The organism is Streptomyces sp. NBC_00683 (genome assembly GCF_036226745.1).
GTDB lineage: Bacteria > Actinomycetota > Actinomycetes > Streptomycetales > Streptomycetaceae > Streptomyces.
The window spans coordinates 3615086-3838112 of sequence record NZ_CP109013.1 but is presented as its reverse complement, the minus strand read 5'-3'; the positions used below and the strand labels follow the sequence as shown (position 1 = coordinate 3838112).

Sequence of the window (223027 nt, the reverse complement as noted above, 5' to 3'; positions counted from 1 at the left end):
GCGGCCCGCTTGATCGCGGCGTCCCGTCCCCGTACGTACCAGATGCCGATGAGTCCGAGACCGGCCCCGGCGAGGCAGGTCCACACCCACCAGGTGCTGCCGTGGTCGTCGAACCACCCGTAGAAGGGGAGCTGCACGAGGAAGAGGACGAACCAGAGGATCGTGCCCCCGGTGACGGTGGCGACGACGGGCCCCTCAAGGGGTTCGGGTGCCTCGTGCTTCGGTGTCCACTTCGCCATGGCCACAGTCTAGGGCCCTTCCGTTCGCACCCGGTCGGAGCGGTCGGTCGTGCAGTCGGCCCAAGGGTCTACGCGCGGAGATAGCGATATTCCGTTTATGTATTCATACTGAATCTGCTTACGGGTGTCTCGAATTATTCGTGTGAACATCCAAGACTGACTGGTTTCACCACCCCCTGGTTCCACCCCCTGGTTCTCATCCCCCGATGCACGACTGAAGGTCATACATGTCCCCCTCGGCCACCGCTCAGGTCGACCCCGAGCAGCCTCCGGCTCCGCAGCAGCCGCACGGCGGCCTGGACCGCTATTTCAAGATCTCCGAGCGGGGGTCGTCGGTCGCGCGCGAGATCCGTGGCGGATTCGCCACGTTCTTCGCGATGGCGTACATCATCGTGCTCAACCCGATCATCCTCGGCAGCGCGAAGGACATGTACGGGCACCAGCTCGACGGTGGCCAGCTCGTCACCGCCACCGTGCTCACCGCCGCGTTCTCCACGCTCCTGATGGGCGTCATCGGCAATGTGCCGATCGCGCTCGCGGCCGGCCTCGGTGTCAACACCGTCGTCGCCCTCCAGCTCGCCCCCCGGATGAGCTGGGCCGACGCGATGGGCATGGTCGTCCTCGCGGGCATCGTCGTGATGCTGCTCGTCGCGACCGGTCTGCGCGAACGCGTGATGAACGCCGTGCCGAAGTCGCTCCGCAAGGGCATCGCGATCGGCATCGGCCTGTTCATCCTGCTGATCGGCCTGGTCGACTCGGGCTTCGTCTCCCGCATCCCGGACGCCGCGCACACCACCGTGCCGCTCCAGCTCGGCAACGACGGCCACCTCAACGGCTGGCCGGTCCTGGTCTTCATCCTCGGCACGCTGCTGACCCTCGCGCTGATCGTCCGCAAGGTGCCGGGCGCGATCCTGATCTCCATCGTCGCCATGACCCTCGTCGCGCTGTTCATCGACGCCGTGGCCGGTCTGCCGGCCGGCGCCTGGGGGCTGACCGTCCCGGAGTGGCCGGGCAATCCCGTGGCCTCCCCGGACTTCGGGCTGATCGGCCAGGTCAGCCTGTTCGGCGGCTTCGAGAAGGTCGGCTACCTGACCGGCATCCTCTTCGTCTTCACCGTGCTGCTCTCCTGCTTCTTCGACGCGATGGGCACCATCCTCGGCGTCGGCGACGAGGCGAAGCTGATGGACAAGGACGGCCACTTCCCGGGCATCAACAAGGTGCTGTTCATCGACGGCGTCGCCGTCGCCGCGGGCGGCGTGAGCTCCTCCTCCGCATCGACCTGCTTCGTGGAGTCCACGGCGGGCGTCGGTGAAGGAGCCCGCACCGGACTCGCGAGCGTGGTGAGCGGGCTGCTCTTCACGGTGGCGCTGTTCCTCACACCCCTGGCGACGATGGTTCCCTCGCAGGCCGCCACCCCGGCACTGGTCGCGGTCGGGTTCCTGATCCTCGCGGGCTCGGTCCGGGACATCGACTGGAACGACTACACGCTCGCGATCCCGGCCTTCCTCGCGATGCTGATGATGCCGCTCACCTACTCGATCACCAACGGCATCGGCATCGGCTTCATCACGTTCTGCGTGCTGCGCCTGGTGGCCGGCCGCGGCCGTGAGGTCCCGGTGGCCATGTACGTGGTGTCGGCGGTCTTCGTCTTCTACTACGCGATGCCGGCCCTCGGCCTCACGTAGCCCCCGGCGGGAGCGACCACCCCTACGGGGCGGATCTCCGTCATGTGACCCGGTCGGCCGGGTCCGCGTGACGGGGGTCCGCCCCGTAGAACTTTTGCGTCTCGTCGACGGCCGCGTTGAAGCGCTCGTCGAAATCGTTGCGGATGAGCGTCTGGACCACGTAGTCCTGGACGCTCATTCCGCGTCTGGCGGCGTGCTGGCGGAGCCGGTCGAGCAGCTCACCGTCTATGCGCAGGCTGAGCACTGTCGATCCCATGCCAAGCAGGGTCGCGGCACGTGTGGCCTTTTCGAGGTGCTTTCCGCCCCATACTCACTCGTTTGGGTGATCAATTCCTCGCGCGCGTACCACCGAGTGGTCTTTAGTGTAGCTAATGAGTTAGGCTAATAAACATGCCTGACCTGATCCACGACGGCGACAGTGCCGCCGCCGTGAGCTCCATTCGCTCCGCCGTGATGCTGCTGGGCCGGCGCCTCAAGCACCAGCGTGTCGACGAGTCGCTGAGCCCCACCGAGATGTCGGTGCTCGGCACTCTTGCCCGTTGCGGTTCGGCCACCCCCGGTGAGCTGGCCCGCAAGGAGCACGTGCAGCCGCCGTCGATGACCCGCATCGTCGCCCTGCTGGAAGCGAAGGGACTGGTCAGACTGGAACCGCACCCCGATGACCGTCGGCAGAAGATGGTCAGCCGGACCGAGCAGGCGGAAGCCATGCTCGCGGAGAGCCGCTCCAAGCGGAACGCCTGGCTGGCCGACCTCGCCGAGGGCCTGGACGAGGACGAGTGGGAGAAGCTGCGGGCCGCCGCGCCCGTGCTGGAGAAGCTCGCCCACCTCTGACCCCGATCGGGCGCGCAGGCCGGCAGTCCCGCGTGCCCGCTGTCACGTCCCCGTCAGTCCGTACGTCGTATATGCCCGAGGAGGCGAACCCTTTTGAGTACGGGATCCGGAGCAGACTCCGCCCCCGCACCGACTTCCACCCACGAGAGCAAGACCGGCGGGACCTTCTCGTCGCTGAAGATCCGTAACTACCGCCTGTTCGCCACGGGCGCCGTGATCTCCAACACCGGTACCTGGATGTCCCGCATCACGCAGGACTGGCTCGTCCTGAGCCTCACCGGGTCCGCCGCCGCCGTCGGTATCACCACGGCCCTCCAGTTCCTCCCGATGCTGCTCTTCGGCCTGTACGGCGGCGTCATCGCCGACCGGCTCCCGAAGCGGCGTCTGCTGCTCATCAGCCAGGCCGCGCTCGGGCTGTGCGGTATCGCACTCGCCGTGCTGACCCTCTCCGGCGTCGTCCAGGTCTGGCACGTCTACCTGATCGCGTTCCTGCTCGGCATGGTGACCGTCGTCGACAACCCGGCGCGCCAGTCGTTCGTCTCCGAGATGGTCGGCCCCGCGCAGCTGCGCAACGCGGTCAGCCTGAACTCGGCGAACTTCCAGTCCGCCCGGCTGATCGGCCCCGCAGTCGCCGGTGTCCTGATCACCACGGTCGGCAGCGGTTGGGCCTTCATGTTCAACGGGCTGTCGTTCCTCGCCCCGCTCATCGGCCTGCTGATGATGCGGACGAGCGAGATGCACGCGTCGGTGACCGTGAAGCGTGCCAAGGGCCAGCTGCGCGAAGGCCTGCGCTATGTCTCGGGCCGCCCCGACCTGATCTGGCCCATCGTCCTGGTCGGCTTCGTCGGCACGTTCGGTTTCAACTTCCCGATCTTCCTGACCGCCTTCGCGGACGAGATCTTCCACGGCGGTGCCGGGATGTACTCGTTCTTCAACATCCTGATGGCGGCCGGCTCCCTGGCCGGGGCGCTGCTCGCCGCCCGCCGCCGCTCCTCGCGGCTGCGGATGCTGGTCGCCGCGGGCACCGCGTTCGGCCTTCTGGAGATCGCTGCGGCGCTCTCGCCGTCCGTCTGGCTGTTCGCCCTGCTGCTGGTCCCGATCGGCATGATCGGTCTGACGACCAACATCATCGCCAACACCAGCGTCCAGATGGCTGCCGACCCGGAGATGCGGGGCCGGGTGATGAGCCTCTACATGATGGTCTTCGCCGGTGGTACGCCGGTGGGCGCCCCGATCGTCGGCTGGATCAGCGACGTCCACGGCGTCAGGACCGGTATGGCGGTCGGCGGGGCACTCTCGATGACGGCCGCGATCGGCGTCGGCATCATGCTGGCCCGCGTCGGCGGCCTGCGCCTGAAGGTCGACCTGCGACCGGGACACCCGCATGTGCGGTTCGTCCCCCGCGAGCAGTTGGCCACGGCGGCCTGATCCGCCCCGAAAACGCCGCCCTCCCCCCACCGGGGAGGGCGGCGTTTTCCGTCGGGCCCGGTCCCGGGACACGCCGGGACGCTGGGACACTCACCGCATGAGCAGCCAGAGACTCTTCGCCGCCGTCCTGCCGCCCGCCCCCGCCGTGCGGGAACTGGCCACCGCGGTCGCCTCGCTGCACGCCCTGCCCGGCGCCGTGAATCTGCGCTGGACGGCTGTGGAGGGCTGGCACTACACCCTGGCCTTCCTCGGCAACGTGGACGAGGAGCTGCTGCCGGAGCTGTACACCCGGCTGGAGCGTGCCGCGCACCGGACCGAGCCCTTCCCACTGCGGATCCACGGCGGCGGCAGGTTCGACGGGCGGGCCCTGTGGGCCGGGGCCGCGGGCGGGCTCGACACGCTGCGGCTGCTGGCCGAGCGGGCCGACGCCGCCGCCCGCCGGGCCGGGGTGCCGATGGAGGAGCACCGCCGCTACACGCCGCACCTCACCCTCGCCCGCAGCCGCGTCCAGACCGATCTGACCCCGTTCACCGCGGCGCTCGACGGCTTCGAGGGCGTCCACTGGGAGGCCGGTGAGCTCAGCCTCGTACGCAGCAATCTGCCTGTGGACGGGGTGGTGGGGGAGCAGCCCAGGTACGAGGTGGTGCAGGCCTGGCCGCTGGGGAGGTGAGCGGGCCGGTTACGCTCTTCGGGTGGACCCGAAGACCAGAAACCGCATCATGGCAGCCGTGCTCGTACTGATGTTCATCGTTGTCGCGGCGGCGGCCGCCCTCGGGGGCTGAGCCCGGCGAGGACGGCCGTACAGGAGCGGCGCCGCGCCCCCTCGGTCCGTGGACGCACCTGTGTCAGCCCCTGCGCACTCCTTCCGCGAGCTCGCCGGCCAGCGACCGTACGGCGGCCAGGCCGGCCGGCAGATCCGGCGCGTCGAGCAGCAGCTTCACGAACGCCGAGCCGACGATCACACCGTCCGCGAAGCCCGCGACCTCCTTGGCCTGGACGGCGTCGGAGACGCCGAGACCGACGCAGACCGGCAGCTCGGTGGTGGCCCGGGTGCGGCGCACCAGCTCCTTGGCCTGCGCGCCCACGGACGCGCGGGTGCCCGTGACGCCCATCAGCGAGGCGGCGTACACGAAGCCGGAACCGGCTTCGGTGATGGTCGCCAGGCGTTCGTCCTTGCTGCTGGGAGCCACGACGAAGACGGTCGCGAGACCGTGCTTCTGCGCACACTCACGCCACAGTGCGGACTCCTGGACCGGCAGGTCGGGCAGGATGCAGCCCGCCCCGCCGGCCTCGGCCAGCTCCGCCGTGAAGCGCTCGACGCCGTACCGGTCGATCGGGTTCCAGTACGTCATGACGAGCACCGGGGCCCCCGTCGCCGCGTGCGCCTCGCGGACCGTACGCATCACGTCGGCGATCTTCACCCCACCCCGCAGCGCGATGTCGTCGGCGGTCTGGATGACCGGGCCGTCGAGCACCGGGTCGCTGTGCGGCAGGCCGACCTCGACCACGTCCGCGCCGCCCGCGATGACCGCCTTGACCGCCTCGATACCGCCGTCGACGGTCGGGAACCCCGCCGGGAGGTAGGCGATGAGGGCTGCCCGGTCCTCGGACCTCGCCTTGGCGAGCGTGTCGCTCAGCAGCTGGATGCGTCCCCTGGTGGCGGTGGCCGTGCTCACTTGTTCTCCCCCTCGGAGTCGTACAGGCCGAAGTAGCGGGCGGCGGTGTCCATGTCCTTGTCGCCGCGGCCGGACAGGTTGACCACGATCAGGCCGTCCTTGCCCAGTTCCCTGCCCAGGTCGAGGGCGCCGGCCAGGGCGTGCGCGGACTCGATCGCCGGGATGATGCCCTCGGTGCGCGACAGCAGGAGCAGGGCCTGCATGGCCTGGTCGTCGGTGATCGCCCGGTACTCGCCGCGCCCGGTGTCCTTGAGGTACGAGTGCTCGGGGCCGATGCCCGGGTAGTCGAGGCCCGCCGAGATGGAGTAGGGCTCGGTGATCTGGCCCTCCTCGTCCTGGAGGACGTAACTGCGCGAGCCGTGCAGGATTCCGGGCTCGCCCGCGGACAGGGTGGCCGCGTGCTCGCCGGTCTCGATGCCGTGCCCGGCCGGCTCGCAGCCGACCAGACGGACGCCCGCGTCCGGGATGAAGGCGTGGAAGAGGCCGATGGCGTTGGACCCGCCGCCCACGCAGGCCACAGCCGCGTCGGGCAGCCGTCCCGCGTGCTGCAGGATCTGACGGCGCGCCTCGACCCCGATGACCCGGTGGAAGTCGCGGACCATGGCGGGGAAGGGGTGCGGGCCGGCGACCGTGCCGAAGAGGTAGTGCGTACGGTCGACGTTGGCGACCCAGTCGCGGAACGCCTCGTTGATGGCGTCCTTCAGCGTCCGGCTGCCCGACTTCACGGCGATGACCTCGGCGCCGAGCATCCGCATCCGGGCCACGTTGAGCGCTTGGCGCTGCGTGTCGATCTCGCCCATGTAGATGGTGCATTCGAGGCCGAAGAGGGCACACGCGGTGGCGGTCGCGACACCGTGCTGGCCGGCGCCGGTCTCCGCGATCACCCGGGTCTTGCCCATGCGCTTGGTGAGCAGCGCCTGGCCCAGCACATTGTTGATCTTGTGTGAGCCGGTGTGGTTGAGGTCTTCCCGCTTGAGGAAGATCCGTGCCCCGCCCGCGTGTTCGGCGAAGCGCGACACCTCGGTGAGCGGATTCGGCCGGCCCGTGTAGTTGACCAACAGGTCGTTCAGCTCGTCGGCGAACGCCGGGTCCGACCTGGCCTTGTCGTACTCGACGGCGACCTCGTCGACCGCGGCGACGAGCGCCTCGGGGATGAACTTGCCGCCGTACGCGCCGAAGTAGCCCTCGTCGCTGGGGACATGCCCCTTCGGGGCGGGAATGAACGAGGTGGCCGGCGCACCGGTCGTGGTCGTCATGACCTCTCCTGAGTGGTTCCGTGGGCGTGCGAGTTCTTCAGTTCCGCCACCGCCGCCGCCGGGTCGGCCGACCGCATCAGGGTCTCTCCCACCAGCACCGCGTCCGCCCCGTCGGCGCGCAGCCGCCGGGCGTCCGCCGGGCTCCGTACGCCGCTCTCCGCGACGAGCACCCGGTCCGCGGGCACCTGCGCCCGGAGCCGGCCGGTGAGGCCCAGGTCGATCCGGAAGTCCCGCAGATCGCGGTGGTTGACCCCGATGTTGAGGGCGCCCAGCGCGAGCGCGGTGCGCGCCTCCGCCTCGCTGTGCACCTCCACCAGGATGTGCAGGCCCTGGCCCTGGGCGTACGTGTACAGCTCGGCCAGCCGCTGCTCGCTGAGGGCGGCGACCACGAGCAGGACGGCGTCCGCCCCGTACGCGCGGGCCTCGGCGATCTGGTACTCGTCGACGATGAAGTCCTTGCGCATGACGGGGAGGTCCACGGCCTCCCGTACGGTCGCGAGGTCCTCGGGGCGGCCGCCGAAGCCCTCGGTGTGCGCGAGGACGGACAGCGCGCAGGCGCCGCCGGCCTCGTAGCGCCGGGCCAGTTCGGCGGGCCGGTAGTCGTCGGTGAGCGGGCCCTTCAGCGGGCTGCGGGGCTTGAGCTCGGCGATGACGCCGAGCCCGGGTGCCCGCAGGGCCGCCCCGAAGTCCCGTACGACGGGGGCGGTCCTGGCCCTGTTCTCCACCTCGGCCAGGGGGAACTCGGCTCGGCGGGACGCCGTCTGACGGTGCGCGGCCTCGATCAGCTCCCCGAGCAGGCCGGGCATGACGGTTCGGCTGGTCAACGTGGTGCTCCTTGTTCGCGTCGCGGTGTCATGCGGCGGCCCGGGCGACCGGCCGGGCGCCCGCCGCCACCCAGTTGTCCAGGACGGCGGCCGCGCGGCCGCTGTCGATGGCCTCGGCGGCCCGGGCGATGCCCGCCGACCAGTCCTCGCACCGGCCTGCCGCGCGCAGGGCGGCGGCCGTGTTGAGCAGGACGATGTCCCGGCGCGGGCCGGGTTCGCCCGCCAGGATCCGGCGGACGGTCTCCGCGTTGGCAGCGGCGTCGCCACCCCGCAGGTCCGCCAGGGTGGCGGGGGCGAGGCCCAGGTCGGCGGGGTCGAGCCGGTAGGAGGTGGTGGTGCCGGCGGTCAGTTCCACCACGCGCGACGGCGAGCAGGTGCTCAGCTCGTCCAGGCCGTCGTCGGCGCAGAACACCAGGGCGCGCTCGGTGCCGAGCCGGTGCAGGACCTCGGCCATCACTTCGAGCAGGGCCGGGTCGGAGACCCCGAGGGTCTGGTAGCGGGCGCCGGCCGGGTTGCAGAGCGGTCCGAGGACGTTGAAGACGGTCCGTACGCCCAGTTCCCGGCGGGGTCCGGCCGCGTACCTGAAGGCGGGCTGGAAGACCGGCGCGAACAGGAAGGTGATGCCGACCTCCTCCAGACAGGCCGCGGCCTGTTCCGGACCCAGGTCGATGCGTACGCCCAGTGCTTCGAGGACGTCGGCGCTGCCGCAGGCGGAGGAGGCACTGCGGTTGCCGTGCTTCGCGACGGGGACCCCGCAGGCGGCGGCGACGACGGCCGCGGTCGTCGAGATGTTGAAGGTGTCGTGACCGTCGCCGCCGGTGCCGCAGGTGTCCAGGACCCGGCCGTCGCCGGTCAGCCGGGCGCCGAAGGCGCGGGCCGTGGCGACCAGTCCGACGATCTCCTCGATGTCGGCACGCCGGGCGGACAGCGCCATGGCGAAGCCGGCTATCTGGCCGGGAGTCGCTTCTCCGCCGAGTACGGCGGCCATGGCCCGTCCGGCCTGTTCACGGGTCAGCCGGCCGCCCTCGGCCAGCGTGCGCAGAGCGGTTTTCACCGGACCCCCTCAAGTGGGTGTGAGTGGAAGTGTTCGACGGACTCGACGAAGTTGACGACGATGCGCATGCCCTGCTCGGTGAGGACGGACTCGGGGTGGAACTGCACCCCGTACGTGGGGTGGGTGCGATGGCGCAGACCCATGACCGTGCCGTCCTGGGCCCAGGCGTTGGCGAGGAGCTCGTCGGGCATGGTCACGAGGTCGACGGCGAGCGAGTGGTAGCGGGTCGCGGTGAACGGGTCGGGCAGGCCGGCGAGGACGCCGGTGCCGTCGTGCCGTACCTGTTCCGTCTTGCCGTGCACCGGGCCCACCCGGACCACCTCGGCGCCGAACGCCTCCGCCATGGACTGGTGGCCGAGGCAGACGCCGAGGAGGGGGAGCCGGCCGCTGAGGTCGCGGACGGCGGCGAGACTGATGCCGGCCTGGCCGGGGGTGCCGGGGCCGGGTGAGATCAGGACGGCGTCGTGGGCGGCGAGTTGCCCGGTGGTGACGCTGTCGTTGCGGTGGACGACGGGTTCGGCCCCGGCCTGTGCGAGGTACTGGACGAGGTTGTAGGTGAAGGAGTCGTAGTTGTCGACGACGGCGACGCGGACCGGCGCACGGTTGTGTCGGCTCATGTCGACGCCTCCGCCCGTTCCACGGCGGCGAACAGGGCCTGCGCCTTGTTGAGGGTCTCGCGGTACTCGGCGGCCGGGTCGGAATCGGCGACCACCCCGGCACCGGCCTGGACCCAGGCCTTCCCGTCGGCGATGACCAGGGTGCGCAGGGCGATCGCCGTGTCCAGGCTGCCGCCGGTGCCGATGAAGCCGAGGGCACCGCCGTACACGCCGCGCCGCTCTTCCTCCAGCTCGGCGATGATCTCCATGGCCCGGATCTTGGGGGCGCCGGAGACGGTGCCCGCCGGGAAGGTGGAGCGCAGCGCGTCCAACGGGGTGCGGCCGTCGGCGAGGTCTCCGCTGACGGTCGAGGACAGGTGCATGACGTGCGAGTAGCGCTCGACCTCCATCAGCCGGTCCACCCGCACGGTGCCGGGCGCGGCGACCCGGCCGATGTCGTTGCGGCCGAGGTCCACGAGCATGACGTGCTCGGCGCGTTCCTTCTCGTCGGCGAGGAGTTCGGCTTCGAGTGCGGCGTCGGTCGCGGCGTCGGTGCCGCGCCAGCGGGTGCCGGCGAGCGGGCGGGTCTGCGCCCGGCCGTCCTCGACCTTCACCAGCAGTTCCGGCGAGGCGCCGATGACGTGCCTGCCGCCGCCGAGGGCGAGGTGGAACATGTACGGCGACGGGTTGACGGCGCGCAGGTGGCGGTAGACGTCGAGGGGTTCGGCGGCGAGCGGCTTGCTGAACCGCTGGGAGAGCACGACCTGGAAGATGTCGCCGGCCCGTATGTACTCGCGGGCGGTGTCGACCATGCCGAGGAAGCGCTCCTCGCTGGTGTGCGCGTGCCAGGCGGAGCGGTCCTGCTGTTCGGCGGTACGGGCCGGTGCGAGCGGCCGCGTTCCGGCGCTGCCCGGACCGTGGTGGCGGTGCGGCTGGTCGCCGAACAGGTGGTCGCGGGTGGCGGTGAGCCGGCCGACGGCGTCCTCGTACGTCTCGGCGGCGGTGTCGTGGAGCGTGGTGATCAGCAGCCGGCGGGTGGCGTGGTCGAACACGACCAGGTCGTCGGCCTGCAGGAACACCGATTCGGGCATGCCGGGACCGGGTCCGGGGGCTGTGGGGAGGCTCTCGAAGTGGCGGGCGCTCTCGTAGCCGAGATAGCCGACTGCGCCGCCGTGGAAGGGCGGCAGCCCGGGGACGCGCGCGACGTCACGGTCGGCCAGCGGCCGCAGTGCGACGAGCGGGTCGCCGTCGCCGAGCGGGACGGGACGGGTGCGGTGCGCGATGTACGAGTAGCGGCCGACCGCGATGCTGTTGTCGGTTCCGATGACGCTCTCCAGCAGCAGACCGGGCTCCTCCAGACCGGGGCCGCACAGCCGGGCGAACGCGGTGACCGGGGAGAGGGTGTCGGCGAGCAGCTCGATGTAGAGCGGAACGTAGGCGTGCGCGGCGGCCAGGACACGTGCCGCGTCAGGGCCGGGGACGACGCCCGCGACGACAGGGGCGGAGACGGCGACGGGAGCGGTCATGCGTCGGCCTCCGTCTCCCGGAGTGGGTCCGTCGTACGGTCCACGACGGCTTCGGCCCGGTCCAGGGCCTGCCCGCAGGCGCCCTCGTCCGGTCCCACGGCGACCAGCGCGGCCAGCCGCGGGATCGCCTGACGGGGCGGCAGCAGCAGCCGGTCGCCGGGCTCGGCGAGGACGGCGGTGTGCGCGATGCCGGGTACGGCCGCGGCCGCGGTGAGGTCGAGCGCGCGGGCGTGGCCGTCGGTGCCGGAGTAGACGAACCGGATCTCGGCGGTGAGATCGCGGGTCGGGGTGAGGTCGGGAAGGCGGCCGAAGGCCAGTTCGGCGGCTGCCCTCACCAGGTCGATGCCGGTGGCGAAGGCGCTGATGAAGGGAATCAGGTCGCCGCCGAGGCGGGCATTGAGCTCGATGAGGCGCGGGCCGCGCGAGGTGAGGCGGACCTCGGCGTGGGTCACGCCCGTGGTGACGCCGAGTACCCGGTGGGCGCCGGTGACCAGTGCGCGCACCTCGTCAGTCCACGGTTCGTCGTACGAGGCGGCGACGAGGTGGCCGACCTCCTCGAAGTACGGCGTGAATCCGAGCCGCTTGCGGGCGATGTGGACGATGTGGACGGCACCGTCGTGGACGGCGCTGTCGATGCTGATCTCGGGGCCGTCGAGGAACTCCTCGACGAGGATGCCGTGGCCGGTGGGGAGCGTGGCGAAGGCGGCTCCGTCGGCGAGCGCGAAGGCCTCCCGCACCTGACTCTCGTCGTCGGCGCGGGTCACACCGATGCTGCCGGCCAGGGCGCGGGGCTTGAGGACGACGGGGTAGCCGAACTCGTCGGCTGCGGCGACGGCTTGGTCCGCGTCGGTCACGAGCCGGTGGCGGACGGCGCCGAGGCCGGCATCGGACATCAGCGAGCGGGTGGCGTACTTGTCACGGCAGTGGCGGGCGGCCTCGGCCGACAGCTGCGGCAGTCCGAGCTTGGCCGCGGCCTCGGCGGTGGCCTCGACCGCTGTCTCGTCCCAGGTCAGGACGGCGACGGAGGGGTTGCCGGGGCCGGCGAGGGAGAGGACGGCGTCGGCGATCGCGAGCGGATCGGACAGGTCGGCGACGATGTACGAATCCAGGTACTCACGCTGCCAGGTCGGCTCGGCGGACAGCACCGCGGAGAGGGTGTAGCGCGCCTGCAGGGACTGGAAGGAGTACTCGCGGTACGGGCGGCCGCCGCTGCCGACGACGACCAGGCGCTCGGCGGGGACAGGCGCGGACTGCGGGGACGGTGCGGTCATGGCTGCTTCCTCTCAGACCTGCGCGGGGGCGGCGTCGGTGTCGGCGAGCAGCTTGGCCACCTCGTCGAGTACGCCGCCCAGTTCGACGGCGAGGCCCTCCGGGGCACGGAACCCGTCGGGACCGGTCAGCTCCGCGATGCCGGGGACGGAGATGCTGCGCTCGGCGGCGCGGAAGCCGATGCGGGTGAGGATCGGGCGGATCGCCTCGACGGCGGGTACGCCGCCCGAGGGGCCGGCCGTGTAGCTGAGGAGGGCGACCGGCTTGTCCTGCCACTCCTGGTAGAGGAAGTCGATGGCGTTCTTCAGCGGCGCGGTGAAAGTGCCGTTGTACATCGGCATCACGAAGACGTAGGCGTCGCCGCGGGAGACCGTGGCGCTCCAGTCCTTGGTGTGCTGGTGGACGTACGCGGCCTCGGAGGGGTGCTCGGGCTCGTCGAAGAAGGGCAGGCCGATCTCGGCGAGGTCGACGGTCTCGATGTCGAAGCTGCCGTGCCGACGGGCTTCCTCGGCGGCCCAGGCGGCGACGGCGGGGCCGACGCGGCCGGGGCGGGTGCTGGCGACGATGAACTGCAGGCGGGGCATGGCGTGTTCTCCCTTGTGGACGGTCCGGTGTCACCGCGGATCGTCCGGAGGGGCGCAGGCCTCCTGAACTGCTAGTAGGTAAGCAGCAGGCCGAGCGGTGCGCAACCGTGCCAACCCCCGCCCCTGCCGTTTCGTCCGGGTCCGGCCCATTATGGCCTCCGGGAACCCCCTGGCGTATTCACGACAGCCGTAAACGCGCAGCCCGGCCGACGGCGCCGGCGGCCGACGGCGGTGCCACAGTGAAATCACGTCACCGCGGATCGATTCCACCGCCTGAAACCCGCAGCTTCCCGATCGTGCGAGCTCTGCCGAACACACGAGTTCCCCGACCGCTTTCGATTCTTCGATCCTCCACCTTCCTCAAGTTCCCTGAATTTCCCCGGCTTTTCGGCGCCGCCGTGATCCGGCACGCCCCGATCCGGAAGAAAAGGAGACCGCCCATGGAGAATTCAGCCACCGTCCGCTACCTCACGGAATCAGCGAATCCGGACAGCGGACTACGCACCCTGACCTCGCGGACCACCGTCCCGGCGGAGTACGGCAAGGCTTACGGGCACGTCCTGCTGCCCCGCCCGATCTTCGTCTCCGAGCGGGAGATCGGCGCCTTCGCCGACGACCTCGCGGCGGTCTTCCGGATCCTCGTCTCACTGCCGGGCCGCTGCTTCGACGGCGACCTGAACCGCTACGGCGCGGCCATCGGGCTGCCCGAGGAGCTCGTCGAGGTGATGAGCGAGGGCGCGACCGGCGACCCTCTGCTGTACGCCCGCGCCGACGCCTTCCACGACGGCACCGGCTTCCGGCTGCTGGAGCTCAACGTCGGCAGCGAACTCGGCGGCGTGGACAGCGCCCAGCTCAACCGGGCCTTCCTCGAAGTCCCCGCCTTCCGCGCCTTCGCCGAGGCCAACGACCTCGGCCACACCGACACCATGGACCACCTCGTGGCCGAGCTGCGTGCGGCGGCCGCCGGGGTCGAGGGCGCCGACCCGGTGAGCCCGGTGGTGGCCCTGATCGAGGGCCCGGACGCGCTCGGCGACCACAACAGCGTCTTCCTCTCCATACAGGAGGACATGAGCCGCCACGGCATCGAGCTGCTGCTCGGCGAGATCCAGGAGCTGACCGAGGAGACGGACGGCAAGCTCGCCCTGCACGGCCGCCCCGTCGATGTCGTCCTGCGCTACTTCGCCGCCGGCCAGATCGCCGGCCACCCGGTCGCCCGCGCCGCCCTGACGCGGCTCAACCAGGCCCACGCGGCAGGCCGCACCGCCCAGTTCACCCCGCTCGAAGGAGCCCTGTTCACCAGCAAGGCCGCGCTCGGCCTGCTGCACCTGCCGGCCGTCCGCGCCGCGCTGACCGACGCCGAGCGGGAGCTGGTCGACCGGGTGCTGCCGCGCACCTGGGTGCTCGGCACCGAAGGCTCCGACGACGCCCTCGCCCACGCCCGTGCGCACCGCGCCGCGCTCGTCCTCAAGCCGGGCATCGGGTACAGCGCCGACGGCGTGGTGATCGGCCGCGATGTCACCGACGCCCAGTGGGAGGAGGCCCTGGAGGCCACCGCCGTACGGGACTACGTCGCGCAGGAACTGGTCGTACCGGCCCTGGAAACGGTTGTCGATCCGGAGACCGGAAACACCGGGGAATGGGTCGCGAACTGGGGGATTTTCGTCACCCCCCAGGGATTCGGTGGCGCATTCTGCCGCGCCCTGCAACCGCGGGACGGTGCCGTGATCACGTACGCGAATCCCGGAACCCGCGGCACCTGTGTATTCACCTACCCGGAAGCCGAATTCGAGGAGTCCCGCATATGACCGACCGTCCGCACATTGTCGTGATCAACCGCTGGCGCGAGCGATACGCAGAATTCACCAGTTATATCGACCATGCCGAGAACCGGGTCAGTTATGTGACCACCGAGGTCGGCACCGGCTCCGTACCGGCCCAGGCCCACGAGGTCGTGCTGGTTCCCGCCACCGACGACCTGGAGCGGGTCCGTACCGAGGTCCGCGCGCTCGCCACCCGGCACGGCGCGCCCGCCGCGATCGTCGCCCTCAAGGAGGACGACCTGCTGGTCGGCGCCGCACTCCGCGAGGAGTGGGACGTCCCGGGCCCCCGCCAGCCGTCGCAGATCGTCTTCCGCGACAAGTACGTGATGTGCCGGGCCGTGGCGGACGCCGGCCTGGACGTACCGGACTTCGCCGCCGCCACCGACACCGCCGCGGTACTCGCCTTCGGCGCGGCAGCCGGCTGGCCGGTCATCGTCAAGCCGCGCACCGGCAGTTCGAGCGCCGGCGTGGTCCGGGTCGACGGCCCCGAGGACGTCACCGGCCTGGACCTGGACAGCGAACCGATGCTGGTGCAGGCCTTCGTGGAGGCTCCGATCTCCCATGTGGACGGCGTCTTCGACGGGCAGCGGCTGCTGGCCTGGCGGGCCTCCCGCTACCTCAACACCTGCCTGGGCTTCCGCGGCGGTACGTTCCTCGGCTCCGTCGAGATCGACGACCCCGAGGTCAACGCGGCCGTCGACCGCGCCGCCACCGCCTACCTCGGCGCGCTGTCCCCGGGCCGCGCCACCGTCTTCCACCTCGAACTGTTCCTCGACCGCGCCCCGGACGGGAGCACCGTCTGCCGCTTCCTGGAGTGCGGTGCCCGCGTCGGCGGCGCCGAGATCCCCTTCCTCTGGCGCGAGGTGCACGGCTACGACCTGATGCACGCCGCCTGGCAGCTGCAGCTGGACCGCCCGCTGCCGCCGGTGCCGCCCACCGCCGCAGCGCCGTACGCCGCCGACGAGGTGGCCGGCTGGATGCTCATGCCCGCACCGGCCGAACGGCCCTGCCGGATCACCGAGTCCACCTCCATGACCGGCCGCGCCGAAGGCCCTTACGCCGAGGTCGTCCTGCACCCGGGCGAGGTACTGCCCGACGCGGACGCCTACTACGAGCACGTCGGCGGCCGCTTCCGCTTCCGGGCCGCCGACGGCGCCGCCACCGAGGCGGCCATCACCGCCACCGCCACGGACTTCCGGGTGCGCGCCGAGCCGCTCGCCCTGTCCACCACGAACGCCTGACTGGAGCACCGTGTCCAAGGACTACTCGGTTCCCGTACTCGAAGGAGAAGGGGACAACGACTACACGCGCTACATGCGGACCGACACGCTGCTGTCGCTCCAGCGCCGCCCGGAGGACATGATCCACCGGGACGAGATGCTCTTCCAGGTCGTCCACCAGTCGACCGAGCTGTGGCTCAAGCTCGCCTGCTACGAGGTCGCGGAGGCGGGCCGGCAGATCGACGCGGGGCAGCCGGACACCGCGGCCAGGCTGCTCGCCCGCGCCTCTCTCGGCGTACGGATGACCGCCGACCAGCTGGAGATGATGCGGCACCTCGCCCCCTCGGACTTCCAGATCATCCGCACCGTCCTCGGGCACGGCTCGGGCTTCGAGTCCCCGGGCTGGAAAGAAGTCCGGATGGTCAGCCAGGACATCGACAAGTCCTTCCGCCGGCTGATCGAGGCGCGCGGCACCGACCTCGTGGAGGTCTACCGCAGCGGCCACGACACCGCCGACTACCGGCTGGCCGAGGCGATGATCGACTGGGACGAGCGGATCTCGCTGTGGCGCACCCAGCACTACAAGATGGTCACCCGGGTCATCGGCCACTCCGTGGTCGGCACCAAGGGCGCGCCGAGCGACTTCCTGGCCACGCTGATCAGCCACAAGTTCTTCCCGCAACTGTGGGAACTGCGGACCGAGTTGACCCTGTCCGGTCCCATGGGTGACGACGAACCGGCTCCCGAGTACGCCGCGGAGGCCGCGCCGCCCGTCTGCCCGATGACCGGAGGCGGCAGCGCGCCGCCCGCCGGGACGAGCACGGCATGAGCCGCGGCAGCGCGGCCACCGCGCCCGCCCAGACCACCGCGCCGGCTCCGGCCACCACGTCGGCTCCTGCCACCGCGCCCGCTCCGGCCACCCCCGACCGCCTCGTCGGGGACGTCACGGCCGCCGCATTCCGCCGCGGCTTCCCGATGCTGGAGCGGACGGTCCACCTGGCCAGCTGCAGTCTCGGTGCCCGGTCCGACGCGGTCGACGAGGCGCTGGAGCGGATGCAGGAGGCCATCACGGCCCACGGCGCACCCTGGGGCCGGTTCGAGCAGGAGATCGAGGAGGCCCGGCAGCGCTTCGCGGACCTGATCGGCGCCGGTCCGGACCAGATCGCGATCCTGCCCAACGCCTCCGTCGGCGCCTACCAGGTGGTCTCCACACTCTCGCTGGAGACCCGGGTCGACATCGTCACCACCGTCGAGGAGTTCCCGTCCGTCGCGCACGTCTGGCTCGCCCAGCGGCCGCGCGGCGCCCGGGTGATCTTCACGGGCGACCAGGCCACCGGCCGCATCCGGGCCTCCGACTACACGGCGGCCATGGGCGACAGCACCGCGCTGGTGTCGGTCCCGATGTCCACCTACCAGTTCGCCGAGCGGCCGCCGGTCTCGGAGATCGTCGAGGCCGGCCGGTCCGCCGGGGCGCTGACCTTCGTCGACGCCTACCAGGCCGTCGGCGTCATGTCCGTGGACGTCGCCGACATCGGCTGCGACTACCTCGTCGCGGGGACGATGAAGTACCTGGCCGGACTCCCCGGCCTGGCCTTCCTCTACGCCCGCGCCGGACTGACCAGCGATCAGGACCCGCAGCTCACAGGCTGGTTCGGGCGCGTGGAGCCGATGGCTTTCGACCCGCTGCGGCTGGACTTCCCGGCCATCGCCCGGCGCTTCGAGACCGGCACCCCGGCGGTGCCCGCCGTGTACGCCGCCAACGCGGCGCTCGGCCTGTTCCGGGGCGTCGACATGACCGACGTACGGCGCCACGTCGGTGCCCTGACCGACCGCACCGCGCGCACCCTCACCGCCCAGGGCGAACGGGTCCGCAAGGCCGAGAGGCCGGAACTGCAGGGCGCCCACCTCGGCCTGTACGACGCCGACCCGCGCGCCCTCGCCGGCTGGCTCGCGGGCCAGGGCATCGCCGTCAGCCCACGCGGGCCCGTCGTGCGCCTGTCCTTCCACTACTACAACTCCACGGACGACGTGGAGGCCCTCTGCCAGGCCATGCGCGAGTTCCGCGCACTGACCGGCCCCGCCCTCACCGTCCCACTCCCGAAAGTGAGACCCGCAGCGTGAAAGAGCTGACCGACTGGCTGACCGATCCCGTACCCAGCCGCTTCCCGTACCCCGCCGTGACCCACGAGTTCCACCGCGTCGGCAAGCACTTCGTCCCCGACGAGATCCTCAAGTCCCTGGCCCTGGCCAGGGAGCGGCTCGCCCCCGAGGCGCCGACGCCCGCCGACGCGGCGGACCGCCTGCTGCTCGACCGTTTCCTGGACACCGCGCTCGACAAGTGGGACGGCCGGTACGACTACCCCTCGTACACCTCCCTCAGCGTGCTCGGCCTGCCGACCGCCGACGACGGGCCGGCAGCCGCCGAGGCCGCCCGGGTCACCCGGGACCGGCTGACCGTCCAGCTCCTGGCCGACCTCCTGCGGTTCGAACTGGCCGCCGCCGAGGGACGCACCGAGTGGCTCCCGGAGATGCGGCCCGACGCCCGGATGGTGGAGAAGCGCTGCCGGCTCGCCGTCCGGGTGGCCAAGCCCGCGCTCGCCAGGCTCGGGTACGGCGAGCGGCTCACCGCCGCCGAACCGGTTCAGCAGGCCGCCCAGCTGTGGGAGCTGGCCGACGCAGAGCTGCTGGACCCGCGCGAGCGCCAGGTGCTGAAGCTCAGCATGCTGCCGGTCTACATATCGCACGACGAGCACATGTTCATCCGCGTGCTGCAGACCTTCGAGACCACCTTCGCGCTGCTGGCCCTGAGCATCCGTACGGCCATCGGCGACCTGGACGACGCCCGGACAGGGGACGCCACCGGGCACCTCGCGGTCGCCGAGACCGTTCTCGCCGAGTCGGCACCGCTGTTCTCGCTGCTGGCCACCATGCAGGTCGAATCCTTCCGCGTCTTCCGGGACTTCACCGACGGCGCGAGCGCCATCCAGTCCCGCAACTACAAGCTGGTCGAGTCCCTGTGCCGGGTGCCCGACAAGGACCGGCTCGACTCGCCCGCCTACCGCTCCACCCCCGAGGTGCACGAGCGGGTCCTGGCCGGCCAGCCCACCCTCGACGAGGCCTGCGGCGCCGCCCTCGCCGACCCCCGCTTCAGCGCCGCCGACCGCGAGCGGCTGACCGCCTCGATGCTCGGCTTCGCCGGCTCGCTGCGCCGCTGGCGCCAGACGCACTACCGGATCGCCGTCCGGATGCTCGGCACCCGCTCCGGCACCGGCGCGACCGAAGGCACCCCGTACCTCAGCTCGGTACGGAAGATCCCGGTCTTCCGCAGCGTCACCGAGGCCCCTGACACGGACACAGGAGCCCGTACCGAAGCCCTCACCGGCACCGCACCCCGCACAGAGAGCGAAGAGACAGCATGAGCAGCGACCTGATCCCCGTAGGCATCGTCGGTGCCGGTCCCGTCGGCATGACCCTGGCGGCCCGCCTCGCCTCCTTCGGCATCCCGAGCGTCCTCTTCGAGCGCGACCCCGAGCTGCGCAGACAGGGCTCCAAGGCGTGCCTCATCCAGGGCGACGTGCTGGAGACCCTCGACAAGTTCGGCTGCGCCGAGACCATCGGCGCCGAGGGCGTCACCTGGACCACGGCCCGCACCTATGTGCGCGGCAAGGAGATCCGCGCGGCCGAGTACACCCGCCGGATCGGCTACGGCCCGTTCGTGAACATATCCCAGTACCGGATCGAGCAGCTTCTGCTGGAGAAGGTCGAGGCCGACCCGCTCTGCGAGGTCCGCTGGGCCCACGAGATCACCGGGGTCGAGCAGGACGGCGACACCGTCACCGTCTCCGCCGACACACCGGACGGCCCGCGCGACTACCGCTGCCAGTACATGATCGCCTGCGACGGTGTCCGCAGCCCCGTGCGCACGTTCACCGGCGTCGAGTGGACCGGCTACAGCCACCGGGACCGCTTCCTGATCACCGACCTGAAGGTGAAGCTGCCGCTCGCCAAGGAGCGCCACTTCCACTACGACCCGCCCTTCAACCCGGGTCGCCAGCTGGTCATGCACCCGCAGCCCAACGACATCTGGCGCATCGACTGGCAGCTCGCCCCCGAGACCGACATCGAGGCCGAGCGCGCGGACGGCCGCTTCGACCGGCGGGTGCGCGCCGTCATCGGCGACGTCGACTACGAGATCGACTGGCTGTCCACCTACCGCTTCCACCAGCGCGTGGTCGAGAAGTTCCGCATCGGCCGGATCTTCTTCGCCGGCGACTCCGCCCACTCCCTGCCGCCGTACGGCTCCCGCGGCATGAACAGCGGTATCCAGGACGCCGACAACCTCGCCTGGAAGCTGGCCCTGGTCATGCAGGGCAAGGCCGGGGACTCCCTCCTCGACACCTACCACGACGAGCGCTACGCGGCCGCCAAGGAGAACCTCGCCGTCACCGAGGCAACCATCAAGTTCATGGTGCCGCCCAACCTGGTGCGCCGTCTCGCGCGCAAGGTACTGCTCACCCTCTCCCAGCCGTTCCAGGGAGCCCGCGACAAGGTCAACAGCGGCAGGATGGCCGAACCGCACACGTACGTCGACTCGCCCGTGATCCAGTCCGCCGAACTGCACCCGCTGCTGGGCGCCTTCGCCCCCGACGCGCGGATCACCGCCCCCGGCGCCGCCCGCATCCGCCAGCTGTACGGAACCGGGTTCACCGTCCTCCACTTCGCCCAGGACCGGGCCGCCGCCCGCGCCTTCGCCGAGCGGGCGCTCGCCGACACCCGCGGCCTCGACACCGACCTGGTCGTCGTCCTGCGCGAGGGCGAACTCGCCGTCCCGACCGCCGGACCCGCCGACGACATGCCCGACGGCGTCACCGTGCTCCGCGACCGCGACAGCGTGCTGCGCGAGGCGTACCGGGCCCCCGAGGGCACCTGCCTGATCGTCCGGCCGGACGGACACATCGGCGCCGTGGCCGACACCGCCAGGCCCGAGCTCTTCGCCGCCACACTCGCCCGCTGCGCCGAGGCCACCACGCCCGCCCGCGAGCCCGCCCGCGAGCGCGTCGCAGCCGCTGCCTGACCCCTCTCCCCTTCCCGTATCCCGCATCAGGAGTACGAAGTGACCACACCCCAACTTCCCACTCACGCCTGGCTCAACGGCACCATCGTCGACTGGGACCAGTGCACCGTCCACGCCCGGTCCCAGGGCGCGTTCTGGGGCGCCAACGTCTTCGAGGGGCTGCGCGCCTACCGCCGCCCCGGCCGGAGCGGTCTCGCGGTCTTCCGCATCGACGAGCACCTGGCCCGGCTGCGCCGTTCGATGAAGAGCCTGCGGATGGAGATCCCTTACACCGACGACGAGCTCAAGGCCGGTGTACTCGACGTCCTCAAGGCCAACGCGTTCGAGGAGGACGTACACATCTGCGTCGTCGCGTACTTCAACATGGGCCCGAACGCGGACCCGCTCAGCCACACCGACGACGCCGGCGTCCACATCACCTCCACCCGCGCCCCGCGCGGCCGGGGCTTCGAGGGCGGTCTGGCCGCCACCGTCTCCTCCTGGCGCCGCATCAGCGACGACTCCATGCCGCCGCGCATCAAGGCGGGCGCCAACTACCACAACAGCCGTCTCGCCCACCACGAGGCCATCCGCAACGGCTACGACACCACGCTCCTGCTCAACCAGCGCGGCAGCGTCTCCGAGGCCCCGGGCTCCTGCGTGGCGATGCTGCACGAGGGCAAGCTCATCACCCCGCCCGGCACCAGCGGCGTCCTCGAAGGCATCACCGTCGCCACCGTCGGCGAGCTCGCCCGGAAGGAACTCGGCATCCCCATGGAGCGCCGTGAGATCGACCGCACCGAGCTCTACACCGCCGACGAGATCTTCGTCGCCGGCACCCTCGCCGAGGTCGCCCCCGTCACCAGCCTCGACCGCATACCGGTCGGCGACGGAGCCCCGGGCGTGATGGTCCGCAAGCTCCAGGACCTCTACGACTCGGTGGTCCGGGGCGAGCACCCCGACTACCGGCACTGGTCCACCATCGTCCAGACCACCGGGGAGAAGTGACATGACCTCCGCCGTGGACACCCAGCCCTCCAGCCCGACCGCCCCCCTGCTGGCCGGCCTGCTCGACGGCTCCGTGGAAGTCGTCGACCTCACGTCGCCGCTCAACGAGGAGACCCCGCTGATCCAGCTCCCACCGGAGCGAGGCCAGCCATGGGCCTTCGAACGGGAGGTGATCAGCCATTACGACGAGGCCGGACCCACCGTCTACTGGAACAACATCCGCCTCTCCGAGCACACCGGCACCCACTTCGACGCCCCCATCCACTGGGTCACCGGCAAGGACCTCGACGACGTCTCCCAGGTACCGCCGCAGCGCCTGGTCGCCCCCGCGTGCGTACTGGACTTCTCCGCCGAGGCCACCGCCGATCCCGACTTCCTGCTCCAGCGCCACCACGTCGAGGCATGGCAGGAGGAGCACGGCCCCCTCATCGCGGGCGGCTGGCTGCTCTACCGCACCGGCTGGGAGTCCCGACAGGGCTCCCAGGACGACTTCCTCAACGGCCGGCACACACCCGGCATCTCCACCGAGTGCGCCCGATGGCTGGCCGAGGAGACCGGGATCATCGGCGTCGGCGTGGAGACCGTCGGCACCGACGCAGGCCAGGCCGGCGAGTTCGGGGACCAGCCCTACCCCTGCCACTGGTACTTCCACGGCGCGGACAAGTACGGCATCACCCAGCTGCGCAACCTGCACCGGCTCCCTCCCCGGGGTGCCGTGCTGATCACCGCGCCGCTGCCCATCGTCGGCGGTTCCGGCAGTCCGGCCCGGGTGCTCGCCCTCGTGACCCGCTGATCCCGCTGATCCCAAGGAAGGTTCGTACACCCATGCTCCGGACGCCCGACGGTCTGGCCGCGCTACGCCGCAGGTCGGTCAACCGCATCCTGGTCCTGCACGGCCTGTCGTCGTTCTGCTACGGCATGGTCTTCCCGTTCATCGGCATCCATCTGGCGGCCCAGCCCGACATCGGCACCGCCGGGGTCGCCGTCTACTACGGCGTCTCCGGCCTCGCCAACCTGGCCGTCTCGCTGCTGCTCGCCTCGGCGGCGGTCCGCTTCCCCCGGCACGCCCTCGGCATCACCGGGCTGCTGCTCTGGCTCAGCTGCTTCCTGCTCCTGACCCAGGGCCACAACCTCGTCACCGCCGGGGCCGCGGCGGTCCTGGGAGGCGCCGGCCAGGGCTGCTTCATGGCCGCGATCATCCCGATCGTCAACTCCCTGGTTCCGCCCCAGGAGCGCCGGCAGGTCTTCGCCCGCCGCTACCAGATCCTCAACGCCACCCTCGCGGCCGGCTCGCTGCTGGCCGGCCTCGTCCTCACCGTCTTCTCCCGCGACGCGATCACCTGGCTGCTCATCGCGAACGCGCTCGGGTACCTTCCGGTGGCCCTCGCGCTCGGTCTGGCCCGCAAGGTCCCCGAGATCGCGGAGCCGACGGAGACCGCCGGGACCAGTGAGACCACCGAGGCGAGTGAGACCGCTGAGACCGCCGACGCGGAGCCGGCCGGGAAGTCCACCGGCGCCGCCGCCCACGCCCTGGGCACCGGCATGCTCATCAAGGCCGCCCTCGGCGCCGCACTCTTCCAGTTCGGCGCCTACCTGATCGGCTACAGCCAGTTCGAGGCCACCGCCCCGCTGGTGGCCGACCACCTCATGGACACGGGCATCGGCTGGATCTCCGTGATGCTCACCCTCAACGTCGTGGTCATCGTGTCCCTCCAGCGGCCGATCACCAAGCTGCTGGAGAAGCGCCCCGAGGAACACGGTCTGCGCATCGCGGTCGCCCTGTGGGCCGCCGGCCTCCTGGTCGCCGGTTTCACGGCCTTCGGCCCGGGCCCCGTGAGGCTCACCGGACTGCTGGCGTACGCCGTCCTCTTCGCCCTCGGCGAGTGCGCGTACTCCTGCTCCTTCCATCCCTGGCTGATCTCCAAGGTCCCCGACCGCGAGCTCACCCGCGCCAGCGCCCTGTGCAACTCGATGATGGGCGTCGGCATGTTCTTCGGCCCCTCGATCGGCGTCGCGCTGATCTCCCTGGACCACGCGGCCTGGGTCTGGCTGCCGCTCGCCGCGCTCTGCGGTCTCGTCGCCCTCACCACCTTGCGCCGCAGGACCCGCACCACCACCTCCGCCCCCACGGATCCGGATCTCGTACCCGCCGGCTGACCGGCACCGGCCTCACCGCGAAGACCACGGACCGCAGGACAACGAACCGCAGCACAACGGACCGCAGGACAACGAACCGCAGGACAACGAACCGGAAATGGAGCGCCCAATGTCCGACGACGTCGCCACCCTCGATCAGCAGATCATCCAACTCGTCGGCCGCCGCGCGGCGGCAGCCCGCAAGCAGACCCACGCCCGCGTGAGCTCCGGCAGCTCCCGGACCTCGCTCGCCGAGGAGAACGCGGCCATCGACCGCTACAGCGAGGAACTCGGCAGGCCCGGGGTCAATCTGGCCCTTCTGGTGCTCGGCCTCTCCGACCGGATGCCGGCCCGGTGATCCCCGTCGACGCCGCCGCCCCCGCGCGGGGCCTGCGCTGCTTCGTGTACGCCCGCGGCCCCGGCCCGGACGGGCGGCGGCCCTGGCTCCTGGGCGTCCTGCCCGGCGGCGGCCTCGAACTGCCCAGCGAGGACTGGCCCGGGAGCGCCGACCCGGCCGACGCGGCGCTGGAGGCCGTCGCCCGGCTCACCGGCCGGGCCGCTCGCCTGGTCGCCCCGCCGGTGCCGCCGCTGGGGCAGGCCGGAGTGAGTGAGCCGATGTTTCCACCGCCGTGGTGGATCCGGGCGCCGCACAGCGGCCCCTACGAGACCGAGTACGAGTACGTGATGACGCTGCCCGGCGCCCCGCCGGCCGGCCTGGCCTGGGTGGAACTGGCCGACGCCCAGGCCCGGGCACACGCCGAGGACGACGAGAACCTGCATCTCGCGACTGCGCTCGGCACTGTCCTGGAGTCGCTGCTCGAGGAGACGATCACCCCGAGCGTGGTCCGGGCGATGACCGTCGGATACAGCCGCCGGGGCGTCGGCCGGCCCAGGAGCAGGGCCGCCGCGCCGTGGTGAGCCGCCCGCCGTGCCCGCACCGGGCTACGCGGGCGGAGCACCGCCCTTGTCCAGACCGATCAGATAGCCGGTCTGGAAACGGCTCTTCGCGTCGAGGGAGCGCATGATCTCGGCGACGTGGCGTTGCACGGTCCGCACCGACATGCCCAGCCTGCGCGAGATGACCTTGTCGTCCAGCCCCTCGGTCAGCAGCCGGACGATCGACTGGCGCAGATCCTCGGAGACCTGTTTGGCCCACTCGCGGTCGAAGCCCACCGGGAAGGGTTCGGCTGCCCGCCAGGCGGTCTCGAAGGAGGACACCATGAACGCCACGAGGTTGGGCTCGTACACCACGAGAGCGTGGGCCGAGTCGCCCTGCACGCTGACCACGGCCGCTTTGCGGTCGTAGATCAGCATCCGGTCGGGGCCGTCCGCCAGGGTCCGCACCTCGGCCCCGCGCTCCATCATCCACTCGGCGAACTCCACCGTGTGCTGGCTGTAGCGGGCCGGGTGCTGGTAGATCGAGCGGCTGCTGACTCCGCGTTCCAGCAGCCGCCCCATGCTGCCCCGCGCTTTGAGCAGCGCCTCGGGGTCCCGGGCGCCCCCCGGCTGCACATGGAGCGCCTCGGTCCGGCAGCTGTCCGTCAGCTGGTCGATCAGCCGCCGTACGTCGGCGATGTCGGTCAGCAGCTCCACTTCCTTGGCCTGCTGGCGCTGCTGGCCGTTCTGGTAGCAGGGGCCCAGCGCGGCGAGGGCCGTCCGTATCCGCTCGACGCTTTCCGACTGCTGCCGTATCTGATGCTCCATCGGCCACAGCAGCTGGCCGGCCGCGAACTGCGGTGAGACCACGGTGAGCCGGTCCGGGCAGTCGGCGTCCCGCCGCAGCAGCCGCAGGGCCTCCAGCCGCCGCACGGCCGTGACCAGCTCCTTCTCGTCCAGGCCGAGCGCGCACTGGGCTTCGGACGGGGTGAACGAGGCAACCCCGGTTGCGTACTCATAGAGCCTCAGGCCGTCGGGAGTCAGCTCCGCATCCGGGGCCCCCTCCTCGAAGTGCTGCATTGCCGTCCACCCTTCGTGTTTGCGACAGGCGTGAATAACCCGGGTCAGATGCCCTGCCGCGCTGCTCTCAATCGCGGGAAGCTGAAGTCGTCGAAGGCAGCCGGAACTCGGCCAAACCTGACACAGCCGCTCGACCGCACGACGACGCACAGCGACGCCCCGTCCGGCCCTTCTTCAGGACTCTCACCAAAGGACACTCCACATGCAGTCGTTCTCTGCTCGCATCGCCCTGATCGCCTCCGGCTTCGCCGCGACCCTGGCGCTCATTATCGGTCAGTCCGTCATGGAGTCCACCCCTGTCCGGTCTGTTGCCGACAACGGCTGGTCCAAGCCCGTCCCGGTGGTTCTGCAGGACGACAACGGCTGGTCGGCGCCCGCCCCGGCGGTCATGCAGGACGACAACGGCTGGTCGGCCCCCGCCCCGGCCGTCACGCAGGACGACAACGGCTGGTCCTAGAAGCGTCATTGCGAATGATCGACAGCGGTCACGAGCGATCGGAGATCGTGTGTGACCGGCAGGCCCGTCCCCACCGGACGGGCCGTGCCCATTGGGACGGCGGTGTACGGCGGTACTTGCCTGGAGTGGGCTCGAAGCAGTTGGCTTGTGACCCATGAAGTACACGCAGCTCGGACGCACCGGACTCAAAGTCAGCCGACTCGTCCTCGGCACGATGAACTTCGGTCCGCAGACCGACGAACCGACCAGCCACGGCATCCTGGACGCCGCCCTCGACGCAGGTCTGAACTTCGTGGACACCGCCAATGTCTACGGGTGGGGTGAGAACAAGGGCCGTACCGAGGAGATCGTCGGCACCTGGTTCGCGGAGGGTGGCGGACGTCGCGACAAGACGGTCCTCGCCACCAAGGTGTACGGGAACATGGCCGGTGACGGAGCCACCGTATGGCCCAACCACGACCGGCTCAGCGCGGTGAACATCCGCCGGGCCGTGGACGCTTCCCTCAAGCGCCTGCAGACCGACTACATCGACATCTACCAGTTCCACCACATCGACAGGCACACGCCGTTCGAGGAGATCTGGCAGGCGATCGACGTCCTGGTCCAGCAGGGCAAGATCCTCTACGCGGCCTCCTCCAACTTCCCCGGCTACAAGATCGCCCAGGCCAACGAGCTGGCGAAGGCGCACGGCCGTGTCGGCCTCGTCAGCGAGCAGTGCCTGTACAACCTGGCCGAGCGCCGCGCGGAGATGGAGGTCATCCCTGCCGCGCAGGAGTACGGCCTCGGCGTCATCCCGTGGTCGCCGCTGCACGGCGGCCTGCTCGGCGGTGTGCTCAAGAAGGAGGCCGAGGGCAAGCGCCGCAAGGACGGCCGCTCGGCGAGCGCGCTGGAGCGCACGGAGGTCCGTGAGCAGGTCAAGGCGTACGAGGACCTGCTGGACAAGCACGGTCTTGAGCCCGGCGAGGTCGCCCTCGCATGGCTGCTGACCCGGCCCGGAGTGACCGGCCCGATCGTCGGCCCGCGCACCCAGGAACAGCTGGACTCGGCGCTGCGCGCCCTCGAACTGGAGCTGAGCGAGGAGATCCTCGCCTCTCTGGACGAGATCTTCCCGGGTCCCGGCCCGTCCCCGGAGGCCTTCGCCTGGTGATCGACCGGTCCTGGGCGCCGAGGCCGCCGCCCGCTCCGGCGGGCGGCGGCCTTCGTGCGCCTGCGCCGTGCTCGGCTCACCCCCGCAGCGCGAACCTGTCCAGCGCCGCCAGCACCGCGCGGCTGGTCGCCGGGCCGCCCAGGTGGCCCGCCGCGTCGATGACCGTCAGCTCGGCGTCCGGCCACGCCTTGGCCAGCTCCCACGCCGTGGTCAGCGGTCCGCCCAGGTCGAAGCGGCCGTGCACCAGGACCCCGGGGATACCGGCGAGGCGGCCCGCGTCGCGGATCAGCCGGCCCTCCTCCAGCCACGCCGCGTGGGCGAAGTAGTGCGAACAGATCCGGACGAAGGCCTCCCGGGCTCGGTCCGGCCGGCCGCTGTACGGGGCCGGTCCGGTGTACGCCTCCATGGACAGCACCGCGTCCTCCCAGGCACACCAGTCGGCCGTCGCCCCGGCCCGTACGTCCGGGTCGGGGCTCTCCATCCGGCGGGCGTACGCGGCGACGAGGCCGTCCGGCCCCTCCGCCTCCGGGACACCGGCCCGGAACAGGTCCCAGGCCTCGGGGAAGATCTGCCCCGCGCCCCGGTACAGCCAGTCGATCTCGCTGCGCCGGGTCGTCGTCACCGCGGCGATCACGATCTCCGAGACGTGCTCCGGGTACTGCTCCGCGTACGCCAGGATCAGCGTGGAGCCCCAGGAGCCCCCGTACAGCAGCCACTTCTCGATGCCGAGCCGGGTGCGCAGCAGCTCCATGTCGGCGATCAGGTGGGGTGTCGTGTTGTGCCGCATGTCGGCGGCCGGGTCGCTCGCGTGCGGGGTGGAGCGGCCGCAGTTGCGCTGGTCGAACAGGACGACCCGGTACAGGTCCGGGTCGAAGTACTGCCGGGCCCAGGTGCCGCACCCCGAGCCCGGACCGCCGTGGACGACGAGGGCCGGTTTGCCGGCCGGGTTGCCGCAGACCTCCCAGTACACGAGGTTGCCGTCGCCGACGTCGAGCATGCCCCGGTCGTACGGCTCGGTCGGCGGGTACTTCTCGTCCGGCGCGCGGTCCACAGCGGGTCCCCTCGGCTCGACGGCGTCGTGCGAAGGGGACAGCGTAGTCAGCCCGTTCGCGGCACCAGGACGAGCCGCCCCCGTACGCCGCCCTCCGCGAGACGGCGGTACGCGTCGGTCGCCTCCTCCAGGGGGTAGGTGCGCGCCACCCGCGGTGTCAGGACGCCCGCGTCGACCAGCTTCACCAGCTCGGCGAGCCGGTTGCCGTCGGCGGCCACCTCCACGACCTGGACCCGGATGCCCCGCACGCCCGGAGGGCCCGCCTGCGGGATGACGCCCACGTAGTCCCCGTCGTCGCGGACGTACGCCAGCGCGTCGGCGCCCAGCACGGCCGCGTCCAGTACCGCGTCGAACGGGCCCGCCGCCGCGCCGCGTTCCACGAACCGGTCCGCGCCGAGGGACCGTACGAGCTCCTCGTCGGCGGCTCCGGCCATCCCGGCGACCGTGATCCCGGCCCGGTGGGCCAGCTGCACCGCGTATCCGCCGACCGCACCCGCCGCGCCCGTGACCAGCAGCGTGGACCCGGGAGCCAGGTCCAGCAGGTCCAGTGCCTGCGCGGCGGTCAGGGTGTTCAGCGGCACGGTCGCCGCGTGGGCCGCGTCCACCGAGGCCGGGGCGGGCGCGACCGCGGTGCTGTCCACCACCACGTACTCGGCCTGGGCCTTGGCCGGCGCCGGTCCGTACGCCAGCGCCACCACCTCGGCCCCGGCGGCGAACGGCGCCCCCGCGCCCACCGCGTCCACGGTCCCCGCCACGTCCCATCCGAGCCCCAGCGGCCCGTCCTTCGGCAGCGGGACGAGGAAGCCCCCGCCGTACGCCGCGTCCACCGGGTTGAGGGCTGCCGCGGCCACCTTGATCCGCACCTGGCCGGGACCCGGCTCGGGCAGCGAGGCCTCCACGACCTCCACGGCCTCGGGCCCGCCGAACCTCTTGACCACCACTGCACGCATGTCTGTCTCCCTGATTCCCCGGGCGCGGGGGCCCGTGAACGGTGCGGGTTTCTCCCGCCCCACAAACCTAGGAAGAGTTACTCTCTTTCGGTAAGTACGTACTTCGAGGTGCGTAGGCCACCCACAGGTAGGACCGGAGGCAGCAGGCTCATGGCGACACGCACCGCGGCCCAGCGCCGCGAGGAAGCCCGATCCGCGTACGACGCCTTCCTCAGGGAATGCCCGACCAACCAGCTGCTCGGCCGCCTGAGCGACAAGTGGGTCAGCCTCATCGTCAGCGCCCTGCGCGAAGGTCCGATGCGCTACAGCGACCTCGGCCGCAGGATCGCCGGGGTGAGCCAGAAGATGCTCACCCAGTCGTTGCGCTCGCTGGAGCGGGACGGCCTCGTCACGCGCACCGTCACGCCGACCGTGCCCGTCCGCGTCGACTACGAACTGACGGAGCTCGGGCACAGCCTGAGCGGTCTGCTGGCCGCGGTGAAGACCTGGGCCGAGACCAACTTCGACCGGGTCCACGAGGCCCGGGAGCGGTACGACGAGGAGGCGGCGGCGTGAACGCCACTCCTCGGGTGCTTGCCGTACTGGACGAACTGCTCGCCTCCGCCGCCCCCGGCGGACGCGGCGCCCTGTGGCACCTCGCCGAGCAGGGGCGGGAGCTGGACGCCAACGTCGTGCGACTGCCGCCGCACGCCGGAGTGGGCGAGCACCAGGAGGACGTCCTGGACGTGCTGCTGGTGGTCCTCGCGGGCGGCGGGTTTCTGCGTACGGGCGGCGACACCCTGGACCTCGCCCCGACCACCGTCACCTGGCTTCCCCGCACCTCCCGCCGCGCCCTGGAGGCGGGGCCGGACGGGCTGACGTACCTGACGGTCCACCGCCGCCGTCCGGGGCTGGCGATCAAGCCGGCCGTCCCGGCCCCGGCGGCGGCGTACGAGGGCGGCGAGGCCCCGTGCATGCTGGACCTGGTCTGCCCGGAGTGCGGACGGCTCTCGGCGGACCGCAGCCCCAAGTTCTGCAGTGCCTGCGGGGAGCCGTACCCGGGGTAGCGTCGAGGTCGACCCGCGAGCCGCCAGTGGTTGATCTTGGTGCCGTTCTCGCAGGGGAGGCACGCCGCGTCAGTGGTCGGCCCCGTGCCCGTCGTGCGCAAAGGGACCGGGGCCTGTCCGGAGCAGCGTGCCGGTCCCGTGGGAGGTGGGCGCTGCTGCCCGGTCGGTGGGGAACCCGTCCGCGCCGTACAGGACGAGGGCCCAGGCCAGGCAGGCGAAGGCCGCCGAGTGCAACAGCGCGCGCACGATGTTCCAGGTGACCCAGGCCGCCTCGAACCGCTCGCGAACGGCGGCCAGGTTTCCGATGGAGCCCGGGTCGCCGGCCCGCTCCAACTGGTCGTTGAGCGGGACGTTGACCGCGACGGTCACCGCGAACGCGACCAGGTAGAGCACGAGCGCGGCGACGAGCCAGGGCAACGCCGGCCGCCCGTGACCGCGCCAGGCGAGGAACACCGCCAGGGCGATCAGCGGGATCGACCCCATGAACGGCAGCATGAACACAGGGTTGAGGATCGACTTGTTGATGCCTTGCATCGTCGCCACGAGCGTGTGGTCGGAGGTACTGCGCAGCCCCGGCATCACGGCGTAGGCGAAGGCTGCGAACAGCCCCGCCATCAGGCCGGAAGCGAGGACGGAAGCGAGCAGGGTCCCGGTCTGGAGAGTCTTCACGAGGTGGCCTCGGGGGTCCAGACGCCGGTGGTCGCGGCTTCGGCGGCATGGTCGGTGAAGTCGCGGGCCGGCCGGCCGAGAACCTGCCGGACGCCGTCACCGAGATACGCGTTACGGCCGTCGAGAACACTCGTGAACAGGTAGGTCAGCAGGCCGGTGACGTCGGCGGGGGCGCCGTGCGCGGCGAGCTCGGCGGCGTAGGCGTCCGCAGGGACCGTGGCGTAGCCGATCTTGCGGCCGGCCGCCGCTCCGATCGCGGCCGTGGCCTGCGCGAAGGTGAGCAGTCGGGGGCCGGTCAGGTCGTAGGTGCGGCCTGTGTGCCCGCCTTCGGCGAGGACGGTGGCGGCGACCTCGGCGATGTCGTCGGCATCGATGAACGGCTCTTCGACGTCCCCGACCGGCAGTGCGAGCTCCCCGTCGAGGATCGGACCGAGGAAGTCTCCCTCGCTGAAGTTCTGGGCGAAGAACGCGGCACGCAGGACCGTCCACTCCGCGCCCGAGGCCGCCAGCGCCTTCTCGCAGGCCTCGGCCTCCGGCTCGCCGCGCCCGGAGAGCAGCACCAGACGGCGTGCTCCGGTCCGTACCGCAAGTTCGGCGAAGGCGCCGATCGCCTCGGGGGCGCCGGGGACGGCGAGGTCAGGCTGGTAGGAGACGTAGACGGCGTCCACACCGGCAAGGGCGGGCTGCCATGTCGTGGAGTCGTTCCAGTCGAAGGGGATCCCGCCGGACCGTGAGCCGATCCGGACCACGTGGCCGCGACCGGTCAGCTCCCGTACGACACGGCGTCCGGTCTTACCGGTCCCGCCCAGGACCAGGGTGAGTGCGGGAGAAGTCATGGTGATCGCCTCGGCTTTCGTGGATGGCGCTTCGGTGACCGCGTTCCTGCGGTGTGCTCAAGCCTCGACCACCCGGGGGTCGCCATCAACTGCCATTCCTGCAAGGATCGTTGACCTGTGGGTTGACGATAGGGGGAGTCGTGGAGCGGCGTGAGATCGAGATCTTCCTTACGGTCGGCGAGGAGCTGCACTTCGGGCGCAGCGCCGAGCGACTGCACGTCTCGGTGGCCATGGTCAGCAAGACGGTCCAGAAGCTGGAACGGTCGGTCGGCGCGGCCCTCTTCGAGCGGACCAGCAGACGGGTGGCCTTCACCGCGACCGGGCGACGCCTCTTCGACGACCTGAAGCCCGCGTACCAAGAGGTCCTGGACGCCTTCGCGCGAGCGGTGGCCTCGGGCCGGGGTGTTGACGGCGTGCTGCGCGTCGGGTTCCTGGGGACGGCCACCGCACAGTTCGTGATGCGCGCGGCGGAGCTGCTGCGGACCCGGCATCCGGGATGCGAGATACGGCTGCACGAGAGCCGCTTCGCCGACGGGACGGCGCCACTGCACGACGATGTGATCGATGTCCTGCTCATCGACAATTTCGCGGTACCGGTATCGACGCTCGCACCCGGCCACAGCGCGGGCCCGATGCTGTTCCGGGAGGCGCCGATGCTCGCCGTCTCGGCTCGGCATCCGCTGGCGCGGCGGGACGCGGTGGAAATGACGGAGCTCGCCCGGTACGAGGTGCTGCGGCCGCGGGCACCCTCGGGACAGGCGGAGGGGACGTCCGCTCCCGGGCGGGCGGCCGGGAGGCCCGTCCCCGGGCAGGCGGCCCGATGGGCCGCTCCCGAGGGCGCGGAGCGGTTGTTCGCTCCGGGGCAGGCGGATTCCTCGTTCGCCCCCGGCAGAGCGCCGGAGGGCCGGGGCTCCGGGCGGAGCACGGAATTCGGCAGCATCCAGGAGATGTGGGCGCTGGTCGGCGGAGGCCACGGGGTCTTCCCCGTCCCGTCCCACGCGAGTGTGTACGACGCTCGCCCCGACGTCGCGTTCGTCCCGATCAAGGGCGCCCCGGCGTACGAATGGCGCCTGATCTGGCTCTCCGCAGCGGACAACAACCGCGTCCGGGCCTTTTCCGAAGCGGCCTGCGGCTACGTGGCGGCGCACCCCGATCCACTGACCGCGACCGCGTAGGCGGTTCGCTTGGACGTGACACCCGCGCTCACCGCGCGCCTGCTCCAGCAGCACGCCATTGGGCTGCTGGAGGCGATGGCCACCCGCGATACCGCGGTCCTGTGCGGCTCCCAGGCTCAGGCGATCGCGCCGGCCAGCTCGGTCGCGCCCGACTCCGTGCCGTCCGCGTACACGACGGTGAAGCGGTAGAAGAGCGTGGTCGCCTTCGGCTGGTCGGCGTCGTGCCACGACATGGGGTAGGAGATCTCGCCCGTGCCGAGCAGGTCGAACGTCCCTGTCGCCGGGTTCCAGCGGCGGACGTTGAACCCGGTGGCCTCGCTGCCGTTCTCGTTCGTGGTGTCTTCGAGGTACAGGTTGAAGTCTCTCGGCCCGTTGGGGTGGATCCAGGTGAAGGGCGAGCCGGTGGCGGGCGGGGCGGTCGGACGGAGGTCCAGCTCGGTGACGCCGGTGACGGTCGCGCCTGTGTCCGGGGTGAGCTGGTTGCCGTACTGGTCGACGCCGACGACGGCGTAGCGCACCTGCTCACCGTCGGCGGGTGTCACGTCGTGCCAGGTCGTCCCCGTGAGCCACGGGCGCTCGTTCGTACGGTCGCCCACCGGGGTCCAGTTCCACTGCCCGTCGGCGAACGCGCCGCGCAGCACCCGGTAGTGGTCGAGGGACGGGTCGCCGCTCGCCTTCCAGGAGACCGTGACGCCGTTCTCCTTCGGGACCGTGGTGACGCCCTCGATCGCCGCGGGCGAGGTCGTGTTGCCCGCGACGGTGACCGGGAGGTCGGCGGACGAATGGCCCGGGTTGCCCTCCCAGTCCTTGGCGACCACCCAGTAGTAGTAGGTGGTGCCGGGCTTCACGGTGTTGTCGACGAAGGTGGTGGTGCCCTTCAGCCCTTGGGCGACCTCCCACACCGTTATTCCGGAGGCGCGCGGCTTGAGCGCCCGGAAGACCGACCAGCCCGCGAAGTCGGAGCTGGTTCCCCCGGAGGCGTCCCAGGTGACGGTGACGCCGGTCTCGCCCTCCGTGACCCGGGTGCCGAGCGGGGTTTCGACCGGGCCGGTCAGGTCGTCGCTGTAGTACATGGCGGTGCCCGAGGCCGGGGACTCGTTGCCGTGCGTGTCGACGGCGGTGACGACGTAGTAGTAGACGTCACCGGTCTGCGGCAGCGGTCCGCTGTACCCGCCGCCCGTGGAGGCCAGCCGGTTGGCCGGGGTGAGGGCGACCGGTCGGGAGGTCGAGCGGTAGACCCGGTACTCGGCAAGGTCGGGCTCGGTGTTGCTGTCCCAGTAGAGGGTGATCTTGGTGGGGCTGCCCATGGCCCAGTTGTCCTCGACGCCCTTCGGGGCGGCGGGGGCGATGCGGTCGACGGTGGTGATGCCGAGGTCCGCGGTGCCCGAGGAGGTGTTGCCGGCCTTGTCGTAGGCGCGGACCTCGTAGTAGTAGACGTTGCCGTCCTTCGGGACGGTCGTGTCGGTCCACGAGGTGGCCGTCGTGGTCGCGAGGGGCTTCGTGGGGTAGACGGCACCCTTCAGCCGGCGGTACACGCGATACCCGGCGAAGTCCATCTCCTTGTTCGCTGCCCAGCTGACCTTCGTGGACGTGGTCGCCGTGCTGTAGGCGACGGTGGTCCCGGCGGGGACGAGCGGCTTGACCTTGTCGACGGTCGCCGTGGTGCGCGGCGTGTACGCGAACTTGACGTTCGCGGCACCGGTCCAGTTGACGAAGTCGACGCGGAGACTGTGCCTGCCCGAAGGGATGGTCAGGTTGACGGTCTTGGAGACGGTGGTGGCGACGTTCTTCCACACGTCGACCTTGCGGACGCCGTCGACGTAGACGCGGATGCCGTCGCGGGAGGACGCGGTGAAGGCGAAGGGCCCGCCGGAGCCGAAGTCGCGGGTCATGGACCAGCGGACGCCGAAGTTGTTGGCGGGCATGCCCTTGTAGCCGGGTGCGCCCGTGCCCCAGTTCTGGTCGATCACGGAATCGCAGTCCGTGCCCTTGGGGGTCCCGGTGAAGGTGGTGTTCGCGTAGAACGTCCGCGTGAAGACGGGCGATGCACAGGTCACGGCGGCGGACGCGGGGGTGGCCGCGGTGAGCAGGCTGCCCGCGGTGGCGAGTACGACGGCGCTCGCGGTGGCGACCGTCGTTCCTCTGGGTCGGTTCATGCGTTCCTTCGGTCTTGATCGTGCGGGGCAGCATGCGACTGCCTCGGAAGATCAAGACTCGTGAGGAACGCGCTTGGTTGTAGGCCGCAGGGAGAACCGGCGCAGGTATTGCCCGACCTCGCTGCCGACCTCCCTGCCGGGCCCCCTGAAGGCCCACCTCCACAGGGTGAGGCTTCGAGTACGCCGGGCTCGCATACTCGACGTCATGAACGGAAACGGGCAGCTTTCCGACTTCCTCCAGGCCCGCAGGGCCCAACTGCGCCCCGAGGACATCGGGCTGAAGACGTACGGAGAACGGCGCCGCGTCCCCGGGCTGCGCCGGGAGGAGCTCGCGATGCTCGCCGGCATCAGCGCCCCCTACTACTCCCGGCTCGAATCGGGGCAGTCCCGCAACGCCTCGCCGGAGATCCTCGACGCCATCGCCGCCGCGCTCCGGCTGGACGAGTCGGAGCGGGCACACCTGCACGCGCTGGCGCGCACACCGCGCCGCAGCCGGCCGGCCGCACAGCCCCGCGTCGAGCGCATGACAGCGGCCACGACGGCGATGCTGGAGGCGTTGGGCGACACGCCCGCCGTCGCCCTCGACCGCCGTGGCTCCGTCCTCGGGTGGAACCGGACGGGCCACGCACTGTTCTCCTGCCATCTGGACCCCGACAGCCCGGCCGATCCGGCACGGCGCCCGAACATGACGAAGTCGGTGTTCCTCGACGCGCACACCCGCGAGCTCTACGCGGACTGGCCGGCCAAGGCGAGAGCGGTGGTGGGCAGCCTGCGGATGACGGCGGGCCGGTACCCCGACGATCCGGGGCTCGCCTCGCTGATCGGTGAACTGACCATGCGCAGCACTGCCTTCGCCCGGCTGTGGGCCCGCCATCGCATCGTTCCCTGCGATGTGGCCGACTACGAGATGCGCCACCCGCTGGTCGGCACGCTGACGGTCAACCAGCAGACGCTGCAGAGCCCCGGAGGCGAGGGCCCGCGCATCGTCGTCGCCACGGCTCCGCCGGATTCCCCCGCGCGTACGGCCCTGGCGCTCCTGGCCAGGACCACGGCTCCGCCGGTCCCGGGGACGCCCGCCGCACGCGTGCCCACGAGTTCGCCCGGGGCGGCCGACGGCCGGTGACATGCCGCAGATGGCGCAATGGAACCCCTGGGACGCCGGGCTGGGTCACGCTGTGGTCGTTCGGCCGCTGTCACGTCGGGATCCCGCGGGTGTCCGGTGCGGCAGGTTTCGCCGGACCGCTGGTGCACAAGAGGCGAAGGGCGTCGTGAAGCACTCCGGGATCGACTACGAGGCGGTTTTCCAGGCCTTGCCGGCCGCGGCGGCCCTGCTCACCGCCGACCTGGTGTACGCCGACGTCAACGAGGCGTATCTGCGCGCGTCGGGGCGCACCCGTGGCCAGATCGTCGGCCGCTACATGTTCGATGTGTTCCCCGACAACCCCAACGATCCCGCCGCGACCGGCACGCACAACCTCCAGGCGTCGCTGCTGCGGGTGGTGGCCACCGGGGAGCGCGACGCCATGGCGCTGCAGCGCTACGACGTCGAGGACCCCGACCGGCCCGGCCGGTGGGAGGAGCGGTACTGGAGCCCGGTCAACGCCCCGGTCCTCGGCCCGGACGGGCGGGTGGCCCTGGTGCTGCACCGGGTGGAGGAGGTCACCGAACTGATCCGCGCCCGTGGCGGGCGGTTCGGCGGGGACCGGACCAGGGCGCTGGAGGCCGAGCTGTACACCCGCGCCCGGGAGCTCCAGGAGGTCAACGAGCGGCTGCGCCGGGCCCACGCCCGCGAACGCGAGGTCGCCCTGAGCCTGCAGTCCGCCATGCTCCCCGCGCCCGGACCGCTGGGCCGCCGCCGGGGCGCTGTGCGCTACCAGCCCGCGGTCGGGTCCCTGAACGTGTGCGGCGACTGGTACGACCTGGCCGAACTGCCCGGCGGCCGCTTCGCGGTCGCGGTGGGCGACGTCGTCGGCCACGGCCTGACCGCGGCCGGCGTCATGGGACAGCTCCGCAGTGCGCTCAGCGCGGCCGTACGTGTGGCCGACGGCCCCGCGGCCGCCCTCGACGCGCTCGGCCTGTACGCCCGCTCGGTGGAGGGTGCCGAGTCCACCACCGCTCTGCAGACGGTGATCGACTGCGAAAGCCGCACCGTCACCTACAGCAGCGCCGGTCACCCCCCGCCCGCCCTGCTGCACGCCGACGGAACCGTCGAGTTCCTCGACCGGGCCACCGACCCGCCGCTCGGCGCCCGCTTCGAGCACATTCCGAGAATCCAGGCCGAAGCGTCCTTCTCCGAGGGCGCCAGCCTCGTCCTCTACACCGACGGGCTCGTCGAACGCCGCCACGAGGACATCGACACGGGCCTCCACCGGCTCGCCGACTGCCTCAGCCGTCACCGCCGGGCCGATGCGGACACCCTCGCCGACACCCTGCTGGCAGAACTCATTCCCCCGGGCGGCAACACGGACGACACCGCCCTGGTCGTCGTCGGCCTGTGACCGTCAGCCGAGGCCACCGTTGCTCATCAGCAGCTGCCCGTTGACCCACTGTCCCTGCGGGGAGCACAGGAAGTCCACCAGGTGCGCGGTGTCCCGCGGGGTGCCGAGGCGGCCGAGCGGAGTGGCCCCGGCGAGCCCCTCCCGCGCCTCGGGGGACATCCAGCCGGTGTCCACAGGACCGGGGTTGATGACGTTGGCGGTCACGCCGAGGTGGGCGAGCTCGTGGGCGGCGGCCAGGGTGATGCGGTCCAGGGCGCCCTTGCTCGCCCCGTAGGGCAGGTTGCCGACTGTGTGGTCGCTGGTGAGGGCGACGATCCGGCCCGTGCCGGGAGTGGCGCGGAAGCGCAGCCCGTACTCGCGGATCAGCAGCCAGGTGGCGCGTGCGTTCACGGCGAAGTGCCGGTCGAAACTCTCGAGGGTGGTGTCGAGCAGCCCGGAGTCGACGGACTCGGCGTGGCACATCACGAGTGCGGTGACGGGGCCCAGCAGGCGTTCCGTCTCGTCGTAGACGCGTGAAGGGGCGTCCGGATCCATGAGGTCCGCCTCGATCGCCGCGGTGGCCGCCCCGTGCGCGGCGAGTTCCTCGGTGATCGCCTCGGTGGCTCCGCTCTCGGCGCCCCAGGCCATGCGCCGGTCGTACGGTGTCCAGTAGGTGCAGGCGATGTCCCAGCCCGATGCCGCCAGTTGCCGGGCGATGCCCGCGCCGATGCCGACGGTGCGGCCCACGCCGGTGATCAGCGCGAGGGGGCGGGCGACGGGCCGGGTCTCGTCATTGTTCGTCACAGGTCGGAATGATCAGGGCATCCCCGCGGTCCGCGCAACCACCTTATGAAATGGGCCCCTTCACCTGCTGCGTGACCCGGTCGGGGTCTCAGGCCAGGGAGAGGAACAGCTTCTCCAGGCGGGCGCGCATCCGCTCCTTGTCGGTGCCCGTCGGCCCGTCCTCGGCCAGGCACTGTTCGAGGCCCGTGGCGATGATCGCGAAGCCGGCCCGGTCCAGGGCGCGGGACGCGGCGGCGAGCTGGGTGATCACGTCCTCGCAGTCCCGGCCCTCCTCGATCATCCTGATGATCCCGGCGATCTGGCCCTGGGCCCGGCGCAGCCGGTTGAGGACCGACTTCAACTCGTCGCCCGCCATCTCGAGTTCCACGCTTCGTCCTCCATCAGTCGGCAGGCTTCTCCCACACGGAGACGTGCCGGCCGCTCTCACTCGTGAAGGGCTCCCGGGCCCAGCCCTCCCACCGCTCACGCAGGCGCAGTCCGGCGAGCTGCGCCATCAGGTCGAGCTCCGCGGGCCACACGTACCGGAACGGGATGTAACGGTACTCGCCTCGGCCGTCCTCGACGCGGACGTAGTTCGAGCTCACCGCCTGTGTGGCGATGTCGTAGGAGTCGAACGCCCACCGCGTCGGGCTCACATGGAACGGTACGACGCTCTGCCCGGCGGGCAGCTTCCTCAGCTCGGGCACCATGACCTCGATGACGAAGGTGCCCCCGGGCGCCAGGTGCGCGGCGACGTTGCGGAAGCAGTCCACCTGGGCCCGCTGTGTCGTCAGATTCATGATCGTGTTGAAGACCAGGTACGCGACGCGGAACGTCCCGTCCACCTTCGTCGTCGCGAAGTCGCCGATCGTCACACCGATGGATTCCGCGTCGCCGCCGGGCTTCTCCCGCATGCGCGCCACCATCGCCCGCGACATGTCGATCCCGTGGACCGGAACGCCGCGCTCCGACAACGGCAGGGCGATACGCCCCGTCCCGATGCCGAGTTCGAGCGCCCGCCCACCGCCCGCGAGCCCCGCCAGGAAGCCGGCGGCGGCGTTCACGGCTTCCGGCCGGAACATCTCGTCCTCCGGGTCGTCGTACGTGGCGGCGACCTGGTCGCCGAAGTAGCCGTCCTCGTCATCCATCGCGCGACCGTACTGCGGGGGCATCGCCCGCGCCTGCCATTTGTCTCGGGCCACCGAGTCCGAACGTACGATCAACAGCCCTCTCCTTAAGCTGATTTAGTCGGCAATTGCGCGGCGAACCGTCCGCTCGCCCGGTGGGGCGGGAAGAATGGCGCAGGCGCCACGGAGAGGTGAGGAAGCCCTCTCCCGCGCTCGCGACCCCGCTCAGCCGCCGCCGCGAAAGCCGGAGATGTGGCAGACGAAGGAGGACCCGTGATGAATGTTTCGGTGGATCAGCTGACCGGCACGGTCGACAGGGCACGTACCCGGGCCCGTGGGCAACTCCTCGACGCGGGGCGGGAGCTCTTCGGCGTCTACGGCTACGCGGAGACGTCGGAGCAGGCGCTGTGCGAGGTCGCGGGGGTGCCGGAGGAGGTGCTCTGGGAGGAGTACGGCTCCCGGGAGGGCGTGCTGATCGCCCTGCACAACGAGGTGACGACCAACGGGCTGCGGGCGGCGGAGAGTGCCCTGCTCTCGGAGGGCATGGACGACTGCCCGGTGGCACAGCGGTTCCGGATCCTCTTCGACGCGTACGTGACCGCGGTGACCCGGGACCTGCGTGAGGCGCGGGTGACGTTCGTCGAGGTGCTCGGGGTGAGCACGGCGGTGGACGAGCACTGCAAGCGGTGGAGGGACCTGTGGGCCGACTTCCTGACCGGCGAGGCCGAGCGGGCGGCGGTGCGCGGCGAGGCGGAGGAGCGGGACCACCGGGTGGTGGTGATGGTGATGGTCGGCACGGTCCACGAGCTGATGGCCCACCACAGCCGCCGCCCCCGCAGGGCCCGGCCGGAAGAGGTGTCGGCGGAACTGACGGAGCTGGGGCTGGCGATGCTGGGGATTCAGGGGGCGGGCGGGTAGGGCGGCCTGTTCAGAGGCCGCGGTAGACCTCGCGCCGATTGCCCACCGCCAGGACCCACAGAATCAGCTGGCCGTTCTCGACAGTGTAAACGGCGCGGTATTCGCCGATGCGCAGTCGCCACCGCCCTGGGTGACCTTGAAGGGCCTTGATGTCGAAGGCGCTGGTGTCTCCGGCGTCGAGGGCTTTCTGGAGGTCGCTGAGGCGCATGAGGATGCGCAGGGCGTCCTGGCGAGTGATCTTGAGTAGATCTCGCTGCGCGTGAGGTGTGAACCGCGTGAGGTACCCCATGGGTCAGGGTGCCGAGCGGATGAGAGCGGCCATCTCCTCCAAGGAGAGTGAGCCTTCCGTGCCCTCGGACTCGGCTTCGTCCGCGAGCCGGTTCAGCCATGCGTCCTCGAGCCGATCCGCGGCCTCGCGCAGGCGGCGGTATTCGTCGATGTCGACCAGTACCGCTTCGCTCTTTCCACGTCGCGTGATGATGGTCGGCGTGGCGTCGCGGCGAGCGCGGTCTATCACGTCCGCGAGGTGCCGACGGACTTCCGCCATGGACTCCGTAACCGGTTCACTCATGTATTCAAAGTAACAGATGTACATCTGGTCCACGAGTCTGGACCTTCCGCGCGGGGGCGGGTCAGAACCTGATGCGGGCGGCTACGGGCAGGTGGTCGCTCCCCGTCGCGGGCAGCGACCGGAGCTCGGTGACCTCGGCGGAACGGGTCAGGATCTGGTCGATCCGGGCCAGGGGCAGCTTCGCGGGCCAGCTGAACGCGAAGTCCGTGTCCGGCCGGTTCATCCGCGAGGTGACCGGCTCCAGGCCCCGGTCGTCCAGCGTGCTGTTGAGGTCTCCGAGGAGGATCACCCGGTCCAGCGGCTCGGCGGCGATGGCTTTGCCGAGGAGTACGGCGCTCTCGTTCCGCCACCCGGCGCTGAAGCCGCCGTTCAGGCCCAGCCGGACCGAGGGAAGGTGCGCGACGTACACGGCGGCCCTGCCCTGCGGGGTCGCGACGGTCGCCCGCAGCCCCCGGTCCCAGCCCTCGCCGACGGCCTTCGGCCTGATGTCCACCTGTCGTACGTCGGACAGGGGGTACTTCGACCAGAGCCCGACCGTTCCCCGGGTCGCGTGATGCGGATAGTCCGCCTCCAGGACCGCTCGGAAGGCCGGGAGTGCGGACGGCGTCAGCTCCTCCAGGGCGATGAGGTCCGGCCGGGCCCCGAGCAGCGCGCGTGCGGTGCCGGAAGGGTCCCGGTTCACGTCGCTGACGTTGTGCTGGAGCGCCGTGAGTTCGTCGTCCCCGGGGTCGTGACCGGAGAACAGCAGTCCGCCGAAGAGCACGCCCCACGCGACCGCCGGCAGCAGCAGTGCGGTCAGGGCGACGTAAGAACGACGCAGGAGGGCCAGGACGAGCAGGACGGGGACGGCCAGGCCCAGCCAGGGCAGGAACGTTTCGAGGAGGCTGCCCGCATGGCCGGGCAGCTCGGGGACGGCGGAGTGGAACGCCAGGAGAAGGGCGACCAGGACGGCGAGCGGCCCGAGGGCCCGCCCCCGCTTCCACCCCCATGGAGGCCTGCTGCTCTCCGGCTTCGTCATCGCCCCGCCCGGTTCCGTCGGCACCTCACGCCGTGGCCGGACGGCACGGCGTCGCACGATACGACGACGCCGTGATCACCGGTCCGGTTCCGGGCCTGCTCGACCGCACGTCCCCACGCAGCAGCGGACGAAGTCCCGGACGACGGGATCAGCGTCGTCGGGCGGGGCCCAGGCGACACCGACCTGGCTGGGGCTGACGCCGGTGACGGGGCGGTACGTGACCCCGGGGCGGGCGTAGAAGCGAGCGGCGGAGGCGGGGGCCAGGGCGATTCCGTAGCCGTTCGCGATGGCGCCGAGCCAGTCGTCGGGCTGCTCGGTGACGGCTCCGATGCGGACCGGGTGGCCGCGGCGTTCTTCGGTGGCCAGCCAGTAGTCCCGCCAGCGGCCCGGCCCGGGTGGCGCCGCGACGAACGGCTCGTCCCAGAGGTCGCGGAAGGCGATGCGCTCGCGGTCGGCGAGGGGATGGCCTGCGGGGAGGGCGACCCAGCGGGCTTCGGTGAACAGCACCTCGACGCGGAAGGACTCCTGGCCGGGGAAGGGCAGCCGCAACAGGGCGACGTCGACGTCCCGCTCGGTCAGACCGGCGCTCGGGTTCCCCCACGACGCCTGCCGCATGTCGGCCTTCCATCCCGGCCGGAGCCGGGAGAACGCGGCGATGATCCGCGGAGTGTCCTCGTTGGCCGCGCTGGCCAGGGTGCCGATACGCAGCACCCGGGCCGACCGGCCGGCTGTGGTCTTCGTGTCCCGGAACATCCGTTCCCAGTCGGCCAGCAGGGCGGGCACTCCGGCTGCCAGAGTCCGGCCCGCCTCCGTGAGCGCCATACCGGCGCGCGACCGCGTGAACAGCCGCACGCCGAGCAGGGTCTCCAACTGCTTGATCTGCTTGGTCAGCGCGGGTTGGGACACGAAGAGCCGTGCGGCTGCCCCGGTCACGCTGCCTTCCTCCGCCACGGCCACGAAGCAGCGGAGCAGGCGGGTGTCCACATCCATGCCGTCAGGTTATAGACACAGGTATTGGCGGAGCGGGAGAAGGCTGGGGAAGGCTGGACCGGCGGGCCGGACGAGAGCCGACGGCGGCTCGTGGACGTCATCCTGCAATCGGCCGAAGGGGAGCCCTGTGTTCATCGCCTATGTGATCGTTGTCGTCGTCACGATCGCGGCCAACGCCGGGGTCGCGGCCGTGGACGTGCTGCGGCCCGCCCTTCCCCTCGCCAACTCGGCGGAGGTCGGTGTGCCGCCGTCCTGGCTTCCGTGGCTGGCCGCGCTCAAGGCCGCCGGAGCGGCCGGTCTCCTGCTCGGGCTGCTGGGCGTCCCGTACCTGGGCACAGCAGCCGCGACAGGACTCGTCCTGTTCTTCGTCGGCGCTGTCGCGGTCCACATCCGCAGCCGTGTCTTCCACAACTTCGCGTTCCCGGCAGGCTACTTGGGGCTGGCCGTCGCATCCCTCGCCGCGTGCCTGCTCGTGGCGCCGTAGCAGGGACAGACCTTCGGCGATCCGTGCCGAACGCGGCTCAGGCCGAGGCCAGGGCTCCCGCGTACGGTCCGCCCACGCCCCAGGACTGGTGCATCGCGTCCGCGAAGGCTCCGGCCAGTCTGTGCTCGCCGGTGGGGCCGGGGTGGGTGCCGTCGTACGTGTCCGTGTGGATGTCGTAGCCCGCCGGGTGCGAGGCCAGCAGGATCGGGGACGACGGGTTGTCCAGGTCGGCGACGGCCTTGGCGAGGAGCAGGTTGAAGCGGTCGCACTCGGCGGCGAAGGGTGCGTCCGACTCCGCCCGTATGTTCGGTATCACGGGAAGCAGGACCATCCTGACGTTCGGGTTCGCCGTCCGGGCCGCGGCGATGAACTCCCTCGCGTTCAGGGCCGTCTGCTCGCTGTCCGTGTAGAAGCCGAGGTCTATCAGGCCCAGTGAGACGAGCAGGACGTCGGCGCGGGCCGCCGTGACCGTGTCCGCGATGACCGGGGCCATGTGGAGCCAGCCCTCGCCCCAGCCCGCCAGGTGCCGCCGGGCGTGGGCGGGGAAGGCCGGGTCGCCGTAGGCGCAGGAGTGCGGGGCGTTCGCCGCGATGTCGTACAGCTCGGTGCGCGGACCGGTGATCGCGTAGCCGCCGTCGCCGAGGGTCGCTTCGAGGTGCTGCCACATGCGGTAGCGCCAGGTGAAGTCGCCGGCACTGCCGATGGTCATCGAGTCACCGACGAAGAGAAAACGCATGGCGACATCATGGCGGATCACCGCTCCGGCCTGCGACGTGACAGTGGACACTTGTGCCATGAGATCGCTGCTGACAGTTTCCGCCGCCGCCACCCTCCTGTTCCTCACGGGTGCGGCGCCCGCTGTGGCGGACGACGGGGACGGGGCGGATCAAACCTTCACGATCGAGGACTCCCGGATCACCGAGTCCAGCGGCCTCGCGGCCAGCCGCGCCCACCCGGGCATCTACTGGACGCACAACGACAGCGAGGACGGGCCGTACGTCTACGCCGTCGACTCCCGGACCGGGAAGACCGTCGCGAGGATCACCATGCAGGGGGTGGGGGCGCCCCGCGACGTGGAGGCGATCTCGCTCGGGCCGGACGGGAACCTGTACGTCGGCGACATCGGCGACAACCTCGACGGCTCCTGGGACCACGTCTGGATCTACCGCTTCCCCGAGCCGAAGCGGCTCGCGGACGCCACCGTGCGGGCAACCCAGTTCGACGTGAAGTACGCCGACGGGGCCCGCAACGCCGAGGCGCTGATGGTCCACCCGAAGACCGGCCGGGTCTACATCGCGTCGAAGAACGAGGACGGCGGCGGGCTCTACGAGGGGCCCGCGAAGCTGTCGACCGGTGGGGCCAACGTGTTCCGGCGGGTCGGCGAGGTGCCGTGGGTGACGGACGGGGCGTTCTCGCCGGACGGGCGGGAGCTGGTCCTGCGCTCGTACTTCAGCACCAGGGCGTACGCCTTCGAGGGGGGCAGGCTCGGCGAGGACCACGCGGTGAGCGTGCCGCTCCAGGGGCAGTCCGAATCGGTGACGTACACGGCGGACGGCTCGGCGATGATGTTCGGCTCCGAGGGCGAGCGGAGCGAAGTGGTGCGGGTCGACGTCGAGGGCGGCGGGAGCGGCGGGGGCGGGAGCAAGGCGCCCTCCCGGGAGGGCGGGGCGTCCTCCTCCGGTACGGGAAGCGGCGCGGGCGGTGACGGGACCGGGAAGGGCACCGTGACCGGGGGAGCCGTGGTGCTCGCGGTCATCGCGCTGGCCGTATTCGGCTTCAGGCGGCGGCGCGGTTAGAGCGCGCGCGAGGCGCCGTTCGTTCAGTACTCCGGCGTGAGCGGGCGGAGCTCGTAGTGCAGTGTCCGGTCCCTCTTCAGCCGGTGGGCGAGGGGGACGAACACACCGTGCAGCGCCGGGTACTTGCGGGAGAGGGTCCGGGCGGCGTGGGTGTTCTCCTTCGACCCCTGGGCGAGGAGGCGCGCCGAGGCACCGACCGTCGGTCCCGTCGGCGCTCCCCGCACGGTGCACGGGGCGATCTCCACCACGGGGTGGTTGCGCATCCGGTCGACCTTCCACGCCGAGGAGAACGTACGGATGTAGGCGTGGTCGCCCTCGACGGCGATGCTGACGGGTGTACGGGCGAGCGATCCGTCCGGCCTGCGGCTGCTCAGCAGGACGGTGTACTGCTTCACGAAGGGCTCCAGCTCGTGGATCGTGTCCATATGTCCCATGGTCCACGGATCGGGCGCCGTGTCATCCGCGTGCGCGCTGCTCCACGAGGACTTCGAAGCCGTCGATGAGGCGGCCGAGGCCGAACGCGAAGTGATCGAAGTCGGCCCCGAACGCGTCCTCGGACAGCGCGGCCATGTACGGGTACTCGCCGCTGAGCATGGCCCGCTCCAGGTAGGGGCGCTGGCCCTCCCAGAAGGCGGCGTCGCTCAGGCCCGTCTGCTGGGCGGCCTCCGTCGCGTGGTTCTCCGTCCGGGCGAGGCCCTCGACGAAGCTGTTGACCGTGATGATCACGCCGATCAGCTCGGGGTCCCGCAGTCCCATGCCCCTGAGTCCGGTCAGGGCGAGCTCCAGGCCGCGCAGGGCGCTGGGGCCCAGGACCGTGCGCGCCTGGTTGATCTTGAGGAGCCAGGGGTGCGCGCGGAGGTTCTCCCGGTAGGTGTGGGCCATCGCGTCGACGGCCACCCGCCAGTCGGACGGCACCTGTGAGGCGTCCGCCGAGAGCGGTTCGCCGAGGACCCGGTCGAGCATGAGGTCGAGCAGTTCGGCCTTGCCGGGGACGTACCGGTAGAGCGACATCGTGCCGGTGCCGAGCTCGGAGGAGAGCCGGCGCATCGAGAGAGCCGCGAGGCCTTCCGTGTCGGCGACATCTACGGCGGCGGCGACGATCCGGTCGAGCGTGAGGCCCGGCTTGGGGCCGCGGCTGGGGCGTTCGCCGGTGCCCCACAGGAGTTCGAGACTGCGTCCGATGTCGCCGCTTCCGGTGGTCGTGCCGTCCGTCGCCGCTGTCGGTCCGCTCTTCGTCATGGGCTCAGGGTAATCCCCTGAACAGGAACTGGGTACGGTGTACTCTCATCTGGGTACGACGTACTCAGTTCTTCGTGGTGAGGGGAGTGAGCCATGTCCGCGTCCGGATATGCCGTGCTGGCCGAAGGGGTCGTGAAGCGCTACGGGGCGAAGAAGGGGGTGGCGGAGAAACGGGCGCTCGACGGATTCGACCTGGCAGTCCGCCCGGGCACCGTCCACGGCCTGCTCGGGCCCAACGGGGCCGGCAAGACCACCGCCGTCAGGGTGCTCGCCACCCTCCTGCGGTTCGATGGGGGCCGGGCCGAGGTCGCGGGCCTGGACGTCGCGCGCGAGCCCCGGCGCGTACGGAGCAGGATCGGGCTCACCGGGCAGTACGCCGCCGTTGACGAGGTGCTCACGGGCCGGCAGAACCTGGAGATGTTCGGCCGCCTCTTCCACCTGGGCGGGACCGGGGCGCGGAAGCGGGCCGGCGAACTGCTGGAGCGGTTCGACCTCGTGGACGCCGCCGACCAGGGGGTCAAGGCGTACAGCGGGGGCATGCGGAGGCGGCTCGATCTCGCCGCCTCGATGATCCTCGCGCCCACGGTGCTGTTCCTGGACGAGCCGACGACCGGGCTCGACCCGCGCAGCCGGGGCGAGGTGTGGGGCGCGGTACGGGCACTGGTCGCCGGCGGTACGACGGTCCTGCTGACCACGCAGTACCTGGACGAGGCCGACAAGCTCGCCTCGCACATCACCGTCATCGACCGGGGCCGGTCCATCGCCGACGACAGCCCCGACGGGCTCAAGAACCGGGTCGGCGGCGACCGGATCGAAGTCGTCGCCGCCGAGGCGGCCGACATCCCGGCCGTGGTGAAGGCCGTGGACCGGGTGGCCGGCGGCGGACCGGTCGTGACCGACGAGGCGGACCGCCGGGTGCACGCCCAGGTCGCGGACCGGGTGGCCGCACTGACCGAAGTGGCACGCGCCCTCCAGGACGAGGGGATCGCGGTCGAGGACATCGGGCTGCGCAGGCCCAGCCTGGACGACGTGTTCCTGCGCCTGACGGGACACGGGGCAGAGGCGGACACCGGGGCGGACTCCGGAAACGACACGAAGATGGAGGTCGCGGCATGACCGCGCTCGAACTGCCCGCCCGCACCGGCCCCGAGCGGAGCCGGGCCCTCTGGGCGCTCGTCGACACCTGGAACGTCACGAGGCGCAGCCTCACCCACTACCAGCGCCAGCCCGTCGCCATCATCTGGCAGCTCGGCTTTCCCATCGTGTCCGTCCTGCTGTACGGGTACGTCTTCGGCAGCGCGATGAAGGTGCCGGGCGGCGGCGACTACCGGGAGTTCCTGATGCCCGGCATGTTCGCCACGACCATGACCATGGGCTTCATGAACACCGCGATGGCCGTGGTGACCGACTCCGGCAAGGGGGTCATCGACCGTTTCCGCTCGATGCCGATGGCCCCGTCCGCGGTCTCCGCCGGCCGCGGGGTCGCCGACCTGGTGGTGGCCTGCGCCGAGTTGACGATCCTGGCCCTCACCGCACTGGCGATCGGCTGGCGCGCGGGCGGCAGCCCGATGGAGGCCGTGGGCGCGTTCGGGCTGCTTCTGCTGCTGCGCTTCAGCCTGATCTGGGTGGGCGTCTGGCTGGGCCTGCTCGTCCCGAACGCGGAGTCGGCGGGCGGCCTGTACGCCATCGCCTTCCCCGTCACGATGATCTCCAGCGCCCTGGTCGCCCCCTCGCTGATGCCCGGCTGGCTGGGCACGGTCGCCGCGTGGAACCCGGTGTCCTCGACGGTGACCGCGTCCCGGGAACTGTTCGGCAACCCGGTGGCGAGCGGCGGCACATGGGTCGAGGAGCACGCGCTGCTGATGGCGCTGGGGTGGCCCCTGGTGATCACGCTGGTGTTCCTGCCGCTGGCGGTACGCAGGTTCCAGCGGCTCAGCCGCTGACCGGGCGGCACGGGGCCCGCGTAGGGTCGGGCCCCATGCCGGACAACGGGCCCGAAGCCTTCTCCACCAGCCGACTCGACGCGCTGCCGCTCGACGTCGCGCACGCGGACGAGATGACCGCCGTCCTCGCCGACCCCGCCCTGTACACGTACACGGGAGGCGCCCCGGAGGACACGGACACCCTGCGCGCCCGCTACGCCCGCCAGAGCGCAGGCTCCCCGGACCCCGCCGAGCAGTGGTGGAACTGGGTGCTCCGGGTACGTGCCGACGGGTGCCTGGCCGGCTACGTACAGGCGACCGTGCGCGGTTCGCGGGCCGAGATCGCCTGGGTGGTCGGGGGCGCGTGGCAGGGCCGGGGGTACGCGAAGGAGGCGGCGGCCGGACTCGTCGAGCACCTGCGGGACGAGGGCGTCCGAACCGTTCTCGCGCACGTCCACCCTGGCCACACGGCATCGGCAGCGGTGGCCACCGCGGCGGGGCTCGCCCCGACCGACGTGTGGGAGGACGGCGAGGTGCGCTGGCACAGGGACCTCACCGACGGCGGCGCCCCGCAGGCCGAACAGCCGGGGTGAGCGCTCCGGGTCGGTGCGTCCTGCCTGCTCCGGTGCCATGCTGGAAAGGAGGTACGGAGGTCACGATGGGCTTCTACACGGAGCAGGTCGTGCCGAGGATCGTCAACGTCGCCTGCGGGATGAAGACAGCAGCACCGCTGCGGCAACGGGTCTGCGAGGGCCTGAGCGGCACCGTCGTCGAGATCGGCTTCGGCTCGGGCCACAACGTTCCCTTCTACCCGGAGGCCGTCGCCGGTGTGGACGCGGTCGAGCCCTCCTCGGTCGCGTGGGAACTCGCCGGCAAACGCATCAAGGCGTCGGGCGTCCCGGTGCGGCGCGCCGGTCTGGACGGTCAGTCGCTGCCGTTCGAGGACGACAGTTTCGACGCCGCCCTGTCCACCTGGACGCTGTGCACCATCCCCGACGCCGCCGCCGCCCTGCGCGAGGTGCGGCGCGTCCTCGAACCCGGCGGGGAACTGCACTTCGTGGAGCACGGGCTGGCCCCGGAGGCGGACGACAACGTCCGCCGGTGGCAGCGACGCCTCGATCCGCTGGAGCAACGGATCTTCGGCGGGTGCCATCTCACCCGGCCGATCGTCGACCTGCTGACGACCGCCGGATTCAAGGTGACGGAACTCGACGTCTTCTACGAGAAGGGCGCCCCGAAGGTGATGGGCGCCGATTCGCTGGGCGTCGCACTGTCACCCTGACGCCGGTCACCCCGCGGAGTAGGGTGTCCGGCCATGACCGAACCCGCCTTCCTGACGACCACCCGCGCGTCGTACGACGCCTTCGCCGACGAATACGCCGCACACTTCCAGGACGAGCTCGCCGCCAAGCCCATCGACCGAGCCGTACTGGCGGGCTTCGCTGAACTCGTCACTGCCGAGGGCGGTGGGCCCGTGGCCGACGTGGGCTGCGGAACCGGACGGGTGACGGAGCATCTGCACGCTCTGGGTGTCGACGTGTTCGGCATCGACCTGTCTCCGGGGATGCTCGCGGAGGCGCGGCGGCACTACCCGGATCTGCGGTTCGAGGAAGGGTCGATGCTCGATCTGGACCTGCCGGACGGCGGGCTGGGCGGGCTGCTGGCCTGGTACTCCACGATCCACGTACCGGACGAGCAACTGCCGCAGGTCTTCGCCGAGTTCTACCGGGTCCTCGCCCCCGGCGGTCACCTCCTGCTCGGGTTCCAGGCAGGCGAGGAGGTGGTGCGCCGGACGGATGCGTGGGGGCGCGACATCGAACTCGACTTCATCCGTCGCCGACCGGAGCGGATGGCGGAGCTGTTGGTCACGGCCGGCCTGACGATGAAGGCCCGGACGGTGCGGGAGATCGACGAGGAGAGCGCCTTCCCCGAGCCGACTCCCCAGGCCTTCCTGCTGGCCCGCAAGCCCAGGTAGCGACAGGTGTTACGCGCGGGGCCGGCCGGCCGCCACCAGCTCCGCCACGTCGAGCGTCACCTTGGCACCGATGGAGTCGGGGAGCTCGGCTGTCTGGCCGGGGGCGTAGACCTCATGGCTGTCGTATGTGCCGTCGGCCGGCTCCGTCAGTACATGCACGCGGCCGTGGCGGCGGTCGAGGATGACATAGACAGGGATCTTGGCATAGGCGTAGGCGGAGACCTTGTTACGGAGGTCGTTCTGATAGTTGCTGGAGGTGACCTCAAGGACCAGGCGGAAGACACTGGGGTCGTAGGTGGCGTTCTCCGCCGGGTGCTCCCGGTAATCCGCGTCGACCAGGGCGAGGTCGGGGATCGCATAGTCCTGTGGCCCACTGGGCAGCCAGATTCCTGGTCCCTGAAGGACTCTGGACTCCTCGCCATGCAGCCCCGTAGCTCCGAACGCGAGCACGAGTGTGGTCAGCGCGTCGGCGTGCGGGCCGTCCGGGGATGGGGCAACGGTGATGACGCCTCCGATGATCTCGACGCGGTAACCCGGCGGGAGCTGCTCCGAGAGCCGGTTGGCGCTCTCGAGCAGAGATTCCGGCTCACCGTCACAGGGGTGCTCGACTGCTGCTGCAGACATTGCGGGCCTCCTGGAATGGCTGGTGTCGAGACCATCAGCGTAGGGCGGTTCGTCCCGCAGGCGGTGCGCCACCCGGTCGAGTGAAGCAGAGACGGCCCCGCACCCGTGAGGGGTGCAGGGCCGTCCCGTACGCGTAACCGCTACAGCTTGTCGATCACGTAGTCGATGCAGGCCGTCAGTGCCTGGACGTCCGCCGGGTCGATCGCCGGGAACATCGCCACGCGCAGCTGGTTGCGGCCCAGCTTGCGGTACGGCTCCGTGTCGACGATCCCGTTGGCGCGCAACACCTTGGCGACCGCGGACGCGTCGATCTCGTCCGCGAAGTCGATCGTGCCGATGACCTGCGAGCGCTTCGCGGGGTCGGTGACGAACGGGGTCGCGTACTTGGACTCCTCGGCCCAGCCGTACAGGTTCTGGGAGGAGGCGGCCGTGCGGCCGGTGGTGAAGTCCAGGCCGCCCTGGGCGTTCATCCACTTCAGCTGCTCGTTCAGCAGGAAGAGCGTGGCGAGCGCCGGGGTGTTGTACGTCTGGTTCTTCAGGGAGTTGTCGATCGCCGTGGGCAGCGAGAAGAACTCCGGGACGTGCCGGCCGGAGGCGTGGATCCGGGCGGCGCGCTCCAGAGCGGCCGGGGAGAACACACCGATCCACAGGCCGCCGTCGGAGGCGAAGGACTTCTGCGGGGCGAAGTAGTAGACGTCCGTCTCGGTGATGTCGACCGGCAGGCCGCCCGCACCGGAGGTGGCGTCCACCAGGACGAGTGAACCCTCGTCGGCGCCCGCGACCCGCTTGACCGGGGCCGCGACACCGGTGGAGGTCTCGTTGTGGGTGAAGGCGTAGACGTCGACGCCCGCCTCGGCCTTCGGGTCCGGGTGGGTGCCCGGGTCGGAGGCGATGACGGTGGGGTCGGCCAGCCACGGGGCGAGCTTGGCCGCCTTCGCGAACTTCGACGAGAACTCGCCGAAGTTCAGGTGCTGGGACTTGTTCTCGATGAGCCCGTGCGTCGCCACGTCCCAGAAGGCGGTGGAGCCGCCGTTGCCCAGGATGACCTCGTAACCCTCGGGGAGGGAGAAGAGGCTGCGTACGCCGTCACGTACCTCGCCGACCAGGTTCTTGACCGGGGCCTGGCGATGGGACGTACCGAGCAGAGAGGTGCCGGTGGCGGCCAGCGCGTCGACCGCCTCCGTCCGCACCTTGGAGGGTCCGGCGCCGAAACGTCCGTCGGCGGGCTTGATGTCAGCGGGAATCTGGATATCGGCCACGGTCCGGAGCGTAGTCCCTCGGGGACACGGCCAGGGACCGTGTCCGTCGGATGAGACGCGCGCTCCGGCCCGTGGACGGCCGATGCGGTGGGGAAGATCAGCCCAGGTCGACCGGGAGCTCGAACAGGTCGTTCTGGGTCACGATCGGCTTGTTGCGGAGCTCCGAGGCAGGTACGGCCAGGTCCAGGCCGGGGAACCGCTCGTACAGCGCCGGGAGTGCCACCCCGGCCTCCAGCCGGGACAGCGCCGCACCCGGGCAGACGTGCGGGCCGTGGCCGAACGCGATGTGGCGGTTCGGGGAGCGGGTGGCGTCGAAGTCACCCGCGGTCGGCCCGTACTGCTTCTCGTCCCGGCCCAGCGCGCCGAAGGAGACGATCAGCGCCTCACCCTTGGGCAGCACCTTGTCGCCGACCTCGACGTCCTCCGTGGCGAACCGGATCAGGACGTGCGAGGTGGGCGTGTTCCAGCGCAGGGTCTCCTCGATCACGTTCTCCCACGGGATCTCCCCGCTCAGCACCCGCTTGCGCTGCTCGGGGTGCGTCTGGAGCGCCTCGACGACGTTGACGACCAGGCTGATCGTCGTCTCGTGACCGGCCGCGATGATCAGCTGCAGGGTGTTGACGATCTCCTCGTTGGTGAGGTGGTCGCCCTCCTCGGAGGCCGCGATCAGGGCACTCGTCAGGTCGTCGCCCGGGTTCGCCCGCTTGTCGTCGACGATCTTAGTGAACAGGGCGCCGAGGTCCGCCATCATCTGCGGGACCTCCTCCGGCGGCGTCTGCGTCGAGAAGAACTTCTCGAACAGCTCCTTGAGCCGGGGGTGGTCGGCCGCGTCCACGCCCATCAGCTCGCTGATGACGTTCATCGGCAGGGGGTAGGCGAACTCCGCCTTCAGGTCGACGGGCTCGCCCTTCGGCAGCGCGGCCAGCCGGTCCAGGCTCGCGTTCGTCAGCGCCTCGATGCCCGCCCGCAGCCGCTCCACCCGCTTCACCGTCAGCGCCTGTGCGACGAGGGCACGCAGCCGTCGGTGCTCGGTGCCGTCCACCGTGAGCATCGAGCGGCCCGGGTTGGCGAGACCGATCAGCGGCCAGTCCATCGGTATCTCGCCGCGCTGCCACGCGTTCCAGACGTTGATGTCCTTGACCACCCGGCTGTCGGTGAGCAGCTGGCGCGCCTCGGCGTGATGCGTCACCGCGTAGCAGTGCACCCCGCCGGGCAGCTCCACCTCGGCCAGCGGGCCGGCCGCGCGCAGCGCCGAGCTCTCCGAATCGAGGTCGGCGACAAAGGGATCGAGGACGATCCGGGTCATTTCTGGCCTCCAAGGGCGGGAGTGGGCGTGAACTGCACCGGCAGGTCCGTCAGCCCACGCAGCCACGGGGACGGGCGCCGGGTGAGCTGGTCCGCGGGGACGGCGAGGTCCACGTCCGGAAGCCGGTCCAGGAGCACCTCGATCCCCGTACGGGCGATGACCTCGGCCGTCTCCTGCGCGGGGAAGGGGCAGCGGTGCTCCCCGTGCCCGAAGGAGAGGAAGGCGTTGTTGCCGCCGGTGAGCGTGGAGCCGTCGGTGCGCACCTGCGGGTCGCCGTTCGCGGCGGCGATGCCGAGGATCAGCAGGTCGCCGGAGCGGATGTGACGTCCGCCGAGGTGGGTGTCGCGGGAGGCCCAGCGGCCTGCCACGTTCTGGGTGGGGGTGTCCTCCCAGAGCACCTCGTTCATGGCCTCGGCGACGCTGTGCCGGCCGCCGGACAGCGAAGCGGCGAAGCGGTCGTCGGTCAGCATCAGCCGCAGCGAGTTGCCCATCCAGTCGGCGGTCGCCTGGTGGCCCGCCGCCATCATGACCATGAGGTCCTGGGCGACCTCCTCGTCGGTGAAGCCGCCGGGGTCGTTCAGCATCCTGGTCGCGACGTCGTCGCCCGGCTCGGCGTGCTTGTCGGCCAGGAGCTGGAACATGGACCCGCCGAGGAGCTGCTGTCCGGCGAGGGCCCGCTCACGGCCGTCGATCATGTCGTTGAGCGCGCCGACGAGGGCGAAGCCGACCTCGTTGCCGAACCCGTAGAGCTTCGCGAGGATCAGGGCGGGCAGCAGCATGGCGTACTCGGCGATGATGTCGGTCCGGCCGGTGGAGCAGAACCGGTCGATGAGGCCGTCCGCGAACTCCTCCGCGTACCGCTTCAGCTCGAACGGGTCGACGCCCTCCAGCGCGTTGCTGATCATCGCGGCGCGGACGCTGTGCCGTTCGCCGACCGTGTAGAGGATCGAGGGCTGCTTGCGGCCGATCATCGGGAGCAGGGGCCAGGTGTCGGGGATGTTGTCCCACTGGTTCCACAGGTCGGAGTCCCGGCTGAAGAGCACCGGGTCGTTGGTGACCTGGTGCAGCTCGCGGTAGCCGAGGATCAGCCAGGCGGGGACGTCGCCGTCGAGCACGACCGGAGCCACGGCGCCGTGGTCGCGCCGCATGTCCCGGTACAGCCGCACGGGATCGGTCTGGAACCGCTCTCCGGACAGCGGGACGGAACCGTGGGACACGGGGCACTGGGTCACAGCGTGGGCTCCGGGGTCTTTGCGGCCGCCGCCGAAGCCGTGCTTCCTGCCAGGGCCGCCTCGGCGGTCCGGGATCGGGCGACGGAGAGTGCGTGGAGGTGCTCGACGAGCGTGATCAGGACGTACTTGCTGGAGGACCGGTCCCGGGCGTCGCACTCGACGAGCGGAACGTCGGGGGAGAGGTCCAGCGCCTCGCGTATCTGCTGCTCGGTGTGGAGCGGGCCGCCGAAGTCGTTGCACGCGACGATGAACGGCGTGCCGTGGTGCTCCAGCCGGTCGATCGCGTACCAGGAGTCGGCGAGCCGCCGGGTGTCGACGAGTACGACGGCACCCAGGGTCCCGGAGAAGAGGCGGTCCCACAGGAACCAGAAGCGTTCCTGTCCGGGCGCGCCGAAGAGATAGAGGACCGAGCGCTTGTCCAGCGTGATCCGGCCGAAGTCGAAGGCGACCGTGGTGGACGTCTTGGACTGCACACCGTCGAGGTGGTCGACGGCCTCGCCCGCGCGGGTCATGGTCTCTTCGGTGTTGAGCGGACGGATCTCGCTCACGGAACGGACCATGGTGGTCTTGCCGACCCCGAAGCCGCCCACAACGACGATCTTCAGTCCGTTGTCGGCTGTCGCCTGCAGGGCGGCACGGTCAGAGGTTGCGGAGTCCAACGAGCACCTGTTCCAGGGTGTCGGTGTCGGGGAGCCGGTCCTCGACACGGGCAGTACGGGGATGGCGGGCGCTGATCCGGCCGGTGTCGAGCAGGTCGCAGAGCATGATGCGGACGATGCTGACGGGCAGATTCAGGGTTGCCGAGATTTCGACGACGGCGGTGGGGCGCCGGCACATCCGCAGGATCGCGACGTGCTCCGACTGCATACCGGGGTTCGGGTCGCACTCGGCGACCACGAGCGTCACGAGGTCGAACGCGGCCGAGTCGGACCGGCTGCGGCCACCGGTGAGGGTGTACAGCCGGTCCGGGTCGTCGTCGCGTCCGGGGCGGGGGCGCGGCGCCGACGTCATACGTCCGCGGTTTCCGCGGCGGTGGCCGCTGCGTCGTCCACTTCTACGGGAGTGCGGGGCGGGGCGACGAGGTACTCGCCGAGCTGCTCGACGAGTTCGCTCATGTTGTGGCCGACGAGGCCGACGTCGGACTCCTCGGCGGCCACGACCGCGAGATGGGCGCCGGCGCCCGCCTCGACGATGAACAGCACACCGCCGTAGAACTCTGCCATCGCGGACCGCACGCCACCCGTGCCGTCACCGAACTCGATGGACGCGCCGTGCGACAGGCTCTGGATGCCGGCGGAGATCGCGGCCAGCTGGTCGGCCTGGTCGACGGAGAGCTCGGGCGTACGGCACAGCTTGAGGCCGTCCCGGGACAGGACGAGGGCGTGCCGGGCGCCGGGCGTGCGGTCGAGCAGCCCCTCCAGCAGCCAGTTGAGCTTCTCGTCGGTGGTCGCGGTCATCGGGTGTTGCCTTCCGGGTGCGGGGAGTTGGCTCGTACCGCCTGGCTGAAGGTGCTGAAGCGTGCTGCCTGGACCTTCGGGTCGGTGGTACGGGGCCTGGGGGAATCGGCTCCGCCGGGGGTGGCATTGCCGGTACGGGATTCGGCGGCGGCCAGGGTGCGGCCTCGGCGGCGCTTGGGCAGGCCGCTGTCACCGAACTGGGGTACTGCACCGGTGGATTCGGAATCGGAATCCGTCGAGGACCCGGGTACGGGCTCGGGGGAGCCCTGGTCCTGCCTGTCCGCCGCGGGGGCGGCGGACGGTGTCGCCGCCGTTGCGTGGTCGGGCTCCGGCTCGGGGCGGGCGGCGGGCACGGGGGCCGGCAAGGGAGTACGGGAGATGAGCTCCTGCGGCAGCATCATCAGCGCGCCCGTGCCGCCGCGCGCGGACGGCCGGAAGGAGACGGTGAGGCCGTGCTTGCGGGCCAGCCGTCCGACGACGGCGAGGCCGAGCCGGGTGCCGGACAGGGCCGTGAGGTCCTGGTTCTCGGCGGACACGGCACGCTCCGCACGGCGCAGCTGCACATCGCTCATCACCAGACCGCTGTCCTCGACGGTGACGACGATGCCGGCCGGGACCTCCTCGACGTACACGTGCACCTCGGCCGTGGGCGGCGAGAAGTTGGTGGCGTTGTCGAGGAGTTCCGCGAGCGCGTGCATGACACCCTCGGCGGCGTGACCGGCGATCGCGACGTCACTCGTGGAGTGCAGGCGGATGCGCTGGTAGCTGCCGATACGGCCCATCGCGCCGCGCAGGATCGACTCCATGACGATCGGCTTTGCCCAGCGGCGCCCGGAACGCGCGCCGGTGAGCACGGCGATGGAGTCGGCGAGACGGCCCGCCTGGGCGGTGCGGTGGTCCAGGTGCAGCAGATCGCCGAGGACGTCCTCGGCGGTGTGGCGGTGCTCCATCTCGCGCAGGTCGGCCAGCATGCTCGTGGCCAGGGCCTGCATCCGGCCGGCGGCGTTGGCGCAGGCGGCGACCGCTGCCGCGCGCTCGGTCTCACTGCGCCGGGCACGGGCGGTGAGCCGCTCGGCCTCGGCGCCGAGGCGGGCGCTCTGCTCGGAGGCGTCGGCGGTGACCCGGGCGACCCGGTCGTGCGCCTCACTGGTGACACGGGCGGTCTCGGCGGCGGCCGCGGCTCTGATGCGGGCGGTCTCCGCGGTGTAGCGCTGGGCCTCCGAGGCGGAGGTCGAGACGAGGCGGGAGGTCTCGGCGGTGAAGCGTTCGGCGTCGGCGGCCCGCAGGGCACGCAGGTTGCGCGCGGCGGCGAGCGTACGGACCGTGATGGTCGCCGCGGCGCACAGCAGCACGGCAGCTGCGACCGCCCCCCAGATGACTGGGGTCCGTACCGAGGTGGGTGAGGCGGCTGCCGCCCACAGGCACAGGGAACCGGTGACGGCTGCCGATATCAGCAGGGCGAGTGCGGTTGGCCGGAGTGAAGGGCGCAATCGGAGTCCTCGGGGCGGACGGTTCGGGGCGGGGGCAGGGACAATACGGACGCTTCGGTGCGGCTGTGTTGAAAGAGCCACAACTGGAGCTGATTGTTCCTGATCAAGTCACGCCAACTATAGGAGAATTGACGAGTTGTTTGGGGATTCCTTGTGGTCACTTCTGTTTGAAATCTGGTTCGGAAGGTGCCTCGTCCGGGCGCTCCGGGCCTCGCGTGCCGGATGAAACGGCGTGGCGGGTGGGGAAGTGGTGACGAATGTGGCGGTATGTCCCCTGTGCGGAGCTTGATTTGTCACGATCGTCGCTCACAGGCGAACGGGCAGCTAGTGTGAGCGCTCCGGTGCGGCCGACCTCGCAGGTCGGGCGCACTGCCGTATGACACACCGAGCGCCTTGAGGGGGAGGCGCCGCGTGGGCCCCGACGGAGGACGCAGGCAACCGTGGACGCGCAAGGCCGTGGGCGGGACGAGGGTATCGACCCCGCAGACCAGTGGGTACTCAACCCGGACACCGGTGATTACGAACTGCGACTGACCCCCTCCACAGGGCGATCAGCCGCACCGGCTTCCCCCCGAAGCAGGAGATCCGGAAGCGGCACATCCCAGGGCGCCGCATCCGCGCCCTCCCCGCGCCGCCGATCCGGCCCGGCGGCACCGCCGGACGAGGAGCGGACCTCCGTACCCGGGCAGCGCGGCGGACGCAGGTCCGGCCGCGGGGACCGGGACGACGCACGGGAGCCGGGCGGTCGCGCCGCGGGCCGGGCGGCAGGGCCGTCGACGGGCCGCCGCAGGCCGAAGCCGAAGAAGTCCGCCAAGAAGAAGGCTCTGGTCTGGACGGGCGGCGTGCTGGCGTTCCTGCTGGTCGGCGTCGGTACCGCGGGCTACCTCGTGTACCAGCACTTCAACGGCAACATCACCTCCGTCTCCAGCGACGGTGCCGGCACCGGCGGCTTCAGCAAGGACCGCCCGATCAACATCCTGGTGATCGGGACCGACAAGCGGACCGGCAAGGGCAACGAGGGCTACGGGGACAAGGGCAGCGTCGGCCACGCCGACACCACGATCCTCTTCCACGTCTCCAAGGACCGTACGAACGCGACCGCGCTGAGCATTCCGCGCGACCTGATAACGGACATCCCGGACTGCCCGACGGACCAGAGCGACGGCACGACCAAGGACATCGCGGGAACCCCGGACAAACGGTTCAACGAGAGCCTCGGGCAGTCCGGGCGTACGCCCAGCTGCACCATGCGCACCATCACGGAGATCACCGGGATGAAGGTCGACCACTTCATGGTGGCAGACTTCAACGCGGTCAAGACCATGACCGCGGCCGTCGGCGGCGTGGACGTCTGCCTCGCCAAGGACATCGACGACCCGGACTCCCACCTCAAGCTCGACCAGGGCGAGCACACCCTCGACGGTGAGCAGGCGCTGGCCTTCCTGCGGACCCGGCACTCGGTCGGATTCGGCGGCGACCTGAGCCGGATCGAGATCCAGCAGCAGTTCCTGGGCTCGCTGATGCGGAAGCTGAAGTCCAACGAGACCCTGACCAGCCCCACGAAGATGTGGAGCCTCGCGGAGGCGGGCACCAAGGCGCTGACCGTCGACGACAAGATCAGTGACATCAACCAGCTCCGCAAACTGGGCATGGAACTGGCCTCGGTCGACCCGAAGAACATCACCTTCACCACGGTGCCGGTGATAGACAACCCGACCGAGAAGGTGAAGGCCACGGTCGTCCTGGACGAGACCAAGGCCCCTCAGGTGTTCTCGATGATGCGCGAGGACGTCTCCTTCACCGCGGTGGAGAAGCAGGAGAAGGCCGCGGCCAAGGCCAAGGACGCCGCCAAGCTCAAGGGCGAGATGGCCGACCCGGCGGACGTGCGGGTCGACGTCTTCAACGGCGGGGCCCCGGCAGGGTCCGCGCAGGAAGCGCTGGACTGGCTGCAGAACGAGGAGGGCGTGCTCAAGTCCGCCAACCAGGCCAACGCACCCGAGAAGGTGGCGAAGACCCAGCTGGTCTACGCCCCCAACCAGGCGGACCAGGCACGCCGGCTGGCCGACCTGATGGGCCTGTCGGCCTCGGCCCTGAAGCCGACGACGACGGACGCGGGCGCGATGGACCCGATGGTGCTGACGCTGGGCCCGGACTTCAAGGAAGCGGGCACCCCGCTCGCGGCCCCACAGAAGGCCCCGAAGGACATCCAGCAGGTCCAGGCGGACAAGGCGGTCTGCGCCAAGTAGCGCCACAGGCGGCCCGGTCCCGCGCGGGACCGGGCCGCCTGTGCGGGTTCCTGGCCGTTCCAGCCCGTCCGGCGTTCGAGGACGGACCCGGTGCTCCGGACCGGGGCGCCCGTGCAGGGCCCCGTCCACACCTGACCCGGCACACTGCGCACCGCACGCGCGCTACGCGTCCACCCGCACCCCGTCCGCCGCCCGGATCACCGCCGCGGCCAGCCGCTCGTTCTCCGGCGCGGGCCCGCCCGGCAGCGCGAACCGGCGTCGCGTGTAGCCGTAGGCCACACCGTGGACCGGGTCGGCGAACGCCTGCGACCCCGCGGCCCCCGCGTGCCCGAACGCCCCCTCGCCCAGGAACGGGTAGGGCACCTGCGACGCCTCGAAGCCGACCGTGAAGGGGTTCGGTTCTCCGGTCACCACGTCGGTGCCCGTCCACCGCACCCGGCCGACCTCGGCCAGCATGTCCGGCTTGAGCAGGGGTGCCCGGCCGTCCACCTCCGAGATCGCCGCCGCGTACATCCCGGCCAGCCCGCGCGCCGATGCCACCCCGCCGGCCGAGGCCTGGCCGAGGGCGCGCACGGCACGGGTGTTGGCGAACTCGACCAGGTCGAGCGGCGGGTCCGACGTCCAGCCGAACGCGAGCGCCATCAGGCCCTCCGGGTCCACGGGGTTCGCCTCGGCCTCCGCGGCCTGCTCGGGCGTGGGCACGCCGGGCCGGATGGCCACGTACCGCGGTTCGAGCGCCTCGGGCAGTCCCAGGTGGAAGTCCAGACCGTACGGGGCGCGCACCCGCTCCTCGAACAGCTCCTGGACCGACCGCCCGGTGGCCCTGCGTACGACCTCACCGGTGAGGGCGCCGATCACCAGCGCGTGGTACCCGTACGCCGTCCCCGGCTCCCAGAACGGCCGCTGGCCGGCCAGCCGCTCGGCGAGTATCCGGTCGTCGGCCAGTTCCGCGACGCCGAGTCCGCCGTCCGCCCAGACCACCCCGGAGCGGTGCGAGACCAGCTCGTGCAGGGTCAGCCCGCCCTTGCCCTCGGCGGCGAACTCCGGCCAGTACGACGCGACCGTCCGGTCCAGGTCCAGGACGCCGTCCTGGACGAGCAGGGCGAGGACGAGGTGCGCGGCGCCCTTGGTGGAGGAGTACACCGCGGGCAGCGAATCCCCGGCGATCCCCTCCCCGGCCCACAGGTCCACCACCCGGCGGCCGTGGTGGTGGACGGCGAGCTGGCCGCCCGGCTCGGTGTGGTCCTCGGCGAGTACGGCGGCGAACTCCTCCCGTACGCCCTCGAAACCGGCCGCGACCGTGCCGTACACGGTGATGGTCCTGTCCTCGTCCGACATGGCATGCCCCCGGAGTGATCGGTTCGGTTGGACTGTGCTCAGCTGCCAACTGCCGCACCCCGGCGCTTCATTCCCCGCGGTCGACGATCTCCCGTGCGAGCGCGACCAGTTGCGGCAGGGCCGGGTGGCCCGGCCCGTCCCGCCGGGCCAGCAGGACGGGCAGCGGCGGGGCGTCGTCGAGCGGCCGGTACGCGACCCCGGCGTGCGGGTGCATGTCGGCGGTGGACGCGGCGGAGACCCCGGCCCCGCGTCCCGCGGCGATGGCGGTGAGCCAGTCGTCGGTGTTGGCGACGGTGAGCGTGGATACGGGCCGCGCGTGCGGGGGCCACAGGCCGAGCGTGGTGGTGCCGGAGACGGTGTTCAGGACGACGGCACCGCCGGCCAGGTCGGCGAGTGACAGCGACCGGCGGGCGGCGAGCGGGCCGTCGGCGGCGACGGCCGCGACCCGGTCCTCGGTGAACAGCAGCTCGGTGACGAGCCCCGGCGCGTCCACCGGCCCGCGCAGGAGCGCCGCGTCGACCTCGCCACGGGTCAGGCCGGCCGTACGGTCGTCGATCCGCAGCAGTTCGAGCGGGGTCTGCGGGTGGCGCTGCTGCCAGGTCCGCAGCAGGGGTGTGGTGTACGGGCCGAACGCCGACCAGGCGTGCCCGAGCCGCAGCGGCCAGTTGCGCAGCCGTCCGGCGTCGACGGCCTCGTCGAAGGCGCCGACCGCGGCGGCGGCCTTGTCCCGGAAGAGGACGCCCTCGGCGGTGAGGGCGAGATGGTGCGTGGACCGGTCGACGAGCCGAACGCCCAGGTGCTTCTCCAGGGCCGCGAGCGTCCGGGAGGCGACGGGCTGGGTGAGCCGGAGCCTGGAGGCGGCCCGGGTGACGCTGCCCTCCTCGGCGATCGCGAGGAAGGCCCGGAGGTGCCGGAGCTCGATACCGCGTCCGCCGCCTCCGCCACTGCACTGTCCTGTGCTCATGCGTGGGGAGCATAACGGGAGCGCAATCGGCATTTCACGCACGGCGCGCGCGTCTCTACGGTGAAGGGGCGAGGCCTGAACGGGTAGTGCCGTACTGTGGACCTGCTAGTGCACTCCACTGAACTTTTCGAGAGGTCCAAGGTGAACGACCAGCGCAGTGCCGCAGAGCCGGCCGCAGCCGTCGCCGTACCGGAGGCGGTGGCCGCGCTCGACGAGCCCGGCCACGGCCGCCCGGGCCGTCCCGGCGCCCGCAGGGCGGCCCTGGTGCCGGTCGCGCTGGTGGTCGCCGGCGGGCTCTCCGTGCAGTTCGGCGCGGCGGTCGCGGTCCTGCTGATGCCGAAGGCCGGCGCACTCGGCGTGGTCACGCTGCGCCTGGCCGCCGCCGCGCTCGTCCTGCTGGCCGTCTGCCGTCCGAAGCTGCGCGGGCACTCCCGGGCGGACTGGGGCACGGTCGTGGCGTTCGGCATCGCGATGGGCGGCATGAACACGCTCTTCTACCAGGCCGCCGACCGCATCCCGCTGGGCGCCGCCGTCACCCTCGAGGTGCTGGGTCCCCTGGTCCTCTCCGTCGTCGCGTCCCGCCGCCTGGTCAACTTCGTCTGGGCGGGCCTGGCCCTCGGCGGCGTCGTCCTGCTGAGCGGCGGAGGCTTCGACCGCCTGGACCCGGTCGGAGCGGCGTACGCCCTGGGGGCGGGCGCGATGTGGGCGGCGTACATCGTCTTCAGCGCACGCACCGGCCGCCGCTTCCCGCAGGCGGACGGCCTGGCCCTGGCCATGGTCGTCGCGGCGGTCCTTTCGCTCCCGCTCGGCATCATGGAGGCCGGTTCGAAGCTCCTGGTGCCGTCCACGCTGGCCCTGGGCGCGGCCGTGGCCGTGCTGAGCTCGGTCCTCCCGTACACCCTGGAACTCATGGCCCTGCGCCGTCTGCCCGCACCCACCTTCGCGATCCTGATGAGCCTGGAACCCGCCATCGCCGCCACGGCGGGCTTCCTCATCCTCGACCAGGCGCTCTCCACGACCGACGCCCTGGCCATCGCCCTGGTCATCGGCGCCAGCATGGGTGCGGTGCGCGCCGCGTCGCGCAGAGGGACCATGGAAGGGAGCTGAGGAAGGGGGCCCGCCCATGGGATCCACGAAGGGAACCGATGAGTACGACGGGCTGTACGCGCACACTCCCTCGCAGGCCGAGGGTGACCGCGACGAACCCGCCGGGAGCAGCCGGGCCTCCGAGATCCACCCGGACGTTCCACGGACCGAACCCTCGCAGGCCGAGGGCGACCGCACGGAGTAGGCGCGGGCTCAGGCGTCGACGGGCAGGATGCGGAACGCGCTGAGACCGGGTGTCAGAGGGGTGATGGCCCGGAAGTCCCGCTGGTCGAGGGTGAAGATGCGGTCGGTCCTGTACCGGTCCGCGAGGACGACGCCCACCGCGTCCGCGAGGTCCAGCCTCAGCCCCTCGTACTTCTGGCGTACCTGATGGGCTGCGCCGAGATCTGCGGGCTTCAGCTCGGCCAGCCTGTACTGCCCGTCTGCCATACGGGAGTTGAGCGCCTCCATCACCTGCATCGCAGCCGGGAAGCCCAGATCCCGGTGCACCAGGTGATCCAGTTCGGTGACGACGAGAGGTGAGATGGCGAGCCTCTCGTACTCGAGGATCCGTGCGGCCTCGGGATGCTCCGGCTGTGCCGCATCGAAGGCGGCGAACAGGGCGGACGTGTCGGCAACGATGATCAACGGCGTGCCGCTCGTTCCTTGATGTGCTCGTAGACGCTGTCGTCCATCGCTTCGGGGCTGAGCGGGCGCCCACTGTCGAAGACCGGAAGGCTGCGGGTCCCCTTGGGGCGCTCGGCGTTCTCGAGGAGCAGCGCGATGCCCCGCCTGATGAGCTCGGCCTTGCTTATCCCGGTGGCGGACGACTCGGCGTCCAGCCGTACTTCCAGGTCCTCGGGAAGGTACACGGTCGTCTTTATCATGCCTCACAGGGTACCACCTGCCATATGTAGGGCACCCGATCTCGCCATCCGGGTGACCCGCCGACTCGGCCGCCCTGCCGCGGGCCTACGGCTGTTCGACCGCGTCGAAATACAGGCTGTCCGTCGACGGGTCCAGGAAGAACCGGCCACCGGTAATGCCCCCCGTGCCGGGAGCCAGCAGGAGCCGGTCGAAGGCCGCACTGCTCATCCACCGCGCCTTCCCCGGCAGGAACTGGGTCAGTGCGTCAGGCACGTCCGCCGGATCGGCGGGCGCGAAGGCGTACGAAGGCGTCGCCACGATCGACGCGCCCGTGCCGACGGGCAGCCGTGCCACGCCCACCACCCGGTAGCGCGCGTCCGGGTTCGGCAGGAACTCCCGGCTCCGCTCGGCCTCGTCGGGGTCGTACGCCAGCCAGTGCGGGTCCGACAGCCGTCCCGCCTCGCCGAACTGCTCCTGCAGCGGGGCGACATCCGTGAGCACCTGCTCGGCGTCCTGCTGCGCCTCCGTCGGGCCGCCGAGGGCGTACACGCCGCCGCCGACCGCGACGGCGGCAGCGGCCCCGACACCCAGCGCGAGCCACGCCCGCCGGCTCACTCCACCCGACCGCTCCATGACCATCAGCCCCCGCTCCGCGTCCCCCGCATCTGCGGGCAGCCCACGGTAGACCGGACGGGACCGTGCGTAGGCGCCTTTGACCGTCGGCTACGTTCCGGAGCCATGAGCGACAGCGTGTACGTGGGCAACGCCGGCCGGGACGCGGCACTCGACCAGGGATGGCTGCTCGGGCATTTCAAGGACGCCGGTGATCCCCGGCGCAGTGAGGCTCTGGAGATCAAATGGGGTGTACACCCGCGCGGCGACGAGCGGGCCCGGTGGGTGACCGGCGAGGAACGCACCGCCCTGCTGGTCCTCATCAGCGGCCGGTTCCGCGTCGAGCTTCCCGGGAGAAGCGTGCTGCTTGCCCGGCAGGGTGACTACGTCGTCTGGGGTCGGGGCATCGACCACTCCTGGTACGCGGAGGCGGAGTCCGTGGTCCTCACCGTCCGCTGGCCCTCCGTCCCCGGCTACCGGGTGGACGGCGGCGCCTGATCGGGAGCGCTCATTTCCGCATTCCGTGCGCCCGGCCGCGTGGAGGTGCCGACAACCGCTCCCGATTCCGGAGGGGTCTCCGCGGGAAAATAATGCAAGCATGCTTGCTTGTTTTCTGGGGCGCTGGCATGCTCCGGGGCACACCGCCACGCCCCCAGGGAGCGCACCGTGTCCGATGCATCGGCCGTGACAGCCGCCGTACTCGAGGATCTGCGTCAGGAGAGCGACGAACTCGACCTGCTGGTAGCCGGACTGAGCGCGGAGGGGTGGGCCGGGCCGACGCCCGCCGTCGGGTGGACCGTCGCCCATCAGATCGCTCACCTGAACTGGACCGACGAGGTCGCGCTGATCGCCGTCACCGAGCCCGACGCCTTCGCGGCCGAGGTCGACAGGGCGGTCGCCGACCCGGAGACCTTCGTCGATCAGGCAGCCGCCGAGAGGGTGGCGCTCCTGCCGCCCGATGCCCTGCTCGTGCAGTGGCGGGAGGACAGGGCGCTGCTTCACACGGCGCTGCGCGACGCGCCCGCCGGGGCCAGGTTCCCCTGGTACGGGCCGCCCATGAGCGTCGCCTCGATGGCGACCGCGCGGCTCATGGAGACCTGGGCGCACGGGCAGGACGTCGCCGATGCCCTCGGCGTGACACGGAAACCGACCGCGAGGCTGCGGCATGTCGCCAGGATCGGGGTGCGGGCCCGGGACTACGCCTACTTCGTGCGCGGCGAACAGCCTCCCGCCGAGCCGTTCCGGGTGGAACTGGAGGGGCCGGACGGCGAGTTGGCCGTCCACGGGCCCGAGGACGCCGCGCAGCGCGTGACCGGGCCCCTGCTCGACTTCTGCCTGCTCGTCACCCAGCGCGCCCATCGCGACGACCTCGCCCTGCACGCCGTGGGCGCCGACGCCGAGCGGTGGCTGGACATCGCGCAGGCCTTCGCCGGGCCCGCCGGTCCCGGGCGCCCCCGGCAGGGGGACCGATGACGCGACCGCTGCGCATCGGCAACGCCTCCGGCTTCTACGGCGACCGCTTCGACGCCGTACGGGAGATGCTCACCGGCGGTCCCCTCGACGTCCTGACCGGGGACTACCTCGCCGAGCTGACCATGCTGATCCTGGGGCGCAGCCGGCTGAAAGACCCCGAACGCGGGTACGCGTCCACGTTTCTGCGGCAGTTGGAGGAGAACCTCGGGCTCGCCCACGAACGCGGCGTGAAGATCGTCGCCAACGCGGGAGGGCTCAATCCGTCCGGGCTCGCCGACGCCGTGAGGGAGTTGGCCGACAAGGTGGGCGTGCCCGTACGGGTCGCACATGTCGAGGGCGACAGCCGGCCCGTGCCCGACGGATTCCTCACCGCCAACGCCTACCTCGGCGGCGCCGGGATCGCCGCCTGCCTGCGTGCCGGGGCCGACATCGTCGTCACCGGACGCGTCACCGACGCCGCCCTCGTCACCGGGCCCGCCGCCGCCCACTTCGGCTGGGGCGCCGAGGACCACGACGCCCTCGCCGGGGCCGTCGTCGCCGGTCACGTACTGGAGTGCGGGACCCAGGCCACCGGCGGGAACTACGCGTTCTTCGGTGATCACGACGTGCGCAGGCCCGGGTTCCCGCTCGCCGAGATCCACGAGGACGGGTCGAGCGTCATCACCAAGCACGACGGTACGGGCGGTGTCGTCGACATCGGCACCGTCACCGCCCAGCTGCTGTACGAGACCGGCGGGGCCCGGTACGCCGGACCGGACGTCACCGCCCGGCTCGACACCGTACGGCTGACGCAGGACGGGCCGGACCGGGTACGGATCTCCGGGGTGCGGGGCGAGGCGCCGCCGCCCACGCTCAAGGTCGGGCTCAACCGGATCGGCGGCTGGCGCAACGAGGTCGTCTTCGTGCTGACCGGACTCGACATCGGGGCCAAGGCACAGCTCGTGCAGGACCAGTTCGCCGACGCCCTGGCCCGCGGCGGGCGGCGGCCCGCCGAGGTGCGGTGGGAGCTGGCCCGTACCGACCGGGCCGATGCCGCGAGCGAGGAGACCGCAAGCGCCCTGCTGCGGCTCGTCGTCCGCGACCGGGACGCGGAAGCGGTCGGGCGCGCGGTGTCCGGGGCGGCCGTCGAGCTGGCGCTCGGCAGCTACCCCGGCTTCCATGTGACAGCCCCGCCCGGGAAGGGCGCGCCCTACGGAGTGTTCGAGGCCGCGTACGTACCGGCCGACGAGGTCGGGCACGTGGCCGTCCTGCCGGACGGGGAGCGGGAGGCCGTGCCCCCGGCCGTACGGTGCAGGGCGCTCGAAGAGGTCGAGGAGCCCGGGCTCCCGGAGCCGCTGCCCCCCGGCCCCACCCGCTCCGCACCGCTCGGCCGCGTCGCCGGAGCCCGCAGCGGCGACAAGGGCGGTGACGCCAACGTGGGTGTCTGGGTACGCAGCGACGACGCGTGGCGGTGGCTGGCCCACGAGCTGACCGTCGCCCGCTTCCAGGAGCTCCTCCCGGAGACCGCCGGGCGCACCGTCGTACGCCACGTCCTGCCGAACCTGCGGGCGCTGAACTTCGTCGTCCACGGCCTCCTCGGCGAGGGCGTCGCCGCTCAGGCCCGCTTCGATCCGCAGGCCAAGGCGGTGGGGGAGTGGCTGCGGTCCCGTCATCTCCCCGTCCCCGCAGCGCTCCTGGAAGAACCGGAGGTGACCGCATGACCGTCCTGCCCACCGCACTCGACACCGCCGGGCCCGACTACGCCGCCCACCGCGAGGCCATGCTCGCGAAGCTCGCCGAGCTCGACACCGAGCACGCCAAGGCCCTCGCGGGCGGCGGCGAGAAGTACGTGGCGCGGCACCGCAAGCGCGGCAAGCTGCTGGCCCGCGAGCGGATCGAGCTGCTGGTCGACCCGGACACCCCGTTCCTGGAACTGTCCCCGCTCGCCGCGTGGGGCAGCGACTACGCGGTCGGCGCCTCGCTCGTCACCGGGATCGGGGTGGTGGAGGGCGTCGAGTGCCTGATCACCGCCAACGACCCGACCGTACGCGGCGGTGCCTCCAACCCGTGGACGCTCAAGAAGGCCCTGCGGGCGAACGAGATCGCCTTCGCCAACCGGCTGCCCTGCATCAGCCTGGTCGAGTCGGGCGGGGCGGACCTGCCCTCGCAGAAGGAGATCTTCATCCCGGGGGGCGCGCTGTTCCGCGACCTCACCCGGCTGTCGGCAGCCGGGATCCCCACCGTCGCCGTCGTCTTCGGGAACTCCACCGCCGGTGGCGCGTACGTCCCCGGCATGTCCGACCACACGGTCATGATCAAGGAGCAGTCGAAGGTCTTCCTCGGCGGCCCGCCGCTGGTGAAGATGGCCACCGGCGAGGAGAGCGACGACGAATCGCTCGGCGGCGCCGAGATGCACGCCCGCACGTCCGGGCTCGCCGACCACTTCGCGCTCGACGAGCACGACGCGCTGCGCCAGGCCCGCCGGATCGTCGCCCGGCTGAACTGGCGCAAGGCGCACCCCGATCCCGGGATCGTGGAGCCGCCGAAGTACGACGAGGACGAACTCGTCGGGATCGTCCCGGGTGACCTCAAGGTCCCCTTCGACCCGCGCGAGGTCATCGCCCGGCTCATCGACGGATCGGACTTCGACGCGTTCAAGCCGCTCTACGGGACGAGTCTGGTCACCGGCTGGGCGCGGCTGCACGGCTATCCGGTCGGCATCCTCGCCAACGCCCAGGGCGTGCTGTTCAGCGAGGAGTCGCAGAAGGCCGCGCAGTTCATCCAGCTCGCCAACCAGCGCGACATCCCGCTCCTGTTCCTGCACAACACCACCGGCTACATGGTCGGCAAGGAGTACGAGCAGGGCGGCATCATCAAGCACGGCGCGATGATGATCAACGCGGTGTCGAACTCGAAGGTCCCGCACCTGTCCGTGCTGATGGGAGCCTCCTACGGCGCCGGTCACTACGGCATGTGCGGCCGCGCCTACGACCCCCGCTTCCTCTTCGCCTGGCCCAGCAGCAAGTCCGCCGTCATGGGCCCCCAGCAGCTCGCCGGCGTCCTGTCGATCGTCGCCCGCGCCTCCTCCGCCGCGAGGGGCCTGCCCTACGACGACGAGGCCGACGCGGGACTGCGCGCCATGGTGGAGCAGCAGATCGAGTCGGAGTCGCTGCCCATGTTCCTCTCGGGGCGGCTGTACGACGACGGGGTCATCGACCCGCGCGACACCAGGACCGTCCTCGGGATGTGCCTGTCCGCGATCCACACGGCACCGGTCGAGGGCGCCCGCGGCGGCTTCGGCATCTTCCGGATGTGAGGCACAGATGATCACCACTCTCCTTGTCGCCAACCGCGGCGAGATCGCCTGCCGGATCTTCCGCACCTGCCGTGAACTGGGCATCTCCACCGTCGCCGTGTACTCGGACGCGGACGCCGGAGCCCTGCACGTACGCGAGGCGGACAGCGCCGTGCGCCTCCCGGGGGCCGCACCCGCCGATACGTATCTGCGCGGCGACCTCGTCGTCGCCGCGGCCCTCGCGGCGGGCGCCGACGCCGTGCACCCCGGGTACGGCTTCCTCTCCGAGAACGCCGGATTCGCCCAGGCCGTGCAGGACGCGGGCCTCGTATGGGTGGGGCCGCCGGTGAAGGCCATCGAGCTGATGGCGTCCAAGACCCGGGCCAAGGAGCTGATGGCCGCCGCCGAGGTGCCTCTGCTCGCCCCCGTCGACCCGGGCCGCGCCACCGCCGAGGACCTTCCGCTGCTGCTCAAGGCGGCGGCGGGCGGCGGCGGACGCGGGATGCGGATCGTACGGGAACTCGCCGACCTGCCCGGTGAGTTGACCGCTGCCTCCGCGGAGGCCGCCTCGGCCTTCGGGGACGGCGAGGTCTTCGCCGAGCCGTACGTCGAACGCGGCCGGCACGTCGAGGTCCAGATCATGGCGGACGACCGGGGAACGGTGTGGGCGCTCGGCACCCGCGACTGCTCGCTCCAGCGCCGCCACCAGAAAGTCATCGAGGAGGCCCCCGCGCCCGGCCTCGACGACGCGCTGCGGCAGCGGCTGCACGACGCCGCGGTCGCGGCCGCGCAGACGGTGGGCTACCGGGGGGCGGGAACGGTCGAGTTCCTCGTATCGGCCGAAGGGCGCCCGTACTTCCTGGAGATGAACACCCGCCTCCAGGTCGAACACCCCGTCACGGAGGCGGTGTTCGGGCTCGACCTCGTCGCCCTGCAGCTCCGGGTAGCGGAGGGCGGACCGCTGCCCGCCGCCACGCCCCCGGAGTCGCACGGGCACGCCGTCGAGGCCCGGCTGTACGCCGAGGACCCCGCCGCCGGCTGGCAGCCGCAGACCGGTGCGCTGCACACCCTGGAGGTGCCGGACGAGCCCGGGCTGCGCCTCGACACCGGATACACCGGCGGCGACACCGTCGGGGTGCACTACGACCCGATGCTCGCCAAGGTCATCGCGCACGCGCCGACCCGTACCGAAGCCGTACGCCTCCTCGCCCGCGCCCTCGAACGCGCCCGCATCCACGGGCCGGTCACCAACCGGGACCTGCTCGTACGGTCCCTGCGCCACCCGGACTTCACCGGCGCCCGGCCGGACACCGGCTTCTACGACCGGCACCTCGCCGCCCTCACCCCCGGGCCCGACGCCGGGGAGCAGCGCCTCGCCGCGACCGCCGCCGCCCTCGCCCGGGCCGCCGACCGGCCCGCCTCGGGCCCCGCCCGCTTCGGCGCCTGGCGCAACCTCGCCTCCCGGCCCCAGGCCAGGAGCTACCGCGGCGAACCCGACGGCAGCGAGCACGAGATCACCTACCGGACCGGGCGCGGCGGACTCCAGCCGGAATCCGGCGAACGGGTCGTCTCCGCCGCACCCGGCAGCGTCCGTCTCGAAACGGGCGGCGTCACCCGGCACTTCGCCGTCGCCGAACACGACGGGCGCGTGTACGTGGACGGCGACCGCGGCTCGTACACCTTCACCGCCCTGCCCCGCTTCACCGACCCCACCGAACGCACCGAACCCGGCTCCCTGCTCGCGCCCATGCCCGGCACCGTCGTCCGCCTCGCGGACGGGCTCGCACCGGGCGTGGCCGTCGAAGCCGGACAGCCGCTGATCTGGCTGGAGGCGATGAAGATGGAGCACCGCATCCTCGCCCCGGCCTCCGGCACCCTCACCGTGCTCCACGCCGCCCCCGGCCACCAGGTCGAGGTCGGCGCCCTGCTCGCCGTCGTCACCGAACCCGCAGACACGGGATCCGCCGCACCGGATTCCGCCGCACCGGAGGAGAACGCATGAGCACCGTCCTCGAAACCGAAGAGCACAAGGCGCTGCGCGCCGCCGTCGCCGCACTCGGCACGCGTTACGGGCGCGACTACATGACCTCCGTGATCCGCGAGGGCTCCCACCCCCACGAGCTGTGGAGCGACGCCGCCAAACTCGGCTACCTCGGCGTCAACCTTCCCGAGGAGTACGGCGGCGGAGGCGGCGGCATGGCCGAACTCTCCATCGTCCTGGAGGAGCTCGGCGCCGCCGGATCGCCCCTGCTGATGATGGTCGTGTCGCCCGCCATCTGCGGCACCGTCATCGCCCGCTTCGGCACCGGGAGCCAGAAGCAGCAATGGCTGCCCGGCCTCGCCGACGGCAGCCTCACCATGGCCTTCGGCATCACCGAACCCGACGCCGGGTCCAACTCCCACCGCATCACCACCACCGCCCGTCGCGAGAGCGGGGGAGGCTGGGTCCTCACCGGCCGCAAGGTCTTCGTCTCCGGCGTCGACATCGCGGACGCCACCCTCATCGTCGGGCGCACCGAGGACGCGCGTTCCGGCACGCTCAAGCCCTGCCTCTTCATCGTCCCGCGCGAAACCCCCGGCTTCGGCCGCTCGCAGATCGACATGGAACTCCACGCACCGGAGAAGCAGTTCGAGCTGACCCTCGACGACGTACGGCTGCCCGCCGACGCGCTGGTGGGTGATGAGGACGCCGGACTGCTCCAGCTGTTCGCCGGGCTCAACCCCGAGCGGATCATGACGGCCGCGTTCGGCATCGGGATGGGGAGGTACGCGCTCGGCAAGGCAGTCGAGTACGCGCGCACCCGCCAGGTGTGGAAGGCGCCCATCGGTGCCCACCAGGCCATAGCCCACCCGCTCGCCATCGCCCACATCGAGCTGGAACTGGCCCGCCTCATGATGCAGAAGGCGGCCCGGCTGTACGACGAGGGCGACGACATCGGCGCCGGCGAGGCCGCCAACATGGCCAAGTACGCGGCCGGCGAAGCCTGTGTGAAGGCCGTCGACCAGGCCGTCCACACCCTCGGCGGCAACGGCCTCACCCGCGAGTACGGCCTCGCCTCCCTGATCACGGCGGCACGCGTGGCCCGCATCGCGCCCGTCAGCAGGGAGATGATCCTGAACTACGTCTCCCACCAGTCGCTGGGACTGCCGAAGTCGTACTGAGGACGCACGTGGTCCAGGGTCTCCCCATTCCGTACGGCAGGGGCGATTCTGTCTCTTCACACCCGCGTGGCGGCCCCGCTCCTCGGAGCGGGGCCCCGCGCCCGCCGCACCGCGACGACAGGGGACCGCCATGGTGTTCCGCAGTGAGTACGCAGACGTTCCGGCCCTCGACACACCCATCCACGAAGCGGTACTGGGCGACGCCGCCGCATTCGGCGACACGGTCGCCCTGATCGACGGTACGAACGGCCTCTCCCTCACCTACGGCCAGCTCGACACGTTCCACCGCCGCATCGCCGCCCACCTCGCCGAAGCGGGACTCCGCAAGGGCGACGTCCTCGCCCTGCACAGCCCCAACACGATCGCCTACCCCCCGGTGTTCTACGGGGCCACGCGCGCCGGAGCCTCCGTCACCACCGTGCACCCGCTGGCCACGGCCAAGGAGTTCGCCAAGCAGCTGAAGGACTCCGCCGCCCGCTGGATCGTCACCGTGTCCATGTTCCTGGACGTGGCCCGCCGGGCGGCCGAACTCGCGGGCGGCATCCAGGAGATCTTCGTCTGCGACCAGGCCGACGGGCACACCTCCGTACTCGACATGCTGGGCTCCACCGCCCCGGAACCCGAGATCGCGTTCGACCCCGCCGAGGACATCGCCGCCCTCCCGTACTCCTCCGGGACCACCGGAACCCCCAAGGGCGTCATGCTCACCCACCGCTCCATCGGCACCAACCTGGAGCAGTTGCGCCCCTTCATCCCCATGGGCCCCGGCGACAGCATCCTGGCCGTCCTTCCCTTCTTCCACATATACGGGCTGACCGCCCTGATGAACGTCCCGCTGCGCTGCGGAGCCACGGTCGTCGTCCTGCCCCGCTTCGACCTCGACCAGTTCCTCGGCGCCATCCAGGAGCACCGCATCAGCGGGCTGTACGTGGCCCCGCCCATCGTCCTGGCCCTCGCCAAGCACCCGGCCGTCGGCAACTACGACCTGTCCTCGCTGCGGTACATCGTCAGCGCCGCCGCCCCCCTGGACGCCGAACTCGCCGCCGCGTGCTCGGCCCGCCTCGGCCTGCCGCCCGTACGCCAGGCCTACGGAATGACGGAACTCTCGCCCGGCACCCACGTCGTGCCGCTGGACGCCGAGAACCCGCCGCCCGGTGCCGTCGGGAAGCTGCTGCCCAGCACCGAGATGCGGATCGTGTCGATCGAGGACCCCGGCAAGGACGTCGGTACAGGCACCGACGGTGAGATCCTCATCCGCGGCCCCCAGGTGATGAAGGGCTACCTCGGACGCCCCGAAGCCACCGCCGAGATGATCGACGCGGACGGCTGGGTGCACACCGGGGACGTCGGCCGTGTCGACGCGGACGGCTGGCTGCACGTCGTCGACCGGGTGAAGGAACTGATCAAGTACAAGGGCTACCAGGTCGCACCCGCCGACCTGGAGGCCCTGCTCCTGACCCACGAGTCCGTCGCGGACGCCGCCGTCATCGGGGTGTACGACAGCGAGGGCAACGAGATCCCCAAGGCCTACGTCGTACGCCAGCCCGCCGCCCAGGACCTCACCGCCGACGACGTCATGGCGTACGTCGCCGGGCAGGTCGCCCCGTACAAGAAGGTCCGGCGGGTGGAATTCATCGAGGCCGTACCCCGCGCGGCCTCGGGCAAGATCCTCCGACGGGAACTGCGCGACAGGGAGAAGCAGCGATGACCCTTGCGGAACGTGCCCACGAGCGGGGCATCACCACCCTCACGCTCGACTCCCCGGCCAACCGCAACGCCCTGAGCGCACGGCTCGTCTCCGAACTGGCCGGGGCACTCGACGACTGCGCGGCGGACGACACCGTACGGGCGGTGATCCTCACCCACACCGGCAACACGTTCTGCGCGGGCGCCGACCTCACCGCGCCGGCCGACCCGCACGCCTTCGTCGCCCTCATGCGGCGCATCGTCACCCTGCCCAAACCGGTCGTCGCCCGGGTCACCGGGCACGTCCGGGCCGGCGGGCTCGGGCTGCTCGGCGCCTGCGACATCTCGGTCGCGGGCCCCGACTCCTCCTTCGCGCTCACCGAATCACGCCTCGGCCTCGCCCCGGCAGTCATCTCCCTGCCCCTGCTGCCCCGCCTGGACCCCCGCGCGGCATCCCGCTACTACCTCACCGGGGAACGCTTCGACGCGGCGGAAGCCGCGCGGATCGGTCTCGTGAGCCTCGCCGCCGAGGACGTGGACAAGGCGCTCGTACCGGTACTGGACGGACTGCGCAGGGCGTCGCCGCAGGGGCTGGCCGCCTCGAAGGAGCTGGCCACGGCTACTGTGCGGGAGAGTTTCGACCAGCACGCAGAAGACCTCATCGCCCGCTCGGCGGCCCTGTTCGCCTCCGCCGAGGCACGGGAGGGGATGACGGCCTTCCTCGAACGACGGGACCCCGCATGGGTGTGGTAACGCCCCCGAACCCGAAATCCCCCAAGCAGGACAGGAGCCGGGCCACCCGCCAACGGCTCCTGGAAGCGGCGGTCGCCTGCCTCGCCGAACACGGCTGGGCAGGCTCCACCGTCTCCGTCGTCGCCGAACGCGCCGGGGTGTCGCGCGGCGCCGCCCAGCACCACTTCCCCACCCGCGAGGACCTGTTCACCGGCGCCGTCGAGTACGTCGCCGAGGAACGCTCGGCCGCCCTGCGCGCCCTGCCCGTCCAGGGCCGCCCGGCGGTGCTCGCCGCCATCGTCGACCTCTACACGGGGCCGCTCTTCCGCGCCGCGCTGCAGCTCTGGGTCGCCGCGTCCAACGAGGAGCAGCTCCGTCCCCGCGTCACCGAACTAGAGGCCCGCGTGGGCCGTGAGACCCACCGCATCGCCGTCGAGCTCCTCGGCGCCGACGAGAGCAGCCCCGGAGTCCGCGAGACGGTCCAGGGCCTCCTCGACATGGCCCGCGGCCTCGGCCTCGCCAACGTCCTCACCGACGACACAGCCCGTCGGCGCAGGGTCGTGGCCCAGTGGGCGGCGCTGCTGGACGAGGCGCTGGGGCCCGCTGTCAGTCCTGCCCCGTAGCGTGGAAACCACCGATCGGCGGGCTGATCGCAGGGCCGGCCGGCACTGACAGCGGGGGCTTGAACATGAGCGCGGAGCATGTCGTCGGTCTCGTAGGAATGGTCTTGATCATCGCGGCCGCAGTGGCCCTTGTGGTGATTCTGCGGAGCGGATCCATCCTGCGCCCTGTGGTCGTGTACCCGTTGTGCGCCACGTGCGGGCACGCACAGCCCGAGCACTCCCGAGGCAGGGCGACCGAATGCCATCACGATTACGGGCACCACACCTGGAACAACGACAGCTACGGCAACAGCCAGCAGAAGTACGGCGACAGGTGCGGCTGCACCGAGTTCCGGCACAAGGACAACCTCGACCTGCCGGAACTGGGACTCCCGCGCACCCACCCCGACGCATGAATGGCTCAAGGGGGAAACCGCGCCCACGCCTGCGCGCGGTTCCCCCCTTGAACAGGCCGGCCTCGCCGAGCAGCCAGGGCAGAAGAGATGTCGACCCCGCGGTGAGCAGCGGAACGTGGCGCCCCGCTCCCGTCAGTTCCCCAGGTCGGCGAGCTGCTCGTACCCCGGGATCTCCTGCGGGTTGCGCGAACCCGGACCGACGTACGTCGCCGAGGGGCGCACCAGCCGGCCCGTCCGCTTCTGCTCCAGGATGTGTGCCGACCAGCCCGCCGTACGGGCGCAGCTGAACATCGACGTGAACATGTGCGCCGGGACCTCCGCGAAGTCCAGCACGATCGCCGCCCAGAACTCGACGTTCGTCGCCAGCACCCGGTCCGGGCGCCTGGCGTGCAGCTCCTCGAGGGCGGCCTTCTCCAGCGCCTCCGCCACCTCGAAGCGCGGCGCCGCCAGCTCGCGGGCCGTACGCCGCAGGACGCGGGCGCGCGGGTCCTCGGCGCGGTAGACGCGGTGGCCGAAGCCCATCAGCCGTTCGCCCTTGTCCAGGGCCTTCTTCACGTACGCGGTGGCGTCGCCGGTCCGCTCGATCTCCTCGATCATGCCGAGGACCCGGGACGGGGCACCACCGTGCAGCGGACCCGACATCGCGCCCACCGCACCCGACAGCGCCGCCGACACGTCCGCGCCGGTCGACGCGATGACGCGGGCGGTGAACGTCGAGGCGTTCATGCCGTGCTCGGCCGCAGAGGTCCAGTAGGCGTCGACCGCCTTCACGTGCCGGGGGTCCGGCTCACCGCGCCAGCGGATCATGAACCGTTCCACGACGGACTGTGCCTTGTCGATCTCGCTCTGCGGAACCATCGGCAGCCCCTGGCCGCGCGCCGACTGGGCCACGTACGACAGGGCCATCACCGCGGCCCGCGCCAGGTCGTTGCGGGCGGTCTCCTCGTCGATGTCGAGCAGCGGTTTGAGACCCCACACGGGCGCCAGCATGGCGAGCGCGGACTGCACGTCGACACGGATGTCGCCGGAGTGCACGGGGATCGGGAACGGTTCGGCGGGCGGCAGGCCGGGGTTGAACGCCCCGTCGACCAGCAGACCCCAGACGTTGCCGAACGACACATGGCCGACGAGGTCCTCGATGTCGACGCCGCGGTAGCGGAGCGAGCCGCCTTCCTTGTCGGGCTCGGCGATCTCCGTCTCGAACGCGACGACTCCTTCAAGTCCGGGTACGAAGTCGGACATCGGGCGGCTCCCTCGGCTCGGCGGCTGTATGCAGGCCACGGAGGCCCGCTCTCGATACTGGCGGGTACCCACGATGCGGGGAAGGGTGACATCCCGCACAGCACCGGGTTGCTCCGGCGGGCGGTTGTGCCCCCTACCGGCCCGGCACACCGACCCGCTGCGGCAGGATGGCCCCGTGCCCACAGCTGATGCCACTCCGTCTTCCGCTTCCGCCTCCTCTCGCGCCTCTGCCTCCGATTGCACCACCGATCCGGCCGCGATGCGCGAGCAGTACCGCTCCGAGGACTTCACCGAGAAGGACCTCGCCGCCGATCCGATGGACCAGTTCGCCCACTGGTTCCGCCAGGTCGCCGGGGGCGGCGCACTCCACGAGCCGAACGCGATGGTGGTCTCCACGGCCACGCCCGAGGGCCGGCCGTCCTCCCGCACGGTGCTGCTGAAGCACTACGACGACCGCGGTTTCGTCTTCTTCACCAATTACGGCTCCCGCAAGGGCCGGGAGCTGACCGCGAACCACTACGTCTCGCTGCTCTTCCCCTGGCACCCGCTGGCCCGCCAGGTCATCGTCACCGGCACCGCGGTCCGCGTCGGCCGCGAGGAGACGGTCGCCTACTTCCGTACCCGCCCGCACGGCTCCCAGCTCGGCGCCTGGGCGAGCGAGCAGTCCACGGTGATCGGCTCCCGCGAGGAGCTGGTGACGCGCTACGAGGAGCTGGCCGCCCGCTACCCGGAGGGCGAGAAGGTCCCCGCACCCCCGCAGTGGGGCGGCTTCCGCGTCGTACCGGAGACGATCGAGTTCTGGCAGGGCCACGAGAACCGGCTGCACGACCGGCTGCGCTACGTACGCGAGGGCGAGGACTGGACCGTGGAGCGGCTCTGCCCGTAGGGCCCTGGGCCCCACCGGGCCCCGGACACGCAGAAACCCGCAGGCTCTGGTCCCTCCTTGCGGAGGAGCCGGCCGGACTTACCGGCGAGCCTGCGGGTCGGTGACTGCTTGGGTTTCGGCAGACAGCCTGCCGAGGTGCACTGTGTGCGACGACGGGCTGTCAGCCCGCAGCCACCTCACGAATCCGATAAGACTGCACTTTTCGGATCACCTCCTTTCGACGTGTGACCACAGCCTAGGAACCCGTCCCGGGAGACACAAGCCATTTATCGGGGATCGGATGGCCGCCGGATTTCGCGGAAGTGGCTGTGCGGTGGCTCACGTTCGAGTTCAATGGTCTGACGTGCGGCAATGCGGAACACGTCCTGCGGGGGGTACGGAGTGAGTGCTTCCAGGAGCAGTGGAACCACCGACGCGCTCGGACCCGACGAGGACCCCGAGCCGGACCCCGGGCGCGAGCCCCGTGCGGTTGCGATCCCCGGGTCCCAGTTGCTCGCGGCGCTGCTCGACGGGATGGACGCCGCGCTCTGCGCGTTCGACGCCCACGGCACGATCACCCACTGGAACCGTGAGGCCGAGCGGATTCTCGGCTGGTCCGCCGGGGAAGCCGTGGGGCGGAGCGGATTCGCCGGGTGGGCGGTGCGGAGCGCGGACGCGGGGGACGTGCAGGGCCGGCTGATGTCCGCCATGGACGCCCCCGGGCGGCAGGTCCACGAGTTCGCGCTGCTGCGCAAGGACGGCGGGCGGGTGCTCGTACGGACGCAGTCCTCCGGGGTGCGCGGCGAGGGCGGGAAGCCGGCCGGGGTGTACTGCGCGTTCAGTGAGGTGCACGCGCAGATCGATCTGGAGCGGTCCATCGCGCTGAGCGAGGCGTTGTTCGAGGACGCGTCGTGGGGTGTCGTCCTCGTCGATGTCGATCTGCGGCCGACCGTCGTCAACTCCTACGCCGCGCGGGCGCTGGGAGGCGGGCGTACGGCGCTGCTGGGACGTCCGCTGGGCGAACTGGTCGTCCAGGGGGTCGAGGACCTGGAGGGCGCGCTGCAGCACGTGCTCGCCGAGGGGTCGCCGCCCGCGCCCGCGGAGCTGTGGGTGACGCTCAGGACGGCCGAGGGCGACCGGCGGCGCTGCTGGCGCAGCGGGTTCCTGCGGCTGGCGTCGCCCCTGGCCGAGGAACCGGTCCCGCTGGGGGTCGGCTGGCTGTTCCGGGACGTGACGGCGGCGAAGCTCGCGGAGCAGGAGGCGGACCGGGTGCGCTTCCGGTCGAACCAGCTGCACCGGGCGGCCCGCCAGGCGGCCGAGTGCGAGGACCCCATGGAGGCGGCGACCTCCTCGCTGGACTTCGCCCTGGCCGGGTTCGCCGACCATGTGGTGGTCGATCTGCTGGCGGGGGAGCGGCTGGTGCGGGCCGCGGCGACGCCGGCCGACGCGCCGGGCCCGTGCCTGCCGGTGTCGGGCGGCTCGATCCCGGTGCGGTACGGGCCGGGGCACCCTGCCCTGCAGGCGGTGGAGCGTACGGGCTCGGTACGGGCCAGCGCGCGGGCCGGGGCGGGCGAGGAGTGGGCGGTGGAACGCCAGTGGCCGCGGGATGCGGTGCACGCGCTGTGCGCGGTGCTGCGGAGCCGGGGGCGGACGCTGGGCGTGGTGACGTTCCTGCGCTCGGGGAGCCGCAGCGCGTTCGAACGCCCGGACGCGATGTACGCGGAGAGCGTGGCGGTCCGGGTCGCCTCGGCGGTGGACCTGGCGCGCCTGACCGCCGGCGGCGGCGACCCGTCGGGCGTGTGAGGACGGAACCGTGCACCCCGGTCCGGGGCGCCGCTCCGCGCCGCTCGGTCCGTGGCACCGCTCAGTGCCGGTAGAAGATCCGGTCCCCGTACTCCCGCATCACGCGACCGTTCCACTCGTGCCCGCCGTCCACGTTCCCCGACCGCAGCAGCGGCGGCTCGATCCCCCGGGCGACCAGCTCCTCCGCGGCGGTGGCCATCATCGCCTGCATCAGCGCACTGGTGACGACCGTCGACGCGGGCGCGAACGGCGCCTCGATCCCGTCCGCCGTCAGTTCCGCGTCACCGATCGAGATCTTGCTGTCGAGGACGATGTCGCAGTGGTCCCGCAGGAATCCCCCCGAGGTGTGCCGCGACCGGGTGCCCGTCGCGTACGCGACCGAGGTGACGCCGATGACCGTCAGCCCGAGCGCCCGGGCGTTCTGCGCCATCTCCACGGGCAGCGCGTTGCGCCCCGACAGGGAGATGATCACGAGGAGGTCGCCGGACGTCGCGGGGCTGGAGTCGAGCACGGCGCTCGCGAGACCGTCCACCCGCTCCAGCGCGGAGCCGAGCGTGGCCGGCATGACGTCGACGCCGACGGTGCCGGGGACGGCGAGCAGGTTCATCAGGGCGAATCCGCCCGCCCGGTAGACGACGTCCTGTGCGGCGAGGGAGGAGTGCCCCGCCCCGAAGGCGAAGAGCCGGCCGCCCGCGGCGACGGTGTCGGCGATCGCGGCACCGGCGGCCGCGACGGCGGCGGACTCCTCGTCGCGCACACGCTCCAACAGGCCGATCGCTGCGTCGAAGAACTGACCGGCAAGCGTGCTGTCGCTCATCGAGGAGGCCTTTCCTACGGGGTGGGGTGTCCGTGCCGCGGATCACGTTGCGGTCTGGACCAGTGGGCTGTCAATACCGCTCCGGTGCACCGGCTGCCGCCGCGGCGGCACGGTTGTCGTTGCTATGCGTCAGAATTGGTGCAGGGCCATCGCACGACGACTTCATGTCACAGCATCGAGGGGCACGTATGTCCGGACTGATCGATACAACGGAGATGTATCTCCGCACCATCCTCGAGCTCGAAGAGGAAGGCGTGGTCCCGATGCGCGCCCGGATCGCGGAACGGCTGGACCAGAGCGGTCCGACGGTCAGCCAGACGGTGGCGCGCATGGAGCGGGACGGGCTCGTCCAGGTCGCGGGTGACCGCCATCTGGAATTGACCGACGAGGGGCGCCGCCTCGCGACGCGCGTGATGCGCAAGCACCGGCTCGCCGAGTGCCTGCTCGTCGACGTGATCGGTCTGGAGTGGGAGCAGGTCCACGCCGAGGCCTGTCGCTGGGAGCACGTGATGAGTGAGGCCGTGGAGCGCCGGGTGCTGGAGCTGCTGCGGCACCCGACGGAGTCTCCGTACGGGAACCCGATCCCGGGCCTGGAGGAGCTGGGCGAGCAGGCGGAGGCCGATCCGTTCCTGGACGAGGGCATGGTGAGCCTGTCCGAGCTCGACCCGGGCGCGGAGGGCAAGACCGTGGTGGTGCGCCGGATCGGTGAGCCGATCCAGACGGACGCCCAGCTGATGTACACGCTGCGGCGGGCGGGCGTGCAGCCCGGCTCGGTGGTCAGCGTGACGGAGTCGCCCGGCGGCGTGCTGGTCGGTTCCAGCGGTGAGGCGGCGGAGCTGGACTCCGAGGTCGCCTCGCACGTCTTCGTCGCCAAGCGCTAAAGGCCTGGCCAAGGCTTCGCCGGGGCCTCTTCGGGGCTTCGGCGGGCAGGGCCTCGACGGCCTTGCGATTGCAGTCGCGGATGCAGATGCACGTGCAGAAGTGGACCAGTAAAGCCCGCTTTCTGTTTTCCGTCCGGAATCGCAGCGCCCGGGCGAATCGCGTGCCAGGCTGTGGCCAGGCATATGACCTGAGAGTGTCGGCAGAGCCTGCCGCGCGGTCGGGGAGGGAGCAGGGAATGCGCCCGTCGTACTGGCATGTGCACCGCGAGGTGGCTGCCGCGCTCCCGGGCGCCCTGATGGCCGTACGGCGCGGGTGGCGCGCCCCGGCAGCTCCGCGTGAGCGCGGACCGATCTGTTCCGGAACAGGGGAAGGCCCCGGCGCCCGAGGGCGCCGGGGCCGGTCCTCCCCTGCGCTGACCTGGAGCCCCGAGCTCTCAAGGTCAGTCCCCACGGACCCCTGTCCCCGAGCGGTCCGCTTCCCGCAGAAGGTCTCCCCGCAGTGGCGGGCGTCAATCCTGGAGGGCTGTCACTCGAACGTGGGGTGTTACGAGTCGGAACCCGATTTTCGAATAAAGGTTCGATAGTCTGGCGGAGGCGACCACACGGTGATCGAGGACCAGAAGGGGGTGCCAGAACCTATGGTGCGGCGCATTGATGTGACCGGATCCGACGGCGTACGCCTTGCCGCCTGGGATTTCGCCGATCCGCCCAAAGGGCGCGCGGAGGCCGAGCGCGCCCCCGGGATCTTATTGCTCCACGGGCTGATGGGACGCGCCACGCACTGGTCCTCCACAGCCCGCTGGCTCTCCGAGCGGCACCGGCCCGTCGGCCTCGACCAGCGCGGGCACGGCCGCAGCGAGAAGCCGGCCGAGGGGCCCTACACCCGTGACGCGTACGTCGCCGACGCCGAGGCGGCGATCGAACAGCTCGGTCTCGCGCCCGTCACCCTCATCGGACATTCGATGGGCGCTCTCACCGCGTGGCAGCTCGCGGCCAAGCGCCCCGACCTCGTCAAGGCCCTGATCATCTGCGACATGCGGGCCTCCGCGCTCGGGGCCGCCTCGCAACGGGAATGGGAGGACTGGTTCGACGCGTGGCCGGTCCCCTTCGCGACCCTCGCCGACGTACGGAAGTGGTTCGGCGAGGACGACCCCTGGGTGGAGCGGCCCAATCCGTCCCGCGGTGAGTTCTTCGCCGAGGTGATGGCCGAGCGGTCCGACGGCTGGCGCCCCGTCTTCTCCCGCCGCCAGATGCTCCGGTCCCGGGCGACCTGGGTCTACGACGCCCACTGGGAGGAGCTGGCGCAGGTCCAGTGCCCCGCCCTGGTCCTGCGCGGCCTCGACGGCGAGCTCGGCCGGGCCGAGGCCCAGGAAATGGTCCGCGTCCTGCCGCGCGGGCAGTACGCGGAGGTGGCCGATGCCGGCCACCTCGTCCACTACGACCAGCCGGAGGGCTGGCGCACGGCGGTGGAGCCGTTCCTGGAGCAGCTCGCCGAGGACTTCCGGGACGACAGGGAGCCCGTCAGCCCCTGACGGGCCGACTGCTCCGGCGGCCCGGCCCCTCAGCCCTTGCTGACCGCGGTCAGGATCTCCGGGAGCCGGTCCGCCGCGCGGGGCGCGGCCAGCCGTACCCCCAGCCACCCGATGAAGGCCCCGTACACCGTGCCCACGGGCAGCACCAGCCACAGCCAATCCCGCAGTCCGGCCGTGTGCAGCCAGATCGTCAGCCCGATCACGGGCCCGCAGAGCAGTCCGGCCGTCACCATCCCGCCGAGGATGGAGATCCAGGCCAGCCCGCCCTGCCCCGGCGCCACGTTCTTGAACGCACCGTCCTGCGGGATCGAGTAGGGGAACAGCACCGAGGCCATGGCGCCCGTCGCGAGCATCCCGCCCAGCAGGGCGAACGACAGCCCCAGACCCGCCGGCAGCGTCGCCCAGTCCCCGAGCACCGCCGCGTTCACGACCGTCACCAGAGCCGTGTACGGCAGGGTGATCAGCAGCAGCGCCAGTGCCCGCGCCCGCAGTTCGAGGTAGGCGTCCCGGGGCGAGGAGATCGTCTGCGCCACCATCCAGAAGGCGGAGGTGTCCTGCCCGAACTGGTTGTACATCTGCATGCCGAGCATCCCCGCCGCGAAGGAGGCGAGGTAGACCGAGCCGGTCCCCTGGACCGCGTTGAGCACCGGCACGATCAGACCGATCGCCAGTGCCGTCACCCAGGTCGCCTTCGTCTTCGGGTCCCGCGCGATGTACCGCAGACTCCGCTCCATCACCGTCCCCGTACGCCCCTCGGGAAGCAGCGCGAAGAGTCCGGAGCGGCCGGCTCCGGACCGCTTGGAGGCAGGCTCGGCGGCGGCGATCGTGGAACCGTCCGGTGACGTCATCAGCTTCACCAGGCTCCGTTGCCACAGCCACCCCAGGGCACCCAGGGCGAGCACGGAGAGCAGCAGTTGCGCGAGAGCCGTCCCGTACGCCCCCTCGGACGCGGACCCCACCGCGCCGAGTGCCGAGGCCGGCGGCAGCCAGCGCACCACGTCCGCGAGCGGTTCGAGCGAGGACAGCCCGCCCGCCCGGCCCAGGCGCTGCGCACCGAAGTTGACGAACTGGATGCCCACCCCGATCACCAGCCCGCTGAGCACCGCGAGATCGCGGCCCTTGCGGGAGGTCAGCAGCCGGATGTTGGCCGTGGCCACGGACCGGGCCAGCGCCACGCAGACCAGCAGCGTCAGCGGTACGGCGACGACCGAGGTCACCACCGCCGCCCAGCCCCGTGCCACGGCGATCACCGAGCCGAGAACCAGGGCGAGTGTGAAGAGCGGCCCGATACCGATCAGCGAGGCCACCAGCAGCGCCCCGATCAGCGGGCGGGGCCGCAGCGGAAGCATGACCAGCCGGCTCGGGTCGAGGGTCTCGTCGCCGCTCGGGAAGAACAGCGGCATCACCGCCCAGCCGAGCGCGACCACCGCGGTCATCAGGACCACGAGGGTCTCCGCCTGGGCGTTGCCGCGCAGCACGACCAGCCCGATCACCTGGCCCACGGCGAGCAGCACGGTGACGACGAGGGACGCGACATAGGCGGCCCGCCGCCCGGACGACTGGCGCAGACCGTTGCGCAGCAGCGTCAGCTTGAGTTGTACGAAGACGGGGACGAGGCCGTGGCCACCGACGGCCGGGACGGTGGACCCCACGGGTGCGTCGAGCACGGTCATCGGGTGCCGCCCAGCCAGTCCAGGGACTCCCCGGTGTCCCGGCTGCCCGCGCCGACCAGTTCGAGGAACGCGTCCTGCAGCGAGGACGCGTCGCCGCGCACCTCGGCCAGCGTGCCGTGGGCCCGGATCCGGCCCGCCGCCATGACGGCCACCCAGTCGCAGAGCGACTCGACGAGCTCCATCACATGGCTGGAGAAGACGACGGTGGCGCCGGAGCGCGTGTAGCGCTCCAGAACGCCGCGAATGGTCTGCGCCGACACCGGGTCGACGCCCTCGAACGGCTCGTCGAGGAAGAGGACTTCGGGGTTGTGCAGCAGCGCGGCCGCCAGACCGATCTTCTTGCGCATCCCGGTCGAGTAGTCCACGACCAGCTTGTGCTGGGCACCCGCCAGATCGAGCACGTCGAGCAGCTGGGTGGCCCGCTTGTCGACCTCTGCGCCCGGCAGGCCGCGCAACCGCCCGATGTACGCGAGGAGTTCACGCCCCGAGAGCCGCTCGAAGAGCCGCAGTCCCTCGGGAAGCACCCCGATCCTTGCCTTCACCGCTACCGGGTCCCGCCAGACGTCGTGCCCGCCGACCTCGATCTTCCCCATGTCCGGCCTGAGCAGCCCGGTCACCATCGAGAGCGTGGTGGTCTTGCCCGCGCCGTTGGGGCCCACCAGGCCGACGAACTTGCCTGCGGGCAGCTCGAGATCGATCCCGGCGACCGCGACCTGTTCGCCGAACCGCTTCCACAGCCCCTGTACCCGCACAGCGGGCGCGCCCACCACCGCGCCGGAGATGACCGTGTTGTCCGTCACGGTTCCGCTGTCCGTGTCCGCATGGTCCGGCATGCCACTGCCTTTCGGTATCCCTGCTCGTGGGGACACCCTACGAAAGGCGCGTCCGGGCGTCGGCGGCCTCCCGTGCGCAGGCGTAGGCGAGGGGGCTGATGAGCTCCGCCGCGTCCGGCAGCCACCGGTTGCTGTGGGTCGGCCGGCGGGCCCACTGGACCGCACCGCGCCCGCCCACGCGGGTCGGCGGCCCGGCCACGTAATCGCCCTCGCCCCGGCCCACGAGGTCGATCGCCGCGGCGTCCCAGCCCAGGTGCCCCACGAGATCGGGTGCCTTGGCCGCGGCGCCGGGGAGCACGAAGAACAGCATGCGGCGGTCGGGGGTGCACGTCACCGGGCCGAGCGTGAGGTCCATCCGCTCCATCCGGGCCAGGGCCAGGAACCCGGCGGACTCCGGGACGTCGAGCGCGTCGAAGGCGCGACCGGTCGGCAGGAGCACCGAGGACTTCGGGTGCTCCACCCACATCCGACGTGCGGCCGCGGCGCTGCCGGTGGCATGCCCGGCCCAGTCGGGCCGGGTGGGATGGGCTCCGGGGGAGGGACAGCCGGCGTCGCCGCACGAGCAGCGTTCCATCCCCTCCACCGCTTCGAGCCAGGTGCCGGGAAACACGTCCCAGTGCCGCTCCTCCGCGTACCGCGCTGCGGCGTCGAGCAGCTGTTCACCTCGCTGTTGGGGGACCTGTGCGGCTTCCGTCACTCCGATGGGCTCTTCCACGAAGAACACAACTACCGCCGCCACCTGGGGTTACGGGCGTGGCGCAGTGGGACACGGCGGATCGATCCTGCATATGGGGCGCACGGAGGCATGGGCGGGGGCGCGCGTGAGGCAGTGCACCGATGTGCGGGTAACCACTGCAGGACTGTGCCAACTCGCTACTGCTCGTACCCAATGCAGATGAATATGCGCATTTCTTGTGTATGTGCCGGGCAGTGATCCCTTCATTGATCACTGCGGTCTCAGGGGGAAAAATGGCAGCCAGGCCTCTCGTCGCCCGTCAGCCGAACGAACGGCTTCAGACGCTCATCCAGGAAGCCGCCTGTTCCAACGCGGGCCTCGCACGTCGCGTCAACATGGTCGGGACGGAGCGCGGGCTCGACCTCCGCTACGACAAGACCTCCGTGGCCCGCTGGCTGCGCGGACAGCAACCGCGTGGCAGGGCACCGGGAATCATCGCCGAGGCGCTCGGCCGCAAGCTCGGCCGTACGGTCACGATCGACGAGATCGGCATGGCCAACGGCAAGAACCTGGCCTCGGGAGTGGGCCTGCAGTTCGCGCCCACCGTGCTCGGTGCGATCGAGCAGGTCTGCGAGCTGTGGCGCAGCGACGTGGGGCGCCGCGACCTGCTCTCCGGGTCGGCCGTGGCAGCCTCGGCGCTGGTCGAGCCCAGCCGGGACTGGCTGATCACGGGCGCCGACCCGCAGGTGGCACGGACGGCGGGTGCCCGGGTGGGCATGCCGGACGTGGAGGCGGTGCGGGCGATGACGGCCGCGCTCGTCGACCTGGACCACCGCTTCGGCAGCGGACATGTGCGGCCCGTCCTCGTGCACTACCTCAACAGCGTGGTGTCGGGGCTCCTTTCGGGGGCGTACCGCGAGTCCGTCGGCCGGGAGCTGTTCGGCGCGGCCGCCCGGCTCACCGAACTGGCCGGGTACATGGCCGTCGACACCGGTCAGCCGGGGCTGGCCCAGCGGTACTACATCCAGGCGCTGCGCCTCGCCCAAGCCGCGGGCGACCGGGCGTACGGCGGCTATGTGCTGGCCGCGTCGATGAGCCATCTCGCGGCCCAGCTCGGCAATCCGCGCGAGATCGCGCAGCTTGCACGGGCGGCGCAGGAAGGTGCGCGGGGCCGGGTGACGCCGCGCGCGGAGGCGATGTTCCACGCGGCGGAGGCCCGGGGGCACGCGCTGATGGGGGATGCCCGCACCTGCCAGGTGGTGGCGGGCCGGGCGCTGACGGCACTGGAGCAGGCCGACCCGGACACGGGCGACGACCCGTCCTGGATCGCGCACTTCGACGCGGCCTACCTCGCGGACGAGCTGGCGCACTGCCACCGCGACCTCGGGCAGGCGGAGCCGGCCGCGCGCAGGGCGAAGGAGGCTCTCGCGGCCCTCCCGGAGTCCCGGACCCGCCGCCGCGGGATCGGGCTGGTCCTGCTGGCCACCGCGCAGGTGCAGCAGCGTGAGGTGGAGCAGGCGTGCCACACGGGCCTGCGGGCGATGGAGCTCCTGGGCACGGTGCGCTCCAGCCGGGGTGCTGAATATCTCGATGACCTCAAGCAGCGGCTTCTGCCGTACGGGGAGACGCCCGCGGTCCGGGAGTTCGGCGCCAGGATGGAGCTTCAGGCCGCCTGAGCTGCCGATTCTTCGAGTCCGCCATGAACAGCGCCGGAAGCGGGCTGCGTGTTACCGGCTGTGTGAAGGGGTGGTGAGCGCTCCTGGGCGCTTGGCGTGGGGCGGCAGCCACCCGATAGCGTGAGCCGACGATTCCATAGGTTCACACGTAGGAGTCCCGGTGACGCAGAGCGGACAGGGTGACGAGCGGCAGCTCCCTGCTGTACGGCCCGCGCACGAAGGTGTCGTGCTGCCCGCGGAGGGCGGTGCCCCCTGGACCGCGGGAGGGCCCGCAGGCGGCCCGGCGGCCGACCAGGCCGCCCCCGCGGGCGGGCAGCCGTGGGGCCAGCCCTGGGGGCCGCAGGACGCGCACCAGGACGGCACGGCCCCGGGGCAGCTCCCGCCGGAGCAGCACCAGCCGGGTGCGTACGCACCGCAGCACGGGCAGTACCAGCCCCAGCAGCAGCAGTACGCCGCCCCGCAGGACCCGTACGCGCACCGGCAGGACCCGTACCAGCAGCCGTACGCCCAGCCCCTGCCGCCCGAGGCCGTACCCGGCATGGGAGCGGGCGGGGACGCGGACGCCACGCAGTACATCGCGCCCGTCCCCGGGGGAGCCGGTCCCGGTGGCCTGCCGCCCGAGCACCACGCCGAGTCGACCCAGTACCTGGGGCAGACGTCCCAGCCCGCCCAGGCGGGCGACGCGGACGCGACCCAGTACATACCGCCGGTGCCCGGTGGAGCTCCGTACGGCATACGGCCCGGGGCCCCGGGCGACCGGCAGCCGCCCGCGGAGTTCGACAGCCTGTTCCGCAGCGAGGAGCCGGCGGGCGCCACGCAGCAGATGCCCCGCTTCGACGCCGGTCAGCAGCAGCCGCGCCACCAGCAGCCCGGCCGGCCCTACCAGGGTGCGCACGGGCAGCCGCAGCCGCCGCAGGCCCAGCAGCCCTTCCCGCCGGGCATGCAGGGCGCGCAGGAGCCGCCGGACTACCAGGGGCGTGGCGGGCAGGGCGGACGGTCCTCGCACATCAAGCTGATCGCCGCGGTCGTCGTCGGCTGTGCCGTCATCGGGCTCGGTGCGGGCGCGCTGATGAGCGGCGGCGACGAGGGCGGCAAGGACGACAAGCAGCCGGTGGCCGCGCAGAGTTCACCCGCCGCCGGGGAGCCGACCGCCAAGGCGGCCGACCCGGCGGAGCCGCAGGCCCAGGCGCTGGACAAGCTGCTCGCCGACAGCAACAACAGCCGTGCGGCGGTGATCGGCGCGGTGGAGAAGATCAAGAGCTGCCGGGCGCTGGACCAGGCGGCCGCCGATCTCAGGGGCGCCGCAGCGCAGCGCCGCGATCTGGTGACCCGGCTCGAAGGGCTGTCCGTGGACCAGCTGCCGAGCCACGCGGAGCTGAAGTCCTCGCTGACGAAGGCCTGGCAGGCGTCGGCGGAGGCCGATGACCACTACGCCGCGTGGGCCGGCCAGGCGAAGAACAAGAAGGTCTGCAAGGGCGGCAAGGCCAGGTCGACCGATGAGACGGCCAAGGCCACCGCGTCGAGCGGTGAGGCCACCCTCGCGAAGCGCGAGGCCTCGGGGCTGTGGAACTCCATCGCCGAGAAGTACAGCCTGACCAAGCGCGCCCCCACCCAGCTCTGAGGGGCACGGCCCTCGGGCCCCGGCTCCTCGGCCGGGGCCCTTCGGCCGTACGTCAGACCATGCGGCGGGCGTCCATCAGGGTCTCCGTGACGTCCACGAAGCCCTTCTTCTGGGCGACCAGGCGCCCTTCGCGCACCACCTGGAACGTCACCTGCCCGTTGACGATGCGCGGATACCCGGGCGAGCCGATGGTGTCCGCCCAGCGCCAGCGCAGGACCGGTGTCAGGCCGCCGGTGTCCACCTCGGCGCCCCGGTTGAGTGCGACCGCCAGGCTGCTCGCCGTGATCTCCGGCCGGTCCATCGCCTCGACGACCTTCCTGAGCGCGGTGTACGCGATCCACGTCGTCTGCACGCCGGTGTCCTCGGGGTCGATCCGGTTGTCGCCGAAGGCGTACTTCTCGATCACTCCCCGCATCTCGGCCCAGCGGGCATCGCCCGAGTCCGGGTACCAGCCGGTGACGTACGCGCCCTCGAACGGACTGTTCCGGCCGCCCGTACGGTCGATGAGCGGCTGCCCGATGCTGCCGAGCACGGAGGAGATGCGGACCTCGCTGTCCTCCGGCTCCAGACGGCGGAACGAGTCGAAGAACGTCTCCGTGCGCTCGCCCAGCACCGCGGTCACACAGCCGTCGTCGGCCTGCTGGAGAGCCTTGGACGCCTGCGAGTCGTACGACGTGGCCCCCTCGGGAGCCCTGATGTCGTAGGACGCGGGCCGGTCGGCCTTGGAGAGGCTCGAGTCGACGAGCGAGGGCATGCCGTCACCGACCAGCGAGTCGGGCCGTACGAGCGACACCTTGTCGCACGTGGCCGCCAACTGCTGCCCGTTGCCCGCGAGCAGGGCCGACTGGCCGCCGTTGACCGGGTAGGAGAGATAGCTGACGAACTCGTCGGCCGAGGCACCGTAGCCGCCGATGTACGGAATGCCGGCGGCCTCCAGAGGGGCCAGGAAGGACCGGCCGTGCCTGCTGTACGAGCCGACGACCGCGACCGCGTTCTCGTCGACCGCACGCCGGGCGCACTTCGCCGCGCCGCGCGAGGTGTCGTCCTCGTTGCAGGTGATCACCCGCAGCTCGTGACCGTCGATGCCGCCCTGCTCGTTGATCCAGCGGCCGTAGGTCCTCGCCATGGCAGGCATGCCCGCCATGTTCACCGAGTCGGCGCCGGTCGCGTCGGGGGCCCAGGTCATGACGGTCACGGGCTCCCTGGAGCCCCCCGAGACTCCAGGGATCACCCCGCAGCCGGATATCAGCAGCGCCCCTGCCGCCGCCGTACACGTGAGGACTTTGTAGGGGCGGGGGGAGGTGAGGCGTCGCCATCCGGTCATGGGCATGAACTTTTCCGCCCCAGGTGTAACGCCGCAGTGTGCTCCGTTCAACGCTCGGTGACGTAAAGATGAATTACAGGGGGCTGTGTGCACACGGGCGGAGGGAACGTACGATCGACAACCGTGCAGCAAGGTTCGGAGAACACTTCCCGTCGCGGCCGTCGCTCCTCCACCATGGGCGACATGCCGCTCAACGACATGCCGTGGTGGCGCTGGCGCAGCAATGTGCGCTCGGCGCTGCACATGCTTTCCGACCCCGTCTTCCACCATGAGTGCTGGCTGGCCGGCCGGGAGGGGTACGGCGACGTCACCGACGCCGTGTACCGCCTGGTCGAGGACACCTGGCTGGACAACTGGTCCGCCGAGAAGTACGTAGGGACGATCTTCCGCGACTCGGCCGAGGCCGCCCTCGTGGACGTCGCCGCGCTGCGGGTGCTGCGCATCATGCACCAGGTCGGCGCGGACGCTCCCGTCTCCGTCTACCTGGAGCACCAGGGCTGGCCCGAGGCCGTCGCGGCCGCTCGCGAAGCCCATGTGATGCTCGCCACGAACGACGCGGAGGACCCGGACATTCCCCCGCGTTCCCTGGACGTGCTCCGCATCATGACCAGATCGGCCTGACCCGGGAAGGGTGTGGCACCCTACGGGAATGACCGCGCCGCAGCCTGCCGAATCCGTCCCCGCCGCTGCCTCGGACGCCTTTGCCGAGCAGTACGTCCTCACGCTCTCGTGCCCCGACAAACAGGGCATCGTGCACGCCGTGTCGAGCTATCTCTTCATGACCGGCTGCAACATCGAGGACAGCCAGCAGTTCGGCGACCACGACACCGGTCTCTTCTTCATGCGGGTCCACTTCTCCGCGGACGTCACGGTGAACGTGGACAAGCTGCGGGCCAGCTTCGCCGCGATCGGCGACTCGTTCCGGATGGACTGGCAGATACACCGCTCCTCCGACCGCATGCGGGTCGTGCTGATGGTCAGCAAGTTCGGGCACTGCCTCAACGACCTGCTCTTCCGCTCCGGCATGGGGGCGCTGCCGGTCGAGATCGTGGCCGTCGTCTCCAACCACACGGACTTCGCCGAGCTCGTCGCCTCGTACGGCGTTCCGTTCCGGCACATCCCCGTGTCCAGGGAGAACAAGGCGGAAGCCGAGGCGCAGCTCCTCGAGCTCGTACGCGGTGAGAACGTCGAGCTGGTCGTGCTGGCCCGCTACATGCAGGTGCTCTCCGACGATCTCTGCAAGCAGTTGAGCGGCCGGATCATCAACATCCACCACTCCTTCCTGCCGAGCTTCAAGGGCGCGAAGCCGTACCACCAGGCCCATGCGCGCGGAGTGAAGCTGATCGGTGCCACGGCGCACTACGTGACCGCCGACCTCGACGAGGGGCCGATCATCGAGCAGGAGGTCGAGCGGGCGGGCCACGGCGTCACGCCGGACCAGCTCGTCGCCATCGGGCGCGATGTGGAGTGCCAGGCGCTGGCGCGCGCGGTCAAGTGGCACGCCGAGCGGCGCATCCTGCTCAACGGCCGCCGTACGGTGGTCTTCGCCTAGGGCCTCTGGATCATGCCGGGCTCGCGGGGTCCGGCCTGATCCAAACGAAAGACCCCAGCGCCTGACCGGTTCACAGCCGGCTGAGGGACGCCGCGGCGAACAGCACGTCGCGGATCGCCTCGCGGTCGCCCTCCTGGCCCGCCGCGGCTTCCACCGGCGGGACATGTCCGGCGACCAGCCGGCAGAACTCCACGCCGTCGAGTGCGACCTGCGCGACCGTGTGGTCGGGGGAGCCGACGGCGGCCGGTGAGTCCAGCGCGATGTACCAGTTGCCACCGCCCCGGCCCTCGACCTCCAGGTGGAGGGACCGGCCCGGGGATCCGGCCGTGACCAGCTGCCGGGCGGGCGCGGCCAGCCCGGCGCGGCGGCGGCCCGCGAGGGTGGCGGGCAGCAGCCGGGCCGCCAGGTCGATCATCCGGTGGAGATGGGCGGCGGCGGGCGGCTCGTACGGGTAGTCCACCGCGTCCGCGATGTCGCCGCCGTGCACCCAGCACTCGAAGGCCCGCTCCAGGAGCGAGTCCTGCAGCGGGAGGGCGAAGTCCCCGTACGGAACGGACTGTTCCGCGACACCGCGGCCGGCGAAGGACACCGTACGGATGAGGGTGTGGCTCTGGTCGCGCCAGGGTTCCCGGACGGCCCGCGTGGGCGGCCTGAAAGCGGCTGACCAATACGTTTCGGTGCGCTCCGTCGGCGACAGGGGCTTCACACCGGCTCCGAGCGGGTCGTCGAGCCCGAGAGCCGTGGAGACCAGGCCGTCCACGGCCATCAGATGGGCGATCACTCCGGCCACCGTCGTCTTGCGGTTGACCTGGCGCTCGCCCTCGAACCACTTCAGCCGGACCGGCGCGTGCCACTCGGAGTCGCCGATGTCCCGGAGCAGGGCGTCGAGCCTGGCGGTCTCCGCGTCGTAGGGAGCGGCCCAGGCCGGGACCGGGATCTTCGCCGGGCGGCGGCCCAGACAGCCCTCCAGAACCCTTGCCCGGAGCATCGGATCCAGGTCCAGGCTGACGTCGCTGTGCAGGAGCCCCACGGCGTCGCGCAGCCGCAGCGCCTCCTCCGCGCAGGGTGCGCACACGGTGAGGTGGTCCTCGACCGCGGCGGTCTCCTCGGCCGAACAGGCGGCCAGGGCCCAGGCGCCGAGAAGGGACTTGAGCACCTTGTGGGAGAGGGCCGGAGGGCCGGGCTCCGGGGGAGTCATCGCCGTGAGGTCCTCGCTGTCGTCCGCGGCGGCCCGTGGTCCGGGTATGCGCCGCGCGCCCAGGTTCTCCCCGTCGCGGCCGTTCCCGTCGTTGCCCCCGGTCACAGCGCCCGCCCGTATCCGGGCGGTGAGAAGCCTTCCAGCGGACGGTTGTTCGCGGTCGAGAGCAGCTGCAGCCCCAGGCGCAGCCGGCGCCGGGCCTCGTCCCCGGTGACACCGAGGTCGGCCGCGGTCTGCCGGTAGTCCCGGCGCTGGATGTACGCGAGCTCCAGTGCGGCGCGCAGCGGCGCGGGCATCGACGCGACGATGTAGTCGGCGCGGGCCGCGGCCGTGGCCCTGCGCACCCGCTGCTCCAGCTCCTCCGCCGACAGGGTGCCGTCCTGGCCGCCGGAACCGGCCTCGTCGTCATCGACGTCGTCGTGTGCCCTGCGGAGCCACTGCACGGACCGGTGATGGGTGAGCCGGGTCACCCAGGACCTCATGGAGCCCTGTTTGGGGTCGTACGCGTCGGGGTTCTCCCAGACGTAGCCGAACACCTCGCGGGTCACCGCGTCCGCGGCTTCCTCGTCGTCGAGCATCCGGTGGGCCTGGCTGTGGATGAGCGCCGCGAACCGGTCGTAGAGCTCGCCGAGAGCCGCCGCCTCGCCGCGCGACAGCCGCTGTTGCATCCGGCGGTCCCAGCGGGGTGGTGCGTCCTTCGCCATCGTGCCCCCAGCCCTGTGCCCCTCGTCACGTCGAATGTAGTGGCCGCTGTCGGCCGTGCACGCACCTTTCCACCAAGTACGTCCCTCGAGTGGCGCCGGATGATAGGGAATACGTCACGCGTTGCCGTTTCCGGGCAGGGTAAACGGACTTCAAGTGATCATTTCTGGATGAAACCAGCGCCGGTCCGGTGGGCGGGCGGTGTTTCACGGGCGGCGGACGGGGGCAGCCGCGAGGAGGAACGGAAACTTCCGCATCCTCGGGATTCCCCGGAACGAGAGGCCCAGTCGCGTGACGCTGAAGGTGGACGAGACCGAACAGGGCGAGTGGACCGTGCTGCGGATCCGGGGCGAACTCGATCTGGTGACCTCACCCGTCGTACGCCAGTCCGTCCACGGGGCGGTGGCCGAGGGCCAGCACGACGTGGTCCTCGACCTCTCGGGCGTCCTCTTCTGCGACTCCAGCGGTGTCGGCGTGCTGATCGCATCCCGCCGCCTGATGAAGTCCTGCGGCGGCCGGCTGCGGCTGATCCTCCCGGCCAGGGGCGCGGAGGACGGCTCGCACGTCAACAAGGTGCTCGGTGCCCTGGGGGTGCGCCGCCTCTTCGAGGTCTACCCCGACGCCGAGGCCGCCACGGACGAGGAGTCCCGGCCCCTCACGGCGTGACCTCCTGAGTTAAGACCAGGTTGTAACACCGGCTGAGGGCTTTAGTGACACGTGACGCCGTTCGGCGTCGTACGCTCCCCGCATGGACAGCGCAGAGTACGAGCGCAAGATCGCGCACCGCTTCGCCGCCTTCGACCAGGACGGCAACGGCTACATCGATCGCGCCGATTTCAACGCCGCGGCATCCCGTCTGCTCACCGAGTTCGGTACGACGGCCCGCTGCGACAAGGGGCAGGCCCTCTACACGGGCGCCGAGGCCTTCTGGCAGGGCATGGCGGGCATCGCCGATGTGGACGGGGACCAGCGTGTCACCCGTGAGGAGTTCGTGGGCGGGGCCGTGAAGCGGCTGCGTGACAGCCCCGAGCGCTTCGCGGAGATCGCCCGCCCGTTCCTGCGCGCGGCGATCTCCGTCGCCGGCGGAGCGGAGTCCGCCGGCTCGGCGTCCGCCCCTGTGGCGGCCGTGGAGCGGGCCCTGCGGGTCCTGGGCGCCGAGGACGCGGTCGCGGGCGTCGCGGCCCGGAGCCTGGACGCCGACGGGGACGGCCGGATCGCCGAATCGGACGCGGTGGCCGCGTTCGCGGCGTACTTCACCGTGATCGAGCCGGACGCGTAGGAACTCCGCTCAACACGCCCAACCGCACAAGCAGTTCGCGCCGGGCCCGCCGCATCGACCGCGGTGGGCGGGCCCGGGGGTCCCGGGCTGGTGGGGGGCGGAGCGGACGCGTGCGGGCGGCGGGGTGCGGGGTGACGCAGTGCAGCCGATACCGGGTTGTGTCCTGGTCCGACTCGTCACCGGGCGGAGTCGTCCACCCGGCTCGGGTACGCTCCGTTGGATGCGAGTGGTTCTGGAACCGAGGGATCCGGATGTGGCCTGTGCGGCGACTCCGGGCCGGGAACGGTGCCCTGCTCGTGACCCACGGAGATGCGCCGGGCCTGCCGGGGAGTCAGCTCCCTCGGCGTCGACGCGCTCCTGTTCGACTCTCCGCAGCGTGCGTCGCACAGTATGCACCACGCGTACTCCTTCGCGCTGGAATATGCCCGAAGCGCTTGTTGCGGTGACTGTACGTCAACCATGCTGTCTCGCAGGGGAGTCACGTTCCGTGACCCTGAGGAGGCGCGAGGCGATGTGTCCGCCGGTTCGGATGGTGTGAGCGGTGCAGGTGCTTCAGGTTCAGCTGGAGGTCGGGCCGGATCCCGCAGAGGTGGGGAGGGCCCGCAGATGGGCGCGGTCGCGACTGGTCGGGTCCGGAATAGAGGACGATGAGCCGCTCGCCGAGACGCTCATCCTGCTGATCTCGGAGCTCGTCACGAACGCGGTGGTCCACACGGGCTGCCCGGCCGTGCTGCGGATGCTGTTCGGCTCCTCGGGATCGACCGGGACGGTGCGGGTCGAGGTGGCCGACACCAGCTGTTGTCCTCCTCAGCCGCGTCACGCCGAGGGCGAGGACACCAACGGCCGTGGCCTGGAGCTGGTCGACGGCCTGGCGGACCGCTGGGGCTGGCTGCCGGAGGGCGCCGGGAAACGGATCTGGTGCGAGGTCGACCGGGGCGGCCCCGTGATGGTCCCGGTGATCCAGGAACAGCCGGGCGACCTCGCGCGACGGGCCAGTCTCTGAGGACGGCGGCCCGTGTGTCCTAGCGTCCCTGCCCGGGGACCGTCGAGCGGAACGTACGCCGGTACACCGTCGGCGACACCCCCAGCGCCGCCTGGACATGCTGCCGCAGGGACGTGGCCGTACCGAACCCCGCGTCCCGTGCCACCTGGTCGACCGACAGGTCCGTGGACTCCAGCAGCTGCCGCGCCCGTTCCACCCGCTGCTGGGTGAGCCACTGCCCCGGGCTGATGCCGACCTCCTCGCGGAAGCGGCGGGTGAACGTCCGTACGCTCATCGACTCCTGGTGCGCCAGGTCGCGGAGCAGGATCGGCTGTTCCAGCCTGCCGAGCGCCCAGGCCCGCGCGCCGGTCGTCGTCGCGAACTGCGTCTCGGGGACGGGCCGCTGGATGTACTGGGCCTGGCCTCCGTCGCGGTGCGGGGGGACGACGGTGCGGCGGGCGACGTCGTTGGCGACGGCGGTGCCGTGGTCGCGGCGCACGATGTGCAGGCAGAGGTCGATTCCGGCGGCGACCCCGGCGGAGGTCAGGACGTCGCCGTCGTCGATGAACAGGACGTCCGGATCGACGCGGACGTTCGGGAAGAGCCGTTGGAAGTGGTCGGCGGAGGACCAGTGCGTGGTGGCGGGGCGGCCGTCGAGGTAGCCGGCGGCGGCCAGGACGTAGCCCCCCGTGCAGATGGAGACCATCCGCGTACCCGGCCTGATGTACGCGAAAGCGGCGGCGAGCTCGTCGGTGAGCCTGCCCTCCGAGTACACCGGGCCGAGCTCGTACGAGGCGGGGACGACGACCGTGTCCGCGGTCGCCAGTGCCTCGGGGCCGTGCTCGACGACGATGCTGAAGTCCGCGTCGGTGGCCACCTTGCCCGGCGGGCGGACGGAGCAGGTCACGACGTCGTACAGTTTCGTGCCCCTGTTGAGGGGCTCGGAGCTCAGTGAACGGCCGAAGATCCGCTGGGGAATGCCCAGTTCGAAGGGGAGCAGCCCGTCGAGGGCGAGTACGACGACGCGGTGCGGCATGCGGATTCCTCTCCCACGGCCGGCTTGCTGAGACCTTAGGGGTGATAGGTGTCATCGACGTGAAGGAAAAGTCGGCGGGCCCCGCATTCATTCCCTCGGTGGCCGGTTCCCGGGCGGTGGCGGCGGCAGCAGCTCTTGTGACGGTGGCGGCGGGGCTCGGCGTGCGGTCCGTGGCGGGCGGTGAGCTCGCGAAGTACGCGGGGGACGCGCTCTACACCGTACTGATCCACGCCCTCGTCCTGTTCCTCGTGCCCAGGGTGCGGCCGCTGACGGCTGCGGGGTCGGCCCTCGCGTTCAGCTGGGCGGTCGAAGCGGCGCAGTTGACGGGGGTCCCGGCCCAGCTGTCCGGGCGGAGCACGGTGGCCCGGCTGGTGCTCGGCTCGACGTTCAACGCCCCCGACCTGTTCTGGTACGTGGTGGGAGCCGCCCTGGCCTGGGCCGTGCACACCGTGTACCGGAACAGGTCCGGCGCCTGACCGTACGGAGTGGGCGGCCCGATCCCCGGTGGCCCGATCCCTGCGAAGGGTGTCTGTCCAGCCACTCGTACGGGGGGCGCGGCCCCCGGATGCTGGCTGCGTGACACAGACAACCGAAAGCGCCGCCAGGGACGACGACCGTCGGACCACTCCCGCCGACGCACCCCGCCGTTCCTCCCGCCCGCGCATCCACCGGGCATGGATCGTGGCCGCCGTCACCTTCGTGACGATCATCGGCGGGGCCGCCTTCAACTCCCTCCCCGGCCTCCTCATCGACCCCCTCCACACGGAGTTCGGCTGGTCGCGCGGGGAGATCGGCCTTGCCGTCTCGATCGACATGGCGCTGTACGGGCTCACCGCGCCGTTCGCCGCCGCACTCATGGACCGGTTCGGCATCCGCAGGGTCGTGGTGGTCGCGCTGAGCGCGGTGGCCGCCGGGGCGCTGGCGAGCGTCTGGATGACGGCGTCCTGGCAGCTGATGATCTACTGGGGCCTGCTCGTCGGCCTGGGTACCGGCTCGATGGCCATGGCCTTCTCGGCCACCGTCACCAACCGCTGGTTCGTCGCCCGCCGGGGTCTGGTCACCGGCATCCTCACCGCGGCCGGCGCCTCCGGCCAGCTGGTCTTCCTCCCCCTGTGCGCCTGGATCGTCGACGAGCACGGCTGGCGGCCGGCCTCGGTGACGGTCGCCCTCGCCGCGCTCGTCGTCGTCCCGTTCGTCTGGCTCCTGATGCGGGACCACCCGGCCGACGTGGGGCTCGCTCCGTACGGCGGTCCGTACGTGGAGAAGCCGGCTCCCGCGGTGGGCGCGGCGACCCGTACCGTACGGGTCCTGCTCGACGCGGCCCGCACGGGGCCGTTCTGGCTGCTGGCCGGCTCGTTCGCCATCTGCGGCGCCTCCACCAACGGCCTGATCCGCACCCACTTCGTGCCCTCGGCCCACGACCACGGCATGGAGATCACCGCGGCGGCCTCGCTGTTGGCGGTCATCGGGATCTTCGACATCATCGGCACGGTATTCAGCGGCTGGCTCACGGACCGCTTCGACGCCCGCAGGCTGCTGGCCGTCTACTACGCGCTGCGGGGCATCTCGCTGCTGTTCCTGCCGATGCTGATGGCACCGGCCGTGCACCCGTCGATGCTGTTCTTCATCATCTTCTACGGTCTGGACTGGGTCGCCACGGTCCCGCCGACCCTGGCCCTGTGCCGCGAGCACTACGGCGAGGACAGCGCGATCGTCTTCGGCTGGGTGCTGGCCTCGCACCAGGTGGGCGCGGCCCTGGTCGCGTTCCTGGGCGGCGTCGCACGTGATGTGTTCGGTTCGTACGACGTGGTCTGGTACGCGTCGGGGGCACTGTGCGCGTCGGCCGCCCTGATGGCGCTGGTGATCCGGCGGAAGCCTGCCGACGGCGCGCTGAAGGACGCGGCCGTCGGCTGAGGCGGGAGCCCGTGGCAGGCCCCGCCGCGCGAGCGGCTGCCCGGGTCAGCGACTGCGGGCCAGCCGTCCGGCGATCTTCCGGGCGTCCAGGGCCATTTCGCGGAGGTTCCCGCTGATCGGATTGGTGAACCCGGTGAAGTAGAGGCCGGGTGCCTGTCGCGGGCTGTGGGCGCCGTGGACCACGGGGCGGCCGCGGGCGTCCAGTACGCCGAGGTGGCCCACCAGGTCCTCCAGGGCCCGCCGGTACCCGGTCGCCGAGATCACCGCGTCCGGGGTGATCCGGGTTCCGTCGGCCAGCACCACCGTGTTCTCGTCGAAGGACTCGACGGCCGCCACGGGGACCACCCGGCCGCGCTTCACCGCGTCGATCAGGCCGACGTCCTGGACCGGGATCGCGCCCTCCTTGACCCGGGAGTACAGGCCCGTTTCCGGTCGGGGCAGTCCCTGCCCGGAGAGGTCGGGGACGGAGATGCGGGACAGCAGGCCACCGGCGCGGTCGACCAGGCGGACCGGCAGTCTGCGGACCAGGACGGCGGTCGCCTGCGCCGGCCAGCCCGCCGTCGAGCGGCGCACGATGTGCGGCGTGGTGCGGACCGCGATCCGTACCCGGGAGGCGCCGCCCTCCACGAGGTCCACGGCGATCTCCGCCCCGGTGTTGCCGATGCCGACGACGAGGACGTCCCGGCCCGCGTACGGCGCCGGGTTGCGGTACTCGGCGGCGTGCGTCAGTTCGCCGGTGAAGGTGTCCGTGCCGGGCCAGTCGGGTGTCCGCGGGGTGTGGTTGAAGCCGGTGGCCACGACGACGGCCCGTCCGGTCAGCATCCGGCCGCCGGTCGCGGTCAGCTGCCAGCCGGTTCCGTCGGCGGCCGGGTCGATCCGGTTCACCTCGACGCCCGTCACCACCTCCAGCCCGTGGTGCTCGGCGTACTTCTCCAGGTAGCGCACCACGTCGTCGCGCGAGACCCAGCGCCCGAACCGGCGCGGCATCGCCAGCCCCGGCAGAGCCGACCAGCGCCGGGTGGTGTGGAGGTGCAGCCGGTCGTAGTGGCGGCGCCAGGACGCCCCGACGGCACCGGACTTCTCCAGCACCACGGCCCGTACTCCCTGTTCCCGCAGGGTCGCTGCGACGGCGAGGCCGCCCGGCCCGCCGCCGATCACATAGACCGGCCGGTCGTCGGTGCGGTCGATGGAGGAGGGGAGAACGGGGCCACCGGCGGTGGATGTGCTGTCTGACATGTTCCGGAGCGTAATCCGGCGTTCACTTGATGGGTCTCGGTCAAGACCGGAATCGGTTGCGAATTGATCACGGATGCGTGGTTGCTGTGCGTTCTGGGGCTGATTTCGGCTGCGCCTGCACACAAGCGTTCACGGAACCGGTGCGGTGACTACGGCCAGAGCAGTTCGCGGGTCCACGTGCCGCCGGCCTCGCGGCGGTAGCGCAGCCGTACGTGCCGCCGCTGCGCGTCGCCCTGGAAGAACTCCGCCTCCTGGGGCTCGACCACATAGCGCGTCCAGGTCTCCGCGTCCGCGTCGGGCTCGGCCCGGGCGCGTTCCCAGGCGGCCTCGGAGGCCCGGACGAGCTCCTCGTACGAGGCGAGCACCTCGCTCTGCGAACCCGTCAGCGCGGCGGCCAGCGCGCCGGTCGACCGGGCGTGCAGATCGGCCAGGCTCTCCGCACGGCCCACGGGGGTGACCGTGCCCCGTACCCGGATCTGGCGCCCCTGGGCGGGCCAGTAGAAGTTGAGGGCCGCGTGCGGGCGGGCCGCGAGCTGGCGGCCCTTCTCGCTGGTGGAGTGCGTGGCGAAGTGCCAGCCGCGCTCGTCCGCGTCGTGCAGCATCAGCGTCCGCACGTCGGGCCTTCCCTCGGCGTCCACGGTCGCCAGGGTCAGGGTGTGCGGTTCCGTCTGTCCGGCGTCCACCGCCTCGGCGAACCAGGTGTGGAAGAGGGTGAGGGGGTCGGCGGGTGCGGTGGACGGGTCGAAGCGGGGGAGGGTGACGTCCCAGACGCGCTGGGCGTGGAGCAGGTCGCGGAAGGCCTTCTGTGCATCGCTCATGGATCCATTCCACAGCTTTGCGGGGCCGTTCGCCCAGTGGGGTGCGGGAACGCCGACGGCGGACCACGTGGGGAGTGGTCCGCCGTCGGTGAGACAGGACGGGGGGCGCCGCGGGGTGGCCGCGGGTGCCCGGCGTGTGTGGGGGGTCCTGGCCGGCGCCTACCTGACCGGCTTCTTGCCGGTGATACCGAGGTGTACCAACAGGGCGAGGTTCGGCCGGAGTTCGGCCTGCTTCACACCCCAGGTCGTGAAACCCTTCTGGTGCGAGGCGACCGCGGCCAGCATCACGACCATGGAGCCCGCCACCGCGGCGGGGCTGACGTCCTTGTCGACCTTGCCCTTGGACTGGAGCTCCTTGACCGAATCCGTCAGGGAGTTGGTGACCGAGTTCAGGATCTTCATGCGGATCTTGTTGAACCGCTTGTCGCCCTCGGCCGCACCGAGGTCCACGACGCGGAGGATCGCGTCGTTGCGCCGCCAGAAGTCGAGGAATCCCTCGACGAGTTCTTCGGATGTCTGCCAGCCGGCCTTGCCGATCCAGGAGCGGCCTGCGACCAGTTCGGTCAGGCCGGCACCCTCCTTGGCCATTTCCTCGGCGACTTCGAGGACGGCGCCCTCGACGTCGGGGAAATACTGGTAGAAGGTCGCGGGTGAAGTCCCCGCCTTCCGGGCCACGTCGATGACCTTGACGTCCCGGTACGGCGAGGAGCTGAGCATCTCGCTGAGGCAGTCGAGCAGCTTCTGCCGCGTCGCCTGACCGCGCCGACCAGCCACGCGGCCGTCGACGGTGCGTACTTGTCCTGTCATGCCGTCAGCTTACCGAGGGGTGATCGGAGCGCGATTTGACCGACTGCAAATGGGGAACGCCCCAGTGCCGGCGGGGTGCACGGCGCTTTTTCGCGGGGGCGGGCCCGGTCCGGAGGAAGGTGATCCGGGGTGGGTGCGGAGCCGGCGGACGAAGGTGAACCGCAGCTGCCGGCGCGGTGGGAGCTTCCGGTGTGACGGTCTTATCAACAGCCTGTGGATAACTTCGGTGGACAACTTTCGTCCACGAGGGGCGCAGAACCTTCACGATTCGGGCGAATGTTCTATTTAGGCGCGTCGGGATGCTCGGGGCGCGCCACGCGGCACCCGACGTTACGTTGACTGTGACGGGCGTCACCGCTACGGAAGGACCCGGGCCCATGGCCGTATTCGCGCAGTCGGCGCCGTGCTGGGTGGATGTGCAGCTCTCCGACCTCGAAGCCGGCAAGCGCTTCTACGGCGGGCTCTTCGGCTGGACCTTCCGGGCGGGTGACGGCATGCCCTTCGCCGACGCCTTCAGCGACGGCAAGCTCGTCGCCGCACTCGCCGCCAAACAGGACGGCCGCATGCCGACCGCCTGGGGCGTCTACTTCGCCACCGACGACATCCTCGCCACCGTCGCCGGGATCCGTGAGGCGGGCGGCCAGGTGATCACCGAACCCGTCCGGGCGGGCCGGGCCGGTGTCCTCGCCCAGGCGGCCGATCCCGGCGGCGGGGTCTTCGGGCTGTGGCAGGCGGGGGACAGGGCCGGCTTCGAGAAGCAGAACGAGCCGGGGTCCTTCTGCTGGACCGAGGTCTACACCCGGCAGCCGGAGCGTGTGGACGCCTTCTACGAGGAGGTCTTCGGCTTCCAGGGCACGGCCCTCGACGAGCCCGAGGGCGGGGGCGGCGACAGCGATGTGCTCGGTACGGACTTCCGCATGTGGTCCCCGGCCGGCAGTGATCCTGGGCCGGGCACCGCGATCGGCGGACGGAGCGTCATCACGGACGCGTTCCCCGAGATGATGCCCAGTTACTTCCTCAACTACTTCGCCGTAGCCGACTGTGTCCGTACGGTCGAGACCGCCACCCGCCTGGGTGGCCGGATCTCGGCTCCCCCCTTCGACATTCCGTACGGGCGCATGGCGGTCCTCCAGGACGACCAGGGCGCCGCTTTCGCCGTACTGCAGCCGACCGAGCTGTTGCCGTAGCTGTTGCCGCGGCTGTCCTGAAAGGGGTGGAGTGCCACAAGACACCCCGATCCGCCCCCGGGTTCGCAACCGGGGCCTGAGCCAGGAAGAATCAGGGTGCGCACCGCCAGGTGGTGCCCAGTGGTGAGACGCTGCACAGGGCGGGATTTCGCGGGCTTCTGTTCCTGAGGTCCGTACGGGGAGGTGGCAGGCAAGTGGTGGAGCAGCTGACGCAGCATGACCCGAGGCGGATCGGCCCGTTCGAGGTGCTGGGACGACTCGGGGCCGGCGGCATGGGGCTGGTCTATCTCGCGCGCTCGGCGTCGGGCCGGCGGGTGGCGATCAAGACGGTACGCACGGAATTGGCCGAGGACCAGCTGTTCCGGGTCCGTTTCACGCGCGAGGTGGAGGCCGCCCGCGCGGTGAGCGGCTTCTACACCGCCGCCGTCGTCGACGCCGATCCGCGTGCGGCGGTGCCGTGGCTGGCCACCGCCTACGTCCCCGCCCCCTCGCTCGAGGAGATAGTGAGTGAGTGCGGGCCGATGCCGACGCAGGCCGTGCGGTGGCTGGCCGCGGGCATCGCGGAGGCCCTGCAGTCGATCCACGGGGCCGGACTGGTCCACCGCGACCTGAAGCCGTCCAACGTGCTCGTGGTCGAGGACGGGCCGCGGGTGATCGACTTCGGTATCGCGTCCGGGGTCTCCAACACCCGGCTGACCATGACCAACGTCGCGGTGGGCACTCCCGCGTACATGTCTCCGGAACAGGCCCGCGACTCGCGGAGCGTGACGGGGGCGAGCGATGTGTTCTCGCTCGGCTCGACCCTGGTCTTCGCGGCGACGGGACATGCGCCCTTCCACGGGGCGAATCCCGTCGAGACCGTGTTCATGCTGTTGCGGGAGGGGCCCGACACGGAGGGGCTGCCCGACGACCTGCGTCCGCTGATCGAGTCCTGCATGCAGATGGACGCGACGCGGCGGCCCAGCCCGGCCGATCTGCAGGCCCAGCTGGCCCCGCACCTGTTCGCCTCCGGCAGTGACGACAGCGGTACGGCGTCGGCGTGGCTGCCACCCCGGGCGACCGCGATGATCGAGCAGCGCAGGGGCGGCGGCCGCACCGCCGCCGTGCCCGCGCCCGTGGTCGCGCCGCCCCAGCAGCCCGGCCCGCCGCCCCCGGGTGCCGACTGGGACGGTGCCTGGCGCGCGGGCGGCGACGTACGCACCGCGCCCGCGCCGTCGCGGGTGGGGGCACCCGCGCCCGACGGCGGCCCGGTGCGGCTGCCCGGCGCGCAGGTGCCGATCGGTCCGGGCCCGCGCCCGGTGGACGTACGGGGCGCGGCCGCCGCGCACGCGGACCCGGCGACCGGCTGGGTGCGCCCGCCCGCAGGGCTGAACGGCGCGGCCGGCGGGGCCGCCCCCACGGCCCCGGTGCCCGCCCCCTCGCCCGCCCCGGACGCGGCGCCGGACCGCTGGCGGCCGTGGCGTTTCCGCATGTCGAACGATGTGTGGGGCACACCCGTCGTGGTCGGCGATCTGCTGTACGTGACGTCCTTCGAGGTCCACGCGCTGGATGTGGGCAACGGGCGCCGCCAGTTCAAGACGCGGGACGTGGCCTGGGCGATGGCCGTCGACGGGGGCAGGATCCATGCCTCGGACGGCCCGTCCCTGTACGCGCTGGACGCGGCGACCGGCGCCGAGCGGTGGCGGCTGCAGACGGACGCGTGGGTGTACTCGCTGAAGGCCGACCGCGGCACGGTCCTGACCGGGACGCGCGGGGGTGGCGTACAGGCGTGGGAGGCGTCCAGCGGCGAGAAGCTGTGGGAGGCCCGGGGCGTCCAGAGCGACTTCGAGACGCCCGAGGCCGGGCCGGTGATCCACGACGGGACGGTCTACCTCTGGCAGGACGCGCGGCTGCGGGCCGTCGACGCCCGGACCGGCACGGAGCGGTGGTCCTACCCCATCGGCGACGCGGCCTCCTGCGGCGGTGTGCCCGTACGGGTGACCCCGGCGCCGGACGGCTTCGTGTACGTCGCCGCGGGAACCCGGGTGCTGGCCGTGGACACGGTCTCGGGCCGGGTGCGCTGGCACTTCGAGTCGCCGGCCGCCTTCCTGTCACCGCCCGCCTTCGCGCCCGGACCCGCGGTCACCGGGGGCGGGGTGTACCTCGCCGACTACCTCGGCACCGTGTACGCGCTGGACGCCTCCACCGGCAAGGACCGGTGGCGGATCGCGACGGAGGCCCGGCAGTCGATCGAACCCGTGCTGGTCACGGCGGGGAACGTGCACGTCGGCAGCGGTAGCGCGCTGTACACGCTGGACGCGGTGACCGGCACGCCCAAGTGGCGGTTCGCGGCGGGCGGCGACGTGGTCGGCGCCCCGGTGGTCGCGGACGGCCGGGTCCACTTCGGCTCGGCGGACCACGTGCTCTACACACTGGACGCGGCAGGCGGCCAGCTGCGCTGGAAGCTCGCCACGGGCGGCGAGATCACGGGCTCACCGGTCGCGCAGGCGGGTGTCGTCTACGCCTGCAGCAAGGACCGGTGCGTGTACGCACTGGACGCGCTGAAGGGAACGGGGACGGGGAGCCGGGCGGCACGGACGTAACCCGGCACGCCGCACGGGCGTCTCACGGGCGGGGCGGGGGGTAGCGGCCGTCGTCCTCGTCCTGGACCGGGTACGGGGCGGTGTCCTCGTCGGACCGGCCCCGGTGCTGGCCGGTCCCCGGCCCCGTGTACGGGTGCGCCTCCGGCTCCGGCCACGGCGTCGTCTGCGCCGACATCCCCGGCTCCTGCGTCGGAGGCCAGGTGTCCGGATGGTCGTCCGGCGGTACGGGATACGGGTCGAGGTCCTCACGCGGTGCCCGTACCTCCCGCCGCCGCCCCGACATCACGAGGGCGCCCAGCAGGAGCAGCACACCGCCCGCGGCCGCCTGTGCCACCCCCATCCGCAGCACGGACCCGTCGCCGCCCACGGTCAGGCTGCCCGTCGCCTGCCCCAGGCGGACCATCCACAGCACGGTGAAGCCGAGGACGATCAGGCCCGCCACGGCCACCACCCAGCGTGAGCGGAGCACCACGCCCACCACGGTCACCAGGGCGGCGAAGAGGAACGGCAGCAGGATCGAACCGAGCACGGCCGACGAGGTGGTGCTGATGCCGTCGAACAGGTCCTGGACGCGGTAGTCCCGGCCGAGGCGGCCGTCGTACCAGCTCTGGAAGGGGCTCTGGACGGCGGCCGCCGCTCCTAGGAGAGCAAGGACGGAGCCGAGAACATTGCGGATCATCGTCAGCCTCCCGGGCCTGTGCGCAGGCACACAACCACACCGCTCTCGGCCTCGACGCTACGCCCGGCCTCTCACCCGTGCCATCGGAGACCATTGCCAGACCGTGACAGGGCCATGACTGGACTGCGGGTCCGCGGCGGGAATGCTGTGCGTTACGGTGTCGCGCGGCTGTGCGGCGTCCGGACGGCCGACAACAAACAAAGGGGGGCTGCATCGATGATGCGGCGACGTATGAGGTTCGCGGCGGTACTGGTCGTGGTGGTGCTCGCACTCACCGGATTCTCCACCTCCAGCAGCGGCGGCAAGGGCGGCAAGAGCCGCAGCAAGAGCAGCAGCTCGGGCGGCGGATGCTCCAACTCGAAGAAGAGCAACGGCGGTTATCACGACTACGACGACGACTACGACAGCTCGTCGAGTAGTTCGTCCGGCGGCTCCACCTACTCCACGCCGACCCCCACCGCGACCGCGACGGACGCCCCCGACGTCCGGGTCGTCCGCTGCGCCCAGCCCCGCAAGGGCAAGCGCAAGGCGGTCACCACGTCGACGGTCCAGATCCGGTCGACGGCGACGGGCACACACACGTACGACGTCGATGTGACGTTCCTCGACGCGAGCGGCAACACCGTGGACACCGGTGAGACCACGGTCGAACTCGACTACGACCAGGCGCAGACGCTGGCGGTCCGCATGGACAGCCCGCGGACCGTCTCCCGGGTGAAGCGCTGCCTGGTCACCGCGGAACTGCGTTACTGAATCCTGTTCCGGACATGCAGCGGCCGCGACGGCACCCCCTCCGCGCCGCCGCGGCCGCTCCCCGTGCGTCGTGAGGTCTAGTTGGCCGGCTCGCCGGTGGCGTGCGCGTCCGCCGGCTTGAGCGGCGAGCCCGTCGCGTGGGCGTCCAGAGTGGTGATCTCCTCGCCGGTGGCGTGCGCGTCAGCCGGCTTGAGCGGCGAACCGGTCGCGTGGGCGTCCTGAGTGGTGATCTCCTCGCCGGTGGCGTGCGCGTCCGTCGGCTTGAGGATGTCGCTCTTGTCGGCCATGAGGTTCAACTCCTGAAAAAGGTCTGACAGCGGATGGATGGGCCCGCCCGGCGGTTCCCCCGTGGATCGCCGGGCGGGCCTTCCAGGGCCGTTCACCTTAGTGGTGTGGCCACTCGGCAATCCGTCTGCCCCCCGACGCGACGGATCGATGAGTAAGAGAGTGCCGTGAGGCGATAAACGATTGATGAACGCCGGTCAGGAAGCCCTGGCGACCGGGGCCGGTGCCAGCAGGGCGCGTACCGAATCGGCTTCCGGCGACCCCAGTTCGTCGAAGATCGAGAGAGCCTCGTTCCAGCAGACCTGTGCGCGGTCGGTCTGCCCTATGCCCGCGAGCCCCCGCCCCAGCGCGGTGAGGACGTTCGCGCGCCGCCAGTCGCCGCCGATGCCCCGCAGGATCACCAGCGCCTGCTCCGCATGGGACGCCGCGTGGGCCGGCTGGCGGATGGCGAGGTGCAGCTCGGCCAGCCGGAACAGGGTCATTCCGTGCCACAACTGCTGGCGGCTGTCACGGAATATGGCCATGGCCTCGGTGAGCGCCTGCTGGGCGAGGCTCGTCCGGCCCGTGCCGGTGAGCGCCAGTCCCAGCGCGTACTTCCCGTTGGCGAGGCGCAGGGCCAGACCCGAGGCGTCCGCCTCGTAGATGCCGACGCCCTGCTGGGCGAGGTCCACCGCACTGGCCGTTCGCCCCGTGGCCAGGTGGACCCGGGACAGGTTGCACAGGGCCGAAGCCTCGCCCGGCTTGTTGCCGTCGGCGCGGAAGGCGGACAGTGCCTGCGTCAGGTGGGCTTCGGCATCGGTGTGCCGGTTCTCGTAGAGGGCGACGATGCCTCGTTGGTTCGGGACCTGCGCCAGCGAAACCGGGTCGTCGGCCAGCCGGCCGAGTTCGAGAGCGCGCCTGGCCTCGGTCTCCGCCTCGGCGAACCGTCCGGAGACGCTGAGGACATGGGTGAGCATCGTGCGGGCGCGGCCTTCGGCCCGCGCGTCCCCCGCCGCCCGGGCCGCCTCGCTCACGGCTTTGGCCGCAGTGGCGAACTGATGGGAGTTCGCGCCTGATTCACCCAGATCGACCACGGCCATGAGCAGGTCGGAAGCCCGCCGGGGCATGCCGGATCCGGCCGACTGGCGTGCGCAGGCCAGCAGTCCGCTGGACTCCGAGAAGAGCCAGTCCAGCGCGGTCTCGCGGACCCGGAAGGTGAGACCGGGGTACTCGGTGCGCGAGAAGTGGTCGAGCACCCGCTCCCCGGGCCGCTCCAGCGCGTACACGCCGGCCGCCGTCGCCAGGTAGAAGTCCAGCAGCCGCGACAGCGCCAGCTCCCTTTCCACCGCCGGATGTTCGTCGCGTTCCGCGCACGCACGCGCGTAGAGGCGCACCAGGTCGTGGTAGCGGTAGCGGCCCGGTGCCGCCGACTCCAGGAGGCTCGTGTCGACCAGGGCCTCCAGGAGGTCCTCCGCCGCGTGCGTCTCCAGGTTCAGGAGGGCCGCGGCCGCCGCGAGGGAGATGTCCGGGCCGTCCGCCAGGCCCAGGAGGCGGAAGGCGCGGGCCTGCTGGGGTTCCAGCTGGCCGTAGCCGAGCTCGAAGGTCGCCTTCACCGCGAGGTCGCCCGCCTGGAGCTCGTCCAGCCTGCGGCGTTCGTCGGCGAGCTTCGAGGCCAGCACCGAGACCGTCCAGGTGCGGCGGGCGGCCAGCCGGGACGCGGCGATACGGATGGCCAGGGGCAGGAACCCGCACGCGGCGACGACGTCGAGGGCGGCCTCGCGCTCGGAGGTGACGCGTTCGTTGCCGACGATGCGGGTGAAGAGCTGCAGGGCCTCCTCGGGGGACATCACGTCCAGGTCCACCAGGTGTGCGCCCGCCAGGTCGACCATGCGGACCCGGCTGGTGACCAGGGCCGCGCAGCCCGCCGTGCCGGGGAGCAGGGGGCGGATCTGGGCCGCGTCATGGGCGTTGTCCAGGAGGACCAGGATGCGGCGGCCGTCCAGGGTGGAGCGGTACAGGGCGGCCCGCTCGTCCAGGGAGTCCGGGATCGCGGAATCGGGGGTGCCCAGGGCACGCAGGAACGACCCCAGGACCGTCTCCGGTTCGGCGGCTCTCGCGCCCGCGCCCTGGAGGTCCACGTACAGCTGGCCGTCGGGGAAGTGCGGGCGGGCCCGGTGGGCCACGTGGACGGCCAGCGTCGTCTTGCCGACGCCGCCGATACCGGCCAGTGCGGAGACGGCCATGACGCAGCCCTCGGCGGTGGCGAGCCGGTCGCCCAGCTCGGTCACGAAGGGGGCGCGGCCCGTGAAGTCCGGGACGGTGGCCGGGAGCTGGGCGGGGCGGACCGGGACGGTGGCGGGGGCCGGTTCGTCGACCGGGCGGGCCAGTTCCTCGTCGGCCTGCAGGATCCGCTGCTGGAGCTGGGCCAGTTCGGGGCGCGGGTCGACACCCAGTTCCTCGGCGAGCAGCCGTCGGGTGTCCGCGTACACCGCGAGCGCCTCGGCCTGGCGGCCGCTGCGGTACAGGGCGACCATCAGCAGTTCGCGCAGCCGCTCGCGCAGGGGGTGCGCGGCGGTGAGTGCGGTCAGCTCAGAGACGGCCTCGGCGTGGCAGCCGACCTCCAGGTCCATGTCGAGCCGGGTCTCGGTGAGCTGGAGACGCCATTCCTCCAGGCTGGTGCGCTGGTTCTCCGCGTACGGGCCGGGCACCGAGGCGAGCGCCTCGCCGTCCCACAGGCCGAGCAGCTTGTTGATCAGGGTGCGGGCCTGGCAGCGGTCCCCGCCGCCGCGCGCCTTCTCCGCCTCGGCGGCCAGGTCCTGCGCGAGCGTGAGGTCGAGCGCCTCGCGGCTGATCCGGATCGCATAGCCGCCCGACTCGCTGACCAGGGTGTCCTGGCCCAGGATCTTGCGGAGCCGGGACGCGTACGTCCGTACCGCCGCGAGCGCCTGAGAGGGAGGGTCGTCGCCCCAGAGGGCGTCGATGAGCTCGGCGGCGGTGGCCGTGCGGCCGTCGCGCAGGAGCAGGGCGACCAGCAGGGCCCGTTGCTGGGGCGACCCGGACGCCAGGGCCTCTTCGCCGCGCCAGGCGCGAACGGGACCCAGCACGGCGAAGCGCAGTTCGGTGCCGGCCGTCCGTTCTTGCGGAGCACGTTGCTCCGGAACGCGCACACGAGGTCCGTTGTCGCGGTCCATTGATGCCCCCTGTCCTGCTTGCCCCGCCGGTCCTGCCGATCGTGCTCTGCTCCGTGGCGCTGGTATCGCGCTCAACAGTCTGCCTTGTTATAGGCGGACTCGTCAGCAGTGGGTGACGCTCTGCACAAGGCCTCGACAACGATTCGGGGACGGCGGCCTTTTCGGACATGTGACGCCGCGTCGGACGGAGCTCCCCGGGCACGCCGACCGGGGTGCCGGCACCGTCGGCGCCGCAGGGGCGCGGCACCGGTCGGTGGACGAAAGGCAGGAGCCCCGCTCCTCCGCCGGGGCGGGGGAGCGGGGCTCCTTGGGTACTGCTGACCGGCCGCGATCGGCCGACCCGGGCAACTAGGCCGGGGTGACGTTCTCAGCCTGCGGACCCTTGGGTCCCTGAGTGACGTCGAAGTTCACGACCTGGTTCTCCTCGAGAGAGCGGAACCCGGACGCGTTGATCGCGGAATAGTGAACGAAGACATCCGGGCCGCCGCCGTCCTGGGCGATGAAGCCGAAGCCCTTTTCAGCGTTGAACCACTTGACGGTTCCGGTAGCCATAAGCCCTCCTTGGGCCAAAGGGTTGCCCTGCTCCAGAACCTGCAAACAAGTCTGAAAACTACAAAAGCCTGCGGGTTACATGCTCCGCAGGCTCTGTACTGCAAGGGAAACCAAACTGCAACTTGCGGGCGAGCCTAGCACGCAGTCTGCGGGGAGCGGTAGAGGGAAAGATCACTTCACTCGGATGTTTGGCGGACGTGCGCTCGAGGCCATGAAGGGGTCCCCGAAGGGGGTGCCGGAGGAGGCCCGGGGAGCCGTCCGGGCGCCCCGATGGTGCCCGCCCGGGGGCGCAGGTCTAGCCTCGCGATGTGGACAATTCAACCGTCTCTCCCGTAGAAGGCGACGACCGTCGCAGCAGGCCGCGCGTCGGCCACATCCAGTTCCTCAACTGCCTTCCCCTCTACTGGGGCCTGGCACGGACGGGAACCCTGCTCGATCTGGAGCTCTCGAAGGACACCCCGGAGAGACTCAGTGAGCAGCTGATCAGGGGCGACCTCGACATCGGTCCCGTCACCCTGGTCGAGTTCCTGCGCAACGCCGACGACCTGGTCGCCCTCCCCGACATCGCGGTCGGCTGCGACGGGCCCGTGATGTCGTGCGTGATCGTCTCGCAGCTTCCGCTCGACCGGCTCGACGGGGCCCGGGTGGCGCTCGGCTCGACCTCCCGTACCTCCGTACGGCTCGCCCAGCTGCTGCTCGCGGAACGCTTCGGGGTCACGCCCGACTACTACACCTGCCCGCCCGATCTCGGCCTGATGATGCAGGAGGCCGATGCGGCCGTGCTGATCGGCGACGCCGCTCTGCGGGCCAACCTGCACGACGCCCCGAGGCTCGGACTGCAGGTCCACGACCTGGGCAAGATGTGGAAGGAATGGACGGGGCTGCCGTTCGTCTTCGCCGTCTGGGCGGTCCGCAAGGACTACCTGGCCTCGCACCCCCTGTATGTGGAGAAGGTGCACGAGGCGTTCCTGGCCTCGCGTGACGTCTCGCTGGAGGAGGTCACGAAGGTGGCCGAGCAGGCGGCGCGCTGGGAGGCGTTCGACGCCGAGGTGCTGGAGCGCTACTTCACGACCCTGGACTTCCGCTTCGGCCCGGACCAGCTGGCCGGGGTGCGCGAGTTCGCCCGCAGGACGGGACCGACGACCGGATTCCCCGCGGACGTGACGGTCGAGCTGCTCGGCGGCTGACCCGGGCGCGACGGGAATGGTGCGGGAATAGGTGAATCCCGTACCTTCCCGGGTCGGCCGGCCGTTTATCGGTCTCCGTGTACGGAGGCCGCCACCGGCATTCCCTTCCGGCAAAGGGATGAATGGGCGGGGGCCCGCCCTGTGCACCCGAAGCCGAATAGCGGACAACCTCCGGAACGCATCCGGCCTGCGTCCCGGTATCGCGCGGATGAACGGCGTATTCGCGCCTTTCACTGTGGCGAAAACCGCCCTTCGTGCCCTTAGGGGCGAAATCGGCAGAAGGGTTCTCAGTGACCGCATGACCTGTGCGCCCTAGGCTGCGGTCGGAGGTCCCAAAGGCCCACAGGGGGAGACCGTATGCAGCCGCTGGAAGCCGGCGAACCGCACAGCATCGGCGCCTACCGGCTGCTCGGCCGGCTCGGGGCCGGCGGCATGGGCCGCGTCTATCTGGGCCGCAGCGCGGGCGGACGCACCGTGGCGGTCAAGGTCGTCCACCCCCACTTCGCCCTCGACGAGCAGTTCCGTGCCCGGTTCCGGCGCGAGGTCGAAGCGGCCCGACGGCTCGGAGCGCAGTGGACGGCCCCGGTCCTGGACGCCGACCCGGACGCGCCCGTGCCCTGGGTGGCCACCGGTTACGTCGCCGGGCCGCCGCTCTCGGACGCGGTCACCCGGCACGGCCCGCTGCCCGAGTACGCGGTACGGACCCTGGGTGCCGGCCTCGGTGAGGCGCTCGACGCCGTGCACGCCCACGGCCTCATCCACCGGGACGTGAAACCGTCCAACGTCCTGCTGGCACTCGACGGCCCCCGGCTGATCGACTTCGGGATCGCCCGTGCCCTCGGCGCGACCGTCTCCCTCACCTCCACCGGGGTCTCGGTCGGCTCGCCCGGCTACATGGCGCCGGAACAGATCCGGGGCCTGGACATCTCCGGCGCCGCCGACGTCTTCTCGCTCGGGGCGGTCCTCGCGTACGCGGCGACCGGCAACGCCCCCTTCGCGGGCGACTCCTCCGCCGTACTCCTCTACAAGGTGGTGCACGAGGAACCCGAACTGGGCGACCTGGAGGGCGAACTGCGCGAACTGGTGGCCGGGTGTCTGGCGAAGAACCCCGGTGACCGGCCGGCCCCGGCGGAGCTGGCCCGCAGGCTCGCGCCGGGCGGGGCCGCCGCGCTGGTGACGGCGGGCTGGCTGCCGAACTCCCTGGTGCGCGAGGTCAGCCGGGCCGCGGTGGCACTGCTCGACCTGGAGCCGCAGGAGACCCCGGTCCAGTCCGGCCCGGTGCCGTTCAGCAACGCGTCACTGGGGAACGCGGCGCTCGGCACGTTCGGCCCGCCCCTCGCGCCGCCCCCGCCGTCCCTGCCGCCGCGCACCGGCGGGTCCGAGGGCCCGGCCGGCAGGGAGAGTACGGCCGGTCCGGACAGCGGTGACAGGACCGGCGTGCCCGGGCAGCGCGGATCCGGCGGTCGCGTCGCCGTCAGCGTGAGCGCCGACTCGCAACCCGGTGCGGGCCGGGGGCGGCGGGTGAGCTGCACCGTCGCGCTGGCCGTGGCCGGAGCACTCGCCGCGGTGACGCTCGGCACGGGGATGCTCCAGGACCTGCTGCAGGACGGCGGCGCCGACAGCCACAACGACGGAGCCGCGAAGCCCCCGGCCGCCACCGCGTCGAAGAGCCCGGGAACGACCGCCCCGGAACCGACCGCCACGGGCGGCGGTCCGGTGAGCACGCTGCCCGAGGCGTTCGCCGGCACCTGGCAGGGGCCCACCACCGAACGCAGCGGCCTGCCGCACGGCACGGTCACCGCCGTCTTCACGGAAGGCAGGAAGGGCGAGGACGTCGTCCGCCTTTCGCACCGGCTCGATGTGCTCGGAACGACCGTCGAGTGCAAGGGCATCGGCCGGTTCGTCTCCGGTACGGCAACGGAGGTGAGGATCCGGGAACGCACCGACCCGGACAACGCCGACAGCGCCCTGTGCACCGGCGGCGACGCCGATCTGGTCTTCACCCTCACCGGCGACAAGCTCGGCTACCGCTCCCAGGAGGAGGCCGCCGGCACCCCGAAGGGCACGCTGACCCGGTCCGACGCCTGACTCCGGCAGGGCCTGGCGTAGGCTGGATCGGTCCGTGGATCCGTAGAGAAACCGCCGAAAGGTGACAGCCCGGTGACCGAGAAGGCCGACCTTCAGCCCGTCCTCGACCGCGCCGCCGAAGGCGGGCGGATCTCCCCGGAGGAGGCGCTCGACCTGTACCGGTCGGCACCGCTGCACGCGCTGGGGGTGGCGGCCGACACCGTGCGCCGCCGTCGCTACGCGGGTACGGAGCACATCGCGACGTACATCATCGAGCGCAACATCAACTACACCAACGTGTGTGTCACGGCCTGCAAGTTCTGCGCCTTCTACGCAGCGCCCAAGGACACCGACAAGGGCTGGTCCCGCGATCTCGACGACATCCTGCGCCGCTGCGCGGAGACCGTCGAGCTGGGCGGTACACAGATCATGTTCCAGGGCGGTCACCACCCGGACTACGGCGTCGAGTACTACGAGGAGCACTTCTCCGCGATCAAGAAGGCGTTCCCGCAGCTGGTCATCCACTCGCTCGGCGCCTCCGAGATCGAGCACATGGCGCGCATCTCCGGCGTCTCCGCGAAGGAGGCCATCCAGCGCATCCACGCCGCCGGCCTCGACTCCTTCGCCGGTGCCGGCGCCGAGTTGCTGCCTGCCCGGCCGCGCACCGCGATCGCTCCGCTCAAGGAGTCGGGCGAGCGCTGGCTGGAGATCATGGAGATCGCCCACGGCCTGGGCGTCGAGTCCACCTCCACCATGCTGATGGGCACCGGCGAGACCAACGCCGAGCGCATCGAGCACCTGCGGATGATCCGTGACGTACAGGACCGGACGGGCGGCTTCCGCGCCTTCATCCCCTACACGTACCAGCCGGAGAACAACAAGCTGAAGGGCCAGACGCAGGCCACGCTCTTCGAGTACCTGCGGATGATCGCCATCGCCCGGCTCTTCCTCGACAACGTCGCCCACATCCAGGGCTCCTGGCTGACCACCGGCAAGGAGGTCGGCCAGCTGTCGCTGCACTACGGCGCGGACGACCTCGGCTCGATCATGCTGGAGGAGAACGTCGTCTCCTCGGCCGGCGCCAAGCACCGCTCGAACCGCCTGGAGATCATCGACCTGATCCGCAAGGCGGGCCGGGTACCGGCGCAGCGCGCCACGACGTACGAGCACCTCGTCGTCCACGACGACCCGGCGAACGACCCGGTCGACGAGCGGGTCGTCTCGCACATCTCGTCCACGGCGATCGCGGGCGGCACCGCCCACCCGGAGCTGAAGCTCCTCGACGCCAACTGATCCTGCCGTGCTGACGATTCATGCCGCCGACGCGGTCCTCGGCGCCCCAAAAGGGGCGGATTCCGTGGCCGTGGACGGCGGCTTCGTCGTCTCCGTGGGCTCGTACGGGGACGTCACCGGCGCCTTCCCGCAGGCCAGGGTGCGGCGCTGGTCCGGGCTCATCACGCCGGGCCTGGTGAACGTCTCGGCGCCCGCCCTCCTGGAGGCGGCCTACCACCCCGACCCGCGCGAGGCGGACGAACTGGGCACCGTCCCGCTGACCGGCGACGCGGTCGCCGCCCTCGGGATGGACGACGCCCGGTGGGGCGCGAGTGCCCGGCGCGGGCTGCAGCGGATGCTCCGGCACGGAACGACCGCCGTCGCGGGCACCTTCACCCGGCCCGCCGTGCGCACGGCGGTCATGCGCTCGGGACTCCGCGTCCACGCACCGGCCGAGGGGGACGCGGACCGGCCCGTGTCCCTCGATCCGCTCGCGGGGGCACGGGAGCCGGCGAGGGCGTTCGGCGGGCCGCCGGTCATCGGCGGCGCCGCCGACCTGGCGGTGTTCGACGTGCGGGACGCGGCGGAACTGGCCAGGGTGGGCGCGGGCAGCTGTGTCGCGACCGTTCTCGGCGGGCGCCTGGTCTTCCGCAGCTCATGACGGCCTGCCCCCCGCTCCGTACGTGGAGGTCAGCGCGCGGACGGGCCGCCCAGGTACTTTCCGTCGGAGGTGTAGGGCCAGGCGTTCGACACGCATCCCTTCAGGCCCTTGATCTGCTGCATCATCGCCGGAGCCGGGCGCCCGGGGCCCGGGCAGGTCTCATGGCCGTGGCCCAGCCAGTGGCCGACCTCATGGTTGATGATCAGCGCCCGGTACTCGGCCGGCGAGCCGTCGAATGTCGGTGAACCGAGCTGCCAGCGCCGCAGGTTGACCATGACGTCCTTGTCGCCGCGGCAGTTGAGCTCGCCGCGGGTGTTCAGGTCGAAGGTGCCGCACAGCCGGTCGGTGGTGTCCGGTGTGCCGATACGGATCACCAGCCCGGCCGAACTGTCGGTCACCTGGCGGAAGGAGCGGGTTCCTCCCCTGCTCCAGCCGCGCGGGTCGGCGAGGATCGCGGCGACGTCCTCGGCGGCCCGGTCGGGATCGACTCCGCTGCCGTTCTCCACCTCGACACGGTAGGGGTGGCCGCTGCCCGCGGCCGTGACGCCCTTCCGGGCGACCGTGAAGGTGCCGGGGCCGGACTCGGGCACCTTCGGCACCTTAGGCGCACCGGACTTCTTCGCGCTCCGGGAGGGCCCGGGAGAACGGGGGGAGGGGGGAGCCGCGGCCCGAGGGCTGTCCGGGGCCTCGGGAGTCCTCGCGATGAGGGAGGGGACCGACGTGACCGCGGGCGGCGGGGCCGGAGCGGCGGTCGGCGGGGCGGGTTGCCGCCACGGGTGGTTCAGGTAGAGGAAGACCGAGGTGACGGTGCCGACGAAGGCAGCCAGAAGGACCAGCGAGCGTCTCTGCCTGCGTCTTCGTCGAGCGCGGGCCTGCTGCCGGGACCGTCGGGGCCGGCCGGGAGCTGCCGCTCCCGGCGGGCGGCGGGTGGCGGCGCCCCGTATTCGGTGACCTGTCTGCGTGTTCACGGTGCGTCCGTCCGTCAGTTCGTCTGTCCGTGCCGGGTGGTCGTCGGGGAATGCCCGCGGGACCGCGTCCTCGCCCCGCAGACCGGGGATCAACCGCCCCGGACGCTCACCTGTTTCTCGAGCAGCGGGTGCTCGTCCGCGTACCGCACGACGTCCAGCAGCCCGCTCTCCCTTACCCCGTCGAGGAGTTGCTGCGCGGTCACCGGTGCGGACCTCCCTGTCCGCTCGTCCGGGGCGATCTCCAGCCGGACGTCACTGCCCTTGTAGGTGAACGCCATCGAGGTGGCGTTGGTTTCCATCGAGCCCGAGGCGCCGACCCGGATCCTCACTTCCGTACCGGCCTCCAGCTCCACCGTCCCGCACGTCATCGCCTTCTCCGGAATGCTCGTGCAGGGCCCCTCGGCCACACCGTCGTCCGGCCGCACCGCGAACGTCACACGGAACAGGTTCCCGTCCTTCTCCCCCTGGTAGGCGACGACGGAGGAGTCGAGCGGACGGATCGTCCCGACCGCGTCCGGCAGCGCCCCGTCCAGGACGGCTGCCGTCCACTGCTGGAACTCCTCGAACCGCTTCCGCTCGGCGCCGGACAGACCGTTCAGGCTCCCCTCCTCGGGCTCGCCCGAGGTGGCCTCCACATGCACGGGCGTGCGGTACGGGGCCGGGGGGCCCGTACCGGTGGCCGCGACACCGGCCTGCGGGCCGCCGCCCGGCAGCGCGACCGCCCCGAGCGCCGCCAGCCCGGCCACCCCCAGGGCGCTCGCCACGACCGTCAGCCGCGCCCGGGTCCGGCGCCGCCGCCCCGACGCGGCGGCGGCCGCGGTCAGGTCGGGCAGCGGCGGCAGGTCGTCGACCGCATGCTCCATCGCGTCCCTGAGCAGGGAGACATCGTTGCTCATCGCGGATCCTCAGCTCTCGGTTGTGTAGACGTGGGCCGGCCCCAACTGCTCCCGCAGCCGCGCCAGTGATCGCGAGCACTGGCTCTTGACCGTGGACTCGCTGCACCTCAGGAGTTCGGCGACGGACTCGACGCTCAGGTCCTCCCAGTAGCGCAGCACGACCATCGCCCGTGCCCGGGGCGGGAGTCCGGCCAGTGCGGCCAGCAGCGTCACCGTGAGCTCGGGGCCGACGGCGGCACGCGGGGTGTCGACCGGGGTGTGGGCGAGAAGATCGCGGATCCGGCGTCGGCGCTCCGCGAGATAGGTGCGCGTCAGCACGGTGCGCGCATAGGCTTCCGGGTACTGGGCCGTGCTCGCCCGCCGCCAGTGCTGGAACAGTTTCGCCAGCGTCGTCTGGGTCAGATCGCGAGCACCCTCCGCGTCACCGCAGAGCAGATACGCCGTCCGGTAGAGACGGCGCTGGCTCGCCCGGGCGAATTCCTCGAAGCTCGTGGAGCCGGCGGAATCCCGGCTGTGGGCGGTGGACATCTGCCTCCTCTCTCCGGTTCTCGGTGGTCTCACCCTGTTACTGAGTGCCGCCGGGCCCAAAAGGTTGAAGCGGCTCACGCCGCCGTGAGACGTCGGCACCGGGGCTGCTTGAATGGGAGGGTGACCCGAGCATCCCTGGACAAGCAGCCGCACGAAGTCGCCTCGATGTTCGACGACGTGGCGGCGAACTACGACCTCACCAACGACGTGATCTCCCTCGGGCAGGCCAGGCTCTGGCGCAAGGAGGTCGCGAAGGCGGTGGACGCGCGCCCGGCGCAGAAGATCCTCGACCTGGCCGCCGGAACCGGCACCTCCTCGCAGCCCTTCGCCCGGGCGGGCGCCTACGTGGTGCCCTGCGACTTCTCGATCGGGATGCTGCGGGTCGGCAAGGAGCGTCACCCGTGGATGCCGTTCACCGCGGGCGACGGTACGAAACTCCCCTTCAAGGACGAGACGTTCGACGCCGTCACGATCTCCTTCGGGCTGCGCAACATCCAGGACACCGACCAGGCGCTGCGCGAGCTGTACCGGGTGACCAAGCCCGGCGGCCGGGTCGTGATCTGCGAGTTCTCGCAGCCGACGTGGGCGCCGTTCCGCAGGGTCTACAGCGAGTACCTGATGCGGGCACTGCCGCCGGTCGCCCGCACCGTGTGCACCAACCCGGACGCGTACGTGTACCTCGCCGAGTCGATCCGCGCCTGGCCCGACCAGGCGGGCCTCGCGGCCCGGCTGCAGAAGGCCGGCTGGTCGGACGTCGCCTGGCGCAACCTCACCGGTGGTGTGGTGGCACTGCACCGGGGTGTGCGCGACTGAACCCCGGTACCTGCGGATCGGGCCCCGGACGACCCGGCCCGGCCGCCGGGACCGCCCCGGCCGGGCACCCATAGACTGCAAGCGACCGGTGCCGCGCGGCACGCGATTTCGAGTCTTCGGGAGATCCGACCGTGACCGAGCAGCCCCTCTCCGAACACAGCGCGGACGTGATCGTCGTCGGGGCGGGCCCAGCCGGCTCCACGACCGCGTACTACCTCGCCAAGGCCGGACTCGACGTACTCCTCCTGGAGAAGACGGCGTTCCCGAGGGAGAAGGTCTGCGGCGACGGCCTCACCCCGCGCGCCACCAAGCAGCTCGTGTCCATGGGCATCGACATCTCCGAGGAAGCCGGCTGGCTGCGCAACAAGGGCCTGCGCATCATCGGCGGTGGCGTCCGCCTCCAGCTGGACTGGCCGGAGCTCGCCTCGTTCCCGGACTACGGACTGGTCCGCAAGCGCGACGACTTCGACGAGACGCTGGCCCGCCAGGCGCAGAAGGCCGGCGCGCGGCTGCACGAGCGCTGCAACGTCGGTGCGCCGATCCTCGACGAGCGCACCGGACGCATCACCGGCGTGACCGCCAAGGTCGGCGAGGAGAAGACCCCGGTCACCTTCCACGCCCCCCTCGTCGTCGCCGCCGACGGCAACTCCACACGGCTCTCCCTCGCCATGGGCCTGCACCGCCGTGAGGACCGCCCGATGGGCGTCGCGGTCCGTACGTACTTCACCTCGCCCCGCCACGACGACGACTACCTGGAGTCCTGGCTGGAGTTGTGGGACCGGCGCGGCGCCGAGGACCGCCTGCTGCCCGGCTACGGCTGGATCTTCGGCATGGGCGACGGCACGTCCAACGTCGGCCTCGGCATCCTCAACTCCTCCTCCGCGTTCAAGGAGCTCGACTGGCGCGAGGTGCTCAAGGCCTGGTGCGCCTCCATGCCGGAGGACTGGGGCTACACCCCGGAGAACATGACGATGCCGATCCGCGGCGCCGCGCTCCCGATGGCCTTCAACCGCCAGCCGCACTACACCAAGGGCCTGCTGCTCGTCGGTGACGCGGGCGGCATGATCAACCCGTTCAACGGCGAGGGCATCGCGTACGCCATGGAGTCGGGCCAGATCGCCGCGGACGTCATCGTCCAGGCCCACGCCCGCGCCACCCCCGCCCAGCGCGAACTGGCCCTGAACAACTACCCGAAGGTGCTCAAGGAGACCTACGGCGGCTACTACACGATGGGCCGCGCCTTCGTGAAGCTGATCGGCAACCCGAAGATCATGAAGATCGCGACCCAGCGGGGGCTGACCCACCCCCTCCTGATGAAGTTCACGCTGAAGATGCTCGCCAACCTCACCGACCCGACGGGCGGCGACGCGATGGACCGCATCATCAACGGGCTCTCGAAGGTCGCACCGAAGGCCTGAACCGGGGTCCGCCGGAGGGTGTGACCCGGACCCTGTGTCCGGCCGCGGGCCCGGTGTAGGTTGCGGACCATGCGGGCCATGGGGGAGTGGAGCGCCGGCGCGTGCCGTCGGCTGGGTACGGCCGGATCGGCCGGGGTCGCCCTGGGCGGCTGGGCCGTCGGCACACTGCCGGCCCGCGACCCGTGGGGGCTGTGGGTGCCTCACGGGGCCGCGGCGGGCGCCGTGGGGTACTTCCTGGCGTACGGCGGGCTCACCCTGCTCGTCGTCGCCTGGTGGCAGTACGGCAGGGCCGGCGCCTCCGTGCGCGACACGCTCCGCACCCTCGTCTGCTGGGCGGCCCCGCTCGTCCTGGCCCCGCCGCTCCACAGCGCCGACGTGTACAGCTACATAGCCCAGGGTGCGATGGTCCTCGAAGGCCACGACGTCTACAGCGCCGGGCCGTCGGTACTCGACCCCGCCGGGCCGGGCGGCGACGCCGCGGCGAGCGTCGGCGGCCACTGGACCGACACCCCGGCCCCGTACGGCCCGTTCTTCCTCATCCTCGCGCGGGGTGTCGCATGGGCGACGGGCGGAACGATCGTCCCCGCCGTGCTGGGCATGCGGATCATCGCCCTGGGCGCGCTGGCGCTGATCGTATGGGGCCTGCGGCACCTCGCCCGGCAGCACGGCCGCAGCGAGAGCGCGGCCCTCCGGCTGGGCGCGCTCAACCCGCTGCTGCTCGTGCACGTCGTCGGCGGCATGCACAACGACGGACTGATGATCGGCCTCATGCTGGCGGGCGCGGTGCTCGCCCTGCGCGGGCGGTGGATCACCGGCGCGGCGCTCATCGGCCTCGCCGTGATGGTGAAGTCCCCGGCGGCCGTGGCGCTGTTGTTCGTCGGCGTCGTGGTGGGCCGGGCGGCGACGGGGTCCGTCCTGCGCCGGGCGGCGAAGGGGCTGCTGGCGCCCGGACTCGTCGCCGGGGCGGTCGTGGCCCTGGTGACGCTCCTGGGCGGCACGGGCTTCGGCTGGCTGGGCACCCAGGGCGTCGCCGGACGCATACACACCGCGCTGTCGGCCAGCAGCGACCTCGGCCTCGGGCTCGGCGAGCTGCTGCGGCTGACCGTCGGCACCGACCCGGACCCGGTGAAGTCCGCCGTGCAGAACCTGGGTCTGCTGGTGGCCCTCGTGCTGATCGTCCGCCTCGCGTGGCGCTCCGCGGCCGGCCGTACGGAACCGGTCCACGCCCTGGGGGTCGCCCTGGTGACGCTGGTGGCCCTCTCCCCGATGGTGCAGCCGTGGTACCTGCTGTGGGGTACGGCGGTGCTCGCCGCCACCGCGTGCGAGGGCCGGATCCGGAACGTGGTGACCGTGCTGTCGGCGGCGCTCGTGTACGAGACGCAGCCCTCCGGCTCGACTCCCGTGTACGGATTCGTGCTGGCGGGCCTCACCTGCGTGGCCGGGGTGCTGCTCCTGCGCCGCGAGGCGGCCACGCGGGAGTTGCCCCGGGTGCCGTCGCAGCGCAGGCCCGAGGACGCCGTGACGGACGCGGAGGCGGACATGCCGGCCGCCTCGCACTGACCGGCACCGGCGCACACCGACGGGCCGTCACTCCCGAGCGGGGGAGTGACGGCCCGCGGCCGTACTCAGATGTCCGGTCTACCGGAGCTTGTGAATCAGAGAACGCGGACCGCGCCCGACGGCGGGTCGTAGTCCAGGGACTTCTGCACCACACCGGTGCTGGAGTTCTGCGCACCGACGAACTGGCCGCCGCCCACGTAGATCCCGACGTGGTACGCGCTGCCCGCGCCGCCCCAGTACAGGATGTCGCCGGGCTGCAGGTTGCTGAGCGAGACCTGGGTGCCCGCCGTCGACTGGCTCTGCGAGACACGCGGCAGGTCGACGCCCACCGTGCGGAACGCGGCCTGGACGAGGCCCGAGCAGTCCCACGAGTTGGGGCCGGTGCCGCCGGAGACGTACGCGTCGCCGATCTGCGACTGGGCGAACGCGACGACGGACGCCGCGGAGCCCGTGGCGTTCGACGAGTAGGAGGGGGAGTCCGAAGAGCCCGAGGAGGCGCTGAGCGTGGTGCGCTCGGAGGTGCGGGAGGCGCGCTCGGCGGCCTCCGCCTTGGCCTTGGCGGCCGCCTCTGCCTTCTTCTTGGCCTCTGCCTTGCGGATCGCCTCGGCCTTGGCCTTCTTGGCGGTCTTGGCCGCGGTGGCCGCCGCTGCGTCCTCGTCGGCCTGCGTCTCGAGGTCGAGGGCGACCTGCTGCGTGGCCTGTGCGGACGCGGCGACTGCGGTGGAGAGCCCGGCGGTGATCGTGGGCATCTCGATGGTCTGGGTCACCGGCTCGGCCTGCGCCGGGCCGGCGGCACCTGCGACCGCGATGGTGCTGAGGACGCCACCGGCAACTCCGGCGCGCAGCGCCGTCTTGGAGGCGCTTTGGCGGGGCTTCCGGTGGCTGGGTATGTGAGCGGTGTGGGACATGGGTACTAGCGCTATCAGGGCTGTAGGGGTCCCATCAAGAAACGTGTGTTGCGACACAGTTACGTTCGGAATCTTTGAATCCGCTTATTTGAGGCCTTTATTGACGCCGTAACGGGCAAACCGGGCACCCGTCATCACGGCCGTGATCACGGAGTTTCAGCAATACGCCCGAATTGCCCGTCGCTTACCATCCGTTCACACCGATGGCCAAGCCCGCTTTTGTTGAAGCGTTGGTGGAGTGATGCAGGTCACAGTATGACTCCCGCGTGAGAGGCAACCGCGCGACCGCGTCCCGAGTGGGGGGCGGAATCGGCCGGCCCCTTCCGGCTCGATGGCCTATTGGTGAGTCATGTCCGTTTGTTCCGGGTCGGGTCGGCGCCCGGTCGGTGTCGGGTCGGCGTCCGGTCGGCACCTCGCCGGCGCCCCTTCGGTATCCCGCCCGCGATCCCCCGGTGTCCCGTCCGTGGTCCGTCGGCGGTCAGCACTCTGTTCGGGGGCCGTGCGTCCGGTAGTTCGTGAATGCGTGCGCATTGTCCACATCGGTACCCCGAGCCCCACGTCCGGGTGGCTGCCGGACGGTGCCGATTCCTATATCACCGGCGGAGCGTCCATCGCCAATTTGCTTGTAGTGGCTGTCGATTGATAGTGCCATGCGCCTTTGACCAGCGGTAACGCCACCGGATGTCACGTCTCGTAGCTACTCGGCCGCTTCGCGTACGAAGATCACCGCTCATCCGACTTCATGATCGTTCGTCAGGTGGTGGAGATCACAAAGACGGTGGCGTACCCCGTGTCGCAGATCACAGGACGGCAGGCATAGGATGCGGGGCAGTCGGGCTTGTGAACTGCCTCACATGTGCACGATCTTGGTGAGGTGGCGAGCCGGTCGCCCGATGCGGTCCAACGGTCAAGGACGACTGGAAGGAGCGAGGAGCGTGAATGCCTACGCGCCCATCCTCGTGCTCGGCGCCCTCGGGGCAGGCTTTGCGATCTTCTCCGTGGTCATGGCCACGCTTATCGGGCCAAAGCGGTACAACCGAGCAAAGCTGGAAGCGTACGAGTGCGGTATCGAACCCACCCCCACTCCAGCTGGAGGCGGCCGGTTCCCGATCAAGTACTACCTGACGGCGATGCTGTTCATCGTCTTCGACATCGAGATCGTCTTCCTCTATCCCTGGGCGGTCACCTTCGACGCCCTGGGGATCTTCGGGCTCGTCGAGATGCTGCTCTTCGTGCTCACCGTCTTCGTCGCCTACGCGTATGTGTGGCGCCGGGGCGGCCTGGAATGGGACTGAGGGGCTGAGGGGCACACCATGGGACTCGAAGAGAAGCTGCCAAGCGGCTTTGTGCTGACCACTGTCGAGCAGGCCGCCGGCTGGGTACGGAAGTCGTCCGTCTTCCCTGCCACCTTCGGCCTCGCCTGCTGCGCCATCGAGATGATGACGACCGGAGCCGGGCGGTACGACCTGGCCCGTTTCGGGATGGAGGTCTTCCGCGGATCGCCGCGGCAGGCGGATCTGATGATCGTCGCGGGACGGGTCAGCCAGAAGATGGCGCCCGTCCTGAGGCAGGTCTACGACCAGATGCCGAGCCCCAAGTGGGTCATCTCCATGGGGGTTTGTGCGTCATCGGGCGGTATGTTCAACAATTACGCCATTGTGCAGGGTGTTGATCATATTGTGCCGGTCGATATCTATTTGCCGGGATGCCCGCCGCGTCCCGAGATGCTGATCGACGCCATCCTCAAACTCCACCAGAAGATCCAGGGCTCCAAGCTCGGGGTCAACGCGGAGGAGGCCGCCCGCGAGGCGGAGGAGGCGGCCCTCAAGGCACTCCCCCTGATCGAGATGAAGGGGCTGCTGCGGTGAGCGACGAGCAGAAGAACAACGGAGTGCCCGCGCCGCGCGAGGACTCCGGCGACGTCATCGGCGTACGCAAGGGCATGTTCGGTGCCAACAACGGCGGCGACACCTCGGGCTACGGCGGACTCGTCCGCACCGTGACCCTGCCGGGTGCCTCGTCCCGCCCCTACGGCGGCTGGTTCGACGAAGTGGCCGACGAGCTGGAGGGGGCCCTGGAGGAACAGGACCTGCTGCCCGCCAACGCCATCGAGAAGACGGTCGTCGACCGGGGCGAACTCACCTTCCACATCGCCCGCGAGCATCTGCTCACCGTGGCCCGCACCCTGCGCGACGACCCCGCCCTGAGGTTCGAGCTCTGTACGGGCGTGAGCGGCGTGCACTTCCTCGGGGACAAGGGCCGCGAGCTGCACGCGGTCTACCACCTGAGGTCGCTCACCCACGGGCGGCTGATCCGCCTCGAGGTGTCCGCCCCGGACAGTGATCCGCACATCCCGTCCCTCGTCGCGGTCTACCCGACCAACGACTGGCACGAGCGCGAGACCTACGACTTCTTCGGGCTGATCTTCGACGGGCACCCCGCCCTCACCCGGATCATGATGCCGGACGACTGGCAGGGCTTCCCGCAGCGCAAGGACTATCCGCTCGGCGGCATCGCCGTCGAGTACAAGGGCGCCCAGATCCCGGCTCCGGACCAGCGGAGGTCGTACAGCTGATGACCACTCCCCACGCAACACCCCGTGCCACGACCGAGGGGACTGTATATACAGTCACCGGCGGCGACTGGGACGAGGTCGTCGAGTCCGCGGCCAAGGCGGACGACGAACGCATCATCGTCAACATGGGCCCCCAGCACCCGTCCACGCACGGCGTGCTGCGGCTGATCCTGGAGATCGACGGCGAGACCGTCACAGAGGCCCGCTGCGGCATCGGCTATCTCCACACCGGCATCGAGAAGAACCTCGAGTTCCGGAACTGGACACAGGGCACCACCTTCGTCACGCGCATGGACTACCTGACCCCGTTCTTCAACGAGGCGGCGTACTGCCTCGGGACGGAGAAGCTCCTCGGCATCGAGGACCAGATCCCCGACCGGGCCACCGTCCTGCGCGTGCTCCTGATGGAGCTCAACCGGATCTCCTCGCACCTGGTGTGCATCGCCACCGGCGGCATGGAACTCGGCGCCACGACGATCATGATCTACGGCTTCCGCGATCGTGAACTCGTTCTCGATCTCTTCGAGCTGATCACCGGCCTCCGGATGAACCACGCGTTCATCCGGCCCGGCGGCCTGGCGCAGGACCTGCCCCCGGGCGCGGTCGACCAGATCCGCGAGTTCATCAAGACCATGAAGAAGAACCTGCCGGAGTACGACAAGCTCGCGACCGGCAACCCCATCTTCAAGGCCCGTATGCAGGACGTCGGCTACCTCGACCTGACCGGCTGCGTGGCGCTCGGCGCCACCGGCCCGGTCCTGAGGTCCGCCGGACTCCCGCACGACCTGCGCAAGAGCGACCCGTACTGCGGCTACGAGAACTACGAGTTCGACGTGCCCACCGCGGACACCTGCGACGCCTACGGCCGCTTCCTCATCCGCCTGGAGGAGATGCGCCAGTCGCTCAGGATCGTCGAGCAGTGCCTGGACCGGCTGGAGCCGGGCCCGGTCATGGTCGCCGACAAGAAGATCGCCTGGCCCGCGCAGCTCGCGCTCGGACCCGACGGACTCGGCAACTCGCTCGACCACATCAAGAAGATCATGGGCACCTCCATGGAGGCCCTGATCCACCACTTCAAGCTGGTGACCGAGGGCTTCCGGGTCCCGGCCGGACAGACGTACACGGCCATAGAGTCCCCCAAGGGCGAGCTCGGCGTGCACGCGGTCTCGGACGGCGGCACCCGGCCCTTCCGGGTCCACTTCCGCGACCCGTCCTTCACCAACCTGCAGGCCATGGCGGCGATGTGCGAGGGCGGCCAGGTCGCCGACGTCATCGTCGCTGTCGCGTCCATCGACCCCGTGATGGGAGGCGTCGACCGGTGACCGCATCCAATCAAGAAGTCAGCCTGGGGATGCCGCAGCTCCCCGCCCCCGCCTACCCGGCCGAGGTGCGCACCCGGCTCGAAGCGGACGCGAAGGAGGTGATCGCCCGCTACCCCGGCAGCCGCTCCGCGCTGCTGCCGCTGCTGCACCTCGTGCAGTCCGAGGAGGGGTTCGTCTCCCGTACGGGCATGGCGTTCTGCGCCGAACTGCTCGGCCTCACCACCGCGGAGGTCACCGCGGTCGCCACCTTCTACTCGATGTACCGGCGCCGGCCGAGCGGCGACTACCAGGTCGGGGTCTGCACCAACACCCTGTGCGCCGTCATGGGCGGCGACGCCATCTTCGACCGGCTCAAGGACCACCTCGGCGTCGGCAACGACGAGACGACCGAGGACGGCAAGGTCACGCTCGAGCACATCGAGTGCAACGCGGCCTGCGACTTCGCGCCCGTCGTGATGGTCAACTGGGAGTTCTTCGACAACCAGACGCCGGAGAGCGCGACGCAGCTCGTCGACGACCTGATCGCCGGCCGGACCGTCGAACCCACCCGCGGCGCCCCCCTGTGCACGTACAAGGAGACCGCCCGCATCCTGGCCGGCTTCCCCGACGAGCGCCCCGGTGCCGTCGAGGCGACCGGCGGAGCGGGTGCCGCCTCACTGGTCGGGCTGAAGCTGGCCAAGGGCGAGGCCGCCCCGCAGCCGCGCGTCGTCGCCCCGCGGGGCGAGGCCCCGAGCGACCAGCCGCAGAAGGGTGCCGAGCACCTCAGCTCGCACGACGCGCCGCAGCAGACCTCGGCCTCCGACCCGGAGCACCCGGCCGGGCCCGCCGCCGAGGAGGGGGAGTGATGACCTTGGCAGCCGAGATCGACAAGAACGGGACCAGCCCGGAGAAGCTCCTGGCACCGGTCCTCTCCGCCTTCTGGGACGAACCGGAGTCCTGGACGCTGGACACCTACCGGCGTCACGAGGGCTACGAGGGCCTGCGCAAGGCGCTGGCCATGTCGCCGGACGACCTCATCGCGTACGTCAAGGACTCCGGTCTGCGCGGGCGCGGCGGCGCCGGATTCCCCACCGGGATGAAGTGGCAGTTCATCCCGCAGGGCGACGGCAAGCCGCACTACCTGGTCGTCAACGCCGACGAGTCGGAGCCGGGAACCTGCAAGGACATCCCGCTGCTCTTCGCGAACCCGCACAGCCTCATCGAGGGCATCGTGATCGCCTGCTACGCGATCAGGTCGTCGCACGCCTTCATCTATCTGCGCGGTGAAGTCGTCCCCGTGCTGCGGAGGCTGCACGAGGCCGTGCGCGAGGCGTACGAGGCGGGGTACCTGGGGAAGGACGCCCTCGGCCCCGGGCTCGACCTGGAACTCACCGTGCACGCCGGTGCCGGTGCGTACATCTGCGGTGAGGAGACCGCGCTGCTCGACTCGCTCGAAGGACGCCGCGGCCAGCCCCGGCTGCGTCCCCCCTTCCCCGCGGTCGCCGGTCTGTACGCCTGTCCCACTGTGGTGAACAACGTCGAGTCCATCGCCTCGGTTCCCGCGATCCTGAACAAGGGCAAGGACTGGTTCAAGTCGATGGGCAGCGAGAAGTCCCCGGGCTTCACGCTGTATTCGCTCAGCGGGCACGTCACCAGCCCCGGCCAGTACGAGGCCCCGCTCGGCATCACCCTGCGCCAGCTGCTCGACATGAGCGGCGGCATCAGGGCCGGCCACCGGCTGAAGTTCTGGACCCCCGGCGGCTCCTCCACCCCGATGTTCACCGAGGAGCACCTCGACGTCCCGCTGGACTACGAGGGCGTCGGCGCCGCCGGCTCCATGCTCGGTACCAAGGCGCTGCAGTGCTTCGACGAGACCACCTGCGTGGTGCGGGCCGTCACCCGCTGGACCGAGTTCTACGCCCACGAGTCCTGCGGCAAGTGCACGCCATGCCGTGAGGGCACCTACTGGCTCGTCCAGCTGCTCCGCGACATCGAGGCCGGCAAGGGCGAGATGGCCGACCTCGACAAGCTGAACGACATCGCCGACAACATCAACGGCAAGTCGTTCTGCGCCCTCGGTGACGGCGCCGCCTCGCCGATCTTCTCCTCGCTGAAGTACTTCCGCGAGGAGTACGAGCAGCACATCACGGGCAAGGGCTGCCCCTTCGATCCTGCCAGGTCGACCCTCTGGGCCGACGACAAAGACGACAAGAACGCTCACCGGGGGGTGAACGCATGACAGTCACCACGAGTGCGCCCTCCGGGGGCGGCGAGGCGGCCATCCCGCCCGAGGACCTGGTCACGCTGACCATCGACGGCATCGAGATCAGCGTCCCCAAGGGCACCCTGGTCATCCGCGCCGCCGAGCTCCTCGGCATCGAGATCCCGCGCTTCTGCGACCACCCGCTCCTCGACCCGGCCGGCGCCTGCAGGCAGTGCATCGTCGAGGTCGAGGGCCAGCGCAAGCCGATGGCGTCCTGCACCATCACGTGCACCGACGGCATGGTCGTGAAGTCGCAGATCACCTCGCCGGTCGCGGAGAAGGCCCAGAAGGGTGTGATGGAGCTCCTGCTCATCAACCACCCGCTGGACTGCCCGGTCTGCGACAAGGGCGGCGAATGCCCCCTGCAGAACCAGGCGATGTCGCACGGCGGCGCCGACTCCCGCTTCGACGGGAAGAAGCGCACCTTCGAGAAGCCCGTCCCGATCTCCACCCAGGTGCTGCTGGACCGCGAGCGGTGCGTGCTCTGCGCGCGCTGCACCCGGTTCTCCAACCAGGTGGCGGGCGACCCCATGATCGAACTCATCGAGCGTGGCGCGCTCCAGCAGGTCGGTACCGGGCAGGGCGACCCCTTCGAGTCGTACTTCTCCGGCAACACCATCCAGATCTGCCCCGTCGGAGCGCTCACCTCGGCGGCGTACCGCTTCCGCTCCCGGCCCTTCGACCTCGTGTCGACGCCGTCGGTGTGCGAGCACTGCGCGGGAGGCTGCGCGACCCGCACCGACCACCGCCGCGGCAAGGTCATGCGGCGGCTCGCCTCCAACGACCCCGAGGTCAACGAGGAATGGCTCTGCGACAAGGGCCGCTTCGGATTCCGCTACGCGCAGCAGCGTGACCGGCTCACCACTCCGCTCGTACGCAACGCGGACGGGGTGCTCGAAACGGCGAGCTGGCCCGAGGCACTGGCGGCAGCGGCAACCGGTCTCTCGGCCGCCCGCGGCAGGGCCGGTGTCCTCACCGGCGGCCGGCTCACCGTCGAGGACGCCTACGCGTACAGCAAGTTCGCGCGGATCGCCCTCGGTACGAACGACATCGACTTCCGCGCCCGGATCCACAGCAGCGAGGAAGCCGACTTCCTGGCCGCGCGGGTGGCAGGTCGCGGGCGAGACCTGGACGGCAGCGGAGTCACGTACACCTCGCTGGAGAAGGCCCCGGCGGTCCTGCTGGCCGGTTTCGAGTCCGAGGAGGAGGCGCCCGGCGTCTTCCTGCGGCTGCGCAAGGCCCACCGCAAGCACGGGCAGCGGACGTTCGCGCTCGCCTCGCACGCCACGCGCGGACTGGAGAAGGCGGGCGGCACCCTGCTCCCCGCCGCCCCCGGTACCGAGACCGAGTGGCTGGACGCGCTCGCGGGCGGAGTCGGACTGGAGGGTGACGGTGCCCTCGCCGCCGAGGCGCTGCGCGGTGAAGGCTCGCTGATCGTGGTGGGCGAACGGCTCGCCGGGGTCCCCGGTGCGCTGACCGCCGTCGTACGGACCGCCGCCGCCACCGGTGCCACGCTCGTGTGGATTCCGCGGCGGGCCGGCGAACGCGGTGCGGTGGAGGCGGGCGCGCTCCCGTCGCTGCTGCCCGGCGGCCGTCCGGCGACCGACCCGCGGGCCAGGGAGGAGGTGGCGTCCGTCTGGGGCGTCGCCGAACTCCCGTCCCGCTTCGGCCGAGACACCGGCCAGATCGTCGAGGCCGCGGCCACCGGCGAGCTGGCCGCGCTGCTGGTCGCCGGTGTGGACCCCGAGGACCTGCCCGACCCGGCCGGTGCCCTCCGGGCGCTGGACGAGGTCGGCTTCCTGGTCTCGTTGGAGCTGCGCCCCGGCGCGGTCACCGAGCGGGCCGACGTGGTCCTGCCCGTCGCCGCGGTCGCGGAGAAGCCCGGCACGTTCCTCAACTGGGAGGGCAGGGCGCGGATGTTCGAAGCCGCGCTGAAGCCCGAGCAGCTGCCGCGCACACTCTGCCCGACCGACGCGCGGGTCCTGCACATGCTCGCCGACGCGCTCGACGTGCACCTCGCACTGCCGGACCTGAGGGCGGCGCGGCGCGAGCTCGACCGCCTCGGTGGCTGGCAGGGCACCCACGCCGAGGACCCCCGGGCGACGTCCCGGCCGGTGCCCGGCGCCGGTGACGGCGAAGCCGTACTCGCGGGCCACCGGATGCTGCTCGACCGGGGCCGGCTGCAGGAGGGCGACGAGGCGCTGGCCGGTACCCGGCACGCGGCCGTCGCACGGCTCTCCGCCGCCACCGCGGCCGAGACCGGGGTGAAGGACGGCGACCTGCTGGCCGTCACCGGACCCGCCGGCACCACCGAACTCCCGCTGGCGGTCACCGACATGCCGGACCGGGTGGTGTGGGTGCCCCTCAACTCCGTCGGCCGGGGCGTTCCCGCCGACACCGGAGTACAGCCGGGCGGACTGGTCCGGATCGGTCCGGCCGCCGGAAGCCCCGCAGAGACACCGGAGGTGCGAGCGTGACTGGCCTCGCTCAACTCGCCGCGGCACCGCACGGCGCCGTACTCGCCGCCGAGGACCTCTCGATGTTCGGCACGGACCCGTGGTGGCTCGTCGTCGTCAAGGCGGTCTTCTGCTTCGCGTTCCTGATGGTGACCGTGCTCTTCTCCATCGTGTGGGAGCGCAAGGTCGTCGCCTGGATGCAGCTGCGCATCGGCCCGAACCGGCACGGCCCCTGGGGCATGCTCCAGTCGCTCGCCGACGGCATCAAGCTGATGCTGAAGGAAGACGTCATCGTCAAGCGGGCCGACAAGGTCGTCTACGTCCTGGCCCCGATCATCGCCGCCGCACCGGCGTTCATGGCGATCGCGGTGATCCCGTTCGGCCCGTCGGGCAACGAGGTCTCGATCTTCGGGCAGCGCACGACGATGCAGCTGACCGACCTGCCGATCGCGATGCTGTACATCCTCGCGGTCGCCTCCGTCGGCATCTACGGCATCGTGCTGGCCGGCTGGTCCTCCGGATCGACGTACCCGCTGCTCGGCGGTCTGCGCTCCTGCGCCCAGATGATCAGCTACGAGATCGCGATGGGCGCCGCCTTCGCCTCGGTGTTCCTCTACTCCGGGTCGATGTCGACCTCGAAGATCGTGGAGGCGCAGGAGGACCGCTGGTTCATCATCCTGCTGCCGGTCTCCTTCATCATCTACGTCGTCACGATGGTCGGGGAGACCAACCGCGCCCCGTTCGACATGCCGGAGTCCGAGGGCGACCTCGTCGGCGGCTTCAACACCGAGTACTCCTCGATCAAGTTCGCGATGTTCATGCTCGCCGAGTACGTCAACATGGTCACCGTCTCCGCGGTCTCCGTGACCCTGTTCCTGGGCGGCTGGCGGGCTCCGTACCCGATCAGCACCTTCTGGGAGGGCGCGAACCACGGCTGGTGGCCGATGCTCTGGTTCGTCATCAAGGTCCAGCTGCTGCTGTTCTTCTTCATCTGGCTGCGCGGCACCCTGCCCAGGGTCCGCTACGACCAGCTGATGAAGCTCGGCTGGAAGGTCCTGATCCCGGTCTCCGTGGTCTGGCTGATGCTGGTGGCCACGGTCAGGGCGCTGCGCAACGAGGGCTACGACTTCTCGAAGATCGTGCTGTACGTCGCAGGGGCCGTGATCGCGATCCTGCTGATCTCCTTCGTCGTGGACATCTTCCGGGACCGCAAGGCGAAGGAAGCCGAAGCGGCCGCCGAGCCGGAGCCGGCGTTCGACCCGATGGCGGGCGGATTCCCGGTACCGCCGCTGCCCGGGCAGAGCCTGCCGCCGGTACCGCGCCGCAGGCCGCGCCGCGAGCGGGAGCTCGTTGTCAGTGGCGGACCCGATACTCAGAGTGACGAACACGCGAGTGACGGAAAGGAGGCTGACGGTGTCTGAGTCATCAGAACCCTCAGGGGAGAAGTTCCAGAATCCTGTGGCCGGCTTCGGCGTGACCTTCAAGGCCATGTTCAAGAAGCGGCTGACCGAGCAGTACCCGGAGACGCCGAAGGTGACGGCGCCGCGCTTCCACGGCCGGCACCAGCTCAACCGTCACCCCGACGGCCTGGAGAAGTGCGTCGGCTGCGAACTGTGCGCCTGGGCGTGTCCGGCGGACGCCATCTACGTGGAGGGCGCGGACAACACCGAGGAGGAGCGCTACTCCCCGGGGGAGCGCTACGGCCGCGTCTACCAGATCAACTACGCGCGCTGCATCCTGTGCGGGCTCTGCATCGAGGCGTGCCCCACCCGGGCGCTCACGATGACCAACGAGTTCGAGCTCGCCAACACCACCCGCGAGAGCCTCATCTACACCAAGGACGAGCTGCTCGCGGGGCTGGAGGAAGGCATGGTCGACAGCCCGCACGCGATCTTCCCCGGCATGGACGAGCAGGACTACTACCGCGGTCTCGTGAGCGAGGCCGCACCCGGTACGGAGCGTCAGACCGCCGTCTCCAAGGGCGAAGCCGACAAGGAGGTGGACGCATGACCTCCGGTCTGGCCGCCGCGGCCTCCACGACCTCCACCCCCGAGGCCGTCCAGTTCTGGCTGCTCGGCACCGTCGCCGTCATCGGCGCGCTCTCCACCGTCCTGATGAAGAAGGCGGTGCACAGCGCACTGTCGCTCGCCGGCACCATGATCGTGCTGGCGGTCTTCTACCTCGCCAACGGCGCCTACTTCCTGGGCATCGTCCAGGTCGTCGTCTACACCGGCGCGATCATGATGCTGTTCCTCTTCGTGGTCATGCTCGTCGGCGTCACGGCGGCCGACTCGCTGAAGGAGACCATCAAGGGCCAGCGCTGGCTGGCCGCCGGATGCGGACTCGGCTTCGGCGTCCTGCTGATCGCCGGCATCGGCCAGGCCTCCCTGGCCGGCTTCAACGGCCTCGGCGCGGCGAACGCCCAGCACGGCGGGAACGTCGAGGGCCTCGCCAACCTCATCTTCACCAAGTACGTCTTCGCGTTCGAGATCACGGGCGCCCTGCTCATCACGGCGACCGTCGGCGCGATGCTCCTGACGCACCGCGAGCGCACCGAACGCGCCAAGACGCAGCGGGAGATGTCCCAGGACCGGGTGCGCAGCAACCACCTCCCGCCGCTCCCCGCCCCGGGTGTCTACGCCCGGCACAACGCGGTGGACATCGCCGGACTGCTCCCGGACGGCACCGCTTCCGAGCTCACCGTCATGCAGACGCTGCGCCGGCGCGGCCAGATCCGGGACGTGTCGACCGAGTCGCTCGCCGACCTCAAGGCGCTGGAACAGCGCTCCGGGGAACGGCTGGGCCGTGACCACGAAGAAGAAGGGGAGGAGGTCGCCAAGTGAATCCGGTCAACTACCTCTACCTCGCGGCCCTTTTGTTCACGATCGGCGCCTCCGGCGTCCTGATCAGGCGGAACGCGATCGTGGTGTTCATGTGCGTGGAGCTGATGCTCAACGCCTGCAACCTCGCGTTCGTCGCGTTCTCCCGGATGCACGGAAACCTCGACGGCCAGATCATCGCCTTCTTCACGATGGTCGTCGCCGCCGCTGAGGTCGTCGTCGGGCTCGCGATCATCGTGTCGCTGTTCCGCTCCCGCCACTCGGCCTCGGTCGACGACGCCAGCCTGATGAAGCTGTAAGGGGTCGGAATCGTGGAAAACCTGATTGCGCTGCTGGTCGCGGCGCCCCTGCTCGGAGCGGTGGTCCTGCTGTGCGGGGGCCGCCGGCTCGACCGGGCCGGCCACTGGCTCGGCACGCTGTTCTCCGCCGCGGCCTTCGTCGTCGGCGTGGTGCTGTTCATCGACATGCTGGGCAGGAGCGCCGACGACCGCGCCCTGCACCAGATGCTGTACAGCTGGATTCCCGTCGAGGGCTTCCAGGCCGACGTGGCCTTCCAGCTCGACCAGCTGTCGATGACGTTCGTCCTGCTGATCACGGGTGTGGGCACACTGATCCACATCTACTCGATCGGCTACATGGAGCACGACGAGCGCCGCCGCCGCTTCTTCGGCTACCTGAACCTGTTCCTCGCGGCGATGCTCCTGCTGGTCATCGCCGACAACTACCTGCTCCTGTACGTCGGGTGGGAGGGCGTCGGTCTGGCGTCGTACCTGCTCATCGGCTTCTGGCAGCACAAGCCCAGCGCGGCCACCGCCGCCAAGAAGGCCTTCCTGGTCAACAGGGTCGGCGACATGGGCCTGTCGATCGCGATCATGCTGATGTTCACCACCTTCGGCACCTTCGCCTTCGGACCGGTGTTCGCCGCGACCGACGGGGCGAGCGAGGGCAAGCTGACCGCGATCGGCCTGATGCTGCTCCTGGCGGCCTGCGGCAAGTCCGCCCAGGTCCCGCTGCAGTCCTGGCTCGGTGACGCGATGGAGGGCCCGACCCCGGTCTCCGCCCTCATCCACGCCGCCACCATGGTGACCGCGGGCGTCTACCTCATCGTCCGCTCCGGCGCGATCTTCAACGCGGCGCCCGACGCCCAGCTGGTCGTCGTGGTCGTCGGTGCGGTCACGCTCCTCTTCGGTGCGATCGTCGGTTGCGCCAAGGACGACATCAAGAAGGCCCTCGCCGGGTCGACCATGTCGCAGATCGGCTACATGGTCCTGGCCGCGGGTCTCGGCCCCATCGGCTACGTCTTCGCGATCATGCACCTGGTGACGCACGGCTTCTTCAAGGCCGGTCTCTTCCTCGGCGCCGGTTCGGTCATGCACGGCATGAACGACGAGGTCGACATGCGGAAGTACGGCGGCCTGCGGAAGTACATGCCGGTCACCTTTATCACCTTCGGCCTCGGCTACCTCGCGATCATCGGCTTCCCCGGCCTGTCCGGCTTCTTCTCCAAGGACAAGATCATCGAGGCGGCCTTCGCGAAGGGCGGCACGGAGGGCTGGATCCTCGGCTCCGTCGCCCTGCTCGGCGCCGCGATCACCGCGTTCTACATGACGCGGGTGATGCTGATGACGTTCTTCGGCGAGAAGCGCTGGCAGCCCGACGCGGAGGGCCACGACCCGCACCCGCACGAGTCACCGAAGTCGATGACGATCCCGATGGTGGTGCTGGCCTTCGGGTCGGTCTTCGCCGGAGGCTTCTTCTCCATCGGCGACCGGTTCATGCACTGGCTTGAGCCCGTCACCGGACACGACCACGGACACGCACCCGTCAGCGCGACCACCGTCACCGCCGCCACCATGGTGGTGCTCGTCATCGGTGTCGCCATCGCCTGGTTCGTGTACGGGCGCAGGCCCGTCCCCGTCGTCGCCCCGCGCGGCTCGCTGCTCACCAGGGCCGCCCGTCGCGACCTCTACCAGGACGACTTCAACCATGTGGTCCTGGTCCGCGGCGGCGAGCACCTCACCCGCTCCCTGGTCTACGTCGACCACACCCTGGTCGACGGCGTCGTCAACGGCACGGCCGCCTCGATGGGCGGGCTCTCCGGCCGGCTGCGCAAGCTGCAGAACGGCTATGCCCGCTCCTACGCGGTCTCGATGTTCGGCGGTGCGGCGGTCCTCATCGCCGCAACCCTGCTGATGAGGGCGGTCTGATCACATGTCCTTTCCCCTCCTGACAGCGACGGCGGCGCTCCCGGCGATCGGCGCGATCGCCACCGCCGCCGTCCCCGCCGCACAGCGCACCGCGGCCAAATGGCTCGCGCTGATCGTCTCGCTCGGCACGCTCGTCCTCGCGGGCATCGTGTTCGCCCGCTTCGAACCGGGCGGCGACCGCTACCAGCTGACCGAATCGCACGCCTGGATCAAGGACTTCGGCGTCCGGTACGAGCTGGGCGTCGACGGCATCGGGGTGGCGCTCCTCGCGCTCACCGCGCTGCTGATCCCCTTCGTCATCCTGGCCGGCTGGCACGACGCCGACCCCCTGGAGACGAAGTCCTCCCGCTGGAGGCCCACCCAGGGCTTCTTCGCCCTCATCCTGATGGTCGAAGCGATGGTGATCCTCTCCTTCGAGGCCACCGACGTCTTCCTCTTCTACATCCTCTTCGAAGCCATGCTCATCCCGATGTACTTCCTCATCGGCGGCTTCGGGGACCGGGCGCACACGGGCAGCGACGAGAACGCGGCGGCGCAGCGCAGCTACGCGGCCGTGAAGTTCCTCCTCTACAACCTGGCCGGCGGGCTGATCATGCTGGCCGCCGTCATCGGGCTCTACGTGGTCGCGGGGAGCTTCTCGCTCTCCGAGATCGCCGAGGCCCGGGCCAACGGTTCGCTGGAGATGGCGAGCAGCACCGAGCGGTGGCTGTTCCTCGGCTTCTTCTTCGCCTTCGCGGTGAAGGCCCCGCTGTGGCCGCTGCACACCTGGCTGCCCAACGCCATGGGCGAGGCGACCACCCCGGTGGCCGTCCTGATCACCGCGGTCGTCGACAAGGTCGGCACCTTCGCGATGCTCCGCTTCTGCCTCCAGCTGTTCCCGGAGGCCAGCAAGTGGGCGACGCCGGTGATTCTCGTCCTCGCGCTGATCTCCATCATCTACGGGGCGCTGCTCGCCGTTGGCCAGCGCGACATCAAGCGGCTCATCGCCTACGCGTCGATCTCGCACTTCGGCTTCATCGTGCTCGGCATCTTCGCGATGACGAGCCAGGGCCAGTCGGGCGCCACGCTCTACATGGTCAACCACGGGCTCTCTACGGCCGCGCTGATGCTGGTCGCCGGATTCCTGATCACGCGGCGCGGCTCGCGGCTCATCGCCGACTACGGCGGGGTGCAGAAGGTGGCACCGGTGCTGGCGGGGACGTTCCTCATCGGTGGTCTCGCGACGCTGTCGCTGCCCGGCCTCGCCCCGTTCGTCAGTGAGTTCCTCGTCCTGGTCGGCGCGTTCAGCGCGTACCCGGTGGTCGGCATCATCGCGACCGTCGGCATCGTGCTCGCCGCGCTGTACGTCCTCGTCCTCTACCAGCGGACGATGACGGGACCGGTCACGGAGGCGGTCCGGAGCATGCCGGACCTCAAGGTCCGTGAACTGGCGGTCGCCCTGCCGCTGATCGCCCTGCTGATCTTCCTGGGTGTCTTCCCGAAGCCGCTCACGGAAGTCGTCAACCCGGCAGTGCAGCACACCATGCACGACGTACAGAAGAAGGACCCCCAGCCCGAGGTGGAGGCCGCCAAGTGAGCGCAACAGCTGTCCACAGCCTGTGGACGACGGCGGGCGGCGGGGTGACAACGGCTGCCGCGGGCGACAAGTTCACCGCGCCGACCATCGAGTACGCCCAACTGGCGCCCGTCCTGATCGTGATCGGCGTCGCCGTCCTGGGAATCCTGGTGGAGGCCTTCGTCCCGCGCAGGGCCCGCTACACCACCCAGGTCTTCCTGACGGTCGTCGCCCTCGGTGCCGCGTTCGCCGCGGTCCTGGGGCTCGCGGCCGACGGGTACGCGGGGAAGAACGCGCAGATCGCCGCGATGGGCGCCGTCGCCGTCGACGGCCCCGCGCTGTTCCTGCAGGGCACCATCCTGCTCGTCTCGATGGTCTCCGTCTTCACCTTCGCCGAGCGGCGCCTGGACCCCGCCGCGCACGGCAACCGCGTGGACTCCTTCGCCGCACAGGCCGGTTCGGTCCCCGGCAGCGACGGCGAGAAGGCCGCGGTCAAGGCCGGGTTCACCACGACCGAGGTCTTCCCGCTGGTCCTCTTCTCCGTCGCCGGCATGCTGGTCTTCCCGGCCGCCAACGACCTGCTGACCCTCTTCATCGCGCTCGAGGTCTTCTCCCTCCCGCTCTACCTCCTGTGCGCCGTCGCCCGCCGCAAGCGGCTGATGTCGCAGGAGGCCGCGGTGAAGTACTTCCTGCTCGGGGCCTTCTCCTCGGCGTTCCTGCTCTTCGGCATCGCCCTGCTCTACGGATACGCGGGCACCGTCTCGTACGCCGGTATCGCGAACGTCGTGGACGGCACCGTCCAGGAGATCAACCCGGCGCTCGCGGACACCATGGGCAACGACGTGCTGCTGCTGATCGGCGGCGCGATGATCCTGATGGGCCTGCTGTTCAAGGTCGGCGCGGTCCCGTTCCACATGTGGACCCCGGACGTGTACCAGGGTGCGCCGACGCCGGTCACGGGCTTCATGGCGGCGGCGACGAAGGTCGCCGCGTTCGGCGCCCTGCTGCGCCTGCTGTACGTGGTGCTGCCGGGTCTCACCTGGGACCTGCGCCCCGTCATGTGGGGCGTCGCGATCGTCACGATGCTGGGCGGCGCGATCGTCGCGATCACCCAGACCGACATCAAGCGGCTGCTGGCCTACTCCTCGATCGCGCACGCGGGCTTCATCCTCGCGGGTGTCATCGCGGCCAGTCCGGAGGGCATCTCCTCGGTCCTCTTCTACCTCGGCGTCTACTCCTTCGTGACCGTCGGCGCCTTCGCCGTCGTCACCCTGGTGCGGGACGCGGGGGGCGAGGCGACGCATCTGTCGCAGTGGGCCGGTCTCGGCCGGCGCTCGCCGCTGACCGCGGCGGTCTTCGCCGTGTTCCTGCTGTCCTTCGCCGGTATTCCGCTCACCTCGGGCTTCTCCGGGAAGTTCGCCGTCTTCAAGGCGGCGGCGGACAACGGTGCGGGCGGCCTGGTCGTGGTCGGTGTGATCTCGTCGGCCATCGCCGCGTTCTTCTACATCCGCGTCATCGTCCTGATGTTCTTCAGCGAGCCGAAGGCCGATGGCCCCACGGTCGCCGTCCCGTCCCCGCTGACGATGACGACGATCGCGGTCGGCGTCGCGGTCACCCTGGTGCTGGGCCTGGCCCCGCAGTACTTCCTGGACCTGGCGAGCCAGGCGGGAGTCTTCGTGCGGTAACCGCGTGAGAAGCGCTGCGACAACGCCGGACGGGCCCTGGAAGTCAAACCCGTCCGGCGTTGTCGTACGTGGCGCCTATGGTTGCTGTGGACGGTTGGACAGCGACACGGACGGCACGGACGGGCGGAACGGAACGATGAGTGTGACGACCGAGAGCGCCGCGCAGCAGACCCTGCACCGGGTGTTCGGGTACGAGGCGTTCCGCGGCGAGCAGGGTGCGGTGATCGAGCACGTGGTCGCCGGCGGCGACGCGGTCGTGCTCATGCCCACCGGCGGCGGCAAGTCCCTCTGCTACCAGATCCCCGCCCTGGTCAGGCCGGGTACCGGCGTCGTGGTCTCTCCACTGATCGCTCTCATGCAGGACCAGGTGGACGCCCTGCGCGCGCTCGGTGTCCGCGCCGGCTTCATGAACTCCACGCAGGACTTCGACGAGCGCCGCTCGATGGAGGCCCAGTTCCTGGCGGGCGAGCTCGACCTGCTGTACCTGGCCCCGGAGCGGCTGCGCCTGGACTCCACCCTCTCGCTGCTCGCCCGCGGCGAGATCTCCGTCTTCGCGATCGACGAGGCGCACTGCGTCGCCCAGTGGGGCCACGACTTCCGCCCCGACTACCTGGCCCTGTCCGTCCTGGGCGAGCGCTGGCCCGACGTACCGCGCATCGCGCTCACGGCCACGGCGACCGACGCCACGCACCAGGAGATCACCCAGCGCCTGGGCATGCCCGAGGCCAGGCACTTCGTGGCCAGCTTCGACCGGCCCAACATCCAGTACCGCGTCGTGGGGAAGTCCGACCCGAAGAAGCAGCTGCTCACCTTCCTCAAGGAGGAGCACCCCGGGGACGCGGGCATCGTCTACTGCCTGTCGCGCAATTCGACGGAGAAGACCGCCGAGTACCTCTGCCGCAACGGCATCGAGGCCGTGCCGTACCACGCGGGCCTGGACGCCTCGATGCGCGCCGAGCACCAGTCGCGCTTCCTGCGCGAGGAGGGCCTGGTCGTCGTCGCGACCATCGCCTTCGGCATGGGCATCGACAAGCCCGACGTGCGCTTCGTCGCCCACCTCGATCTGCCGAAGTCCGTCGAGGGCTACTACCAGGAGACAGGACGCGCGGGCCGTGACGGTGCGCCCTCCACGGCCTGGATGGCGTACGGACTCCAGGACGTCGTCCAGCAGCGCAAGCTGATCCAGGGCGGCGAGGGCGACGAGGCGTTCCGGCGCCGGGCCGCCGCGCACCTCGACTCGATGCTGGCGCTCTGCGAGACCGTCCAGTGCCGCCGCGCCCAGCTCCTGACGTACTTCGGCCAGGAGCCCGGCTCCGAGAGCTGCGGCAACTGCGACACCTGCCTCACCCCGCCCGAGACCTGGGACGGCACGGTGGTCGCGCAGAAGCTGCTGTCCACCGTGGTCCGGCTGAAGCGGGAGCGCGGGCAGAAGTTCGGGGCCGGCCAGATCATCGACATCCTGCTGGGCCGCAAGACGGCGAAGATCATCCAGTTCGACCACGACCAGCTCTCGGTCTTCGGCATCGGCGAGGAGCTGGCCGAGGCGGAGTGGCGTGGTGTGGTGCGCCAGCTGCTGGCCCAGGGGCTGCTCGCCGTCGAGGGCGAGTACGGCACGCTGGTGCTGACGGAGGAGAGCGGTTCCGTGCTCGGCCGGGAGCGCGAGGTACTGCTGCGTAAGGAGCCGAAGAAGCCGACGGCCAAGTCGGCGAGGGGCGAGCGCAAGGGCAAGTCGGCCGCGGCCGTGGCGGACCTGCCGGCCGAGGCCGTCCCGGTCTTCGAGGCGCTGCGTGCCTGGCGCGGTGCCCAGGCGAAGGAGCTGGGCCTCCCGGCGTACGTGATCTTCCACGACGCGACGCTGCGGGAGATCGCCGCGCTGCGCCCCGGTTCGCTCGCGGAGCTGGGCGGGATCAGCGGCCTGGGCGAGAAGAAGCTGGCGACGTACGGCGAGGGCGTCCTGGAGGTGCTGGCCGGGCTGGGAGACGTCGAGCCGGGCGCCGACAGTGCCCCCGCCGTGCCGGAACCGGTGTCCCGGCCCGCCGCCGCGGTTCCGCCGCAGCCGGAGGCCGCACGCGCCGCGGAGCCGGTGCGGGCAGAACGGGCGGATCAGCACACGGATGCGCACTTCGGCTGGGACGAGGAGCCGCCTGAGTTCGACTGAGCGCGTGACGGGCGGCGACGGCCTACTCCGGCGTCGCCCGGCGTCGCGTGACGATCGCGGTCAGGTCGAGATCGACGGGGAAGGGTGCGGAGACCTTCATCCGGTCGTGGAAGATCCCGGTGGATGTGTACGCGCCGGTGGCGGGTTCCAGCTCGAAGACGTACACGACTGCTCGGCCGTCCTGGTTCTCCACCCGCCAGTAGTGCGGGATCTTCGCCCGCGCGTACTTCACCGGCTTGGTCTCCCGGTCACGGGTGACGGACTCGTCGGACACGACCTCCACAGCCAGCACCACACTCTGCGAGGGGAACCGCGTCTGCCGCAGACTCTCGACCGCGTCCGCACGCACGACGACCACATCGGGCTCGGGCCGGTTCTGGAAGTCGACGTCGATGGTGAATTCGCGAAAGACTTCCAGGTCGAGCGGTGCGAGCGACTGCAGCTGCCACTTCAGGTAGTCGATCGCACGCTCATGGAAAACGGTCTGCGGACTCACGAAGACAAGGCTCCCGTCGATCAGCTCCGTATGCGGAGGCAGATTCGGAAGCGTGTCCAGGTCATCAGCGGTCCATCCGCCTGCGGGCGGAACCGCCCACCGCGGCTCAGGTGCCTCGGGTCCGACGCTCATCAGTGCTCCCATACGAAGGAGTCTCGTGGGCCCGTCCAGCGTATACGGCGGGAACTGATCAGGGCCGCCCAGACGTGTGCACGAGTTACGCGCCGTTGACCACCGCTCCCCTCGCCGCGTAGGCGCGCACGTCCGCGTCCGGGTCGGTGAGCACTCCGGCCAGGGCTTCCCGGGCCGCGTCGTGGGCCGTGTGGTGCAGCAGAGCCAGGACCGCCGCCTTGCGCACGTCGGCGTTCGGGTCGCCCAGGGCTCCGGTCAGCGGGCCGATCGCGGAGTCCGGGGCCGCCGAGGAGAGCGCCGTCGCCGCCCCCGCGCGTACCTGCCAGGCCGGACCGGAGAGGGCCGTGACCGCCGTCGCGGCGTACGGCGCGGGGCACCCCGTCGCCGCGAGCGCGGCCAGGGCGGCGGCGCGGACCAGCGCGTCCCCGTCCTCCAGCAGCGGGGTGAGCGGCTCCGGGGCGGGGGAGTGCGTCGCGGCCAGCCCCTTCGCCACGGCCACCCGGACCTCGCGGGACGGATCGGCCGCGGCCGCAGTCAGGTACTCCACCGCGTCCACTGAGACGAGAGCCCGGACGGTGTGCAGCCGCACGTCGATGACCGGGTCGCCGAGTGTGCGCGCGTACAGGTCGGCGTCCCCCAGCCGCAGCGCCCGCAGGGTGTCCAGCGCGGTGGCCCGTACGACCGGGTCGTCCGAGCCGAGCGCCGTCACCAGCGGTGCGCGCAGGGCCGGTTCGGCCGGCAGGACCTCAACCAGCTCCCGCAGGGAGGCGGCGGCCGCCGCCCGCACCGACGGCGCAGGGTCGGCGAGCGTCCCGGCCAGTGCCGGACCCGCACCCTGCGGCGTCGACTCGGTGAGCGCGGCCACGGCCGCCCGCCGGACCGCCGGGTCCGCGTCGGCCAGGTACGGGGCGAGGACCGGCAGGTCCGGCTGGTCGTCGGCGAGCGCGAGGAGTTCCAGGATGCGGGGGGACGGGCCGGACGGTACGGGGGCAGCGGCAGCGGGCGCCGGGTCCGCCGCCGTCCGGGAGCCGGACGACGGGGCCACGTCCCGCCGTCCCGCTGTCGCGACCTGCTCCGCCGCCACCTCGCCGATCTCGCGCGAGGCCCCGCCCACGGGGGCGAACCCCTCCACGGGCACGAGGTAGGGAGCCACCGGCCTCGCCGTGAACTCCATCGCTCCCGATGCGGACTTGCGCAGGTCCAGGTGGTGGAACCAGTCCGCGTCGTCCCGCTCGGGATGGTCCGTACGCTCGTGGTACAGGCCCCAGCGGGACTCCGTGCGGGCCAGCGAGGAGCGCGCCGCCATCTCCGCGCAGTCCCGGATGAAGCTCACCTCGGCGCACCGCATCAGCTCGTGCGGGGTCGTCGCGCCCATCTCCGCGATGTCGGTCCGCATCCGCTCGAACGCCTCCAGCGCGAGCGAGAGCCGCGCCCCCGACTTGGGCGGGGCCACGTAGTCGTTCACGAAGCGGCGCAGTTTGTACTCGACCTGGGGCTGCGGCGGCCCCTCCGGGTTGTGCAGCGGCCGGTAGATCAGCTCGTGGGCCTCGCGCAGCTGCTCGGCGGGCAGTTCGCCTTCGTACGCCGTGAACTGCGAGGCGTCGGCGCCCGCGAGGTCACCGAAGACGAACGCGCCGATCATGTAGTTGTGCGGGACGCAGGCCAGGTCTCCGGCGGCGTACAGGCGCGGCACCGTCGTACGCGCGTGGTCGTCGACCCGCACGCCGGAGGCCGAATGGCCGCCGCACAGGCCGATCTCGGAGATGTGCATCTCGATGTCGTGGGTGCGGTAGTCATGGCCCCGGTTCGCGTGGAACGTGCCGCGCGTGGGCCGTTCCGTCGTGTGCAGGATGTCTTCCAGCGCGCTGACGGACTCCTCGGGGAGGTGGCTCAGCTTCAGGTACACCGGCCCCCGGTCCGAGGCGACCTCCGCCGCGAACTCGGCCATCATCTGCCCCGACCAGTAGTCGGAGTCGACGAACCGTTCGCCGTGCCGGTTCACCTGGTAGCCGCCGAACGGATTGGCGACGTAGGCGCAGGCCGGACCGTTGTAGTCCTTGATCAGCGGGTTGATCTGGAAGCACTCGATGCCGGTCAGCTCGGCGCCCGCGTGGTACGCCATGGCGTAGCCGTCCCCGGCGTTGGTCGGGTTCTCGTACGTCCCGTAGAGGTAGCCGGACGCCGGCAGTCCGAGCCGTCCGCACGGACCGGTGGCCAGGACGACGGCCCCGGCGCGGACCGTGACGAACGCTCCCGTACGGGTGTTGAAGCCCGCCGCCCCGATCGCCCGGCCGTCGTCACCCGTCAGGATCCGGACCGGCATCACCCGGTTCTCGATCCGGATCCGCTCCCGCATCTCGCGGCGCCGCAACTGCCGGTAGAGGACCTTCTTGACGTCCTTGCCCTCGGGCATCGGCAGCACGTACGCGCCGGAGCGGTGGACCTGGCGGACGGCGTACTCCCCGTGCTCGTCCTTCTCGAACTTCACCCCGTACGACTCCAGCCGCTGCACCATCGGGAAGCCGAGTTCCGCGGTCCGGCGGACGGTGGACTGGTCGACGATGCCGTCGTTGGCGCGGGTGATCTCGGCGACGTAGTCGTCGGGTTCGGCGCGGCCCGGGATCACGGCGTTGTTGACGCCGTCCATCCCCATGGCGAGGGCGCCCGAGTGCCGGACGTGCGCCTTCTCCAGCAGCACGACGGACGCGCCGTGCTCGGCGGCGGTGAGGGCCGCCATGGTGCCGGCCGTGCCGCCCCCGACGACCAGTACGTCGCAGGAGAGTTCCTCGGCGTCGGCGAGGGCGGGGATCTGCACGGTCATGCCTTTCAGTGGGCGGGAGTGAGCGATTCGAGGACCTCGCGCCGCAGCGCGACGGTCGCCGGGTCGGAGCGCGCGGCGCGTTCGCGCGGACGCGGTACGTCCAGGACGCGCCCGGTGGGCAGCAGTGCCACCCGGTCGCCGAGGAACAGCGCCTCGTCCACGTCGTGCGTGACGAAGACGACCGTGGCGCCCGTGCCGTGCAGGACATCGACGAGCAGCTGCTGCATCCCGGCCCTGGTCTGGGCGTCCAGCGCGCCGAAGGGCTCGTCCATCAGGACCGCGCGCGGTTCGGCCGCCAGGGCGCGGGCCAGCTGCACACGCTGGCGCTGGCCGCCCGAGATGCGGTGCGGGAGCTTCGCCCCGTGGTCCTCCAGGCCGACCCGGGCCAGCCAGGACTCGGCCCGGCGCCTGCGTTCGGAGCGCGCCACGCCCCGGATGGCGAGGGGCAGTTCGACATTGGCACGCACCGTGCGCCACGGCAGCAGCGCGTCGTCCTGGAAGACGAGGGCCCGCTCGGCGCGCGGTGCGGTGATCGGCTGGCCGTCCTGCGTGACCTGGCCGCCGAGCGCGGGCAGCAGTCCGGCGAGGGTGCGCAGGAGCGTGGACTTGCCGCAGCCGGACGGGCCGACGACGGCGAGGATCTCACCGGGTACGACATCGAGGTCGATCCCCTCCAGGACGGGTGCCCCGGCCCGGCCGAGCACGGCACCGCGCAGGGTGAGCCGGACGCCCGGGGACGTGGTGGTGGTCATGGGTGCACCCGCTCCTTGGCCAGGGGGGCCGGCGCAGCCGCCGGGGATACGGACCGGGGCCGGTGCCGTACGGGGGACGGGGGACGGTTCTCCGTACGCGGCAGCCACCGTGTGAGCCGGCGGCCCAGCAGTTCCACCGCCGTCGAGGTGATCCACCCGAGGAGGCCGATCGTGGCCATGCCGACGAAGACGCCCGGGTAGTCGACGACCGTGTAGTCCTGCCAGGTGCGGTACCCCACCCCGTACTCGCCGGAGATCATCTCGGCGGAGATCACACAGATCCACGACACCCCGATGCCGACGGAGAGCCCGCCCAGGATGCCGGGGAGCGCGCCGGGCAGGACGACGGAGCCGAGGATCCGCCACCGGCCGCCGCCCATCGTCAGGACGGCCTCCTCCCACACCGGGGTGAGGGCGCGCACCGCGTGCCGGGTGGAGACCATGACGGGGAAGAACGCCGCGGTGCACGTGATGAAGACGATCCCCTGCTCGTTGCTGGGGAAGAGCAGGATCGCCACCGGCACGAGCGCGATCGCCGGGACCGGGCGGATCACTTCGAGGACCGGGCCCAGCAGGTCGGAGGCCAGCCGGGAGCGGGCGACGGCGGTGCCGACGGTGATGCCCAGGACGGCGGCCAGGGCGAAACCGGTGACGATCCGGGTCAGGCTGTCGGTGAGGTCCTGCCAGTACGCGTCCGTGCCGAGCCGGTCGCCGAAGGCGCGCGCCACATCGGTCACCGTCGGGAACTGCTCGAAGCGCAGCCACAGGTTGATGTCGAAGGCGGTCAGCAGCTGCCAGATGCCCAGGGCGGCCACCAGCGACAGGGCCCGCAGCGCGATCGACCACCGGCCGCTCATGAGACGCGGGCCCGGTCGAGCGCGGTGGCGTACGAGACGATCCGGGCGCCGGGGTGGGTGGCGACATCGGCGCGGGCCGCGGATGCGGTGACGTACGGCCGCAGTGCGGCGCCCTCGGACACCCAGACCGCCCGGTCGGCGAACCACAGCGTCCCGGTCTTCGCGTCGGGGACGTACGCGGCGCGGACCTGCCCCGGGTGCGCGGCGGCGTACCGCAGGACCTCGGTGGGGGTGGCGAACGCCGACGTGGTGTCCTTGCCCTTCAGCCAGACCTCTCCGCCGCGTGCGGCGGGCGGACCGGCCGCCTGCGCCTTCGCGTAGGCGGAGCCGTGCACCCGCTTCACGTACTGCTCGTCGACGAAGGCGTCCACGTCCACGTCGCCGACCAGCTTCGCCGAGCGCAGCACGGGGACGTCCTTCTTGAGCGCCGCGACCAGTGCGGGTTTCACGGTGGTGTCGAACGTCGCGATGCCCTGGGAGCCGTTGTAGAGGTGCACGACCTCGGCCGGCAGGCCGGTGGCCTTCGCGACCGACTCGGACGACGCCACCGGGTGCTCGTGCAGGTAGTCCGTCGCCCGGCCCTGCGCCCGCAGGAAGTCCTCCAGCACGGCGGGCCGCCGCTTCGCGAACTCCTCGCGGACGGTGACCCCGTGGAAGGTCGGAAGATTCAGCTCCGCCCCGTCGTAGAGGGCCTTCGCCCGTCCCTGGAAGGCCAGCAGTCCGGGCCAGGCCACGAACTGCGACAGGGCGTCCGCGCTGCCGGCCTGGAGCGCGGACGCACCCACCGCGGGCTGCTGGTTGAGCTTGCGGATGTCCTTCTCCGGGTCGATCCCGGCCTGTTGGAGCGCGCGGACGAGCGTTCCGTCGGCGGCTGATCCGACACTCGTGGAGACCTTCTTGCCGCGCAGGTCCTCCAGCGAGTCGAGGTCCGAACCGGGCGCGGTCACCACGGTGTTGAGCCCGCCCCGCAGGTTGTACCCGGTGACCGAGACGAGTCTGGTGGGGCGGTTCAGCTGCTTGCCGCGAGCCGCGTTGATCAGCAGAGGGAAGTCGCCCATCGAGCCGATGTCGATCTTCCCGGCGGTCATCTGCGCGGTGATCGGCGCGCCGGTCGCGTAGTCCTGCCACTTCACCTTGTACGTGACGCCGTCCCGTTCGCCGCGGGCCCGCAGCTCTTCCTCGAAGTAGCCGAGGGAGCGCAGGAGGGTGCCCGCGGTGACGGTGTTGATGGTCCTGGACTGATAGCCGACGGTCACCGTGACCGTGTCGCCGTCACCCGCGCTCGCTTCGCCGCCGCAGCCCGCGGTGAGCGGGACGAGAGTCGCGGCGGTGAGCAGGGCGGCGGCGCGGATTGCCGTGCGTCGCATGGGAGGAATGGCCTTTCACCGGAGGAGGTAGGGCATGTTGACCGTCACCGCGTCGGTGGGACACCGGGCCGCGCACGGGCCGCAGTACCAGCACTCGTCGACATGCATGAACGCCTTGCCGCTGTCCGGGTTGATGGCGAGGGAGTCGAGAGGGCACATGTCGACGCAGAGGGTGCAGCCGTCGATGCACTTCGACTCGTCGATGGTCACGGGCACGTCGGCCCGCTGGGGCGCCAGAGGCATGGCGGTCTCCAGGAAAGAGGGGAAGGAGGGGTCTCAGTCCGACCTGTGCAGCAGGCCGCTCATGCTGATGCGGTCACCGCGGAACCGGATGAACTCCAGGTCCACGGGCCGCCCGTCACAGAGGTGGGTGAGGCGTTCCAGCATCAGGACGGCGGCGCCCTGCGGGGTCTCCAGGACGGCGGCGGAGTGCGCGTCGGCGTTGACGGCCTCCAGGGTGATCTCGGCGGTGCCGAGCGCCCGTCCGGTCAGGGATTCCAGCAGCCGGAAGACATCGGTGTTCTCCAGGTCGCAGCCGAGCAGCCCGGCGCCGATGTCCATCGGGATGTACGTGAGGTCGAGGGACAGCGGCAGCCCGTTCAGCAGCCGGCGCCGCTCGATGTAGAGGACGTCGGTGTGCTCGGCGATGCCGAGCCGCCGCGCGACGGGTCCGGGGGCGGCCACGGGGCCGACGGTACGGACCTCGTTGGTGACCCGGCCGTGCTCGTGCAGGGTCTCGGCCAGACCCTGGAGCCGGTCCAGGCCGTGCGAGTACTTCTCGCTGACGACGACGGTGCCGACGCCGGGCTGGCGTTCCACCAGACCCTCTGCGCGCAGCAGGTCGAGGGCCTGGCGGACGGTGTTGCGGGAGACGCGGTAGTCGGCGCCGATGGTGTCCTCGAACGGCAGTACGCCGCCGGGAAAGCCGCCGGTGCGCACCTGGTGGCGCAACAGGTCGGCCAGCAGCCGGGCATGGTCCGCGCGCAGCCGGCGCCGGCGGGCGGCGGCGACGGGCACGGTGTGCTCACGGATGCGATCGGCTGGCATGCGCTGGACCATACCGACGGGGTCCCCGCGGTGGTGTTGCCGCAGTGTTGCGCCACTTCCGGCCCCGGTCAGCGGAGCTGTGACCTGCGGCTTTCCTTTCGGGTGACGAAGATCTGCCACCCGGGACGACCACCCCTCGGACACCGAGGGGGTGTCGGCCCGCCTCCTCGGACACCCGGGGGTTCAGTCGCCGTCCCCGCCTCCGCCCCCGCTGACGCCTCCGCCGTTCTGGCCGGACTTGTCCTGGCGCACGTTGCGGTGCACCGCCAGTGCCGGCCACTCCTGGCGGGCCAGTGCCCGCACGGCCGAGCGGGTCCGCCGGTCGCCCTGCCTGACCGCGGACGGCAGCTCCACCGCCGCGGCGACAGCCGCCAGCAGCCTGTCGCGGCGGTCGGGGAAGCCCGCCCCGCCGGCCGCCGCGAAGTGCTCCCGTATGTGTGCCGACAGGCCTCCGGGGCCCGGGAGGTGGCGGTGGTAGGGCAGCAGGCCGAGGAAGCGGCGGGTCTCCCTGCGCAGGATGCCGCGCTGCACCAGGGCTTCGAGATAGAGGCCCTCGGCCTGCCGCCCGGCGTGCCGGACCCAGCGCCTGGCCGACACGCCCCCGTGGAACCGGCTCTTGCCGGGCGCCGGCAGGCTGCGCAGGAACACCGCGAGCAGCGGGTCCGGCGGGTCCAGCGGATTCGCCACGTGCACCCTGCCGTGCTCCTCGGTGATCCGCCCCTGGAGCTCCAGTTCGGCCAGTACGGCCCCGGCCAGGCCGTACTCCAGGTACCTGCCCCGGCACAGCGGCTTGCCGCGCACGGGGTCCAGGGCGAGCAGCAACAGCTCCTCGGGGAGTGTCGGCCGTTCGTTCACGCCGCGGGCACGATCCGGCCGGTGACCTCGCCGAGGCCGACGCGCGTGCCGTGCGGCCCGGGGGCCCATGCGGTCAGGGTGACCGTGTCGCCGTCCTCCAGGAACGTCCGCTTGCCCTCGGGCAGGTCCAGCGGATCGCGGCCGTTCCAGGTGAGTTCGAGCAGGGAGCCGCGCTCGCCGGGCTCGGCGCCGCTGACGGTTCCGGAGCCGTACAGGTCACCCGTGCGCAGGGAGGCGCCGTTCACCGTCATCTGCGCCAGCTGCTGCGCGGCCGTCCAGTACATGGAGGAGAACGGCGGCCGGGAGACGGGCTGTCCGTTGATCTCGACCGAGATCCGGATGTCGAAGCCGCCGGGCTCCTCGTCGTCCGCGTCGTCGAGGTAGGGGAGCAGCTCGAAGTCCCGGGCGGGCGGAGCGGTCCGGGCCGCGTCCAGGGCTTCCAGCGGGGTCACCCACGCCGAGACGGAGGTGGCGAAGGACTTGCCGAGGAACGGGCCGAGCGGCACGTACTCCCAGGCCTGGATGTCCCGCGCCGACCAGTCGTTGAGCAGGCAGAGACCGAAGACGTGCTCGCGGAAGTCGGCGAGCGCGACCGGGGTGCCCTGCCGCGAGGGGACGCCGACGACGAAACCGACCTCGGCCTCGATGTCCAGCTTCACCGAGGGGCCGAAGACGGGGGCCGGGTCGGTGGGCGCCTTGCGCTGCCCGGAGGGGCGCACCACCTCGGTACCGGAGACGACGACCGTGCCCGCCCGCCCGTGGTAACCGATCGGGAGGTGCTTCCAGTTGGGCGTGAGGGCCGCACCGTCGGGCCGGAAGATCCGCCCGACGTTGGTGGCGTGGTGCTCACTGGCGTAGAAGTCGACGTAGTCCGCGACCTCGTACGGCAGGTGCATCGTCACCGCGTCCACCGGATGCAGCAGGGGCTCTATGTCCGGGCGGTGCGCCGGGACCGTCACCCAGGCGGTGAGCGCGCGGCGCACGTCCCGCCAGGCGGTGCGGCCCGCCGCGAGGAGCGGCGTCAGGCTGGGCCTGGCCAGCAGCTGGGCGTACGGGGAGCCGAGCGCGTGCGCGGCGGCCCCGGCGTCCAGCACATGCGCGCCGATGCGGACGCCGACCCTGCGGTCGTCCGGGTGTTCGGGGGTGGAGAACACTCCGTACGGAAGGTTGTGCGGACCGAAGGGGTCGCCCTCGGCCAGATCGAGCGGGCTGCTCTCGGGCATCTGTTGCTGCCTCGCTTTCCAGGTCGCTTGGGGGACACGTTACGTCGGCGGTGGCACCCCGCGGCAGTGTCTCAACTATGCGTAATGCCCGGAAAGTTCCGTCGTACTCCTGTATGGCCGTCGCCTTCATCCCGCCGTGCGCGGGATCCTCTTCTCCCAGGTCCGGTGGAAGACGATCTCGTCGCCGTCCCTGCACACCACCTCGTTGGACGTGATGAAGTCGTCCGCGTCCGCGCTCGTCTCCGAACGCGACTCGATCCTCACGTCCCAGGACATCTCCGGCCGGTGCAGCCGGATCTTCCAGTCCGAGCGTGCGGCGGCCGAGAGCGGGTCGTCCTCGCGGATCGTGTACGTCTCGACCGCGTCCTCGGTGAACTCCAGCCCGTCCGGGTAGACACGCGTACCGCCGTAGCGCGGGTCGACCTCCAGACGCCATTCGCCCTTGGCCACATCGCGGACCACCAGACGCTCCGGGCGCTCCTCGTCGAGCGTGACCGGAAAGACGACGCCGAGGGGCTCCGCCTGCTCCGGCTCGCCGAAACTGATCGCCGGGTCCTCGGTGTGCCTGCGCACCGGGAGTTCGACGAGGCTGCCGTCCGCGTCGAGCGTGAAGCCGTCCGAACCGGCCTGCGGCCAGATCCACGGCCAGTACGAGGACGAGACGGCGAGCCTGATCCGGTGGCCGGGCGGGAAGGTGTGCCCGATGCCGTTCAGTTCGAAGGTCACGTCCTCGGTCTCCCCGACGGGCCAGTCCTCCGACCGGTCGCGCCCGTGGCGCGCCGCCAGGTTCAGAACACCCCGGGTCACCAGGGTCGAGGCACCGTCCGGGGCCACGTCGCAGAGCCGGACGATCGCCTGGCCGCGCGGCACGTCCATCCGGATGCGGAGCTTCACCCGGGGCCGGCCGAGGATCTCGATGGGAGCCTCCTCGACGGGGAACTCGAAGCACACCGACTTGGCGTCCTCGTCGCGCTGGTCGGGCGGCAGGTCGGCGGCGTTGCCGAAGGGGAAGAAGCGGCCCGCGTCCAGCCCGGTCTGCTGCGGCGAGCGGACGGTCTGCGGACCGCCCTGGAGGGCGTACGCCACCGGCGCGACGTTCTCCGACGGCCAGTCCGCGTCGCCGACCCAGCGGCCGGGCAGCGTCTCGTAGACGGTCGCGGGAGGGTGCGAACCGCTGATCCAGGACCGCAGCAGGGGCTCGTTCATCACCCCGGTGTCCTTGTCCTTGAGGTGCTGGTCCCACCAGCGCAGGGTCTCCTGCAGGAAGCCGATCGCGGGCCCCGGGGGCAGCCCCCGGTCCGGGTACTGGTGCGACCAGGGGCCGATCAGCCCGCGCACCTTCGCCGGGTCCAGGTGCTCGACGAGCCGCAGGACGGTGTCGCGGTACGGGTCGTGCCAGCCGCCGACCGCCAGGACGTGGGCCTTGACGGCGCCGTAGTCCTCGCAGACGCTGCCGTGCTTCCAGTAGTCGTCACGGGTCTGGTGCGCCAGCCATGTGTGGATGAACGGGTCGACGGCGTCGAGCCGCTTCAGCCACATGCCCTTCCAGTCGTCGCCGACGTCCGCCGGGTCCGGCGGACGGCAGACGAAGGCCAGCATCGTGGCGGCCCAGGCGTGCATGTCGACGGCGAGGACGGAGCCGCCCATGTAGTGGACGTCGTTGTCGTAGCGGTCGTCGGCCGAGCAGACGGTGACGATCGCCTTCAGGGGCTCCGGGGCCAGGGCGGCGATCTGGAGGGAGTTGAAGCCGCCCCAGGAGATGCCGAACATGCCGACCCGGCCCGAGCACCACTCCTGCTGGGCGAGCCAGTGCACGACGGCCACCCCGTCGGCGAGCTCCGTCGCGTCGTACTCGTCGCCCGGCATGCCCTCGCTGTTGCCGTGCCCGCGCACATCCACCCGTACGGAGGCGTAGCCGTGGCCCGCGTACCAGGGGTGGCGCTGCCAGTCGCGCGGGGCCGTCCAGTCGCTCAGCCGGTAGGGCAGGTACTCCAGCAGCGCGGGCACCGGTTCGTCGGTGACCGGCCGCCAGATCCGCGCGTACAGCTCGGTCCCGTCCGACAGGGGGATGTAGAGGTCCTCGTGGGTCGTCTCGTAGGGGAATTCGGTGCGGATCTGCATGGCGGTACCTCAGTGGACGGGGTGCATGGTGCGCTTGAGCCAGGGAGCGGCGGCGAGGACGGCCACACCGGCCGCCACCGCGATTGCGCCATTGACACCGAAGTAGGCGGGGTTGGAGACCTCGCCGTACAGCTTCACGATCTGTGCCTGGATGCCGTTGGCGAGGGCCAGGGACAGGAACCACAGCGCCATCGTCTGGCTGGCGAACGCCTTGGGGGCGAGCTTCGTGGTGGCGGACATGCCGGAGGTCTCCAGCAGGATGTCGCCGAGCCCGAGGAGCAGGTACGAGCCGACGATCCACCAGGCGGCCATCCGGTAGGTGTCGTCGGCGTGCCCGGAGGTCGGCACGACCATCAGGAGGAACGACAGACCGCCCAGGATCACCCCGAACGCGATCTTGTTCGAGGCGTGCGGCTGGCGCGGGCCCATCCGGGCCCAGGCCGCGGCCACGACGGGCGCCAGGGCGACCTCGAAGGCGCCCAGCGCGGAGGCGTACCAGCTCGCCGGGAAGTGGAAGCCGAAGATTTCCGTGCGGGCGTTGGTCGAGGCGAGCAGCATCATCGTCGAGTACGCCTGGAAGAGGATGAAGTTGAAGACGACGGACGCCAGGAAGAGCACGACGTACGGCCGCAGCCTGCCGCGTTCCTCCGGAGTCACCCGGGGGCTCCGGAACATCACCACGAAGTACACGACGGGCGTGATCACCGACACCAGGGTGAGCACGTCGACGAAGCGGTCCATGGTCAGCCACCCGGACAGCGCAAGCGCCGTCGCCACGAGGGCGACCACGACGACGCCGGCCACGATCGTCAGCACGGCCCGACGCATCGGACCGGGCGCCAGGGCGAACTCCGCCGCGTGCTTCCGCCCGGCCAGGTGACGCCGGCCCAGCACGTACTGGATCAGGCCGAGCGTCATGCCGAACGCGGCGGCCGAGAATCCCCAGTGCCAGCTCGCGTGCTCGCCGAGCCAGCCGGTGACCAGCGGTCCGGCGAAGGCGCCGATGTTGATGGCCATGTAGTAGAGCGCGAACCCGGCGTCGCGGCGCTGGTCCTCGGTGGCGTAGAGCTTGCCGACCATGGAGGCCACGTTCGGCTTGAGCAGGCCCGTTCCCGCGCTGATCAGGCCGAGGCCCACCCACGTCATCGTGGCGGTCGGCACGGCCATCGCGTAGTGGCCGCACGCGATGAGGATGCCGCCGTACAGGACGGCGCGGTACGAACCGAGGATCCGGTCGGCCAGCCAGCCGCCCGCGACGGAGACCAGATAGACCAGCGTGCCGTAGGCGGCGGACACCGAGGCGGCGGTGCCCGGGTTCATGCCCATGCCGCCGTTCGCGACCGTGTCGGCGAAGAAGAGGACCAGGATGGCCTGCATCCCGAGGAACGAGAACCGCTCCCAGACCTCCAGCCCGGACAGGGTCATCAGACCCCGCGGATGGCCGAAGAAGGCGTGGTCGTCCCCGGGCGGCGGGTGGTCCGGCTCGACGTCGGTAGCGGTGTGGGACAAAGCGGCAACTCCTGATCGTATGACCTGATCCCGAACATACCGGCGATGGCGGGAAGGCGCCCACGTTGATCCAAAGGCGACCGGATACGCTGAGTTGAGTGAGGACAGCGACACATCGACATTCCGTGTGATCGTCAGCAGACAGGAGATCCCCTCGTGACCGTCGTCGGGCCGTTCGGACTGCGCGTGCGGGACCAGGCTCTTGAGGCCGATGTCCAGACCGGTTTGGCCGCTGTCGAGGCGGGGCTGCTGGATGCCACCAAGAGCGAGGTCCCGTTCATCACGGAGGCCGCACAGCACCTCGTGAGCGCGGGGGGCAAGCGGTTCCGTCCTCTGCTGGTGATGCTGGCGTCCCAGTTCGGTGACCCGGACGCGCCGGGAGTCGTTCCCTCGGCCGTGGTCGTCGAACTGACGCACCTGGCGACGCTGTACCACGACGACGTGATGGACGAGGCGGACGTACGCCGCGGGGTGGACAGCGCGAACACCCGCTGGGGCAACTCCGTCGCCGTCCTGACGGGCGACTTCCTCTTCGCCCGCGCCTCGCACATCCTGGCCGACCTCGGACCCGAGGCCGTACGCATCCAGGCGGAGGCGTTCGAACGCCTCGTCACCGGCCAGATCCTGGAGACCGCGGGACCGCGCGACGGCCGCGACCCGGTCGACCACTACATGGACGTGCTCGGCGGCAAGACCGGCTCGCTGGTCGCCGTGTCCGGACGGTTCGGCGCCATGATGGCGGGCGCGGACGAATCGGTCGTCGACATCCTCACCCAGTACGGGGAGCGGCTCGGCATCGCCTTCCAGCTCGCCGACGACGTACTCGACATCGCCTCCGACTCCCACGAGTCGGGCAAGACGCCCGGCACGGACCTGCGCGAAGGCATCCCCACCCTCCCGGTACTCCATCTGCGCGCGCAGGCGGCGGCCGACGGAAAGCCGGACGACCTGGAGCTCGTCGCGCTCCTGGACGGCGACCTCGGCGACGACGACCGGCTCGCGGAGGCGCTGCGCAGGCTGCGCGCCCACCCCGCGCTGGAGCAGGCGCGGCGGGACACCATCCGCTACGCGCAGGAGGCGCGGGCGACCCTGGCACCGCTGCCCGAGTGCTACGCGAAGGCCGCGCTCGAAGAGCTGTGCGACGCCGTGGTGCACCGCGCGGGCTGACGCCGGCCCGGTTCATCCCCTACTGGATGGCGGACCCCGGACCCCCCGGTGTCATACCGGAGGGGTAGGCACAGTTGCTCCCGCGGGCTGACGCATGTTGCCGCCCGATTTGGTCAGATGGAGAACAACCACTCCTGACCACATCGGGTGAGAATGGCGGCAGGGAGTGGACAGAGTGCAACCGGACGGAAGCCGCCGACCACGGAGGTAGGGCACACATGGCACCGAACGACAGCGCAGAGACCAACGGCGAGGCCACGGGCACTGTCGTGGGCCGCAGGAAGGCCGCACGCTACATCGTTCCCGTCGCAGTGGCGGGGGTGGCCGCCGCGACGATCGGACTCGTCCCGGCGCTCGCCAGCTCCGGGGACCCGGAGCTGCCGAAGATCACCGCGCAGGAACTCATCGAGAAGATCGCCGCATCGGACGAGGAGCAGCTCTCCGGCACGGTGAAGGTCAGCACCGACCTCGGCATCCCGTCCCTCGGCGGACTCGCGGACTCCTTCGCCCAGGGCGCGACCGGTACGGACAAGGGGGACGCCGGCACATCGAGCGCCGCGCCCGAGGCGAAGCTGATGGAGCTCGCCTCCGGGACGCACACGCTGCGGGTGGCGGCCGACGGCCCCGACAAGCAGCGCCTGTCGATCCTCGGCGAGGCCTCCGAGTACAGCATCGTCCACAACGGGGACGATGTCTGGGCGTACGACAGCAAGTCCAACGAGGCATACCACGCGCAGGGCGAGCAGGGCGACCGCGCGGGCGGGAAGGCCAAGGAGCACAAGGCGCCCGGCGGTGTCCCGGCCACGCCGAAGGAGCTGGCCGAGGAGGCACTCGCCGCAGCGGGTGACACCACGTCGGTCACGGTCGACGGCACGGCGCAGGTGGCGGGCCGCGACGCGTACCAGCTGCTGATCAAGCCCAAGCAGTCCGGTTCGACGATCGGCTCCATCAGGATCGCGGTGGACGCCGAGAACGGCGTACCGCTGAAGTTCACCCTGTCGCCGAGCAGCGGCGGCAAGGCCGCGATCGACGCCGGTTTCACGAAGGTCGACTTCAAGAAGCCCGACGCGTCCTCCTTCTCCTTCACCCCGCCCAAGGGCGCGAAGGTGACCGAGGCCGACGAGCTGCAGGCCGAGGCGGAGAAGAACGCCAAGGCGGACAAGGTTCCGGAGGACCTCGCGGACCTGGAGGACTTCAAGGGCCTCAACGTCATCGGCGAGGGCTGGAACGCCGTCGCCGTGATCGACACCCCCGGCGGCAAGGGCCTCGCGGGGCTTCCCACGGAGGGCACCGGATCCGGTGATGTGCCGGAGGGGGCCATGCAGTTCCTGGACGCCCTCGGCGACAAGGTCACCGGCGACTTCGGCTCGGGCACGGTCTTCAAGACGCGCCTGGTCAACGCCCTGGTGACGGACGACGGCAAGGTCTACGTCGGCGCGGTCACCAAGGACGCGCTGGTGAAGGCCGCCGACACCGCCAAGTAGTACGCGCCGTACGTACCGCCCCGCCGTACGCTCCGTACGGCGGGGCGGCCCGTTCACGGACGGCAGCCCCACGGCGGCGAGTGGGAAGGGACCGGGAGTGCGCATGACCGACACAGCGGCCGGGCCGGTGGAGGCGGGACCGGGGCCGGCCCCCGTCATCGAGACCCGCGGCCTCACCAAGCGCTACCGCGGCGGCCAGCTCGCCGTGGACGGACTCGACCTCAGCGTCCCCGGCGGCAGCGTCTTCGGCTTCCTCGGCCCCAACGGCTCGGGCAAGACCACCACCATCCGGATGCTCATGGGCCTCATCGACCCGACGTCGGGCACCGCACACGTCCTCGGCAGATCCATGCCCGCCGCCTCCCGCACCGTGCTCCCGCAGGTCGGCGCACTGATCGAAGGGCCCGCGCTGTACGGGTTCCTGAGCGGCCGCGACAACCTCCGGCGGTACGACTCCGTCGACCCCTCCGCCGATCCGCGCACCCGCCGCGCACGCGTCGAAGGCGCCCTGGACCGGGTCGGCCTCGGCGCCGCGGCCGGCAAGAAGGCCAAGGCGTACTCGCTCGGCATGAAACAGCGCCTCGGGCTCGCCGCCGCGCTGCTCCAGCCCCGCAGACTCCTCGTCCTGGACGAGCCGACCAACGGTCTCGACCCGCAGGGCATGCGCGAGATCCGCTCCCTGATCCGCGAGCTCGCGGCCGAGGGCACCACCGTCTTCCTCTCCTCCCACCTGCTCGACGAGATCGAACAGGTCTGTACGCATGCCGCGGTGATGGCCCGTGGGCGGCTCCTCACGCAGGGCCCTGTCGCCGAACTCGCGGCGGGCACCCGCGGCCGGCTCTCCGTCACCACCCCCGACCCGGGCGCCGCCGCCCGCATCCTCCGGGAGCACGGGGCGAAGGGCCTCCTGAGCGACGGGGACCGGGTCAGCGCGGACGCGCCACCGGGCGAGGTCGAACTGGCGGACCTCAACGCCGCCCTGGTGCGCGGCGGAGTCCGCGTACGGTCCTTCGGCGTCGAACGGGCCTCGCTCGAGGACGCCTTCGTCGCACTCACCGGAGAGGGATTCGATGTCGCAGGCTGAACTCACCACGGCGGCCGTACCCCGCACCCCGCGCAGCCCGCTGTGGACGCTGGGGATCCTGCGCTCCGAACTCACCACCACGCTCCGTCGCTGGCGCACCCTGGCGCTGCTCGGTGTGCTGGCCGCCGTACCCGTGCTCATCGGGATCGCCGTGAGGATCGAGACGAGCGACGGCTCCTCGGCGGGCCCCGGCGGCGGGGGCGGCGGGCCGGCGTTCCTCGCCCAGATCACCAACAACGGCCTCTTCCTCGTCTTCGCGGCCCTGTCCGCGACGCTCCCCGTCTTCCTCCCGATGGCGGTCGGGGTCGTCGCCGGCGACTCCGTCGCGGGTGAGGCGAGCGGCGGCACCCTGCGCTACCTTCTGGTCGCCCCGGCGGGCCGGACCCGGCTGCTGCTCGCGAAGTACGCCTCGGTGCTGGCGTTCTGCCTGGTCGCGACGCTGGTCGTGGCGGCATCAGCACTCGCGGTGGGTGCGCTGCTCTTCCCCGTCGGCGAGGTCACCACGATCTCGGGCACCCGGATCGGCTTCGGCGAAGGACTCGTGCGGGCCGGTCTGATCGCGGTGGCGGTGGCGGTGTCCCTGACGGGATTCGCGGCGCTCGGCCTGTTCGTCTCGACGCTCACCAACAGCGGGATCGCGGCGATGGCGGCCACCGTGGGGGTGCTGATCACCGTACAGATCCTGGACGCGATGCCGCAGCTGGACGGGATCCACCCGTATCTCTTCCCGCACTACTGGATGTCCTTCACGGACCTGCTGCGCGACCCCGTCTACTGGGACGAGATGGCCAGGAACCTCGGACTGCAGGGAGCGTACGCGGCGGTGTTCGGCTCGGCGGCCTGGGCGCGTTTCACCACGAAGGACATCACTGTCTGAAGGCGGCTCACCGGGGGCCGTCCGCGCCGTCGGCCGGTCGAGCCGTCCCCCGATCGGCTCGTCGCGGCGCAAACGGCACGAACGGAAAGAAGTACGGAACGTCACGACACGGTACGTTCCGTTTCTTCCAGGTCATTGTTCGACTTCTGGCGACGGGCTGTCAACAAGCAGCGGCGCGAATCCCCCTATGCTCACCGAATGATCACATCGCCGAGTTCCCTGCGCCGCAGTGAGCGATCACGACGGGCGACTCTGGACGCGGCCATGGAGCTGTGCACGGAGAAGGGGTACGGACGGGTCACCGTCGAGGCCATCGCCGCCCGCGCCGGGGTGAGCAAGAAGACGATCTACCGCTGGTGGCCGTCAAAGGGTGCGGTGCTCCTCGAGGCCTTCACCGAGGCGCTCGTCGGTGCGACGCCGTTCGTCGACACCGGTGACATCGCGGCCGATCTCCGGACCCACATCAACAGCGCGGTGAAGCTGATGTCCTCGCCGCCGTACGGCCCCGCCTACGCCGGGATCCTCTCCGAGATGCACCATGACGACGACCTCGCGGTGGCGGTCAGGGAGCAGCTGGTCGACCCGCGGGTCGAGCGAGCCGTGGGGCGGCTGCGCCGCGCCCAGGAGCAGGGCCAGATTCCGGAGGGCGCCGATCTGCCGCTGGCCGTGGAAATGCTCTACGGGCCCGTCTACTACCGCCATGTGCTGCGCAAGCCGGCTCAGGACGACGCGACGGTCGTCGCGTTGGTGGCCCATGTCCTGCGGTCGCTGGGCGCCGGGGCGGAACCGGCCCGTGCGTCGGGACCTGAGGCGCCCGGGCCGGAAGGGAGCGGCGCGGAGTCGTCGCGACCGGAGGTTCCCGGCCCTGGGGATCCCGGCCCCGAGGGGCCGGACCCCGAGGGGCCCGGCCCGGACCGCGTCAGCTGAAGAAGGTCTTGGCCCGGGTCAGCGCCGCGGTGTCGGACAGGACGTCACCGGGCTTGCTGCCGTTGCCCAGCAGTACCCCGCCCCACCGCATCCCCAGGTACTGACCGGAGATCCTCAGGGTGCCCGCCAGCGGCTCGGCGACCGCGGGATCAGAGTCCGCGAGTGCCGTGACCCCCCACAGGGTCTTGCCGGCCATCCGCTGCTTGAAGTCGACGCCGGGCAGCCTCAGCCAGCCCGACCAGTGGTCCAGGTAGCGCTTGGTGGAGGTGGAGACCGAGTACCAGTACAGCGGCGAGGCGATGACCACGTCGGTGGCGGCGAGCGTGGCCTCCAGCAGCGTCGCGGCGTGCCCGGTCGGGGGCAGGTGCTCGCCGTCCGCGTGCCTCAGGTCCTCGAAGTCGGGCAGCGGCAGGTCCCGCAGGTGCAGCCAGCGCTGCCCGGCATCGGCCGGGAGCTGCTCGGCGGCGAGCCGGGCGAGCGTCTCGGTGTTGCCGTCGGCGCGGCTGCTGCCGAGCAGGAAGAGGAAGCTGCGCGTGGCCATGATGGTCCCCCAGTTGACGGCGTGCGACTGTTACCTGCGTCCGCATTATATGCACGCGCATGAAAATGGGGGAAGGTCGCTCAGCCGTAGTCGCTCAGCCGCTCAGCCGCTCAGCCGCTCAGCCGCTCAGTCGCTCAGCCGAACAGTCGCTCCAGGACAGCCGCGACGCCGTCGTCCTCGTTCGACAGAGTCACCTCGTCCGCCGCCGCCTTCAGTTCGGTGTGGGCGTTGGCCATCGCAACCCGGTGGCCCGAACGACGGAACATCGGCAGGTCGTTGGGCATGTCGCCGAACGCCACCGCGTCGGCGGTGTCGCAGCCCAGCACCTCTGCCGCCAGTGCGAGCCCGGTCCCCTTGTCCACGCCGTACGGCGCCAGCTCCACCGTGCCCGGCCCCGCCATCGTGACGGTCGCCAGATTCCCCACGACCCCGCGGGCCGCCGCCGCCAGCTCGTCGTCCGTCAGCTCCGCGTGACGCACCAGGACCTTGATGATCGGTGCCGCCCACAGCTCGCTGCGGCGCTCCGTCCGCCGGGCGGGCAGCGAGGGGTGCGGCATGCGGTAGCCCGGCTCGATCAGGGTGCGGCCTTCGGTGCCGTCCTGGTCGACCGCGGCGAAGACCGGCCCGACCTCGGCCTCTATCTTGCCGAGCGCGGTGTCGGCCAGTTCCCGGTCCAGGGTCACCGAGCTCAGCATGCGGGCCGACCCGGCGTCGTACACCTGTGTGCCCTGCCCGCAGACCACGGGGCCGTCGTAGCCCAGGTCCGCGAGCAGGCCGCGTATGCCGGGCACCGGCCGGCCCGTGACGATCAGATGCCGCGCACCGGCGGAGGCGGCGCGGGCGAGGGCGGCCCGGGAGCGGGGGCTCACGGTGTCGTCGGGACGCAGGAGGGTGCCGTCCAGATCCGTGGCGACGAGGGTGTAGGCGGGTGGCGTCAGCATGGGGGTCAGCCTAGGGAGATCGGCTTCCGGCCGTACCCCGCTGACCTGCGCGGACGGTCAGCCCTGTCATTGGACGCAGAATTCGTTGCCTTCCGGGTCGACGAGTACTTGCCAGGACCCGGAGGGTTCGTCGACGATGCGCAGCACGCTCGCGCCCAGCCCCACCAGGCGTTCCACCTCCGCCTCGCGCTGTCCCGGGGGTGTGTGTACGTCCAGGTGGAGGCGGTTCTTCACCGTCTTCGGCTCCGGGACGCGCTGGAAGAGCAGCCGGCGTCCGAGGCCCGTGCCGCTCTTGTCCTCGTGCGGATCGTCGGGGTGCCGCACCGCGGCGAGGTCGCGCCAGGCCCGGCGCCCGTGGGACTCGGTCGTGAGGGACTCGTCCACCGCCCCGAAGCCGAGCAGCTCCTCGATCAGGACGCTGTGGTCCTCCACCGCGTATCCCAGCGTCTCGGCCCAGAAGTCGGCCTGGGCGTGCGGGTCCTGGGCATCGATGACGACTTTCCAGTGCAGGGTCATGGAAACCGTTTATAGTGGTTACATGACTGCGTCGGCAACAGGCACGCCGGAGCCGGGGCTGATCCTCCGCACACGGCAGGGCCGTTCGTACCGGTTCGATCCGGGTGCCCTGTGTCTGGAGCTGCTGCTCACCAGCGATCCGGGCGGCGTGCCCTGGCACTACGAAACGCTGCACGAGCCCGCCGACCTGGCCCGATGGGCCGGCGAGAGTCGGCTGCCCGGCGGTCCGGTGCTCCTGGCCGGCGAGGCGGAGCTGGCCCGCGCCCATGAACTGCGCGGCGCGCTCTGGCGGATGACCCAGGCCCGCGCGAAGGGACTCGCCCTCGCACCGGCCGACATGGACGTGGTGAACGCGGCCGCAGCCGAGCCCCCGCTGGTGGCCCTGATGACGGTCGGCGGCAGCCGGGAGTGGGCGCCGGGGGCCACCGGAACGGCACTCCTGTCGACGGTCGCCCGGGATGCCGTGGAGCTGTTCACCGGCCCGTACGCCACCCGGATCCGCGAATGCGAGGCCCACGGGTGCGCCCTGCACTTCGTCGACACCTCCCGCCCCGGCAGGCGGCGCTGGTGCGCGATGGGCCGCTGCGGGAACCGCCACAAGGTACGGGCGCACCGCGCCCGCCACACGGAACCCGGCGACGCCGGGGAGTGAAGGGAGAGGCATGATGCCGACCGGACTCACACAGGATGCCGGGTGGGAGATCGGGGTCTCCAGGACCCTGCCCAGGACCGCTTCGGCCGTCTGGGAGTTCATCGCCGGCGACGAGGGCGTGGCCCTCTGGCTCGGCTCCGCGTCACCGCTGCCCACCGAGAAGGGCGCCCCGTACCGCACGGCCGGCGGCGTCGAGGGCGAGATCCGCAGCTACCACCCTGGCAACCGCATCCGGCTGACCCACGGCTCCACGACGGTCCAGGTCACGGTGTCGCCCAGCCCGGAGGACAGGGCGGTACTCCGCTTCCACGAGGAGCGTCTGACGAGTGCGGAGGAACGCGAGGAGCGGCGCGCCCACTGGCAGCACGTGATGGACCGGGTCGCGGCCGCGCTCGGCTGAGCCGTCCTACTCGGGCGGGCAGGTCCTGCAGACGTGCCCGTCGAGCGCGGTCAGCAGCTCCTGGGCGGACTCGCGGACCGCTGGATCGCCGTCGCCGGTGAGCCGCAGGGCCGTCGTCCGGCCCGCCAGGACGGCCAGGTGGGCGTCCCTCGTCCACTCGGGGTGGTGCGTGTGCCCGTGGGCGAGGATCGTCCGCAGCAGTCCGAGCACTCCGACGCGGTCCTTCACCGACTGCGTCGCGGCGAGCTCCCACAGGAACGGCACCGTGGCGACCGTCGAGTCGAAGACGGCCAGAGCGCCGATCCACTGCCCCAGGTCGCTCAGCGCGTCCTCGGCGGACTCGCTGTCGCCCCAGGCGATCCGCGACAGCATGCCGGGGACCTGGGAGGCGGAGCCGCCCGCATGGCGCAGCTCATGCCACTGAACGTGCCTCATGTCCCCCAGAATCGTCCCCATCCCGGGCACTCAATCAGCCTTTGCGTGTGCCGTCCACCATGCATGCCACACCCACCCGGTCCGACGCCATGATCCATACGGAACTCCCTAGCGTTCCGCCAGGGCGGCGCGTGCGTCGTAGCCCGCACGGGCCGCCGCGATCTCGTCCTGGTGCTCCTCGGTCCAGGTCACCAGGGTGCGGATCGTGGTGTGCAGCGTGCCGCCGAGAGGCGTGAGCTCGTACTCCACCCTGGGCGGTACCACCGGGTGGACCGTCCGCTCGATGAGTCCGTCGCGCTCCAGCTGGCGCAGGGTGACGGTCAGCATCCGCTGGCTGATGCCGTCGATCTCCCGCTTCAGCTGGGTGAAGCGGAGCTTGCGGCGGTCGAGCAGCGCGATCACCAGCAGGGACCACTTGTCGGCGACCCGGTCCAGGATCTGCCGCACCTCGCAGCCCTCGCGGGTGTCCCACTGGAAGGGGTCGGGATCGCCTGCCGTCGTGTGCGGCTCCGGCGGGAGCGTGGTCACGGTGCCTCCGGGGTGCCTCGGTGACTTTGAAGTGCCTTCTTCCATAAAGCCCCATGCTGGCGCACGCTTTCCATGGTTACAAGAGGGAACTGACCCTCCTGTTCGTAACCGCACCTGCCCCGTACCGCTCCACGCCCTCGGGGCCTCGCAGCACTCCGGACCACGACAAGGGGACTCCTGTGTCTGTCGCCGCACCCAACGCACCCGCACTGTCCGCCCGCGCCTGGGCCCTGCTGCTCGTCCTGTGCGGCACGATCTTCCTGGAGGGCATCGACGTCGCCATGCTCGCCGTGGCCGTCCCGTCCATCAGGGCCGACCTGGACCTGTCGACCGGCACCGCGGCGTGGGTGATGAGTGCCTACGTCCTCGGCTACGCCGGCTTCACCCTCCTCGGCGGCCGCGCGGCCGACCTGCTCGGCAGACGCCGGATGTTCCTCGTCTGGCTCACCGTGTTCCTGCTCTTCTCCGGTCTCGGGGGCCTGGCCACCGAAGGCTGGATGCTGATCGTGGCCCGCTTCGTCACCGGCGTCGCCGCCGCCTTCATGACCCCCGCGGCCATGTCGCTGATCACCACGTCGTACGAGGAGGGGCCGCAGCGCAACAAGGCCCTGCTGGTCTTCGCCGGCACCGCGGCCGGCGGCTTCTCGCTCGGCCTCGTCATCGGCGGTCTGCTCACCCAGCTCGGCTGGCGCTGGGTGTTCTTCGCACCCGTGATCCTCGCCGCGGGCATCCTGCTCGCGGCAGTCCGTACCGTCCCCGTCGAGCCCAGGCCCGTGCGCACCGGCGGCTTCGACCTGCCGGGGGCCGCGACGGCGGCGGGCGCGATGCTGCTCCTGGCCTTCGGGATCGTGCGCCTGGAGCACGCGGCCGAGGGCTGGGCGCTGCCGGCCGGGGCCTTCGCGGCCGGACTGCTCCTGGCGGGGCTCTTCGTGCTGATCGAACGACGGGCCTCCGCCCCGCTCGTCAGGCTCGCGATGCTGCGCAGGGCGTCCATGATCCGCGCCGACCTCGGGGCGCTCCTCTTCGTGGGCTCCTTCTTCGGCTTCCAGTTCGTGGTGACCCTGTACCTCCAGGAGCTGCGCGGCTGGTCCTCGCTTCAGACCGCGCTCGCCCTGGTGGTGATGGGCGCCGACGCGGTCCTGGCCCCGACCCTGACCCCGCGCCTGGTCAACCGCTTCGGCAACGCGCGGGTCATCCTCGGCGGCTTCGTGCTCGCCATCGCCTCGTACGGGCTGTTCCTGCCGATCGGGCTCGACTGGACGTACCTCGCGATGTTCCCGACCCTGATCCTCACCGGAACAGCCTTCGCGCTGGCGTACGGTCCGCTGTCCATCGCCGCGACCGACGGCGTGCCCGACGCCGAGCAGGGGCTGGCGGGAGGACTGCTGCACACCTCGACGCAGTTCGGCTCGGCGGTCGGCATCTCGGCCGTGACCGCGGTGTACGGCGCCGTCTCGGCCGGAACGGACGGTTCGGCCGCCGCCACGCTGACGGCCTTCCGCGCGGCACTGGTGGTGCCGGTGGTGATGGTGGTGCTGGGCGCGCTGATCACGGCGTACGGCCTGCGCACGGGGAGGCGCAAGGCCGGCCCTTCGGGCGGACCCGCCGCACCGGTGCACGCAGGGGAGCCGAGGGCCACCGAAGGAGCCGGGGCCTGAGCGGGGGAGTCGGAGCGGGTACCGGATCCACCTGGCCCCCCCGGTCAGGAAGCCGGTGCCCGCTCCGCGGCCGCCGCGCCCGAATCCGTACCGGCAGACGCCCCCTGCGTCGTGCCGTGCACCGCATCCGGCGTCGGAGCGGCGCTCGTGTCTACCGGCGCCCCGGCCTCGGCGGCCAGAACGGCGAGGCGCAGCGCCTCGGCCCGTGTCCGTCGGGCCGTCCGCAACGCGTCCCAGGTCAGCAGCATCAGCGCCACCCAGACCAGCGCGAATCCGGCCCACCGCTCGGGCGGCATCGCCTCATGGAAGTACAGGATGCCGAGCCCGAACTGGAAGACCGGAGCCAGGTACTGCAGCAGGCCGAGCACGGACAGCGGCACCCGGATCGCCGCCGCACCGAAGCAGACGAGCGGGACCGCCGTCACGAGGCCTGTCGCGGCCAGGAGCGCCCCGTGTCCCGCGCCCCCGACCAGGAACGTCGTGTCACCGCGCGCGGCGAGCCACAGGAGGAAGCCGAGCGCGGGCACGAACAGCACGGCGGTCTCGGCGGCCAGCGATTCCAGGCCGCCCATGTTGACCTTCTTCTTCACCAGGCCGTACGTCGCGAAGGAGAAGGCCAGGGCCAGCGAGACCCAGGGCGGCTGCCCGTAGCCGATCGCCAGGACCAGCACCGCGGCGAAACCGGTCGCCACCGCGGTCCACTGCACGGGCCGCAGCCGCTCACCGAGCAGCAGGACGCCCATGGCGATCGTGACCAGCGGATTGATGAAGTAGCCGAGCGACGCCTCGACGACATGGCCGTTGTTGACGGACCAGATGTAGATGCCCCAGTTGACGGAGATGACCGTCGCGGCAATCGCTATCAGGCCCACCTTCGCGGGCTGCCTGAGCAGTTCGCCGATCCAGGCCCAGCGGCGCAGGGCGAGCAGCGCGATGCCCACGACACCCAGCGACCAGACCATCCGGTGAGCGAGGATCTCCATCGCTCCGGACGGCTCCAACAGCGGCCAGAACAGGGGCACGAGGCCCCACATCCCGTACGCGCCGATTCCGTACAGCAGGCCTGCCCGCTGTTCGTTCTTCCCCTTCACGGGCCCTCCCGGCGCTCCTGCGTCGGCGATCGGCCGACTGCACGACGGTAGCGCCGGAAAGGCCCCGTGTCATAGCCGTCTCACGGAAACACTCGTGACAGGGCTACCGCCGGTCGTTCACCCGGCGGAGACCGCGGCCGCCACCGTCCCGGCGAGCGGGGTCGTCGGCCGGCCGATCAGGCGGGCCAGGTCACCGCTCGTACCGGCGAGGAGTCCGCGCCCGATCGCCTCGTCGACGTCGACGAGGATCGCCGCGAGGCCCTCGGGCAGCCCGGCGCCGACGAGGATCTCCCGGTGCGCGGCGGCGGGCACGTTCGTGTACACGATCTCCTTGCCGGTCGCGGCGGCGACCACGGCGGCGTACTCGGCCAGGGACCAGGCGACATCGCCGCTCAGCTCGTACGCCGTGCCGAGGTGGCCCTCGCCGGTCAGTACGGCCGCCGCGGCGGCGGCGAGGTCGGCACGCGAGGCGGACGCGATACGGCCGTCACCCGCGTTGGCGACGACGGCCCCGTGCTCCAGGACGGGCGCGAGGTTGTCCGTGTAGTTCTCGGTGTACCAGCCGTTGCGCAGGAGGGTGTACGGGAGTCCCGAGTCGAGGATCAGCTGCTCCGTCACCTTGTGCTCGGCGGCCAGCTGGAAGTCCGCGTCCGGCCCGCCCAGCACACCGGTGTACGCGAACTGGGCGACGCCCGCCGCCCTCGCGGCGGCGATCACGGCCGTGTGCTGAGCCACCCGCCGGCCGATCTCGCTGCCGGAGACCAGCAGCACCCGGTCGCCTGCCCGGAACGCATCGGCGAGGGTCTCCGGCCGGTCGTAGTCGGCGATGCGGATCTCGACGCCGCGGGCGGCGAGGGATGCGGCCTTCTCCTTGCTGCGGACGACGGCGGCGATCCCGTCCGCCGGCACCGTGGCGAGCAGCTGCTCGATGACGAGGCGGCCGAGCTGTCCGGTGGCTCCGGTGACGACGATGCTCATGGGGGTTCTCTCCTGGTGGCGCTGTTACTGATGCGAGGGGGGACAGCACTCACCATAGGAGCGGCACTAACTACAGGAAAGTACCCACTTTGAAGTAAGGTACTGGCATGAAGGTAAGCATCCTGGACGAAGTGGGCGGTAGGCGCCCCGACGTCAACCAGCAGAACTGCCCCTCCCGGCTGGTCCTCGAGCACATCACCAGCCGGTGGGGCGTGCTCGTGCTGGCCGCGCTCCTGGAGCGCTCCTACCGGTTCAGCGAACTGCGCCGCGAGGTCGGAGGCGTCAGCGAGAAGATGCTGGCCCAGACCCTGCAGACGCTGGAGCGCGACGGCTTCGTGCACCGGGACGCGAAGCCGGTGATCCCGCCCCGCGTGGACTACTCGCTCACCCCGCTCGGCAGGGAGGCCGCCGACCAGGTCTGGGCACTGGCCCGCTGGTCCGAGCGTCAGGTGGACAAGGTCGGGTCGGCGCGCGCGGCATACGACGAGGCCCGGAACCAGTCGGCTCCGGGCCCCGGCGAACAGGCGTGACGGCGGATCAGCCGATCACGGTCCAGGTGTCGTTGCCCGCCAGCAGGGTGCTCAGGTCACCCTTGCCGTGTTGTTCGACGGCGGTGTCGAGCTGGTCGGACATGAGGGTGTCGTAGACGGGTCGCTCGACGCTGCGCAGGACACCGATGGGGGTGTGGTGGAGGGTGTCGGCGTCGGCGAGGCGGGACAGGGCGAAGGCCGTGGTGGGGCTGGGGTTGTGGGCGTCGTGGACGAGGATGCGGGACTGGTTGTCCTCGGTGACCGCGACGACTTCGAGGTCGCCGGTGACCGGGTCGCGGACGACGCCCTTGTGGCCTTCGGCGCCGAAGCGGATGGGCCGGCCGTGTTCGAGGCGGATGACGGCTTCCTCGGCCCGGTCCTTGTCCTTGAGGGCGTCGAAGGCGCCGTCGTTGAAGATGTTGCAGTTCTGGTAGATCTCCACGAGTGCGGTGCCCGGGTGGTCGGCCGCCGCGCGCAGCACGCTGGTGAGGTGCTTGCGGTCGGAGTCGACGGTGCGGGCGACGAAGGACGCCTCGGCGCCCAGTGCGAGGGAGACGGGGTTGAAGGGGGCGTCGAGGGATCCCATCGGCGTGGACTTGGTGATCTTGCCGATTTCGGAGGTGGGGCTGTACTGGCCCTTGGTCAGTCCGTAGATCCTGTTGTTGAACAGGAGGATCTTGAGGTTGACGTTGCGGCGCAGGGCGTGGATGAGGTGGTTCCCGCCGATGGACAGGGCATCCCCGTCGCCGGTGACGACCCAGACCGACAGGTCGCGGCGTGAGGTGGCCAGCCCGGTCGCGATGGAGGGGGCGCGGCCGTGGATGGAGTGCATCCCGTAGGTGTTCATGTAGTACGGGAAGCGCGAGGAGCAGCCGATGCCGGAGACGAAGGTGATGTTCTCCTTCGCCAGCCCGAGTTCGGGCATGAACCCCTGCACCGCCGCGAGAACCGCGTAGTCACCGCAGCCCGGGCACCAGCGCACCTCCTGGTCGGACTTGAAGTCCTTCATGGACTGCTTGCCCTCGGCCTTGGGGACCAGGTGGAGGAGTTCGTTGGTGTCAGGCATCGATGGCCTCCTTGAGGGCTGTGGCGAGCTGCTTGGCCTTGAAGGGCATTCCGTTGACCTGGGTGAAACTGCGGGCATCGACCAGGTACTTGGCCCGGATCAGGGTGGCGAGCTGGCCGAGGTTCATCTCCGGGACGACGACCTTGTCGTACCGCTTCAGCACCTCGCCGAGGTTCTTCGGGAACGGGTTGAGGTGACGCAGGTGGGCCTGCGCGATCGGCTCACCGGCCGCCCGCAGCCGCCGTACCGCCGCGGTGATCGGCCCGTACGTCGAACCCCACCCCAGCACCAGGGTGGCGGCCCCCGCCGGATCGTCGACCTCCAGGTCCGGCACCGTGATCCCGTCGATCTTCGCCTGGCGGGTACGGACCATGAAGTCGTGGTTGGCCGGGTCGTAGGAGATGTTCCCCGTGCCGTCCTGCTTCTCGATCCCGCCGATCCGGTGCTCCAGCCCCGGCGTCCCCGGCACCGCCCACGGACGGGCCAGCGTCCCAGGATCCCGCTTGTAGGGCCAGAACACCTCCGTACCGTCGGCCAGTTCATGGTTCGGGCCCGTCGCGAACTGCGTCCGCAGATCCGGAAGACTGTCGATCTCCGGGATCCGCCACGGCTCCGAACCGTTCGCCAGATACCCGTCCGACAGCAGGAACACCGGAGTCCGGTACGTCAACGCGATCCTCACCGCGTCCAGCGTCGCGTCGAAGCAGTCCGCCGGCGTCCTGGGAGCCACGATCGGCACCGGAGCCTCACCGTTGCGCCCGTACATCGCCTGCAGCAGATCCGCCTGCTCCGTCTTCGTCGGCAGCCCCGTCGACGGACCACCCCGCTGGATGTCGATGATCAGCAACGGCAACTCCAAAGACACCGCCAGACCGATCGTCTCCGACTTCAGCGCCACACCCGGACCCGACGTCGTCGTCACCCCGAGGGAACCACCGAACGCCGCACCCAGCGCCGCCCCGATCCCCGCGATCTCGTCCTCCGCCTGGAACGTCCGCACACCGAAGTTCTTGTGACGCGACAGCTCATGCAGGATGTCCGACGCAGGAGTGATCGGATACGAACCCAGGTACACCGGCAGATCCGCCAGCCGCCCCGCCGCGATCAAACCGTACGACAACGCGAGATTCCCAGAAATATTGCGGTACGTACCCGTCGGGAACGCCTGCGTCGCAGGAGCCACCTCATAAGAGACAGCGAAGTCCTCCGTCGTCTCACCGAAATTCCAGCCCGCCCGGAACGCCGCCACATTCGCCTCGGCAATGACCGGCTTCTTCGCGAACTTCGACCGGAGAAACTTCTCCGTACCCTCCGTCGGACGGTTGTACATCCACGACAACAACCCGAGCGCAAACATATTCTTCGACCGCTCGGCCTCTTTACGGGAAAGCCCGAACTCCTTCAAAGCCTCGATCGTCAACGTCGTCAACGGCACCGGATGCACGTTGTACGCCTCGAGCGACCCGTCCTCCAACGGAGACGTGTCATAACCGACCTTCGCCATCGGGCGTTTCGTGAACTCATCCGTGTTCACGATGATGTCCGCCCCGCGCGGAACATCGGCGATGTTCGCCTTGAGTGCGGCGGGGTTCATCGCGACCAGGACGTTCGGTGCGTCGCCCGGGGTCAGGATGTCGTGGTCCGCGAAGTGCAGCTGGAACGACGACACACCCGGCAACGTACCGGCAGGCGCCCGGATCTCGGCCGGGAAGTTCGGCAGCGTCGACAGGTCGTTCCCGAACGACGCCGTCTCCGACGTGAACCGGTCACCCGTCAATTGCATGCCATCACCCGAGTCACCCGCGAAGCGAATGATCACCCGGTCCAGACGGCGGATTTCCTTCTCAGCGGCGCCCGGTTGATCTGACTGGGGGGCGCGTTGCTCCCCGACGACAGCCTCGCTGGCCTCATCGGTCTTTCCGGCTGGGCTACTGACCTGGCTGGTCACTGAACTGGACCTCCCTCGGGGCGGCGGCTCGGGACCGGCCGGCCCGCCGGCGGTCCAGGCCCCACCCTACTTCTGTAAGGGTCGCCTTCTTTGGACCGATCATATGGTGGACGTGTTTTTGGGACACGGATTCGTCACGCTTTGCCATATTTCTCGGACCCCCCGGCCGTCGGATGAACGCCTTCGGCACTCATCCTTTCGTTCCAGGCCTGGGATTTCGCTCCACTGCCACTACATCGTCGGATCACTACGACTTGAGATAGGTGAGAACAGCCAGAACACGCCGGTGATCTCCATCACTGGGTGACAGCCCCAGTTTCTGGAAGATGTTGCTGACGTGCTTCTCCACTGCGCCGTCGCTGACCACCAGCTGTTTGGCCACCGCCGAATTCGTCCGCCCCTCCGCCATCAGACCGAGGACCTCCCGCTCGCGCGGGGTGAGCCCCGCCAGCACGTCCTGCTTGCGGCTCCGGCCCAGCAGCTGCGCCACCACCTCGGGGTCCAGCGCGGTCCCGCCCTGGGCCACCCGCACCACGGCGTCCACGAACTCCCTGACCTCGGCGACCCGGTCCTTCAGCAGGTAACCCACCCCCCGGCTGCTGCCGGCCAGCAGCTCGGTGGCGTACTGCTCCTCGACGTACTGCGAGAGGACCAGCACCCCGATGTCCGGGTACTCCTTGCGCAGCCGCACCGCGGCCCGCACCCCCTCGTCGGTGTGGGTCGGTGGCATCCGCACATCGGCGACCACCACATCGGGCAGCGCGTCCTGGGCGGCGAGGTCGCTCACGGTCTTGATCAGCGCCTCGGCGTCCCCCACCCCCGCGACGACGTCGTGCCCGAGATCGGTCAGAAGCCGGGTGAGTCCCTCCCGAAGCAGTACTGAGTCCTCGGCAATGACAACCCGCACTCGTTCCTCCACGACGCTGTGTCCCCCACTGTCCATGTTCAACGTTTGATGGTGATCCGTGCGTACGCCGCCGAACGCGCCGTCCCCGCGACGCCAAGCATCCCAGGATCGACGCCCGGACGGGCCGTACAAGCAGCTTTCGTCCGCCGCACGCCGAGCGCAGCGCCCCGGGCCGCCGTCGAGGCGGCCGGGGCGCTGCGCTGGAGTGGTTCGTGCGCGGCGGGAACTCTCAGCCCCGCCAGGGCAGCTCGGCCGTGACCGTCGTCGGGCCGCCGGCGGGGGAGTCCACCACGAGGATGCCGTCCACCGCGTCCAGCCGCTCGGTCAGACCGGCCAGACCACTGCCCGACGTGAGGTCGGCCCCGCCGCGCCCGTTGTCCGTCACCTGGAGCATCAGCCGGTCCGCGGCACGCCACACATCGACCCCCGCACGGGTGGCCCGCGCATGCTTGCTGACGTTCTGGAGGAGCTCGGAGACCGTGAAGTACGCGATGCCCTCGATCGCCTGGGCGGGCCGCGACTCCAGGTCCACGGACACGTTCACGGGGACGGTGCAGCGGGAGGCGATGGCGGAGAGGGCCGCGTCCAGGCCGCGGTCGGTGAGGACGGCGGGGTGGATGCCGCGGGCGAGGTCGCGGAGTTCCTGGAGGGCGACCTTCACTTCGCCGTGGGCTTCGTCGACCATGCGGGCGGCTGCTTCGGGGTCGGCGGTCAGTTTCTCCTTGGCGAGGCCGAGGTCCATGGCGAGGGCGACGAGGCGGGCCTGGGCGCCGTCGTGGAGGTCCCGTTCGATGCGGCGCAGGTCCGCGGCGGCCGTGTCCACGACCACCCCGCGGTCGGACTCCAGCTCCGAGACCCGGGTCGCCAGCCGCGAGGGGCCGAGCAGGCCGCCGACCATCACCCGGTCCACGGACGCCAGACCGCGGATGATCCACGGCGTGACCAGGACGAGGACCAGGCCGAGACCGCTGGTGACCGCCATCTCGAAGGCGGAGTCGAGGTAGATCTGATGGGTGCTGTCGCCGTACAGCTGGACCCCGTCGATGCCCGCGTACGCCGGGAAGACCCAGCGCCACAGCGGATAGGTGAACATGGCCCACCCGTACGTCCAGAACGTCACCGAGACGACGAAGGCGAACAGCGCCCACGGGAAGTGCAGCAGGGCGTAGAGCAGATGCCGCCAGGACACCCCGCTCTTCAGTACCGCACCGACCCAGGACATCAGGCCGCCCGTCCTGCCCCGTACCGGCGCGGGATCGGCCACGTCCAGCCTCAGCAGCCCACGGGCGCGGACACGCTCCATCGCGCCGAAGCCGCGGCACATGACCAGACCCGCGGCGAGTATCGGAATGCCGAGGAAGGTGATCAGCATGCCCAGGCCCAGCGACATCATCGTGATCGCGAAGCTGAACAGCACCACGCTGATCGGCAGGCTCAGTACCAGATAGGCGAGCTCGCGCCACGTCCGCGCCTCGAAGGGCGCGCGCAGGGCCGCCGGGAAGAAGTGCTTCTCCGGGGGGTAGCCGCCCGATCCGGCACCGGGCCGGTGGTGGTCCCGTGTGTCCGGTCCGTATGCCGTGGCCATCAGTGGCGTCCGTCCGTTTCTTCTGGGCGGGAACTCCCCGCTTCTTCTGAGCGGGAGCTCCCCGCGGGCCGATACAACGGCTGGTATCTCAAGACTGCTGCGCCGGGAGGATCCGCACCATGAGGACGGTCTCCGTATCCGGCCGGGGGTTTTCCCCACCCCTCCACCACCGGAACGCCGTCAGAGGGTCTTCGACGCGGCTGCCGTACGGTCGCGCCACGGCAGCTCCGCGGTGACCGTGGTTGGCCCGCCCTCCGGAGAGTCCAGCACGAACAGCCCGTCGACCGCGCCCAGCCGCTCCGCCAGCCCCGCCATGCCCGTGCCGCCGTCCAGCCGCGCACCGCCGACCCCGTCGTCCGTCACCTGGATCAGCAGCCGCTCGTGCGAGCGCCACACCTCGACGGACACCGACCGGGCGCGGCTGTGCTTGCTGACGTTCTGGAGGAGCTCGGACACGGTGAAGTACGCGATGCCCTCGATGGCCTCCGCGGGCCTGCCGGGCAGCTCCACGGACACGTTCACGGGGACGGTGCAGCGGGAGGCGATGGCGGAGAGGGCCGCGTCCAGGCCGCGGTCGGTGAGGACGGCGGGGTGGATGCCGCGGGCGAGGTCGCGGAGTTCCTGGAGGGCGACCTTCACTTCGCCGTGGGCTTCGTCGACCATGCGGGCGGCTGCTTCGGGGTCGGCGGTCAGTTTCTCCTTGGCGAGGCCGAGGTCCATGGCGAGGGCGACGAGGCGGGCCTGGGCGCCGTCGTGGAGGTCCCGTTCGATGCGGCGCAGGTCCGCGGCGGCGGTGTCCACGACCACCCCGCGGTCCGACTCCAGCTCGGCGATCCGGGCCTCCAGCTCGTCGGAGGGGGAGAGCAGCCCCCGCACCATCGCCCGGTCCGCGTTCGTCAGCCCCCGCGCGATGTAGGGAAGCACCGGCCAGAGCACGAAGAGGCTCACCAGCGTCACGGCGAACGTCGCCACACCCCACGGCAGCCGCATGAACGAGAACAACAGCGCCCGCCAGCCCACCGGATCCCTCAGCCCCGACCACAGCCAGGAGAAGAACCCCCGGTCGCGGCGGCTGCGCGGCATGGGGCTCGGCTCATCGATCCGCACCCCGAGCATCCCCCGCGCACGCGCCCGCTCCGCCCGGCCGAGCCCGCGCGCGCCCTGCAGCCCGAGGGCGAGCAACGGCAGACCGACGACGGTGACGGAGAGCCCCACGCCCACACCGATCAGGAACACGGTGTAGACGAATCCGGCAATTGCCATCGGAAGGTTGGCCAGGAGATACGCGATCTCCTTCCACGTCTGCCGGTCGAAAGCGAAGCGGGCGGGCGGCGGACGGTCGTTGTCCGGCAGGGAGGGGCTCATGGTCATGGACCCAGCCTGCCGGGCGGAACCCGCGCACGCCATGGGGTTCGTGGGTGGGGCGAAGTAGGGATAACCCCACCACTTGTCCGACGCGGCTGCTTACCCTCTCTTTAACAGGGCCTAGACTCCCGTGCGTACAGACGTCGGACAGCTGAGGGAGCGAGGGGCGGACGTGGCGGACGTGCCGGGACCGACCGTTCTCGCGTCGGACTACTTCCAGAGCTACTCAGTGGTCGGACTGCTCGCCCTGGTCGGCGTGCTGTTCGTCGCCGTCGCCTTCGGGGCCGGCCGACTGCTCAGGCCCGTGGTCCCGACGCCGGAGAAACTTCTCACCTACGAGTGCGGCGTGGACCCCGTGGGGGAGGGCTGGGCCCACACCCAGGTCCGCTACTACGTCTACGCCTTCCTGTACGTGATCTTCGCCGTCGACTCGATCTTCCTGTTCCCGTGGGCAACGGTGTTCGCGGCACCCGGATACGGTGCGACGACGCTGGTGGAAATGTTCATCTTCCTCGGTTTCCTGGCCGTAGGACTGCTCTACGCATGGAAGAAGGGCGTCCTCGAATGGGCGTGACGAGCCGGCCGAACCCCGAACCTCCCGTTCCGCTGCCCGATCCGACGCTGCTGCCCGAGCCGAAGAAGCTCGGTGTGCTGTCCCGGCTCGCGCCCGAACCGATGAAGGTGGTCCTCAACTGGGGCCGCCGCTACAGCCTCTGGGTCTTCAACTTCGGACTCGCCTGCTGTGCCATCGAGTTCATCGCCGCCTCCATGGCGCGCCACGACTTCATCCGGCTCGGCGTGATCCCGTTCGCCCCCGGCCCGCGGCAGGCCGACCTCATGATCGTGTCCGGCACCGTGACGGACAAGATGGCCCCCGCGGTGAAGCGGCTCTACGAGCAGATGCCCGAACCGAAGTACGTCATCTCCTTCGGCGCCTGCTCCAACTGCGGCGGCCCCTACTGGGATTCGTACTCCGTGACGAAGGGCGTCGACCAGATCATCCCCGTCGACGTGTACGTACCCGGCTGCCCGCCCCGGCCCGAAGCCCTGCTCCAGGGCATTCTCAAGCTCCAGGAGAAGATCGCCCGCGAGTCGCTCGCCGAGCGGTACGCCACCGAGGACACCGCCCGCCCCTCGACCGCCGCGCTCCGCAGCGGTCTCGTCGCCGCCCCGAAGGCACCGGGGGAGGAGCAGAAGTGAACGCCGCGGACACGTACGACCGGCTGCCGGATGCCGTCGCCGACATCTTCGGCGAGGACGCCACGGCTGCGTACGCGTACGACCTGCTGACCGTCGACGTTCCCGCCTCCTCGTGGATCGCCGCCCTCGAAACGGCCCGCGACGAGCTGGGCTGCGGCTACTTCGACTGGCTGAGCGCGGTCGATGAGCCGGGCACCGGTTTCCTCGTCTGCGCCCACGTCGCCGCGCCGAGCAGCGGCCGGGTCCGGCGCCTGCTGGTGCGTACGACGGTCCCGCACGAGGCGCCCGCACTGCCCAGCGCGATCGACGTGTACGCGGGTGCGGCCTGGCACGAGCGCGAGACGCACGAGATGTTCGGCGTCCGCTTCGAGGACCACCCGCATCTGGTTCCGCTCCTGCTGCCCGAGGGCTTCGAAGGCCACCCGCTGCGGAAGGACTTCGTCCTGGCCGCCCGGGTCGCCAAGGCTTGGCCGGGCGCGAAGGAGCCGGGCGAGTCCGAACACGGCGGGCCCAAGCGGCGCACCATGCTGCCGCCGGGCGTCCCCGACCCCAACGAGTGGGGCCCGCTCAAGGGCCAGCTCCCGCCTGCCCCGGCCCGCCCGGCCAGGGGTGCCCGGGCGGCGGGCGACCGTCCTGTACGCAGGGCCCGCACCGCGGGCGAAGGCTCGGCGGCGCAGCGCCCCGCGGCGCCGGACGCCGCGGCGGGCACGACACCGGATGCCACGACACCGGATGCCACGACACCGGATGTCACTGCGCCGGATGCCACTGCGCCGGATGTCACGGCGACTCCGCAGGCCGCCCCGCCGCGTCGGAGCCGCAGTGTCTCCCAGGGGTCGGCGAGCCAGTCGGCGGAGCCTGCCGCCCCGGCCACCGAGCCTCCAGCTCCGGCCGGGCCGCCGCCGGCCACCGGTGGGGAGACCGCACCGCCCTCCGAGGCGGACGCGGCACCTGCACCGGCTGACGCCGGGCCCACAGACGCCGAGCCCACAGACGCCGGGCCCACAGACACCGGGCCCACGAGCACGCGTGCGCCTCGTGCCGTCCGCAGCACGGACGCACCCTGGCACCACGCACGCCCTGCCTTCGACGAGGCGGGCAACGGCGCCGCGGACGCACCCGAGCCCGAACCCGCCGCCCCTGCGCCGGACGCGGGCCCCGCTCCGGAGGCTGCTGCGGACCGGGCCGCGGGGGCCGGGACCACCGAGGCCGAAGAGACCGGGCCCGAGGCTGAAACGGACCCCGAGCCCGAGCCGGGCCCCGAGGCCGAACCCGACCCCGAGCCAGACCCCCGAACCGACCGTCCCGCCGGAGGCGATACCGCGTGAACGACGTACTCGACGTCGCCATCCGGCTCGTCATCGTCTTCGCCGTGTTCATGGTCGTCCCGCTCGTCGTGGGACAGGCCGAGCACAAGGTGATGGCCCACATGCAGGGCCGGCTCGGCCCGATGTACGCGGGCGGGTTCCACGGCTGGGCCCAGCTCGTCGCGGACGGCGTGAAGTTCGCACAGAAGGAGGACGTGGTCCCGGCCGACGCCGACCGCCGCATCTTCCAGCTCGCCCCCGCCGTCGCCCTCCTCCCGTACCTCCTCGTGCTCGTCGCCATCCCGATCGGGCCCAGTGAGGGCGCGGTCGGCCAGGTCGTCGACGCGGGCATCTTCTTCGTGCTCGCCGTCATGGGCATCGGCGTGCTCGGCTCGCTGATGGCGGGATGGGCCTCGGCCAACAAGTTCTCGCTCCTCGGCGGCCTCCGCACCGCCGCGCAGCTCCTCGCGTACGAACTGCCGATGCTGCTCGCCGCCGCCTCCGTGGCCATGGCGGCCGGCACCGTCTCGCTCCCCGGCATCCTGAACGCCTTCGAGTGGTGGTGGCTGCCCTGGCAGATCGTCGGGGCCCTGGTCTTCTTCGTGGCCGGTCTCGCCGAACTCCAGCGTCCGCCGTTCGACATGCCGGTGGCCGACTCCGAGATCATCTTCGGTGCCTACACCGAGTACACGGGCCTGCGCTTCGCCCTGTTCCTGCTCGCCGAGTACGCCGGAATCGTCGTCCTGTGCGGGCTGACCACCGTTCTCTTCCTAGGCGGCTGGCACGGCCCGCTCGGTGCCGACGGGCTCGGCTGGGTCTGGACCCTGCTCAAGGTGGCCGTCCTCGCCTTCGTCGTCATCTGGCTCCGCGTCACCTATCCCCGTCTGCGCGAGGACCAGCTGCAGAAGCTCGCCTGGACCACGCTCATCCCCCTCGCTCTCGCGCAGATCGCGCTCACCGGCATCGTGAAGGTGGCGATCAACTAGTGCCTCCGATCCCCGGCTCAGGCCTGGCCAAGGGTCTCGCCGTCACCCTGCGGACCATGACCAAGCGCACGGTCACCGCCCAGTACCCGGACGTCCAGCCGGAACTGCCGCCCCGTAGCCGCGGCGTCATCGGGCTGTTCGAGGAGAACTGCACCGTCTGCATGCTCTGCGCACGCGAGTGCCCCGACTGGTGCATCTACATCGACTCCCACAAGGAGACCGTGCCCGCTGCCGCCCCGGGTGGCCGCGAGCGCAGCCGCAACGTCCTGGACCGGTTCGCGATCGACTTCGCCCTCTGCATGTACTGCGGTATCTGCATCGAGGTGTGCCCTTTCGACGCACTCTTCTGGTCACCGGAGTTCGAGTACGCCGAGACGGACATCCACGAACTCACCCACGAGCGCGACAAGCTCCGCGAATGGATGTGGACCGTGCCCGAGCCGCCCGCGCTCGACCCGGGAGCCGAGGAGCCGAAGGAGATCGCAGCCGCCCGCAAGACGGCCGAGAAGCTCCAGGCGGCCCAGGAAGCGGAACAGGCCGTCGCCGACCAGGCCACGGGACAGGACGCGGGACAGAACGCGGCACCGGACGTCGAACAGGGGGGACAGGAGTGAGCCTCGCAGCGGCCGCCGGTCACCCCGGCTTCCTCTCCCCGACCGGCGTCGAGATCGCCTTCCTCCTCGTAGGACTCGCCACCTTCGGCGCGGCGCTCATCACCGTCACCACCAAGCAGCTCGTGCACGCCGCCCTCTGGCTCGTCGTGGCGCTCGGCGGTCTGGCCGTCGAGTACCTCCTGCTCACGGCCGAGTTCATCGCCTGGGTGCAGGTGCTGATCTACATCGGCTCCGTCGTCGTCCTCCTCCTGTTCGGGCTGATGCTCACCCGGGCCCCCATCGGCCGCTCACCGGACGCAGACTCGGGCAACCGCTGGGTCGCCCTGGGCGTGGCCGTTGCCTCGGCAGCCGCCCTCGTCTGGGTCGTCGTGGACGCCTTCCGTACGACCTGGATCGACCTGGACGGACCGGCCCAGGGCTCTACCGAGGCGTCCGGCGAGTTCCTCTTCCGGCACTGGGTGCTGCCCTTCGAGGCGCTCTCCGTCCTGCTGCTCGCCGCCCTCGTCGGCGCGATCGTCCTGTCCCGCAAGGACCGAGAGGACAAGAGCTGATGCACCTCGCCTATCCCGCCGTGCTCGCCGTCCTCCTCTTCTGCACCGGGCTGTACGGAGTCCTCGCCCGCCGCAACGCGATCCTCGTACTGATGTCCGTCGAGCTGATGCTCAACGCCGTCAACCTCAACCTGGTCGCCTTCGACGTCTGGCTCCGGGACGCGCTCCACTCCGGCCAGGCCCTCACCCTCTTCACCATCGCCATCGCCGCAGCCGAGATCGGTATCGGCCTGGCGATCGTCCTGGCCGTCTACCGCAACCGGGGCAGCTCGGACGTCGACCGCCTCCGCGACACCGCGGAGACCGACGAGGCCGAGACGCTCCCCGGCGACGAGGACACCGACGACGCCGCCCACGGCACCGCAGACCCGGCCACTGCTCCGGCAGGGAAGGCAAAGAAGGCAGAGGCCACCGCGTGACCACCACGACCCTCGCCGTCCTCGTCCCCCTCCTCCCGTTCCTGGGTGCCGCCGCCGGACTCCTCCTCGGCAGGACCGGCTACGCACGCCCCCTCGCCGTACTGCCCACGCTCGCCGCAGGCGTCATCGCCGTCGTCGTCGCCGTACGCCAGGGCGGCGGCCCGGCCGTCGTCGCCGCGACCGAACTCACCCCCACGGGCTCGGTCCCCATCGACCTCGCCCTGTACCTCGACGGCTTCGCCGTCCTCGTCGCCGTACTCGTCGCACTCGTCGCCACCTGTGTGCAGATCTACTCGACGGCCTACCTGCGCGACGACGCCCGCTACCCCTCGTACGCGGCCCTCGTCTCCCTCTTCACCTCCGCGATGCTGCTCGTCGTCTACTCCGGCGACCTGATGGTGCTCCTGGTCGGCTGGGAGATCATGGGCATCTGCTCGTACTTCCTGGTCGGCCACTACTGGGAGACGCCCGAGGCCCGCGCCGCCTCCCTCAAGGCCTTCCTCGTCACCAAGCTCGGCGACGTCCCCTTCCTCATCGGCCTGTTCGCACTCGCCGCGGACACCGGTACCTTCCGCATCACCGGGATCCTCGGAGCCGTCGCCAACGGCGGACTCGACCACCCCACCCTCATCGCCCTGCTGCTCCTCGCAGGCGTCGCGGGCAAATCCGCGCAGTTCCCCCTGCACACCTGGCTGCCCGACGCGATGGCCGGCCCCACCCCGGTCTCCGCGCTCATCCACGCCGCGACGATGGTCGCCGCCGGTATCTACTTCGTGGCCCGGCTCCTCCCCGTCTTCGCGGAATCCGGCGCGGCCCTCGTCGTCCTCGCCGTGATGGCCGCCGTCACGATGATCGGCTCCGGACTTGCCGCTCTGGCCCAGGACGACATCAAACGCGTCCTCGCCTACTCGACCATCGGACAGCTCGGCTACATGTCCGGAGCCCTGGCCGTCGGCGACAGGGGTGCCGCCGTCTTCCACCTCATTTCGCACGGTGCGTTCAAAGCGGTCCTCTTCCTCGCCGCGGGCGTCGTCATCCACGCCGCGGGAACCAACTCACTGGCCGCCATGTCCCGCATGGGCGGCCTGACCAAGCGCATCCCCGACGCGTACTGGACGATGACCGTCGCCCTCCTCGCCCTCGCCGCCATCCCCCCGTTCGCCGGCTTCTTCTCCAAGGAAGCCGTGCTCGTCGCCGCCGAGCACACCGCCTTCGGCGACCGTGACGTGGCGCCCGCGGCCGCAGGCTGGACGATCCTCGTCGCCGGGCTCCTCGCCGCTGTCCTCACCGCCGCCTACGCCACCCGCCTGTGGCTCCTCGCCTTCCGCGGGCGCGGCACCGAGGCCCCGGACCACGGCAAGCAGCCCGTCGCGATGACCTCCGTGCTCTGGGTCCTCGCCGTCCCCACGATCGCCTTCGGCCTCACCGTCGGTGTCATCGCCGACTGGTTCGACGGACACAGCCTCACCCCGTCCCTCACGACCGCCGTGCTCTCCACCGGGGTAGGCCTCGTCGGCGGACTCGTCACCTACGGGGCCTGGCGCCACACCATGGCGATGGCCGACCGTCCCCCGGTTGGCGCCGTCGCCGCCCACCCCGACGCGGAACCCGCCCTGGTGGAGGTCGAGGCGATGACCTCCCACACCGCCGCCTACGGCACCATCGCGGACGCCCCCGACCCCTCGGACCCCGGCCGTCTCCTGCTCGGCCCCCTCCACCGGCACGCCGTCACCGGCTTCCACCTCGACGCCCTGTACACGAGGGCCTTCGTCCGCCCCGTCCAGGAAGCCGCCCGCCTCGTCCGCTTCCTGGACCGCGAGGTCGTCGACACGTACGTCCGCGCCTCGGGCAGCATCGCCCGCGGGCTCGGCACCGTGGTCCGCCGCGCCCAGACCGGCAACGTGCAGACCTACCTCGGCGCGCTGCTCGCCGGATCCCTTGTCCTGGCGATCGCCGCCGTCGTCTTTGCCAACGTCAACGCCGGGGCGTGAACCGTGATCGATATCAGCGCATCCGTGATGCAGTTCCTTCTGGCGTTCATCGTCGTCGGCCCGCTCGTCGGTGCCGTCGCCGCGCTCCTGCCCGCCCCGCCCGGACTCAAGGGCAAAAACCCCGACCAGGCCGTGCTCCGCCACGGCGTGACCGTCACCGGCGCCGTCCTCGTCGCCGCACTCGTCCTGGCCGCCGGCTTCGACCACGACCACCCGTCGAAGATGCAGGCCACCACCGACATCAGCTGGATCCCGGCACTCGACGTCCGGATCCACCTCGGCACCGACGGCATCTCGCTCCCCCTCCTCGTACTGACCGCGCTGCTGACCTTCCTCTGCGCGCTCTACAGCTACTTCAAGCTCCCCGCAGGCCCCTCCCCGAAGGCCTTCGTCGCACTCGTCCTCGTCCTCGAGTCCGGCACCCTCGCGACCTTCGCCGTCCTCGACCTGCTGCTGTTCTTCCTGGCCTTCGAGATGGTCCTCATCCCGATGTACTTCCTCATCGCCCGCTGGGGCGGCGACCGGAAGCAGCCCGCCGCCTGGAAGTTCATCCTCTACACGCTGCTCGGTTCCGTGCTCATGCTGCTGGGGCTGCTCCTCATCGGACTGAAGAGCGGCACCTTCGACATGGTGGCACTCGCCACTGACAACGGCCGTGGACTCACCGCATCCGTGCAGGTCATCGCCGTACTCACCATCGGTGTCGGCCTCGCCGTGAAGACGCCGATGTGGCCGCTGCACAGCTGGCTCCCCGACGCCCACACCGCGGCGCCGACCGTCGGATCCGTCCTCCTCGCCGGCGTCCTGCTGAAGATGGGAACGTACGGCTTCGTCAGGATCCTGCTCCCCATCACGCCCGACGGGATGCAGACCTTCGCGCCCTACCTCGCCGCGTTCGCCGTCGTCGGAATCATCTACGGATCCCTCGCCTGCCTCGCCCTCGCCCGCCCCGGCGCGAAGGGCGACCTCAAGCGCCTCATCGCCTACTCCTCCGTGGGCCACATGGGCTTCGTACTCCTCGGCATCGCGACGATGACCCCCACCGGCGTCAACGGCGCACTCTTCGCCAACATCGCCCACGGCCTCATCACCGGACTGCTGTTCTTCCTCGTCGGCGCCGTCAAGGACCGGTACGGCACGGCGGACCTCGACACGCTCGCCGGAGCCACGGGAGCCGCTCTGTACGGCCGGGCCCCCCGTCTCGGCGGCCTTCTCGCGTTCGCCGCGGTGGCCTCGCTCGGCCTCCCGGGCCTCGCCGGATTCTGGGGCGAGATGCTCACCCTCTTCGGCGCCTTCGACCCCGCCGAAGGACTCAGCCGCCCCGCCTTCCTCACCTTCATGTCCATCGGCGCCTTCGGCACCCTGCTCACGGCCGCGTACATGCTCATCGTCGTACGCCGCGTGTGCATGGGCGGGACGCCCGAGACGGGCGGTGACCGCGAGGAGCAGCCCCCGGTGGCCGACATCCAGAGCTACGAATTCGCCGCCTGGACCCCGCTCGCCGCCCTCACCGTCCTCGCCGGACTGTGGCCCGCCGTCCTCCTCGGCCTCACCGACCCGGCCGTGCAGAAGCTCCTCGCAGGAGGCAAGTCGTGACCGTGGCAGCCGACAGCGCAACCGGGGCGGCAAGCCTCGTCCAGTCCGTCGACTGGCTCGCGATCGCACCGCCCGTCATCGCCGCCGTGGTGGCGCTCGCCGTCCTCGTCGCCGACCTCTTCGTCAGCGAGCGACGCAAGCCGCTCCTCGGCTACGGAGCCGTCGCCGGACTCGTCGCCGCGCTCGCCCTCCTCATCCCGCTCCGCGCCGGAGACCGCTCCACCTTCTGCCTCACCGGGGGCACCCAGGCCTGCAGCTACACCGCCGACCACTTCGCCCTCGTCATCCAGGCCCTCGTGCTCGGCGGAGCCCTGCTCACCGCGCTGCTCTCGATCGGCGACACCCGCAAGCTGCCGGCGGGGGAGTTCTGGTTCCTGCTGCTGTCCTCCGCGGCGGGCGCCGCCCTCCTGCCCGCGGCGCGCGACCTCGCCACCCTCGTCGTCGCCCTCGAAGTCGCCTCGCTCCCCGCCTTCGCCCTCGTCGGCATCAAGCGCGGCGACCGGCGTTCCTCCGAAGCCGCGCTGAAGTTCTTCCTCTCCTCCGTCGTCGCCACCGCCGTGATGCTCCTCGGCGTCAGCTTCGTCTACGCGACCACCGGCAGCATGCACCTCACGGAGATCGCCGACCGCCTCGACGACGTACCCGGCCGGTTCGACACCCTCGCCGCGGCGGGCGTCGTCCTCACCCTCGTCGGTTTCGCCTTCAAGACGGCAGCCGCGCCCTTCCACTTCTGGGTCCCCGACACCTACGTCGGAGCCCCCCTCCCGATCGCCGCGTACCTCTCGGTCGTCGGCAAGGCGGTCGGCTTCTCCGGCCTCATCCTCGTCACCGTGATCGGCTTCCCGTCCTACGCCGACGTGTGGGGCCCCGCCCTCGCCGTACTCGCCGCCCTCACCATGACCGTCGGCAACGTCGCCGCACTCCGGCAGACCGCGACCCGCGCCCGCAGCGCCGTACGCCTCCTCGCCTGGTCGTCCGTCGGCCAGGCCGGTTACCTGCTCGTCCCGATCGCCGCCGCCGCGTACTCCAGCGACGAGCAGATCGGCTCCACCGTCGCGTACGCCCTCATGTACGCCGTCGTGAACCTCGGCGCATTCGCCGTCGCCGCTCTCGTCGCCCGTACCCACCCGGGCAACCGCCTCAGTGACTACCGCGGCCTCTATGCCACCCGGCCCCTTGCCGCGCTCGCCATGGGCTTCTTCCTGCTCTGCCTGGCCGGGCTGCCCCCGGGCATCATCGGCCTCTTCGCCAAGGTCACCGTGTTCTCCTCGGCCGTGGACGCCGGGCTGGGCTGGCTCGCCGTCGTCATGGCCGTCAACGTCGTGATCGCGCTCTACTACTACCTCCAGTGGACCGCGGCACTCTTCCGTACACCGGAGACGACAGCCGGTGACGAGCCGGCCGCCGCCCCCCGCACCCACCACGTCCCCGCCCCCCTCACCCTCGCGATCGCCCTCACCGCAGTGACCGGCATCGCCCTCTCGGGGGCACCCCAGCTCGTCCTCCGCTTCGCCGCGGTCAGCCTCTTCTGACCCTCGGATGATCGGTTTGCCCGGGGAGCCCCGGACAGGGCATGGTCTTGCCTGCAAACGTCACGAAAAGAGCAAAGAGGAGCCAAAGCGGTGCTGAACGGGTTCAAGGACTTCATCCTGCGCGGGAACGTCATCTCCATGGCCATCGGCCTTGCCGTCGGAGCCGCGTTCACCGCTGTGGTCACGGGCTTCAGCAACGCCTTCATCGTGCCGCTCATCGGCCTCTTCACCCGCGGAACCGGCGACTTCAGCAAGGCCACCTTCACCGTCGAAGGCGCGATCTTCCCCTACGGCCTGTTCATCAGCGCCGCCATCGCCTTCCTCATCACCGCCGCAGTCCTCTACTTCCTCGTCGTCGTCCCCATGGCCAAGGTGCAGAACCGCTTCACGGCCAAGGAAGAGGAAGCGAAGGCCGACATCAAGGCCGCCCTCCGCGACTGCCCCCGCTGCTTCACCGAGATCCCCGCCGTCGCCAGCCGCTGCGCCCACTGCACCAGCGACGTCGAGCCGGACTCCGAGGCACGCGCGCTCGCCGGCCTCCCCGCACAGCGCTGACCGCTCTGCGCCCCTCCACAGGGCAAGGCGGCGGCAGCACACCGGAAGCACGCCGGCAGCCCCAGAGGCCGCCGAAACGCACCCCACCACCCGTACGGCCCAGGGGCGGATCCACCCGGATCCGCCCCTTCGGCCTTTGCCTGCGGCCCCACGCACAAGGGAACTAGCTCTCCTCGCCTCGCGTTGACCAGTACGGGAGGCTCCACTGGGGAGTGGAGCACCACCAAGCAAGGGTTCCCCTGCTGCACCACTTGGAGGGCGTACCGTGCACCGCCGGCACAACGGGCTGAAAACCGCCGTACTCCTCGGGGGCCTGTCCGCACTCATCATCGTCATCGGCAGCCTCTTCGGACGCATCGGCCTGATCGTGGCCCTCCTCGTCGCGCTCGCCACCAACGCGTACGCGTACTGGAACAGCGACAAGCTCGCCCTGCGCGCCATGCGTGCCCGGCCCGTCAGCGAGTTCGAAGCACCGCAGCTGTACCGCACGGTCCGTGAGCTCTCGACCGCGGCCCGTCAGCCCATGCCCCGGCTCTACATCTCCCCGACGCAGGCACCCAACGCCTTCGCCACCGGTCGCAACCCGCGCAACGCCGCGGTCTGCTGCACCGAGGGCATCCTCCAGATCCTCGACGAACGCGAGCTGCGCGGCGTCCTCGGTCATGAGCTCAGCCACGTCTACAACCGCGACATCCTCATCTCGTCGGTCGCGGGCGCCCTGGCCTCCGTCGTCATGTTCCTGGTCAACTTCGCGTGGCTGATCCCCGTGGGCCGGTCCAACGACGACGAGGGCCCCGGCATCGTCGGCATGCTCCTGATCATGATCCTCGGCCCGCTCGCCGCAAGCGTCATCCAGCTCGCCGTGAGCCGGTCCCGCGAATACGAAGCGGACGCCTCCGGAGCCCAGCTCACCGGCGACCCACTCGCCCTTGCCAGCGCCCTGCGCAAGCTCGACGCCGGCACCAAACAGCTTCCGCTGCCGCCCGAACCCAGGATCGAAACGGCGAGCCACATGATGATCGCGAACCCGTTCCGACCCGGCCAGGGCATGTCCAAGATGTTCTCCACCCACCCGCCCATGGCGGAACGCATCGCCCGACTCGAGCAGATGGCAGGTTACCGACCGTGAAAACAATCCTGAACGTCATATGGCTGATCCTGTGCGGCTTCTGGATGTTCCTCGGCTACATCGTCGCGGGACTCCTGCTCTGCATCACGATCATCGGCATCCCCTTCGGCGTGGCCGCGTTCCGCATCGGCGTCTACGCCCTCTGGCCCTTCGGCTACATGGTCGTCGACCGCCACGACGCCGGAGGAGGCTCGTTCATCGGGAACGTCCTCTGGGTCATCCTGGCCGGCTGGTGGCTCGCACTCGGCCACATCTTCACCGGCATCGCCCTGTGCATCACGATCATCGGCATCCCCCTGGGCATCGCGAACTTCAAGCTCATCCCGGTGTCCCTGATGCCCTTCGGCAAGGAGATCGTCCGCACCGACGAGCCCTTCGCGTCGAGGTAGACCGGCGCCCCGGACCGCAACCGCACCCACCCCACATCCGTCCTGGCTTGTACGACGATGTGACGGGTAGGTTCGCGAACATGAGCATCATCAGTTGGATCATCCTCGGGCTCCTGGCCGGCGCCATAGCCAAGCTGCTGCTCCCCGGCCGGGACCCCGGCGGCATCATCGGCACCACCCTCATAGGAATCGTGGGAGCCTTCCTCGGCGGCTGGCTCTCCTCCCGCTTCCTCGACCGCCCCATCAGCACGGACTTCTACGACACCGCGACATGGATCGCCGCCATCGCCGGGTCCCTCGTGCTGCTCATCGCCTACCGGCTGCTGTTCGGCAACTCGCGCGACCGCCGCTGAGCTACGTCGCCGGGCGCTCGCCCGACCCGGTCCCGCCCGACCCGGTCCCGCCCAACCCGGTCTCGCGCAACGTCAGATTGAGCCGGCCGGCCCGCATCCCCGACGCGGGACCGGCCGAGCCCTCGAACACCCGCGGCACCCCGTGGAACGCGTAGCGCGACGGACCACCGAACACGAACAGGTCGCCGGAGACCAGCTCCACATCCGTGTAGGGACGCCCCCGGTCCTCCGTGTTCCCGAAGCGGAACACACACGAATCGCCGAGACTCAGCGACACCACAGGAGCGTCCGACCGCTCCTCCCTGTCCTGATGCATCCCCATGGTCGCCGCGCCGTCGTAGAAATTGACCAAGGCCGCATCCGGCGCGTACGCCCGGGCCCGCCCCGCGTCCCCGTACGCCTCCGCCACGGCCGCCCGCCCCAACTCCACCAGCCACTGCGGGAACTCCGCGACCCGTGCGCCGTTCACGTCGTCCGCCGTACGCGCGTACCGGTACGGCAGCCAGTGCCATCCCAGGCACACCGTCCGCACCGACATCACGCCACCACCCGGCAGGACCGTGCGCCGCAACGGCACGGGTCCCCGCGCCCACTCGCGGCACGCCGCCACCAACTCCCGCTGCCGCTCCGGCGACAACCACCCCGGAACATGCACCGCCCCCGGAGCGACCTCCCTGCGCGGCCTCGGGAACAGCCCGTCCTGCGACGGCGGGACCCCGTCCGGCACCACCCGGCCCGCCGCCCTCAGCGCCCCACCGCCAGGGCGCCCTCCAGCCCCAGCAGCTGTTCCTTGCGCTCCACACCGCCCGCATAGCCCCGCAGGGCCCCGTCCGCACCGATCACCCGGTGGCACGGCCGCACGACCAGCAGCGGATTGCGCCCGATCGCCGTCCCGACAGCCCGCACCCCGGCGCCCGCGGAACCGACCTGCTCCGCGATCTGCCCGTACGACACCGTCACCCCGTACGGAATGGCATCCAGGGCCTTCCACACCCGCCGCTGGAACTCCGTACCCGCACCGTCCGCGTACGGAATGTCGAACCGGGTCAGCCGCCCCTCGAAATAGGCCGCCAACTGCCCGGCGACACCGCCGAACAGCTCCGGCGTGTGCCGCCATCCGTCCTCCACGACAGCGGCACCCTTCTGGCCGGGCAGGGACAGCGAAACCAGTGCCACACCATCCGCCGTACCGGCCCGCTCCTCACCGACCAGCAACAGCTCACCCAGCGGGCTGCCGACCTTCGCGTACACCGTTGCCATGACTCGTCACACTCCCTGCCCGGCGGACCGCACGAGCGGCCCGATCACATCCCGTACCCACGAGTCTGCGACCCGCGCCGCGCCACGACCGGCGGTATTCGGACATCACGTACGACGACGGGGCGACCCGCACCGACCGGCACGACCCGCCCCGCACATGAACGGCCGCACACAGCGGCGAACCGCCTACCGGTAATTGGCGAACTGCACCGCGAAGTCGAGGTCCTTGCCCTTGATCAGCGCCTGCACGGTCTGCAGGTCGTCCCGGCTCTTCGAGCTGACCCGCAGCTCGTCGCCCTGGACGAGCGCCTTGACGCCCTTCGGACCCTCGTCGCGGATGATCTTCGCCACCTTCTTGGCGTTCTCCTGGGAGATGCCTTCCTCGATGGTGGCGAAGATCTTGTACTCCTTGCCGGAGAGCTGAGGCTCTCCCGCGTCCAGCGACTTCAGCGAGATCCCGCGCTTGATCAGCTTGGACTGGAAGATGTCGAGGATCGCCTTGACCCGCTCCTCGCCGTTCGCCTCCATCAGGATCTTCTCGCCGGACCACGAGATCGAGGCACCCGTGCCCTTGAAGTCGTAACGCTGGGAGATCTCCTTGGCGGCCTGGTTGAGGGCGTTGTCGACCTCCTGCCGCTCGACCTTCGAGACGATGTCGAAACTGGAGTCGGCCATGACGTGTGGCTCCTTGCGTCGTATGCGGTGGGTACGGCACAAAGCCTAGCCACCCCCGCGCGTCGCGAGCACTGATCAATCAGGTGGCGGAGCACCCCTGGGCATCGGGTATCGTTTACGTCGTCGCCAAGGAGCCCTGAGACGGGCTCCGACGCGTCGTTCCAGGCGGTGTGCCCGAGTGGCCAAAGGGAGCAGACTGTAAATCTGCCGGCTCAGCCTACCCAGGTTCGAACCCTGGCGCCGCCACAGGACGGGAAACCCCGTCCGACCTGCTTAAACAACAGGTCGGGCGGGGTTTCTTCGTGTGTGCAAGTGGGACTGCTGAGCGTGCCGATCGGCCCCTGTATCCCACGTTGTCTCACCCGAATCCCACCTCTGATCAGGGTGTGTCCCCCAGCTGTCCCCCGGGGGACGGGCGTCACCCCGGCTCGTTCCACTCCCGCAGTGCCGCGTCGATCCGGTCGTTGGCCCGCTCCTGCGTCTGTGCGAGCACCTTGGCGTATACGCGGAAGAGGACGGCGATGGTGTGGCCGGCCCGCCGTGCGCACTCCATGGGGTCCACACCTGAGCTGAGCCAGAAGGAGACTCCCGCGTGACGTAGGTCATACGGGCGGCGGGCGAGGAGAGACGCGTGCTCCTGCTCGGTGAGCACGTCTTTCCGTGCCCGGGCCCAGACCTCCCCGTATCCGGTCTCCTGGAGGAGCCCGCCGCGGCTCGTGCGGAACAGCCGGCCGTCCGGGGCGATGCCGTACGTGGCGATGTGCTGACGCAGGAGCCGTACGAAGTGCGGCGGGATCGGCACGGGCCGTGAGTCCTTGACCGCCCGTGCTTTCAGGTGCCGCATCTCGTGCGCCGCCCCGTCGTCGGTCCAGTTTCGACCAGCCCGTACTGCCCCCTCGCGAAGAGTCAGAGCGCCCCAGCCTGTCTCGGGTAGATGGCACTGCGAGTCGCGAAGTGCGGTCGCTTCCGCCGGCCGCATGGCCGCGTAGTACAGGCACCCGAAGAACGCTTCGAGGTGCTCACCGCGGGGCCCCTGCTCGCGCACTCCCTGAAGTAGCGCCCGCGCCTGGCGAGGGTTCGCGACGCTCTGCGGGTCGACTTCCTCGGCCGATTTCGGCGCGACCCACTTCACGGTCGTCAGCGGATTCACCGGCATCGTGAAGTACCGCTCCTCGACGGCCTGGCCCAAGACGTCGCTGAGGCACGCGCGCTTGCGGCGTGCGGTGCGAGGGGCTGCGGGCTTTCCGTCGATCTTCAGCCCCAGGGCGTCCAGCGCTACGCGGACGGTGGCCGTGTCCTCGAGTGCGGACACCGGCAGGGAGTTCTTCTCCAACCACTTCAGGGCCTGCGCCACGTCTTCCGGCGGCTCCTCGTTCCAGCGGTTGCGGTTGTAGGCCCATCCGTACAGCGCTCGCCGAAGCAGTGCCGCGTCCGGCTTCCCGACTGCCGACTTCACGAGCGCCGGGGTGATGGTGGCCAGAGCGTCCGCGTAGTTCTTCCGGGACTTGGCCGGCGCCGCTGCCCACTTGCGGTCGATGTAGGCGCGGGTGTGGGCGTACCAGGTGATCGACGCTTGGAGCGCTCGAAGTTCGGAGGTCGGGAGGCCCTTCTCCTCGTCGAACTGCTCACCGCGCCTGACGGCGGCCATCAGCTCCGAGCGCCGGCCATCGGCCTGGGCCTTGAGCTGGTAGCTCTTGGAATGCTTGCGCTGTCCGACCACCCACCGCAGCCGGTAGGGCTTGGGCCGGTCCCGGCGCACTTCGATCGAGTAGAGGCGCACGTCGTACGTGAGGGGCATGACTCTCCAGGAACAGGCCGAGGGCCCACCAGATCGGTGGGCCCTCGGGCATGTGGTTGCTTTGGCGTCAGGCGGCAGCGCGCTGCTCGCAGCGCTCCCACCACGCGTCCAGGTCTGCGCGGCTCACGCGGAGTTGGCCATTGGGTAGCTTTTGGAGGCGGGGTGCCTGGCCGCGGGCGCGCATGCGGTAGAACGCCGCGCGGCTCATATCGATCTCTTCGAGAACTTCGGGGAGCTTGAGCATCTTGGGGCGGGCCATGGTGCGACTCCTCTTCGAGGCGGTCTCTTGTCTTCGCTCTGGGGGATCCGCCACGTCCGCCACGCCGCCACATCGCAGGTCAGAGGCCTGCGTTTGTGGCGGATAGCGGTTCTGTGGCGGATAGGTGCCGCCACACATGTGGTGTGGCGGCACCTGGTGGCGCAGTGGTTCAGCCCGCGACCGGGAAGAGCGGTGTGGCGTTTTCCGCAGACGTGTGGCGGATGGCTGTGGCGGTATCCGCCACGGAATCACCCCCGCTGACCTGCGGTGTGGCGGACGTGGCGGACGTGGCGGATTCCTCCGGGGAGGGAGGGCAGTAGCGGGTCCACGCGTCAGTGAGGTCTTCCGCGTAGTAGCCCTTGGGGAAGCCGGACGGGGTGCGGATGCCGCGCGGCTTGATGGGCTTGTTCGCCGGGGTGACGTACTGGCTGAGCAGTTTGGCGAGTGTCCGGGAGTTCAGTGGCTTGTCGTCCAGGTCGCCCCAGGGCGCGTCGTCCATGCGGAGCAGGACTTCGAGGATGACGGCCGTGGGCATGCGGTCAGAGCCGCAGAACACCTTGTCGCGCAGATCGGTGAGAAGCCGAATCCCGGTGGACGCCTCATCGTTGTCGTGACCGGCACTGATCAGCTCCAGGCACGCGGCCCGGGCTCGGGTGGGCCAGTCCCCGCCTGCTGCGTCCGCGACGGCGAGCAGCGGCTCCCACACGTCCGCGGGCCGATCCGTGACGCCTTCCGGCATCTCGGGCCAGGCGTTCGCCACCTGGTTGCGGACGGTGTCGGCCCACTTGGCGACCCGGTCTCGCAGGGCGTGGCCCTGCTTCTCGTGCGTGCGCTGGCGGTAGGACTCAACGGTCTCGTTGGGGGCGCGCTTACGCATGCGGACGATGATCGAGCGGGTCAGGACCGTGTCGGGCAGCGAGCCCAGACCGGCCATGGCGACGGCGCAGTACGAGCCGAAGACCTGTGCGTTCTGGTTGGAGCCTTCCCCGACGCACCGCAGGGCGCCGCCGATGCGCCGGTAGCCGGCGTTCAGGAAGCCGCGCAGCGCTTCGTCGGCTCCAGCCTTGGGACCGAAGATGGTGTCCACCTCGTCGAAGAGGACGGTGGGCAGTCCCTCGGCGGAATCAACCAGCCGGTACAGGGCGTTCGCGGACGCGGACACCGTGCTGACCGGGCGGGGGGTGAGGAGTTCCACGATCTCCAGCGCCCGGGACTTCCCGGAACCGGGCTCTGGGGAGAGGAACGCAACGCGGGGCGTGGTCTCGAAGCAGTCGATCAGGTGGGCGTGCGCGTCCCACAGAACGACGGCCACGTAGGCGGCTTCGGTCGGGAAGATGTTGAACCGGCGGTGGAAGGTTTCCACCTCGTCGAGCAGGGCGGCGCCATCGATGGGCGGGGTGGGTGTCGCGGTCATGCGGCGGCCCTCCTGGTCTCAGTAGCGGTGTGGGGGCAGTGCCCGACGCGTACGCGGGCGTTCAGCTCGATGACGGCGCGGCGTCCCCGGGCCCGTTCGTAGTGGCCGCAGATGCAGAGCCAGTCGGCGACGGGGATGTCGTTGCGGTCGAGGCCGCGAAGGCTGAGACCGGGCTGAATGCCGGTCACGGTGGTCGCGCGCGGGTCAGGGAGAACAGCAGTGGGGACGCCTTCGGCGACGACCTTCGGCGCCCCATTGCCGGAGGCGGCCGGGGCCGGTTCGGCGATGCAGGGGCCGGTAGTGGTGGCAGGGAGGCTTTTCAGGTCCCCGCGTTGCTGGGGGCTCATGCGGCGGTCTCCCTCGGCCGGCAGGTTCGGATGGACCAGTTGAGGGCGCTGCGCACGGTGGCGCGGCACTCGGCAGCCGGCAGTCCGGCCGACTCGCCCGCGACCTGAAAAGCCTGCTCTACCTCGGTCCGGGGGAGGTCGCCCCATGCGACGAACCGGCCCACGGCGCGGGCGCTCCTGAGCAGTTGTGCGTTGCGGTCGCCCTCGGGTGCGGTGGCAACGGCCACGGTCTCGCGCTGCAGGGCAACTTCAGCGGCACGGCTTCCGCTCTGGGGCATGTGGATGCGTACCGGCTGTGCGGGCTGCGGAGCGGGCGTGAGAGCGGTCAGCAGCCATGCGGGGAGTTCGGCGACGGGTGCGGGGTCGGTGATCTCGTATGTCTGGCCGTTGACGGTGCTGCCGGGGGCGACGACGTTGCCGCCCCATGCCCGGGTGTCGATCCGCTTGGCCAGCTTCCCCTTGCTGCTGGGGAGCTGGAGGGTGGTGGGGGCGGTGAAGTACAGGTGCATTCCGCCGCTGGGAGTCCGCACCCGGTAGGTGGTGGGGACGGCCTGCCCGGCGCGCTCGCAGAGCGCCTTGAAGGAATCCACACCGGAAGGTGTGTCCGCATCGTCTTCAGGTTTGGGCATGTCGAGGTCGACGACGACCAGCCCCGATGGGCCCGGTGCGATACCGACGTTGAACGGATGCACCGCCCACGCGCCCCGGATGCGGTCGGCGTCCAGGGTGGCGCGCTGCTCCCACTTCAGGTGACCGGACGCGCAGGCGCCGGTGCGGGGGCAGCGGTCCTCTCCGTGCAAGGCGGGGGCTTTCCCGCCGGGGCGCAGGGGGTGGACGTACCAGCCGCGGGCAGCGGCTCGTAAGGCTGCATCGAGCAGTGTGGTGTTGCGGTCATGGGTCATGCTGGATGTCTCCAGTTCTCTGATGTGAGGTGCTGGGAGCCCGGGGCGACCGCGATTCTTTGGCGAGAGGTGCGGTCGCCCCGGGCGTCATTTGTGCTTCGGGTGGAAGAGCTTGAGCGTGATTCCGCCGATCCCGATGGGGCCTGCCGTGGCGGCGATGAGGGCCGCGGTGTGGGCGGCGAACTCGACCAGGGCGAGGAGTGCGGCGATGGTGCCGATGATTCCGATGGCTCCGGCGCACCCGACTGCGATCGGCAGCAGGTACGTGCCGGCGGAGGGTCCGGTCGGTGTGTTGGTGTGGATGATGACGATCGGCCGGCCGGTGGCTTCGGCCTGCCGGTAGAGGTCGGCGGGTATGTGCGGGGCCAGGCCCGGCGGTTCGCGTTCGGTCATGACGTGCTCCTTCCGGGTACGGACGGGCCCCGCCGGAGGATGTTCCGGCGGGGCCCGCTGGTGACGGTGTGTGGTTGTACTGGCTAGTGGCTACTGCCTACTGGCAAGCAGAAAGGGCCTGTTGGGGCCGCTGGTTGCCAGTAGAGGGGCGTTTTAGTGGCTAGTGGCAAGTTGGCACTAGCCAGTAGTCAGTAGCGCTCTGTGAGCCGTTCAGGCGTGCTCGGGGTGGACGTAGACGGAGTGCGGTCCGTTGTCCCGGTAGACCAGCTCACCCCGCTCGGCCGCCGCCTTCAGCGCAGCCCTCACGGCCTGCCGACTGCGCCGGACGAGGTCGGCGACGGCGGACGGCTTCATCCCTGCCGGCCCCGCTGCCTTGATCGCGGCGACCGCGTCAGCCACCCACGCGGGGCCGCCCTCGTCGTCGCTCCCGCGCAGGGCGGACAGGTTCAGCCCCGGCGCTGCCGGCGGCTCCAGCGTGCCCTTGGGTTCCGGGGCAGTGGCGAACTGGGCGTCGATCTGCTCCATGAAGGCGCGCACGGCCGCGTCCTCATCCGTCACCGGCGCTGCCTGCTCGCTGCGAAGCGCGGACAGGTTCAGCCCACCAGCGTTCTCCGAGGTCGTGGCGTCGGCGACCGGGGTGTGCGTGGTGTCCCGCATCCACGCGGTGCGCTCCGGATCCCACCGGCTCATGTAGGCCTCGCCCGCGGCCTTGCGGGAGACGTCGTCCAGGCTGGGGTGCATGTCGGTGGTGGCGTGGACGATGTCGCGGATCTGGTTGGGCAGGATCCGCCAGTTCTTAAACAGGGCTGCCGCAGACTCCGGCGTCCCCATGAACCCAGCACCCTTGAACGGAGCCTGGTCCACACGGAGCCCGCGGGCCCCGGGAAAGACCTTGCTCAGGTCCATGCCCTCCACCTCGCCACCAGTGAGGCAGACCCGGGCCTTTGCCTCACGGCGGATCATCAGGTTGCCGAGCACAGACCCGGTCGCACCCAATGCGGTGAGGACGGTCCGAACGCCCATGGCGCGCAGCAGCCGGATCACTTCAAGGATCTTCTTCGCGAGTTCCTTCATGCGCCGGTCGGTGCTGGTCAGGATCTCCGCACCCTCATCGACGACCAGCATGATCTGCGGGATCTTCGCGCTGATCGGGAGCTGGTCGGTGTTCCGCTCCGCCATGAGGTCCTGATAGGCGACCTTCCGGCGCAGCCCGATCGCCAGGGCCGCATCGAGCATCAGCACAGCCTCTTCGTAGGTGGAGGCGAGCCAGTCGATACCCGGCCGGACCCCTTCGACCTGAGCCCCGTTGGTGTCGAGGGTGGGCCGGACCCAGGGCAGGCCGGCGGATCCGGCGTTCAGGTCGATCACCCAGGTGAGGACGTCGGTGGTGCGGGCGAACCCGGCCAGGATGACGTGCACCATGTTGGTTTTGCCGGACCCGGTCGGGCCGACGACCAGCGCGCACTGCTCGCGCAGGAACACGCAGATCTCTTCGGCATTGGTGCGGTAGCCCCACGGGATCCCGGTGTAGATCGACAACGGGCTGTAGTCGGTCGGGTAAGTACGCTCCTCGGAAAGCACGTTCACCGTGGTCACATCGATCAACACCCGGCCCTGGTGGACACCCTGGGAGGCAACGGCGGTGCAGCCGTGCGGCAGCCTCGCGTCGGCGGACAGTGCGGCGGAGTGCTGCGCGATCCGGTCGTAGGTGGTGCCGCCCGGGGGAAGTTCGGCATCGATCGTGAAGCCGGTACCGGTGGGCCAGATTTCCACCGCAAGGATCCGCAGGGTGATGTTGCAGACCCGCTGCACCCGATCCACCCATTCCGCGGCGATCGCGCGGCGTTCGGCGGACAGCTCGCGGTTGACCTGCCGTTCATCGGCGGCGATGGCCTCCAGCTCCCTGGCCTCTTCGTAGAGGAGGGTGGAGCGGGCGGCGGCGCCGATGCCGACGCCGATGGTGGCGAGCGACCCGAGGGCGGCCCAGGTGAGTGGGCCGGTGGTCATGGCCCAGGTGGTCCATCCGGCGCCGATGAGCCATGAGGCGGAGCGCAGGGCGATGGTGCGGGCGGAGAGGCGTTCGCGCAGGCTGCTGATGGTGTGGCCGATCGCGCCGGCGGCGCCGATGGTGAGGGCCCAGCCGGGGGGCATGCCGGTGGCTGTTCCGGTGGTGGCGACGGCGAGGCATCCGGTGGTGGCGGACAGGGCGCCGGTCACGGGTCCGTGACCGGCAGCCCAGTCCCACACCGGCCCGGTGCTGGCCTGTGTGTTGGTGGTCATGATCAGACGTTCCATCCCTTCTCGGCCTCGGACCCGTTGCGCGGGTCCTCGTGGCGGGCGATGTCCTGCTCGTGGGACTGGCGGAACAGCGGCCCCATGTCCTCCGCGACCGCCACGGCGCTCATGACGGCGCCGAAGATGTCGTTGAAGCCGTCCGCGACGTCCTTCTCCAGCGGGAACTCGCTGTCGGCCCGCTCGGCCAGGACCCGCATCACGTTCGCCACGCACGTCAGCGCGGCCGGAAGCCCCTCGACCATGGCCAGGATCTCCATGGCGCTCTCGGGGTCGTACTGACCGGCCGCGGACTCCATCTCCGCGGCGTACTCCTCGAACCGGAAACCAGACACGTTCTCTCCCTCACTCGCACTGGTGGTGGGTGCTGCCGGCGTCAGCCCCGCAGGGCGCTGGACCGTGTCGCTGATCTGGTCGGTGCCCTCGGCCGTTTCGGCGTCGGCGGCGGCTTCGTCGTCCTGCAGGGCGGCGCGTATGGCGTCGTCCCGGTGGTGGCGCTGTTCTCCGGCGGTGCGGGTCATCCGGGCGTAGAGGCGGCGCCCGGGGTACTGCAGCCAGGCCCAACGGAGTTTGCGACCCAGCGGGGTGGAGACCATCCCGACCAGCCCGAGGGCTCCGGCGAGCAGGGCGGCGAGCAGTCGGCGGCCCTGGAACCGGGCCGCGGACCGCCACAGGGCCTTGCGGGCCTTCTTCCTGGCCGGTGCTTTACGTACGTCGCCGCGCTGAGCGGCGACCTGCCGGGTGGTCCGTTGGTCGCGTGCCTGGCGGTTGCGCTCGATCGCCCTGCCCTTGGCGGCGCCGATCCGGCCCGCGGTCTTGCTCACGGACCGGCCGATCGGCCCCTTACGAGCCATGGACGCCGTCCGGGCTGCCGTCTTGGCACCCCGGCGGGCATCCGCGAGGGACCGCCGTGACCCGGCGGTCTCGGACCGCCGGTCGGCCCGGGACGGGGTCGACTTGCGGGCCGAGTCCCGCAACGACTTGACCTGCCCCGCGCGGCCCCGCGACTTGCCCGGAGCTCCGCCGGATCCGTGTTTGGCCGACGTCTTTCCGGGGCTGCCGGGGCCGTTCTTCGGTCGGTTGGACTTGCCGGTCCCCAGCAGGGAACCGGCAGCACGGCGGGGGGACTTTCCTTGGCCGCGACCTGCGCTCTTACCGGTGCCGGCGTTCCCGTTACGGGTCTGGCCCGGCACCCGACCGGATCCGCCGTGACGGGCGGACCGACCAGCCGACCCGCTACCGACCGCAGACCGCGACCGCGACGTACGACCGGTGGCCTTGCGGGACTTCTTGTTGTCGCGGTGCTTGCGGGTCGCTGCGGCCGTGCCGAGAACAACTGCGCCGGTGGCCGCGACCGCGAGGGCGGCCGGGCCTCCGACCAGTGCGGCGGCGGCGAGCAGGGAGGTGGTGGCGTTGGTGCCGGTCACCGCGAGCGGGACGACCGGCCAGCCGCCCGGGGTGTGCTCCACCTCAGCGGCCAATGCGGGCTTCTGCTCGAGTGCCGGCAGCGGGGTGTCCGGTGCAGCCGGGGCTACTACCGGGGTGATGGTGGTGTCGGTCATGCTGAATGCACTCCTTCACGGAGTTAGGGGCCCGGCCGGATCTGTGGTGGAGAGGGCCGGGCCCTGCGAACTTTCAGGCGGCGCACTGTTCTTCGGGGTAGGCGCAGGCCACGCACATGCCGAGCGAGGTCGGGATGGCGTATCCGGCGTCCCTCTGGCAGTTGGGACAGGTGCGGCGGGCGAGCATCGCCAGAGCGAGAGCGCCCCACTTGCGGGACGTCATCGGCCGCACGGGCTTGGCCCGGTCGATGCGGTAGAGGTAGGCGACCTGAACGCCGCCGCGGCGCCGGTTGCTGCGCATGAGCTGAGCGGCGATCGGCTGCCCACCCGGCCGCAGCCCACGGGCCCGTAACTGCCTGCGGGTCGCGTGGCCGTCCGGGGCGAGGCGCCACGGGAAAGTGGGTATCCCGTAGCGGGCGCCGTCCGGGTCAAAGCACCGGCCGAAGGTGGGCGACACCGGCCTCACCGCCCCACGACAGTCAGTGCGGGAGCTCCCTGGGGCGGGTTGGCGAGGCGGCCGTAGACCTTGTGGACGTAGGAGGTGGACCGGGTGGATTTCACCGCAGCCTCAGCGATCGTGTCCCCGTCCTCGAAGCACTGCCGGATGACTTCGGCGGCCTCTCCGGTGCTCAGCCGGGGCCCTTCGTCGTCCGTGGTGGACGCCGGGGGGACAGCCAGTGGATACACCCGCTGTGCACCGCAGATGACCGGCAGATTCACGACCGGCGCGGGCACCGGGGCCGGTCGCGACTGCTCGACCGGGGCGGGGGTGACGGTCGGGGTGGATGCAGGGTGGACGGGCGCGGTGTCCACCCCCTGCACCGCCGGGTCCATCTGGTGTCGGAGTTCGGCGATCCGGTCGAGGATCGCCCTCCGGTAATACGTGATCGCCTCGGCGAGAACGATCAGCAGGACCGGGGGGATGGAGTGGAGGACGAGCCCTGCCGGGTCGATCTCCCGGGGCACCCCGAACGGGGTACCGGCCGGCCAGAGCGAGCCCCAGCAGTTCATCAACCACGTGCCCAACCCGGCGAACCAACGCAGCCCCGTGGCCCAGCCGGACGGCTGCACCCCGTGCTCCGACAACCGGCCGTCCACGATCAGAACCGCACCCAGGGCCACCGCGACCATGGGGTCCAGGAGCCAGGCAATCCACACGCTGATGTGGTGGTCGATCGCGAACAGCGTCACGTTCGTCGCGGTGAACGCCAAAGCCACCACCGCGACCGCCACGAGGACTTTCGTCAGACCCGCTTGCAGGCCCTGTAGCGCGGCGATCTGCTCGGCCGCACTCGACTTACGCCTCATCACCGCCCCCGTCCCCGCCACGGGAGCGGTGAGCCCGGTGCGAGCCCATCAGGTGGAAGCAGCCGGCCACCACGAGCAGGTTCCACAGGAACTGAACCCACGTCGGGAGCGGCAGCAGCCACGACAGCACGGCTGCAGCGACCAGCAGCGCACCGCCGTGCCGCAGCCACCACGCCCACAGGCCGCTGTTCGGGGCGCTCATGTGGCCACCTCCCAGGGGGCGACCTGCTTGGCGGCTGCCTGCTGCTGCCCGTATCCGGTCAGCCGTACGGTGACCCCGTCCAGGGCCGCTTCCGCTTGCACCCACATCAGGGGACCGCCGATCTCCTCGTCCCTGGACACCAGGGCGTGACTGATGCCCAGGGCCGACCGCCACGCCTCGAAGTGCTTCTTTCCGAGGTCGCCGTGGAAGGACAGGTCCAGCCGGTTCGGGTAGATCGTGGACAGCCCAACGTCCGCGGCCGGCAGCTCCGGGAACCGCTCTACGAGCGAGGCCAGGGCGGCAACCGCAGCAGCCAGGCCGTTCACCGTCCGCGTCCTCATGCCGCCACCGCCGTACGAGCGATGTAGCCGCTCACCGGACGGCGGACCTTACGGCGCGTGCGCCGGCCGGACGTGCGGGGCTGCGTCAGGGGCAGCGTCCGCAGCAGGCTCTCCGCGTAGGCGGCGGCCTCCGGGTCGCTCTCGCGGAGATCCGCGAGGACCTCGTGGGCGACGTCCAGACGGGCAGCCCGTTCCATCTGGGACTCGGCGGCGGTACCAGTGAACAGCTCCAGGTCGATGCCCAGGGCCAGTTCGATGAACTCAGTGGGGGTAACGGGCTCGCGACCAGCAACGATGGTCTTCATGGGGCGTCTCCTCCTTAGTCGGTGGACGGCCCAAAACAGCGGCCCCGGTGTGTCACCACCGGGGCCGCGCGCCGTCTGAGGGTCGGTCGTGGACTACGAGCGACCGCGGCGACCCGACACCGCAGCCCGCCGAGGAAGCAGGCCCGAATGCCGGGCACCGTGAGCGCTGGTGCTTCGGATCTCCGATTCGCACGGCGCTGTTCGTTCCGGGGAGGTCCGAAATCCCGGAAGTCGTCGCAGCAGGTGTGCCGTGCGGTTCTTTAGAGCCGATGGCGTGTCCCCCATGTGGGGTGTGGGGCCCGGTTGTGACTCCGGGCCCGTTCTCGATCGGCTGGTCTCCACTCGCCTCGGCCGGAACAGTCACGGCCGTCATGCTGCGGTGGATCACGCTGTGGAGTTGTCGGCATGGCGTGATCGGCCCACTCCGCAAGTTCCGGATTGAGCGGTGGCACACCAGAAGACTGGACCGGTGGACCGGTCCAGTCAAGTGTTGAATCTGTAGTTGGAAGATGGAGGACGGAAAGATTGCAGGTCAGTAGACGTGACGAGACGTCAAAAAAGCTGGACCGGCGGACCGGTCCAGCTTCAGTTGGCGGCTTGCCTACATCGAGTAGGTGTCCACCTGCTCGAAGAGCGAGAAGGGAGTGACCCCTTCCTCGCAGACCAGAGGGTGACCTTCCCTGTCGTTTGCTGTGTGCAGGAGCACGGCGACCGGGGTAGCCGCAGGCACTCCCAAACGTTCTGCCTCCGTGTCCGTAGCGAGGCGCACGGTGGTGATGTCTATCCCCTCGGCCGGAAGGCGGCCGGTCTGCCGACGGACATAGCGTGTCGTGCCCTCGGCGATGGAGGCGGTGTCAGCAAGGCGGGGTGCCGCCTCCGCGATCTCCGGAGGGAACCATGCCTCCACGCAACTGTGCGGGGTTCCGTCCGGGAGCTGGAGGACGCGGATGCGTCGGAGCGCCAGCACTCCCGGGGAGATGCCGAGCGCAACGGCGACGCGGGCGGAAGGCTCTGACCAGTCGGGCGTGCCGATACGCAAGAACGGCATCCCGCCCAAGATGCGCGCCGACCCCGCCCGGCGGGATCCGGCAGCACGTGCCACGGGTGTTTCCGTGACGACGAAACCGGTGCCCTGCTTGGCGACGACCACCCCGTCATTGCGTAGCACGTCCACGGCCTTGATGGCGGTGGCCCGTGACACGTCCCACTGCTCGGCTAGGTCCCGGCCGGAAGGGATTGTGGCGCCCGGGGCGAACTCGCCTGCCGCGATGCGAGCGCGCAGGGACTCCGCGATCTCTTCGTACTTCAGAACTGCCATGGCTCCCTGTTCCGTAAGCTGGACTGGTCCACCGGTACACAGGATACTGCGCACATGTCGAATCTCGAATTGGCTCCTTCCGTGATGCGGTTCTACGGCGAGACAGTGAACGAGGACGACCGCCTGCGTAACTCGGCAGACGGACGTATGGAGCTGGCCAGAACCCAAGAGCTACTCCGACGCTTCTTGCCCCCCGCGCCGGCGCGGGTGCTCGACGTGGGAGGGGGGACCGGGATTCACGCTGAGTGGCTTGTGAAGGACGGCTACGAAGTCACTCTCGTGGACCCCGTGCCCCGTCATGTTGAGAGTGCGTCGGCCGTGTGCTCAGCGATCGTCGGTGACGCCCGCGATCTGAGTGAGCCGGACGACAGTTTCGATGTTGTGCAGCTTCTTGGGCCGCTGTACCACCTTCCCGACCCCGAAGACAGGCGGAGGGCGCTGGCGGAAGCCCATCGCGTGGTGAAGCCGGGTGGACTGATCGCTGCGGCTGCAATCAACCGCTACGCGTCGCTCTTTGAGCACGTCACGTATGCCCACCTACACACCAAGCGGATTCATGACTCCGTCTCCAAGATCCTTGAGACGGCTGTCTATGACGGTGTGCGGGGGTTCACCCTGTCCTACTTCCACCGCGCCGAAGAGCTGGTGGCTGAGCTAGCCGCATCCGGCCTGACGGATGTCCAGGTCTTCGGCATTGAGGGGCCTGCGTGGTCTCTCGTGAAGGCGGCCGAGCAACAGCCGGGGGAGGGGCCCACGGATGACCTGATCGCCTCTGCCATGGCAGCAGCGCGCATGGCAGAGCCGTACCCGGAACTACTCGCTGCCAGCTCCCACCTTCTCGCTGTAGGTCGCGTACCGGCGTGAAGACACAAGAGCGCCTCCGTTGCCCATGGCATGGGCAACGGAGGCAGCGGCACCCCGTGTGCAAGCAGCTTCGGGGACCGCCGAGTCGTCTCGCAGCCCGCTGTGGCACTGGTGCGCGAGGTAAGGCCCCGGGCAGGATCGAACTCCTGAATCGGGCGCAGGCGCGCCGGACCCGGCGCCCCGGAGTCGTAGCTCGCACAAGATGCCGGACGGGCGCACTCTGAGGGCATGAGCGTCCCGATAGTCGTCCACGGCCTCTCCTCCTCCGGCGGACGAAGAGTCACCATCAACGGGCAGATCGTGGGCCTTGCGCACGACGACCGCGACCTCGTCGAATTTCTGAGGCGGGCCGGCCTTGACGATGCCCGGCACCTCCTCGACGACCCACACTGGATCGAATGGCGCGGCGGCCGTGCCCACCGGTACGAAGCGGCATGATCGGCGCAGTGGTTTTCGAGCGCGGCTGTGTACTCCAGTAGTGGGCTGAGGCTTCCCAACCGGGGCGCCACTGCGAGACAGTGTCAGACCCGCAGTGCAGACTGGCGGGGTAGTCACTTACCTGGGGGGTTGGTGATCGGAATGACGATTCAGTTGGAACGCCCGACGGAGTACGAAGACGACGACGTCATCGTGATGTCCGAAGAGGACTTCCAAGCGGCAGCCGAGCAGGCGTTGCGCGCTCTCGGCCTGTCCTACGCAGAGCTCGCGCGACAGGCCAGTAATCACGATTTCACCTCGTCGGCGGCTCACGCTCTGTGGGTATCGATTGGTGGGACTGTTGACCTCTGACCTGCCAAGTCAGGCTCGGAGGTTCGCCAACGAACTGCAAGAGGTCCTTAACGGGACGGTCTGCCGCGATATCCGCATGGTCGCGGTGGTCCGTCCGGTTTCTGCGTCCGGAGCCGTATTCACCATCGGCTCCGGACTCAGCAAGGCCAACCCGACGCAGCCCCAGGGCTTCCCGCTCCGAACCGATCAGAAGAAGCCGCTCGCCTGGATGAACCTCAGCTACCAGGTTCGCATGGATGACGAGCTCACTTATCTGACGATCCATAGCTCCTATTGCGGCATCTTCGCTGACGAGACCCTAGAGACGTGCCTCTGCCATTTCGATTTCGAGCGGGAGAAGGAGCGCTACACGTCTGCCCACTTGCAGGTCTACGGAACCTCCCCGGCGCTCGTAGCGCTGAACCGCGGCAAGGATTCGAAGCGGTCGCTGGACAAGCTGCACTTTCCCGTCGGAGGGAAGCGCTTCAGGCCGTCTCTAGAGGACATAATCGAGTTCCTCATCGCGGAGCGTTTTGTGGACGCCAGGCCGGGCTACGAGGACGTTCTGGAACGCGGTCGTGAACGCTTCCAGGTGAAGCAATTGCGCGCAGCGATGCGTCGGTATCCCGAGGTTGTCGAGCAGTTCATGAAAGAGCAGTCGAGCGGGTAGTCGTGCCGAGACGCTCACGCCACCAGTCAGGGCAGGTGAAGCCTCCATCGTTCTGCGGTGGGGGTTTCCTCTTGCCCGGCAGTGACAACGGCTTCGAGATGAGGCCGTCACTGGGCACATCCAGCAGACGAAGACGCCCATGTTCTGGGCGCACAGCACAGCAAACTGGGGGAGGGCGCATGCTGCGACGACCGGAATTTCCGTATCACGCGGTGACTGGGTGGAAACTAGGTCTCATTATTCTTGGTTCTCTTGGGCTGCCGATTGTTAATAACCTCGCCAGCGGACTGTCGATAGCAACATCCGATCCGGGAAATGGATTCATGAGGATCCAGGATATTTCCGTATCTGTGTCCTGCGGTCTCGCGCTAGCCATCCCGGTGGAACTAATAGCTCAAGCCTGGCATAGGCGCCAGGTGAAGCAATATGAAAAAACAATCATGGATCTAAAAGAGGACAAACGCAAGATGCAGTTGCGCATTCAAGAGTTGAGGGAGGAAGTGAAGAATTCTTGGCTAGCCGGACTTGAAATGAGTCGCGCTGTAAGGAAAATGCAGTTTAGTCTGCCGATCGGACATGTGGATAAAATTTCGCCATTGGACTTCGAAAAGATGATTAAGAAGCTGATGGAGCGCGATGGTTTGAAAGCCGAGGTTATTGGCGGCAGGGGAGACCAGGCAGTCGATGTCCTAGCTGTCAACTTGGCTGGGAAGAGGATCGCCGTGCAATGCAAGCACACGGTAACCGGCCGGAAGGTCAGCTCAACGGTGCTGTATCAGCTCAACGGCACGGCGGGAGATGTTTACAACGCCAGCGAATCCGTAGTCGTAACAAACGGCCATTTTACGAAGGATGCTGCGGCGTGGGGGGCTAGGCATGGCATTCAATTGATTGACCGTGACGCCCTTGCCGGATGGTCAGAAAGGGCAGATCACCTTTACCAAGTGGTGGCGCTTGAGATTCCAGTGTGATTGAGGCGCTGCCATTAGATTCGACCTGTCGACGGGTGGCGTGAAGCCGTTCTGGTCCGCGGAGTGTTCCAGCCTTCGTGGGGCACTTGTGGGTAGTCAAGCGCCTCAGGTCACTGATCCTTTTGGAATGAGGGCGGCGAGCGAAACATCGAATTCGGGAATGATCCGACACATGTTAGCGTGCGCGATCGCAGTCCCGATCGCCGTATTAATATGCCCGTTCATTTCCAGTTCGCCGAGACGCCTGAAGATCGGCGTCAAGTTTGGCCTGCTATTGGTGAGCATACGCTCGATCTCGTGCTCAAGCAGCACGGTATTCCTGAGGGCCGATAGAGCTAAGTCGGTAATGTCGTGAAGGAATAGGGTATCGATAAGTTTTAGAAGTTCTTTCGTTGTGATGGCGTTGATTTTGTAGCGGTCGGGCTCCGGCCCGAAAGGGTGTACTAGCTGTGTGCCGATGAGGCGCTCGGCATGCATGAGTTCCTTATCCGAAAACCCTCGTGTGAATAGACCGGGGTAGTTCATGCCAGCATATTTTGCGGGAGAGAGGGATCCGGCCGTGGCGATCGTGCAGCCGAGGCCGGCCAGGTAATCCAAGTCGAGGGGAGCGCCGTCCCGCAAGTCTTGAAAGAATGGCCCGACCGTCTCTTCGATTTTTTTGGCGAGTGAATCGATCGAATGGATGTCGCTGTAGGCTAGTTGCTTTAATGCGAAATTGCACGTAAGAATCGCGAAGTGATGCGATGACAAGTGCTCGGCGATTCCGATCGCGAAACTTGAGGCCAGCTGTGAAGTGTCGCGCTGGTGGCAACTTGTGCGACTAATGAGGAGTTCAATGAGAACTTCGCCAAGAGCTGCATCACCGGTCTTTGCGTATCCTGATTGCGCGGAGAATAGTGCCGACTGGGTACCAGGGTCCTGGAAATGTTCCAGTGCATCTGGGGCCCGCTGCTGAAGAGATTCAACTAGGTTGAGAGTGAATTCGTCAGCTCGCAGTTGGGCTACGGAATAGGCCTCTCTGCTGAGCGATTGGAAGTTCCTTGTGAAAACTTCCATTGCCGTATCGTGGGAAATTGCTTTTACGTCCTTATATCCTAATCCTATCGTGATGTCCCTGCCGGCTTGCATGTTCGTGTTGTTGTCGCGCGACGTTTGGCGCCTCGTATTCCATTTCATGACGAGTTGCCAAACTTATTGTCGTCGCCAATCGTCAAATCATTTCCGCTCTGCAAGTTTATTGAGTCGTTTCCGCTGCGTTGGACCTGTCTAGGGCCCCCGGTGGGGTTGTTCTGTGCATTTCGAAGTTGATAAATTCCGAAGGTTGCACCCAATAGACCGAAAAATGCGCCTGCGATACCTGCCAGCATGCTGGCCTTTTCAAGTCCCAGGTAGATGCTGATGATTAGGAGAGCTATGCCAAGGGCTGCGGTACCGCCCCAGAGGATGCGCCGTTGGTTGCTAGTCACGGCATTAGTGTCACGTACGTGTGCTGCTCGTGTCTGCTAGTTAGCTACCGCGCCGACTGCATCCGGCGTGGAGGCTAGCCCCGCGGCCGCAGTCAGGGTGTTGACGGCTCGCAACCGCCCTGGACGCGCTCGGCTGTCTGATAGCCGCTTGGTCGTTGGTGCGAGGAGGCGCGCCGACAGGACGGTTGTCAGTGAGAGCCGGAGGACAGTGGGCTCGACGTGACTGACCAGAGGAAAGAGATTCGGCGTCTACGAGATGATCCCGTCGATATCCGCGACCTGGTGAACGAGGCAGCCTTGGCTGGATACGCAACCGCCCTCAGTGGCCTGAAGGAGGGAAGGTTGGACACCGGGTGAGAGCACAAGTTGGGCTCCTTGGCTGAATCCGAATGCCCTAGGGGCAAGCCCCCGCTCCTCCTGTGGCGGTGCATCTCAGAGCCCTCCCCCAGGCGTGCCCCAGGTGGCTCAAGTAGGAGAGAAGCCGCAGGTGAGCGTCATCGAGGGGAGCCCGCTGTAAATCTGCCGGCTCAGCCTACCCAGGTTCGAACCCTGGCGCCGCCACAGGACGGGAAACCCCGTCCGACCTGCTTAAACAACAGGTCGGGCGGGGTTTCTTCGTGTGTGCAAGCGTGCTGCACGCGCTCTCATGCTGAATCACTGGGTGATCGCCAACCGCGCGCCCCGCTCCACCAGGGCGGAACACTCCGGACAGTCGGAGATGACCGGGTGTACGCAGCGCACCAGGTGGGCCAGGAACCGGTCAGCCAGTTCGAGGTTCGCGATGTGTTCGGCGATCCGGTTGCGCTTCGCGTTGATCAGGCCGATGCGGTCGACCCGTTCCCCCGCAACAAGTTCACCGATCTCGGCGAGTGACAGCCCGGCCCGCTGGCTGATTTGGATGAGGCGGGCCTGGCCGATGGTCTGGTCGTCGTAGAGGCGATGCCCGGAGGGCAGCCGGCGCGGGGTGAGCAGTCCGATGTCCTCCCAGTGTCGGAGGACATGGGTGGCCACCCCGAGCAGGGCCGCGGCATCGCCGATCTTCAACTCCACTGCGGACATCGCACTCCTTTACTTCAGGTCGGCCTGAAGTTATACCGTCCCGTCATCGAACGCCCACCCGATCGCGAGAGGGACAACGTTGCTGTGTCTGACACCGTGAGATCACTGACGCTGGCCGCATGCTGTGGCGCGGTCGCAAGCCTGGCAACGGGTCTTGTCCGTCCCCGACGCCCCGACCAGCGGTTTCTGCGCGGCTTGACCGACGCGGGGCTCCCGGACACGGCGGTGTCGGTCACCGTGTCCGCACTGCGACAGGTGCCACGGTCCGTGCCCACCGCACTGATCGTGGAGGGGCTGCGGCAGCCACGGCGAATCGAGAACTCGCTGCTGTCGTTCGTGATCACCCACCCGGAAGCGACGTTCATCGTGGATCCGAGTGTCTGCCTGGATGTCGAAAGCCGGGCCATTGCCGAATTGCCGGCGTTCCTGCGGGGCGCGGTGCGTCCCCCGGCCGACACTGTCGCCACCGTCACCGCGCTGCGTGAGCGGTCGCATTCCGGCCTGGATTTCGCGCTGCCGACGCACGCGCATTGGGACCACGTATGCGGACTCCTCGATCTTCCCGATCTGCCGGTACACCTGCACCGCCGCGAACACGACTGGGTCATGCAGGGCTCGATCGCACCCGTGGGTGGCGTCCGCGAGTCCCTGCGCGGCCGGGGCATTGTCCAGTACGAACTGGACGGCCCGCCGGTCCTCACGTTCGCCGCCGGCCACGACCTCTTCGGCGACGGTTCCGTCGTGCTCGTCGACCTCGCAGGACACACCCCTGGCAGCGTCGGAGTTCTTGCGCACACGGCAACGGGCTGGGTGCTGCTCGCCGGCGACGCTGCCTGGCACAACGACCAGATCGACCTCATCCGGCAAAAGGCCGGCTACCCCGGTGGGCTCGCCGACGAAGACCGGCACGAGACCTTCCGGACGTTGCATCGCCTGCACGCGGTCAAGGACCGAGTCACGATCATCCCGACGCACGACCACCGCGCGGCCCAGCAGTTGCCGACTTGATCACTCAGAGGGATGAGGGCGGCCCCGGTTCCTGGTGGAGTGGGGGCCGTCTTCGCCCTGCCGTTTGAAAAGGGGGCGCAGGCTGTCCGTGGGGGTGGTTATGGTCGCGCCATGCCGACGACCGTTGACCTTCTTGTGCCGGGGCGGATCACGACCCGCGATGCCGTCGCGGCGGCTTACGGCTGTGGCGTTCAAAGCATCGAGCCGGCAGATGAGGCGGGCAAAGTGTTCGTGTACTCCGACCCTTCAGCGGGCGAGGAGTACGGGTACACGTTCGATGGCCGCGCGGAAGATGACGAGTTCGGGCCGCTGTACCTGTACACCGGGGCCGGCGCCAACGGGCCGCAGAAACCGTCCGGCCGTAACGAGGCGCTCCTGACCCATGTCGAGAAGGGCCGTGAGCTCCATCTGTTCGTCGCCGCGGGCAAGGTGCCGGGGAGCGGGACGCTGCGGCAGCGCTACGTCGGACAGATGGTCCTGGACCCGGTGAGGCCCTACGACGTTCGGCGGGGGCCCGGTAAGGACCACGTGATGCGTGACGTGTTGGTCTTCCGGTTCCGGCCGGCCGGGGGAACGACGCCGGCATGGACCGAGGCGGACCGTGCACCGGTGGCTACCAGGTCGGGGTACGAGATCGTTGACCCCGAGGTCGTAGCCGAGCACCACAGCACCGCGGAGACCATCGCGGACATTCCCGCGGGGCAGCGCAAGGTACTGCGCCGCAAGGGAGAGCTGGTCAAAGCGTTCGCAGCTCACCTGGAGGCCGCGGGACACAGGACTCACAGCTTCCAGATCGCTGTGGAGGGCGAGCCCGGTGTGCTCACTCCCGACCTGTACGACGCGACGGACCACGCACTGTATGAGGCGAAGGGACTGACGACGCGGGCCAATATTCGGATGGCGATCGGGCAGTTGGCGGACTACCGCCGGCACATCCCCGGGGACAGGATTCTGCGAGTCGTGGTGCTGCTGCCGGGCGAGCCCAGCGACGACCTGAAGGACTTGCTCGGCGAGGAGTACGTGGAGCTGGTCTACCGGACCGCGGACGGTTTCGCCGGATGGCCGCTCGTCTACAACAAGCTGTAGGAACCGTAGCGGGGATGACGTCCCTTCAGCCGTGTAAGTGGTCGCGTTCGGTGGCACCCTGTTGAGGCCTTCTCGCTGCGTTGCATGCGGCGGACCGTGACCACACCGGGCCGAGTTCGAACCCCTGGAGCGGTGCTCTTGGGCCCTTGCCCCAAGTGAGTCAGCCGTCGAACCAGACGACCAGGCGGACTCCCTCGTCGCCGTGCAGATTCGCCAGCGTGCGCATGACCGACCAGACGGCGCCCCATTCGCTGTCGGGTACGGCGTCCTTTCGCCGCAGGCGGCCGACGCGGAAGAGTCGGCCGCCGTCCGGCCACTCGGTGTTCTCGGGAAAGACGCTGCCCGCGGAGTAGAGCTGCCGGGCATCGGTGAGGCCGGCGAGTTCGGCAAAGCGGGTGAGGCCGGAGTTCCGTCCGTGCATCTTCCAGCTGCCGTCCGAGCTCCGGCGGAACTCGTGCACACAGCCGTCGACCTCGTTCGAGACTTCGTCCCAGTCGGCGGCCGCCAGCTCCGCCCAGGTGATCCAGGACTCGCCGTGCAACTCGTCACTCCAGGGCTCGAAGTCAGCGAGGACCTCCTTCGACACGTCATGAGGGAGGCCCCGGTGATCGGCGAGTGCGCGGAACGAGGTGGTGTCGCGGACACCGAAGAGGGATCCGAAGGCAACGTAGTCGCGCCCGTTGTAGAGGTGCGAAAGGTCAATGACCTGGTTCCACGCGCGGTCGTCCTCGTCCAGCCAGCGATCCCAGCGGCATTCGATGAAGCCGTGTATGTCTGTCCCCATGCCCGGCATTGTTCTCCGTCGGCACGGGACGGGCGACGGTATTTCCGGGCTGCGGAGCCGGTGCGGCCTGGCACCGACACAGGACGGGAAACCCCGTACGACCTGCTTGGACAACAGGTCGGGCGGGATTTCTGCGCGTGTGCGAGTGTGACGGTGGACCACGCCGATCCGCGGGAGGCACTGTGGTGGGTGCGCATCGGATTCAGCCGGTGCTCGTGGAGGAGACCGCGCCGCAGCGCGTCTGGTACGCCTCCTACGGCTCCAACATGCATCTGGAGCGGCTCGCCTGCTACCTCAAGGGCGGCAGGCCGCCGGGGGCCGGCAGGGCGTATCCGGGGTGCCGGGACCAGCGGCTGCCCGGTCGGTCCGTTCCTGTGGAGCTGGCGGGAGCCCTCTACTTCGCCACCGAGTCGCCGGTCTGGGGCGGCGGGCGGGCCTTCTACGACCCGGAAGGCGCAGGGCTGCTCCATGCCCGCGCCCACCTCGTCTCGGCGTCGCAGTTCGCGGACATCGCCGCCCAGGAGATGTACAGGGAGCCCGGGGAGGACCTGGACCTCAGCGAGGTGCTCACCTCGGGCGTGGCCAGGATCGGGGGCGGTCGGTACGAGACGTTGATCTGCGCGGGCCTGTTGGACGGGCTCCCTGTGCTCACCTTCACGGCCCCGTGGAGTGCCGACGACGTGGCCCCGGTGCCGCCGTCCCGCGACTATGTGCGCTTCATCGCCTCGGGCTTGCTGGCAGCCGGGGCCTGGGATGCGGCAACGGTGGCTGCCTACCTGGCCTCTGCGCGAGGGGCGGCAGGCCGTTGGTCCGAACACGCGATCCGGGAGCTGATCGATTGAGGGGAGTGGAAGCGCTCAACTCCCCAGCTCCCGGAGCAACGTAGGGGCATCGTGCGAATCAGTTCCCGGCGATGTCCTTCACCGCGACCGTCAACGGCACGCTCCCGGAGATCAGTTCCAGGGTCAGGCCCGCAGCCGCAGGCGTGTCCAGCAGCTCCAGCAGAACCGCTGCCACATCGTCACGCGGGACCGGGCCGCGGCCCGTCGAGGCGGCGAGCAGCACCTGGCCGGTGCCCGCGTCGTTCGTCAGCATCCCGGGGCGCAGGATCGTCCAGTCGAGTGCCGCCCTGGAGCGTACGTCGGCGTCCGCGGCGCCCTTGGCGCGCAGGTAGACGTCGAACACCTCGTTGCCCGGGTGGTCGGGGTCGGCGCCCATGGACGAGACGACGACGTAGCGGCGTACCCCTGCCTGTTCCGCCGCGTCCGCGAAGAGCACCGCCGCACCGCGGTCCACCGTGTCCTTGCGTTCGCTGCCGCTGTTCGGGCCGGCACCGGCGGCGAAGACCACCGCGTCCGCCCCGCGCAGGACCTCAGCGGTCTCTTCGACGGAGGCCGATTCGAGGTCGAGGACCACGGGTTCGGCCCCTGCGGCCCGGAGGTCATCGATCTGTTTCGGGTTGCGGATGATGCCCACAGCTTCGTCTCCGCGTGCAGCGAGCAACCGCTCCAGCCGCAGCGCGATCTGACCGTGTCCGCCTGCAATGACAATGCGCATGCTCACGACCGTACGCCGGAGCGCGCGTTCGCGCTCAAGGTCCGCCGCCGGGGCCGGAATCGGTGCGCCCCTGGCGGGGGAGGCCCAGGGTGGTGGTCTCGGAGTCGCAGTACTCGCGTACCGCACTCGTCCGCGCGACGACACGTCCTCGGTGCACCACGATCCGGCTGTACGCGAGGGAGAGCACCCCGGAGAGCCCTTCTCCGCGTACGGCGAGCAGCTCGGCCGGGAAACCGGCTTCGATCCGTACGCCCGGCAGGCCCATGGCGGCCCTGGCGGCGGTGGAGACGGCGTCGTACGCGTGCTCGGCGCTCAGGCCGTTCTGCGAGGCGAGGAGGTAGGCGGCTTCCAGGGGGTCACCGCGGCCGACCGGGTTCGCGGTGTCCCGTAGGGCCCCGCTGCCTGCGGCGACACGTACCCCTGCGGAGCGCAGCAGGGGGACGGGCGGGGTTCCGCGGTGGGCGGCGCCCGAGCAGGTGCCCTGGGGGAGGCAGACCACCGCCACGCCGGTGGAGGCGAGCCGGTCGGCGGTGCGGGCCGCGGCTTCGGCGGGGAGCCGGGAGAGGGCCGCGCAGGGGCCGATGGAGACGCCCGGGCGCAGCCCCTGGGCCATGGCGGCGAGGCGGGCCAGCCGGCCGGGGTCGTCACCGTCGGTGTGGAGGTCGACGGGGCGGTCGTTCTCGGCGGCGATGTCCAGGACCGTTTCGGTGTAGCCGTCCGGGTCGGGGTCCAGGCCGGGGCGGCCGCCGATGACACCCGCACCCATGTCCATGGCGTCGCGGAGCATGGCGAGGTTGCCGGCGCCCGCGGTGCCCGTGAGGACCCCGGGTACGGCGACGGCGACGATCTCGGTGAGCCCCCGCAGGGAACGGCGGGCCTGGAGGACGGCTTCGAGGGCCGCGAGGCCTTGCCCGTCCCCGATGCGTACGTGGCTGCGCAGGGCGGTGGCGCCCTGACTGAGCTGGATCAGGGCGGCTTCGGTGGTGCGGCGCCGGATGTCCTCGACGGAGTGCGGCGCGGGGCCGGGACTGTCTGCGGTGAGCGCCGTGTCGCTGTGTGCGTGGGGTTCGGCGGGCGCGGGGAGCAGGAGGTAGCCGCGCAGGTCCAGGCGCGTTCCGTGGGCGGTCAGGGTGCCTGCCGCGGCCACGGCCTCGATGTGGTGGCCACGGATCCGTACGTCGACGGTGCGCCCGTCGGTGAGCCGGGCGCCGCTGAGGAGGAGTGCGGCTGCGCCGGGGGTGGCTCCGGGGCCCGCCGCGTTGTTGTCCGGCCGGTGCGGCTCGCTGTGGGCCATCGCACTCCAGAGGGAGACAAGATCACGCAGAGTGGGCCGAGCCTATGGGGGTGCCGGGTGCGCTTCGAGGAGGAGCCGAATAGTCGTACCGCTGTGGCTCGACGGCGTGCGCGGGGCGGGTGTGTTCAGGGGGGCCCGCCGACCCGTGCGAGGCGGTGGCGCAGCGCCCGGACCGCTGCCGATCAAACCCTCCTCAGGCCCTGATCAGCGCCTGATCAAGGGCCTGATCAGGGGGTCCGGCGGAGGGGTGGCCAGGGGGCCGATCAAGGTCCGGCGGTGGGCGGACGAAACGGATTTGGGCGATCGGCGAGAGACCGTGTAATGTCTTCCTCGCTCGCCCCAATAGCTCAGTCGGTAGAGCGTCTCCATGGTAAGGAGAAGGTCTGCGGTTCGATTCCGCATTGGGGCTCTGGTGATCGGGTAACCCCGCTTCGGCGGGGAGACTCGTCATCAAAGCGGTGTAGCTCAGTCGGTAGAGCAAGCGGCTCATAATCGCTGTGTCACCGGTTCAAGTCCGGTCACCGCTACTAACGGTAGCCGATTGTGGGGTCGGTCCTTCGATCGGCTACTCTTTTTTGCGTTCATCCGTCCACCGTCCGTCCAAGGAGCACTCACGTGGCTGCCACCGACGTCCGCCCGAAGATCACGCTGGCCTGCGTGGAGTGCAAGGAGCGGAACTACATCACCAAGAAGAACCGGCGTAACAACCCGGACCGTCTTGAGATGAAGAAGCACTGCCCGCGCTGCAACTCGCACACTGCGCACCGCGAAACGCGCTGAAAACAGGCTCGTACACGAGGCCGTCCCCATTGGGGGCGGCCTCGTGTCGTTGTATGGGTCGCACTGGGCCCAATTCGACTTTCACCAGGAGGTAGCGAGCTCATGGCGCTCGACCAGTCCTTCGTGGGGCGGACCTATCCGCCCACCCCGGCGTACGAGGTCGGCCGGGAGAAGATCCGGGAGTTCGCAGAGGCGGTGGGTGACACCAATCCTGCGTACGTGGATCCCGAGGCCGCAAAGGCCCTCGGTCATTCGGATGTGATCGCTCCGCCCACGTTCGTCTTTTCGATCACCTTCAAGGCCGCCGGCCAGGTGGTCCAGGATCCGCAGCTCGGCCTGGACTACAGCCGTGTGGTGCACGGCGACCAGAAGTTCGCGTACGTGCGTCCGGTGCGGGCGGGAGACCGGCTGACGGTCACCTCGACGATCGAGGCGGTCAAGTCGATGGCGGGCAACGACATCGTGGACATCCGCGGCGAGGTGCACGACGAGAGCGGTGAGCACGTCGTGACCGCGTGGACGAAGCTGGTGGCGCGTGCCGCCGAGGAGGCGTGATGACGGCGAGGATTGCGTACGAGGCGGTCGAGGTCGGTACGGAGCTGCCGGCGCAGTCGTTTCCGGTGACCCGGGCGATGCTCGTGCAGTACGCGGGCGCTTCGGGTGACTTCAACCCGATCCACTGGAACGAGAAGTTCGCGCGCGAGGTCGGGCTCCCGGATGTGATCGCGCACGGCATGTTCACGATGGCCGAGGCGGTCCGGGTGGTCACGGACTGGACGGGTGACCCGGGCGCGGTCGTCGAGTACGGGGTGCGGTTCACCAAGCCGGTCGTCGTACCGAACGACGAAACGGGTGCGTCCGTCGAGGTCAGCGGCAAGGTCGGCGCGAAGCTGGACGACAACCTGGTGCGGGTCGACCTCACGGCGATGAGCGACGGCAAGAAGGTGCTGGGCATGTCCCGCGCCGTGGTCCGGCTGGCCTGAGGTACGGGTCCGGCGCGGGCCGGACTCCCGCGCGACCCGACCTGGGGCCCTGCACGTACGGTCCGTGGCCCCGCCCGAGCGGTGGGACCGCGGACCGTACTCTTGTCCCCGTGCAGGAACTCCACGATGCCCCCCTCGCCCCCCTGACCACCTTCCGGCTCGGCGGCCCCGCCAGCCGCCTTCTGACGGCCACCACCGACGCCGAGGTGATCGCCGCCGTGCGCGAGGCCGACGGGAGCGGCACCCCGCTCCTGGTCATCGGAGGCGGCTCCAACCTGGTCATCGGCGACAAGGGCTTCGACGGGACCGCCCTGCGCATCGCGACCAAGGGCTTCGAGCTCTCGGGTACGACGCTGGAACTGGCGGCCGGCGAGGTCTGGACCGACGCCGTGGCCCGCACGGTCGAGGCCGGCCTGGCAGGCATCGAGTGCCTCGCCGGGATCCCCGGATCCGCCGGGGCGACGCCGATCCAGAACGTCGGCGCGTACGGGCAGGAGGTGTCCTCGGTCATCACCGAGGTCGTCGCCTACGACCGGTCCACCGGGGAGACGGTCACCGTCCCGAACGCCGACTGCGCCTTCTCGTACCGGCACAGCCGCTTCAAGGCCGAGCCCGACCGCTTCGTCGTGCTCCGTGTCCGATTCGAGCTGGAAGAGGCGGGGGGCCGTTCCGCACCGCTGCGCTACCCGGAGACGGCACGTGCCATGGGCGTCGAGCAGGGGGATCGCGTTCCCGCCGCGGCCGCCCGCGAAACGGTCCTGAAGCTGAGGGCGGGCAAGGGCATGGTCCTCGACCCGGAGGACCACGACACCTGGTCGGCAGGGTCCTTCTTCACCAACCCGATCCTCGACGAGGCGGAGCACGCCGCCTTCGTCGCCCGCGCCAAGGAGCGCCTGGGCGCGGACGTCACGCCTCCGGCCTTTCCCGCGGGCGAGGGCCGCGTGAAGACCTCCGCGGCCTGGCTCATCGACAAGGCCGGCTTCACCAAGGGCTACGGCACGGGCCCGGCCCGTATCTCCACCAAGCACACGCTCGCCCTGACCAACCGCGGCGGCGCGACGACCGAGGACCTGCTGGCCCTGGCCCGCGAGGTCGTCGCCGGGGTCCACGAGGCCTTCGGAGTCACACTCGTCAACGAGCCGGTGACGGTCGGCGTCAGCCTGTAGCCCGGACCTTCAGTAGGCGACGCCCACGCCCTGCTTCACGGCCGCCGGGTCATCGATCAGCGCGAGCATCGCATGCGCCACATCGGCCCGTGAGATGGACCGGCCGCTGCGCGGGGTGCCGCCGATGACCGTCCGGTACACCCCCGTCCGGGAGCCGTTCGTCAGCTTCGGCGGCCGCACGGACGTCCAGTCCGCGGCACTGCGGGCCAGCGCGGCCTCCATCCGCGTCAGGTCCACGTACAGCTCCTTGAGGACCGCGCCGATCACCTTGCGCATCAGACGGTCCGGCAGGGGTTCGTCCGCCGCCTCCGGCCCGACCGGCGCCGCGCTCACGACCAGCAGCCGACGCACCTCCGTGGCCTCCATCGCCCGCAGGACCTGCCCGGTGAGCCTTTCCGCGACGTCGCCCGACTTCCGCCCCCGCGATCCGAGCCCGGACAGCACCGCGTCCCGCCCCGCCACCGCCGCGCGCACGGCCTCCTCGTCGCCGAGCCGCACCACCGCGTGCAGATCCGCCCACGGGGGCCCCTCAGGGAGCCGGTCGGGATCGCGGACCACCGCCGTCACCTCGTGCCCCGCATCGAGCGCCTGCCCCACGATCTCCTGGCCGACGGCCCCTGTCGCACCGAACACTGTGAGCCTCATCGTGCACGCCCTCTCCGGGTGGGTGAGTGTTCACTCACCTCTAGAGTGAGCGGACACTCACCCACTCGTCAAGGCTGTCGGGAGCACGCATGGAACAGAAACCGGCCCGCGTCCGAATCGTCGACGCGGCCCATGAGCTCATGCTCGGCCTGGGTCTCGCGCGGACGACGACGAAGGAGATCGCGAAGGCGGCCGGCTGCTCCGAGGCGGCGCTGTACAAGTACTTCGCCAGCAAGGAAGAGCTCTTCGTGACCGTGCTCGGCGAGCGGCTGCCCGGGCTCGGGGCACTCCTGAGCCATCTGGAGCCGGGGGAGGGCGACATCGAGCAGAACCTCACCGAGGTCGCCCGCCGGGCCGCGCTCTTCTACCAGCAGACCTTCCCGATGGCCGCGTCGCTCTACGCCGAGCCCCAGCTCCAGCGCCGCCACCGGGCGGCGATGCGCGAGATGGGCACCGGACCGCACAAGCCGATCCAGGGACTCGACGCCTACCTGCGCGCCGAACAGGGAGCCGGCCGCATCCGGACGGACGCCGACACCTACGCCGCCGCGTCCCTGCTGCTGGGCGCCTGCGCCCAGCGCGCCTTCGCCTACGAGATGGCACCCGAGGGCAGGCCCCCGCAGCCCCTGGACGAGTTCGCCGCCTCGATCGCCCGCACCCTGCTGGCCGGAATCAGCTAGCGAGCCACGTGTCGACTCCGGCCAGCAGCTTCTCGCGGACGTCGACAGGTGCCGCAGACCCGCGCACCGACTGCCGCGCCAGCTCGGCCAGCTCCTCGTCGGTGAAGGCGTGGTGGCGCCGTACGAGGTCGTACTGGGCCGCCAGCCGCGAACCGAACAGCAGCGGGTCGTCCGCGCCGAGCGCCATCGGGACCCCCGCGTCGAACAGGGTGCGCAGAGGTACGTCCGCCGGCTTCTCGTAGACGCCGAGCGCCACATTGGAGGCCGGGCAGACCTCGCACGTCACCCCGCGCTCCGCGAGCTTGCGCAGCAGCCGGGGATCCTCGGCCGCCCGCACGCCGTGCCCGATCCGGGACGCGTCGAGGTCGTCCAGGCAGTCCCGGACGCTGGAGGGCCCGGAGAGCTCGCCGCCGTGCGGGGCGGCGAGGAGGCCGCCCTCCCGGGCGATGGCGAACGCGCGGTCGAAGTCGCGGGCCATGCCGCGGCGCTCGTCGTTGGAGAGCCCGAAGCCGACGACCCCCCGGTCCGCGTACCGCACGGCGAGGCGGGCCAGCGTCCGGGCGTCCAGCGGGTGCTTCATCCGGTTCGCCGCGATGACGACCCGGATCCCGAGCCCGGTGTCGCGTGCCGCGCTGTCCACGGCGTCCAGGATGATCTCGATGGCCGGGATGAGCCCGCCGAGCAGCGGGGCGTACGAGGTGGGGTCGACCTGGATCTCCAGCCACCCGCAGCCGTCGGCCACGTCCTCCATGGCCGCCTCGCGCACGAGCCGCTGGATGTCCTCGGGAGAGCGCAGACAGGACCGTGCGATGTCGTAGAGGCGCTGGAAGCGGAACCAGCCGCGCTCGTCGGTCGCACGCAGTCTGGGCGGCTCACCGCTGGTCAGCGCCTCGGGGAGGTGCACCCCGTACTTGTCCGCGAGTTCGAGCAGGGTCGTCGGCCGCATCGACCCGGTGAAGTGCAGGTGCAGATGGGCCTTGGGCAACAGCCGTACGTCACGCTCCATTGAAGGATCTTGCCGCACATGAGGGGTGTCGCGGTAGCCGGATTCCCTCCTGAGTTACCGCTCGAACAAAGAAGTGGCCCCCGGCCGGAGCCGGGGGCCACTTCTTCGGTCAGGTACGCGGATCAGTCGCGGGCCTCGCCCAGCAGCTTCTGGAGCCGCGAGACGCCCTCGACGAGGTCGTCGTCGCCCAGCGCGTACGACAGGCGCAGGTAGCCCGGGGTGCCGAAGGCCTCACCCGGTACGACGGCGACCTCGGCCTCGTCCAGGATGAGGGCGGCGAGCTCGGCCGAGTCGGCCGGGCGCCTGCCCCGGATCTCCTTGCCGAGCAGCCCCTTCACCGACGGGTACGCGTAGAACGCGCCCTCGGGCTCGGGGCAGAGCACGCCGTCGATCTCGTTGAGCATGTGCACGATCGTCCGGCGGCGGCGGTCGAAGGCGGTCCGCATCTCGGCGACCGCGTCCAGCGGACCGGAGACCGCGGCCAGCGCGGCGATCTGGGCGACGTTGCTGACGTTGGACGTGGCGTGCGACTGGAGGTTGGTCGCGGCCTTGACGACGTCCTTCGGGCCGACGATCCAGCCCACCCGCCAGCCGGTCATCGCGTAGGTCTTGGCGACTCCGTTGACCACGATGCACTTGTCGCGCAGCTCGGGCACGAGCGCGGGGAGCGAGGTGAACTCCGCGTCGCCGTAGACCAGGTGCTCGTAGATCTCGTCGGTCAGCACCCACAGGCCGTGCTCGACGGCCCAGCGGCCGATCGCCTCGGTGTCGGCCCTGCTGTAGACGGCGCCCGTCGGGTTGGACGGAGAGACGAACAGGACGACCTTCGTGCGCTCGGTGCGAGCCGCTTCGAGCTGCTCGACGGAGACCCGGTAGCCGGTGGTCTCGTCGGCCACGACCTCGACCGGGACGCCGCCCGCCAGACGGATGGACTCGGGGTAGGTGGTCCAGTACGGGGCGGGGACGATGACCTCGTCGCCCGGGTCCAGGATCGCGGCGAAGGCCTCGTAGATGGCCTGCTTGCCACCGTTGGTCACCAGGACCTGGGAGGGCTCGACCTCGTAGCCGGAGTCGCGCAGCGTCTTCTCTGCGATGGCGGCCTTGAGCTCGGGGAGCCCGCCCGCCGGGGTGTAGCGGTGGTACTTCGGGTTGGAGCAGGCCTCGATCGCGGCGTCGACGATGTAGCCGGGGGTCGGGAAGTCGGGCTCACCGGCGCCGAAGCCGATCACCGGACGCCCAGCTGCCTTGAGGGCCTTGGCCTTGGCGTCGACGGCGAGGGTGGCGGACTCGGAGATCGCACCGATGCGGGCCGAAACCCGGCGCTCGGACGGAGAAGTTGCAGCGCTCATGCCCCCATGCTCCCAGACCGGAAATGCCGTCGGCACAGGGGTTTCAGGGACCGGACAGGAGTCGGACAGCATCCGGACAGGACCGGTCGGTAGTTGTCTGTTCGACGCGACGCCCCTGAGCACGTACACTCACCTGTCGTTGGCCTTCATCAGCCGCACCGTTTTTGCACCCGGCCCACCGGGGAAGATGCGGTAGGTTGGTGGAAACCACAAAGGGTCGTAGCTCAATTGGTAGAGCACTGGTCTCCAAAACCAGCGGTTGGGGG

At 70.6% G+C, this 223027-nt stretch carries 224 protein-coding genes, 4 tRNA genes and 1 pseudogene (2 of these 229 cut by a window edge); 121 read left to right on the top strand and 108 right to left on the bottom strand.

Features of this window, described 5'->3' with window-relative positions; all coding sequences use genetic code 11:
- Positions 1–239 carry the 5' portion of a DUF2530 domain-containing protein gene (locus tag OG257_RS17065; protein WP_329208570.1) on the bottom strand. 58 nt of this gene lie to the left of the window's left edge, so only the first 239 of its 297 coding nucleotides appear in the window; it begins with the start codon at positions 237–239; the stop codon falls past the left edge of the window.
- A 227-nt stretch (positions 240–466) separates the two neighbouring features.
- On the opposite strand from OG257_RS17065, the gene OG257_RS17060 reads away from it, so the two are divergent.
- On the top strand, positions 467–1924 hold the full coding sequence (locus tag OG257_RS17060; protein WP_329208569.1) for an NCS2 family permease: 1458 nt from the start codon (positions 467–469) through the stop codon (positions 1922–1924).
- 40 nt (positions 1925–1964) lie between these two features.
- Here OG257_RS17060 and OG257_RS17055 read toward each other — a convergent pair whose 3' ends face one another.
- On the bottom strand, positions 1965–2180 hold the full coding sequence (locus OG257_RS17055) for a hypothetical protein (protein WP_329208568.1): 216 nt from the start codon (positions 2178–2180) through the stop codon (positions 1965–1967).
- Positions 2181–2314: 134 nt separating this feature from the next.
- Here OG257_RS17055 and OG257_RS17050 point away from each other — a divergent pair, with 134 nt between their 5' ends.
- The 3 genes from OG257_RS17050 (at position 2315) to thpR (ending at position 4853) form a co-directional block, all read left to right on the top strand.
- Complete coding sequence (locus tag OG257_RS17050) at positions 2315–2755, top strand: MarR family winged helix-turn-helix transcriptional regulator (RefSeq protein WP_329208567.1); 441 nt, start codon at positions 2315–2317, stop codon at positions 2753–2755.
- A gap of 93 nt (positions 2756–2848) precedes the next feature.
- A complete protein-coding gene (locus tag OG257_RS17045; RefSeq protein WP_329208566.1) occupies positions 2849–4183 on the top strand; it encodes an MFS transporter in 1335 nt (444 codons plus the stop codon).
- A 97-nt stretch (positions 4184–4280) separates the two neighbouring features.
- Positions 4281–4853, top strand: coding sequence for an RNA 2',3'-cyclic phosphodiesterase (gene thpR, locus OG257_RS17040; protein ID WP_329208565.1), 573 nt, complete (start codon positions 4281–4283; stop codon positions 4851–4853).
- Positions 4854–5028: 175 nt separating this feature from the next.
- On the opposite strand, the gene trpA is transcribed toward thpR, so the two are convergent.
- Genes trpA through OG257_RS17000 form a run of 8 tightly spaced genes read right to left on the bottom strand, consistent with a single transcriptional unit; the run spans position 5029 to position 12968 of the window.
- The gene (gene trpA, locus OG257_RS17035) at positions 5029–5859 is read right to left on the bottom strand and encodes a tryptophan synthase subunit alpha (RefSeq protein WP_329208564.1); all 831 of its coding nucleotides are present in this window, start codon (positions 5857–5859) and stop codon (positions 5029–5031) included.
- On the bottom strand, positions 5856–7115 hold the full coding sequence (trpB, locus tag OG257_RS17030; RefSeq protein WP_329208563.1) for a tryptophan synthase subunit beta: 1260 nt from the start codon (positions 7113–7115) through the stop codon (positions 5856–5858). The genes trpA and trpB overlap by 4 nt, the downstream gene beginning before the upstream one ends.
- The gene (trpC, locus tag OG257_RS17025; RefSeq protein WP_329208562.1) at positions 7112–7939 is read right to left on the bottom strand and encodes an indole-3-glycerol phosphate synthase TrpC; all 828 of its coding nucleotides are present in this window, start codon (positions 7937–7939) and stop codon (positions 7112–7114) included. Before trpC ends, trpB begins: the two co-directional genes overlap by 4 nt.
- 28 nt (positions 7940–7967) lie before the next feature.
- On the bottom strand, positions 7968–8993 hold the full coding sequence (gene trpD / locus OG257_RS17020; protein ID WP_329208561.1) for an anthranilate phosphoribosyltransferase: 1026 nt from the start codon (positions 8991–8993) through the stop codon (positions 7968–7970).
- Complete coding sequence (locus OG257_RS17015; protein WP_329208560.1) at positions 8990–9610, bottom strand: anthranilate synthase component II; 621 nt, start codon at positions 9608–9610, stop codon at positions 8990–8992. Before OG257_RS17015 ends, trpD begins: the two co-directional genes overlap by 4 nt.
- Positions 9607–11115: an anthranilate synthase component I family protein gene (locus OG257_RS17010; RefSeq protein WP_329208559.1), complete on the bottom strand. Its 1509-nt coding sequence runs from the start codon at positions 11113–11115 to the stop codon at positions 9607–9609. Before OG257_RS17010 ends, OG257_RS17015 begins: the two co-directional genes overlap by 4 nt.
- Positions 11112–12386, bottom strand: coding sequence for an ATP-grasp domain-containing protein (locus OG257_RS17005; protein WP_329208558.1), 1275 nt, complete (start codon positions 12384–12386; stop codon positions 11112–11114). The genes OG257_RS17010 and OG257_RS17005 overlap by 4 nt, the downstream gene beginning before the upstream one ends.
- 12 nt (positions 12387–12398) lie before the next feature.
- Complete coding sequence (locus OG257_RS17000; protein WP_329208557.1) at positions 12399–12968, bottom strand: NADPH-dependent FMN reductase; 570 nt, start codon at positions 12966–12968, stop codon at positions 12399–12401.
- 440 nt (positions 12969–13408) lie between these two features.
- Here OG257_RS17000 and OG257_RS16995 point away from each other — a divergent pair, with 440 nt between their 5' ends.
- From OG257_RS16995 to OG257_RS16945, 11 genes are all read left to right on the top strand, one after another.
- The gene (locus OG257_RS16995) at positions 13409–14773 is read left to right on the top strand and encodes a hypothetical protein (RefSeq protein ID WP_329208556.1); all 1365 of its coding nucleotides are present in this window, start codon (positions 13409–13411) and stop codon (positions 14771–14773) included.
- Positions 14770–16029, top strand: a complete 1260-nt coding sequence (locus OG257_RS16990; RefSeq protein WP_329208555.1) for an ATP-grasp domain-containing protein — start codon at positions 14770–14772, stop codon at positions 16027–16029. Before OG257_RS16995 ends, OG257_RS16990 begins: the two co-directional genes overlap by 4 nt.
- A 10-nt stretch (positions 16030–16039) precedes the next feature.
- Positions 16040–16837, top strand: a complete 798-nt coding sequence (locus OG257_RS16985) for a tryptophan 2,3-dioxygenase family protein (protein ID WP_329208554.1) — start codon at positions 16040–16042, stop codon at positions 16835–16837.
- The gene (locus OG257_RS16980) at positions 16834–18129 is read left to right on the top strand and encodes an aminotransferase class V-fold PLP-dependent enzyme (protein WP_329208553.1); all 1296 of its coding nucleotides are present in this window, start codon (positions 16834–16836) and stop codon (positions 18127–18129) included. The genes OG257_RS16985 and OG257_RS16980 overlap by 4 nt, the downstream gene beginning before the upstream one ends.
- Positions 18126–19427, top strand: a complete 1302-nt coding sequence (locus tag OG257_RS16975; RefSeq protein WP_329208552.1) for a tryptophan 2,3-dioxygenase — start codon at positions 18126–18128, stop codon at positions 19425–19427. Before OG257_RS16980 ends, OG257_RS16975 begins: the two co-directional genes overlap by 4 nt.
- Positions 19424–21082, top strand: coding sequence for an FAD-dependent monooxygenase (locus tag OG257_RS16970; protein ID WP_329208551.1), 1659 nt, complete (start codon positions 19424–19426; stop codon positions 21080–21082). The genes OG257_RS16975 and OG257_RS16970 overlap by 4 nt, the downstream gene beginning before the upstream one ends.
- 39 nt (positions 21083–21121) lie before the next feature.
- Positions 21122–22069: a branched-chain-amino-acid transaminase gene (gene ilvE / locus OG257_RS16965; protein ID WP_329208550.1), complete on the top strand. Its 948-nt coding sequence runs from the start codon at positions 21122–21124 to the stop codon at positions 22067–22069.
- 1 nt (position 22070) lies between these two features.
- On the top strand, positions 22071–22862 hold the full coding sequence (locus OG257_RS16960; protein ID WP_329208549.1) for a cyclase family protein: 792 nt from the start codon (positions 22071–22073) through the stop codon (positions 22860–22862).
- 32 nt (positions 22863–22894) lie between these two features.
- Positions 22895–24226, top strand: a complete 1332-nt coding sequence (locus OG257_RS16955; RefSeq protein ID WP_329208548.1) for an MFS transporter — start codon at positions 22895–22897, stop codon at positions 24224–24226.
- Positions 24227–24335: 109 nt separating this feature from the next.
- Complete coding sequence (locus OG257_RS16950) at positions 24336–24563, top strand: chorismate mutase (RefSeq protein WP_329208547.1); 228 nt, start codon at positions 24336–24338, stop codon at positions 24561–24563.
- Entirely contained in the window at positions 24560–25123 is a 564-nt protein-coding gene (locus OG257_RS16945; protein WP_329208546.1) for a hypothetical protein, read from the top strand. The genes OG257_RS16950 and OG257_RS16945 overlap by 4 nt, the downstream gene beginning before the upstream one ends.
- A gap of 24 nt (positions 25124–25147) precedes the next feature.
- On the opposite strand, the gene OG257_RS16940 is transcribed toward OG257_RS16945, so the two are convergent.
- Positions 25148–26161: a helix-turn-helix transcriptional regulator gene (locus OG257_RS16940; RefSeq protein WP_329208545.1), complete on the bottom strand. Its 1014-nt coding sequence runs from the start codon at positions 26159–26161 to the stop codon at positions 25148–25150.
- A gap of 202 nt (positions 26162–26363) precedes the next feature.
- Between OG257_RS16940 and OG257_RS16935 the strand changes: the two genes are divergently transcribed.
- Both OG257_RS16935 and OG257_RS16930 read left to right on the top strand, forming a co-directional pair.
- Positions 26364–26618, top strand: a complete 255-nt coding sequence (locus OG257_RS16935; protein ID WP_329208544.1) for a hypothetical protein — start codon at positions 26364–26366, stop codon at positions 26616–26618.
- Between the two features lie 154 nt (positions 26619–26772).
- Positions 26773–27765, top strand: a complete 993-nt coding sequence (locus OG257_RS16930; protein ID WP_329208543.1) for an aldo/keto reductase — start codon at positions 26773–26775, stop codon at positions 27763–27765.
- A gap of 76 nt (positions 27766–27841) precedes the next feature.
- On the opposite strand, the gene pip is transcribed toward OG257_RS16930, so the two are convergent.
- Both pip and OG257_RS16920 read right to left on the bottom strand, forming a co-directional pair.
- Positions 27842–28816 (bottom strand): prolyl aminopeptidase, encoded by a 975-nt coding sequence (pip, locus tag OG257_RS16925; RefSeq protein WP_329208542.1) that lies wholly within the window; start codon positions 28814–28816, stop codon positions 27842–27844.
- Between the two features lie 47 nt (positions 28817–28863).
- Complete coding sequence (locus tag OG257_RS16920) at positions 28864–29766, bottom strand: NADP-dependent oxidoreductase (RefSeq protein WP_329208541.1); 903 nt, start codon at positions 29764–29766, stop codon at positions 28864–28866.
- Between the two features lie 150 nt (positions 29767–29916).
- Between OG257_RS16920 and OG257_RS16915 the strand changes: the two genes are divergently transcribed.
- Entirely contained in the window at positions 29917–30321 is a 405-nt protein-coding gene (locus OG257_RS16915) for a winged helix-turn-helix transcriptional regulator (RefSeq protein WP_329208540.1), read from the top strand.
- A complete protein-coding gene (locus OG257_RS16910; RefSeq protein WP_329208539.1) occupies positions 30318–30812 on the top strand; it encodes a hypothetical protein in 495 nt (164 codons plus the stop codon). Before OG257_RS16915 ends, OG257_RS16910 begins: the two co-directional genes overlap by 4 nt.
- A 69-nt stretch (positions 30813–30881) precedes the next feature.
- Here OG257_RS16910 and OG257_RS16905 read toward each other — a convergent pair whose 3' ends face one another.
- Both OG257_RS16905 and OG257_RS16900 read right to left on the bottom strand, forming a co-directional pair.
- Complete coding sequence (locus tag OG257_RS16905; protein ID WP_329208538.1) at positions 30882–31481, bottom strand: anthrone oxygenase family protein; 600 nt, start codon at positions 31479–31481, stop codon at positions 30882–30884.
- Positions 31478–32317 carry an SDR family oxidoreductase gene (locus OG257_RS16900; protein WP_329208537.1) on the bottom strand — a complete coding sequence of 280 codons (840 nt, stop codon included), beginning with the start codon at positions 32315–32317 and terminating at the stop codon, positions 31478–31480. The genes OG257_RS16905 and OG257_RS16900 overlap by 4 nt, the downstream gene beginning before the upstream one ends.
- A 122-nt stretch (positions 32318–32439) precedes the next feature.
- Here OG257_RS16900 and OG257_RS16895 point away from each other — a divergent pair, with 122 nt between their 5' ends.
- The gene (locus OG257_RS16895) at positions 32440–33492 is read left to right on the top strand and encodes a LysR family transcriptional regulator (RefSeq protein WP_329208536.1); all 1053 of its coding nucleotides are present in this window, start codon (positions 32440–32442) and stop codon (positions 33490–33492) included.
- 116 nt (positions 33493–33608) lie between these two features.
- Here the strand turns inward: OG257_RS16895 and OG257_RS16890 are convergent, their stop codons facing one another.
- Positions 33609–35648: a fibronectin type III domain-containing protein gene (locus OG257_RS16890; protein ID WP_329208535.1), complete on the bottom strand. Its 2040-nt coding sequence runs from the start codon at positions 35646–35648 to the stop codon at positions 33609–33611.
- A 205-nt stretch (positions 35649–35853) separates the two neighbouring features.
- On the opposite strand from OG257_RS16890, the gene OG257_RS16885 reads away from it, so the two are divergent.
- Positions 35854–36771 carry a helix-turn-helix domain-containing protein gene (locus OG257_RS16885; protein ID WP_329208534.1) on the top strand — a complete coding sequence of 306 codons (918 nt, stop codon included), beginning with the start codon at positions 35854–35856 and terminating at the stop codon, positions 36769–36771.
- A 145-nt stretch (positions 36772–36916) separates the two neighbouring features.
- A complete protein-coding gene (locus tag OG257_RS16880) occupies positions 36917–38146 on the top strand; it encodes a PP2C family protein-serine/threonine phosphatase (RefSeq protein WP_329208533.1) in 1230 nt (409 codons plus the stop codon).
- Positions 38147–38149: 3 nt separating this feature from the next.
- On the opposite strand, the gene OG257_RS16875 is transcribed toward OG257_RS16880, so the two are convergent.
- The 3 genes from OG257_RS16875 to OG257_RS16865 form a co-directional block, all read right to left on the bottom strand.
- A complete protein-coding gene (locus OG257_RS16875; protein ID WP_329208532.1) occupies positions 38150–38929 on the bottom strand; it encodes an SDR family oxidoreductase in 780 nt (259 codons plus the stop codon).
- An 88-nt stretch (positions 38930–39017) separates the two neighbouring features.
- Positions 39018–39296, bottom strand: coding sequence for a metal-sensitive transcriptional regulator (locus OG257_RS16870; protein WP_329208531.1), 279 nt, complete (start codon positions 39294–39296; stop codon positions 39018–39020).
- Positions 39297–39309: 13 nt separating this feature from the next.
- The gene (locus OG257_RS16865) at positions 39310–40056 is read right to left on the bottom strand and encodes a class I SAM-dependent DNA methyltransferase (RefSeq protein WP_329208530.1); all 747 of its coding nucleotides are present in this window, start codon (positions 40054–40056) and stop codon (positions 39310–39312) included.
- Positions 40057–40311: 255 nt separating this feature from the next.
- On the opposite strand from OG257_RS16865, the gene OG257_RS16860 reads away from it, so the two are divergent.
- Complete coding sequence (locus OG257_RS16860; RefSeq protein WP_329208529.1) at positions 40312–40953, top strand: TetR/AcrR family transcriptional regulator; 642 nt, start codon at positions 40312–40314, stop codon at positions 40951–40953.
- 10 nt (positions 40954–40963) lie between these two features.
- Here OG257_RS16860 and OG257_RS16855 read toward each other — a convergent pair whose 3' ends face one another.
- The 4 genes from OG257_RS16855 to OG257_RS16840 all read right to left on the bottom strand — a co-directional run bounded on the left by OG257_RS16855 (position 40964) and on the right by OG257_RS16840 (position 43532).
- Positions 40964–41242 (bottom strand): type II toxin-antitoxin system RelE family toxin, encoded by a 279-nt coding sequence (locus OG257_RS16855; RefSeq protein ID WP_329208528.1) that lies wholly within the window; start codon positions 41240–41242, stop codon positions 40964–40966.
- Between the two features lie 3 nt (positions 41243–41245).
- Positions 41246–41548, bottom strand: a complete 303-nt coding sequence (locus tag OG257_RS16850; protein ID WP_329215139.1) for a type II toxin-antitoxin system Phd/YefM family antitoxin — start codon at positions 41546–41548, stop codon at positions 41246–41248.
- Between the two features lie 37 nt (positions 41549–41585).
- Entirely contained in the window at positions 41586–42542 is a 957-nt protein-coding gene (locus tag OG257_RS16845) for an endonuclease/exonuclease/phosphatase family protein (protein ID WP_329208527.1), read from the bottom strand.
- 75 nt (positions 42543–42617) lie between these two features.
- Positions 42618–43532 carry a LysR family transcriptional regulator gene (locus OG257_RS16840; protein WP_329208526.1) on the bottom strand — a complete coding sequence of 305 codons (915 nt, stop codon included), beginning with the start codon at positions 43530–43532 and terminating at the stop codon, positions 42618–42620.
- Between the two features lie 127 nt (positions 43533–43659).
- Between OG257_RS16840 and OG257_RS16835 the strand changes: the two genes are divergently transcribed.
- Entirely contained in the window at positions 43660–44016 is a 357-nt protein-coding gene (locus tag OG257_RS16835; protein WP_329208525.1) for a DoxX family protein, read from the top strand.
- A gap of 37 nt (positions 44017–44053) precedes the next feature.
- On the opposite strand, the gene OG257_RS16830 is transcribed toward OG257_RS16835, so the two are convergent.
- Complete coding sequence (locus OG257_RS16830; protein ID WP_329208524.1) at positions 44054–44812, bottom strand: GDSL-type esterase/lipase family protein; 759 nt, start codon at positions 44810–44812, stop codon at positions 44054–44056.
- Between OG257_RS16830 and OG257_RS16825 the strand changes: the two genes are divergently transcribed.
- The gene (locus tag OG257_RS16825; protein ID WP_329208523.1) at positions 44811–45812 is read left to right on the top strand and encodes a WD40 repeat domain-containing protein; all 1002 of its coding nucleotides are present in this window, start codon (positions 44811–44813) and stop codon (positions 45810–45812) included. The two genes, OG257_RS16830 and OG257_RS16825, sit on opposite strands and share 2 nt — an antisense overlap.
- 23 nt (positions 45813–45835) lie before the next feature.
- On the opposite strand, the gene OG257_RS16820 is transcribed toward OG257_RS16825, so the two are convergent.
- Together OG257_RS16820 and OG257_RS16815 are read right to left on the bottom strand one after the other, a co-directional pair.
- The gene (locus tag OG257_RS16820; RefSeq protein WP_329208522.1) at positions 45836–46237 is read right to left on the bottom strand and encodes a PPOX class F420-dependent oxidoreductase; all 402 of its coding nucleotides are present in this window, start codon (positions 46235–46237) and stop codon (positions 45836–45838) included.
- Positions 46238–46268: 31 nt separating this feature from the next.
- The gene (locus tag OG257_RS16815) at positions 46269–47051 is read right to left on the bottom strand and encodes a TetR/AcrR family transcriptional regulator (protein WP_329208521.1); all 783 of its coding nucleotides are present in this window, start codon (positions 47049–47051) and stop codon (positions 46269–46271) included.
- Between the two features lie 93 nt (positions 47052–47144).
- Between OG257_RS16815 and OG257_RS16810 the strand changes: the two genes are divergently transcribed.
- The 5 genes from OG257_RS16810 to OG257_RS16790 all read left to right on the top strand — a co-directional run bounded on the left by OG257_RS16810 (position 47145) and on the right by OG257_RS16790 (position 50948).
- The gene (locus OG257_RS16810; protein ID WP_329208520.1) at positions 47145–48167 is read left to right on the top strand and encodes an ATP-binding cassette domain-containing protein; all 1023 of its coding nucleotides are present in this window, start codon (positions 47145–47147) and stop codon (positions 48165–48167) included.
- Positions 48164–48994, top strand: coding sequence for an ABC transporter permease (locus OG257_RS16805; RefSeq protein ID WP_329208519.1), 831 nt, complete (start codon positions 48164–48166; stop codon positions 48992–48994). Before OG257_RS16810 ends, OG257_RS16805 begins: the two co-directional genes overlap by 4 nt.
- Positions 48995–49029: 35 nt before the next feature.
- Entirely contained in the window at positions 49030–49566 is a 537-nt protein-coding gene (locus tag OG257_RS16800; protein ID WP_329208518.1) for a GNAT family N-acetyltransferase, read from the top strand.
- 65 nt (positions 49567–49631) lie between these two features.
- Entirely contained in the window at positions 49632–50255 is a 624-nt protein-coding gene (locus OG257_RS16795; protein WP_329208517.1) for a class I SAM-dependent methyltransferase, read from the top strand.
- 33 nt (positions 50256–50288) lie between these two features.
- Complete coding sequence (locus OG257_RS16790) at positions 50289–50948, top strand: class I SAM-dependent DNA methyltransferase (RefSeq protein WP_329208516.1); 660 nt, start codon at positions 50289–50291, stop codon at positions 50946–50948.
- 9 nt (positions 50949–50957) lie between these two features.
- Here OG257_RS16790 and OG257_RS16785 read toward each other — a convergent pair whose 3' ends face one another.
- From OG257_RS16785 to OG257_RS16750, 8 genes are all read right to left on the bottom strand, one after another.
- Positions 50958–51572, bottom strand: a complete 615-nt coding sequence (locus tag OG257_RS16785; protein ID WP_329208515.1) for a Uma2 family endonuclease — start codon at positions 51570–51572, stop codon at positions 50958–50960.
- A 140-nt stretch (positions 51573–51712) separates the two neighbouring features.
- Positions 51713–52831, bottom strand: coding sequence for a phosphoserine transaminase (gene serC / locus OG257_RS16780; protein WP_329208514.1), 1119 nt, complete (start codon positions 52829–52831; stop codon positions 51713–51715).
- 97 nt (positions 52832–52928) lie between these two features.
- Entirely contained in the window at positions 52929–54137 is a 1209-nt protein-coding gene (locus OG257_RS16775) for a cytochrome P450 family protein (RefSeq protein ID WP_329208513.1), read from the bottom strand.
- On the bottom strand, positions 54134–55369 hold the full coding sequence (locus OG257_RS16770; protein ID WP_329208512.1) for a cytochrome P450: 1236 nt from the start codon (positions 55367–55369) through the stop codon (positions 54134–54136). The genes OG257_RS16775 and OG257_RS16770 overlap by 4 nt, the downstream gene beginning before the upstream one ends.
- The gene (locus OG257_RS16765; protein ID WP_329208511.1) at positions 55366–56028 is read right to left on the bottom strand and encodes a GTP-binding protein; all 663 of its coding nucleotides are present in this window, start codon (positions 56026–56028) and stop codon (positions 55366–55368) included. The genes OG257_RS16770 and OG257_RS16765 overlap by 4 nt, the downstream gene beginning before the upstream one ends.
- Positions 56009–56380: a DUF742 domain-containing protein gene (locus tag OG257_RS16760; RefSeq protein WP_329208510.1), complete on the bottom strand. Its 372-nt coding sequence runs from the start codon at positions 56378–56380 to the stop codon at positions 56009–56011. The genes OG257_RS16765 and OG257_RS16760 overlap by 20 nt, the downstream gene beginning before the upstream one ends.
- Complete coding sequence (locus OG257_RS16755; protein WP_329208509.1) at positions 56377–56826, bottom strand: roadblock/LC7 domain-containing protein; 450 nt, start codon at positions 56824–56826, stop codon at positions 56377–56379. Before OG257_RS16755 ends, OG257_RS16760 begins: the two co-directional genes overlap by 4 nt.
- Positions 56823–58316 carry a sensor histidine kinase gene (locus tag OG257_RS16750; protein WP_329208508.1) on the bottom strand — a complete coding sequence of 498 codons (1494 nt, stop codon included), beginning with the start codon at positions 58314–58316 and terminating at the stop codon, positions 56823–56825. Before OG257_RS16750 ends, OG257_RS16755 begins: the two co-directional genes overlap by 4 nt.
- Before the next feature lie 440 nt (positions 58317–58756).
- Between OG257_RS16750 and OG257_RS16745 the strand changes: the two genes are divergently transcribed.
- Positions 58757–60562 (top strand): LCP family protein, encoded by a 1806-nt coding sequence (locus tag OG257_RS16745; RefSeq protein WP_329208507.1) that lies wholly within the window; start codon positions 58757–58759, stop codon positions 60560–60562.
- A 162-nt stretch (positions 60563–60724) separates the two neighbouring features.
- On the opposite strand, the gene OG257_RS16740 is transcribed toward OG257_RS16745, so the two are convergent.
- Together OG257_RS16740 and OG257_RS16735 are read right to left on the bottom strand one after the other, a co-directional pair.
- Positions 60725–61900: a serine hydrolase domain-containing protein gene (locus OG257_RS16740; RefSeq protein WP_329208506.1), complete on the bottom strand. Its 1176-nt coding sequence runs from the start codon at positions 61898–61900 to the stop codon at positions 60725–60727.
- A gap of 67 nt (positions 61901–61967) precedes the next feature.
- Complete coding sequence (locus OG257_RS16735; RefSeq protein WP_329208505.1) at positions 61968–62864, bottom strand: LysR family transcriptional regulator; 897 nt, start codon at positions 62862–62864, stop codon at positions 61968–61970.
- Between the two features lie 141 nt (positions 62865–63005).
- Between OG257_RS16735 and OG257_RS16730 the strand changes: the two genes are divergently transcribed.
- Positions 63006–63971, top strand: a complete 966-nt coding sequence (locus tag OG257_RS16730) for an EamA family transporter (RefSeq protein WP_329208504.1) — start codon at positions 63006–63008, stop codon at positions 63969–63971.
- A gap of 16 nt (positions 63972–63987) precedes the next feature.
- Positions 63988–64155, top strand: a complete 168-nt coding sequence (locus tag OG257_RS16725; protein ID WP_329208503.1) for a hypothetical protein — start codon at positions 63988–63990, stop codon at positions 64153–64155.
- A gap of 8 nt (positions 64156–64163) precedes the next feature.
- Here the strand turns inward: OG257_RS16725 and OG257_RS16720 are convergent, their stop codons facing one another.
- The 3 genes from OG257_RS16720 to OG257_RS16710 form a co-directional block, all read right to left on the bottom strand.
- Positions 64164–64598, bottom strand: coding sequence for a type II toxin-antitoxin system VapC family toxin (locus tag OG257_RS16720; RefSeq protein ID WP_329208502.1), 435 nt, complete (start codon positions 64596–64598; stop codon positions 64164–64166).
- Positions 64595–64837 (bottom strand): CopG family transcriptional regulator, encoded by a 243-nt coding sequence (locus OG257_RS16715; protein WP_329208501.1) that lies wholly within the window; start codon positions 64835–64837, stop codon positions 64595–64597. Before OG257_RS16715 ends, OG257_RS16720 begins: the two co-directional genes overlap by 4 nt.
- 85 nt (positions 64838–64922) lie before the next feature.
- Complete coding sequence (locus OG257_RS16710) at positions 64923–65432, bottom strand: hypothetical protein (protein ID WP_329208500.1); 510 nt, start codon at positions 65430–65432, stop codon at positions 64923–64925.
- Between the two features lie 123 nt (positions 65433–65555).
- On the opposite strand from OG257_RS16710, the gene OG257_RS16705 reads away from it, so the two are divergent.
- The 10 genes from OG257_RS16705 (at position 65556) to OG257_RS16660 (ending at position 76774) form a co-directional block, all read left to right on the top strand.
- A complete protein-coding gene (locus OG257_RS16705; protein ID WP_329208499.1) occupies positions 65556–65927 on the top strand; it encodes a signal peptidase I in 372 nt (123 codons plus the stop codon).
- 168 nt (positions 65928–66095) lie between these two features.
- A complete protein-coding gene (locus OG257_RS16700; RefSeq protein ID WP_329208498.1) occupies positions 66096–66902 on the top strand; it encodes a TIGR03084 family metal-binding protein in 807 nt (268 codons plus the stop codon).
- A complete protein-coding gene (locus tag OG257_RS16695; protein ID WP_329208497.1) occupies positions 66899–68602 on the top strand; it encodes an acyclic terpene utilization AtuA family protein in 1704 nt (567 codons plus the stop codon). Before OG257_RS16700 ends, OG257_RS16695 begins: the two co-directional genes overlap by 4 nt.
- On the top strand, positions 68599–70197 hold the full coding sequence (locus tag OG257_RS16690) for an acyl-CoA carboxylase subunit beta (RefSeq protein ID WP_329208496.1): 1599 nt from the start codon (positions 68599–68601) through the stop codon (positions 70195–70197). The genes OG257_RS16695 and OG257_RS16690 overlap by 4 nt, the downstream gene beginning before the upstream one ends.
- 7 nt (positions 70198–70204) lie before the next feature.
- Entirely contained in the window at positions 70205–72178 is a 1974-nt protein-coding gene (locus OG257_RS16685) for an acetyl/propionyl/methylcrotonyl-CoA carboxylase subunit alpha (protein WP_329208495.1), read from the top strand.
- The gene (locus OG257_RS16680; protein ID WP_329208494.1) at positions 72175–73338 is read left to right on the top strand and encodes an acyl-CoA dehydrogenase family protein; all 1164 of its coding nucleotides are present in this window, start codon (positions 72175–72177) and stop codon (positions 73336–73338) included. The genes OG257_RS16685 and OG257_RS16680 overlap by 4 nt, the downstream gene beginning before the upstream one ends.
- 130 nt (positions 73339–73468) lie before the next feature.
- Positions 73469–75046, top strand: a complete 1578-nt coding sequence (locus OG257_RS16675) for a 4-coumarate--CoA ligase family protein (RefSeq protein ID WP_329208493.1) — start codon at positions 73469–73471, stop codon at positions 75044–75046.
- Entirely contained in the window at positions 75043–75777 is a 735-nt protein-coding gene (locus OG257_RS16670) for an enoyl-CoA hydratase family protein (RefSeq protein ID WP_329208492.1), read from the top strand. Before OG257_RS16675 ends, OG257_RS16670 begins: the two co-directional genes overlap by 4 nt.
- The gene (locus OG257_RS16665) at positions 75765–76379 is read left to right on the top strand and encodes a TetR/AcrR family transcriptional regulator (RefSeq protein WP_329208491.1); all 615 of its coding nucleotides are present in this window, start codon (positions 75765–75767) and stop codon (positions 76377–76379) included. Before OG257_RS16670 ends, OG257_RS16665 begins: the two co-directional genes overlap by 13 nt.
- A 65-nt stretch (positions 76380–76444) precedes the next feature.
- Complete coding sequence (locus OG257_RS16660) at positions 76445–76774, top strand: hypothetical protein (RefSeq protein ID WP_329208490.1); 330 nt, start codon at positions 76445–76447, stop codon at positions 76772–76774.
- A gap of 132 nt (positions 76775–76906) precedes the next feature.
- Here the strand turns inward: OG257_RS16660 and OG257_RS16655 are convergent, their stop codons facing one another.
- Positions 76907–78016, bottom strand: coding sequence for a citrate synthase 2 (locus OG257_RS16655; RefSeq protein WP_329208489.1), 1110 nt, complete (start codon positions 78014–78016; stop codon positions 76907–76909).
- A gap of 259 nt (positions 78017–78275) precedes the next feature.
- Between OG257_RS16655 and pdxH the strand changes: the two genes are divergently transcribed.
- The gene (gene pdxH, locus OG257_RS16650) at positions 78276–78902 is read left to right on the top strand and encodes a pyridoxamine 5'-phosphate oxidase (protein WP_329208488.1); all 627 of its coding nucleotides are present in this window, start codon (positions 78276–78278) and stop codon (positions 78900–78902) included.
- Between the two features lie 381 nt (positions 78903–79283).
- Positions 79284–80684 carry a PAS domain-containing protein gene (locus tag OG257_RS16645; protein ID WP_329208487.1) on the top strand — a complete coding sequence of 467 codons (1401 nt, stop codon included), beginning with the start codon at positions 79284–79286 and terminating at the stop codon, positions 80682–80684.
- A 61-nt stretch (positions 80685–80745) separates the two neighbouring features.
- Here the strand turns inward: OG257_RS16645 and OG257_RS16640 are convergent, their stop codons facing one another.
- Positions 80746–81501: an SIS domain-containing protein gene (locus tag OG257_RS16640; protein WP_329208486.1), complete on the bottom strand. Its 756-nt coding sequence runs from the start codon at positions 81499–81501 to the stop codon at positions 80746–80748.
- Positions 81502–81689: 188 nt separating this feature from the next.
- On the opposite strand from OG257_RS16640, the gene OG257_RS16635 reads away from it, so the two are divergent.
- Positions 81690–82382 (top strand): metal-dependent transcriptional regulator, encoded by a 693-nt coding sequence (locus tag OG257_RS16635; protein WP_329208485.1) that lies wholly within the window; start codon positions 81690–81692, stop codon positions 82380–82382.
- Between the two features lie 638 nt (positions 82383–83020).
- Entirely contained in the window at positions 83021–83914 is an 894-nt protein-coding gene (locus tag OG257_RS16630) for an alpha/beta fold hydrolase (RefSeq protein ID WP_329208484.1), read from the top strand.
- Between the two features lie 29 nt (positions 83915–83943).
- Here the strand turns inward: OG257_RS16630 and OG257_RS16625 are convergent, their stop codons facing one another.
- From OG257_RS16625 to OG257_RS16615, 3 genes are read right to left on the bottom strand one after another with little or no spacing between them, the layout of a single operon-like run.
- Positions 83944–85587: a transporter gene (locus OG257_RS16625; RefSeq protein ID WP_329208483.1), complete on the bottom strand. Its 1644-nt coding sequence runs from the start codon at positions 85585–85587 to the stop codon at positions 83944–83946.
- A complete protein-coding gene (locus OG257_RS16620) occupies positions 85584–86420 on the bottom strand; it encodes an ABC transporter ATP-binding protein (RefSeq protein WP_329208482.1) in 837 nt (278 codons plus the stop codon). Before OG257_RS16620 ends, OG257_RS16625 begins: the two co-directional genes overlap by 4 nt.
- 37 nt (positions 86421–86457) lie before the next feature.
- On the bottom strand, positions 86458–87144 hold the full coding sequence (locus OG257_RS16615) for a bifunctional DNA primase/polymerase (RefSeq protein ID WP_329208481.1): 687 nt from the start codon (positions 87142–87144) through the stop codon (positions 86458–86460).
- Positions 87145–87389: 245 nt separating this feature from the next.
- Between OG257_RS16615 and OG257_RS16610 the strand changes: the two genes are divergently transcribed.
- On the top strand, positions 87390–88772 hold the full coding sequence (locus OG257_RS16610) for a transcriptional regulator (RefSeq protein ID WP_329208480.1): 1383 nt from the start codon (positions 87390–87392) through the stop codon (positions 88770–88772).
- Positions 88773–88932: 160 nt separating this feature from the next.
- Positions 88933–90393, top strand: a complete 1461-nt coding sequence (locus OG257_RS16605) for a hypothetical protein (protein ID WP_329208479.1) — start codon at positions 88933–88935, stop codon at positions 90391–90393.
- A 52-nt stretch (positions 90394–90445) separates the two neighbouring features.
- Here the strand turns inward: OG257_RS16605 and OG257_RS16600 are convergent, their stop codons facing one another.
- Complete coding sequence (locus OG257_RS16600) at positions 90446–91717, bottom strand: ABC transporter substrate-binding protein (protein ID WP_329208478.1); 1272 nt, start codon at positions 91715–91717, stop codon at positions 90446–90448.
- A gap of 174 nt (positions 91718–91891) precedes the next feature.
- Here OG257_RS16600 and OG257_RS16595 point away from each other — a divergent pair, with 174 nt between their 5' ends.
- Together OG257_RS16595 and purU are read left to right on the top strand one after the other, a co-directional pair.
- A complete protein-coding gene (locus OG257_RS16595) occupies positions 91892–92338 on the top strand; it encodes an SCO4402 family protein (protein WP_329215137.1) in 447 nt (148 codons plus the stop codon).
- Positions 92339–92366: 28 nt separating this feature from the next.
- A complete protein-coding gene (gene purU, locus OG257_RS16590; RefSeq protein WP_329208477.1) occupies positions 92367–93269 on the top strand; it encodes a formyltetrahydrofolate deformylase in 903 nt (300 codons plus the stop codon).
- A 70-nt stretch (positions 93270–93339) separates the two neighbouring features.
- On the opposite strand, the gene OG257_RS16585 is transcribed toward purU, so the two are convergent.
- Positions 93340–94572 carry a zf-HC2 domain-containing protein gene (locus OG257_RS16585; RefSeq protein WP_329208476.1) on the bottom strand — a complete coding sequence of 411 codons (1233 nt, stop codon included), beginning with the start codon at positions 94570–94572 and terminating at the stop codon, positions 93340–93342.
- Positions 94569–95171: an RNA polymerase sigma factor gene (locus OG257_RS16580; protein ID WP_329208475.1), complete on the bottom strand. Its 603-nt coding sequence runs from the start codon at positions 95169–95171 to the stop codon at positions 94569–94571. The genes OG257_RS16585 and OG257_RS16580 overlap by 4 nt, the downstream gene beginning before the upstream one ends.
- Positions 95172–95460: 289 nt before the next feature.
- Between OG257_RS16580 and OG257_RS16575 the strand changes: the two genes are divergently transcribed.
- The 3 genes from OG257_RS16575 to OG257_RS16565 all read left to right on the top strand — a co-directional run bounded on the left by OG257_RS16575 (position 95461) and on the right by OG257_RS16565 (position 97451).
- On the top strand, positions 95461–95835 hold the full coding sequence (locus OG257_RS16575) for an STAS domain-containing protein (RefSeq protein ID WP_329208474.1): 375 nt from the start codon (positions 95461–95463) through the stop codon (positions 95833–95835).
- 82 nt (positions 95836–95917) lie between these two features.
- Positions 95918–96448 carry an EF-hand domain-containing protein gene (locus tag OG257_RS16570; protein ID WP_329208473.1) on the top strand — a complete coding sequence of 177 codons (531 nt, stop codon included), beginning with the start codon at positions 95918–95920 and terminating at the stop codon, positions 96446–96448.
- A gap of 541 nt (positions 96449–96989) precedes the next feature.
- Positions 96990–97451: an ATP-binding protein gene (locus tag OG257_RS16565; protein WP_329208472.1), complete on the top strand. Its 462-nt coding sequence runs from the start codon at positions 96990–96992 to the stop codon at positions 97449–97451.
- 19 nt (positions 97452–97470) lie between these two features.
- On the opposite strand, the gene OG257_RS16560 is transcribed toward OG257_RS16565, so the two are convergent.
- Positions 97471–98466, bottom strand: a complete 996-nt coding sequence (locus tag OG257_RS16560) for a GlxA family transcriptional regulator (RefSeq protein WP_329208471.1) — start codon at positions 98464–98466, stop codon at positions 97471–97473.
- A gap of 59 nt (positions 98467–98525) precedes the next feature.
- Here OG257_RS16560 and OG257_RS16555 point away from each other — a divergent pair, with 59 nt between their 5' ends.
- Entirely contained in the window at positions 98526–98942 is a 417-nt protein-coding gene (locus OG257_RS16555) for a ribosomal maturation YjgA family protein (RefSeq protein ID WP_329208470.1), read from the top strand.
- A 100-nt stretch (positions 98943–99042) separates the two neighbouring features.
- A complete protein-coding gene (locus OG257_RS16550; protein WP_329208469.1) occupies positions 99043–100380 on the top strand; it encodes an MFS transporter in 1338 nt (445 codons plus the stop codon).
- Positions 100381–100425: 45 nt separating this feature from the next.
- On the opposite strand, the gene OG257_RS16545 is transcribed toward OG257_RS16550, so the two are convergent.
- The 3 genes from OG257_RS16545 to OG257_RS16535 form a co-directional block, all read right to left on the bottom strand.
- Positions 100426–101616 carry a flavin-containing monooxygenase gene (locus OG257_RS16545; protein WP_329208468.1) on the bottom strand — a complete coding sequence of 397 codons (1191 nt, stop codon included), beginning with the start codon at positions 101614–101616 and terminating at the stop codon, positions 100426–100428.
- A gap of 149 nt (positions 101617–101765) precedes the next feature.
- Positions 101766–102434 carry a pyridoxine/pyridoxamine 5'-phosphate oxidase gene (locus OG257_RS16540; RefSeq protein ID WP_329208467.1) on the bottom strand — a complete coding sequence of 223 codons (669 nt, stop codon included), beginning with the start codon at positions 102432–102434 and terminating at the stop codon, positions 101766–101768.
- A 159-nt stretch (positions 102435–102593) separates the two neighbouring features.
- Positions 102594–103241: a TetR family transcriptional regulator gene (locus tag OG257_RS16535; RefSeq protein WP_329208466.1), complete on the bottom strand. Its 648-nt coding sequence runs from the start codon at positions 103239–103241 to the stop codon at positions 102594–102596.
- Positions 103242–103618: 377 nt separating this feature from the next.
- On the opposite strand from OG257_RS16535, the gene OG257_RS16530 reads away from it, so the two are divergent.
- Together OG257_RS16530 and OG257_RS16525 are read left to right on the top strand one after the other, a co-directional pair.
- A complete protein-coding gene (locus tag OG257_RS16530; RefSeq protein ID WP_329208465.1) occupies positions 103619–104428 on the top strand; it encodes a VOC family protein in 810 nt (269 codons plus the stop codon).
- A 194-nt stretch (positions 104429–104622) separates the two neighbouring features.
- Entirely contained in the window at positions 104623–107010 is a 2388-nt protein-coding gene (locus OG257_RS16525; RefSeq protein WP_329208464.1) for a serine/threonine-protein kinase, read from the top strand.
- Positions 107011–107032: 22 nt separating this feature from the next.
- On the opposite strand, the gene OG257_RS16520 is transcribed toward OG257_RS16525, so the two are convergent.
- Entirely contained in the window at positions 107033–107689 is a 657-nt protein-coding gene (locus OG257_RS16520; RefSeq protein ID WP_329208463.1) for a hypothetical protein, read from the bottom strand.
- A gap of 216 nt (positions 107690–107905) precedes the next feature.
- Between OG257_RS16520 and OG257_RS16515 the strand changes: the two genes are divergently transcribed.
- Entirely contained in the window at positions 107906–108442 is a 537-nt protein-coding gene (locus OG257_RS16515) for a hypothetical protein (protein ID WP_329208462.1), read from the top strand.
- A 77-nt stretch (positions 108443–108519) separates the two neighbouring features.
- Here the strand turns inward: OG257_RS16515 and OG257_RS16510 are convergent, their stop codons facing one another.
- The 3 genes from OG257_RS16510 to OG257_RS16500 all read right to left on the bottom strand — a co-directional run bounded on the left by OG257_RS16510 (position 108520) and on the right by OG257_RS16500 (position 112449).
- Positions 108520–108729, bottom strand: coding sequence for a hypothetical protein (locus OG257_RS16510; protein ID WP_329208461.1), 210 nt, complete (start codon positions 108727–108729; stop codon positions 108520–108522).
- Positions 108730–108924: 195 nt separating this feature from the next.
- Positions 108925–111897, bottom strand: a complete 2973-nt coding sequence (locus OG257_RS16505; protein WP_329208460.1) for an AfsR/SARP family transcriptional regulator — start codon at positions 111895–111897, stop codon at positions 108925–108927.
- A gap of 348 nt (positions 111898–112245) precedes the next feature.
- The gene (locus OG257_RS16500; protein WP_003967102.1) at positions 112246–112449 is read right to left on the bottom strand and encodes a cold-shock protein; all 204 of its coding nucleotides are present in this window, start codon (positions 112447–112449) and stop codon (positions 112246–112248) included.
- Positions 112450–112757: 308 nt separating this feature from the next.
- Here OG257_RS16500 and OG257_RS16495 point away from each other — a divergent pair, with 308 nt between their 5' ends.
- The 4 genes from OG257_RS16495 (at position 112758) to OG257_RS16480 (ending at position 117636) form a co-directional block, all read left to right on the top strand.
- The gene (locus tag OG257_RS16495; protein WP_329208459.1) at positions 112758–113636 is read left to right on the top strand and encodes a menaquinone biosynthetic enzyme MqnA/MqnD family protein; all 879 of its coding nucleotides are present in this window, start codon (positions 112758–112760) and stop codon (positions 113634–113636) included.
- Positions 113637–113993: 357 nt separating this feature from the next.
- Positions 113994–115724 carry a serine/threonine-protein kinase gene (locus OG257_RS16490; RefSeq protein ID WP_329208458.1) on the top strand — a complete coding sequence of 577 codons (1731 nt, stop codon included), beginning with the start codon at positions 113994–113996 and terminating at the stop codon, positions 115722–115724.
- Between the two features lie 72 nt (positions 115725–115796).
- Positions 115797–116996, top strand: a complete 1200-nt coding sequence (mqnC, locus tag OG257_RS16485) for a cyclic dehypoxanthinyl futalosine synthase (protein WP_329208457.1) — start codon at positions 115797–115799, stop codon at positions 116994–116996.
- A 7-nt stretch (positions 116997–117003) separates the two neighbouring features.
- A complete protein-coding gene (locus tag OG257_RS16480) occupies positions 117004–117636 on the top strand; it encodes a hypothetical protein (protein WP_329208456.1) in 633 nt (210 codons plus the stop codon).
- Positions 117637–117665: 29 nt separating this feature from the next.
- On the opposite strand, the gene OG257_RS16475 is transcribed toward OG257_RS16480, so the two are convergent.
- From OG257_RS16475 to OG257_RS16465, 3 genes are all read right to left on the bottom strand, one after another.
- Positions 117666–118226 carry a DUF3152 domain-containing protein gene (locus tag OG257_RS16475; RefSeq protein ID WP_329208455.1) on the bottom strand — a complete coding sequence of 187 codons (561 nt, stop codon included), beginning with the start codon at positions 118224–118226 and terminating at the stop codon, positions 117666–117668.
- 467 nt (positions 118227–118693) lie between these two features.
- Positions 118694–119500, bottom strand: a complete 807-nt coding sequence (locus OG257_RS16470) for a hypothetical protein (RefSeq protein ID WP_329208454.1) — start codon at positions 119498–119500, stop codon at positions 118694–118696.
- A gap of 9 nt (positions 119501–119509) precedes the next feature.
- The gene (locus OG257_RS16465) at positions 119510–120028 is read right to left on the bottom strand and encodes a SigE family RNA polymerase sigma factor (RefSeq protein ID WP_329208453.1); all 519 of its coding nucleotides are present in this window, start codon (positions 120026–120028) and stop codon (positions 119510–119512) included.
- A 120-nt stretch (positions 120029–120148) separates the two neighbouring features.
- Between OG257_RS16465 and OG257_RS16460 the strand changes: the two genes are divergently transcribed.
- From OG257_RS16460 to mptB, 3 genes are all read left to right on the top strand, one after another.
- Entirely contained in the window at positions 120149–120841 is a 693-nt protein-coding gene (locus OG257_RS16460) for a demethylmenaquinone methyltransferase (protein ID WP_329208452.1), read from the top strand.
- A 131-nt stretch (positions 120842–120972) separates the two neighbouring features.
- Positions 120973–122259 (top strand): geranylgeranyl reductase family protein, encoded by a 1287-nt coding sequence (locus OG257_RS16455; protein WP_329208451.1) that lies wholly within the window; start codon positions 120973–120975, stop codon positions 122257–122259.
- Positions 122260–122337: 78 nt separating this feature from the next.
- Positions 122338–123819: a polyprenol phosphomannose-dependent alpha 1,6 mannosyltransferase MptB gene (mptB, locus tag OG257_RS16450; RefSeq protein WP_329208450.1), complete on the top strand. Its 1482-nt coding sequence runs from the start codon at positions 122338–122340 to the stop codon at positions 123817–123819.
- A 95-nt stretch (positions 123820–123914) separates the two neighbouring features.
- Here the strand turns inward: mptB and OG257_RS16445 are convergent, their stop codons facing one another.
- On the bottom strand, positions 123915–124727 hold the full coding sequence (locus OG257_RS16445; protein WP_329208449.1) for a C40 family peptidase: 813 nt from the start codon (positions 124725–124727) through the stop codon (positions 123915–123917).
- Between the two features lie 935 nt (positions 124728–125662).
- On the opposite strand from OG257_RS16445, the gene OG257_RS16440 reads away from it, so the two are divergent.
- The 15 genes from OG257_RS16440 to recQ all read left to right on the top strand — a co-directional run bounded on the left by OG257_RS16440 (position 125663) and on the right by recQ (position 143767).
- Positions 125663–126022, top strand: a complete 360-nt coding sequence (locus tag OG257_RS16440) for an NADH-quinone oxidoreductase subunit A (RefSeq protein ID WP_003992243.1) — start codon at positions 125663–125665, stop codon at positions 126020–126022.
- Between the two features lie 18 nt (positions 126023–126040).
- Positions 126041–126595, top strand: a complete 555-nt coding sequence (locus OG257_RS16435; RefSeq protein ID WP_014154689.1) for a NuoB/complex I 20 kDa subunit family protein — start codon at positions 126041–126043, stop codon at positions 126593–126595.
- The gene (locus OG257_RS16430) at positions 126592–127302 is read left to right on the top strand and encodes an NADH-quinone oxidoreductase subunit C (protein WP_329208448.1); all 711 of its coding nucleotides are present in this window, start codon (positions 126592–126594) and stop codon (positions 127300–127302) included. Before OG257_RS16435 ends, OG257_RS16430 begins: the two co-directional genes overlap by 4 nt.
- Positions 127302–128624, top strand: coding sequence for an NADH-quinone oxidoreductase subunit D (locus OG257_RS16425; protein ID WP_329208447.1), 1323 nt, complete (start codon positions 127302–127304; stop codon positions 128622–128624). The genes OG257_RS16430 and OG257_RS16425 overlap by 1 nt, the downstream gene beginning before the upstream one ends.
- Positions 128625–128653: 29 nt before the next feature.
- Entirely contained in the window at positions 128654–129469 is an 816-nt protein-coding gene (gene nuoE / locus OG257_RS16420) for an NADH-quinone oxidoreductase subunit NuoE (protein WP_329215135.1), read from the top strand.
- Positions 129469–130842 carry an NADH-quinone oxidoreductase subunit NuoF gene (gene nuoF, locus OG257_RS16415; protein WP_329208446.1) on the top strand — a complete coding sequence of 458 codons (1374 nt, stop codon included), beginning with the start codon at positions 129469–129471 and terminating at the stop codon, positions 130840–130842. Before nuoE ends, nuoF begins: the two co-directional genes overlap by 1 nt.
- A complete protein-coding gene (locus OG257_RS16410) occupies positions 130839–133343 on the top strand; it encodes an NADH-quinone oxidoreductase subunit G (RefSeq protein WP_329208445.1) in 2505 nt (834 codons plus the stop codon). Before nuoF ends, OG257_RS16410 begins: the two co-directional genes overlap by 4 nt.
- Positions 133340–134743, top strand: coding sequence for an NADH-quinone oxidoreductase subunit NuoH (gene nuoH / locus OG257_RS16405; protein ID WP_329208444.1), 1404 nt, complete (start codon positions 133340–133342; stop codon positions 134741–134743). Before OG257_RS16410 ends, nuoH begins: the two co-directional genes overlap by 4 nt.
- A complete protein-coding gene (gene nuoI, locus OG257_RS16400) occupies positions 134736–135332 on the top strand; it encodes an NADH-quinone oxidoreductase subunit NuoI (protein ID WP_329208443.1) in 597 nt (198 codons plus the stop codon). The genes nuoH and nuoI overlap by 8 nt, the downstream gene beginning before the upstream one ends.
- Positions 135329–136165, top strand: a complete 837-nt coding sequence (locus OG257_RS16395) for an NADH-quinone oxidoreductase subunit J (protein WP_329208442.1) — start codon at positions 135329–135331, stop codon at positions 136163–136165. Before nuoI ends, OG257_RS16395 begins: the two co-directional genes overlap by 4 nt.
- A complete protein-coding gene (gene nuoK, locus OG257_RS16390) occupies positions 136162–136461 on the top strand; it encodes an NADH-quinone oxidoreductase subunit NuoK (RefSeq protein WP_307539564.1) in 300 nt (99 codons plus the stop codon). The genes OG257_RS16395 and nuoK (OG257_RS16390) overlap by 4 nt, the downstream gene beginning before the upstream one ends.
- Before the next feature lie 12 nt (positions 136462–136473).
- Positions 136474–138369 (top strand): NADH-quinone oxidoreductase subunit L, encoded by a 1896-nt coding sequence (nuoL, locus tag OG257_RS16385; protein WP_329208441.1) that lies wholly within the window; start codon positions 136474–136476, stop codon positions 138367–138369.
- A 4-nt stretch (positions 138370–138373) separates the two neighbouring features.
- Positions 138374–139945 (top strand): NADH-quinone oxidoreductase subunit M, encoded by a 1572-nt coding sequence (locus OG257_RS16380; protein ID WP_329208440.1) that lies wholly within the window; start codon positions 138374–138376, stop codon positions 139943–139945.
- Positions 139942–141609, top strand: coding sequence for an NADH-quinone oxidoreductase subunit NuoN (gene nuoN, locus OG257_RS16375; protein WP_329208439.1), 1668 nt, complete (start codon positions 139942–139944; stop codon positions 141607–141609). The genes OG257_RS16380 and nuoN overlap by 4 nt, the downstream gene beginning before the upstream one ends.
- 136 nt (positions 141610–141745) lie before the next feature.
- Positions 141746–143767, top strand: a complete 2022-nt coding sequence (recQ, locus tag OG257_RS16370; protein WP_329208438.1) for a DNA helicase RecQ — start codon at positions 141746–141748, stop codon at positions 143765–143767.
- A 22-nt stretch (positions 143768–143789) separates the two neighbouring features.
- On the opposite strand, the gene OG257_RS16365 is transcribed toward recQ, so the two are convergent.
- From OG257_RS16365 to OG257_RS16315, 11 genes are all read right to left on the bottom strand, one after another.
- Positions 143790–144395: a Uma2 family endonuclease gene (locus tag OG257_RS16365; RefSeq protein WP_329208437.1), complete on the bottom strand. Its 606-nt coding sequence runs from the start codon at positions 144393–144395 to the stop codon at positions 143790–143792.
- A gap of 85 nt (positions 144396–144480) precedes the next feature.
- The gene (locus tag OG257_RS16360) at positions 144481–147216 is read right to left on the bottom strand and encodes a fumarate reductase/succinate dehydrogenase flavoprotein subunit (protein ID WP_329208436.1); all 2736 of its coding nucleotides are present in this window, start codon (positions 147214–147216) and stop codon (positions 144481–144483) included.
- 5 nt (positions 147217–147221) lie between these two features.
- A complete protein-coding gene (locus OG257_RS16355; RefSeq protein ID WP_329208435.1) occupies positions 147222–147968 on the bottom strand; it encodes an ABC transporter ATP-binding protein in 747 nt (248 codons plus the stop codon).
- The gene (locus OG257_RS16350; RefSeq protein WP_329208434.1) at positions 147965–148825 is read right to left on the bottom strand and encodes an ABC transporter permease; all 861 of its coding nucleotides are present in this window, start codon (positions 148823–148825) and stop codon (positions 147965–147967) included. The genes OG257_RS16355 and OG257_RS16350 overlap by 4 nt, the downstream gene beginning before the upstream one ends.
- Entirely contained in the window at positions 148822–150192 is a 1371-nt protein-coding gene (locus tag OG257_RS16345; protein WP_329208433.1) for an ABC transporter substrate-binding protein, read from the bottom strand. The genes OG257_RS16350 and OG257_RS16345 overlap by 4 nt, the downstream gene beginning before the upstream one ends.
- Positions 150193–150207: 15 nt before the next feature.
- The gene (locus OG257_RS16340) at positions 150208–150435 is read right to left on the bottom strand and encodes a 4Fe-4S dicluster domain-containing protein (protein ID WP_266533934.1); all 228 of its coding nucleotides are present in this window, start codon (positions 150433–150435) and stop codon (positions 150208–150210) included.
- Positions 150436–150468: 33 nt separating this feature from the next.
- Positions 150469–151239, bottom strand: coding sequence for a GntR family transcriptional regulator (locus tag OG257_RS16335; RefSeq protein WP_329208432.1), 771 nt, complete (start codon positions 151237–151239; stop codon positions 150469–150471).
- Positions 151240–151422: 183 nt separating this feature from the next.
- Positions 151423–152094 carry a GOLPH3/VPS74 family protein gene (locus OG257_RS16330; protein WP_329208431.1) on the bottom strand — a complete coding sequence of 224 codons (672 nt, stop codon included), beginning with the start codon at positions 152092–152094 and terminating at the stop codon, positions 151423–151425.
- Entirely contained in the window at positions 152091–153317 is a 1227-nt protein-coding gene (fahA, locus tag OG257_RS16325; RefSeq protein ID WP_329208430.1) for a fumarylacetoacetase, read from the bottom strand. The genes OG257_RS16330 and fahA overlap by 4 nt, the downstream gene beginning before the upstream one ends.
- A gap of 126 nt (positions 153318–153443) precedes the next feature.
- On the bottom strand, positions 153444–155438 hold the full coding sequence (locus OG257_RS16320) for a CocE/NonD family hydrolase (protein WP_329208428.1): 1995 nt from the start codon (positions 155436–155438) through the stop codon (positions 153444–153446).
- A 9-nt stretch (positions 155439–155447) separates the two neighbouring features.
- On the bottom strand, positions 155448–156947 hold the full coding sequence (locus tag OG257_RS16315; RefSeq protein ID WP_329208426.1) for a peptide MFS transporter: 1500 nt from the start codon (positions 156945–156947) through the stop codon (positions 155448–155450).
- 156 nt (positions 156948–157103) lie between these two features.
- Here OG257_RS16315 and OG257_RS16310 point away from each other — a divergent pair, with 156 nt between their 5' ends.
- The 5 genes and pseudogenes from OG257_RS16310 to OG257_RS16290 form a co-directional block, all read left to right on the top strand.
- Entirely contained in the window at positions 157104–158114 is a 1011-nt protein-coding gene (locus OG257_RS16310) for a polyprenyl synthetase family protein (RefSeq protein WP_329208425.1), read from the top strand.
- Between the two features lie 218 nt (positions 158115–158332).
- Entirely contained in the window at positions 158333–159598 is a 1266-nt protein-coding gene (locus OG257_RS16305; RefSeq protein ID WP_329208424.1) for a LolA family protein, read from the top strand.
- A gap of 103 nt (positions 159599–159701) precedes the next feature.
- On the top strand, positions 159702–160682 hold the full coding sequence (locus OG257_RS16300) for an ABC transporter ATP-binding protein (protein WP_329208422.1): 981 nt from the start codon (positions 159702–159704) through the stop codon (positions 160680–160682).
- A complete protein-coding gene (locus OG257_RS16295) occupies positions 160669–161559 on the top strand; it encodes an ABC transporter permease (RefSeq protein ID WP_329208420.1) in 891 nt (296 codons plus the stop codon). The genes OG257_RS16300 and OG257_RS16295 overlap by 14 nt, the downstream gene beginning before the upstream one ends.
- A gap of 198 nt (positions 161560–161757) precedes the next feature.
- Positions 161758–162336: pseudogene (locus OG257_RS16290) on the top strand (TetR/AcrR family transcriptional regulator); the annotation flags it as partial.
- 142 nt (positions 162337–162478) lie between these two features.
- On the opposite strand, the gene OG257_RS16285 reads toward OG257_RS16290, so the two are convergent.
- The 3 genes from OG257_RS16285 to OG257_RS16275 form a co-directional block, all read right to left on the bottom strand.
- Complete coding sequence (locus OG257_RS16285) at positions 162479–163027, bottom strand: flavodoxin family protein (protein WP_329208418.1); 549 nt, start codon at positions 163025–163027, stop codon at positions 162479–162481.
- Between the two features lie 134 nt (positions 163028–163161).
- Positions 163162–163968 (bottom strand): HAD family hydrolase, encoded by an 807-nt coding sequence (locus tag OG257_RS16280; protein ID WP_329208416.1) that lies wholly within the window; start codon positions 163966–163968, stop codon positions 163162–163164.
- A gap of 66 nt (positions 163969–164034) precedes the next feature.
- Positions 164035–164484, bottom strand: a complete 450-nt coding sequence (locus OG257_RS16275; protein ID WP_329208415.1) for a VOC family protein — start codon at positions 164482–164484, stop codon at positions 164035–164037.
- A 22-nt stretch (positions 164485–164506) separates the two neighbouring features.
- Between OG257_RS16275 and OG257_RS16270 the strand changes: the two genes are divergently transcribed.
- Both OG257_RS16270 and OG257_RS16265 read left to right on the top strand, forming a co-directional pair.
- Entirely contained in the window at positions 164507–165136 is a 630-nt protein-coding gene (locus OG257_RS16270; RefSeq protein WP_329208413.1) for a CGNR zinc finger domain-containing protein, read from the top strand.
- A 13-nt stretch (positions 165137–165149) separates the two neighbouring features.
- Positions 165150–165536, top strand: a complete 387-nt coding sequence (locus OG257_RS16265; protein ID WP_329208411.1) for an SRPBCC domain-containing protein — start codon at positions 165150–165152, stop codon at positions 165534–165536.
- A gap of 6 nt (positions 165537–165542) precedes the next feature.
- Here OG257_RS16265 and OG257_RS16260 read toward each other — a convergent pair whose 3' ends face one another.
- On the bottom strand, positions 165543–165992 hold the full coding sequence (locus OG257_RS16260; protein ID WP_329208410.1) for a hypothetical protein: 450 nt from the start codon (positions 165990–165992) through the stop codon (positions 165543–165545).
- Between the two features lie 87 nt (positions 165993–166079).
- Entirely contained in the window at positions 166080–166544 is a 465-nt protein-coding gene (locus OG257_RS16255) for a winged helix-turn-helix transcriptional regulator (protein ID WP_329208408.1), read from the bottom strand.
- 164 nt (positions 166545–166708) lie between these two features.
- On the opposite strand from OG257_RS16255, the gene OG257_RS16250 reads away from it, so the two are divergent.
- Complete coding sequence (locus tag OG257_RS16250) at positions 166709–168157, top strand: MFS transporter (RefSeq protein WP_329215133.1); 1449 nt, start codon at positions 166709–166711, stop codon at positions 168155–168157.
- A 44-nt stretch (positions 168158–168201) separates the two neighbouring features.
- Here the strand turns inward: OG257_RS16250 and rarD are convergent, their stop codons facing one another.
- Positions 168202–169248 carry an EamA family transporter RarD gene (rarD, locus tag OG257_RS16245; protein ID WP_329208406.1) on the bottom strand — a complete coding sequence of 349 codons (1047 nt, stop codon included), beginning with the start codon at positions 169246–169248 and terminating at the stop codon, positions 168202–168204.
- Positions 169249–169365: 117 nt separating this feature from the next.
- Positions 169366–170226 carry an NAD(P)H-binding protein gene (locus OG257_RS16240; protein WP_329208404.1) on the bottom strand — a complete coding sequence of 287 codons (861 nt, stop codon included), beginning with the start codon at positions 170224–170226 and terminating at the stop codon, positions 169366–169368.
- A 107-nt stretch (positions 170227–170333) separates the two neighbouring features.
- Here OG257_RS16240 and OG257_RS16235 point away from each other — a divergent pair, with 107 nt between their 5' ends.
- A complete protein-coding gene (locus OG257_RS16235; RefSeq protein ID WP_329208402.1) occupies positions 170334–170756 on the top strand; it encodes a winged helix-turn-helix transcriptional regulator in 423 nt (140 codons plus the stop codon).
- 7 nt (positions 170757–170763) lie between these two features.
- On the opposite strand, the gene OG257_RS16230 is transcribed toward OG257_RS16235, so the two are convergent.
- The 5 genes from OG257_RS16230 to OG257_RS16210 all read right to left on the bottom strand — a co-directional run bounded on the left by OG257_RS16230 (position 170764) and on the right by OG257_RS16210 (position 177633).
- The gene (locus OG257_RS16230; protein ID WP_329208400.1) at positions 170764–171822 is read right to left on the bottom strand and encodes a 2-oxoacid:ferredoxin oxidoreductase subunit beta; all 1059 of its coding nucleotides are present in this window, start codon (positions 171820–171822) and stop codon (positions 170764–170766) included.
- Positions 171815–173770, bottom strand: a complete 1956-nt coding sequence (locus OG257_RS16225) for a 2-oxoacid:acceptor oxidoreductase subunit alpha (RefSeq protein WP_329208398.1) — start codon at positions 173768–173770, stop codon at positions 171815–171817. Before OG257_RS16225 ends, OG257_RS16230 begins: the two co-directional genes overlap by 8 nt.
- Positions 173771–174017: 247 nt before the next feature.
- Positions 174018–174677, bottom strand: coding sequence for a response regulator transcription factor (locus tag OG257_RS16220; protein ID WP_329208397.1), 660 nt, complete (start codon positions 174675–174677; stop codon positions 174018–174020).
- Between the two features lie 229 nt (positions 174678–174906).
- Complete coding sequence (locus tag OG257_RS16215) at positions 174907–176262, bottom strand: sensor histidine kinase (RefSeq protein ID WP_329208395.1); 1356 nt, start codon at positions 176260–176262, stop codon at positions 174907–174909.
- A 180-nt stretch (positions 176263–176442) separates the two neighbouring features.
- Positions 176443–177633, bottom strand: a complete 1191-nt coding sequence (locus tag OG257_RS16210; protein WP_329208393.1) for a sensor histidine kinase — start codon at positions 177631–177633, stop codon at positions 176443–176445.
- Positions 177634–177799: 166 nt separating this feature from the next.
- Here OG257_RS16210 and OG257_RS16205 point away from each other — a divergent pair, with 166 nt between their 5' ends.
- The 14 genes from OG257_RS16205 (at position 177800) to OG257_RS16140 (ending at position 190249) form a co-directional block, all read left to right on the top strand.
- Positions 177800–178201: an NADH-quinone oxidoreductase subunit A gene (locus OG257_RS16205; protein WP_053930253.1), complete on the top strand. Its 402-nt coding sequence runs from the start codon at positions 177800–177802 to the stop codon at positions 178199–178201.
- Positions 178192–178827 carry an NADH-quinone oxidoreductase subunit B gene (locus OG257_RS16200; RefSeq protein ID WP_329208391.1) on the top strand — a complete coding sequence of 212 codons (636 nt, stop codon included), beginning with the start codon at positions 178192–178194 and terminating at the stop codon, positions 178825–178827. Before OG257_RS16205 ends, OG257_RS16200 begins: the two co-directional genes overlap by 10 nt.
- On the top strand, positions 178824–180155 hold the full coding sequence (locus OG257_RS16195) for an NADH-quinone oxidoreductase subunit C (protein ID WP_329208390.1): 1332 nt from the start codon (positions 178824–178826) through the stop codon (positions 180153–180155). The genes OG257_RS16200 and OG257_RS16195 overlap by 4 nt, the downstream gene beginning before the upstream one ends.
- Positions 180152–181120 carry a complex I subunit 1/NuoH family protein gene (locus OG257_RS16190; RefSeq protein ID WP_329208389.1) on the top strand — a complete coding sequence of 323 codons (969 nt, stop codon included), beginning with the start codon at positions 180152–180154 and terminating at the stop codon, positions 181118–181120. Before OG257_RS16195 ends, OG257_RS16190 begins: the two co-directional genes overlap by 4 nt.
- Entirely contained in the window at positions 181120–181734 is a 615-nt protein-coding gene (locus OG257_RS16185; protein ID WP_329208388.1) for a NuoI/complex I 23 kDa subunit family protein, read from the top strand. The genes OG257_RS16190 and OG257_RS16185 overlap by 1 nt, the downstream gene beginning before the upstream one ends.
- On the top strand, positions 181731–182285 hold the full coding sequence (locus tag OG257_RS16180) for an NADH-quinone oxidoreductase subunit J family protein (RefSeq protein WP_329208386.1): 555 nt from the start codon (positions 181731–181733) through the stop codon (positions 182283–182285). Before OG257_RS16185 ends, OG257_RS16180 begins: the two co-directional genes overlap by 4 nt.
- Complete coding sequence (gene nuoK / locus OG257_RS16175; RefSeq protein WP_329208384.1) at positions 182285–182704, top strand: NADH-quinone oxidoreductase subunit NuoK; 420 nt, start codon at positions 182285–182287, stop codon at positions 182702–182704. The genes OG257_RS16180 and nuoK (OG257_RS16175) overlap by 1 nt, the downstream gene beginning before the upstream one ends.
- Complete coding sequence (locus OG257_RS16170) at positions 182701–184695, top strand: NADH-quinone oxidoreductase subunit 5 family protein (protein WP_329208383.1); 1995 nt, start codon at positions 182701–182703, stop codon at positions 184693–184695. The genes nuoK (OG257_RS16175) and OG257_RS16170 overlap by 4 nt, the downstream gene beginning before the upstream one ends.
- 27 nt (positions 184696–184722) lie before the next feature.
- The gene (locus OG257_RS16165) at positions 184723–186291 is read left to right on the top strand and encodes an NADH-quinone oxidoreductase subunit M (RefSeq protein ID WP_329215129.1); all 1569 of its coding nucleotides are present in this window, start codon (positions 184723–184725) and stop codon (positions 186289–186291) included.
- Positions 186288–187823 carry an NADH-quinone oxidoreductase subunit N gene (locus OG257_RS16160; RefSeq protein WP_329208381.1) on the top strand — a complete coding sequence of 512 codons (1536 nt, stop codon included), beginning with the start codon at positions 186288–186290 and terminating at the stop codon, positions 187821–187823. Before OG257_RS16165 ends, OG257_RS16160 begins: the two co-directional genes overlap by 4 nt.
- A 90-nt stretch (positions 187824–187913) precedes the next feature.
- Positions 187914–188378 carry a large conductance mechanosensitive channel protein MscL gene (gene mscL / locus OG257_RS16155; RefSeq protein ID WP_329208380.1) on the top strand — a complete coding sequence of 155 codons (465 nt, stop codon included), beginning with the start codon at positions 187914–187916 and terminating at the stop codon, positions 188376–188378.
- 265 nt (positions 188379–188643) lie between these two features.
- The gene (htpX, locus tag OG257_RS16150) at positions 188644–189507 is read left to right on the top strand and encodes a zinc metalloprotease HtpX (protein ID WP_329208378.1); all 864 of its coding nucleotides are present in this window, start codon (positions 188644–188646) and stop codon (positions 189505–189507) included.
- A complete protein-coding gene (locus tag OG257_RS16145) occupies positions 189504–189896 on the top strand; it encodes a YccF domain-containing protein (RefSeq protein WP_329208376.1) in 393 nt (130 codons plus the stop codon). Before htpX ends, OG257_RS16145 begins: the two co-directional genes overlap by 4 nt.
- An 80-nt stretch (positions 189897–189976) precedes the next feature.
- Positions 189977–190249, top strand: coding sequence for a GlsB/YeaQ/YmgE family stress response membrane protein (locus OG257_RS16140; RefSeq protein ID WP_329208375.1), 273 nt, complete (start codon positions 189977–189979; stop codon positions 190247–190249).
- Position 190250: 1 nt separating this feature from the next.
- Here the strand turns inward: OG257_RS16140 and OG257_RS16135 are convergent, their stop codons facing one another.
- The 3 genes from OG257_RS16135 to OG257_RS16125 form a co-directional block, all read right to left on the bottom strand.
- Positions 190251–190979 carry an alpha-ketoglutarate-dependent dioxygenase AlkB family protein gene (locus OG257_RS16135; RefSeq protein ID WP_329208374.1) on the bottom strand — a complete coding sequence of 243 codons (729 nt, stop codon included), beginning with the start codon at positions 190977–190979 and terminating at the stop codon, positions 190251–190253.
- Positions 190980–190993: 14 nt separating this feature from the next.
- Positions 190994–191509 (bottom strand): methylated-DNA--[protein]-cysteine S-methyltransferase, encoded by a 516-nt coding sequence (locus OG257_RS16130; protein WP_329208372.1) that lies wholly within the window; start codon positions 191507–191509, stop codon positions 190994–190996.
- Positions 191510–191695: 186 nt separating this feature from the next.
- Positions 191696–192184, bottom strand: coding sequence for a YajQ family cyclic di-GMP-binding protein (locus OG257_RS16125; RefSeq protein WP_056796691.1), 489 nt, complete (start codon positions 192182–192184; stop codon positions 191696–191698).
- 164 nt (positions 192185–192348) lie between these two features.
- Between OG257_RS16125 and OG257_RS16120 the strand changes: the two genes are divergently transcribed.
- Positions 192349–192430: transfer RNA gene (locus tag OG257_RS16120), tRNA-Tyr, on the top strand.
- Positions 192431–192602: 172 nt separating this feature from the next.
- Here OG257_RS16120 and OG257_RS16115 read toward each other — a convergent pair.
- The 14 genes from OG257_RS16115 to OG257_RS16050 all read right to left on the bottom strand — a co-directional run bounded on the left by OG257_RS16115 (position 192603) and on the right by OG257_RS16050 (position 204625).
- Positions 192603–193982, bottom strand: a complete 1380-nt coding sequence (locus OG257_RS16115; RefSeq protein ID WP_329208369.1) for a tyrosine-type recombinase/integrase — start codon at positions 193980–193982, stop codon at positions 192603–192605.
- Between the two features lie 67 nt (positions 193983–194049).
- A complete protein-coding gene (locus tag OG257_RS16110) occupies positions 194050–194241 on the bottom strand; it encodes a helix-turn-helix transcriptional regulator (protein WP_329208367.1) in 192 nt (63 codons plus the stop codon).
- Between the two features lie 169 nt (positions 194242–194410).
- Positions 194411–195655 carry a DUF3631 domain-containing protein gene (locus OG257_RS16105; protein ID WP_329208366.1) on the bottom strand — a complete coding sequence of 415 codons (1245 nt, stop codon included), beginning with the start codon at positions 195653–195655 and terminating at the stop codon, positions 194411–194413.
- Positions 195652–196002: a hypothetical protein gene (locus OG257_RS16100; protein WP_329208364.1), complete on the bottom strand. Its 351-nt coding sequence runs from the start codon at positions 196000–196002 to the stop codon at positions 195652–195654. Before OG257_RS16100 ends, OG257_RS16105 begins: the two co-directional genes overlap by 4 nt.
- A complete protein-coding gene (locus OG257_RS16095) occupies positions 195999–196904 on the bottom strand; it encodes a bifunctional DNA primase/polymerase (RefSeq protein ID WP_329208363.1) in 906 nt (301 codons plus the stop codon). Before OG257_RS16095 ends, OG257_RS16100 begins: the two co-directional genes overlap by 4 nt.
- A gap of 87 nt (positions 196905–196991) precedes the next feature.
- Positions 196992–197297, bottom strand: a complete 306-nt coding sequence (locus OG257_RS16090; protein ID WP_329208361.1) for a hypothetical protein — start codon at positions 197295–197297, stop codon at positions 196992–196994.
- Between the two features lie 210 nt (positions 197298–197507).
- The gene (locus tag OG257_RS16085; RefSeq protein WP_329208359.1) at positions 197508–199577 is read right to left on the bottom strand and encodes a hypothetical protein; all 2070 of its coding nucleotides are present in this window, start codon (positions 199575–199577) and stop codon (positions 197508–197510) included.
- Between the two features lie 2 nt (positions 199578–199579).
- Entirely contained in the window at positions 199580–201151 is a 1572-nt protein-coding gene (locus tag OG257_RS16080) for a hypothetical protein (RefSeq protein WP_329208357.1), read from the bottom strand.
- A 73-nt stretch (positions 201152–201224) separates the two neighbouring features.
- Complete coding sequence (locus tag OG257_RS16075; protein ID WP_329208355.1) at positions 201225–201608, bottom strand: RRQRL motif-containing zinc-binding protein; 384 nt, start codon at positions 201606–201608, stop codon at positions 201225–201227.
- Positions 201609–201613: 5 nt separating this feature from the next.
- Positions 201614–202459, bottom strand: coding sequence for a hypothetical protein (locus OG257_RS16070; protein WP_329208353.1), 846 nt, complete (start codon positions 202457–202459; stop codon positions 201614–201616).
- Entirely contained in the window at positions 202449–202661 is a 213-nt protein-coding gene (locus OG257_RS16065) for a hypothetical protein (protein ID WP_329208352.1), read from the bottom strand. The genes OG257_RS16070 and OG257_RS16065 overlap by 11 nt, the downstream gene beginning before the upstream one ends.
- A complete protein-coding gene (locus OG257_RS16060) occupies positions 202658–203002 on the bottom strand; it encodes a hypothetical protein (protein WP_329208350.1) in 345 nt (114 codons plus the stop codon). Before OG257_RS16060 ends, OG257_RS16065 begins: the two co-directional genes overlap by 4 nt.
- Positions 202999–203307 (bottom strand): hypothetical protein, encoded by a 309-nt coding sequence (locus OG257_RS16055; RefSeq protein WP_329208348.1) that lies wholly within the window; start codon positions 203305–203307, stop codon positions 202999–203001. The genes OG257_RS16060 and OG257_RS16055 overlap by 4 nt, the downstream gene beginning before the upstream one ends.
- Before the next feature lie 601 nt (positions 203308–203908).
- The gene (locus tag OG257_RS16050) at positions 203909–204625 is read right to left on the bottom strand and encodes a GntR family transcriptional regulator (RefSeq protein ID WP_329208346.1); all 717 of its coding nucleotides are present in this window, start codon (positions 204623–204625) and stop codon (positions 203909–203911) included.
- A gap of 54 nt (positions 204626–204679) precedes the next feature.
- On the opposite strand from OG257_RS16050, the gene OG257_RS16045 reads away from it, so the two are divergent.
- The 5 genes from OG257_RS16045 (at position 204680) to OG257_RS16025 (ending at position 207898) form a co-directional block, all read left to right on the top strand.
- The gene (locus tag OG257_RS16045) at positions 204680–205489 is read left to right on the top strand and encodes a class I SAM-dependent methyltransferase (RefSeq protein ID WP_329208344.1); all 810 of its coding nucleotides are present in this window, start codon (positions 204680–204682) and stop codon (positions 205487–205489) included.
- A gap of 228 nt (positions 205490–205717) precedes the next feature.
- The gene (locus OG257_RS16040) at positions 205718–205927 is read left to right on the top strand and encodes a hypothetical protein (protein ID WP_329208342.1); all 210 of its coding nucleotides are present in this window, start codon (positions 205718–205720) and stop codon (positions 205925–205927) included.
- Positions 205928–206068: 141 nt separating this feature from the next.
- Positions 206069–206278: a hypothetical protein gene (locus OG257_RS16035; RefSeq protein ID WP_329208340.1), complete on the top strand. Its 210-nt coding sequence runs from the start codon at positions 206069–206071 to the stop codon at positions 206276–206278.
- Entirely contained in the window at positions 206268–206927 is a 660-nt protein-coding gene (locus OG257_RS16030; protein ID WP_329208338.1) for a hypothetical protein, read from the top strand. Before OG257_RS16035 ends, OG257_RS16030 begins: the two co-directional genes overlap by 11 nt.
- Positions 206928–207106: 179 nt before the next feature.
- Entirely contained in the window at positions 207107–207898 is a 792-nt protein-coding gene (locus tag OG257_RS16025; protein WP_329208336.1) for a restriction endonuclease, read from the top strand.
- 105 nt (positions 207899–208003) lie between these two features.
- On the opposite strand, the gene OG257_RS16020 is transcribed toward OG257_RS16025, so the two are convergent.
- The 3 genes from OG257_RS16020 to OG257_RS16010 all read right to left on the bottom strand — a co-directional run bounded on the left by OG257_RS16020 (position 208004) and on the right by OG257_RS16010 (position 210423).
- A complete protein-coding gene (locus OG257_RS16020; RefSeq protein WP_329215127.1) occupies positions 208004–209026 on the bottom strand; it encodes an LPO_1073/Vpar_1526 family protein in 1023 nt (340 codons plus the stop codon).
- Positions 209027–209070: 44 nt separating this feature from the next.
- Entirely contained in the window at positions 209071–209364 is a 294-nt protein-coding gene (locus OG257_RS16015) for a hypothetical protein (RefSeq protein WP_329208334.1), read from the bottom strand.
- A 654-nt stretch (positions 209365–210018) separates the two neighbouring features.
- Entirely contained in the window at positions 210019–210423 is a 405-nt protein-coding gene (locus tag OG257_RS16010; RefSeq protein ID WP_329208332.1) for a MerR family transcriptional regulator, read from the bottom strand.
- 267 nt (positions 210424–210690) lie between these two features.
- Here OG257_RS16010 and OG257_RS16005 point away from each other — a divergent pair, with 267 nt between their 5' ends.
- Both OG257_RS16005 and OG257_RS16000 read left to right on the top strand, forming a co-directional pair.
- Complete coding sequence (locus OG257_RS16005) at positions 210691–211431, top strand: MBL fold metallo-hydrolase (protein ID WP_329208330.1); 741 nt, start codon at positions 210691–210693, stop codon at positions 211429–211431.
- A gap of 111 nt (positions 211432–211542) precedes the next feature.
- Positions 211543–212517, top strand: a complete 975-nt coding sequence (locus OG257_RS16000; RefSeq protein ID WP_329208328.1) for a hypothetical protein — start codon at positions 211543–211545, stop codon at positions 212515–212517.
- Positions 212518–212677: 160 nt separating this feature from the next.
- Here the strand turns inward: OG257_RS16000 and OG257_RS15995 are convergent, their stop codons facing one another.
- The gene (locus tag OG257_RS15995; RefSeq protein WP_329208326.1) at positions 212678–213301 is read right to left on the bottom strand and encodes a hypothetical protein; all 624 of its coding nucleotides are present in this window, start codon (positions 213299–213301) and stop codon (positions 212678–212680) included.
- A 182-nt stretch (positions 213302–213483) separates the two neighbouring features.
- Here OG257_RS15995 and OG257_RS15990 point away from each other — a divergent pair, with 182 nt between their 5' ends.
- Complete coding sequence (locus tag OG257_RS15990) at positions 213484–214143, top strand: histone deacetylase (RefSeq protein ID WP_443054408.1); 660 nt, start codon at positions 213484–213486, stop codon at positions 214141–214143.
- Positions 214144–214201: 58 nt separating this feature from the next.
- Here OG257_RS15990 and OG257_RS15985 read toward each other — a convergent pair whose 3' ends face one another.
- Entirely contained in the window at positions 214202–214858 is a 657-nt protein-coding gene (locus tag OG257_RS15985; RefSeq protein WP_329208324.1) for an SDR family oxidoreductase, read from the bottom strand.
- Positions 214859–214892: 34 nt separating this feature from the next.
- Complete coding sequence (locus OG257_RS15980; RefSeq protein WP_329208323.1) at positions 214893–216152, bottom strand: hydrolase; 1260 nt, start codon at positions 216150–216152, stop codon at positions 214893–214895.
- A gap of 336 nt (positions 216153–216488) precedes the next feature.
- Here OG257_RS15980 and OG257_RS15975 point away from each other — a divergent pair.
- The 6 genes from OG257_RS15975 (at position 216489) to OG257_RS15950 (ending at position 219081) form a co-directional block, all read left to right on the top strand.
- Positions 216489–216561: transfer RNA gene (locus OG257_RS15975), tRNA-Thr, on the top strand.
- Positions 216562–216606: 45 nt separating this feature from the next.
- Positions 216607–216679, top strand: a tRNA-Met gene (locus OG257_RS15970).
- A gap of 88 nt (positions 216680–216767) precedes the next feature.
- Positions 216768–216932, top strand: coding sequence for a 50S ribosomal protein L33 (gene rpmG, locus OG257_RS15965; RefSeq protein WP_003956487.1), 165 nt, complete (start codon positions 216768–216770; stop codon positions 216930–216932).
- A 102-nt stretch (positions 216933–217034) separates the two neighbouring features.
- On the top strand, positions 217035–217487 hold the full coding sequence (locus OG257_RS15960; protein WP_329208321.1) for a MaoC family dehydratase N-terminal domain-containing protein: 453 nt from the start codon (positions 217035–217037) through the stop codon (positions 217485–217487).
- Positions 217487–217915: a MaoC family dehydratase gene (locus OG257_RS15955; protein WP_329208320.1), complete on the top strand. Its 429-nt coding sequence runs from the start codon at positions 217487–217489 to the stop codon at positions 217913–217915. The genes OG257_RS15960 and OG257_RS15955 overlap by 1 nt, the downstream gene beginning before the upstream one ends.
- A 41-nt stretch (positions 217916–217956) precedes the next feature.
- A complete protein-coding gene (locus OG257_RS15950) occupies positions 217957–219081 on the top strand; it encodes a UDP-N-acetylmuramate dehydrogenase (RefSeq protein WP_329215123.1) in 1125 nt (374 codons plus the stop codon).
- 9 nt (positions 219082–219090) lie between these two features.
- Here OG257_RS15950 and OG257_RS15945 read toward each other — a convergent pair whose 3' ends face one another.
- The gene (locus OG257_RS15945; protein WP_329208319.1) at positions 219091–219726 is read right to left on the bottom strand and encodes an NAD(P)-dependent oxidoreductase; all 636 of its coding nucleotides are present in this window, start codon (positions 219724–219726) and stop codon (positions 219091–219093) included.
- Between the two features lie 89 nt (positions 219727–219815).
- Between OG257_RS15945 and OG257_RS15940 the strand changes: the two genes are divergently transcribed.
- Complete coding sequence (locus OG257_RS15940; RefSeq protein ID WP_329208317.1) at positions 219816–220406, top strand: TetR/AcrR family transcriptional regulator; 591 nt, start codon at positions 219816–219818, stop codon at positions 220404–220406.
- Here OG257_RS15940 and OG257_RS15935 read toward each other — a convergent pair.
- Positions 220399–221412 carry an adenosine deaminase gene (locus OG257_RS15935; RefSeq protein ID WP_329208315.1) on the bottom strand — a complete coding sequence of 338 codons (1014 nt, stop codon included), beginning with the start codon at positions 221410–221412 and terminating at the stop codon, positions 220399–220401. The genes OG257_RS15940 and OG257_RS15935 overlap by 8 nt on opposite strands.
- A 122-nt stretch (positions 221413–221534) precedes the next feature.
- A complete protein-coding gene (locus tag OG257_RS15930) occupies positions 221535–222761 on the bottom strand; it encodes a pyridoxal phosphate-dependent aminotransferase (protein WP_329208314.1) in 1227 nt (408 codons plus the stop codon).
- Between the two features lie 213 nt (positions 222762–222974).
- On the opposite strand from OG257_RS15930, the gene OG257_RS15925 reads away from it, so the two are divergent.
- Positions 222975–223027: transfer RNA gene (locus OG257_RS15925), tRNA-Trp, on the top strand (it continues 20 nt past the right edge of the window).

What these genes read in the sequence shown, in the direction of transcription:
- OG257_RS17060 (WP_329208569.1), top strand. Translation starts at nt 467, where the DNA reads ATGTCCCCCTCGGCCACCGCTCAGGTCGACCCCGAGCAGCCTCCGGCT.
- OG257_RS17055 (WP_329208568.1), bottom strand. Translation starts at nt 2,180, where the DNA reads ATGGGATCGACAGTGCTCAGCCTGCGCATAGACGGTGAGCTGCTCGAC.
- OG257_RS17050 (WP_329208567.1), top strand. Translation starts at nt 2,315, where the DNA reads ATGCCTGACCTGATCCACGACGGCGACAGTGCCGCCGCCGTGAGCTCC.
- thpR (WP_329208565.1), top strand. Translation starts at nt 4,281, where the DNA reads ATGAGCAGCCAGAGACTCTTCGCCGCCGTCCTGCCGCCCGCCCCCGCC.
- trpB (WP_329208563.1), bottom strand. Translation starts at nt 7,115, where the DNA reads ATGACGACCACGACCGGTGCGCCGGCCACCTCGTTCATTCCCGCCCCG.
- OG257_RS17015 (WP_329208560.1), bottom strand. Translation starts at nt 9,610, where the DNA reads ATGAGCCGACACAACCGTGCGCCGGTCCGCGTCGCCGTCGTCGACAAC.
- OG257_RS17010 (WP_329208559.1), bottom strand. Translation starts at nt 11,115, where the DNA reads ATGACCGCTCCCGTCGCCGTCTCCGCCCCTGTCGTCGCGGGCGTCGTC.
- OG257_RS17005 (WP_329208558.1), bottom strand. Translation starts at nt 12,386, where the DNA reads ATGACCGCACCGTCCCCGCAGTCCGCGCCTGTCCCCGCCGAGCGCCTG.
- OG257_RS17000 (WP_329208557.1), bottom strand. Translation starts at nt 12,968, where the DNA reads ATGCCCCGCCTGCAGTTCATCGTCGCCAGCACCCGCCCCGGCCGCGTC.
- OG257_RS16995 (WP_329208556.1), top strand. Translation starts at nt 13,409, where the DNA reads ATGGAGAATTCAGCCACCGTCCGCTACCTCACGGAATCAGCGAATCCG.
- OG257_RS16990 (WP_329208555.1), top strand. Translation starts at nt 14,770, where the DNA reads ATGACCGACCGTCCGCACATTGTCGTGATCAACCGCTGGCGCGAGCGA.
- OG257_RS16980 (WP_329208553.1), top strand. Translation starts at nt 16,834, where the DNA reads ATGAGCCGCGGCAGCGCGGCCACCGCGCCCGCCCAGACCACCGCGCCG.
- OG257_RS16970 (WP_329208551.1), top strand. Translation starts at nt 19,424, where the DNA reads ATGAGCAGCGACCTGATCCCCGTAGGCATCGTCGGTGCCGGTCCCGTC.
- OG257_RS16960 (WP_329208549.1), top strand. Translation starts at nt 22,071, where the DNA reads ATGACCTCCGCCGTGGACACCCAGCCCTCCAGCCCGACCGCCCCCCTG.
- OG257_RS16955 (WP_329208548.1), top strand. Translation starts at nt 22,895, where the DNA reads ATGCTCCGGACGCCCGACGGTCTGGCCGCGCTACGCCGCAGGTCGGTC.
- OG257_RS16950 (WP_329208547.1), top strand. Translation starts at nt 24,336, where the DNA reads ATGTCCGACGACGTCGCCACCCTCGATCAGCAGATCATCCAACTCGTC.
- OG257_RS16940 (WP_329208545.1), bottom strand. Translation starts at nt 26,161, where the DNA reads ATGCAGCACTTCGAGGAGGGGGCCCCGGATGCGGAGCTGACTCCCGAC.
- OG257_RS16935 (WP_329208544.1), top strand. Translation starts at nt 26,364, where the DNA reads ATGCAGTCGTTCTCTGCTCGCATCGCCCTGATCGCCTCCGGCTTCGCC.
- OG257_RS16930 (WP_329208543.1), top strand. Translation starts at nt 26,773, where the DNA reads ATGAAGTACACGCAGCTCGGACGCACCGGACTCAAAGTCAGCCGACTC.
- OG257_RS16920 (WP_329208541.1), bottom strand. Translation starts at nt 29,766, where the DNA reads ATGCGTGCAGTGGTGGTCAAGAGGTTCGGCGGGCCCGAGGCCGTGGAG.
- OG257_RS16915 (WP_329208540.1), top strand. Translation starts at nt 29,917, where the DNA reads ATGGCGACACGCACCGCGGCCCAGCGCCGCGAGGAAGCCCGATCCGCG.
- OG257_RS16900 (WP_329208537.1), bottom strand. Translation starts at nt 32,317, where the DNA reads ATGACTTCTCCCGCACTCACCCTGGTCCTGGGCGGGACCGGTAAGACC.
- OG257_RS16890 (WP_329208535.1), bottom strand. Translation starts at nt 35,648, where the DNA reads ATGAACCGACCCAGAGGAACGACGGTCGCCACCGCGAGCGCCGTCGTA.
- OG257_RS16885 (WP_329208534.1), top strand. Translation starts at nt 35,854, where the DNA reads ATGAACGGAAACGGGCAGCTTTCCGACTTCCTCCAGGCCCGCAGGGCC.
- OG257_RS16865 (WP_329208530.1), bottom strand. Translation starts at nt 40,056, where the DNA reads ATGGATGACGAGGACGGCTACTTCGGCGACCAGGTCGCCGCCACGTAC.
- OG257_RS16860 (WP_329208529.1), top strand. Translation starts at nt 40,312, where the DNA reads ATGAATGTTTCGGTGGATCAGCTGACCGGCACGGTCGACAGGGCACGT.
- OG257_RS16855 (WP_329208528.1), bottom strand. Translation starts at nt 41,242, where the DNA reads ATGGGGTACCTCACGCGGTTCACACCTCACGCGCAGCGAGATCTACTC.
- OG257_RS16850 (WP_329215139.1), bottom strand. Translation starts at nt 41,548, where the DNA reads ATGTACATCTGTTACTTTGAATACATGAGTGAACCGGTTACGGAGTCC.
- OG257_RS16845 (WP_329208527.1), bottom strand. Translation starts at nt 42,542, where the DNA reads ATGACGAAGCCGGAGAGCAGCAGGCCTCCATGGGGGTGGAAGCGGGGG.
- OG257_RS16840 (WP_329208526.1), bottom strand. Translation starts at nt 43,532, where the DNA reads ATGGATGTGGACACCCGCCTGCTCCGCTGCTTCGTGGCCGTGGCGGAG.
- OG257_RS16825 (WP_329208523.1), top strand. Translation starts at nt 44,811, where the DNA reads ATGAGATCGCTGCTGACAGTTTCCGCCGCCGCCACCCTCCTGTTCCTC.
- OG257_RS16830 (WP_329208524.1), bottom strand. Translation starts at nt 44,812, where the DNA reads ATGGCACAAGTGTCCACTGTCACGTCGCAGGCCGGAGCGGTGATCCGC.
- OG257_RS16820 (WP_329208522.1), bottom strand. Translation starts at nt 46,237, where the DNA reads ATGGACACGATCCACGAGCTGGAGCCCTTCGTGAAGCAGTACACCGTC.
- OG257_RS16815 (WP_329208521.1), bottom strand. Translation starts at nt 47,051, where the DNA reads ATGACGAAGAGCGGACCGACAGCGGCGACGGACGGCACGACCACCGGA.
- OG257_RS16810 (WP_329208520.1), top strand. Translation starts at nt 47,145, where the DNA reads ATGTCCGCGTCCGGATATGCCGTGCTGGCCGAAGGGGTCGTGAAGCGC.
- OG257_RS16805 (WP_329208519.1), top strand. Translation starts at nt 48,164, where the DNA reads ATGACCGCGCTCGAACTGCCCGCCCGCACCGGCCCCGAGCGGAGCCGG.
- OG257_RS16800 (WP_329208518.1), top strand. Translation starts at nt 49,030, where the DNA reads ATGCCGGACAACGGGCCCGAAGCCTTCTCCACCAGCCGACTCGACGCG.
- OG257_RS16795 (WP_329208517.1), top strand. Translation starts at nt 49,632, where the DNA reads ATGGGCTTCTACACGGAGCAGGTCGTGCCGAGGATCGTCAACGTCGCC.
- OG257_RS16790 (WP_329208516.1), top strand. Translation starts at nt 50,289, where the DNA reads ATGACCGAACCCGCCTTCCTGACGACCACCCGCGCGTCGTACGACGCC.
- OG257_RS16785 (WP_329208515.1), bottom strand. Translation starts at nt 51,572, where the DNA reads ATGTCTGCAGCAGCAGTCGAGCACCCCTGTGACGGTGAGCCGGAATCT.
- OG257_RS16775 (WP_329208513.1), bottom strand. Translation starts at nt 54,137, where the DNA reads ATGACCCGGATCGTCCTCGATCCCTTTGTCGCCGACCTCGATTCGGAG.
- OG257_RS16760 (WP_329208510.1), bottom strand. Translation starts at nt 56,380, where the DNA reads ATGACGTCGGCGCCGCGCCCCCGCCCCGGACGCGACGACGACCCGGAC.
- OG257_RS16755 (WP_329208509.1), bottom strand. Translation starts at nt 56,826, where the DNA reads ATGACCGCGACCACCGACGAGAAGCTCAACTGGCTGCTGGAGGGGCTG.
- OG257_RS16740 (WP_329208506.1), bottom strand. Translation starts at nt 61,900, where the DNA reads ATGTCGGACGAGGACAGGACCATCACCGTGTACGGCACGGTCGCGGCC.
- OG257_RS16735 (WP_329208505.1), bottom strand. Translation starts at nt 62,864, where the DNA reads ATGAGCACAGGACAGTGCAGTGGCGGAGGCGGCGGACGCGGTATCGAG.
- OG257_RS16725 (WP_329208503.1), top strand. Translation starts at nt 63,988, where the DNA reads ATGGGATCCACGAAGGGAACCGATGAGTACGACGGGCTGTACGCGCAC.
- OG257_RS16715 (WP_329208501.1), bottom strand. Translation starts at nt 64,837, where the DNA reads ATGATAAAGACGACCGTGTACCTTCCCGAGGACCTGGAAGTACGGCTG.
- OG257_RS16705 (WP_329208499.1), top strand. Translation starts at nt 65,556, where the DNA reads ATGAGCGACAGCGTGTACGTGGGCAACGCCGGCCGGGACGCGGCACTC.
- OG257_RS16695 (WP_329208497.1), top strand. Translation starts at nt 66,899, where the DNA reads ATGACGCGACCGCTGCGCATCGGCAACGCCTCCGGCTTCTACGGCGAC.
- OG257_RS16690 (WP_329208496.1), top strand. Translation starts at nt 68,599, where the DNA reads ATGACCGTCCTGCCCACCGCACTCGACACCGCCGGGCCCGACTACGCC.
- OG257_RS16685 (WP_329208495.1), top strand. Translation starts at nt 70,205, where the DNA reads ATGATCACCACTCTCCTTGTCGCCAACCGCGGCGAGATCGCCTGCCGG.
- OG257_RS16680 (WP_329208494.1), top strand. Translation starts at nt 72,175, where the DNA reads ATGAGCACCGTCCTCGAAACCGAAGAGCACAAGGCGCTGCGCGCCGCC.
- OG257_RS16675 (WP_329208493.1), top strand. Translation starts at nt 73,469, where the DNA reads ATGGTGTTCCGCAGTGAGTACGCAGACGTTCCGGCCCTCGACACACCC.
- OG257_RS16670 (WP_329208492.1), top strand. Translation starts at nt 75,043, where the DNA reads ATGACCCTTGCGGAACGTGCCCACGAGCGGGGCATCACCACCCTCACG.
- OG257_RS16665 (WP_329208491.1), top strand. Translation starts at nt 75,765, where the DNA reads ATGGGTGTGGTAACGCCCCCGAACCCGAAATCCCCCAAGCAGGACAGG.
- OG257_RS16660 (WP_329208490.1), top strand. Translation starts at nt 76,445, where the DNA reads ATGAGCGCGGAGCATGTCGTCGGTCTCGTAGGAATGGTCTTGATCATC.
- OG257_RS16655 (WP_329208489.1), bottom strand. Translation starts at nt 78,016, where the DNA reads ATGTCCGACTTCGTACCCGGACTTGAAGGAGTCGTCGCGTTCGAGACG.
- pdxH (WP_329208488.1), top strand. Translation starts at nt 78,276, where the DNA reads ATGCGCGAGCAGTACCGCTCCGAGGACTTCACCGAGAAGGACCTCGCC.
- OG257_RS16640 (WP_329208486.1), bottom strand. Translation starts at nt 81,501, where the DNA reads ATGAGCGACAGCACGCTTGCCGGTCAGTTCTTCGACGCAGCGATCGGC.
- OG257_RS16635 (WP_329208485.1), top strand. Translation starts at nt 81,690, where the DNA reads ATGTCCGGACTGATCGATACAACGGAGATGTATCTCCGCACCATCCTC.
- OG257_RS16630 (WP_329208484.1), top strand. Translation starts at nt 83,021, where the DNA reads ATGGTGCGGCGCATTGATGTGACCGGATCCGACGGCGTACGCCTTGCC.
- OG257_RS16625 (WP_329208483.1), bottom strand. Translation starts at nt 85,587, where the DNA reads ATGACCGTGCTCGACGCACCCGTGGGGTCCACCGTCCCGGCCGTCGGT.
- OG257_RS16620 (WP_329208482.1), bottom strand. Translation starts at nt 86,420, where the DNA reads ATGCCGGACCATGCGGACACGGACAGCGGAACCGTGACGGACAACACG.
- OG257_RS16610 (WP_329208480.1), top strand. Translation starts at nt 87,390, where the DNA reads ATGGCAGCCAGGCCTCTCGTCGCCCGTCAGCCGAACGAACGGCTTCAG.
- OG257_RS16600 (WP_329208478.1), bottom strand. Translation starts at nt 91,717, where the DNA reads ATGACCGGATGGCGACGCCTCACCTCCCCCCGCCCCTACAAAGTCCTC.
- OG257_RS16595 (WP_329215137.1), top strand. Translation starts at nt 91,892, where the DNA reads ATGGGCGACATGCCGCTCAACGACATGCCGTGGTGGCGCTGGCGCAGC.
- purU (WP_329208477.1), top strand. Translation starts at nt 92,367, where the DNA reads ATGACCGCGCCGCAGCCTGCCGAATCCGTCCCCGCCGCTGCCTCGGAC.
- OG257_RS16580 (WP_329208475.1), bottom strand. Translation starts at nt 95,171, where the DNA reads ATGGCGAAGGACGCACCACCCCGCTGGGACCGCCGGATGCAACAGCGG.
- OG257_RS16570 (WP_329208473.1), top strand. Translation starts at nt 95,918, where the DNA reads ATGGACAGCGCAGAGTACGAGCGCAAGATCGCGCACCGCTTCGCCGCC.
- OG257_RS16560 (WP_329208471.1), bottom strand. Translation starts at nt 98,466, where the DNA reads ATGCCGCACCGCGTCGTCGTACTCGCCCTCGACGGGCTGCTCCCCTTC.
- OG257_RS16545 (WP_329208468.1), bottom strand. Translation starts at nt 101,616, where the DNA reads ATGTCAGACAGCACATCCACCGCCGGTGGCCCCGTTCTCCCCTCCTCC.
- OG257_RS16540 (WP_329208467.1), bottom strand. Translation starts at nt 102,434, where the DNA reads ATGAGCGATGCACAGAAGGCCTTCCGCGACCTGCTCCACGCCCAGCGC.
- OG257_RS16535 (WP_329208466.1), bottom strand. Translation starts at nt 103,241, where the DNA reads ATGACAGGACAAGTACGCACCGTCGACGGCCGCGTGGCTGGTCGGCGC.
- OG257_RS16530 (WP_329208465.1), top strand. Translation starts at nt 103,619, where the DNA reads ATGGCCGTATTCGCGCAGTCGGCGCCGTGCTGGGTGGATGTGCAGCTC.
- OG257_RS16520 (WP_329208463.1), bottom strand. Translation starts at nt 107,689, where the DNA reads ATGATCCGCAATGTTCTCGGCTCCGTCCTTGCTCTCCTAGGAGCGGCG.
- OG257_RS16515 (WP_329208462.1), top strand. Translation starts at nt 107,906, where the DNA reads ATGATGCGGCGACGTATGAGGTTCGCGGCGGTACTGGTCGTGGTGGTG.
- OG257_RS16510 (WP_329208461.1), bottom strand. Translation starts at nt 108,729, where the DNA reads ATGGCCGACAAGAGCGACATCCTCAAGCCGACGGACGCGCACGCCACC.
- OG257_RS16505 (WP_329208460.1), bottom strand. Translation starts at nt 111,897, where the DNA reads ATGGACCGCGACAACGGACCTCGTGTGCGCGTTCCGGAGCAACGTGCT.
- OG257_RS16500 (WP_003967102.1), bottom strand. Translation starts at nt 112,449, where the DNA reads ATGGCTACCGGAACCGTCAAGTGGTTCAACGCTGAAAAGGGCTTCGGC.
- OG257_RS16490 (WP_329208458.1), top strand. Translation starts at nt 113,994, where the DNA reads ATGCAGCCGCTGGAAGCCGGCGAACCGCACAGCATCGGCGCCTACCGG.
- OG257_RS16470 (WP_329208454.1), bottom strand. Translation starts at nt 119,500, where the DNA reads ATGAGCAACGATGTCTCCCTGCTCAGGGACGCGATGGAGCATGCGGTC.
- OG257_RS16465 (WP_329208453.1), bottom strand. Translation starts at nt 120,028, where the DNA reads ATGTCCACCGCCCACAGCCGGGATTCCGCCGGCTCCACGAGCTTCGAG.
- mptB (WP_329208450.1), top strand. Translation starts at nt 122,338, where the DNA reads ATGGGGGAGTGGAGCGCCGGCGCGTGCCGTCGGCTGGGTACGGCCGGA.
- OG257_RS16445 (WP_329208449.1), bottom strand. Translation starts at nt 124,727, where the DNA reads ATGTCCCACACCGCTCACATACCCAGCCACCGGAAGCCCCGCCAAAGC.
- OG257_RS16435 (WP_014154689.1), top strand. Translation starts at nt 126,041, where the DNA reads ATGGGACTCGAAGAGAAGCTGCCAAGCGGCTTTGTGCTGACCACTGTC.
- OG257_RS16425 (WP_329208447.1), top strand. Translation starts at nt 127,302, where the DNA reads ATGACCACTCCCCACGCAACACCCCGTGCCACGACCGAGGGGACTGTA.
- nuoE (WP_329215135.1), top strand. Translation starts at nt 128,654, where the DNA reads ATGCCGCAGCTCCCCGCCCCCGCCTACCCGGCCGAGGTGCGCACCCGG.
- nuoF (WP_329208446.1), top strand. Translation starts at nt 129,469, where the DNA reads ATGACCTTGGCAGCCGAGATCGACAAGAACGGGACCAGCCCGGAGAAG.
- OG257_RS16410 (WP_329208445.1), top strand. Translation starts at nt 130,839, where the DNA reads ATGACAGTCACCACGAGTGCGCCCTCCGGGGGCGGCGAGGCGGCCATC.
- OG257_RS16395 (WP_329208442.1), top strand. Translation starts at nt 135,329, where the DNA reads ATGACCTCCGGTCTGGCCGCCGCGGCCTCCACGACCTCCACCCCCGAG.
- OG257_RS16380 (WP_329208440.1), top strand. Translation starts at nt 138,374, where the DNA reads ATGTCCTTTCCCCTCCTGACAGCGACGGCGGCGCTCCCGGCGATCGGC.
- recQ (WP_329208438.1), top strand. Translation starts at nt 141,746, where the DNA reads ATGAGTGTGACGACCGAGAGCGCCGCGCAGCAGACCCTGCACCGGGTG.
- OG257_RS16365 (WP_329208437.1), bottom strand. Translation starts at nt 144,395, where the DNA reads ATGAGCGTCGGACCCGAGGCACCTGAGCCGCGGTGGGCGGTTCCGCCC.
- OG257_RS16360 (WP_329208436.1), bottom strand. Translation starts at nt 147,216, where the DNA reads ATGACCGTGCAGATCCCCGCCCTCGCCGACGCCGAGGAACTCTCCTGC.
- OG257_RS16355 (WP_329208435.1), bottom strand. Translation starts at nt 147,968, where the DNA reads ATGACCACCACCACGTCCCCGGGCGTCCGGCTCACCCTGCGCGGTGCC.
- OG257_RS16350 (WP_329208434.1), bottom strand. Translation starts at nt 148,825, where the DNA reads ATGAGCGGCCGGTGGTCGATCGCGCTGCGGGCCCTGTCGCTGGTGGCC.
- OG257_RS16345 (WP_329208433.1), bottom strand. Translation starts at nt 150,192, where the DNA reads ATGCGACGCACGGCAATCCGCGCCGCCGCCCTGCTCACCGCCGCGACT.
- OG257_RS16340 (WP_266533934.1), bottom strand. Translation starts at nt 150,435, where the DNA reads ATGCCTCTGGCGCCCCAGCGGGCCGACGTGCCCGTGACCATCGACGAG.
- OG257_RS16335 (WP_329208432.1), bottom strand. Translation starts at nt 151,239, where the DNA reads ATGCCAGCCGATCGCATCCGTGAGCACACCGTGCCCGTCGCCGCCGCC.
- fahA (WP_329208430.1), bottom strand. Translation starts at nt 153,317, where the DNA reads ATGCCCGAGAGCAGCCCGCTCGATCTGGCCGAGGGCGACCCCTTCGGT.
- OG257_RS16320 (WP_329208428.1), bottom strand. Translation starts at nt 155,438, where the DNA reads ATGCAGATCCGCACCGAATTCCCCTACGAGACGACCCACGAGGACCTC.
- OG257_RS16305 (WP_329208424.1), top strand. Translation starts at nt 158,333, where the DNA reads ATGGCACCGAACGACAGCGCAGAGACCAACGGCGAGGCCACGGGCACT.
- OG257_RS16300 (WP_329208422.1), top strand. Translation starts at nt 159,702, where the DNA reads ATGACCGACACAGCGGCCGGGCCGGTGGAGGCGGGACCGGGGCCGGCC.
- OG257_RS16295 (WP_329208420.1), top strand. Translation starts at nt 160,669, where the DNA reads ATGTCGCAGGCTGAACTCACCACGGCGGCCGTACCCCGCACCCCGCGC.
- OG257_RS16285 (WP_329208418.1), bottom strand. Translation starts at nt 163,027, where the DNA reads ATGGCCACGCGCAGCTTCCTCTTCCTGCTCGGCAGCAGCCGCGCCGAC.
- OG257_RS16280 (WP_329208416.1), bottom strand. Translation starts at nt 163,968, where the DNA reads ATGCTGACGCCACCCGCCTACACCCTCGTCGCCACGGATCTGGACGGC.
- OG257_RS16275 (WP_329208415.1), bottom strand. Translation starts at nt 164,484, where the DNA reads ATGACCCTGCACTGGAAAGTCGTCATCGATGCCCAGGACCCGCACGCC.
- OG257_RS16270 (WP_329208413.1), top strand. Translation starts at nt 164,507, where the DNA reads ATGACTGCGTCGGCAACAGGCACGCCGGAGCCGGGGCTGATCCTCCGC.
- OG257_RS16265 (WP_329208411.1), top strand. Translation starts at nt 165,150, where the DNA reads ATGCCGACCGGACTCACACAGGATGCCGGGTGGGAGATCGGGGTCTCC.
- OG257_RS16260 (WP_329208410.1), bottom strand. Translation starts at nt 165,992, where the DNA reads ATGGGGACGATTCTGGGGGACATGAGGCACGTTCAGTGGCATGAGCTG.
- OG257_RS16255 (WP_329208408.1), bottom strand. Translation starts at nt 166,544, where the DNA reads ATGGAAGAAGGCACTTCAAAGTCACCGAGGCACCCCGGAGGCACCGTG.
- OG257_RS16240 (WP_329208404.1), bottom strand. Translation starts at nt 170,226, where the DNA reads ATGAGCATCGTCGTCACCGGAGCCACCGGACAGCTCGGCCGCCTCGTC.
- OG257_RS16235 (WP_329208402.1), top strand. Translation starts at nt 170,334, where the DNA reads ATGAAGGTAAGCATCCTGGACGAAGTGGGCGGTAGGCGCCCCGACGTC.
- OG257_RS16230 (WP_329208400.1), bottom strand. Translation starts at nt 171,822, where the DNA reads ATGCCTGACACCAACGAACTCCTCCACCTGGTCCCCAAGGCCGAGGGC.
- OG257_RS16215 (WP_329208395.1), bottom strand. Translation starts at nt 176,262, where the DNA reads ATGGCCACGGCATACGGACCGGACACACGGGACCACCACCGGCCCGGT.
- OG257_RS16210 (WP_329208393.1), bottom strand. Translation starts at nt 177,633, where the DNA reads ATGACCATGAGCCCCTCCCTGCCGGACAACGACCGTCCGCCGCCCGCC.
- OG257_RS16200 (WP_329208391.1), top strand. Translation starts at nt 178,192, where the DNA reads ATGGGCGTGACGAGCCGGCCGAACCCCGAACCTCCCGTTCCGCTGCCC.
- nuoK (WP_329208384.1), top strand. Translation starts at nt 182,285, where the DNA reads ATGCACCTCGCCTATCCCGCCGTGCTCGCCGTCCTCCTCTTCTGCACC.
- OG257_RS16165 (WP_329215129.1), top strand. Translation starts at nt 184,723, where the DNA reads ATGCAGTTCCTTCTGGCGTTCATCGTCGTCGGCCCGCTCGTCGGTGCC.
- OG257_RS16140 (WP_329208375.1), top strand. Translation starts at nt 189,977, where the DNA reads ATGAGCATCATCAGTTGGATCATCCTCGGGCTCCTGGCCGGCGCCATA.
- OG257_RS16130 (WP_329208372.1), bottom strand. Translation starts at nt 191,509, where the DNA reads ATGGCAACGGTGTACGCGAAGGTCGGCAGCCCGCTGGGTGAGCTGTTG.
- OG257_RS16125 (WP_056796691.1), bottom strand. Translation starts at nt 192,184, where the DNA reads ATGGCCGACTCCAGTTTCGACATCGTCTCGAAGGTCGAGCGGCAGGAG.
- OG257_RS16115 (WP_329208369.1), bottom strand. Translation starts at nt 193,982, where the DNA reads ATGCCCCTCACGTACGACGTGCGCCTCTACTCGATCGAAGTGCGCCGG.
- OG257_RS16110 (WP_329208367.1), bottom strand. Translation starts at nt 194,241, where the DNA reads ATGGCCCGCCCCAAGATGCTCAAGCTCCCCGAAGTTCTCGAAGAGATC.
- OG257_RS16105 (WP_329208366.1), bottom strand. Translation starts at nt 195,655, where the DNA reads ATGACCGCGACACCCACCCCGCCCATCGATGGCGCCGCCCTGCTCGAC.
- OG257_RS16100 (WP_329208364.1), bottom strand. Translation starts at nt 196,002, where the DNA reads ATGAGCCCCCAGCAACGCGGGGACCTGAAAAGCCTCCCTGCCACCACT.
- OG257_RS16095 (WP_329208363.1), bottom strand. Translation starts at nt 196,904, where the DNA reads ATGACCCATGACCGCAACACCACACTGCTCGATGCAGCCTTACGAGCC.
- OG257_RS16090 (WP_329208361.1), bottom strand. Translation starts at nt 197,297, where the DNA reads ATGACCGAACGCGAACCGCCGGGCCTGGCCCCGCACATACCCGCCGAC.
- OG257_RS16085 (WP_329208359.1), bottom strand. Translation starts at nt 199,577, where the DNA reads ATGACCACCAACACACAGGCCAGCACCGGGCCGGTGTGGGACTGGGCT.
- OG257_RS16080 (WP_329208357.1), bottom strand. Translation starts at nt 201,151, where the DNA reads ATGACCGACACCACCATCACCCCGGTAGTAGCCCCGGCTGCACCGGAC.
- OG257_RS16070 (WP_329208353.1), bottom strand. Translation starts at nt 202,459, where the DNA reads ATGAGGCGTAAGTCGAGTGCGGCCGAGCAGATCGCCGCGCTACAGGGC.
- OG257_RS16065 (WP_329208352.1), bottom strand. Translation starts at nt 202,661, where the DNA reads ATGAGCGCCCCGAACAGCGGCCTGTGGGCGTGGTGGCTGCGGCACGGC.
- OG257_RS16060 (WP_329208350.1), bottom strand. Translation starts at nt 203,002, where the DNA reads ATGAGGACGCGGACGGTGAACGGCCTGGCTGCTGCGGTTGCCGCCCTG.
- OG257_RS16055 (WP_329208348.1), bottom strand. Translation starts at nt 203,307, where the DNA reads ATGAAGACCATCGTTGCTGGTCGCGAGCCCGTTACCCCCACTGAGTTC.
- OG257_RS16050 (WP_329208346.1), bottom strand. Translation starts at nt 204,625, where the DNA reads ATGGCAGTTCTGAAGTACGAAGAGATCGCGGAGTCCCTGCGCGCTCGC.
- OG257_RS16045 (WP_329208344.1), top strand. Translation starts at nt 204,680, where the DNA reads ATGTCGAATCTCGAATTGGCTCCTTCCGTGATGCGGTTCTACGGCGAG.
- OG257_RS16040 (WP_329208342.1), top strand. Translation starts at nt 205,718, where the DNA reads ATGAGCGTCCCGATAGTCGTCCACGGCCTCTCCTCCTCCGGCGGACGA.
- OG257_RS16035 (WP_329208340.1), top strand. Translation starts at nt 206,069, where the DNA reads ATGACGATTCAGTTGGAACGCCCGACGGAGTACGAAGACGACGACGTC.
- OG257_RS16025 (WP_329208336.1), top strand. Translation starts at nt 207,107, where the DNA reads ATGCTGCGACGACCGGAATTTCCGTATCACGCGGTGACTGGGTGGAAA.
- OG257_RS16020 (WP_329215127.1), bottom strand. Translation starts at nt 209,026, where the DNA reads ATGCAAGCCGGCAGGGACATCACGATAGGATTAGGATATAAGGACGTA.
- OG257_RS16010 (WP_329208332.1), bottom strand. Translation starts at nt 210,423, where the DNA reads ATGTCCGCAGTGGAGTTGAAGATCGGCGATGCCGCGGCCCTGCTCGGG.
- OG257_RS16000 (WP_329208328.1), top strand. Translation starts at nt 211,543, where the DNA reads ATGCCGACGACCGTTGACCTTCTTGTGCCGGGGCGGATCACGACCCGC.
- OG257_RS15995 (WP_329208326.1), bottom strand. Translation starts at nt 213,301, where the DNA reads ATGGGGACAGACATACACGGCTTCATCGAATGCCGCTGGGATCGCTGG.
- OG257_RS15985 (WP_329208324.1), bottom strand. Translation starts at nt 214,858, where the DNA reads ATGCGCATTGTCATTGCAGGCGGACACGGTCAGATCGCGCTGCGGCTG.
- OG257_RS15980 (WP_329208323.1), bottom strand. Translation starts at nt 216,152, where the DNA reads ATGGCCCACAGCGAGCCGCACCGGCCGGACAACAACGCGGCGGGCCCC.
- OG257_RS15960 (WP_329208321.1), top strand. Translation starts at nt 217,035, where the DNA reads ATGGCGCTCGACCAGTCCTTCGTGGGGCGGACCTATCCGCCCACCCCG.
- OG257_RS15955 (WP_329208320.1), top strand. Translation starts at nt 217,487, where the DNA reads ATGACGGCGAGGATTGCGTACGAGGCGGTCGAGGTCGGTACGGAGCTG.
- OG257_RS15945 (WP_329208319.1), bottom strand. Translation starts at nt 219,726, where the DNA reads ATGAGGCTCACAGTGTTCGGTGCGACAGGGGCCGTCGGCCAGGAGATC.
- OG257_RS15940 (WP_329208317.1), top strand. Translation starts at nt 219,816, where the DNA reads ATGGAACAGAAACCGGCCCGCGTCCGAATCGTCGACGCGGCCCATGAG.
- OG257_RS15935 (WP_329208315.1), bottom strand. Translation starts at nt 221,412, where the DNA reads ATGGAGCGTGACGTACGGCTGTTGCCCAAGGCCCATCTGCACCTGCAC.
- OG257_RS15930 (WP_329208314.1), bottom strand. Translation starts at nt 222,761, where the DNA reads ATGAGCGCTGCAACTTCTCCGTCCGAGCGCCGGGTTTCGGCCCGCATC.